The following is a 230,686-nucleotide window of genomic DNA, read 5'->3' as shown; positions in this document are numbered from 1 at the left end:
TGAATGCACTCTTTTATTTGCATGGTCAGTCGTTCCTGCACCTGCAGACGACGTGCAAAAACATCCACTACACGTGCTATTTTGCTTAACCCAGTGATGGTACCGTTGGGAATGTAGGCTACGTGTGCTTTTCCAAAAAACGGAAGGAGATGATGTTCGCACATCGAATAAATTTCAATGTCTTTTACAATCACCATTTGACGGTAATCTTCCTTAAACATGGCCGACTGTAATATTTCAACAGGATCGGTTTGGTATCCCTGCAAAAGAAATTGCATGGCTTTGGCCACTCTCTCCGGTGTTTTATTTAAACCTTCGCGCGTTGGGTCTTCACCTATTATTTCCAGGATTTTTTCGTAATGACCGGAAAGTTCCTTAATGCTTTCGTCATTATAGAGGTCGATTCTTTCGTATCCGTTTGAGCTGTCAGAGATAGGTGAACACATGGCTTTTCCTGTTAAAATTGATACAAAGATTAACTTTTTTTCATAAAAACAGTATGAATGTGTAAACGCTTTTTCTTTTACTAAAACTTGACAAAGGAGAAATTATGAAGATTTTACTGGTAGCAAGCGCCTGGATGGAGGTAAAACTTCTGGTTGACGAGCTTGAAAAAGTTGATGAGGAGAGTCACCTTTTTAAACAGTACCGGTGGCGTGATATTAATATTGATATCTTGGTAACCGGAATAGGAACCACCTTTACCGCTTTTCATCTAACCAACGCACTTAAAGACAGAGAGTACGACCGGGTAATTAACATTGGCCTGGCCGGAAGTTTAACGCACGAACTGAAAATTGGAGAAGCGGTGAACGTGGTTTCGGATGAGTTTGCCGATCTCGGGATTGAAAAACAAACCGAGTTTCTGACCTTGTTTGAGTCGGGCTTTATCGATATAAATGAATTTCCCTTCGAGAACGGGATTTTAAAGGCCTGTGGTTCGGAGAACTGGATCAATATTCCCAAAGTTCGCGGTATTACTGCCAATAGAAGTATGGGGAGAGAAACAAGCATTGCCGAAATAAAAACCAAATTTTCGGCGCATATAGAAACCACTGAAGGCGCCGCATTTTTTTATGTTTGCCGCTGGATGGGGGTTGAGTGTTTCCAGATACGGTCGGTTTCCAATTATGTTGAACCAAGGGACTCGGCCAAATGGAACATTCCGCTGGCGCTTGAAAACCTGAAGAATACGGTTTTGCATCTTCTTCAGAAAATTTCGATTCCTGTTAACTGAATGGAAGACGTCGATTTGTTAGTGCCGTTTGCAATTTATCTACAAATTCAAACATTTGCGACTTCATAAATATGAAGCTGCTCTTAAATACATTTTATTTTTGAAGAATTCGGGGCATATTTTTGCCCAAAAGAAAAAGTTAAATTTATTTTGCCTGACGTACAATAAAAAACACAAGCGGAAGTTTTATGATAAAGCCGATTTTTCAGAGCAGAGCGTTTTTTTGCTGTACAAAACTTAACCGCAAAATATAGATGATAGTTGTTACAGGCGCAGCCGGATTTATAGGCAGTTACTTGGTCGGGAAATTAAATAAGGCCGGATACTCAGATTTAATTCTAGTTGATAAGTTTGACGACCCCTGGAAAGATCTCAATCTTCTTCAAAAGAAATACCGGGAATTTGTTGATCGTGATGACTTTTTTAAGTGGCTTATTAAGCACGCTAACGAAGTTGATTTTATCTTCCATTTGGGAGCGCGAACCGATACTGTTGGCCAGGAGCCTGAGTTGTATCAACAACTGAACCTGATCTATTCGCAGCGTCTGTGGAATATTTGTTCTGAAATACAGGTGCCGCTTTTGTACGCTTCTTCAGCAGCTACTTACGGAAACGGCGAAGAAGGTTTTTCCGATGCTCACCAGAAAATAAGGGATTTACGTCCACTGAACCTGTATGGCTGGTCGAAACACGATTTTGATGTTTGGGCGCTGAAGCAATTCCGCACGCCACCGTTTTGGGCCGGTATGAAATTCTTTAATGTGTATGGTCCAAACGAATACCACAAAGGAAGAATGGCATCGGTGGTTTTGCATGCTTTTAAAACCATCCGGGAAACCGGCAGGATGCAACTTTTCCGTTCGCACCACAAAGCTTACAAAGACGGTGAACAAAGCCGCGACTTCATATTTGTGGAAGACATTGCCGATGTGATGATGTATTTTATGGAGAACCAGGATAATTCAGGAATTTACAATGTGGGAACCGGAAAGGCGCGTTCGTTTTACGATCTCACAACCTCCGTTTTTAACAGCATGAACATCGATCCGGATATTTCCTTTATCGATACACCGGTTGATTTGCGCGGGCGGTATCAGTATTTCACGGAAGCTGAAATTCAGAAACTGCGCGACGTCGGTTACAAAAAGCCTTTTGTTGAGTTGGAAGACGGAGTTGCGCGTTATGTGCAGCAATATCTGATGGAAGAGGCGGTTTATTAGTCTTTTTTCCTGCACTTTACTTAAAATCCCCGTATCGTTTTCTTTTTAAGCCGAAAACTCTAATTTTAGCATTGAATAATTGTTTCAATGAAAAAATTTCTGCTTCATGCCCTTTTTGCGGTGATTGTTGTTGGCGAACTTGCCGGCGGTTTTATCCCTATAAAAAACAATGAGTTGATATTCAAACCGCTGATCATGATCTGGATCGCGGGGTTTTTCTTTTTGCACGCAAAAGGAATCGACAAAACGGTTCGCAAGTTAGCTGGGTTGGGCTTTTTAGCTTCCTGGGGCGGAGATGTTCTGCTGATGTTCACTTCGGATAACGAGCTGTTTTTTATTCTGGGAATTGCCAGCTTTTTGGCGGCGCAGGTGTTTTATGCTTTCCTGTTTTTGCGGACCATTGAAATCTCGGGCAAAAAGTCGTTTCTGAAAAAGCAGCCGGTTTGGATGATTCCGTACATTGCTTTCGGTTTGATCGTTTACATCGTTTTGTTCCCACACCTCGATGCTGTATTGAAAGTGGCGGTGCTGGTTTATCTGATTGCAATTCTGATAATGGCTTCTACCGCTCTGAACCGCTATGGCAACGGGCATCCGGTTAGTTTTACGCTGGTTTTTTCGGGAGCTCTTTTGTTTGTGCTATCCGATACCCTGATTGCGGCCAACAAATTTCTTATGGCAATTCCGCTGGGCGGATTATTGATTATGACCACCTATATTGCTGCCCAATACCTGATTATGACAGGTATCCTGAAACAGTACGAATAAAAAAATCCCGATGGAACGCACCGGGATTTATCGAGTATTCATTCGAATTCTAGTGGGCAAATAACTTGCTGTTTGAGCTGATAAAGCGGTCGATAAAAAGAAGAACGGAAGACGCAATCAGAATGCCGGCCACGCTTAGCGGAATTGTGCCAATGCGGCTGGTGAACGACTGGATTCCGTTTTCCATTCCCGGTACCAGCTGTTCGATTTTCCCTTCGGGCTGAATTCCTGCATTGCTCATTGCGTACACCACAACAGCCAGCAGCAAAAACAAGGCGAGGATGATCCAGAATCCTTTTCCCAGTATACGCTGCGCTTTAATTTGTTCGAGCGCATTGCTTTCCTTGAAAATACTGTTCATTACCATTGCTGAGAACCCTGCGTCGGGTTTTTCCAGCTTCATGCTCTGAAGCAGTGCCTTTAATTTTATGTCTTCCAACTCGTTCATAATATGGTGTATAATTCGTCCTTCATCATTTCATTTAAAATAGTGTACAGCTTTTTTCGGGCTCTGAAAAGTTTAACTTTTGTATTGCTTTCCGAAAGTTGTGTCACTCTGCTTATTTCCTCAACCGATTGATCCTCGAAATAGTACAGCAAAATTAAGGTGTATTCATCTTCCGGCAGGCGGTCCATTGCTTCTTTTATTGCTTTGGCCCGGTTTTCTTCCGGAATTCCGTCCAGGTTAAGTTCCTCCGCCTCGTCTTTTAGTTCCACATCGTCGGTAGAGGCAAAATGTATTTTTCGTTTTCGCAGTTCCGAAATACAGTTGTTGTAAGTAATCCGGTAAAGCCATGTCGAAAATTTTGCCGTTCCCTTAAACGAACTCAATGATTTATACGCCTTAATAAAACTCTCCTGTGCCATTTCCTGGGCATCCTCACGATTTCTAAGAACTTTCAATGCAATGGAGAAGACAACATCCTGGTATCTTTCAACAATGTATGAAAAGTAGTTGGTTTGACCTGCCAACACTTTTTCAATGTAATAGATATCGTCTTTTTGCTCCATCTGTGGCTTTGACGTAATTCTTTCAGGCTGGTTACAATTTACACAGAAAATTTTTTCTTACTCCTGTTCCTTGTCATGCTATATAATAGTATGGTAAGACATTGGGAGCGATTATCTGCATTTTTTTTGCTGAATGTGTAACCGATTGAAAAAGGGTGCGTCCAAAAGGCGAAAACGAAATAAAAACAATTTAAAAACAAATATCATGGAAGGAATTTTCGTACCAATCGGATTTTTTCTGGCACTTTTCGCCATACTGTATGTTTACTGGACAACGCGTACCAAAGAACGTTTGGCTTTAATTGAAAAAGGAATGGATGCCGGAATTTTTAAGGGAGAATGTTCTCAGTATGCACTGGTAAAATGGGGAATTTTCCTGATTGCACTTGGTCTTGGAGTGGTTGCAGGATCTCTGCTCGCAGGGGTTATTGAAGATGTAGTAGCTTACTTTACTGCCATCCTGGTTTGCGGCGGAGTTGGTTTGATTGTCGCTTACCTGGTAACAAGTAAATTAATGGAAAAGAAAAGAGCGTAGTTCTTTATAATCGAAGTAAACAAAAAGCGGCCGGGAAAATCCCCGGCCGCTTTTTGTTTATCTGTTGGTGAAGTGTTAGTCTGTATGAGCGCGAATTACCTTTCGGATGGCTTCCTGGCAAACCGGACAAAACCCTTCTGCTTCGTTGCTTTTCATCCGGCAGTCGATGTGCGGGCTGTAAATACCTTTGTTCAGGTAACCTCCGCCTTCGTAAACACCTACAGTGTGGCTGAATTTCGGTTCGCGGGGTGTGGGTATCGGTGTTGATTTATCGAGCATCGTTTTCCATTTCTTGTCAAAATCAACTAAGGTGGTTAAGTTGGGTTCCCAGGGTTCAATCTCCAGGTTGTAAAAATCTTCGTAAGCTACCGACGAAGTATAGTACTCATCTCCCAAACCGGCAAATCCATGGCCAAATTCGTGAATAAACACTTCCCTGGTTAGTTCATTGTCGGACGAGCAAAGCGAGAGAAAGTTGTAGAAGCCGCCGCCGCCGTAACGTTCGGTGTTGACCAGTACATATAAATGATCGTAAGGAACCACAGCGGCTGCGTCGTAAATCGATTTCATGTCGCTGGTAGTCAGGTAACGTGGTATGTCGAACGTGTAGAAGCTTGAGTTAAGGCTTGTATTTTTATAAATTCTTTCACCCGGTACATCGGTTCCCGATTCTTTTGACGGGGTAAAAACGGCACTCACATTAAAGCTGTTTTTCTCTGAAAGAAAAGGTTCTTCCGAAAAAAGCATGTCGGTAACACGCTGGGCATCGCTGATGAATTTTTCTTTTTCGGCTTGGGTATAGCCTTCTGCCAGTATTACAATATCCACTTTTTTAGCAGGATCGCCATTTTTTAAGACCTCGCTTACTTCCAGTTTTTCAGTCGGCTCTTTTCTTATAAAATAGTCTTTGGGATCGATCTCGGTTGACAGCAGGTTTTTAAAACTTCCGTCCCATTGCCGGGCGTCAATTTCGAGGCGTACCTTGTTTTTTGGGTAAGGAAAAATTGCTGACTGGTAAAAGGTTTTGTTGGTTGTTTTGGCTTCGGCGGTAGTTTGCCATTCCTGGAATAAAGTGCTGAATCCTTTGGAAAAGATCAGTTGGTTGCTTTCCTGGTCGAAAACCCGGTAGCGATAAGTGCCGTAATTAAATTCGTCGACCAAATGGATTTTGTTTCCCGCCCAAAATGGCTCCTGTTTCATTCCTTCCGGATAAACGGTCACTTCTTCTGAATTTCCTCCCAAAAGGAAATCGAAACGCAGTGAATGGTCCGTGAAATATTTTTTGAAATCGTTTTGCGCATTTAGAAACAGGGGAGTAACGATAAAAAGCCAACAGATTATCCGTTTCATTGTACAGCATTTTTTACATTTGTGGGCTAAAGTATTAATTGTAATCCAAACGTCATGCAATATTTCTACCGTTTTTTACTCGATCAGTTCAGGGCTATTAACGGCATGGAGAGCTTTGCCAAGCCGCTGTCGGCCCTGGCTACTTTCCTCCTTATTTCACTGATTTCGTACATTGCTTATTTCATTGCCCGGAAGTTTATGCTTTATGTGGTGCACCGGGTGGCCGCAAAAACCGAAACAACCTGGGATGATATCCTGGTGGAGAATAAAGTTTTTAAAGGGGTTGCCAACCTGGTTCCTGCGCTGATATTTTTCTACTCGGCCAATTTCGCGGGGCCTGAAACAGCCATCCGTTTGGATCCTTCGCTGGCTTCGAATGCAGAATTAATTGCACGGGATTATTATCCCTTTTTGGACGAGGTGCTGATAACTTTATCGAAGGTTTACCTGATCGGAATTGGTGTTTACCTGATCAATGCAGTGCTGAATTCTATTTTGGGTATTTACAATACTACTCAATATGCTGCAACCCGGCCCATTAAGGGGTATCTGCAATTGATCAAGATCTTTATATACTGCATGGCCGGTATTCTGATGATCGCTTATCTATTTAAGAAAGACCCGTGGGATTTGGTGATTGGTCTGGGAACCATGGCGGCAGTATTGTTGCTGATTTTTAAAGATACGATCCTGGGTTTTGTGGCTTCCATTCAGCTTTCTGCCAATAATATGGTAAAGCTTGGTGATTGGGTGACCGTTCCGAAACACAATGCCGATGGTACGGTGATCGATATTACGCTGAACACGGTTAAGGTGCAGAATTGGGATAAAACCATTGCAACCATTCCTACTTACAGCCTGGTTTCTGAGTCGTTTAGTAACTGGAAGGGAATGGAGGAATCGGGTGGCCGGCGCATTAAGAGGTCGGTACTGATTGATGTAAATTCCATTAAGTTTTGCGACGAAGCCATGTTGAACCGCTTTGAAAAGTTTGACCTGATCAGAAGTTATGTGCTTGAAAAAGAGAAAGAGCTGCGCGAATACAATAAACAGAGAAATCTGAAGGACGAGGACTACATCAGCGGAAGACACCAGACCAATGTGGGGATTTTCCGGAAATACCTGGAAGTTTATCTTCGCCAGCATCCGAATGTGCACCAGGAAATGACTTTTCTGGTTCGCCAGCTTCAGCCAAGTGGAAAAGGCTTGCCGATTGAAATCTATGTTTTCTCCAAAGAGCAGGAGTGGGCCAAATACGAAGCCATTCAGTCTGATATTTTTGACCACGTTTTTGCGGTCATTCCCGAATTTGAATTACGGGTTTTCCAGGAGTTGTCGGGCGCCGATATTTCAAAAATGGTCAACAAATATTCCTAAGCCCGCAAAATCCACTATATTTGGCTTTTGTTCAGTGATTTACGATTCATCAGAAAATCGCATGTTTAAGAGCATCGTTTCTTATTAATTGTAATAATTATGTACATTTGCGCAATAATTTATAACCTATTATGAATTTTTAGGACATGAAGTCGAATGATTATTTAGAGGAAAAACCAGCAGACATTGATGAGCTGGATGAAAAAATACTAAAACTCATAACAAAAAACGCCCGAATTCCATTTCTCGAAGTTGCCCGCGAATGCGGCGTCTCGGGAGCAGCCATCCATCAACGAGTGCAGCGACTGCTGAATATCGGTGTGGTTTATGGCAGCGAATTCATTGTCAGTCCCCAGAAACTTGGCTACAACACCTGCGCTTACATGGGAATTTACCTTGAAAAAGCAAAGTATCATACGCAGGTAGTACTCGCTCTTCGTGAGATTCCTGAAGTGGTGGAATGCCACTACACTACAGGTGCTTATGCAATTTTTATCAAAATTCAGACAAAAACCAACAAACATTTGAAACGTCTGATCGATGATGATCTTCAGAACATTGAAGGAATTGCCCGAACCGAAACATTTATTTCGCTGGAGATGGATTTTAAACGACAAGTTCCGATAAAATGAAAAGAGGCCGTTTTAACGGCCTTTTTTATGCTAGTTTTCATCCGAATAAACAAAGTTGTACGATTCTTCGTGCTGGCTTATATCGAGCCCGATCTTTTCACCATGAGGAGAAATGCGCATTGGCACAATTAAATCGGTTATTTTATACAGAAGCATCGAGCCGCCAAACGTAAAAATACCCACAATAACCAGCGCCAGTAAATGGTAAAGGAAAGTGTTTGTTTCTCCATGAATTAGCCCTACTTCGTTGGCAAAAACCGCCGTTAGTATCATGCCGGTAATTCCTCCCATTCCGTGGGCCGGAAATACGTCCAGTGTATCGTCCAGTTTTGATTTTGTCCGAAGCGTTATGGCGTAGTTGCTGATCATAGCCGCAATTACTCCGATAAAAATACTGGCTCCAACATTCACAAACCCGGCAGCAGGAGTGATGGCTACCAAGCCTACCACTAATCCAATGGCAGCGCCAACGGCAGAAGGTTTTTTGCCCTGGGCAGCATCGTAAAAGATCCAGGTTAACATGGCGGCTGCCGAAGCCGTGTTGGTGTTTACCAGTGCCGAAGCTGCTACTTCGTTGGCAGCCAGTGCCGATCCTGCGTTAAAGCCAAACCAACCGAACCAAAGCATGCCGGCGCCCAGTAAAATGTAGGGGATATTGGCCGGTTTAAATTCCTTGTTGGCATCTTTTCTTCGGCCCAAAAAAATAGCTCCGGCAAGGGCTGCAAACCCGGCCGACATATGAACAACGGTTCCTCCTGCAAAATCAAGCACTCCCCAGTTGCGTAAAAATCCGTTCGGATGCCAGGTCCAGTGGGCCAGTGGCGCATAAATAAAAACAATGAACAAACACATAAACAGCATATAAGCCCGAAAACGAACCCGGCCGGCAAACGAGCCTGTGATCAGTGCGGGTGTAATGATGGCGAACTTCAGCTGAAACATGGCAAACACGGCAAATGGAAAAGTGGGGGCAAGGTCGGGATGCGTGCCGCCACCTACGCCGCGAAACATAAAGTAAGTGAGCGGGTTTCCGAAAAGTCCAAAGCCTTCGGGGCCAATACTATCGCCAAAGGCAATGCTAAAACCCACAACTACCCAAAGAACACTTACAATCCCCATTGCAATGTAACTTTGAAGCATGGTTGAAATAATGTTCCTCGATTGTATCATTCCTCCGTAGAAAAAGGCAAGACCCGGCGTCATCAGAAGTACTAGGGCTGTAGCTGTAAGCATCCAGGCTGTGTCGCCGGCATTCATATTCGAATAATCCTGTTCTGCCAGTCCGCTTGGGACGAACACCCCAATAAGTGCGGTAATGATCAAAAGGCCAAGAATGAGCCACCAGTTTGCTTTGTTTTTCATTGTAATAAGTTTTAACAGTCATCCAACGTTCATCGTATAAATCGCCTCACCGTATTTTGACCAAACGTTTGACTGACTCGTTTCTAATTAAGTTTATGATTTCTGTCTGTTTGATTTAAATCATGCATAAATATATGACTTGGTGTTTTTATTTGAAGAATTATGTGTTAAAATGAAAATAAAAATTCCTGTTTGGTAATAAATTGATAATATTTGGGTGGAATTTGTTCTTATTGATTTAGTTGTTTTCATTTTGTTACTTTTTAGGCGGTTGTGAGAGATGTGATTGAAATAATGTCATTTTTTTGATATTTTTGATGGAAAATTGTAAGACATGACGTTAAGGAGTAATTTGGATGACTGGGACCTGAAAATTCTGGATATTATAACAAAAAATGCACGTATTCCTTTCAAGGACGTTGCAAAGGAAGTAGGTATCTCGAGGGCTGCGGTGCATCAGCGGGTAAACCGAATGGTGGATTTGGGAGTGATTGTTGGTTCCGGCTATCATATTGATCCCAAAAAAGTTGATTTTAAAACCTGTACCTATATCGGTATCTTTTTGGAAAAGGGCGGTTTGTTTTCAGAGGTTGTCACCAAGTTGGAAGACATTCCGGAAATTGTAGAATGCCATTACACTACAGGGGCTTATGCGATTTTTATTAAAGTTTACGCCAAAGACAACGAACACTTAAAGTCGATACTCAGCAACCAGATTCAAAAAATACAGGGGGTAGCCAGTACCGAAACATTTATTTCGCTTGAAGAATCTTTCAAGCGCACGATTCCGGTCAATACTTAATCGAATAATTCCCCGTGGCTTGCCCTCGGGGATGGTTCAACTTTATGAATTTTCTTTAATTACGTTGCCTGACTGCTTCATAGATCATCAGTGCGGCAGAAACCGATACGTTGAGCGATTCAATTTGTCCGAGGATCGGAATTTTTAGTTGCTCATCAGTAAGCTTCAGGATATTGGGCGAGATTCCTGTGTCTTCAGATCCCATCACAATGGCCAACGGGCCTGTGAAATCAGCTGACGTATAGGTCTTGTCGCCTTTTTCGGTGGCAGCAACAATGCGAATTCCCGAATCTTTTAAAAATCGTATTGTTTTTTCGAGGTTGACTACTTTGCAGATGGGCAGGTGGTGAATAGCTCCGGCCGATGTTTTTACTGCGTCGGCTCCTATACGGGCCATGCCTTTTTCGGGGATAATAATCGTATTTACCCCGGCGCACTCGGCCGAACGGGCAATAGCGCCAAAGTTTCTTACATCGGTTATCTGGTCGAGAACAAGTATCAGGGGAGTGGTGCCTGTTTCAAAGATTCCGGGAAGCACGTTTTCAATGTTGTCGAATTCAATCGGAGAGAGAAGTGCGATTACTCCCTGGTGGTTTTTGCGCGTAAACCGGTTGATCTTTTCAACGGGCACGAACTGAGGGGCAATACCGTTTTCTTTCAGTAACTGGAGCAATTCTGAAAACAGCTCATTTTTCAGCCCTTTTTTAATCAGTACTTTATCGATGGTTTTGCCGGTTTTGATAGCTTCAATAACAGCACGTGTTCCAAACAGAAAATCTTCTTTATTCATTGATTATACCCTTTGCAGTAAGTTGTTGTTTTTAATCGTTTCTGAAGTTACCAGGTTTTTTTATTTTTCCAGGCTTCCAGTTCTTCGTTTGCATTTTCCCATTCATGCATCATTTCTTCCAGCTTCTTTTTTAACTCTTCGTATTTGTCAAACAGGCTGTGGTCGTCAATTTGCGTAGACGAAGAAAGAAGCTTGTCCAAGTCTTCCACCTGGCCTTCCAGGTCCGAAATTTTTTGTTCGGTTTCCTGTACCTGTTTTTCAAAGCGCGAAATGTTGCGGCTTATTTCTTTTTGCTCTTCAAAGCTAAGTTCATTTTTTGCTTTTTCTTTTTGAACGGAATTGGCTGCTTTGGAGTTATTGTTTTTTACTTCCAGTTCTTTTAGCGATTCCATTTTCTTCCGGTACAGAAATTCAAAAATACCACCCAGGTGTTGTTTGGCTTTTTTGTTTCTGAATTCGTACACACAATTTACAAGGCCATCCAGAAAGTCGCGGTCGTGGGAAACCACCAGCACTGTTCCCGTGAAATTGGCCAGCGCATTTTTTAATATCTCCTTCGAACGTATGTCGAGGTGGTTGGTCGGCTCATCGAGAATCAGGAAATTAACCGGCTCCAGCATCAGGCGGATCATCGCCAGACGCGATTTTTCACCACCACTCAGCACTTTTACTTTTTTGTCGATGTCTTCTCCTCTGAATAAGAAGGCGGCCAGGATATCCCTGATTTTTGTCCGGATGTCTCCAACGGCTATCTCGTCGATGGTATCAAAAATGGTCAATTCTTCGTTGAGTAACTGTGCCTGGTTTTGTGCAAAATAGCCCACCTTAACGTTGTGCCCGAGTTGCATATCTCCCTTGTGTTCCAGCTCATTCATGATGATCCGGGCCAGGGTGGTTTTGCCTTCTCCGTTTCGGCCAACAAAAGCAATTTTTTCACCTTGCTCAATAGTCAGATCAATGTCGTCCAGTACCAGGTGCGAACCATAGGCTTTGGTAATGTGTTTCGCCGAAACCACTACCTTACCGGAACGCGGTGCGGGCGGAAAGCTCAGTTTGAGTGCTGCATTGTCTTCCTCTTCAATTTCAATCCGGTCGATCTTATCGAGCTGTTTGATGCGCGACTGTACCTGAACCGCTTTGGATGCTTTGTAGCGAAATCTTTCGATAAATTTTTCGGTATCTTCAATCAGTTTTTGTTGATTCTGGTAAGCTGCAAGATTGATCTTCTTTTGTTCTTCCTTCCAGTTCAGAAAGTCAGAGTAATTCATTTTCTGATCCAGAATTTTCCCCAACGATATTTCAATGGTTCGGTTACAAACCGCATTCAGAAAAGTTTTATCGTGCGATACCAAGATAACTGCTCCTTTGTAATCTTTCAGAAAATCTTCGAGCCATTGAATCGATTCTATATCAAGGTGGTTGGTAGGCTCATCGAGTAAAAATACATCCGGTTTCTGGAGTAAAAGTTTGGCTAATTCCACCCTCATTCTCCATCCTCCACTGAATTCGGATGTCAACCGGCCAAAATCCGACCGTTCAAAACCAAGCCCGAGTAATGTTCTTTCCAGTTCAGCTTCGTAATTATCACCTCCCAGTAACTGGAATCGTTCGTGCAATTCAGCAACTCTGTCCAGTTTCCCGAGGTAATCAGCAGAGTGGTAATCCTCACTTTCAGCAATTTCGCTGTTTAAGCGAGCAATGTCTTTCTGAAGCTGAAGTATTTCCTTAAATGCCTGCGTAGTTTCGTCTTTTAAGGTGCGGGTGTCCGAAACTTTCATTTGCTGTGGCAGGTACCCGATGGTAACATCTTTCGAGATGCCAACGCTGCCCGAAGTCGGATTGTTTAACCCGCTGATGATCTTGAGTAAAGTCGTTTTTCCCGCTCCGTTCTTGCCAATCAGCCCGATACGGTCTTTGGGATTGATCAGGAAACTTATCTCTTTGAAAAGCTCAAAGCCGCCAAAACTTAAATTTATTTTATCTAACGAAATCATAATCTAAACTGAATCGCGCAAATATAATCAATCGAGTAAGAAATGAATGGGTGAATTCGGGGCAAAAAAAATACCCTCGCGGGTAAAAAGAAGGAAGGGGAAAGCACTATGGACGCTTTTTGAAGATGATTGATAATTTACAAACCCCTAAACACAAAACCAATCATAAATACAGAAGTCGCTTTCCCCTATTCAGTTTTACTTATTGAAAATAAAACCAACCATTAAATCAATAGCAAATATAATTAAATGATTTTTACCCAATATATAAACGAAACATAAAAATGATTTTGAATGCCTCAAAATGCCCAGTTTTTTCATTTTGGGAATTCTGAATTTTATTTGGGAACAAGAAGGTGGGGGAATGATAATGCTATGTGTAAGATTGAATTATATTTGCACAAAAAATTATTGAGGTGGCAAGAAACAAGAAAAAGCCTTTTTACGAGGACGTGCGGATAGAGGACATAGGTGCAGAAGGAAAAGCTTTGGCCCGGGTCGGAGAGATGGTGATTTTTACGTCGATGGCGATTCCCGGAGACGTGGTTGATTTGCAGGTTACCAAAAAGAGAAAGCGTTACGAGGAAGCTTTTGTGCGGGCGTACAAGTCTTATTCCGACGACCGTATCGATGCCTTTTGTGAGCACTTTGGTGTTTGCGGAGGCTGTAAATGGCAAATGCTGCCTTACGAGAAACAACTTCAGTACAAGCAAAAACAGGTCAGCGATCAGCTTACCCGCATCGGGAGACTTGAAATTCCTGGGGTAATGCCCATTTTAGCATCGGAGCGCGACCGGTTTTACCGGAATAAGCTGGAATTCACTTTTTCAAACAAGCGCTGGCTGACTTACAAGGAAGTGGAAGAAGGCAGCGAGGTGAAAAATTCCAATGCCCTGGGTTTCCATGTTCCGGGATTGTTTGATAAGGTAATTAAAATAGATAAATGCTGGTTACAGCCTGACCCTTCCAATCAGATTCGCAATTTTGTGTACGATTATGCCATCCGAAACAACCTGAGCTTTTTTGATATTAAAGAACAACATGGCTTACTGCGGACAATGATTGTTCGTACAGCCTCCACCGGTGAGCTGATGGTTATTGTAACCTTTTATTATGAAGACAGGGACAAACGCGTTGCCTTGCTGAATGCGTTGAAAGAAGAGTTCCCCGGAATTACCTCTTTGATGTATGTTATCAATCCAAAAGGAAATGATACCATTACCGATCAGGAAGTAGAGGTGTTCTCGGGCCGGGAATACATCCTGGAAGAAATGGAAGGACTGCAGTTTAAGATCGGTGCCAAAAGTTTCTACCAGACAAACTCAGAACAGGCATATACATTATACAAAGTAACCCGCGATTTTGCTGGCTTAACAGGAACCGAAACGGTATACGATTTATACACAGGAACAGGGACGATCGCGAACTTTGTGGCACAAAAAGCCGGTAAGGTAGTCGGTATCGAATATGTTCCGGAAGCCATTGAAGATGCAAAAGCAAATGCGTCTTTTAATAACATAACAAATACATCGTTTTTTGCCGGCGACATGAAAAATGTGCTAACCGATGATTTTGTTAAAGAGAACGGAAAGCCTGAAGTGGTAATTACCGATCCGCCCCGCGCCGGGATGCATGCTGATGTGGTTCAAACCATTATTCGGATGGCGCCCGAGCGAATTGTTTATGTTAGTTGTAACCCCGCAACACAGGCGCGGGATATTGCAATTTTGGACGAGTTTTACCAAATTGAAAAAATCCAACCGGTTGACATGTTTCCACACACACATCACGTGGAAAATGTGGTGTTGCTAAGGAAAAAGCCTTGATTAATTAAGTAAAATCCCCTAACTTGCTTCCACTAAATGCAATCATTTTCTTTGCAGATAGAAAAATAAGGGTCGTATTAAGAAGCCATTATGGTATTCTTAATACTATTATGTTAGTATGATTTCATTAAATCCTAAATTCAATCGATCATGAAAAAATTACTACTTTTTTTAGTGGGAATTGCCCCGCTTATGTTAACCGCTCAGAATAAATGTGTGTATTTTGAGAAGATGGTTGATTTAAAAAGTGAGAAGACAAGTTTAAACACCTCCCAAAGCGATTTTGGTCCGGCTTTCGTTCAAAATGAATTGTGGTACTCTGCTTTTACCAACGAGGAAATTGAAAAGCTGAACAGTGGAACCGACAAAAAGATTTATTACAATCTATATTCTTCCGCAACAGATGCCAAGGGAAATGTAACAGGTGTAAAAGAAGTGGAACTGGCCGAGATTAGCGAGGGCTATCATGCGGGTCCTGTTTCGTATTGCGCCGCTACCGGCGAATTGTTTGTAACCTTAAGCAATTTTGAGAATCCTGATGTTCGCAACAAGGTTTATCAAAAAGCTGACATCCGCCTTAAAATTATTGTTGTGAAAAAGCAAGGTGGAGTATGGCAGAAAGTGGGCGAATTGCCCTTTAACAATCCAACTTACTCAGTTGGACATCCTTCGGTAACTTCTACCGGAGACACGCTTTATTTCGCATCCGACATTCCGGATAAAGGCTTTGGTGGAACCGATATCTATATGACGGTTCGTAATAACGGAACATGGGGCGAAATGATTAACCTGGGAGACAAAATCAATACCTCGGGTGATGACATGTTTCCTTTTATTCACAGAGACAGACTGCTGATTTTTGCCTCTAACGGCAGAGGAAGTGGTGATGATCTGGATCTTTATTCGGCCGGTTTAATGGGCGACAAGATTATGGAACCCAGTGCTATCAGCCAGTTAAATTCTGACGGCGATGATTTTGCCTTTGTTATTCACCCTGAAGAAGAAGTTGGGTATTATACTTCGAATAAATCGGGAGGCGAAGGAAGTGACGACATTTACAAAGTGTTGATCACCAAATTGGGTAAATACGAACTTGAACTGGTCGTAATGGACAAGAAAACCGGGCAAGCAGTGCGCGATGCAAAAATTACTTTTGGAGGCGTTCTGAAGGCAATCGCAGGTTTGCTTTTCAAACAAGAACTGGAGAAGGATAAAACGTATACGGTAGCCACGAATATTGACGGATTTATGAATGATTCCAAAACCATTTCAACCGTTGGAAAACCATTTGGAGTAATCCGTGATACCTTGTGGGTTGAAAAAGTGGAAGTGGGACAAAAGTTTGTAATGGAGAACATTTACTACAACTTCGACAAATGGGACATTCTGCCGGAATCGGAAGTAGAGTTGAATAAACTGGTGAAAGTGATGAAAGACAACCCGGGATGGAAAGTCGAGTTGGGGTCTCATACCGACAGCCGTGGTAGCGATGCTTACAACGAAGTTCTGAGCCAGAAACGTTCAGATTCTGCTGTGGCTTATATTATAAGTCAGGGAATTTCTGCTGACCGCATTATTGCAAAAGGCTATGGCGAAAGCCAGCTGGTAAACAAATGTGACGATGGTGTTCCGTGTTCTGCTGAAGAACATCGTCAGAACCGTCGTACCGAGTTTAAAATATTGGAAATGAATTAGGATAAGTGATACTGACATTTCTTGGAGCTGTTCATTCGTGGGCAGCTCTTTTTTTGTGCTATTTTTGACATGAAATGGATCAGGCAGGCAACATACGAAAGATCATTCACATTGACATGGATGCGTTTTATGCATCGGTAGAGCAGCACGATCAGCCCGAATTAAAAGGGAAGCCGGTGGTGGTGGGAGGAAAAGGAGACCGCGGGGTGATCGCAGCTGCCAGTTACGAAGCCCGTAAATTTGGTGTTCGTTCGGCCATGTCGTCTAAAGTGGCCATCCGGAAATGTCCCAACCTGATTTTTGTGCGTCCCCGCTTCGACCGCTACAAGGAAATATCCAACCAGATCCGGAACATCTTTTTTGAATATACCGACCTGGTGGAGCCGCTTTCGCTCGACGAAGCCTACCTGGATGTGACGTATGCCAAAAAGGGCAAGCCTTCGGCCACCTTGATCGCCAGGCAAATCAAAAAACAGATATTGGATGAAACGGGATTGACTGCTTCTGCCGGGGTGTCGTACAATAAGTTTCTGGCCAAAGTAGCTTCCGATGTCAACAAACCCAACGGCATTTTTGTGGTAACGCCCGATCAGGCACAGGATTTTATCGACCGGTTGGAAGTAAAAAAGTTTTACGGTATCGGAAAAGTAACCGCCGAAAAACTCAATAAGATGGGAATCTGGTTTGGGCGCGATCTTAAAAAAGCAGACCGCCTGGAACTGATACGGATGTTTGGCAAGGCAGGCAATTACTACTACGAGATTTGCCGCGGCGAAGACCACCGGGCAGTGGAGCCTTCGCGCGAACGAAAGTCGATAGGGGCTGAGGATACCTTTTCTGCTGACCTTTACCGGGAAGAAGAACTGGAAGCTGAGCTTTTAAAAATAGCAGACAAGGTGTGGGAAAGAGCCGGGCGGTCGCAGGTGAAAGCCAAAACCCTTACCCTAAAATTTAAATACGCCGATTTTGAACAACATACCCGAAGCAAAACCCTGGAACCGTTCTATCATTCAAAGAATGTGTTTATCGATGAAAGCATAAAGCTGCTTCGTGTTGAAGGCGGGTTTACCAAAGGTATCCGTTTGCTGGGACTTACTTTATCCAATTTTATGCAGGAAGAGCCCCCCAAAGAAGCAGTTCAGCTGGTGATTGAGTTTTAGGGGTAATCAAATAATTCCTTACGGTTTGCTACGGATCTTTTTTTATATCCTCACCTGAAGCCGGGGTAAAACACATCTGAAATTACCCCGTAACAATTCTACGGACCGGGAGTCTGAAATTTTACGACCCTGCCGCAGTTGTGCTACACCGGGCCGGGAAAAATTAGACCCTTGTTGCAGTTCTGCGAAGGGGGTGTTACAACAATTTTTTGCCATTTGCAGAACCGCGGGGGGCCAGCCAGTACAATTATTCATAGTTACACAGCTGCGAGACGGGTCTCACAATAATTTTTTGCCATTTGCAGGACTGCGGGAGGCAATCAATCGGATTTTTTGCCCTTTACAGGTTTGCGGCAGGCCTCCCGGAAAGTTTTCAGGGCAAGTGCAGAGCTGCGGGAAGGGTTCAAAGTTAGTAAGTCAGGGTGTTGCGACAAGACGGGGTTATGGCCAAGCCCGCCTTTGGAAGAAACTGACGCTAATCGGCCTAATCAAATAGTTTCTCGTGCTCTGCAACGGGTGCATTGCCATAACCTGTAGTGCAGCTTTCATCGCTTTTTTCTTCAGAATAAAAAGAAATGTGAAGGAACTCTTGTATCTTTCATCAAATTTAGGATTCATGCTTATGAGACGCATCAAACGCATTATCGGAATAGTCATCGTTTTATTGGTAGTTGTTTTTTTTCTGGGGCCCAAGCCCCCGAAGCCCGAACTAAACCGGGACCTTCCTTCAGCTTCGGCTAGCATATCAACCATGGAAGATTATATCCGGAAAAAAGAAGCCACGTTCAACGTCAAACCCGACAACGAATCGCGGATTTTCTGGGCAAACGATTCGTTGCAGGAGCGAACAGATTACTGCGTATTGTACCTGCACGGATTTTCTGCTTCGTGGTACGAAGGCTATCCTTCGAATGTGGAATTTGCCCGAAAGTTTGGATGCAATTTATACGCACCCCGCTTGCATGACCATGGCCTGGTTACTGAGGATGCATTAATCGATATGACGCCCGATAAATTGTGGCAGTCGGCCAAGGAAGCATTGGTAGTTGCACGCAGCCTCGGGAAAAAGGTGATCATCATGGGTACCTCAACCGGGGGAACACTTGGCTTGAAACTGGCAGCCGATTTTCCGGAATATGTTGACGGGCTGATCCTGTATTCTCCCAATATTCGCATTAACGATAACACCGTGTGGATTCTTCCCAAACACTGGGGATTGCAGATCGGAAGAAAAGTAACCGGCAGTAAGTACCGCATTACCAACGAAGATTTTGACTCGAAAGACTGTCAGTACTGGAATTGCAAATACCGGCTGGAGGCGGTGGTTTACTTGCAGCAGCTGGTGGAGGCAACCATGAACAAGGAAACGTTTAGGAATGTTGTGACGCCGGTTTTTCTGGGCTATTATTACAAGGATGAAGAACACCAGGATCAAACTGTGCGCGTAGATGCCATGCTGACCATGTTTGACCAGCTCGGGACAGCTTCAACCGAAAAAGTGAAAAAAGCCTTCCCCGAAGCCGGCGATCATGTGATTGGATGCGAGCTAACTTCTGGTTGCGTAGACGAAGTAATGGCCGAAACCGTTAGGTTTGGAGAAGAAGTGCTGGGCTTGATTCCGCAGAACTAGTCAATCAGCGAAGCCGCGGCTTCATCCAAAAACCAAACCAGGTCTCCGTTTACAGGTGAAATATAATACGCCGGAAGCAGTTTGGCTGCTTCGTTGTCGTTCATGATCTCCGATACCCGAAGGGCCTTGTTTTCTCCGGTTACCAGGAAATAAATCCGGTTGGCATTGTTGAGTACATGCCCCGTAAGAGTGATTCGCTTTTGCCCGGTAAGCGGGTGTTCTGCAACGGCACAATTCTCCGGATGATCAAATAACTCAAGCTGGTCGGGAAATATGGAGGCGGTGTGCCCGTCGTCACCTAATCCAAGGATGATCAAATCGAATACCGGCTCTTTTCCCCGCGCAATCAAATTGTCCTCAATTTCTTTGGAATAACGGATCGCTTCCTGTTCCGGGTCTTCTTCACCACGCACCCTGTGGATGTTTTTCTCCGGAATGTTGATATGTGAGATCAGGTAGTCCACCGTCATTTTATAGTTGCTCTGCTCATCAGTTGGCGGAACACAGCGTTCGTCTCCCCACCACAAATGAATGCGTTCCCACGGAATTTCGTCTTTGTATTTGCTGCTGATCTTTTCAAACAAACCCTTGGGAGAATTTCCCCCGGAAAGGGCAATGTTAAAATCATGCTGTTTGGAATCCGACGTAAGTTTTATGATGCTTTTGGCAATTGCATTGTAAACCTTCTTTGAATTTTTGAAGATTTTTACTTCCGTTTCTTGTGTCATGTCCGATGTTTGTCTGTTGATTTTGAAAGATAAAAATTAAAGTTCACAATACAATCCGTCGTTTGTCAGATTTTTGCAGGGGTAGCGCCACGATCCGTTGGGAATCAGTCTTTCTGCTTCTTCCGGCCCCCAGGTTCCGGCCGGGTATCCGTAAATCGGAATTTCCGGGTTGGTTTGCCAGGCGTTGATAATTGGCTGAACAAATTTCCAGGCCTGTTCAACTGCATCACCCCGGGCATAGAGTGTTGCATCGCCGATCATGCAATCGAGCAAGAGGCGTTCGTAAGCTGCCGGAACCGTTGTGTTGGCCAAATCAGAATAATGAAAATCCATGTTGACGGTTTGCACATTAAAACCGGCGCCCGGAGTTTTCATGCCAAATTTCAGCAAGATGCCTTCATCGGGTTGAATCCGGATGATCATTTGGTTATGGCTGTGCTGATCGTTGTTGTTCCCAAACAAATGGTGCGGCACTTTCCGGAAAGTGATAACGATTTCGGTAACACGTGTAGGGAGTTTTTTCCCGGTCCGGATCAGAAACGGAACCCCTGCCCAGCGCCAGTTGTCGATAAAAAATTTCAGCGCAATAAATGTTTCGGTTCTCGAGAGGCGGTCCACGCCTTCTTCCTCGCGGTAGCCCGCAATCGGTTTCCCGCCAATGGTGGAACCGGTGTATTGGCCGCGAATCACATATTTTGAAACTTCGTTTTCACGAATGGGGCGAAACGACTGGAATACTTTCAGAATCTCGTTACGAATGGCGTCGGCTTCCACAACAACAGGAGGTTCCATGGCTACAAATCCGGTTACCTGCAACAGGTGGTTCTGAACCATGTCGCGCAGTGCACCCGAGTGGTCGTAGTATCCGCCACGGCTCTCCACGCCCAGGCTTTCGGCCGATGTAATTTCTACCCGCTCAATATATCTTCGGTTCCAAAGTGGCTCAAAAATACCGTTCGAAAAGCGCGTCACCAGCATGTTTTGCACCGTCTCTTTCCCCAGGTAATGGTCGATACGGTAGATCTGTTCTTCGGCAAAGTAATTCAACAGTTGAACGTTGAGTTCCTGTGCCGATTCAAGATCGGTTCCAAAAGGTTTCTCGACGATGAGACGGCGAAAAAACTGATCCGATTTTGAAAGCCCGTTTAAACATAACAGTTTGGGAATAACCGAATACAGCGACGGAGGAGTGGAAAGATAAAAAACATAGTTTTTTTCAATGCCCCCGGCATCAGCTATTTCATCCAAACGGTTTTTTAAGGGGATAAAATCGTCGGCCGTATTGTTTTGAACCGACTGGTAAAACAACATTTTTTTGAAATCGTCCAGCGATTCGTGGTCATCCAGAAATTCATCGGCGCGTTGGCGGAATTCTTCATCGCTCAGTTGGGAGCGCGAGGCACCCAGCACGGCAAATTTCTCCGGCAGCATTTTTCTTTTGTACAATTCGAAAAGTGCGGGGATGAGTTTTCGTTTGGTGAGGTCGCCCGAGGCGCCGAATATGATCAGAATCTGATTTTCTGACTGTTTCATAGCATTTGATTTTCTTGTTCAACACAATATACCAAAACATTGTTTTCGATGATGAAATATTGCATTCGATAGCGGGTGGTTTGATCGGAAAGTAACAATTGAGCCGTAAATCCGCCCTGGCGTCCGGGAATAAAGGTGTCGATAAGGATTTGCTCGTTGAATTGAATCCCTTCTGCGGGGCTGCATTTAAAAATCGCCTCTTTTGCTGCCCAGAAAAGCACCTTGGCAAACTGTTGGTTGTCCAGTTTTTCGATCAGCGCTTTTTCTTTATTACTTAAAAAACGCTTGGCAACACGATCCATGTTTCGGTCGCATTTTTCGATATCCACTCCTGTTTTTTTCCCTGAAAGGAACACAACTGCGTGGTCGGCCGAGTGCGAAATACTGATTTCGTGTTTTTCTCCCGGTAAAAACGGTTTCCCCGACGGGGCGTAATGTATTTCTGTTGTTTCTTTTTCCAGCGCCGACAATAAAATGCGCGTTGCTAAAAATTCCTTTTTCCGGCTTTCGGCTTTTATGCGCTGGTATTGTTTTTCTTCATTCTCGGAAAGCGACCGCAGCAGGAGCAATTGTTCCGGTGTTTCGGTAAGCTTCCAGATACCGATTTTCCCGTCAGCGTTTTCTATTTTTCTGACAAAAGGCATTACTCCCAGTTGGTGGTTTCAATCAGCCGAATCACATCGGGCTCCAGAAAATCGATGACCGGACGAAGTGAGTCGATATCAGGAACTTCGCGAATGTAAAAGGCTCCCCGCAAAAAGTGCTGTGTACTATCGGTCAGAAAAAACTGCATGGGTGAAGCTGCATTTCCACGAATGCGATAGATCGTGCCGTAAACATGGCTGGCGTTGTTGATAAAGATCTGTTCTTCGATCGAGCTTGCCTTAATCGAGTGCTCGTAAGCCAGCCTCCGGGTTTCTTCCATTAATTCGATCAAAAACTCGCGGTTTGTCTTTCCTGCTTTTTTCAGGTCGAAATACGAAATGTGAAATTCGGATTTGTTTTCCGGTATTTCGACGTTGATCCAGTAAGGTTCATTGGCGTTTCTCGAATCATGCTGAATCGACGAGTAATCCGGTATGTCAAATGAGTACGGGTAATTGCCTGGCAGCTGCGAGTATGTTTTCTCCGGAAAATCGATACGGAAATAACCTCTGGGCTTTGGGGTGTAATTATCTCCGCATCCGGTAAATAGCACAGCCAATAATAAAATCTTCCAAATCCTCATACTGATTGATTTTGTATAAAACGCGGAAAGGCAGGGTTTATTTAATCACTACCTTGATTTGTTTGATCCGGCGGTTGTCCACCTCTTTAATGGTAAAGGTGAACTGTTTGCATTTGATCTCTTCGTTTACTTTCGGAATTTCACCCCTTAATTCGAGTATCAGGCCAGCCAGCGTATCGGCATCGCCTTTTACATCATCAAATATTTGGTCGTCACATTCTGTAATACGGTAGAAATCGCCGAGTAAAACCTTGGCATCAAAAACATAGGTTTTGTCGTTGAGTTGGGTGAAGAATTTTTCTTCTTCATCAAACTCGTCGGTAATGTCGCCTACAATTTCTTCCAAAATATCTTCCAGGGTAACAATGCCGGAAGTTCCTCCGTATTCGTCGACCACAATCGCCAGGTGAATTTTCGACTTTTGAAACTCTTCGAGCAAAGAGCTGATCTTTTTGGTATCGGGTACATAAAAGGGCGGGCGAATCAGTGTTTGCCACTTGAAAGCCTTTGTTTTATGGCTGTGCGCTAAAATATCCTTGATGTACAGAATTCCGCTGACGTTGTCGAAACTGTCGATGTAAACCGGTATGCGCGAGTAGCCTGATTCGTTGATCACACGAATTACTTCGTCAAATTCGGTTTTTATATCGATCGCCACCACGTCAACACGCGATCTCATGATTTCGCTTACGTTCTTGTTCCCAAACTTAACGATTCCTTCCAGGATGTCTTTTTCGTCGGAAAGCTCGTGATCCGAAGTAAGCTCCAGTGCCTGCGAAATATCGTCCATCGATAAGTTTTTGTGGTATTTTTGCATTCTTCGGTTTACAAAGCCGGTAGAGAAGATAAGGAGGGAATTGATCGGGCGAAACAGTTTCTCTAGCGTTTGCAAAGGCAAAGCCATTGTTTTGGCAAAACGCAACGCAAAATGCGTGGCGTAAACCTTTGGGAAAATCTCCCCGAAAAGCAACAGGAAGAAAGTGATCAGAACCACCTGGAAAATGAATTCCAACACCTGTGCATCAACAAAAGTAACCAGGTTGTTGGAGATGTAGGCCGTCAAAATAATAATGCCAACGTTTACAAAATTGTTGGTTACCAGTATGGTGGCCAGTAGTCGCTCCGGGTTTCCAAGCAGCTCTGAAACCCGCTGGTTGGTTTTACTTTTCTTTTTAAGCTTTTCCTTTTCGGCAGCACTTAACGAAAAGTAGGCCACTTCAGACCCGCTAATCATTGCCGAACTCAACAACAACAGCAATACAATGATCAGAGCGATAAAAATCCCGGGAGTCAGCGGGTGAAATTCAATGTTCCAACCTTCAAAAAGGGTGGATGCAAGCGGCGGTTCTGTTTCCAAATTTCAGTTCATTTAATTAAAACGGTAAATCCTCGTCTCCTTCGGGTTCGTTAAAATCGGGTTCATTAACCTGCGAAGAAGGGGCTGATGCCTGCTGCGATGTATTGGAGCTGTTTCCGCCTCCCGAAGATTGATTGCCGGGAGCTGAGCCCAGTAATTGCATCACATCGCCGTATATTTCGGTCGTGTATCTTTTGTTTCCGTCTTTGTCGTCGTACGACCGGGTTCTGATTCTGCCTTCAATGTACAACTGGCGGCCTTTGGTTACATACTTTTCAGCCACATCGGCCAAACCTCTCCATAAAACAATGTTGTGCCATTCGGTGGTGGTTACTTTTTCGCCGTTTTTGGCGGTATACGTTTCGGAAGTGGCCAACGGAAAATTCGCTACTGCAACTCCACTGTCCAAATGTCTGATTTCGGGGTCTTTCCCTACGTTGCCTACTAGAATAACTTTGTTTACTGACATGATTTTTACTTTTTTTAGGTTAACATTTATTGGATGGATGAATTTTTCATCGTATTAAAATGTTCAATTACTATGGTATAAGATGCAACTCGCATGATATAGCTATTGTCGAATGCGTCAATAATTTTGTCATGCTCGTTTCACTTCTATTATTGTTCTAATTTATAATCTTTTAAAAAGAGTTCCACTAACCTGGGTACAGCAAATTTAGAAATATCTTTTTTATTTACCCGTAACAGAGGCGGACGAATCTCAGAATCTTCCGAAATTTCGAGCCGGATTAGGCGGGCCATAATAATACGGTGGCTTAATACATGTTTCTTTTCTCCGGAAACGGATAATATATTATAGTTGTCATGGTTCAGAAATGGAATTTGGAGGTTCAGAAGCTCCTTCTCGCTGAGTTCGCGCTCTGATTCAACCATTGGTAACTGGTAAAGATTTTTCCAGATATCGTTTCCGGTCCGTTTCTCCATAAAGATATCTTTCCCGGCTTCCAGTAAGAAATAGTAAAAGTAGCGGAGCGATTGCTTTGTTTTCTTTTCTTTCTGCGGAAGTACGTAAACCTGTTTGTTTAAAAACGCATGACAGGTTGAATGCAGCGGGCATTCCAAACAATCGGGCGACTGCGGTACACACTGTAAAGCTCCAAACTCCATCAACGCCTGGTTGTGTAATCCGGGATTTTTTTTATCCAGCAGTTCGGTTGCCAGCCATGCAAACTCCTTTTTTCCCTGTGTGGAATCGATGGCTGCCGATAACCCAAAATAGCGGGCAAGCACCCGGTATACGTTTCCGTCGATGGTGGGAAAGGGAAGAGAAAAAGCAATAGAGGCAACAGCGGCTGCCGTGTAAGGACCAATTCCCTTTAACTTTACTATTTCTTCATATGAGCGGGGGAAGGTTCCCGCGTAATCGTTTACAATGGTTTTTGCAGCGGCATGCAGGTTTCGTGCCCGCGAATAATAACCCAGTCCCTGCCATAGTTTTAACACCTCGTCTTCATGTGCCGAAGCCAGGTCGCTCACCGTTGGAAACCGCTCAATGAAACGGAGATAGTAGGCTGTTCCCTGAGCCACCCTTGTCTGTTGCAGGATGATTTCGGAAATCCAGATCTTATAGGCGTCATTTGTTTGGCGCCATGGTAAATCACGGTGGTTAAAATGATACCACTTATATATAGCTGTTTTGAATTCTTGCATATTAATAGCTAACCCACTTAAAATCTTGATTAAAACTAAAATAATTTAATTGAAATGCTTTCCGGTGTTTAAAATATTTTTATTTTTGCAAACTCGAATAAAAACGATTAATATATTGAAAATTAAATATTTTAAGAGATGACTAAGGCAGATATTGTAAATGAGATTTCGAAAGAAACTGGAATTGAAAAAGTAACTGTTCAGAAGACGGTAGAGGCTTTCATGGAAACTGTAAAAGATTCACTTGTGGATGGAAAAAACGTTTACCTGAGAGGATTTGGTAGTTTTGTAGTGAAGCAAAGAGCAGAAAAAACAGCCAGGAATATCTCTAAAAACACTACTATTATTATTCCAGCTCACAATATTCCTTCGTTTAAGCCAGCGAAAACATTTGTATCTGAAGTTAAAAACCAAGTAAAAAAATAGAGTTATGCCAAGCGGGAAAAAAAGAAAAAGACACAAGATGGCCACTCATAAGCGCAAAAAAAGATTGCGTAAAAACAGGCACAAGAAGAAAAAATAGGGTTTTAGTCTGCTAAAACTCTGAGAGATATGGTTAAACCTAAGGTAGTTAATGCCTTAGGTTTAATCTGTTATAAATAGTTGTATTAACCTTATAAAAATTACGTTCTAAAATTTAGGTTGTGAGTAGCGATTTAATTATTGATGTAACTCCTTCCGAAATTGTTATTGCTTTACAGGAAAATAAAAAGCTTGTAGAACTAAGTAGAGAAAGAAGCGGGGCAAAGTTTGCTGTCGGAGACATTTATCTCGGAAAAGTAAAGAAAACAATGCCCAGCTTAAATGCAGCGTTCATTGACGTCGGTTACAGTAAGGATGCTTTTTTACATTACCTTGACTTGGGGCCACAATTCGCCACGTTAAACAAATTTTTGCGAATTGCTTCGTCCCGAAAAAACAAAGTTTCTTCCATCTCGCGGATTCAATCCGAACCCGATATTGACAAGGAAGGTAAGATAAATGAGCTTTTAAAGGTAGGTCAGAAAATTCTGGTACAGGTTGCTAAAGAACCTATTTCGACCAAAGGTCCCAGACTGACTTCCGAAATTTCGATCGCAGGTCGAAACCTGGTTTTGATGCCGTTTAGCGACAAAATTTCAGTGTCGCAAAAAATCAAAACCAACGAAGAAAAAAGCCGGTTAAAAAAACTGGTACAAAGTATTAGACCCCGAAAGTATGGGGTGATTATCCGAACCGTAGCCGAGGGTAAAAAAGTTGCCGAACTCGATCAGGAACTGCGCCGTTTAGTCGATAAATGGGAAACTACTTTTAACAAGCTTCGCAAAGTTCAGGCTCCTTCGCTGGTAATTGGCGAAATTGACCGAACAACAGCTTTATTGCGCGATATTTATCATCCTGACTTTAACAGTATTATTGTAAACGATCAGTCGGCGTTCGACGAAGTTGCCGATTACATAGGTAGCATTCAGCCTGACAAACGAAAAATTGTCAAGTACTACAAAGGACGACAGTCTATTTTCGAGCATTATGGCATCGAAAAACAAATAAAGGCCTCGTTCGGGAAAACAGTTTCCTTTAAAGATGGTGCCTATTTAATTGTAGAACATACTGAAGCGTTTCATGTAATAGATGTTAACAGTGGAAACCGCGCAAGAGCCGGAAACGACCAGGAATCAAATGCCCTGGAGGTAAACCTGGCAGCCTGTGACGAAATAGCAAGACAATTACGGTTGAGAGACATGGGTGGAATCATCGTTATTGATTTCATCGACATGCATGTGGCTACCAATCGCCAGAAAGTAAATGATTACATGCGCGAGGTGATGGCCAACGATCGGACTAAGCACAACATTTTGCCACTTAGCAAGTTCTGCCTGATGCAGATTACGCGACAAAGAGTAAGACCGGAAGAGAAAGTAGAAACGGCTGAAGTTTGTCCGACTTGCAATGGAACTGGTAAAATTGTGCCCTCTGTTTTATTTGCCGATGATATTGACGGCAAAGTACGATATGCTCTGAGAGAGCTGAATAAAAAGAAATTACAACTCAAAGTTCATCCATATGTTGCGGCTTACCTAACAAAAGGTTTTAAAAGCAAGCGCAATCAATGGTTTTTTAAGTACCTGAAATGGGTGGACATTGAATGTAACAGTGCATATTCTTTTTTGGAATATCACTTTTACGACGAGAACCAGGAAGAAATTATTTTATAAAGAAAGGCCGTTCATGCAGAACGGCTTTCTTTTTTACTGAAAGTGGCATTTTGCCCGGGTAAATAGCCGATAGATGAAAGTTCCCTTCCGGATTCAAAAAATAACTTAAAAAACCTATCGGAATATGATTTGTTTATTGAAGTATTTATATTATTGCATGTATTTTTGTGACACATTTTAGAAAAAATATGGTATGAAGAAAATAACTTTTGTACTCGCACTTATTGTTACCACTTTACTTGTTCAGGCTCAAATCGTAAATCCTACCAAATGGAGCTTTGATTCCAACCAAAACGGAGACGAGGTTGATTTGATCTTTGAAGCCACCATCGACGATGGCTGGCATTTGTACGATACCGATCTTCCGGAAGGTGGCCCCATAGCTACCACTTTTGTTTTTGAAGATTCTACCTTGTTCGATTTTGTCGGAAGCATTCAGAAAGATCCCGTACCCGAGATTCATTTCGACGAGACCTTTCAAATGAACGTTGGTTATTTTGGCGGGAAGGCCCTGCTTACCCAGAAGATAAAACTGAAGTCTTCCGCCCCGGTGGAAATAAAGGGCTACGTACTTTTTATGAGTTGTAACGATGAAACTTGTACGCCTCCTGAAGAAAGTGAGTTTTCTTTCAAATTTAACCAGAATGCCAAAGCGGCAGAAACAACAGAAGTTAAAAGTACTGTTAATGAGACCGGGGCATCAGCTTCGGCTGGCGGTCAATCACTGTGGCTTTTTATTCTGATTTCGGCTTTGGCTGGGTTTGCGGCTATTCTTACTCCCTGTGTGTTCCCGATGATCCCAATGACGGTTTCGTTTTTTATGCGTGGAAGTGAAAACAGGGCCAAGGCAGTTCGTACCGGTCTGTTTTTCGGCTTGTCGATCGTAGCCATTTTTACGCTGCTTGGAGCACTGTTTTCCATTGGTATTTTTGGCCCGAATGTGGGAAATATCTTAAGTACCCACTGGATTCCCAATCTGTTGTTCTTTACTCTTTTCCTGGTTTTTGCCATTTCATTCTTTGGCGCATTCGAGATGGTTTTGCCCAATAGCCTGGTGAATAAAACCGATTCACAAGCTGATAAAGGAGGGCTTGTCGGAGCTTTCTTTATGGCACTTACTACGGTAATTGTTTCGTTTTCGTGTACCGGACCTTTTATTGGTGCGTTGATTATTGAAGCAGTACAGCACGGAGGAATGCGCCCGTTGATCGGAATGTTCTTCTTTGGGTTGGCTTTTGGAACTCCGTTTGCCATGTTGGCAATTTTCCCGTCGGCCCTTAGCAAGCTGCCAAAATCGGGTGGATGGCTTAATTCCATTAAAGTTGTTTTTGCCTTCATCCTGTTGGCGTTTGGATTAAAATTCCTGAGCAACATCGATCAGGTTTATGGCTTTGGAATTTTAAGCCGCGAAATTTACCTGTCGATTTGGATTGTGGTGTTCTTCCTGTTGGGAATGTATTTTATCGGAAAAATCAAGTTTTCACACGATAGCGACCTGCCTTATGTGGGAGTAGGACGCTTGTTTTTGGCAATCGCAACTTTCACCTTTGTTGTGTATTTGTTTACCGGTCTTTTGGGAGCGCCGCTGCGTACAATCTCAGCATTGATACCGCCGGCCAGCGAACAAAGTTTTGTAATGGGAGGCACTGCTTCTGCCGGTCATGCGACAGCCCAACAGGCGGAATGCGGCCCGGCCAAATATGGCGATAAGCTTCATTTGCCCAACGGACTGAGCGGCTATTTCGATTACGAACAAGGTTTGGCTTGTGCCAAAGAACAGGGAAAACCTGCACTGGTGGTATTTAAAGGCCATGCCTGTGCCAACTGCAAAAAAATGGAAAATTCGGTCTGGCTGAATCCGGATGTCATGAAAATGATGTCGGAGAAATACGTAGTTATTGGTTTGTATACCGATGATCGTACCAAGTTGGATGAAAGCGAATGGGTGACTTCGAAAGAAGACGGCAAAGTACTAAAGACGCTTGGCAAAAAAAATCTGGATATTCAGATTTCAAAATACGGAACCAACAGTATTCCGTTTCATGTAATTGTTGAACCAGATGGAACAGAATATGAATTGGGGGTTACTTTTAAAGAGGAGGAATTCAAAAGCTTTCTTGAAAAAGGTTTGGAATAAATTGAAATGATTATAGAGAAACCCGGGTCGGAAGATCCGGGTTTTCTTTTTTGCAGAGGTCTGAATTTCGGTATACCTTTAGGAGGTATTTAAAACAGCATTGAAATGAGAACAGATGTACTTTTCTGGAACGTAGATACGCAGGTGGATTTTGTAGAGCCCGAAGGAAAGCTTTATGTGCCCGGTGCCGAGTTGTTGAAACCGGTTTGGGAAAAGATATCTGAGCTCGCAAAGGATGAAAACATTCGGGTGATAAGTACTGCTGATTTTCATTACAAGGGCTCAGCCGAACTTTCTGTAAATCCCGACTTTGTCAAAACCTTTCCTGAGCATTGCATGGCTCATACCACGGGCGCCGAATATGTTGCCGAAACCACTCCCGAAAACCCGCTGTTTTTTGATTGGGAAAAGGAATATGCTTCGTTGGAAGAAGTAAATACAGCTCGGGAAATTGTGATCCGAAAGGATGCATTTGATGTATTTATGGGCAACCCGCATACTTCTGAAATTCTGAAGTTACTTTCACCGCAGGAAGTGATTGTTTACGGGGTAACCACCAATGTTTGTGTAAACGATGCCGTTCTGGGCTTGGTGAAAAAGGTTGAAAAGGTTTATGTGGTAGAAGACGCGATTAAGGAATTACCCAATATCCCGCTTCCTTTTGAAAACTGGAAAAAGCTGGGAGTGCAAATGATCAAATTTGAGGAGCTGAAAGAACAAATCAAAAAAGAACGCAGATAACGCTGACTTAACGGATCGTCACTAATATTTTCAGTGATTATCTGTAGAGTCTGCGTCATCTGCGCACCAATGATCTATTTCTTCGACTCTTTGCAAGCCTCGTAAATTCCTTCAAATATTGCTTTTACATCCGATGCGGCCACCGCGGCGAATGCAACTCTCAGCACGTTGCCAAGGCTAATCAAGCCAATGCTGTATTTCTGAATCAGCAACTGGCGGATTTCTTCTCCAACCAGGCCGTCGCTCAATTGTACGCACATGAAGTAGCCCGAATTGTAAGGAATCGCTTCAAAATATTCTTTGTATTTTTCTTCTTTTAAAGCTTCTTTTACTGCGTCGTAGCGGCGTTTCATAATGTCGTACTTCGCTTCTTTTTGCGTGGTATATTCTTCGCTTTCAAACGCTGCCAGCAACAACGACTGTGAAATATTGGCTGCATTCGAAATATTGCCACGGATAGCACCGGCCGTCTTCGATTCAAGCGCACCATACAATGCGGCGTCACCGCCCTTAATGCCATAGGTCATAAAACCAACCCGGAAGCCCCAAACATAGTCTTCCTTGGTAGCTCCGTCCACTTTTACGGCCAGTACATTTTCGTGTAACTGGGCAAGCGGCGTAAAAATACTTTCCTGCGCAATGCCTTCTTCGTAAACCAAGCCAAAATAAGCGTCGTCGGTAATGGCAACGATCTTATTTCCTTTGTTTGCCGCTTTTTTTATGATGGCAATAATGGCATCTTGTTCTTCAACAGTTGGTGTATAACCTGAAGGGTTGTTCGGGAAATTCAGAATCACAACTTTCTTTCCAATACCGCCTTCATTCAGTTTAGCTTCAAAAGCCTCCAGATCCAATCCTTCGTTTTTAAACAGGTTATATTTGGTAAGGGCACAGCCGTACATGCTGGTAAGTGTGAGGTTGTAATTTCCCCAAAACAGATCAGGTACAATTACCTCGTCTTCGGGATCGCAGAACATATAACCGGCCATACTGATTCCATGTGTCAAGGCATTGGTTACAACCGGCAAACTCAGTTCAACACCGTTCAGCGAAGGATTCTTTTCGTAGATCATGCTTTTCCACTTGGCGCGAATATCGGGGCGGCCAAAACTCGGAGCATAGGGAAATACGAGTCCCGGGTCCATATTGATTTTGGAGGCAATGGCTTCCAAACGCATGGGCGTGCCGTCGTCTTCAATGGCAGCACCAATGGTCGCATTAATTTTTGTGCCTTTTGCTTCGGCTGTTTGTCCTAAAATTCCCTTTTTCGGAAAGAAAATATTTTTCCCCCTTTCGGAAAGCATGTCAAAAACAATCGCACTTTTTTCCTGAATAATGTTGTTAAGCTCTGCAGCCTGTGGATTCATAATAGCCATTTTCGTTAAGTCTGTTTATACCTGAAATATTTTTCTGCAAGATAGAAAATAGAGTTATATCTCCTTGAGAAGTGTCAGCAAGTTGAACGTATTTTTGATAAATTGCTAACATATTGAATAATGAGCTTGAAATATGTCGCCGTCGATCCGGTTCAGTTATACATGTTTCATTTTTTATCTCCATCACAATACTCTGCATATGAGGCATTCAATCAGAACTCCAGCACAAATTCGGTTTGTATTCCGGGTTTCGAATCGGCTTTTAACCTGCCGCCATGCAGCAACATAATTTGTCGCGAAAGACTCAACCCAATTCCGGAACCCGATTCTTTGGTGGTAAAAAAGGGCACAAAAATCTTATCCATAAGTTCATCGGGGATTCCCGGCCCGTTATCCGTTACCGATATCTGTACACGTCCTTCTTCGTTGTAGCCTGCTTTTATGTTGATCTTCCCGTCATGACTGTCTTTCAGCGACTCCAGCGAATTTTTAAGCAAGTTGATCAATACCTGCGAAATTTGCTTTTTGTCAGCTGATATTTCAAGTTCGGCAGGGTGCTGGCTCCAGTCGATTTGTACTTCCTTGTTTAGCGGTTCGTAACGGATAAGGGTGATAATGCTCTCCAGGAGTTGGCCGACTTTGATGGTCTTCTTCTCGGGTGGCGGAATACGTGTTAGTTTACGGTAAGTATCCACAAAGCTGATCAATCCGCTTCCCCGTTCATTAATGACTTCAAGCCCCTTCATTGTATTCGCGATTATTTTTTCGGAAGGTGTGGCTCCGTCAAGGTTTCTGAAATAGCCCAGAATGGTTTGAGAAAGCGAGGTAATCGGGGCCACCGTATTCATGATTTCGTGTGTCATTACCCGGATGAGCTTTATCCAGCTTTCCAGTTCCTTGGTGTCCATCTCGTTTTTTATATCGTGGAAAGTCACCAACTGAAGATGATCGCTGGCGGTTTTAAACTGAGTGGATTTTAACGAGAGTTGGATCAACCCGTTTTTGTTATTGAAACTAACCAGGCGGTTGTCGCCGGGCTGTAATTCTTTTAAGGTAGTAAAGAGTTTTTTATCAATTCGGATGATCTGGTTGATGTGGGTAAGATGTTCGTGTCCGAGCAGGTTTTTGGCTGCTTTGTTTGCCAGAAAAATGGTTCCTTTTTCATTGTAGGTAATTATTCCGGTAGATACATGTTCCAGGATGGTTTGGAAATACTGTTCCTGTTCGCGTAGCTCGAACTTAATGGTTTTTATCAGCTCGTTTACTTTATTCAGCCCCGAATTTAGTTCGTTTAAAGACCTGCTGCCTGTTTGTGCCGGAAAGTTCAGGGTGGAGTCTTCGTTTCGGATGGCATCAAAAAAATAGGCGATTTTTCGGTTGGTACGGTTCAGAAAATTGATCAGTTCTGCAATTTGAATAACCAGTACCAGCAGTAGAAAAACGGCGAGAACGTACACTTTTGCGTGAAAGATCATCCAGCTAAAAAGCAAGGCATTTCCCACCAGCAAAAAAACGCGGATGATGATTTGTCGGTTTATGTGCTGACTGACCATTTCTTAAAGGTTGTATTTTTTCATTTTGTTGTACAGTGTTTGCCGGGTAATCCCGAGCTGTTCTGCTGCTGCCGACAGGTTGGAGCCGGTTTTCTGCAACATTTTCACAATCATTTTTTGCTCCATTTCCTCAATGGTTCCATCAAAAATATCGCCCATCCCCGGCATTACGGGCTTAAAAAAGAAATCATCGGGCGTAAGCTCTTTCTTATCCGATAGAATAACGGTTTTTTCGATGGTATGCTGAAGTTCGCGTACATTGCCCGGCCACTGGTAGTTGGCCAGTTTCTGAAGCCCCGCTTCGGAGATGTGCATTTCGGGTTTCCGGTATTTGTTGCAATAGATTTTCAGGAAATAAGCAGCAATGGCAACAATGTCTTCCCTGCGTTCGCGCAGCGGAGGAATTTCAATGTGAATGGTGTTGATACGGTAAAGCAGGTCTTCGCGGAAAGCACCGTCGGCTACCATTTCATCCAGGTTACGGTTGGTGGCGCAAATCAGCCGGATATCAACGGGAACTGTTTTGTTGCTGCCAATGGGCGTAACTTCGCGGTTTTGCAAAGCAGCCAGTAATTTGGGTTGAAGGTGAACCGGCAGGTTTCCGATCTCGTCCAGAAAAAGAGTTCCTCCGCTGGCGTTTTCAATTTTTCCGGTCCGGTCTTCCCGGGCATCGGTAAATGCCCCTTTTTTATGTCCAAAAAGCTCGCTTTCGAAGAGTGTTTCGGCGATGGCACCCATATCCACATCCACCATAATTTCGCCGGCCCGTTTCGAGTGCCGGTGTAGTTCGCGGGCAATCAGTTCCTTGCCGGTTCCGTTGTCCCCGGTAATCAGTACGTTGGCATCGGTTTGTGCCACTTTCCGAACCAGTGCCAGCAATTCGCGCATTTGTGGCGATTGGGCAATAATAAAATACCGGTCTTTGTTGATTTCACTCTTCAGCGCACTTTCCTTGCGTTTTAATTGCTTGATTTCCTTTTTGGATTGCTGAAGCTTGTATACATTCAGCAAAGTGGTACGTAGCTTTTCATTGTCCCAGGGTTTCAGGATAAAATCGGAAGCGCCTTTTTTGAGCGCTTTAACCGCCAGTTCCACATCGCCATAGGCAGTAAACAGTACTACTTCCATATCGGGGCGTAACTCCTGTATACGCGAAAGCCAGTACAGCCCTTCGTTTCCGGTGTTAACACCTGCCGAGAAATTCATGTCGAGCAAAACCAGGTCGTAGTTGCCACTTTCGATCAATGAAGGCAAGAGGTTGGGATTGGCGATGGTTTTAATTTCATCAAAATCATCTTGCAGAAGTATCTCAAGTGCGCTTAAGATACTTTTGTTATCGTCCACAATCAGTAGTTTCCCTTTGGTCATTTTTTGTTATTTATGTGGCTGAAGCCAGTCTTTTTGTTCTTTGTATTCCGTTGGTTGAAACCAACGGTAATTCATCAACCTGTTTTCTTGTTTTAATATTTTCGTTCACTTCAGTGAACGGTTATCGTGAAACACAAAATCAGGGCTTTAGCCTCATTGGCCTCTTTCTTCGGAGAGGTAGTTCCAACCGTATTTTTCCATGAACATTTCCACTTCTTCATCAAAAGATTTTTTCCCGTGATGCTCTTCCTGTTTGTCAATATATTTTCTTACTCTTTCAATATGACTTTCACTTACACTAACTGCCCAGAAATCGTCTTGCCACGAGAATTTATAAGGGATCAGCTCATTTTTGTTGATCCAAAAAGAAGATTCTCCTTTGATTAATTGAGCTATTTTGCTAATTGTCTGCTCTTTCCCAATTGAGATTAAACAATGAACATGTTCTTTATGGCCGCCTACTTTATCCAACCATATTTCTTTTTCTTTTGCATTCTCTGATAGGTGGTAAAATACCTTTTTCCTGATTTCCCGCGTGTTCAAAAAAGGAAACCTATCTTTTGTGGTGAAAACCAAATGTACCCATATTCTTATCCAACTCATTTTTTTGTTTACAGGTATAATTTAGAAAGATGCGGCTCAACTCGGTTATTTTATTCTTCGGAATCTGGTAATTCAGCATCCCGTTTTCTGATTTCAAACCAACAACTCCTTCAAAGTTAACTTGTGCCAAAAATATTTCAAACCGCGTGTCTAATTATTTGACATATTTTGTAAAATTATTTTACAATCAGTCATTTGAGATTTAATATTTATATGGGTAATGCGTTGGCTTGTAGTTAAATATGATTCGTGGCATTTTTTTGGCACTAATTGAGGACGATAGTATAATAACCGGATATGAATATCAATAAAATAATAATTTCAGTACTACTCTTATCCTTTGGATTTGGTGCCGCGGCACAGCAGGAATGGAAACTTGAAGAATGTATTCAGTATGCCATTGCCAACAACCTGGATGTAAAGAAAAGCGGTATTCAGAATGAAATAAACAAGGAAAGCCTGAACCAATCGAAACGAAACCTTCTGCCAAGTATTTCAATGGGGGCAAGCGGATCGAATTCCTACGGTAAATCGCTTGACCTTGATAAATACGAATACATAAATATGAGCCAGTTCTACAGTAGTTTTGGTTTGTCGGCCGGGATCGACGTTTTCAGGGGTTTTACGCGGCAAAACACCATTTCGTACCGTAAAATGAACTACCTGGCCGGTTTGGAAGACGAGAAAATGCAAAAGTACAACCTGGCCTTTACCGTAATGCAGGGCTATTACAATGCGGTTTACTATTATGGTTTGGCAGAAATTGTAAAAGAACAAAAACAATTGTCGGAGATGAACCTGAAACGTACCCAGAAACAGGTTGACCTCGGGCTAAAAGCCAAGTCGGACCTGCTGGAAATGGAATCGCGGCTGGCCAAGGAAGAGTTGATCCTGATCCAAACTCAGAATTATTATAAAACGGCTATGCTCGACCTCAAACAGGCCATGAATTTTGATCCGGGCACTGATTTCAGCATCGATTTGCTAACACCCGAAATTGGCATAGCGGGAGCGGAAGCCAGACCTGCATCCGATATCTTCACCGGGGCTTTGGATTTTTACCCCACCATTAAAGCGCAGGAACTCAGGACGAAGGCTGCGCAGAAAAACCTATCCATTGCAAAAGGAATCCTGTGGCCAAGCCTCACAGCTTCAGGCGGATATTCGTCGTATTACTTCAAAACAAAGGGCAGCGACAATACGGCTACCTTGCGCGACCAGTTTAAAAACAATGCAGGCCAATCTGTTGGTTTATCCCTTAATATTCCGGTTTTTCAGCGCTTTGGATTGCGGTCGGATGTAAAGCTTGCACGTTTGAGTTATTTGCAAGCCCAAACCGAATTGGAAAAAACATCGCAGGAACTGCTAAACGAGATCACCCAAAATTCGCAGGAATTGGAGTCGTTCATAGCTGAATATAATCAGCTGGTAAAACAGGTTGATTTTGCACAGGTTGCCTACGATGCGGCAGAGAAAAAACTGGACCAGGGGCTTATTAGTATTATTGAACTGTATGATTCAAAAAATATTCTGGCCCAGGCCAAAAGCGATTTACTAAGAACAAAACTTCAATACACCATCAAGCAAAAAACAATTGATGTGTACCTTGGAAAGCCCGTGTTTGGTTTTCGTCAGTAAACAATTAAATAGAATAAAAATTATCCTGAAAATATTTCTGTTATGGCAATGGATCGAAAAATAGAGAAGAAAAAAGGCATCAGGCCCAAACACATTATTTATGCCGTTGGAACACTTGTGTTTCTGTTTCTGATCGTAAAATTAATAATGAGTTCGGGTGTTTCTTCGTTGCGGGTTGACCCGGAAAAAATAACGATTGAAGAGGTGGCGCAGGGGAATTTCGATGATTACATCCGCACCAATGGGGCTGTTCAACCCATTTCAACCATTTACCTCGATGCTGAAGAGGGGGGGCAGGTGAAAGAACGCTTGATTGAAGAAGGAACCATGCTAAACAAAGGTGATGTAATACTGGTGCTGGAAAACCGGTCGTTGTACGAAAACATTATGAACAGCGAATCGAACCTGGCGCAAAAACAAAACATGTTGCGGCAAACGCGCATTAATTTTGAAACCCAGCAGATTGAGTCGAAAAGAAATTTATTGAATTCAGAATACGAAATCATTAAAAAGAAAAGGAACTTTGAGCAACAAAAGGCGCTTTACAACGACGAACTGGTTTCGAAAGAAAGCTACCTGCAGGCAAAGGAAGATTACGAATATGCCATTCAACTGGAGGAAATTAACCGGCAAAAAGCGGAGAACGATTCGATGATTCGTGCCAGCGAAATGATCCAGTTGGAGGAGGACCTTCAAAAAATGCAGAAGACGCTCGACCTTGTTTACGAACGGCTTGATAACCTGAATGTAAAAGCCCCGGTTGACGGGCAGTTGGGAATGCTGGATGCCGAAATCGGGCAAAGCATCGGGAAAGGCCAGCGCATTGGGCAGATTAACGTACTGACTGACTACAAAGTGGAAGCAATGATTGATGAACATTACATCGACCGGGTAAAAAGAAGCCTTTCGGCAACGATCGAACGCCAGGGAAAGATTTTCAACATGGTGGTAAAAAAGGTATATCCCGAAGTGCGGAATTCACAATTTAGAATTGATCTCGTCTTTTCGGGTGAGCGTCCTGATAACATCAGAACCGGGCAGACTTACTACATCAACCTGCAATTGGGGCAGCCCGAGCAATCGACATTGGTGAGCCTGGGCGGATTCTTTAACAGTACCGGAGGCCAGTGGATATACGTGGTGGATCCGTCGGGAAGTTTTGCCACCAAGCGCTCCATCCGTATCGGGCGCAAAAACCCAAAATACTACGAAGTGCTGGAAGGCCTCGAATCCGGTGAAAAAGTAATAACTTCAGGTTACGACTTGTTTGGAGATAACGACAAGTTGATTTTGAAATAGAAAAATTATACTAAAACAATAAAATGATACGAACAGAAAAACTCACAAAGATCTTCCGGACAGAGGAAGTAGAAACATTCGCTTTAAACGAAGTTGACATACAGGTTAAATCGGGCGAATTTGTAGCCATTATGGGACCGTCGGGTTGCGGGAAATCCACCCTGCTGAACATCATTGGCTTATTGGACAATCCGAGCGGTGGCAATTATTTTTTTGATGGCACCGAAGTAGGCTCGTACAAAGAGCGTCAGCGTACACAAATGCGCAAAGGAAACATCGGTTTTGTGTTCCAGAGTTTTAACCTGATTGATGAACTGACGGTTTACGAAAACGTAGAACTGCCGTTGATTTATTTAAAGAAAAAAGCCAGTGAGCGAAAGGAAATGGTAAACGCGGTTTTGGAACGTATGAAAATCGGGCACCGTGCCAAACACTTTCCGCAGCAACTTTCGGGTGGTCAGCAACAACGTGTTGCCATTGGGCGTGCGGTGGTGGCCAATCCAAAGCTGATACTGGCCGATGAGCCAACCGGTAACCTCGACTCTAAAAACGGCCTCGAAGTCATGAATCTTTTAACAGAACTGAACCGTGAAGGAACTACCATTATCATGGTTACCCACTCGATGCACGATGCCGGTTTTGCTCATCGCGTAATTAACCTGTTCGATGGCGAAGTGCTCACCGAAAACGTAAACGAAAGAATGGCTGAGATACTTTAGTAAGCCAGATATTGTGGATATTTTATTCCACTGCCTCAAAGCTGAAAACAAAACAATGAATGAAGAGAGTTCCCGGGCTAGTACATGTAGTAATAGCTAGTAGGTATTAAATCGGGAACTTATTGATGCTGTCTATTCGCAGAAAAATTAATTGTAACCGCATAGAATGAACTTTTTTAAACTCGCAATTCGCCGACTGTTTCGGAAAGGGGAACACACTACTACCCGTATTATTTCCTTAACTGCCGGCCTGGCGTTTGGTATTTTGCTGTTGTCGGAGGTGTTGTATTATTACAGCTTCGATAGTTTTTACCCCGATGCCAACCGTATTTACATCGTACACGAGAACTTTATAAGCGATAAATCTTCGGATAAAATGGAGAGTTACTTTCGGGTGAGCGGGGCAGTGGCTCCCGGAATGAAAGCCGAAGTTCCGGGCATTGAAGCGGCTACACGCCTTAACAGTATTGGCTCATCCGTTTTTTATACTGAGGATAAAAAAAGCTACCAGGCAAGTTTTTCGCTGGCCGATGAGTTTTTGTTCGATGTTCTTCCCCGGCCGGTAATAAGCGGAAATCCGCAAGAGATACTTCAACGTCCGATGACTTGCATGGTATCCAATAAAATTGCCTCAGAAATGGGGGGAGACGTAGTCGGGAAAATCATTGAACTAAAAGAATACCCGGGAAGAAAGCTTACCATTGCGGGCATTTTTGAAGAATTGCCGGAAAATACAAATTACCAATACGATGTGCTTATTTCAATGGTTTCCACCGGACGGTTTTTCTCGTGGGATGGTTCTACCAACTGGCTGGGAAACGATCGGTATTATGCTGCTGTAAAACTGGCTCCGGGAATAAAGCCTGAGAGTCTGGCCACAGCGGTTCGTAAAATGCAGGTAAAGTACCAGGATATAGAAGAGTTGGAACAGCAACAGGGCGGGGTGGTATTGACGTATTCTTTCAAACCCATTAAAAAATTACATTCTGGTGGAATGCGCGATATGATTCTTATCCTTGCCACCATCGCTTTTGCGGTACTTTTTGTATCGCTGATGAACTACACCCTTTTAACGCTGAGTGCGTTGATAAAACGTGCCAAAAGCTCGGCCATTCATAAAACCTGCGGGGCCGAATCCCGGAACCTGCAGCAGCTTATTTTCTCCGAGACTTTTGTGCTGTTCCTACTCTCGGTGCTGGGGGCGGTACTAATTATCCTGCTGATCAAACCTTTGGCCGAGGCGCAACTGGGGCATAAACTTATTTCGGTGGTAAATCCCATTGTTATCTGGCCTTTGCTTTTACTGATTGTATTGCTGGTGGTTTTAACCAGCTATTTGCCGGGGCGCTTTTTCTCCCGCATCCCGGTGGCTACGGCTTTTCGCAGTTATCAGCAAAAAAGAAACAAATGGAAGCTGGTGTTGCTTTCGTTTCAGTTTATAGGCGCTTCTTTTATCCTGACCATGCTGGTGATTGTGAGCATGCAATACAACAGTGTAATAACGGCCGATCATGGCTACAACACCCGCGGAGTTTATTATGGCTCAACCAGTGGTATGGATGCCGGCAAAATTTCAACAGTATTAAATGAATTGCGTTCAGTTCCCGGAATTGAAAAAGTGGGGCTTGGCTGTGGAGTGCCGATTGAAGGAGCAGCAGGGAATAATATCAATTCGCCCGATGGCGAAAAAGAGCTTTTTAATGTGGCCGACTTCTATTTTGTGGATGAAAATTATCTTTCGATTTTAAATATTCCGGTAACGCACGGAGAAAACTTCTCTCCACAGAATGCAGTTGCCAACGACGTGCTTATCAGTGAAAAAGGGGCTGGGAAACTGAAGGCTTTTAACGGCTGGCAGAATGTGATAGGCGAACAGGTAAAGATCAGTGAGCACGGAGAAACAACCATCCGTGGGGTATTCCCCGATTTTATTGTTCAAACAATTACCGATCCTGATTCGCGACCTTCCGTATTCTTCTACTATCCCGCAGAAAAATTTGAACAGATAAGAGCCGGGCGTCCGTCTTTCTCCTTTTACATCCTGGTAAAAGCCAGCGAAACGGCGGAGGCAGGAATGCTGAAAAAGATTACCGGCATTTTTAACCGCTTTCTTCCGTTTCAGGATGCCGTGGTAAAAAGCCTTGAACAGGAACAACGCCACAGTTACCAGGCCGAGCAAGGCTTTCGGAATGCGATGATGGCCGGAAATGCAATCATCCTGCTGATTACAATTATTGGCTTGCTGGGCTATACTTCCAACGAAGCGGCACGCAGGCGCAAGGAACTCGCTATCCGAAGAATAGCAGGTGCAAATCTTGCCGATATTTTGCGGAGTTTTATTTCCGACCTGGAATTTATTGCATTTCCGGCAGTGCTTTTAGGCCTGGTGGGAGCCTGGTGGACATCGGACAAATGGATGCAGAACTTTGCTGCCAAAATCGATCTGCACTGGGGCATTTTTGTGATGTGCAGCCTGTTTGTATTGCTGTTGGTAGCTTTAATTGCTGCTATTAATTATACACGCACTGCCAACCGCAACCCGGTCGAAGCTCTCCGATATGAATAGAGGAGAGCGAAGATCCCGACTGCTTGTGGGGGGAAGCGTTGAAGTATGAATAATAAGCTTAGACATTAGCAGGTATCAAAACAAGTAGAAAATTATGATTCGATTTAAAATAAAACTGGCCATCAGGAACTTCTTAAAAAATACCTTGTATTCATCGTTGATTATTGGTGGATTTGCCATTGGGTTTACGGCCTGTATTCTTATTGGGCTGTTTTACAATGCCGAACACAATGTGAATACGCATTTTACCAATTACCAGAATGTATTCCGGGTGTTCGATGCAAAAAAAGGCCGTTCAGGGCTCGATTATAAACTAAATGCGGCACTTTCTGAAAACTACCCGGATATTGAAGCTACTTGCCCGATGGGACTTTCTTATTATCCTATTACCTTAAAAGATCCCGAAACAAAAAATTATAGCCGGATTGAATACGTGGTTTCCACAAACAACCGCTTTTTCGATGTTTTTTCGATAGAAGTTTTGTCCAGCCTGGAAGAAGAACCTTTTTCGCAAATCAACTCGGCAGTGATAAGTGAATCGGTGGCAAAAAAGCTTTTTGGCGATAAGAATCCACTGGGACGGACAGTAAAAGAAGAATTTTTTACGGCCACTGTAACGGCTGTTATGAAAGACTTGCCCCGCAATTCAAGTTTCAGGGCCGAACTGCTTTTAAACAGCGACAACAAAGAATTTCAGATGGCCCAGGAATGCAACAACGGGGAGTGTATTTATCCTGCAGAGCATTTTGTTTTGCTAAAAAACGGAGTCAACTCCGATCTATTTGCTGAAAAACTAAACCAGACCATCCCGCAATTCAATGCATCAACCGACAGCCTGGCCCTGCAAAACCTGGCCGATATTTATCTTTCTGACTTAGAGCTTGGATGGACCGATGCGCACACGAAAGGCAACACAAAAATGCTGATCGTTTTTCTCTCGATTGCCATACTTATCATTCTGCTTTCCAGTATTAATTACCTCAATTACACCGTTTCCATGCAATATGCGAAGCTAAAGGAAATCGGAATCAACAAAACCAACGGGGCAGGGAAAATGCATCTTCTGATGGATTCACTGATCGAAGTTTCGTTTGGAATTTTTATTGCACTCGCAATCTCAGTGATGCTGGCTTCCGTTCTTTTGCCTTTCTCTCCGCTGCTTTTTGGCCGGAATATTTACCTGGCTGATGTTAATTTTCACCAGCTGTTGCCTGTATTTGCGGCTACAATCGCCGGGATTATTTTGCTAAACAGCCTGGCTCCCCTCTATGTTTTGTCGCGGTTCAACATTACCGACTTTCTGTTGGGAGGCCGGAAACGCACCGGAAAACAACTGGCCAAACAAGCCATGCTTACATTTCAGCTTACCGTTTCCATTGCGCTGATTGCGGTTGTGATGCTTATTTTCAAACAACTGCAGTATGTAAAACATTACGACCTGGGTTTTACGGACGAGCATCTTGTAAGGATCGAACTGCCTTTCCTGTTTGAGCGGCCCGAAGCATTGAAAAACGAAGTAACAAAGCTTCCGTTTGTTGCAGGCAGTACATTGAGCAATGGATATCCCGGGCATATTAACATGTCGATGGGAAGCGGTGTGGAAGGAGACGAGTTTATGGTGAACTGCGTGTATGTTTCGGATGATTTCCTTGAAACCTTTGGCGTTCAGCTGTTAAATGGACGGAATTTTTTGGCAGGTGATAAAAACCAGGCCTGTATGATGAACGAGGCTGCGAGAAAACGATTTGGCTGGGAAACCATTCAGGATAAAAAATACAATAATGGCCGCGACGGCGGCTACAATGTGGTGGGAGAGGTAAATAATTTCCATGTTGAATCGCTGCATTCGGGGATGACGCCGGTAGCGCTTATTTATGAACCGGAGCGCGGGTTTAATACACTTTCGCTGCGTTTAACTCCCGGCAATGTTGGGAAGCAAATGGACGAAGTGCGGAATGTGTGGAAAAACATGCTGCCCGACGATCCCATGGAATTTACTTTTTACGACAGTCAGTTTCAGGCGATGTATGCAAAAGAAGATAAGCTGGCAAAGTCCATTACGTTTTTCTCGCTTATTGCCATTGTACTCACCTGTATGGGCATTCTCGGGCAGATTTTTCTGATTAGCCTGAACCGCACCAAGGAAATCGGAGTACGTAAAGTAAACGGTGCCAGAGTATCCGAAATACTTACGATGCTCAACAAAGATTTTGTAAAGTGGGTGGCCATTGCTTTTGTACTGGCCACGCCTGTTGCTTATTTAGCTATGAATAGATGGCTCGAAAACTTTGCTTACAAAACAACTCTAAGCTGGTGGATGTTTGCGTTGGCCGGTGTGTTGGCTTTGGGAATTGCGCTGTTAACCGTGAGTTGGCAAAGCTGGCGTGCGGCAACCCGGAATCCGGTGGAGGCGTTGCGATATGAATAATTAATGAGGACCAATAAAAACCAATAGAATGATCAAACATTTTTTCCTTAATATCCTTCGGAATATCCGTCATAATATGGTTTTTACGGCGATTAACCTTTCGAATCTTATTATCGGATTTGCGGTATTTATTTTGTTTAGTGTGATGATTAGCTACGAATTCAGCTACGACAAATTCAACACCAATTACGATCAGATATACCGTGTGCAGACCAAACAGGAAGATTCATATCCGACGAATTTCTGCACATACAGTCCTCCTGCTTATCGTTTTCATTTAATGGCCGATGTACCTGAAGTTGAAAAGGTGCTGCTGATGCGTGAAGTATCAGGAGGAGCAAAAGGATCGGGGCAATTCTTTACACTTTCGAATGGTGGTCAGTTATACGAGCTTAACGGGTACTGGAGCGAAAATACTGTTTTCGAATTGTTTTCGATTAAACTGAAAGAAGGAGACAAGACAAGTGCCTTAACTTCGCCGTATACCATTGCTCTTTCAGAAACTGTGGCGAATAAGCTATTTCCGGAAGGAAATGCTCTTGGCAAACAGGTTATTGTTGGGAAACGATTTCCGCTTACCGTTTCTGCTGTTTATGTTGATTTTCCAAAAAACTCGCACCTTCAGCCAAGTTATATGGTTTCCATGCCAACCTATCCGATACTAAGCGGCGAACACGCGTTTGGAGAAAGTTGGACCGACATTGAATTTGATAACTATGTTTTGCTGAAAAAGGGTGCTGACCCCCAACTTGTTGATGCAAAAATCAAAGACGCCTTTAAACATGTCCGGAACTTTGAAAAAAGCTCGCCATATCTGCATCCGCTGTCAAAACTACACGTTTCGCCCAATAGCCAACCTGATATGATGATTGGTATGGGAATTCTTTCACTCGCAGCCATTCTGGTTTTGATTTTGGCAAGTGTGAACTACGTAAATCTTTCGCTGGCAAATTCTACACAGCGCTCAACCGAAATTGGTATTAAAAAGGTAATCGGATCTTCAAAAAAAATGATTGCCGTCCAGTTTTTGGCCGAAACTATTATGCACAGCTTATTTGCGACCGTTACGGCCTTGTTTGTGGCTCAGTTTTCCTTTCCATTGTTAAACTACTTGCTGAATAAAAATATTGATTATTCTTTATGGGATAATCCTCAGTTACTACTTATCATTTTCCTGGTAAGTTTACTCGTGGGCGTTTTGTCAGGTTTATATCCTTCGATGGTTATTTCGTCCTACAGCCCGGTGAAAGTGCTCAAGGGCAAAATATTCAGTAACGGTGGGAACTCGATTAGTATTAAAAAGATTCTGGTAGCTGCCCAATTCTCCATTTCTCTGTTTATGCTCATCGTCAGTTTTATTCTTCTCAACCATGTGAATTTTATTCTGAACAAGGATTTGGGATTTGATAATAACAACCTATTATATACCGAGATCAATCCCCGCGATAATATGTCGTTTGAGACCGTAAAAACGAGTATGTTGCAACATCCTGAAATTGACGATATATCATTCTCCAGTACCATTCCTTTTATTGGTAATATTGGTGGATATGTGAGTTGGGAGGGGGCCGCACCTGATGAAAGGGAAATGATAAGCCGCAATTATGTAAATTATGATTTTATCCCGACCTATAACATCCAAATGGCTTACGGCCGTAACTTTTCAAAAGAATATTTAACCGACAACAAGGCCTGTATTATTAACGAAACCGCATTGAAAGCTTTTGGATGGAGGGATCCAATTGGCAAACACATTACTTTTGATGGAAGGTCTTTTGCTGTTATCGGCGTTGTTGAGGATTTCCATCCTTTTTCGGTCCACAATTCTATTCCAAATTACATTATGTTTTTGAATAGTAATGTTATTTCAGGTTCAACTTTGTTAAGTGTCCGGTTCAATGGCGACGAGCCAAAAGCAAGAGCTTTGATAACTACTGAGTTGGGGAATATTTTCCCTAACGATCCCTTTGAGTTCAAGGATTTTAGTTTTGCTTTTTACCTGGATCAGGCAATTCCCTTTTGGCAGTCGATAAAACGCATGTTTTTGTTCTTTGCTGTGGTTACCTTACTGGTTTCCACCATTGGTTTGTTCGGATTAATCCTGTTTAACGTAAAACGCCGAACCAAGGAAATTGGGGTTCGAAAAGTGCTGGGTAGTTCAGTTGCTTCCGTTTATTGGCAGCTTTCCATCGAAGTAATCGGAATGCTTGGTTTTGCAATCCTGGTAGGATGTCCGGCTGCCATATATATTTATAAAACCATGCCCGGAGCCTATAAAGAACCATTGTCTGTCAGCGAATTCCTGGTGGCAATTGTACTGGTGGCTGTTATCGCTTTCATTACAATTAGTTATCATGTGTTGAAAGTGGCTTTTAGTAACCCGGTGGAGGCTCTGCGTTACGAATAATTTAAAAGAGATTTGTTATGAAACGATTTTTCAATTCAATTTTCAGAAATATTAAACGAAACCCGTTTTATTCATCCATCAACATTTTTGGGTTGATTTTGGGTTTTCTGAGTGTATTTATCATTTCAGTCTGGATAAATTACCAACTCAGCTACGATACGTTTCACAAAAACAGTAATGACATTTACCGGGTACACCGCTATTTTTATGATCCTGATGGCAATGTAAATCTCCATTTGGATAATGTCGCTCCTCCGGTTGCTCCCTTGCTAAAGGATGAATTACCCGAAATTCAGCAAATAGCCAGGGTGATGAATGCCGGAATGGTATTTCAGGTTGGAGATAAGAAAATTGTTGAGAACAAGTCGTGTTTTGCAGAACCTGGTATTCTTCATATTTTTGATTTTAAGGGTCTTCCTGAAAATGAGAATTTGCTACGAAATCCGCTTACACTGATCGTTTCAGAAAAAGCAGCACAACGTTTTTTTGAAACCACAGATGCGGTTGGTAAGACACTGGATGTAAAAGATGAATCGGGGAATAAATACAGTTTTGTTGTGCAGGGAGTGTTTCAGAACTGGGGCCCAAACAGCCATTTTAACCCCGAAGTTTATATTTCATTCAGTACCTACGAATCGCTTGTTGGCCCCGATGAGTTGAAAGACTGGGGTAGTAACAACTACGAAACCTTTGCATATATTCCGCACCTGCCTGAAAATATTGATGCCAGGCTCGATGATTTTATAAACAAACAGTTTGACAATGGTACCTCGTGGACAAAACTAAGGCTGGAAAGTCTTCCCGATATTCATTTTAACTGGTACAGCAATCGTTCTTATATTTATATTCTGGCGTCGGTAGCGTTTTTGATTCTCGTGCTTGGCAGCATTAATTATATGAACTTAAATGTTGCCATGTACACCAAGCGGTTGCGAGAAATCAAAATCAAAAAAGTGGTTGGCGCATCAAAAAAATACCTCATTCTGCAGTTAATGGCGGAGTCGGTATCCTTTTGTTTTGTTGCGGTTGCAGTAACGCTGGGAATTGTTGCTGTTATCGCTCCACGTATAAGCGGAATTATCGGAAATGATTTTCATTTTGTTTGGAGTGAAAGCGCTTATTTGGTTTTAGGCCTGGTTGTTCTGGCTGTTATTACCGGAATTCTGTCTATTCTTTACCCGGTGCTTATTGTTTCGTCGTTTAAGCCGGTGCTTTCAAGCGGAAAAGAAAAAATGAGTGCAGGCAACAGTGCTTTTCGAGGTGGCCTGGTAACTTTTCAGTTTGCTGTGTCCATCAGCCTGCTGATTTCCTTTTTGTTTGTTTACAAACAAATAAACTATCTGCACGATAAGAACCTGGGGCTGGATAAGGAAAACATTGTAGTGATACAGTCTTCTGTACAACTCAACGAAAAATTGAATGTATTCAAACAGCAGCTCGCACAAAATCCAAATATTGTTTCAGTTTCAGCTTCCAAACGAACACCGTCGCAAGGCCTTTGGGATTCCAGTTCTGCAAGTATCATTTCAGATGGGGGTTCCAATCCGCTGAATTTCAGGCTGGCCAATATCCGGGTTGATGAGGATTTTTTGTCTGCCTACAAAATTCAACTGGCTGCGGGTAAAAATTTTGAAAAATCGAATGAATCCAATAAAGGCTATCTCATAAATGAAACGGCTGCCGGAAAAATTGGCTGGGACTCTCCCGAAGATGCCATTGGCAATCAAATTAATTACAACGGAGTGATCCAAAGAATTATCGGGGTGACAAAGGATTTCAACTATGAATCCCTGCATGTGCCGCTGGCGCCGGTTATTCTGATGTATGATTCCGAAAGTTTTAACTCGGTATCGATTCGGATTGCTCCTTTTGAACGTGCAGAAACACTGGCTTTTATTGAAAATATCTGGCAGCAATACAATGTACAGGATAATCTCTTTGCGTATGAATTTCTGGATGACCGTTTTAACCGGCTTTATACGGCAGAGGAAAACATTGGGCAGTTGTTGAATTATTTTATGGTAATTGCCCTTTTGATAGCCATTCTAGGACTGATCGGATTGTCGATGTTTATCATCCAGCGACGTGTAAAAGAGATTGGTATCCGAAAGGTGAACGGAGCTAAAACAGTGGAAGTAATGACTTTGCTGAATGAAGATTTTGTAAGGTGGGTGGCTATTGCATTTCTAATTGCTATCCCGGTTGCCTGGTATGCGATGCATCAGTGGCTCGAAAACTTTGCTTACAAAACAACGCTCAGCTGGTGGATATTTGCGCTCGCCGGGTTATTGGCTTTGGGTATTGCATTGCTGACAGTTAGCTGGCAAAGCTGGCGGGCTGCTACACGTAATCCGGTGGAAGCGTTGCGGTACGAATAGAAGAAAATGAACTAAACGACCAGTCATGATGAATGCATTTAAGACAATTTACAGGAAAGCACTGAAGTATAAAAGCTATACGATAATTAATGTTGGGGGCTTGGCAATTGCATTTGCATTGTCGTCGCTTTTGCTTTTGTATGTGTACAATGAATTTCAGGTCGATGCTTTTCATCATAACAGAGACCGGATATACAGGGTGGTTGATGCCGGAGATGGCACTGCTTTCACCAATCCCTTGTTAGCGGCTGAGCTGAAAAGTGCTTTCCCTGAAATTGAAGAGGCAACACGTGTCCGGCATAATGGAAACGGCTTTTACAAATATGAAAACGCAGTTGTCGATATTCCGTATGATATGTGTTTTGATCCTTCCGTCTTCCAAATGTTCGATTTTAAGCTGATTGAAGGGGAGGAAAATGAAGCATTGCTAAATCCCTTTTCAATTGTTTTAACGAAAAGCATTTCAGCGAAAATTTTTGGAGATAAAGACCCGCTTGGTAAAGTTATCAGGTACAATAATCTTTGTGATTTTACGGTTACCGGGGTAATGGAGGATCTGCCTTCCAATTCCACCTTTACGGTTGATGCGATACTTCCATTTGATGTACAGGCTTATCTTTGGAATGGTGATCCCAATGATAGATCTGATGCTTTGACAAACAGGGACAACAGTTCTTTTCATACCTATGCAATGTTCAACCCAAATGTAGATGTTTCTTCCATCAAGGATAAAATCACCACTTTTTGTTCAGAGAAGTCGTATGAACAGGCGTTCAAACTCCAAGCCATGAACGACATTTACTTTGGGGATAATAACCGTGACAGGTGGATTCATAAAGGCGAAAAATCGATTGTTGTTCTTTTGATGTCTATCGCCGTTGGTCTGCTAATGATAAGCATTATTAACTATATAAATTTAAATTCGGCGGTAACCTTAAATAACCTTCTTGGCTTTGGTGTAAGAAAGATACTTGGGGCAAAGCCGCGTCAGGTGATTATCATTTCAGTGGTTGAAACCCTGTTGTTTTTTGCTGTTTCAATTGGGCTGGCCACATTGATTGTAGGTATAATAAACCAACCGTTTCAAACTATTCTGGAAGAAGAATATCATTTTTCTTCACTATTATCACCAGCCAATTTAATGGTTGCTTTTGGACTATTATTTGGCATCGCATTGATTTCCGGGATGGTGCCGGTGCATTATTTCAAAAAGGTACCTGCTTCCTCCATTATTAAAATGAAAAGCTTTGGAAAAGGTTCTTCTGGTTTGCTGAACAAACCTCTGATAATCATTCAGTTTTTTATTGCCATTCTTTTTATTGTGTCAGCAATAACCATAAAAAAGCAGGTAAATTTTATCAATCATAAAAATTTAGGGTTTGACAAAGAACTGCTGGTTTATATCGACCTAAGGGCTTACAACATGACGACATCGGAAGCCGAGGTAATAAAGGGAAAATTGCTGGCAGATTCCCGCATTCAGAATGTTGCTTATTCTTCCGGGATTTTTGGAGATGTGCGCCGTGGAATAGCCGACGAATTAAATGGTAAAAAAGTTTTGTACCGGAGAATTCCTACAGATCCGGATTATGCAAAAACAATGAAATATAAAATTGTTGAAGGACGGGATTTCAGCCATGATCTTAAAACGGATGAAACATCAAAGGCCTATATTATAAACCAGGCTTTGGCGAGGGCTTTTGAGATGGAAAATCCGCTTGAAGAGAAGTTAAATAATCATCCCATAGTGGGGGTAGTGGAGGATTTTAATTTCGAACCGATTCAAAACAGTATTCAGCCGGTTGCTTTGTTATGCGATCCGTCTGAAGCGCTGTGGATTGCAAATGTCAGGCTTAATTCAAGCGATTTACAAAGTTCCATTCAGTATGTTGAACGTGTTTTTAAAACTTTGAAGCCCGATAGTCCGTTCCGCTATTCTTTTGCCGATGACCGGATTGCCACTTATTACCGGAAGGAGGTACAATTTTCAAGATTATCCGCCATATTTTCCATTGTTAATATTCTTATTTCATGTATTGGATTAGTCGGCCTGGTTTTATTTGCTATCAACCGGAGGATAAAGGAAATAGGTATACGAAAGGTGAATGGAGCGAAAGTATCAGAGATACTTACCATGTTAAACAGCGACTTTATAAAATGGGTAGCAGTTGCATTTGTACTTGCAACACCAGTTGCCTGGTACGCCATGAGCAAATGGTTGGAAAGCTTTGCCTACAAGACCACTTTAAGCTGGTGGATTTTTGCATTGGCCGGTTTGCTGGCGCTTGGTATTGCCATGTTAACGGTTAGCTGGCAAAGCTGGCGGGCGGCAACCCGGAATCCGGTGGAAGCGTTGCGGTATGAATAATCTTTCACCTCAAAGCCCTGAAGGGGCTTAAAAACAGAAAAGGCTGTTAGCAGCTTTTGAATTTGTTAAAAAGATAAACCATAAAAACTAAGACAATGAGAAACCATTCGATAAAGGCATTTTTGAAATTTTTAAGTAAAAATAAACTGTATGGATTTGTAACCATACTGGGGTTTGCCATATCGCTAACCTTTGTATTGTTGCTTAGTGTGTATATTAAGCAGGAGTTATCGGTTGATCAGTTTCATGAAAACAAAGACCGGATATACAGGCTGTACCGCGAAAAGAGTGCGCAGTTTAGCGCTCCGACGGGGGAGTTTGTAAAAAATCAAAACCCGGAAGTGGAAGCCTATACCCGAATTTCAATTATGAATGGCAGCGTTGTTTTTCCCGAAGGCAAGCAATTGAGGATAAATTACCTGTTGGCAGATTCGTCGTTTTTCACCATGTTTTCGTTTCGTTTGCTGGAAGGAGATCCCAAAACAGTGCTTGAAACCAAGGATAAAGCCGTGCTTTCGGAATCGTTTGCCAAAAAGGTTTTTGGATCACAAAACCCGGTTGGGCAATCGTTTACACTTCAGAATAAACCATTTATAATTTCGGGTATTATCGAGGATGTGTCGCAAAAAACCACGTTCGAAAAGTTCGACGTTATCGTGTCTTTTGATAAACTGGCCGAATTTTGGAACTACCCGGAATTATTGACAAGCAATAACAACAGCTCATTCAGTATTTATTTTTTGGCAAAAGCAGGCACCGATCTTCCCTCGAAAGCCCCGTTTGTACTCGAACAGTTTAAAAAAGACTATTGGATGTATCAGGAAGGCTTTGCAAAGGAGTTAAAATTTGAACCATTAACAGAAGTTTATTTTAGCAACTCCGGCGGTGGCGGAACGATACGGCAGAACAGTAAATCAACCGTTTTTCTGTTTGGAGGTGTTGCCTTGCTTATTTTGGTGATTGCCATTATCAATTACATTAACCTTACGGTTGCGCAATCGGGTACCCGGAGCAAAGAAATTGCGATTAAAAAACTCATTGGCAGCTCGAAAGGTGCCCTGGTTTTTCAACAAATATCTGAGTCGGTTTTTCTAAGCTTTTTTTCTGCCATTGTAGCCTGTTTGCTGGCGTTACTGGTAGAGCCGTTTTTTAACCGGCAAATGGATACCAATCTGAATTTAATCCAGCAGTTCAATAATAACTTTTTGCTGGTTTCACTGCTGATAATTGTATCTACAGGTTTTGTCTCGGGTATTGTACCAGCTTTGGTTGTGAACCGCTTTAACCCGGTAGAAGTCGTAAAAGGAAGTTTTACGTTTAAAAGTCGCACCCGTTATTCAAAAATATTAATTGCCTTTCAATACATAGTTGCCATTGTGTTGCTGGTGAGTACTTTGGTTATTACCAAGCAGGCGGATTTTATGCAAAACTACAATATGAAGTTCGCGACGGACAACCTGTTTTGGATGGACAACACCATCGAAGCCGGGCAGAAAGCGGCTTTCAGGGCCGGGTTAAAGTCGATTCCCGGAGTTGACGAAGTTTCCTATTGCCGGGGGATGCCCATTGATGGCGGGAATAACCAATCGTTTACTTTTGAAGATAAACCTTTTAGTTTTCAGGAATTTTATGGCGACAGTTTATACCTGAAGATTTTTGGTTTCGAAATAGAGAGTACTCAAAATGCCTATTCGAAAAACGGTGTATGGATCAACCGAACTACTGTAAATACAATGAACTTAGGGGATAATCCGGCAACCGTTAAGTTTTATGATGCTGATTTGCCGGTCCTCGGTATAATTGAAGATTTCAATTTTCGTTCGTTACATACAAAGGTAGGGCCGGCCATTATCCGGCAGCTTGATGACAATTCGAGCCCCTGGAGTATTGTTGTGAAACTGAATAGCCCCAACCTTGTTGAAACCGTGCGCCGCATAAAGGAAACACAGGCTGAATTCACCGGGGGGAAGCCCATGGAATCGGGGTTTATTGATTCGGAAGTAGATCAGTGGTATACTGCTGAAGTAAGGCGTTCAAAACTGATAGGCGCGTTCTCCGTACTTTCGATCATTATTTCGTCGATGGGTATTTTTGCCATGTCGTTATACTACATTCAGCAAAAGATCAAAGAAATAGGAGTACGCAAGGTTAACGGTGCCAAAGTATCCGAAATTCTGGCCATGCTCAACAAAGACTTTGTGAAATGGGTAGCCATTGCGTTTGTGGTTGCCTGCCCGATTGCATATTATGCTATGCATAAATGGCTCGAGAACTTTGCCTACAAAACCACATTGAGTTGGTGGATTTTTGCACTGGCAGGTTTGATGGCGCTCGGTATTGCCTTGCTAACAGTTAGCTGGCAAAGCTGGCGGGCGGCTACACGGAACCCGGTGGAGGCGTTGCGGTATGAATAACTTGTTTATACCCCTCTGACTCCCCCAAGGGGGAGAACCTTACACAAAAATAATGATGGTTATGAATGAATTAGACAAGACAATGTATTTCGGAGCAAAACCGGATATTTTAGAAAAGGCAAAAGCCTTACGAAAAAGTATGACGGATGCCGAAAAAATCTTATGGGAAAGATTAAAGAATAAACAAATATTGAATTTAAGGTTCAGACGACAACATCCAATAGATATTTTCATTTCTGATTTTTATTGTCATACAGTAAGATTAGTAATTGAACTTGATGGAAAGATTCATAAGGCACAAAAGGAATACGATGAAGGAAGAACAGCTGAAATGGAGCGGTTTGATATCCAGGTCATTCGATTCAGGAATGAAGAGATTGAGAATGATATAGAAAATGTCATAAATAAAATAGGATCAATAATAAGGCAACGGCTTAAAAGTCCCCCTTGGGGGATTTAGGGGTTGAAAGGGCTGGCAATTCCGACCTCTCGTCGATGCAGAAGTAGGATATATTAATTAGTTTAATCCTGATTTTGAAAAGATAAAACCGATGAAACAACTGATCTTAATTTTGGTATTTATTTGCTGGGGATTTCCGGGTGCAGCTCAGCAATTTAAGCCGGTTCTCAAAAACGTTGGAAAGACAAAAATTGAGGTAGACCCTCGTATGGAATTGTTGTGCGTTGTACAAAACATTGCGGGTTACCCGTATTTGAACCGGGAGTTTGAATACAGCAACGAAGTAATGCAGTTTTTTGAAAAGGAGTCAGTAGCAGAAGCTGTTCGCCTTACCAGGTATTTGATGAAAGAACACGGTTTTGTACAGGATGCCCCGCTCGATTTGATTTTGCGATTATCCGAAGTGCCTGAATTAGAACAAACACATCCTTTTACTCCCCGAACAGTTGAACGGGCAGGCAGCGACGAAAACCTGGAGAAATATCGTCTGGCATTAAAACAGTTTGCATCCGAAAGTCATTTCGCTGAGTTTTGGAATAATCATTTGTCTTATTATGAGAAAATGGTGGAATCCACAGTCAATGATCTTGAGGGCTATGATCCTGTTACCACAATAAATGCCTATTACAACGAATCGAAAAAAAGCTATGCGGTTGTTTTATCGCCCTTGTTGTACGGAGGTTACGGAATGCGGGTAACTGATCAGCAAAACAACATGGATATCTACGGATGTTTGAGTGCTGATAAAATAAAAGAGGGAGTTCCGTATTACAGCAAAGACGGTTTGTCGAATTACCTGTACCACGAGTTCAGTCATTCCTTTATCAATCCGCTAACCGACAATTACCAGCCGGTGGTTGAGGCAACTTTAGCTTTGTTTGCCCCGATTGAAAAAGAAATGACCGCAATAAGTTACGGACGATGGATTACCTGTATCAACGAACACATTGTAAGGGCTGTTCATATCCGGATGCTTTATTCGATTGGGGAGAAAACAGCTGCTGAAGATCTTTTGGGAATGGAAAAATCGCGTCGTTTTGTTTACATCGAACCGATCCTGAAGAAATTAAAACAGTTTGAGCAGGAGAGGGATACGAAGAATATTACGTTCACTCAATTTTATCCGAAGCTGATAGCTGTTTTTGACTCGCTTTCCCGTTCAAACAACGAAGACCTGATCAACCCTGTGTTTGCCGGGCCTGTTCAGGAGGTGTTGGGCAAGCGGGATATTGCAATCATTTACCCTACCAACGGAACAGATGCGTCTGGTTTGCAAAGTGTTTTTGACTACACATCAAGGATATGCCAAATGAAAGGCGAACTCGCCGTTCTGTATCCTGATACAACGGCTTTAAAAACAGATCTTTCCAATAAATGGGTCATGGCTTACGGAACAATGGAGAGTAACTTGTATCTGAAAACGCATAGTAATTTGTTCCCCTTTCAAATTGAGGCCGACACCATCTTTACTGATCAAAAGTTTGTGGGCGAAAATTTGCGTTTGATTACCTGCGTTCCAAATCCGCAAAACAGCCGTCGCGGAATGTTGATCAATACCGCAACTCACAACCGGAGCCTAGCAGGAGTAATGATCCAGGAAAAAGCAGATTACCTGGTTTTTGAAGACATAAGCAAACTTCTCCAGGTGGGTTCGTATGTGAAAAATAAAGAAATGTGGGAGTTTCCAGCTAATTAAAAGAAAACCACTAACGATAAAAAACAATAAAGCAACATCGAATATGTTCAGGCATTATCTGAAAATGGCATGGAGGGGCCATCAAAAAAATAAACTTTTTTCTCTGATTAATATTGCTGGTTTGGCAATCGGGATCGCAGCAGCAATGCTCATTATCAATTATGTGAGTTTTGAATATAGCTTTGATAAAATGCATCATTTGCACGATCGGATTTACCGTGTTGAGAGTAAGTTTTACGAAGACAATGTTTTAACCGATGACTGGGGAACCAGTTCGTTTGGCTATGGCAGTGCTATTAGCGATAACATGGCCGGAGTGGAAAATTTTGTTCGGATTGGTCTTCAGAATAAAGAACAAACCGTTTCTTACAAAAATGAACGAAGCAGGGAAGACGGCATTGCCTACGCGGGCGAATCGTTTTTTAGTATTTTCGATTTTAAACTGAAAGAGGGAACACCCTCAGACCAGTTGGTGCGGCCCAACACAGTGGTGATAACCGAAAACGCAGCAAAACGTTTTTTTAAAGACGAGAACCCCGTTGGTAAGCTGCTGACCTTTGCTACCGGAACTACTTTTTACGATTGTGAAGTAACCGGCGTTCTGGAAGATTTTCCCAAGAATTCGCATATTCGGTTTAATTACCTGATCTCCTACAGCACGCTGCCCAATTGGATGAGGGAATTCTGGTATCTCCATGAGGCTTATACTTATTTGCTGTTACAACCGGGAATTTCTCCCAAAACGATTGAAGACGGGTTTCCTGAGATGGCAGAGAAATATAAGACCGGAGATGCACTCCAATCGAAAAAGTGGGCCATTTCGCTGGTTCCGCTGGGTCAAATCCACCTGAATCCCCAAAAACAATACGAAAAAGAAATTAAAGGGAACCGGCGGTCGCTGATTACCCTGATTGTTATTGCCATTGTAATTCTGCTGACAGCGTGGATTAACTACATAAACCTGGCAACGGTCCGGTCAATGGAACGTGCAAAAGATGTGGGGGTTCGAAAAGTGGCAGGTGCATTTAAAATACAGCTGATTAGGCAATACATGGCCGAGTCGTGGATGGTCAATTCGCTTGCGATGGTAGTAGCTGTTTTGCTGGTTTTATTCTTGAAGCCTGTTTTTAACCGACTCACCGGAAACAATATCGATTTGGTTTTGCTACAGCATCCGGTTTTCTGGATATCAGCCCTGGCGGTTTTGTTGCTCGGAGTTATTCTGTCGGGTTTTTACCCCGCTTTTGTGATGACCCGTGTGAAGCCGGCGCTCATATTAAAAGGAAATTATACAAAATCAAGGAAAGCCGGTGCCACGCGGCAAACGTTGGTCGTGTTTCAGTTTGCCTCCGCTCTGTTTCTTATTTGCGGAACTTTTATTGTTTATCAACAGGTGAGGTTTATGCAAAGTCAGGATTTGGGGGTGAAGATCGATCGGACCATTGTAATGAATTATCCTGTGAGTCGCACTGACTTGAATGAAAAAGTGATCATGTATGCCGAGAATCTGAGAGAAGATCCGGGTATTGCATCGGTGACATTGTCAGGTTCGGTTCCCGGAATGGAAGTGGCTTTTTTTGCTTCCAACCGTTTGGAAGGAGACGGGCAAACAAAACACCGTTTGTACGAAATGCTTCCGGTGGATGATTATTTCGTCGAAACCTTCAACCTGCAGTTGCTGTCCGGGAGATCGTTCAAAAAAGGATTTGGAAACGAGCAACAAAGTATTTTGGTAAACGAGGCGGCGTTACAATCTTTGAATATTAAAACGCCGGAAGATGCGATCGGGAAAAAGGTTGTTTTGGAAGGAGAGCAGGAGAGTTCGACAATAATTGGTGTGGTAAAAAACTGGCATCAGCGTGGCCTGGAAAATAATTATACGCCGATTATGTTTTTGCCAAACGGAAGAATCAGTTGGATACCGCCCCGCTTTATAGCGATCAGGACGGCAGGTAAAAATCCGGAGCAGGTACTAGACCTTGTAAAAAATCGCTGGAATGCCTATTTCCCGGATGCCGGTTTTAACTATTTCTTCCTCAATAATTTTTATGATAGTCAGTACAAAGCTGATAAACGTTTTGGCCTTATTGTCAGTATTTTTACTGCGCTCGCTTTTTTTATTTCCGTTCTTGGCTTGTGGGCACTGGCTGCATATACCGCGACACAAAAAATGAAAGAAGTTGGTGTTAGAAAAGTTTTGGGAGCTCAAACAGCCCACATTGTTTACCTCTTTTCCAAAGAGATTGTTATTCTGATACTTGTTGCGCTGCTTGCAGCAACTCCCTTATCGTATTACGTTATGAATAACTGGCTGCAAAATTATGCCTTCCACACTGCGATCAGTCTTTGGGTTTATATAACCGGAGGCTTATTAACCATTGGAATTGCTATGACAACGGTATTCTGGCAAAGCTGGCGGGCTGCTACAAGGAATCCGGTGGAAGCGTTGAGGTATGAGTAAATTGCCCGCTTTGGTACCTTCTGACTCCCTAAAGGGAGAACCGCAAAAGATACTGGTGCTACAACTCGGAGCTGATGCTGATTAAAAGAAACGAACTCAAAGCCCTTTTAAGGAATTTAGGGGTTAAAACCAGTGGAAAGTTGGTTGTCACAAAGGAACTTTAGACCATTTTTTAGAATAAACTATTAAAACCTGAAAATTATGATCGGCTATAACCTGAAAATGATGCTTCGTAAAATGGTGAAAGAACCTCTTTTCACCGCAATCACAATTTTAGGGCTGGTGATTGGTATTACTTCGTTTCTGATCTTGTTTATTCATGTTTCAAACGAAAAAAGTTTTGATAAACATTTTACAGATCACAAAAGTATTTACCGCGTGAATTCTGTTCCCGGCGGGCGCGATAATGCAGAGTGGGCGCGTAGTTTGGGCATCGTGCACACAGCTTCGGCCGAAATACCGGAAGTAGAGCTGGCCACGCAGTTTTCGCATTGCGATGAAGGAACCATTAAAATAGGGGAGACTGCCATTTCGCAAAAGAATATAATGTCGGTTGATGAGGCGTTTTTTGAAATGTTCGATGTCCGGATGCTTGTGGGAGATTTGTCGGAGATTTTAAAACCAAACACAGTTTTTGTTTCCGAAGATTTTGCGAAGAGATACTATGGCAATTTAAATCCGATCGGACAATCCATCAAAATTGAAGCGCTTCAGTATGCGCGGGATCTGGGAGATTACGAGATCAGGGGAGTGGTGAAAAATACACATCCGAAAACTCATTTCAGGTACGAATTGCTGCTTTCACAAAAAGGTGCGTTGCAAGAACGTTATACCGCGCTGACCAATATGAAAATACAGTGGACTTATAACTATTTCAAACTTAAAAAGGGGGCAGATCCGAAGTTGGTAGCCGATAAAGTGGCCGCTTTTTTTGATAACAGCAGTTTGAAAAAGGTACGCGGCCCGCAGGATTATCATTTCTCATTATTGCCACTCGATGATATTCATCTGAAATCGGATTACCGTTTTGAACTGCGCGAAAGTTCAAGCAAGATAAATATCGGATTGTTCATCCTCATTTCATTTGTTATTCTGACCATTTCTTTGTTGAACTTTATCAATCTTTCCATCGCCAAACTCATTAAACGCTCAAAAGAGCTGGGCTTAAAAAAGTCAGTTGGAGCCAATAAACGTCAGCTTCTGTCACAGGTTTTGGCCGAGGTGTTTATGGTTTGTTTGTTGGCTATTGCACTTTCGTTGGTGACCATTGAAATTTTGCAGCCGTTGATAAATCGCTTATTCGATATCGATTTTGCTGTTTATTTTACTGAACCGGTGGTTTACTTGACCATTGTTGGAGTTCTGGCGATCTGCCTGACATTAACAGCCTTTTTTGTTTCGGTGTTCTTGCTGGCGCGAAATTCGGCCGTCAGTATTCTTGCCGGGCAAAATAATTTCTCCGGAAGTTTTATGCTGAAATCGCTGTTGATCGGGCAGGTTGTTATCGTTATTGTGCTGATATCCGGTACTTTCCTGGTGAATAAACAAATTCGTTTTGTTCTGGACAGGCCGCTGGGTTTCGATAAAGAAAATGTGGTTGTACTACATTTAAAAGATCTTTCGAAAGACCCTGTAGTTTTTGCGCGGGAACTGGAAAAAGAAACTTCGGTGGAGTCGGTTGGAATGACTGCACAGCATTTGGGATATCCGGCGCAAGGATTACCGTTAGACGGTTTGGGACTTGAAGGAACGGCTGAATTTGTTTTTGCCAACTACGATTACCTCAAAACCATGAAAATTAAACTGATACATAACTGGATGAAGCCCGGTGCCGATACTGTGCGGGGAATGGTGATCAACAATCATTTGTACAAGCGGCTAATGGAACGTCATGGCAGCATGGAGGCCTTGGAAACGTATGGTGATTCAGAACCTTTGCAACCCGGGGAGGAACGTATTACGTTTATTGGTGTTGCCGAAGATTTTAATTACAGTTCGGCGCGCGAAAGTATTGGCGATTTTGCTTTCTGGCTCGATGAGGGGGGAAACCGGGCGCGTTTTACCCATGTGCGGATTAACAACCTGCATGCTGGTATGGAAGCTATAAAAAGGGTATGGAACGAGTATTACCCCAAACAGGAACTGGATTACTTTTTTATCGATGAGAGAATAGCACAGCAGTATAAATCAGAAACCATTTTAAGTCGTATTCTGTTTGCTTTCTCCCTGATCGGAATACTGATCTGTATTATCGGAATCAGCGCGCTGGCGCTGTTTATTTCCCAACAACGGACCAAGGAAATCGGCATCCGAAAAGTAAACGGAGCAAAAGTTTCTGAGATAATGGCCTTACTCAACCGCGATTTTGTACGGTGGGTCGTTGTTTCGTTTATAATTGCTACACCCGTTGCCTGGTACGCCATGAGTAAGTGGCTTGAAAATTTTGCATACAAAACCGAACTAAGCTGGTGGATTTTTGCGCTCGCCGGATTATTGGCTTTAGGGATTGCCTTGTTAACCGTTAGCTGGCAAAGCTGGCGGACTGCTACGCGAAATCCGGTGGAAGCGTTGCGATATGAATAGTTTTTAATTTACCCCAAACCCCTAAAAGGGGCTTTAGTTAGGTGGTTGATATGGAATATGGTATAAAAATGATTTAAAATGACAATAGACGACAAAGTATCAATGTTTTATGGTGCCAAAGCTCATATTTTCGAAAAAGCAAAGTTTCTACGGGAAAATATGACGAAAGCAGAAATGTTGCTATGGGAACGTTTAAAAGGGAAAAAAGTGTTGGGATTACGTTTTCGTCCACAGCATCCAATTGACATATTTATCGCAGATTTTTATTGTCATCCTGTAAAATTGGTAATTGAAGTTGATGGCGGAATCCATAAATCAGAAGAGCAAAACGAATACGACATAGGAAGAACTGGAGAATTGAATTATTGGGGAATTGAAGTTATTCGGTTTACGAATGAAGAAATTGAGGAAAATTTATACAACGTAATAGAAATAATAAAACAGAAATGTTTGATGCGCCAATCGGAGATACGAACAAGTCCCCTTAAGGGGATTTAGGGGTGAAAAACTGCTGGCAAAGCTGGCGGACTGCTACGCGAAATCCGGTGGAAGCTCTCCGATATGAATAGGAGAGAGCGAAGATCCCGACTGCTCGTGAATGGAGACTCTCCGTGTTTTTCCGGAAATTCAGTACAAAAAATAGAACGACAAAAATTTATACAGTTCCTGTCCATAATTTTTACAAAAAGAAGGAAAGAATCTTTTTATCAGTCTGATTTTATGTAAAGTAATAAAAGGGCATTATTTTTGAACTAAGATTTTAGTTGAAAAATAAAAGTATACCTTCTATGAACTTAATAGATCTAAAACTTGCTTTTCGAAACCTTCAGAAAAACAAAACAGAATCCGGAATTAGTATTCTGGGGCTGGGAATTGGATTGGGATGCATAATGATTTTAGGAGTATTGTTTATTCATGAATATTCATTCGACAAGTTTATTCCCAACCATCATTCAGCTTATCGCCTGATTGATGAAACAGACCCGCGGCTGCCTTATCCCATGGCTCCCGCGCTTAAAAACAATATACCTGAGATCGCCGATTTTTTCAGGTTTTACCAAACAAGCGATGTTCAGATAAAAACAGCGGATAACCGGATCATCGCAGAGGACTTTTTTGCATTTGCTGACGGCAACTTGTATTCGCGGATGGGGATCCGGTTCAGATACGGAGTTCCCGCAGTATCGAATACCGAGATTGCCCTTTCGGAAGATATGGCCGAAAAATATTTTGGGTCAAAAAATGCAGTCGGATCAACGCTGTTGGTGAAACTGAAGGATGAATTTCGGACGCTGACTGTTTGTGGCGTTTACAACAATTTTCCCGGTAATTCTACGCTTCGGCCTGAATTTGTGGGAAACATCGATCTTTCAGAAGAGGTTTTTGGCCTTTCGCAACGTATGTTCGGCGACTATCGTTCCAATCAAAACGACTACCGTAACTGGGACAATCGCTCTTTTTACACGTATCTTTTTATACAACCCAATGCCGATCCTGAAATGCTTGGTGCAAAAATCAAGAACCACATGGTATCGCTGGATGCCGAAAAATACAAAGACAAAACGTACCGGCTTCAGCCCGTTGCCGATATTTATCTGGGTTCTGCTGGCTTATCGGGAAATTTTTACAGCCGGACAGGAAACGCAAACGAACTAAAATACTACATGGCCATTGCCTTTGCCATTTTACTGATAGCTATTACCAATTATGTATTTCTCACAAAAGCAAAAATCCTGAACCGGCTTACCGAAATGGGCGCTAAAAAAGCCTTGGGTGCCTCTAATGTAACCATTCAAAAACAGGTGTTGCTCGAATCAAACCTGGTGTCTCTTTTAAGTCTGCTTCCGGCGGCAATTGTGGTAATGGTGGGTATTCCGTTTGTAAATTCAACACTTGGCAAAACGGTGGGTAGCGAAGTTTTTAGTCTTTGGCAAACCTGGGCGGTTCTTGCCGGCCTTCTTTTTCTCACCGGAACCATTTCCGGAATATCGATTGGCAATTCTGTGTCGCGAACATCGGTGGTGGTTTTACTAAAGGGAAAGCTGAAACGCAGTCCCGGAAAATACAGCTTGAGCCACTCGTTTCTAAGTTTTCATTTTGCCATTTTCATTATTCTCATAGTAAGTGTCTTTACCTTTAAAAAGCAGATCAATTACGGATTGACCAATTTTAAAGCCATCGATCCAACGAATATTTTGATTTGCGAGTTGAATACGCCGGAGTTGCAGAAACAAATCCGGGTGCTGCAAAATGAGCTGGGTAAAAATCCGAATGTGATAAAAACGGCCGGCTCGTCTTTCATCCCTCCTTTTGATTCTTTTCTTCCGGTGAACCTGCGTACCGAAGACGAAAGCATACGTTTTGACGGACTGATAATGGGGCAGGGGATGATCGATCTGCTGGGGATGGAATGGATAGACGGAGAATGTTTTGGCGAGTTTCAGGCCGACAACCGGAACAATATCATCATTAACGAATCGGCAGCTTTGCAGTACAAACTAAAAGCAGGGGATTTGCTCAATGGTTTTACCATACGTGGAATTGTAAAGGATTTTAGTGCACATTCGATTCACTCGTTGATTCAGCCAATGGTGATTTTGCAACAGCATCCGGAGAAAATGAGTCTGCTGGCGATAAAAACCAATGGATTACACGATGCTGAAATCATCCGGGAAACAGAACATCTTATCCGGCAGATTTCGCCCGAATCCGTTGTCAGCATCCGTTATTTAACCGACCAGATCAACCAGTTTTACGGCAGGGAACAAAACCAGGCGAAGCTGATCTCCGGCTTTTCATTTCTTGCCATTGTTTTGGCTGTTATGGGATTGTTTGGCATAGTGCTGATTACAATCTCCAAACGCACCAAGGAAATCGGCATCCGAAAAGTAAACGGAGCCCGGGCGACCGAAGTTATTGAGATGTTGAACCGGAGTTTTCTGAAGTGGGTATTCGTAGCATTTGTACTGGCCACCCCTGTTTCCTGGTATGTGATGGATCGTTGGCTGGAAAACTTTGCTTATCAAACCAGCCTAAGCTGGTGGATTTTTGCCTTGGCAGGTATGCTGGCGATAGGAATTGCCCTGTTTACAGTTAGCTGGCAAAGCTGGCGGGCAGCTACCCGAAATCCGGTCGAAGCCTTGCGTTATGAGTAAATGCAAGGATCAATAGTTAACAGTTACTATTGTCAGGGGAGAATCAAAAAGATTCCTTGCTATGTTTAGGAGTGGCAGGCTGCATCCTAATTATTTGTCATTCTGAGCGAATCCGTCAATTGACAGGGAAGCGAAAGAATCCTTTCCATATTGGAAGATTTTACCGGCAGCGTTAGTTAACAATAAAATACATAAAATAGACGCAACCTTTCATACAATCCTGCATCTACCTGTAAAATTGGACCAACGGTCACATTACCTATTTTAAAATATTAGTGAAATTATCATGAAAAAAAATCAACTCTTTTTAGTTATTGCCGCATTTGTTTTTGTGCTTTCGTCGTGTGAAAAAGATGATCCGATCGGAATATGGGGCGACATTATTAAGTTGTCGTCAAATTCTGCAGAGATGAAAGCAAGCACTGATTCCGTGTCGTTTTCAACCGAAGGAACCTGGTGGTGGGTTACAGATATTGTTGTAGGAGACTCAACTTACTATCGTTTCGAAAATATTGACCTCGAAGGATACAATTATTCAATACAAGTGGGTGATGTGGTGGTGGAACGTCGCGATACAACCACTCTTTTTATAAAAGCAGGTGCCAACACAACCGGAGCAGTAAGAAAGATCTCTGTAGGGCTCGAAGCCGGAGACTATTTTGACCGGGTTCATATTCAACAGAAGACAGAGTAATTATAGGCTTCGCTGATACAGAACTTTTTTCGAAAGGCAAATCTTTTATCATTAGAGATTTGCCTTTTTGTTTTTAAGAAGGATGGTTTGACAAATAATTATACACGTTTTGTCAAAAAAATGGACACTTCCATCGCGTGCTTGTTTTGTAATGTGCTGGTAACCTGTTTTTTGGTAGAAAGGCACCGCTTTTGATTTCTTTTCCCCGAAAAAATAGACCGACAAATTATATCACACCGGTAAGAAAAGTCAAAAAGCCCTTTTTTGATAATTTAGGGGTGAATAAAACTAAAAGCAAAAAAGTATGCTGTTTCAGTTTGTATTTAGAAATTTTAAAAAGCGGCCGTTTCTTAATTTTATAAAAGTGCTGGGTTTGGCGCTCGGATTAAGTGGCATTTTGTTCATCGCCCTTTTTCTGAAAAACGAACTTACCTACGATGCTTTTCATTCGAAGGCCGACCGTATTTACCGTTTTACAGTTACCAACACAACGTATTTTGGCAACAATCATTTTGCCAAGGTTTATAACTCGGAGCAGATACCTGACCTGGCCGATAACTTTTCGGGCATTGAAAATTATGTGCGGCTGGCGCCCATGCGGGGAGGCGTGGTAATGCACAACGAGCAGTATTATGCGATTAACCAGGCCTTTGTTTGCGACAGCACCTTTTTCGAGGTGTTTGATGCAACGCTGTTGGTGGGCAATAAGAAGTCGGTATTGGAAGAGCCCGGTTCAATGGTGATCACCCGGTCGTTTGCGGAAAAAATATTTGGAAAGGCCGATCCGGTCGGAAAAACCATTTCGTTGCCCGCCGGACAGTTTTACGCCGATAGAACCGATTTTACGGTAAAAGGTGTGATGAAAGATTTCCCACAAAACAGCCATTTTCACCCCGAACTGATTACAACCCCTGCGCAAGGCGAAATCAGTTGGTGGGCTTTTACATATTTGCTACTGAAACCCAACGCCAGCCCGGAACCCATTTCGGCCGGTTATGCAGCTTTTTTGGCCAAAGTGAGTGGGCAAAAGGAAGACGAAATTAAGTCTACCGCTTTTCTGCAAAACATTACCGACATTCATTTGCACTCGGATAAACTGCGCGAAATAGAAGCCAATGGCAATATGACCAATATTTACGTAATGGCGATTGCTGCTCTTATTTTATTGCTGATTTCGATGAGTAATTACGCCAGCCTGAACCTCGGGATGTCGGGTTTTAATGCAAAGTTTGTGGCGATTAACCGTGTGCTGGGATCTACTCCCCACATGAACCTGAAGTATTTTTTTGCTGAAAGCCTTTTTATTGTGCTGTTTTCCGTATTCATCGCGTTTCTGCTGGCTGTTCCTGTAAATGTGCTGATCTGGAAAAACTTTGGGAAGAATCTGTTTCACGGCAATTCAATGCTGATCGTACTGGTGGTGGTGCTTTTCAGTGTTCTTGGTGTTTTAGCCGGGCTCCAGCCGGTGTTGCGGCAAAGTATCGAAAAAATGTACCGCCCCGACAGGAACCTGTTCCAACGAAACAACATTTCTGTTAGCCGGGGGATTATTATCACGCAATATACTTTCGCCATTGTTTTGATTGTTGCTGTGATGGTGATCGCGCGGCAAACCAATTTTGCACTCAACAATTCGATGGGAGCACAGGATGACAACCTGATCTGTTTTGAATCGGTGCACGCCAGTGTGCAGGAAGAGTTTGAATTGTTTAAAGAAGAGCTGCTCAAACATCCGGCGATCGAATCGGTGTCGGCCATGATGGAGCCTCCCGGCGGAGAAGCCAACGATATGTTTGGCTATGAACTGGAAGGGAAGGAACCTTCCGGCGATCAGGAGCAAAGCAGGATTGGCGTTTTTCCCTGCGATTATTCCTTTGCCGAAATTTTTAAGCTCGAATTTCTGGGAGGACAAAATTTCACGGGAAACAATGCGGATGTGGAAGGATCGGGCGAATACATTATCAACGAAACGGCTATGCATTTACTCAAATCTGCTTCTGCTGCCGATATTGTTGGCAAAAGTTTCCGGCTAAATTCTCCCAGTCCGGGTATACAGTTGCCTGCCGGAAAAATTACCGGGGTGGTAAAAGACTTTCACCTTTCGAGTATGAAAAAGAAGGTGGGGCCGCTAGTACTGTTTAAACGCAATAAGCTTTGGTTGCTCAATTTTGTGGTTTCGTACCGGCCCGGTATGCGCGAGGAGGCTTTGGCCGATGTTCAGTCGGTATGGAAAGACCTGTTTCCCGCTTACCCGTTTTCTTACGAGCATGTAGGCGCGCTTTACCGGAATGTTTACCGTACTGAATTGTTGCAGGCCCGGTTGCTCAGCATTTTTACGATCATTTCCATTTTTATAAGTTCCATGGGATTGCTGGGAATTTCGCTGTTGGTAGCACAGCAACGCGTAAAAGAGATCGGTATCCGCAAGGTGAATGGCGCCCGTGTAAGTGAGATTCTTTCGATGCTAAACCGGAGCTTTGTAAAGTGGGTGATCATTGCGTTTGTAATTGCAACGCCGCTGGCCTGGCTGGCGATGGATAAATGGCTCGAAAACTTTGCTTACAAAACCAACCTAAGCTGGTGGATTTTTGTGTTGGCAGGGTTGCTGGCTTTGGGAATTGCGCTGTTAACGGTTAGTTGGCAAAGCTGGCGGGCGGCCACACGAAATCCGGTGGAAGCATTGCGGTATGAGTAAAAGTGGCACGGCGACGATATTAATTTAAAAAACAGGCTATGATAAAATATTACCTAAAAACCATCATCCGAAATTTAATAAGAAACAAGTTTTATTCAGTAATTAATATTGTTGGGTTGGCCATTGGAATTACGGCATGTATCCTGATTATGCTGTATGTTCAAAGCGAGTTTAGCTACGATAAATACAACGAAAAAGCGGACCGGATTTGCCGGGTAAATTTATCCGCTGGCACTAACAAGGAAAGCCGGAATTTACCGTATTCAAGTGCTCCATTAAGGAATGTAATTCAAGAAGAAATACCGGAAGTTGAAGAAGCGGTGCGGGTATCTCAATATTGGGAGCCTGTTATGCAGTACAAAGAAAAGGTGTTTAACGAGACCAAGTGGTGTTTTGTCGACGATAATTTTTTTAAAGTCTTTTCAACATCGTTTATTTATGGTGATTCAAGCACTGCCTTGATGGAGCCTAATACAGTGGTATTAACCGAAACTACAGCCAGACGCTATTTCGGAGATGAAAATCCTGTAGGACAAGCACTTCACCGAAAATATAACAATGACTGGACAGTTACCGGGGTAATTAAAGATTTTCCCGAAAACTCGCATCTAAAACCTGATTTGTTGGGTTCAATTAAAAGCCGTCCATACAACAATGGTTTGGATTGGGATAATAATATACTTTATACTTATGTACTCGTGAAAGAAGGTGCTTTCCGACAGAATGTAGATACAAAGTTGGAAAGTATCGTAAAGAAATATGTTGGGCCTTATATGAAACAAAACAGGGGAGTATCGCTTGACGAAATGACAGAAAAAGGAAATCAATATAAATATTATACGCAGCCTTTAACCGATATTCATTTCAATAGAAACGTTTTTGCAGGACCTGAACTGTCAGTAAATACCAGTTACCTGGTTATTTTCTCAATAATAGCCATTTTTATACTGGTAATTGCCTGTATTAATTATATGAACATGTCCACTGCCAGGTCGGTAAACCGAGCCAAAGAAGTGGGGTTAAAAAAATCCTTGGGTTCAAACCGCAATAAGCTGGTTTTTCAGTTTCTATCTGAATCGCTTATGGTTACTTTAATAGCACTGGCTCTTGCTTTGGTTTTAATACAATTATTACTTCCGGCTTTTAATCATTTGGTCAATAAACAACTTGAATTTAATTATATAGGCAATTTTGGCGCCGTTTCTTTACTGTTTGTCTTCGGAATTGTAATAAGTATAATCGCAGGAAGTTATCCGGCTTTTTACTTAGCTTCGTTTAATCCCGCAACAGTTATAACGGGAATTCAGTCACCCGGAGGTTCACATGGTACATTTCGAAATGGTTTGGTTGTTTTTCAGTTAACAGTAACTATTATACTCTTTTCGGGGACGTTTTTTATCAATAAACAGCTCAATTTTATTCAAAACAAGGAGCTGGGTTTTAATAAAGAAAACCTGGTAATTATAAAAAATGCCCATTACCTCTGGACACAAAAGCCTTCGTTTATGAATGAACTACTTGAGCAACCAGGTATTTTGGAAGTGAGTAATTCTGTCCATATTCCTGGACGAAGTAAATCTGGTAATACATTTTTTCATGAATTACCAAGTGAAGCCAAAGGACTGAGTCAACTGTGGGTAGATGCAGCTTTTTTAAAAGCCTATGAAATTAAGCTTCTTCAAGGTCGTTTTTTTGAAAAGGGAAATCAGGCAAATGCAAAGTCGATTGTATTAAGTGAATCGGCTTTGAAACAGTTAAATATAGAAGACCCGATAGGGAAAAGATTGTATAAAATACGGAAATCAGAAGAAACGGCTTTTACGATTATTGGGATTATAAAAGATTTTCACCTTAACTCTTTGCATCAGGAACTGGGACCATTAGTCTTATTTGATAACGAAGATGCGTTAAAGGCTGCCGGTGAATACCTGAGCGTTCGTATAGCGGGAGATATTCAGCAAAACTTGAAAGAGGTTGAACAAGCATGGAATAAGTATGCTGGTGGGCAACCCTTGGATTATGCTTTTTTTGATGAAGATTTTGGCCGCTTGTATGCTGGCGATGTACAAACGAAAAAGATTGTTTCCATCTTTTCCGTATTGGCAATATTAATTGCCTGTCTTGGGTTACTTGCTTTGGCTGCCTTTGTGGCCGAACAGCGAACGAAAGAAATTGGTGTGCGAAAAGTGAATGGAGCCCGTGTTGTACAGATTTTGTATCTGCTAAACCAAAATTTCATAAAAAGGACGTTGATTGCGTTTGTTGTTGCAGTACCCGTGGCATGGTATATATTAAACAAATGGCTCGAAAACTTCGCCTACAAAACCAACCTAAGCTGGTGGATTTTTGCTCTGGCCGGTTTGCTGGCTTTGGGAATTGCCTTGTTAACGGTTAGTTGGCAGAGCTGGCGGGCAGCCACACGAAATCCGGTAGAAGCTCTGAGATATGAATAGGGAAAAGGATTGTTTTCCCGAAAACAGCTTAAGAAAGAAGAATCACTTAAATTAGTATCCTAAAAACTATGAAGCTATGCGAATAAAGTTATTGTTTTTTTCGGTTCTGTTTTTGGCTTACTTGGCAAAGGGTCAACAGACCAACGAACGATTTGTAGTTGATATAGATTATCTGCTTTATATGCCGGAAGGTTATGAAAACGATACTACGGTACAATGGCCTTTAATGATGTTTCTTCATGGCGCGGGGGAACAGGGAATCGATCTTGAAAAAGTAAAAGTTCATGGACCTCCGATGATGATTGAACAAGGGCATAAATTTCCTTTTATTGTTATTTCTCCGCAGGCACGGCGGGGATGGAATACGGATATGCTCTACAAACTCATGCAAAATATGATAAGCACCAAACGGATTGATCCCGACAGAGTTTATCTGACTGGCTTGAGTATGGGCGGTTTTGGAACCTGGAAACTGGCAATAGAACATCCTGAAATGTTTGCGGCAATCGCGCCGATTTGTGGCGGCGGAAATGCAGAAGATATTTGGAAATTAAGACATATGCCTGTTTGGTGTTTCCACGGAGCTGACGATACTGTTGTCCCCTTAAGTTCGTCAGAAAAGATGGTGAATGCTCTTAAAAACTATAACAAGACCGTGAAGTTTACTGTTTATCCTGGCGTTGGCCACGATTCGTGGGTAAAAGCTTATGACGATTCACTTCTTTATGACTGGCTTCTTCAGCAAAAAAGATTTCGTTACAAGCAGGTGGAGATTGATACAGTCATATACCAGAAATATACCGGGGAATACCTGTTGCGCGAAGGAGGTGTAGAAACCCCATTTAATATTCTGGTTGAAAACGGGAAGCTGATTGCCCGGGTAAATAACAGAAATCATGAGTTAAAACCCGCATCGGAAACCATATTTTTTCTTGATGAGAATCAACCAATCGAATTTCATTTTAACAGAAATGAGGAAGGGAAGATTGACCGGATTAAGTTATTTGAGGATAAAATTATCGAGATAGAAAAAATAAAATAATCAGGGTGAATTTTTTGCATCTGTTTTATTATGCTTACTAGGTAAAACATAGCGAGCTTCTTCTTTTCTGCTTTTATACATCGAAAACAATAAGGCTGGCGGCGGGCTGCTATTCGACATCGGGTGGAAGCTCTCCGCTACGAGTAAGAGCATTGTAAAAAAATTATACATATTTTGTCAAATATTTTTACATTCATTGTTCCTGTTTGTTCGGAATGCTTCTGATTATCTTTGTTTTAGCAGAAAGGCACTGAAGTTGGTACACGAAGGAAATTGCCCGGAACTCATTCTTCCGGAGTGCGCTCAGAAATAATAGAAAAGTGTATGATCAATCTTAAAAACATCGACAGGTATTACGATTCGCGGTTTCAGCGGACATTCATTCTAAAAGGAGTTAACCTCGAAGTAAAACAAGGCGAATTTGTTTCGGTAATGGGGCCCAGCGGTGCCGGCAAGTCTACTTTGCTGAATATTATCGGTTTGCTGGATGAAGCAAGTGCCGGAGAGTATTATTTCTGGGACGAGCCTGCACACCGCATAAAGGAAAAACAAAAGGTACAATACCACCGCAGTCACATTGGTTTTATTTTCCAGGCATTTCACCTGATTGACGAGCTGAACGTGTATGAAAACATTGAGACCCCGCTTGTATACCGCGGAGTGAAAGGGAAGGAGCGAAAAGCGCTGGTGGCCGATCTACTCGATCGCTTTAATATTGTGGCCAAGAAAGATCTTTTTCCCAGTCAACTTTCCGGTGGGCAGCAGCAGTTGGTGGCCATTGCCCGGGCCATCATCGGGAATCCGAAATTATTGCTTGCCGACGAGCCAACGGGTAACCTTCATTCGGAACAGGGGGAGATGATCATGAAACTGTTGAAGAAACTCAACGAAGAGGGAATGACGATTATCCAGGTAACTCACTCCGAAGAAAATGCGCATTACGGAACCCGCATTGTAAAATTAATTGACGGCCTGGTGGAGGAAGATTTCCCGGTCGTGAACCGGAAATAAGCTTTTGGCAGTTTAGTCCCACACAAAGCGCCACGTACCATCTGCCTGTTTTTTCCACACGGTATGAAAAACACCTGTGTCGCGCTTGGCAACACCCGCCGAATCGATAAGAGTATAAATGTATTTTCCGTAAGTGTAGCCCAGATCGCCGGAAGCTGAAACATCCACAAAATCGGGAGTCCAGGCAAGCGTTACATTGGGTGATTTTGCAGGAGAATTGGCAAAGCTGTTTTGCAGGTTTTCTTTGCCTATTATCAGACGATTGTTTCGCAAGAGAACAGCATCATCGGCTGCATAGGCAACAAATGCAGCCGGAATCCCTTCACTTGCGGCCATGGCTGCAAAATCCCGCTCGGTATGCAAAATTTCCTGTTTCCATTGTTCGGGTGTACTTTTCTGAGAGCTCGATTCACAGCCAAAGAAACCCGCAATACCCATCAGAAAACAAAACAGTGCGACATTTTTCATCTTCATCGGATTTTATTGTTTTTGTGGAATTGGTTTAAACCGAACGCAGTGCCCCAACCACAATAAAAAAACCGAGTAAGGCAGCCAGGCCTGTCAGCACGGTTAAAGTGCGGGCCGTTTTCCGGTTTTTCCATTCAAGTATCATCGTGGGAACTGCCAGTATTCCTGCCAGCAGAAAACTCCAGTATGCCGGCAGCAACATTGCTTCCAGCGGGACTTCGTTGGTTACTATTTCTTCCAGTTCTTCACTGGCAACTTCTTCCGGACTTAAGTAGTGCGCGGCTGCCAGGTAGTCGCCGAGCAAGACAACCAGGGCGAAAATGCCCAGTAAAATGAAAATTCCGTGCCCCGTTAGCCGGAAGACCTTTTTCCCTTCCACCCATCCGTAAATGATTACAAACAGTGCGGCAAACACCAGCCATTGCGGAAATGTATACAAAAATACTTCGTTCATTGAATGTTAAGTTAAGAGGAACAAAGTTTAAAAATTTTCTGAAATCTTAAAACACTATCACTTACCGATGGCGAAAAGTTTAATTTCGGGACTTTGAAACTGTGTGAAAATGGAAAAGAAACTCGAAATATACCCGGGGACAAAAGCCCTTATTTTTGATCTAGACGGCACTTTGGCCGATAATATGCCGATTCACTTTCTGGCATTTCGGAATGTGCTGAAAGATTACAAAGTGGATTTGAAACCCGAACTTTTTATGTCGCTGGCAGGTGTTCCGGCAGTGGAAACCATTGCGCATTACAACGATTTTTTTGGCGTTCAAATGGATCCCGAAAAAGTAGGGCATCAGAAAGAAGCTGAATACGAAAAACTGATGCACAAAATGAAACCGGTGGAGCCGGTGGTGGCTTTGCTGAAAAAATACCACGGGAAATTACCGATGGCGGTTGGTACGGGCGGCTATCGCAGGCTGGCAGAAATAACCATGCAAATTATCGGGATCGACAAGTATGTGGATATCCTGGTTTCAGCCGACGATGTGCAACATCCAAAGCCGCATCCTGAAACATTTCTGAAGTGTGCCGAAAAAATCGGTGTTGCCCCTGAGTTTTGCCAGGTGTTTGAGGACGGCGAACCAGGCATGCAGGCAGCGCGAACTGCCGGCATGATGGTTACTTCCGTTAATGACTTTTATGAAATGGACTTCAGCCTGGTGTAATTACCAGCCCAGGTCGTCGCAAATATTTTGTTCAAATTCGTGGGTGATTTTTATTCTCACCCGTCCATCTTCAAGCAGCATGGAAGATATGCTTGAATCGGTGTTGTTAAGATAGTTGCCGTTGGCATCAAATTCAGTAATAAAACTTGAACTCTCCCAGGCATCTTTCCAAAGGAAACGGAATTCGTATTCCTGGTCGGGTTGGGCGAGAACGTTGGCAACGCCGCCTTTCATGTCAATTCCCTGCCACGGATCGTTGCTGTTTTTGATGCGCATTTCACCGCTGTAAGTCGGCGCAACGGCCACCGAAAGATCATCGGGGCAAATGGCTTTTAAAACCACTTCGTACTCCACATAACCATCGGCTGCATCCACGTCCACTTCGTAGTTTCCGCTGCAAAGGCTCGAAACTTCCAGTGGTGCAATTTCTTTGAAAGCAGGGTTGTTGTTTCTGAAAACCAACCTGGCAGCTACTTCCGGTACATTTTCCAGCACAAAGGTCTCCGGGAAGTTTCCTTTGAAATTATTCGTACGGATCAGTTTTCCCTCGGCATCATAAATATCAGCATCAATTGAGAAACTGGATTTGGAATTGGACGCGAATTTTATGCTGGCTCCCGAGCTGCAAAGTGCATCAGTGGAAGCTTTGGCCAGAACATAGGAAATGTTTAACGACGTATGGTTGACCGGCTCAGCTGAGATGTTCCAGGCGTTGTTTTGAAATTGAGCAAAGCCAAAAGTCTCAGGTTCAGGTGTTCCGGTGTAAGAACAAAGCTGAGTGATGACGCCGCCGTTCAGGTTTTTAACGGTGTGCCCGTCGATTACCAATGAAACTACGTTGCCGGTTTCCAGTTTGCTAAACAAGGCAAGCGTTGCTGTTTCTTCGTTCCAGACCTTCTCTGCGGTAGTCGGGAAGCCGGTTTTTATATCCACTGTCAATTGAAAGAAGCCGGAGGGATTTTGCTCATAGGCAGCCATCAGTTCGTTCTCCGAATTAAATATTTTCTGACCACTTGCATCCGTAAATTTCACCATGTCTTCTTTGGTAACAGAATAGTTGACCCGGTAAGGTTTCTCAGATGCTAAGGTGGCTGATTTGGTCGGCATCACCGAAAAAATAATCGAGCCGCCGTCTTCTTCTCCGTCCAGTACATCTTCTTCGCCACCGGAAACGGGAGATAATACAAGTTCGAATGTTTTCTTGCCTTCGCTGTTGATCTGAATATTCTGGGTGAAATCTTCGTAGCCTTCTACCTGCACATGAACGGTAAAATCGAGCGGTGAAGACGCTGAGAATTCCACGTTCGGATCAACGGTAAGTTCAAGTTGTCCCTGCGATGTAAGGTGTTGTGCTTCTTTTTCCCCGGCAAATGTTACAATGTCACTGGCGTTTGGCCCGGTAAAAGTAACTGTTGCCTCTTGGGTAATCTGCTGGTTGTTTGTTACATCCATAAATTTAAAGGACATGCGGGTGGTAAAGAAATTAAAATCCACGATCAGAATATTAATGTCTTCGCCGGTTTCCTTGTCTTTGAATGGATCGTCAAACATTTCGCCACAGGCGCCAAGCGACGCGAAAAGAACTACTACAAGCGAAATTTTTAAAAATGTATGTTGAATGAAATTTTTCATGATCTGGTAAATTTTAGCAGGTTAAAAAAGTTTGACAGCTAAATTAAATTTCAGGATGGGGTAAATTTTATACGCATCGAATTGTCTTTCGAGGTATTGTTCGTGCCCCAGTGCCGGATCGGCAGTAGGCGAAAGCAAGCCATCAGCCTGGATTGTTAAATCGGGAGCTCCCATGTAGTAAAAGCCCATCTCGTAGCTGAAAACTACACGGTTGGCTTTGCCTAAAAATGCCTGGTAACCTGCGCCAACATAGGGAGCAGCTTTTAACTGCGGCTCAATTTCGAACTGAAATGTACCAATGTCTTCTGCCGGAATGGTAATGTCTCCAAACTGGTAATCGCTGACCGCAAAACCTTTTACTTCCGGATTAAAGGAAGTAAAGATAATTCCGGCAGAGATATACAGATTTCGGGTATAATTGAAATCGGCAAGCATCAGGATACCTCCGGTTTTATAATCCAGCGTGGCATCGTAGTTAATTCCGTATTCCTCAAAATCAACATCAAAAGAAGGCGAAAGCGTTTCGTAACCGGTTTTCAACGAAAACCAGTTGTTAAAAACATAACGTGCAGTACCTCCAAATCCGTTGGTAGAAGCTTGTCCTCCCAGGTACAGGCCTCTGGTGTCTGGTTTTTCATACGTACGTACAGTTCCTTCCTGTCCGGCTGCCGAATGAAAAAGCAAAACGAGCAGTGCGCAAACAGAGAGGTTCAGAAAATTTTTCATAAAAAAAGATTTTTTAAAGCGTCCAACAAATAACGAACATCTGGTGTTCATATGCAAACTTATGAAAAAGCAATCAAAACAGCATTGCTCAATCTAGTATGAAAATCAATTTGTAAGTTTGCAGGATGGATTTTAAGGTAGTAGCAGATTATCAGCCCACTGGCGATCAGCCCGAAGCAATTGTACAGCTGACTGACGGCATAACAAGCGGTGAGCGCTTTCAGACTTTGCTGGGGGTTACCGGGTCGGGAAAAACGTTTACGGTGGCCAATGTTATCGAAAAAGTACAACGCCCAACGCTTGTGCTGAGCCATAACAAAACCCTGGCAGCGCAGTTGTACAGCGAGATGAAACAGTTCTTTCCGAACAACTCGGTGGAGTATTTTGTGTCGTACTACGACTATTACCAGCCCGAGGCTTATTTGCCCACTAGCGATACGTACATCGAAAAGGATCTGTCGATCAACCAGGATATTGAGAAGCTCCGGTTGAGTGCGACTTCTGCGCTTCTTTCGGGGCGCCGCGATGTAATTGTGGTTTCGTCGGTGTCGTGTCTTTACGGTATCGGTAATCCGGAAGATTTTCATGCCAATGTAACCACGGTAAATGTGGGGGAGAAGGTTTCCCGGAATGCCATGCTCAGGCAATTGGTGGATGCCTTGTATTCGCGCAGTGAAGCCGAGTTTCAGCGTGGAAATTTCAGGGTGCGGGGGGATAATGTGGATATTTACCCGGCTTATGCCGATGTGGCTTACCGCATCACTTTCTGGGGTGACGAAATTGAAGAGATAAGCAGTTTTGACCCGGCTGACGGTTTAACCATTGAACGTCTGGAACAGGTAACCATTTATCCGGCGAATATTTTTGTGACCACCAAAGACCGGATGAAATCAGCCATTCATCAGATTCAGGATGACCTTGTGAAGCAGGTAGACTTTTTCAAGGAAATTGGGAAACCACTTGAAGCCAAACGGATACTGGAGCGCACCGAATACGACATGGAAATGATGCGTGAACTGGGCTACTGTCCGGGCATTGAAAATTACTCGCGTTATTTCGACGGAAGAGCCGCGGGTACACGACCTTTCTGTTTGCTCGATTATTTTCCGGATGATTTTCTGACGGTGATCGACGAAAGCCATGTTACCATTCCGCAGATACGTGCGATGTACGGCGGCGATAATTCGCGAAAGGTGAATTTGGTGGAATATGGATTCCGTTTGCCGGCAGCCATTGATAACCGGCCTTTGCGTTTCGAAGAGTTTGAGAACCTTGTGAACCAGGTAATTTATGTGAGCGCCACCCCGGCCGATTACGAACTGGTAAAAAGTGAAGGCGTGGTGGTGGAACAGATCATTCGCCCGACCGGCTTGCTGGATCCGATTATTGATGTGCGGCCCAGTGCCAACCAAATCGACGATTTGATGCACGAAATCAACCTGCGGGTTGAAAAGGACGAACGGGTGCTGGTAACCACATTGACCAAACGGATGGCGGAAGAACTCTCTAAATACCTCCTGAACATGGGCGTGAAGACGCGTTACATTCACTCGGATGTGGATACGATGGAACGGATCGAGATTATGGAGCAACTTCGGAAAGGCGAATTTGATGTGCTGGTGGGGATTAACCTTTTGAGGGAAGGTCTCGATTTGCCCGAAGTTTCGCTGGTAGCTATTCTGGATGCCGATAAGGAAGGGTTTCTGCGCTCGGAACGGTCACTTACCCAAACGGCGGGGCGTGCTGCACGTAACCTCAACGGGATGGTAATTATGTATGCGGATAAAATGACCGATTCGATGAAAAGAACCATCGATTCTACCAATTACCGGCGCGAGAAACAGCTGAAATACAACCAAGAAAACAATATTACGCCCAGAGCGATTGTGAAACCAACGCGCGAAATCATTGGCTACGAATACCGCAGCGACAAGCAACCACAATACGAAGGAGGAATGGGACAGCCCGATATTGCAGCCGATCCGGTGGTGCAGTACATGAGTATCGACGGGCTGGAGAAAGCCATCGACAAAACGCAAAAGCAGATGAAAGCCGCTGCCAAAGAGCTCGATTTTATTGAAGCCGCCCGTTTGCGTGACGAAATGTTTGCCTTGCAAAACATCCTTCAGGAGCGGAGAAGAGAGCTGGAAAAATAAAGAGCTACCTGCATGAGAGGTGGAATGTACGCTGTGTGGCTGTTCTAAACACATTACTGCCGATCGAAAAATTTCCTAAATTTGATAGAAAGTGTAATTTTGCAGCAAATTTTCAGGGGATGGAATTCTCATTTTCAAACATAATTGCTCAAGTGAAAGAACTGCTGTTTACTCCAAAGGAGTTTTGGCAGGCACAAAAGGACAAGGAAGAGAGCGGCGCAAAACTGTGGCTGACATACATGTTGCCCATTGTGCTGGCGGTAGCAGTGGCGGTTTTTATCGGCGAGTTCTTTAAAAGAACCGATTTCTTTATCGAGTACCCGCTGCTGAAAGCCATTCGGGAAGTCGTGCTTTTTGTATTGATGTATTTTCTGGGTGTGTTTTTTACCACCGAACTAATGAAGACTTTTGGCGGAGAAAAGGATGCTGCGGCAGCCCGGAAACTGGTGGTTTATTCCATGACTCCGATTTTACTGGTGTCGTTGCTTACCGGAATGTTCCCGTTTTTGTATGTTCTCGACATAGTGGGAGTGTACAGCTTTTACCTGTTTTGGGTAGGCGCTCGCAACCTGTTAACTTTGCCCGAAAACAAAGAAAGCAGTTATATATTGATCACCATTGTGGTTAACTTTTTTGTATTCAGTTTTTTAAGTGTGTTCTTGTCGAAACTGCTGAATGCATATTATTGATTAAAGCATTGCTGACCACATACACGTACAACTAATAATTTAAAAATGGCACACGCACCAAAGCAAAATATAAGCATCAAAAATAAGAAGGCCACCTTCGAATACGAACTGGTGGAACGCTTGGTAGCGGGCATGAAACTGGTGGGGACCGAGATCAAATCCATCCGCGGAGGAAAGGTTAACTTGACCGATTCGTATTGCCAGTTTGTGCGTAACGAGTTGTATGTGATCAACCTGCATATTTCTGAATACGAACTTGGAACCTGCAACAATCACATTGCCAAACGCGACCGCAAGCTGCTCCTTAACCGAAAAGAACTGGATAAGCTGGCGAAAAAAGTAAAGGAATCCGGATTCACCATTGTGCCGGTTAAGCTGTTTGTGAACGACCGCGGCCTGGCAAAGCTTGAAATTGCACTGGCACGCGGTAAGAAAACCTACGATAAACGCGAAACGCTGAAAGAAAAAGACGCGAAACGCGATATCGACCGGATGATGAAATTCTAATCGTTTCATCGGGTATCATTTCAGAACAGAACCAGCGTATTTCTATGCGCGGAGAATTTTCTAATAATTAATAACTGATATCTTAGGATTATTAAACCGGATCCGAAGCCACTCGTTTATTTTGTTATTCTCTTCGTGAACTTGGCTCCCTACAATCGATTCTTTGTAATTCACAAGTAACGTGGGGATGGTATCGTAAACAAGTGAATCTTTTCTTGAGCTCAGCTGTGTAATTTCGGCAAAAGCAAATTTGTCAATATTGCTGAAATGAAATTTTAACTCCGTGTCAATTTGCTGAAAGGGGAAGGTGTCTCGCTTGCTTAAACGCAATACTTCCTGCTCCAGCAGCCTGATTTTTGTTTCCTTGTCCTGCACAATCTGTTCATTCTTGGCATAAATATCTTCCAGAATTTTTAGCCGGAGATCAGAACTCAAATCCGCCATTTTTTGTTCGAAAGCCGCGCTGTTGTCTTTGTCCTGGTGAACCCTCACCTGTGTTTTCTTGGTGATGGAAAAGTGTTTTTGCCCGCTTAAGCCATAGTTGGCTAGCATGTTTTGCAGAAAACCTATTTTCTCATCCGAAATCTCCTGCCCGATGTAATACAGGTCAATGGTGGATAAAGTATCGGAGTAGGAGATTTTCTTGTTGATGAGTTCACTGCCGGCAAAAACGGCTTTCTCTTTGATAAAATTTTCCGAAGCAATGTTGAAACGCGTTTCCTGTATCACCTTGTAAAAAATGATGGCGCTTGGGATAATGGTCAGTACAAGGAATGAAACCGATATATTCCGGTATTTTTTTATCCTCGCGGGATCGATGTACGAAACAACCGGAAATTTTAAATATCTGACAACCAGGAAAGTTGCAAGGCTGATAAAAACAGAGTTAATAAAGAACAGGTAAAAAGCTCCGAGGAAATAACTCATCTTCATGGTCGCCAGTCCGTAACCTGCGGTACACAAAGGAGGCATCAGGGCAGTAGCAATGGCAACACCCGGTATTACGTTGGTTTTTTCCTTTCTCGAACCAGCCACAATCCCGGCGAAGCCACCAAACAGTGCCACCATCACATCCAGAATAGTAGGTTCCGTGCGTGCCAGCAATTCCGACTGCTCTATATTCAGCGGGGTAATCATAAAGTACAGAGTGGAAGTTATCAGCGATATGGAAACCGCAATCCCCAGGTTTTTTAAGGAACGAATGAGTGTTTCAATATCGTTGGTGCCGATGGATAAGCCAATTCCGAGGATCGGTCCCATTAAGGGCGAAATTAACATGGCGCCGATAATAACCGCTGTTGAGTTGACATTCAGCCCGATAGATGCTATAAATATGGAGAAAATAAGAATCCAGGCGGTTGGGCCGCGAAAACCAATGTCGCGTTTAATTCCTGCAATGGTTGATTCTATGTCGGTCCCGTCTTTTATATTCAATATGGAACGCAGAAAACGGCGTACAGCAATTGTTAAGTGGTATAGTTCGCTCTTTTTTGCCATTGTTGGTATTGTTTATTGTACTTGGATCGAAATGTAGAAAAAATCAGAATGTGCGATACACAATGGAACGTACAAACAGCTTTTTCTGTGATAATTTTAACTAATTAACAGCTAATATTCCTGCGGAGTTTAGTCGGACCATGAATTTATACGGATCGGCAACAACATTTATTGAAGCCGGAATCCGGCATACTTTCACATTTTCCGTTGGCAGTAAGCTTGTTTGTATAATCAAACACTTTCCAGGTTTTCGAACGGAATAATGGGGTCACCTTTGTATTTCAGCAAAAGGTTGGCTACCGCCAGTGTATCCTTTTCACAATACTGAATAATGCGGTCCACATCTTTGTCTTCCCAGTAAACCTTTGCTACCTGGCTTCCGTCAATATCATCTTTCGGCGTTGGAATGTTAAAGAGTTCGCAAAGCAACGACAACGAAGTATAATGTTTGTAATCGCCAAATTTCCATAGTTGGAGCGTGTCGATCAGCACATCTTTTACTTCCCAGGGTTTGGCACCGGCAATATCGAGCACCTTCGGAAGGTTGACGTTGTTGACCAAAGCACGGCGTGCAATGTACGGAAAGTCAAACTCCTGCCCGTTGTGCGCACAAAGTCTGCGTTTCCCGGCTTTCGAAAAGCGGTTTAAGGCATTGAAAAAATTCTGAATGAGCAACTTCTCATCTTCATGGTAAAACGACTTCACCCTAAAATAAGGCTCTCCTTTTTTTTGCACCACGTAACCGGTTGATATGCAAACGATCCGGCCAAATTCGGCATAAATACCTGCCCTTTCATACAGGGCATCTGCGGGTTCGCCGGCATTGATCTGAAACTGCATTTTGTGTTCCCACAATTCCTGCCAGCGCTCGGTAAGCTCGGTATATTCAGGTGCGAGAGGTACTGTTTCAATGTCGAGGAATAAAATCTCTTCGATGTTTAAATTGTGTAACATCACTGATTTTTTAATGTTTGCAGAATGTGGTTGGTCAGAATTTGTATGGCGATTTTATTTTTTCCACCCTGCGGAACAATAATATCAGCATACCTCTTGGTTGGCTCGATGAATTGAAGATGGCTCGGGCGAACGGTTTGATGATAACGGGTCAGAATCTGCTCCACATTACGGCCCCGTTCCTCCATGTCGCGCTGAATTACTCTTGCCAGCCTAACGTCGGAATCGCAATCCACATACACCTTAATATCCATCAACTCGCGCAGAACTTTATTGGTAAGGCACAATATTCCTTCGATAATAAGCACGTGTTTGGGCTCAACGGTATTGGTTTCTTCCTGCCGGGTGCAGGTAATAAACGAATAAACCGGTTCGTTGATCGCTTGTCCGGTTTTTAGTTTTTTTACATGCTCGATCATCAGGTCGAATTCGATGGAATCGGGATGGTCGAAATTCTTTTTGCGGCGTTCTTCCAGTGCCAAATGGCTGTTGTCGTAGTAATACGAGTCGTGTGATAACACAGCAACCTCGTTTCTCGAGAATTGCTCACTTATTTTTTTTACCACGGTAGTTTTTCCCGATCCGGTTCCACCGGCGATACCAATGATCAGCATGGTCCTCTAATTAATTGTTATCTTTCCCAAACACAGCAGAAAGATTAAATTTTTGTGCTAAGAAAACACTAATTTCGCAGCATTGAAAGCACAATTTACAAAAAATAGACAGCAATGATTAACCATGTCGTTCTTTTTAAACTGAAAGCATATCCTGCCGAAGAGAAGAGTCAGATAATCGCCAACATCAAGGAGATGTTGCTGGGACTGAAAGGAAAAATTGACGAGTTGAAGTACATCGAGGTAGGAGAGAACTACGAGTTGGATTCAAAAAGTTTTGATCTGGCGCTGATTACACATTTCGAAAGTGTGGAAGGACTGGACGTTTACAGGGTTCATCCCGAGCATGTGAAAGTGGCCGCTTACATTGGTGGAGTTGTAGAAGCCCGGGCCGCTGTCGATTTCAATTTCTAGTTTCTTTAATCCGGATGACTGGCCGCCATGGGTTAGTTTCCTATAAAAACAGTTAACATGAACAGTTTATATCCAATAAAATTTAAACCCATATTTCACGAAAAAATCTGGGGCGGTAACCGCATGCGTACCATCCTGAACAAAGATTACGGCGATTTGCCGAATTGCGGCGAGAGCTGGGAAATTTCGGGAGTGGAAGGTAACATTTCGGTGGTGAGCAATGGTTTTCTGGCCGGAAACGACCTGAACGAGATCATCGAAATATACATGGGCGACCTGGTGGGTGATAAAATATACGAGAAGTTCGGGCAGGAATTTCCGTTGCTGATCAAGTTCATCGATGCACAGGACGATCTGTCGATCCAGGTTCATCCGGATGATAAATTGTCGAAAGAGCGGCACAATGCCTACGGAAAAACCGAAATGTGGTACGTGGCCGGTGCAGAAGACGGCGCTTTGATCAATTCAGGCTTTAACCAGCCGGTGGATCGCGAGCAATACCTGAAAGCGTTTAATGCCGGAAAAATCACCGACTTGCTGCATTACGATGAGGCAGAAGTGGGCGATGTGTTTTTTATTCCGGCGGGGCGTGTACATGCGATTGGAAAAGGTTGTCTGGTAGCTGAAATTCAGCAAACTTCTGATGTAACCTATCGTATTTTTGATTACAACCGCAAAGACGACAAAGGAAACGAGCGTGAATTGCACACCGAACTGGCACTCGATGCCATCGACTTTTCGTATTCGAGCGAGTACAAGGCAAAATACCAGACCGAGTTGAACCAGGCTGTCGAAATTGTCAGCTGTCCGTATTTCACCACCAACATTGTTGAATTCGACCGTGAACTGGAAAAAGATTACAACGATATTGATTCGTTCGTTATTTACATGACCATGGAAGGAAGTTTCGAGATTGTGTCGGAAAGCGGAAGCGAAACTGTTGAAATGGGAGAAACCGTTTTGATTCCGGCCAGCCTGGAAGGAATACAGTTAAAACCCAAAAGCGGAAAAGTGAAACTGCTGGAAGTTTACATCAAATAGCAGAATAATTTATAACTTCAGGACTCATTCAAATATATTTTTATGGAGATCAAAGAAGCTCAGTTTGTAGTAAGCAATACTGATGTCGAAAAATGTCCGGCAGGTAATCGCCCGGAGTATGCTTTTATTGGCCGTTCAAACGTGGGGAAATCTTCTTTGATCAATATGCTGACCAACAAGAAAACACTGGCCAAAATATCCGGGAAGCCTGGTAAAACGCGTCTGATCAATCATTTTCTGATCGATAAAGACTGGTTTCTGGTCGATTTACCCGGGTACGGATATGCGCAGGTTCCAAAGGTGGAGCGGCTGAAATGGGAAAAAATGCTTCGCAACTACATCCTGAAAAGAGAAAATTTGTATTGTCTGTTTGTGCTGATCGATTCGCGTCATCCGGCACAAAAAGTCGATCTCGATTTTATGGAGTGGCTGGGGGTTAGCCAGATTCCTTTCAGCATTATATTTACCAAGTCGGATAAACTGAGGCCGGTGGAACTGGAAGCCAATCTGAAAGCTTACGAAGAAAAAATGTTTGAGACCTGGGAAGTGATGCCTCACTATTTGGTATCGTCCTCGGAAACAGGCCTTGGGAAAGAAGAAATACTAACTTATATTGATAGTGTGAACAAAAATGCCGGGAATATTTAAGCACTGAAGGTGTCAAAACTGCTCCCGGATAAAACAGATTGAACCGAAAGTTATAACTTTGCGGCATATTCCTAATTGGATTCAAATAAAAAACTATAGGGAATGAAAAATCACCCACTAAAAATTTTCACCGGAAGAACCACCCGATATTTAACCGAAAAGATTTGCGACAGTCTGGATGTTGATTTGGGACATTCGTCGTGCCCGGTATTTGCCGACGGCGAGTTTGAACCCTGTTACGAAGAAACTATTCGCGGATCGCATGTTTTCATCGTTCAGTCAACACCTCCTTCAGCCGATAACCTGCTGGAATTGTTGCTGATGGTTGATGCCGCCAAGCGGGCAAGTGCCTACAAGGTAATTGCTGTGGTTCCGTATTTTGGTTATGCACGCCAGGACCGCAAAGACAAACCCCGGGTTTCGATTGGTGCCAAACTGGTTGCCGACCTGCTTTCTACCGCAGGAATCGACCGGCTGATTACCATGGATTTACATGCTGACCAGATCCAGGGATTCTTCAATGTTCCGGTTGATCACTTGTATGCTTCCACGTTGTTTGTTCCGTTTATCGAAAAAATGGGACTGAAAGATGTAGTGATCGCTTCGCCCGATGTGGGTGGAACCAAACGTGCCAATACCTACGCAAAAATGCTGGAAACCGGTATCGTGATCTGTCATAAAACCCGTGCACGTCCGAACGAAGTGGGTAACATGACCGTGATTGGTGAGGTAAAAGGCAAAGATGTGATTATTGTGGACGATATCATCGATACAGCGGGGACAATTACAAAAGCTGCGAACCTGATGAAAAAAGAAGGAGCGCGTACTGTGAGAGCTTTTGCTGCACACGGGGTGCTTTCAGGACCGGCTGTTGAACGCATTGAAAAATCGGAACTGGAGGAAGTGTATTTTACCGACTCGATAAAACCCAATGCCGGAAGCAGTAAAATCAAGTACATCTCCACTGCCGATGCCTTTGCTGAGGCTATTCGCAGGGTGTATAAAAATCAGTCAATAAGTTCGTTATATTACAAATAATTTCTATTTTTGCACCGCTTTTTCCGAAAGCAGAGGCATAGTAGTTATGCATGCTGTTTGTCCGTCAGCTGACGGAAGGGCTGAGTACCATAATTATTAAATTAAATTATTAAAATGAAATCAGTAGCAATTAAAGGGGAACTGCGTTCTTCCCTTGGAAAAAAAGATTCCAAAAAACTGCGCGCAGAAGAGAAAGCTCCAGCTGTATTGTACGGTGGTGAGACTCCGATTCATTTTGCAGTTGATTTTGCTGAAATGCGTCAGTTGATTTATACGCCTAACGTATTTTTGATCGATCTTGAAATTGATGGCAAAGTATACAAAGCAATCATGCAGGATATTCAGTGGCATTCGGTAGAAGAAGTTGTTCTTCATGTCGATTTCCTTCAGATTGCAGAAGACAAGCCAATTAAAGTGGCTGTTCCTGTTAAAATCTCTGGTCACGCAAAAGGTATCAGAGTAGGGGGTAAATTAAATATCAACCTGCGTCGTTTGAAAGTGAAAGCACTTGCTACCGACCTGCCGGATACAATTGATATCGATGTTACCAAATTAGGTTTGGGACAGAGTATTAAAGTAGCCGACCTTAAATCGGATAAAGTAGAGTTCCTGGATCAAAAATCAAACGTTATTGTCAGCGTAGCTATGACAAGGGCTGCAAGATCAGCCGCTGGTGCTGCTTTGGCAACAGGTGACGATGAGGAAGAAGAAACTTCAGAAGAAGCTCCTGCAAGCGAAGAATAAACCTTTAAAGATACTTGTGTGAAGTACTTAATTGCCGGTCTCGGTAATATAGGACCAGAATACAAAAATACTCGCCATAATATTGGCTTTCAAATATTGGACGCACTCGCTGAGGCGTCCAATATTAGTTTTAACGATGGCCGTTACGGGTTTGTAAGTGAATACAAATTCAAAGGCCGTACTTTTGTATTGCTAAAACCCACCACTTACATGAACCTGAGTGGCAGAGCGGTCAATTACTGGTTGCAAAAAGAGAACATCGATATTAAACACCTGCTGGTGCTGGTCGACGATCTTGCCTTGCCGTTTGGAACCATTCGGGTGCGTGGCAAAGGTGGCGCAGGTGGTCACAACGGGCTCGAAAATATCAACCAGGTGTTGGGGCGCAACGACTATGCGCGTTTGCGATTTGGAATCGGGGACGGTTTCCCGAAAGGATTTCAGGTGGATTATGTGCTGGGCGACTGGAGCAAGGAGGAACAGAAAGAACTTCCTTTTAAGTTTATCGACTGCATCGAAATTATCCAGAGTTTTGGAACCATCGGGGTTGATCGCACCATGAATGTGTACAACAAAAAATAGTAAGGTGGCAGGCGGAGTCAGGATAGATAAGTGGTTATGGGCCGTGCGGATATTTAAAACCCGCAGTCAGGCTACCGAAGCATGCCGCAAAGGACAGGTTTCGGTGGGTGACCAGCAGGTAAAACCTTCGCGCGAAATTCACAAAGGTGAAACTGTGAAGGTCCGGAAGTCGCCAATTACCCGGTCGTTTAAGGTGCTCGACCTGACGGAAAAACGCATGGGGGCCAAACTGGTGTTCGATTTCGCCGCAGACGTTACACCGCAGGAAGAGCTCGACCTGCTCGAAATGCAAAAGCACATGCGCTGGAGCGTACGGGATAGGGGAACCGGCCGACCTACCAAGAAAGACCGGCGCGACCTGGATGAATTCTTCGACTGGTGGGATGAGGAGTAGGAATTGAAGGATTGACCTGGTGAAGGATTGAGGGAGGGAGAATGCTTGAATGCTAAAATTAGCTGCTAGCCACGAGCTACAAGTATTTGAGCTCTGAACTTTGAACACTGAACTCTAAATTATATAAAGAACTCAAGATATGCTGGTAGCCAAACAAAAACGAAAAGAGAACATAGTTGAGTACATTTTGTACTTATACCAGGTGGAAGATTTGATCCGGGCGTTCAAGCTGGATATGGAACTGATTGAACAGCGGCTGGTGAGTGGCTACAAAGCCGACGAAAAAACAAAAGCAGCCATTACCGACTGGTATGCGAACCTGATTCTGATGATGGAGCGCGAGCAGATCAGGGAAAAAGGGCACCTGCAATTTCTGACCAACCTGATTGCCGATGTGAACGAGTTTCATCTGAAACTGATGGAAACCGGAAAGGACGCGGCCTACACACAAACATTTAAAACCGTTGCAGGCCTTATTCAGGAACTTAGCCAGAAAAACCCGGAGGCCAAAAGCGACGTGGAGATGGGTATTACGGCTGTGTATGGATTTCTCTTGCTAAAAATGCAACACAAGGAAGTATCGCTAGATACTACCGAAGCCATCCAACGAATCAGCAAGTGGCTGGGCGGGTTGTCGAAACTGTATCGCGATTTTGAAAAGGACGAATTCAGTTTTGAATAATGCGGCAGTTCTCCCTTTTTCCAAACCACCGGTAGCGGTTCCGGGCAACCCACCGGTAAAGACCGTCTCGCCACCCGCGCGGAAGAAATCGCAATACTGACAGCCATTTCCACGGAACGGGCAACATTTGGGCTATCTCAACGGCGGCTTCCGATTCGGTAAATACTTTCGTGTTTCTGATCAAGATAACCGAGTCGGTATCCGAGGGTATCCGGTAGTGTTCCACCAGCTTTTTTCCTTCCTCCGATTGCAGCGAAACATAGTAAAACTGCTTTGTTCTATCCCGTTTCAGCACAAAATCTACCGAGTGGTTGCACAAATTGCACACCCCATCAAAAAGAAGTATGTTTTTATCGTTGCCCATGTTGGATGATAACAAAGATGCGCAATGATGGTTTTGTTTTCCGGTGTCGTTACCTTTTACCCACAACTGATTGCCGGTAATAAAAGTGCCTCCGTATGCTAAAAAAGATCAGGGAAAAAAGTGTGCAGATCCAGCGGATCATCCATTTGTTTTTGCTGCTCTTTTAAACGGAAAATCAGTTGTGTTTTTATTTCCTGAAACTCCGGTTGCTCCGATAAGTCAACAGTTTCCAGCGGATCTTTTTCGAGGTCAAACAACAGGATTTTCGGAACCCGCGGGTACACGATCAGTTTATAGCGATCGGTTCTTACCATACGTTGCAGGTTGATGTAGGCGCCGTATATTTCGTTGTACGAGCTTTGTTTCTCGTTATTCACGAGCGGCATCAGGCTGTTGAAATCAATGTACGCGGGCTTTTCAATTCCGGCCAGGTCGAGGGTGGTAGCCATTATGTCCTGCAGGTAAACCTGCATGTCGCGTTTCTCATTTTCCGGAATATTGGGGCCAACAACGATCAGCGGCACTCTCATACTATGGTCGTACATGTTTTGTTTTCCTACCAGGCCGTGGTGTCCAACCGCAAGGCCGTGGTCGGCGCTAAAGAGGATGTAGGTATTTTTATCCTGCCCGGTTTGTTTTAAATGCGAAACGATTCTTCCGAGCTGATCGTCCAGGTGTGTGATAATGGCGTAATACTCCTGGCGGTGCGTTTGTATCGAATATTCAGTGCGGGGGAAGGGCGCCAGTTTTTCGTCGCGGAGGCCAGGCCCACAGCCAATGCTGTCTTTGTAAGGATACAGTTCCAGGTAGTTTTCGGGCACTTTTATGTTTTCCACCGGATACATATCCACGTATTTTTTTGGCGACTGGCGGGGATCGTGCGGAGCATTAAACGCCAGGTACATAAAGAAAGGCTTTTCGCTTTCCTGCGCCTGATCCAGAAAATCGATGGCATTGTCGCCCACCACTTCGCTCCAGTGTTTGCCTCCTTCCCAATAGCCGCCGTATTGCGTATGCCACGGCAACCAGGTGGTGTCAGCCGGCGAAAGTGGCCGGTTGTAAGCTTCCGGAACACTTTTGGGCATCCCGGGCCGAATGTCTCTTACGTGCATAAACAAGCTGTCGGCCGGAATCGAAACATGCCATTTGCCGGTCATGTAGGTTTCGTAGCCGGCATTGGCCAGCAGCAGGCTCCAGAATTGCCCCTGGTCTTTCATGGGCTGGTAATTGTTTTGCGCCGCCTGCGCTCTCCACAAAAACCTTCCCGTGTTTAACATGGCCCGGCTGGCCACACATATCGCTCCGTTCCAGCCTCCCATGTTGTACGAATGTGTGAAACTGACTCCCGCCTCGCTTAGCTTGTCCAGGTTGGGGGTAATTACCTCGGGGTTGCCGTGACTGCGAATGCCTTCGTAAGTCATGTCGTCGGCAAAAATAAACAGGAAATTGGGCCGGCCCTTTTCCGGTTGGTGCTGGTTGCACGAAGTTGCAAGGGTGAAAACAAGGAGTAAGAGCGGGAATAGTTTGTTCATAACCTTCGATTTTCCAGTAAAAGTAAAAAGAATAAGCAGGTTTGAACTTAGGAGACTGACCTAAAACATATGCTTCACCGGCAGCAGGAATACTTTTTATATTTATTTTAGAACAAGTTAAAAGTAAAGGCCTTGAGTACGCAACTGCAATCAACACAGAACAGGCAGGAGTGATTGCTGAGAATTTCCGGAATTTTAGCGATTCAAGAGAATAGGTGATGTTATACCACCCTATTAGAGGTTTAAAAAAGAGATACTGAAAATATCATGACAAGTCGCGTTATGCGTAGTTATCAACAGCAGCAAAAAGGGCAAATGGATAAACTTCTATATAAAACAAAGAACCCAATCTCACTCTATTTTTGTGCAGTGACATCCATTCTTTTTGTTGTCAATGCAGTATTGAATGGAGACAATTTCTGGGGACCTTTCATTTACATATTGGCATATGCAATAGCTGTTTATTGGTACCTTGCAAATTATAGTGGGCGACTTATTCTTACCTCGAACAAAATAATGGTAAAATATACAATTACTAAATATTTAGACTTTGAAATTCCTTTGACAGGTTTAGTGGAATTTGATTATAAAAAGGGATTTTATGACCTGGCTTCTGACAAAAGTTATGTTGTAAATGGATTTGTACCCAAAATCTTCTATGACACCTTAATTCTAAAATACGAGTTTAGAAATACCAAAAAGGAGATTGAGAAGCAGGAAACGAAAATAAAAATTAATACGCGCATGTTTCAGTTTGACAAGTTTGCAGAAACACTAAAAAAGGAATTTAAAATAAAAGAAACTGTCAGTTGGTAACCTCGCTCCCACGAGATTGCATCGCATGGTTTTAAAAGATCTTCAACTTATGGTAATGCTACACGACGCAGTCGCGCAGCAGCATAGTCAATAAAAAATAACCTTTAAATTCGAACTATTATGAAAATAAATAACTTTAAAAATGGACTAATTACGATTGTAATTGCCGGCGTCAGTTTATTGCTTGTTTCCGGCTGCGAGAAAAATCAAGAAGAAAATTGGATAATAAATTCCGACAAATGTATTTTTATTGACCATCATGTAAATACAAACGGTGAGCTAATCGAAGGAAATTATATTGAAGGTCCGCAAGTAGATTTTCCTACTTATACGTTTAATGCTGAAAATGAAATTTTATCAGGAGATATCGATCTTTCAATCAATAAATCATTGAAAGTAATTTACGGAAACGGCATTAGTTTAAGTGGTTTAGCTGGTGGAGGTGCTGGAACCGGACTTACGGGGATTTATGAATTGCCTTATGAAAAAGGGGCATTTAAGATAACAGATGTGGAATCAAACGGAACCGTTCACCTATTGTATAAGGATTCTTCAATTGTATTAAGTGTGGATGAAGAATGGATAAATGTCACATCAAAAATTGACACCCAGGATTTTGGCGAAGGAGTTGCCAAAGCAAACCTGATTACAACGGATAAATTTGTCAATTACGGAATCATCGAAAAGTCGAAAATCGAAAAATGGTGAGAAGATTAAAATCAAAGTTTGATTGAAAAACAACAAAGCCCCCGCTCTCGCGCGATTCTATCGCGTGGTTTACAAAATCCAACTTTTAACAATGCCACACGATGCAATCGTGCGGCAGCGGCGGCGGCCTTTCGTCTCCCGACGATATAGCTTTTCAAAACAGCGGGGGCTTTGTGTTGCCCGTTGAGATGACTTCTCGGATTGGAGAAGCCTTTGCGACGTGCGTCCGTGTTACTACGCTGAATAGCGGGAGGTTTTCGTCGCCCGACAATGTTGCTACTCCGGTCTGCGGCATACTTTCGTCGCCCGACAATGTTAGCGCGCTCATCTGCGGCGACTTTGCAACCGGCGACGCACCAGGTTCTCCGGATTGCGGCACGGTATTGTCGCCCGACAATGTTGCTACGCTGAACTGCGGGATGCTCTTGTCGCCTGACAATTTCATTACTCCCAGCTGCGGCGGCTTCTTGTAATCAGTGTATTAGCTGTTTTTTTGTGTTGGCGTGTGTAGGGTAGCCTTCCCGCTAAGCCGCAAATAAAAGAGCCGCTCTTTACCAGAAAGAGCGGCTCTTCTATTTTACAGGCCAGTGCCTTATTATTTGTTGGTTTTAAAATCCTGAACCAGCCCTTCGTATAGCCAGTAGGCCAGTGCCTGTCGGTTGCCGGGCATAATCAGTCGCTGGATGTCGCGCTGGTGGTTTACATTCCCGAGTTCGATGTACACCGCCGGCGGGTAGGTGTTTTTTACCACATACAGGTTTCTTTCTGTTACGGTTCCACCGTATCCGCGTCCGGGCTGGTGCTCACGGTATTTTTGTGCAAAGGTTTCCAGCAATATTTTGGCGGCTTTTTCGCCGGTTTCGCTTCGTTTATCGTGGTAGAAAAACACATCGATGTTTTCGGCCCTGCTGCGCGAATCCACATGAACGGCAATCATACGCTGAAAAGAACCCCGGTGTTTTACATAGAGTTTATTCACGGCATCCGAACGCTGGCGCAGGCGCTTGATCTGGTTCAGCGGAATGGTAAGCCGTGGGTAGCAAACCTCGTCTTTGTCCACTTTCAGGTAGCTGTCGTCGCGGATACCGTCGTTGGGATCGATGGTGATCATGTAAACCGTGGCTCCTTCCGAAATCAGGTTGCGGGCCAGTCTCAGCGTCACATCATAGGCATATTCGTCTTCGGCCACCAGGTGGTTGTTGTATTTTCCCAGCGCTCCCGGGTCGGGGCCTCCATGCCCTGCCATCAGGTAATAAACCGCGCCTTTCAGCTGTTCGCTTTCAATCACTACATTTTCGTATTTCTTGCCAAATATGGGGTAGTGTTCGGTTCTGAGACCAGTTTTTGCTGCCACCGGCTGTTCTGTAACACTGGTAGCGGCAGCAGCCACATCCGGAAGTTTGTATTTTACCCCGGCAATCAGCGTGTTGTCTTTGCCCAGTGCCTCTTTGTTCAGCGAAATAAAATCCTGTAAATAATCGGTGGCCGAAATTCCGTGGCGTTTTAAAAGCCGGTAAATTCCATCGCCTTTCTCCGCTACCACTTCTTTTGTTTGTGCGCCTGCATCATACGGCAGAAAAGCGGTAACCAAAATTATTAAATAGATAAGCTTAACAAGTGATTTTATATGTAAGTTTGCCTTAAACATATGAAGTTTATTTCTGTTTACAGTAAACGACTTTCATGCTAAAATAAAGGTAACGCACATAAATTTCTTTTGTTTATGCGACATTCTATCAGCCACGCGCTGTTAATAACTCTATTGACGTTTGTCATATCCTGCCAGAACCCCGTAGTACAAACCGGGGTGGAACTGAAGAACATTCCGGTGGCCGAAGAAACCAACCCACTGGATAGCAACATTGTTCGCTTGTATCTTCCGTACAAGAATATGCTGGATAAAGACATGAACCGGGTGATTTCTTTTTCGGAAGAAGAGATGGAAAAAGACAAGCCCGAAAGTTTGTTAACCAATTTTCTGGGGGATCTTTTGCTCGAAGAAGCCGCCAAAACTGACGTGGCTCGGCAGGAAAAGATCGTTCCGTCGGTTTCGTTTTTTAATTATGGCGGAATCAGGACTGCTTTGCCCAAAGGGAATATAACCGTGGGGAAGGTGTATGAATTAATGCCCTTCGAGAACGAACTGGTTTACCTGGAACTAAAGGGCAGCACCCTGAAGGAATTTTTGAATTACGTGGCCCGCAAGGGTGGCGACAGTGTGGGAGGTGCCCGGTTTAAAATTTCAGACGAGAAGGCTGAAGATATACAAATTGGCGGGCAGGATTTTGACGCCGACAAAACCTACTGGCTGGTAACCAACGACTACGTAGCCGGTGGCGGCGATGGCCTCGATGTTTTGAAAGAACGTTTACAATATGTGAGCCCGGGAATATTGATCCGGGACCTGATTATTCAACACCTGGAAGAAAAACAAAAGAACAACGAGCATTTGCAGGTAAAACTGGATGGGAGGATCAGCCATGAATAGAAGACATTTTATCCGGAATGTGGCAGCCGGTTCGGCGGGCATCGGTTTGGGACTTACGCCTCTTGATTTGCTGGCCAGCGACGATTTTGTAACCATCAGCATACTGCATACCAACGACTTGCACTGCCACATCGAGCCTTTTGGCGAAGGCAACGAGCGCTATGTCAACAAAGGTGGACTGGCACGTATTTCAGAGTTGGTGAAACAGCAACGCGCTGTCAATCCTAACACGCTTTTGTTCGATGCGGGTGATATGTTCCAGGGAACGCCGTACTTCAACTATTTCAAAGGCGAGCTGATGCTAAAGGTAATGAGCGCGGCCGGGTACGATCTGGGGACCATTGGTAACCACGAGTTCGACAACGGCCTGAAGGGCATTGCCGATCCGCTACCCAACGCAAAATTCCCGATCATTAGTTCGAACTACGATTTTTCGGATACGCTTTTAGCCGGGAAATTTGACCGCTACAGAATATTTACGCGCAAAGGCATTAAAATAGGCGTTTATGCCGTGGGCATTGAGCTCGAAGGGCTGGTGAGCAAACGCAATTACGGGAATACCGTTTTTAACGATCCGGTTCGGGTGGCACTCGAAATGGAATCGTTTTTAAAGAATGAAAAGGAATGTGACCTGGTGATCTGTTTGTCGCACCTTGGGCTGAAATACAAAAGCAACAAAGTGAGCGACCTGGTGCTGGCAGCCGAAACATCGGCGACCGACCTGATCATTGGCGGGCATACACATACTTACCTGGAAGAACCGATGGTGGAGAAAAACAAAGCCGGAGAACCGGTGATTGTGAACCAGGCGTGGTGGGGTGGTTTAATGGTTGGTAAAATAGATTTTGTGTTCGACCGCAACCAAAAGCATAAAAAGCAACTCATTTCTAGAAACCTTGAATCATAAATCAACCAATGAAGCGCACTCAACGGTTACTTTTATCACTTTTTTCCGGAGTTTTGTTAAGTCTGGCCTGGTTGGGATTTCCCGGTTGGATATTGTTTATCGCCTTTCTTCCGCTGCTGGTGATCGATAAGTTTTTTGTCGACCGGAAAGAGGAATACCGCAGTGTGTCTTTCTGGGGGCATGCTTTCCTGGCTGTCTTTACCTGGAATATTCTCACTACCTGGTGGATCATGCATGCGACGCTTGTTGGCGCAGCCATGGCCATCATTACCAATTCCTTTCTGATGTCGCTGGTGCTTTGGCTGGCGCACATGGCACGGCGAAAATTCCGCTCAAACTTAGGGTATATCTGCCTGGCGGTGTTCTGGATTTCGTTTGAGTATTTTCACTTTCACTGGGACATTGAATGGCCCTGGCTGCAACTGGGCAATGGCTTTGCCAACAATGTGAAAATGATTCAGTGGTACGAGTTTACCGGAACCTTTGGCGGCACTTTGTGGGTACTGGCTATGAACATTCTCATCTTCAAACTGCTGGTTCAGCTGCAGGAGAGGATTGCCAACCGCGAGCGTGTGATTTCGCTGGTAAGTACGACGGTGGCGCTGTTTGTGCCACTTATCATTTCATGGAGCATGTATGCCGGTTACAAAGAGGAAAATAAGCCCAAACAGGTGGCGATTGTGCAGCCCAATGTGGATCCTTATTCCGAAGAATACGATATGCGGGCCGAAACAAAAAAGAGAGACAATTTTCTGAAACTGGCCGCCAGTGTGACGGATAACAATACCGATTTTATTGTGGGTCCCGAAACGGTTTTTGAGAACCCGGGGTACTGGAACGAAGCCGAATTGAACAGCAATGGCTTTGTGCGCAGTATGAAGGGCTTTATGAATAATTACGATCATGCCGAGCTATTATTCGGCGTGTCTTCCTATAAAGTCTACCACAACAAGGCCGAGGCTACACTCACTGCACGAACTTCGCAGGACGGAACCAGTTACGACCGCTTCAATACGGCCATCTTTCTGGATAGAAACAGTGAAGAGCAGATTTACCACAAATCGAAGCTGGTAGTGGGGGTGGAGAAAATGCCTTTTATGAAATACCTGGGTTTTATTCGCGACATTGTGATCAACATTGGAGGAACCACGGGAAGCCTGGGGCGGCAGGAAGCAGCCAGCAATTTTGTTTCGGCTGACGGAACAAAGGTGGCGCCCGTTATTTGTTACGAGTCGGTGTTTGGCGAATACGTGACCGATTATGTGAAAAAGGGTGCCGAACTCATTTTTATTATCACCAACGACGGCTGGTGGAAAAACACACCGGGCTACAAGCAACACATGTCGTTTGCGCGTTTACGGGCCATTGAAACCCGCCGGAGTATTGCGCGTTCTGCCAACACGGGTATTTCGTGCTTTATCAATCAGCGGGGCGATGTCAGCCAGCCAACGCCCTGGTGGCAGGAAGCGGCCATATCGGGAAGCATCAATGCAAACAGCGAATTGACGTTCTATGTCAAACACGGAGACTATATCGCCCGTGTGGCTTTGTTTTTAAGTGTTTTGCTGGTGTTGCTTTTGGTGGTGAAACGGTTCAGGTAGGGACACAAAAAATCCGCATCAATTCATCATGTGTAAAACCCCTGTATAACAGGATTTGAGTGCCCGGTTGATCAAACTTCCATCGGTCAGAAGACTCACCCCGAATACTCGGGACTACAAGGCCTGTTTTAGCAACCATAAAGAGCGTCCTCGGTTTAATTTTTTCTGTTGAGTTTACCAATTTTTGAATTAATGCGGACAGTATCTTAATCTATTTAAAGAACTCGTTTTGTATGTCTCAAATGTAGCTGTAACCTTTGGTATATGCAAATTTTAGATGTTAATTCTTACCGGTTTCAATGTAATGCATTGTTGGTTAGTTTATTAAAATTGGCCCGAATATTCAAGCTCTAAAATGGCACTTCACAATAAGAATTATTATGATGATAGTCTCTAAGGGTTTGAAAAATAGTAGGGTAAGACCTGGCTAAATATGACATAAGAAGATTTTCAGGATGAAAGACTGAAAATACGAGCAAAAGCAAAGAAAGAAGGTAAAAACAGGTCATTACAGGATGACGATTCGCATGGGGAGTTCTAAATTTGTATCAAATATTCAAGTAAAAATTTGAAACAAAATGAGGAAGCTTAATACCAGATGGATGCACCCCCGCGACCAGATTACCATGATTATTGATAAGATCTACCGAAGCGGGTTGACAACGACTTCGGGAGGTAACATTTCGATTATTGACGAAAACGGGGATGTGTGGGTAACTCCTTCTGCTATCGACAAAGGAACCTTGCGTCCTACCGATATTGTTTGTGTAAAAAGCGACGGAAGTATTGAAGGCAGACACAAGCCTTCTTCGGAATATCCGTTTCACATTGCCATATACAAAAGCCGCCCCGATATTAAAGCGGTAATCCACGCGCATCCGCCGGCACTGGTTTCATTTAGCATTGTTCGGGAAATACCCAATACCAATGTTATTCCGCAGGCAAAACACGTGTGCGGTCCCATCGGGTATGCTCCCTACGAACTGCCGGGTAGCGAAGAACTGGGAACTGTAATTGCCCGTGAGTTCGACAAAGGATTCAACTCGGTGATCATGGAAAACCATGGTACGGTGGTTGGCGGGCATGATTTGAGCGACGCTTACCAGCGTTTTGAAACCATGGAATTTTGTGCCCGGACGCTGATCAACGGTAGCACGATCGGAACACCCAATTACCTGACCGACGAGCAAATCAACGAATTTGAAAGCCAGATACCGCGCCTTTTGCCCGAGATGGACGAGGTGGAACATCCATCGGATGAAAGAGCCATTCGCGAACAGATCCAGCGCATTGTATTGCGTGCCTGCGATCAGGGATTGATGATCAGCTCTTACGGAACGGTTTCGGTTCGCTGGCGTGGAAACGATTTTCTGATTACGCCTCCCAATGTGGCTCGTTGGGACATTCAGTTGAAAGACATTGTTCAGATCAAAGACGGGAAACGCGAACCCGGGAAAGTCCCCAGCCGATCCACCTGGCTTCACCAGGAGATTTACAAACGCAATCCGCATGTCAACTCCATTATTCTGACGCAGAGCCCTTATCTGATGGCTTACAGCGTAACCGGCGAGAAAATGGATGTGCGTACCATTCCCGAGAGCTGGATTTTCCTGCAGGACATTCCGAACATGCCTTTTGGCTCGCATTTCGCCGGCCAGGAAGCCATCCTGAATACCTTGTCGGAAAATACGCCGGCGGTGATTATTAACAACGACTCGGTACTGGTAACCGGCGATAAATTGCTTGGCACTTTCGACCGGCTTGAAGTGGCCGAGTTTAGCGCCAAGTCGCTGACGATGGGAGCTTCGCTGGGCAAGTTGGTGCCTATTAATGATCAGCAGGTGGAAGCCCTTCGAAAGAAGTTTTTGTCGTAAGAAGAGATCATTGGTTTTCGGAGAAAGCCATACTTCAAAAACGAAAAGGAAATCATTTTTGGGTGTAGTTAGTTTGGTTTTAACCAAGAATAAAAATCAGTTAAAACCGAACTAACTATAACTTTTAAACGAATATGGATACGGATTCCCCATTACCCTCTTGTACTCAAGCACGAAAGATTGGTACCTGATCAGCGCTTCTTCACTCATTTTCAGTCGCTGCATAGCCTTTACCTGGTAAGCAAGTGCCGTATCGTTTAAAGGATCAATGTTGAATATGGCTTCAGCAATGTTGATGACAGAGCGGAACGATTCGGCTTCAAAACATTTCTCCAGCTCAAGCAGCAATACCGGTTCCAGCTTTTGTTCCATTGCCTCTTTGAACGAATCGTAAAGCGAATGATCCGAAAGTTTCAAAAATTTACCACGGGTGATAAGCGATAACAATTCATCGCGGTATTGTTCTGTATTTTCTGCAGAAATGATCTGAATACAGCGGGTGTAGTCGCAATAGAGCTCATCGGTTTGTACAATCTTGAAACATCCCCTTTCGTAAATCAATTCGATTCCATCCAGTTCGCTCAATGCCTTGCGCAGGTGATTGATGGTAACGCCTCTCGAATTCTTCACTTTGGTGGCGGGTCTTCCGGGCCATAAAATGTCGCTTAAACGTTGAGAGGCGATTCCGTCGTCTTCGGCACTGTGTTGAAGAATCAGGCAAAAAGCCTGTTTCAGTTTTTCGCTGAACAGGTAAGTAATGTCTTTGTTTCTCCGGTCGCGCACTTCAAAATCGCCAAAAAGATAAATGGAATTGGCCCGGGCAGGTGTGTGACTTTTAACCCCGGCATCGCGCGAAATTGGTAGGCCATACTCATCGGTTTCCTGCATTTGCCTGCGCCGTTGGTAAAAAAGGTAACTTATGCCAATGGCTGCACCCGAAATAAGAACGATTAAAAGCACCGCTACATTACTGTCTTTACTTTTTGAATAGCTTTTAAGCTCCTCGGCAGTAATGGGAGGGAAAGCCAGCGAATATACTTTCAGGTTCGACGAAATATCGTCATCAAACTCCTGGACGGTGGCATACAGGTTATTCAGCCCGGCATCGTAATAAAGATTGGCATTGGTGGTAATTTTGTCGGAATGAATCGGAATGGAATCTCCCAGAACTTCATAGCTGCCATCGCTCATCGAGAAGCGGTAGAGCTTCAGAAAAGAATCCGAAAAATGCTCAGGATAACACAGGGTATAGAAACACGAGTCATTCAGTATCACCATTCCTCTGACGGGCACTACATTGTCTTCTTTCCAGTGAATTTGCCAAAGCTTTGAAATTTGCTTTGTATTCAGATCTATCCGGTATAAATCGTAGTAGTATTTTCTGCCGACGATTTGTTCGCCCGATTCGTTGCCCATGCCGCCAAAGATGTAAATCGAATTGTTCTGCTTGAGGTAACCTACCGAAGAAAAATAACGGGGTGACAGGAAATCTCCGGGGATTTTATCAAACACATTCCACGCCCTCGTATTCAAATCATACAGAAAAAAATTCTTGCTGTAATGCATACTTCCAAAACCTCCGAACAACGTGTATTGCTCGGTTGACGGATCGAAATAAGCACCGTGGTGATGTAGTTGGGTGGGCAACAGTTCCTTGCTTTCACCGGTCCATTGGTAGGTGTTCAGATCAAGACTGGCTACGGTTGAACCTTCGTAGGGCGCTTCATAAAACACTTCATAGGTGTATAGTTTGTTGTGCTCCGGATCGAGGAAATTGGTCCCCAATATCAGTTCGACGGGACATTTTTCATCAAATACTTTTATCTCGGTGTGGCCCGATCGTACATTGTATATATGTATCGAGTCGCGGTTAAAATAATAGATCTCTTTTTTTAGCGGGTTGTAATTGGCCCCGGCAACCGATTGCGATTGAAACGAAGTTTGGTAGCGCCAGTGGTAGGCATCGTTAATCAGCCATTCCGGGTTGGAGACTTCTCCAATATCTTTCCCCTTTTGGTCGTGAACAATGTTTCCCTCGTTCTCTTTCAGCGGGAACAGGTATTTTGCTGTGTTGCCCACGGAGAGATCTTTTATTGCAAATGTGGGGACGTCAATTATAAAATCACTTTTTCCGAAAAGGATAACCGGACTGCAAGGATTGGGAAGACTGCCATTGCCGGTGCCAAAGGTTTTGTCATGAATGGCGAGCGTTATCGAATCGCGTTTCAGGTCGAATGATAGTTTCATTTTGAACCAGTGCATGTTCAGCAATTCTTCCTTATCCATATTGGCGGTAATCAGGTTGTTCTTGCCCTCTTCGTTAAATTTGAATGAAAGCTCGCTGCCTTGTCCGTCAAAAAAGAGGTTGTAGATCGTATTGTTTTCCTGGTTTTTGATGCGGATAATGTACCCGATTTGGGTGGTGGGATAAAGAGACAGGTTAAAATCAATAACAAAGCTGTCGGTAAATGTTACCTGATTATCTCCAAAAACATTGTACGAAGTTCTTTTGTCGATGGGCTGTTCGCCACCGCTAAACTTCAATCCTCCCAGAAATGATTTCTGAACCCCTAAAAGAGTGAAAAGTAAAAGTATGTAGCAATGTAGTTTTACTGATACAAGCATAGTTTCAAATATTTCCTTTGTTGGAACTTATTTCTTTAGGATTAGAAAATGTAATTGTGCGGTAAAGATATGAAAATTATGACAGCACGAGCCCAACGAGGTTTGCCCCAAGTACCTCAATTAATTATAGCGTAAGAAACACTAACACGCTGATAGATTAATAAGTTTTTTGGGAAACTAACCCTGTTTTAACCCAAATTTTAACCACTTCCGCCAACATTTGTCCACTCACAAAAAGTATGTGCTGATTGTGAACGTGGATTCACAATGAAACAATAGGTTCAAATGAACTGAACAAGGTTTTTAACTTATTTAAATGTATTCTAATAATGAAACTAATTAAAATCTCACGGACCTTTGTGTTCGCTGTATTGTTGGGGACGGCCTTGGCCTTTTTAAGTTCCTGCGAAAAAGATGACGAGTCGGTAGATATCGGCTTGGGTACTGTTAGCGGAACCGTTACCGATGGTGACGGATTGCCCGTCTCGGACGTTTTGGTTACGCTTTCGGGAGTGAATGAGGAAGATGCTACCGCAACCAGCGATGCTGAAGGAAAGTACAGCTTCGAAAATGTGTCGGTAAAAACCCATGCCGTTAAGTTTTCGAAAGATGGTTGGTTGACTGTTAGTGTGACAGTTACTTCCGAAAAATTTGACGCTGCCAATGTGGCTACCGCCAATGTGACCATGGTAAATGCTTCGGCAAAAATTATGGGAACCATTAGCGATGCCAAAAACGGGGGAGCTCCTCTTGCCGGTGTAACGGTTAGTGTTGGCCCGGCCGGTACGGTTACAAGCGATGCCGATGGTAAGTATGTGATTGGAAACCTGGTGGCTGATAATTATACGCTGGTATTCTCCAAGACCGATTATGCAACCATCACCAAAGAAATTGGCAAAGATGATTTTGCAGACGGAGTGGTGACCATCGATATTCAGATGGGAAGCCAGGAATTGTTGCGTGGTTTAACGGCCGACGACCTGGCAGAAGCCGATAAATGGTATTTCAATGAGTATCGCGGCGGACGCAATGCCGATGCATACCCGCACTGGGACTGGGCATGTAACTATATGTGTACGCTCGATTTCCAGGGAGCATGGCAGGAGCAAAACGAAGGTACTACCATTCAAATTCGCAATAACGGTGACGAACAAAATAATCCGGCCGATCTGGATGTATTTGATTCGTTTGTTTACGGAAGCAAACTCATTACTGAAGACAACAAAATACTGTCTTTAAGATTACGTACACACAATGCAGATGAAGCTGCGCCTGCCCATTTTGGCGTGCAGGTGGTAGATCTTTCAGCCGCACAGCCTGCTGCAGTAAAAATTGGCGAAACCAAAACCTATGGTTCGGGCAACTATACTGATTTTGAGTTCGATCTTAGCGACTACGTCGGAAAAGAAGTGATTATAGCTGTTGGTATTTACCGCCAGCAAACCGGTGATTATTGGAAACAACTGGTTTTGCGTGCCATTCGTTTTGCCGACCGGAAGGTGGAAAACTGGGATTGGCTGCCAGGTACAGAAGTAGTTGAAGGCTGGAAATTAACGGCAGAAACAGCCCGCTCCACCATGGCGCACACCAAATCTTCGTTTACCGGTATCAGCCCAATCGGCGGTAACCGCGATAACTATGTTGATGCTTACCGTGCTTGGCGCGATGTTGCTCACATTGCAGCCGAGTGGTCGTTTGTTCCGCTCCGAAAAGACCCGGAAGTATTCCCGTCAGAAGGATACATCATCAAAACCCGTAATACTCCGGATGTGGATACAAAAGTGCCGGAATCGTATCTGTATGCCAAGTTTGACATTGCCCCGGGTAGCAATCAGTTGAATTTCAGTACCCGGAATTTCGGAGACAACTATACCTATTTCAAAGTTACGGCCATTCAGGACGACGGAACGGTTACGCATTTGTCGCCACAGTCGAACACTGCCCAGGAGGCCAGTGCCGCAGAAGAAGGATGCTGGAAATTCAAACACGGAGAAGGTGGTGCCGACAATCCGGAAGCCTACGCATCGTTTGTGTACGATTTGGCGCAGTTTAATGGACAGGGAGTGACCATTGCCATTGGCGTGTACAACGGCGCCGCCAATACCGGTGAAAATAAGCTGGTTATTCACGGTGTTAACATGAACTAAAAAAGTATATGATGAGAAAATTTAGCACAATATTCTTTATTTGCTGTCTTACGTCTTTAATAACCATTGCCTGCAGTAAATCGACCAGCGACGACGGTCCGGTCGATCCGCCGGTGGAGGTGAGTCTTGCCGAGCAGAACTTGCTTCGGGCCATGGAACTGACAGATGCCGCCGTTGAATCTCATTTTACCGGAGATGGAATGGCCATGGCACGCTACTACAATCCTTATACGGATGTTAGATCGGAAGAAAAGGGAAGTGTATGGATGTATACCAGCGCCATTGAGGCGGTTAATGCAATTCTTCACGGGCTGAAAGCTCAGAAAGCGAGTGGAAATGCTGCCCTTTACGACGCGAATTTTAACCGGTATGCTGAATTGTTGTACCAATTGTACGATAACGCAGCTTATTACATGGGTACCTTCGAATTGGTTTCCTACACTCAAACCAAAGAATGGTCGGTGTACGGTGTAAACCGCGGAGCTTCGAAAGGTTCGGCTAAAGTAGAAGGAATCGAAAACGTTTACGACGATCAAATGTGGCTCGTGCGCGAGTTTCTCGAAGCCTATAAACTTACCGGTAACAACGAGTATTTGCAAAAAGCCGAATACCTCACAGAATATGTTCTGGACGGATGGGATTGTACCCGCGATGCCAACGGAGAGGAAATTGGAGGTATTACCTGGGGACCGGGTTATGTTACCAAACATTCTTGCAGTAACGGACCGATGGTGAGTCCGTTGGTGTGGTTGTCCGAATTGTACAAGGACAAAAACGATGAAATAACGCATCGCTACATCGATGCTGCGGACAAAAAGACCCGCAAAACTGCGCAGATGAAGAAAAGCGATTATTACCTCGATTTTGCCAAAAAGGTGTACGATTGGCAAAAGAAATACCTGTTGCGCTCCGACGGTGTTTACGACGATATGATGGGAGGATGTACGCCCGGAAATCCACAAACGGAAGTAATCGACGGAGTAACTTACCGCAAAGGAATTTCTTGCCGCGACCGGGTTGGGCCTGCCATCACTTACAACAGCGGAACCATGCTTTCAGGAGCAGCCGACCTGTTCAGGGCTACCGGAGATAATGCTTACCTGAGCGATGCCCAAAAACTGTCGGACGCCAGTTTTGACTACTTCGCCCGCTTGGGTGAAACGAGACCCGGCTATTATACATACGATATCAGCGGTTTCAGGAACTGGTTCAATGGTGTAATGATGCGTGGCTATGTGGATGTATACCCTGTCTATGAAAACGTAGGCGAATACATCGAAAGCTTCCAGAAAAACCTTGATTTCGGCTACGAAAACTTCTTATACAACGGCATTCTGCCTACAAACTTGCTGGTAGGTTGGAATCAGGACAAGGCCAGGAACAACACCGAAGGGATGTTCAGCTTTGCCTTTGCTGCCGAGTATGCCGTGCTGGCACGCTACGAACTGGAAAAATAAAACGAAATAAAATTTATTCTTATGATTGAAAATCGATATGCAAAAGTTACGCAATTGCTGCGTATGATTGTGTTCCTTATGATTTTTGTGCCCTTTTCATCCTGGGCACAAAATACTACGGTTTCGGGTATTGTTACTGACAACAACAACGAGCCGATTATCGGAGCTACGGTGGCGATCAAAAACACCACGGTAGGTACGATTACCAATATTGACGGTGAGTATACCATTGAAGTGCCGCAGAATGGTACCCTGGTATTTCAGTTTCTGGGATATACTACCAAAGAAGAAAGCGTGAACGGACGCACCAAAATTAATGTGCGGCTGGAAGTTGATGCGCAAGACCTGGAAGAGGTAGTGGTTGTGGGGTACGGTGTTCAGAAAAAAGTGACCCTAACCGGATCTGTTGCCGGCGTGAAAGGTGATGAAATGCGCCAGACCAAAAACGAAAACCCGCAAAACATGCTGGCCGGTAGGGTGGCCGGTGTACGTGTATGGCAGAAAAGTGCCGAGCCGGGGGCTTTCAACAATAGCTTCGATATTCGCGGTTTAGGTGCTCCCCTGGTGGTAATTGACGGGGTTCCGCGTACTACTGCCGAATTTCAGCGTTTGAACTCCAACGATATCGAAGACATTTCGGTGTTAAAAGATGCTTCGGCAGCCATTTACGGGGTGCGCGCCGCCAACGGGGTTATCCTGGTAACAACTAAAAAAGGTTCCAGCGAAGGAAAAACAACGGTTTCGTACAACGGATCTTTTACGTTCCAGAAACCTTCCGGAATGCCGGTGCTGGCTGATGCCTTTGAAACCATGACGCTTTACAACGAAAAAGCGATGAACAACATTAACGGAGGAAGCATCATTTACGACGAACAGGATTTTGAAGATTTCCGCAACGGAACACGTCGCACAACCGACTGGACTTCTTTACTGTTCTCTGATTATTCTCCGCAAAGCCAGCACGATGTTAGTATTTCTGGAGGTACCGACAAAACCCAATACTACGTTGCAATGGGCTATTTTTTCCAGGAAGGCTTTTTCAAATCAGGCGATTTGAACTACGAGAAGTACAACCTGCGTTCCAATATCAGTACCGAAATTGCCAACGGTCTAACATTCGATCTGAACCTGAGTGGTATCAACGATAACCGCAACAATCCTTATTCCAGCGCTTCGGATATTATTCGCAACTACTGGCGCCAGGGGGTGTTGTACCCGGCTTATGCCGACCCTGAAAACACAATGCTTAACTACGAAGGATTGGACCTGGAAGAAAACACGGTGGCAAAAATGACTTCGGACATTTCAGGTTACCGCAAATACAACCAGAAATACTTCCAGTCTTCTGCAGCCTTGAATTTCGACTTCGGAACCGTTTCGCACGCATTAACCGGTTTGTCGGCTAAGGCATTGATTAGTTACGACTACCGGTCTGACGACAACAATATTTACCGGAAAGAATACTACCAGTATGCCTATAATTCGATGACTGATTCGTACGATTCAAAACTGTACAACTCAAGTTCGCCCAACCAGATTCGTCGCGAAATGTACAACAAGCAGCAGGTGTTGGGACAGTTTATTTTGAATTACAACAATACGTTTGCCGATGTTCATAAGCTGGGCGGACTGTTGGGTTGGGAAACACAGAAGCGGACCGGTGATAACTTTTACGCACAACGCGACCTGGCTTTTGGTATGGAGTATCTTTTTGCCGGTACCGATGAAGACCAGATCGGCGGGATGCACAGTGGGTTGAACGATATTTACGAACTGGCCAACTCGGCATTGATCGGAAGGTTGAATTATGCTTATGCCGATCGTTACATAGCGGAAGTACAATTCCGTTACGACGGTTCTTCAAAATTTGCCAAAGGCCACCAATGGGGATTCTTCCCTTCAGCATCGGTAGGTTGGCGTGTGTCGGAAGAGTCTTTCTTCCAGTCAATTTCATCTTTGTCGTTTGTTGACCAGCTAAAACTGCGTGCCAGTTATGGTGTGCTGGGTGATGACGGTGCCCTGCAATACGACTGGGCAACGGGTTATACGTACCCGGCGGTAAGCGGTAATGCCGAAAAAGGTTACTACAACCAGTATGCGCCCGGTTATGTGTTCGGAGGCGATTTTGTATACGGTGTTTCAACGCTGGCACTTCCCAACGAGCTGATCACGTGGTTTACTGCCCACACATTCGACATTGGTGTTGACTTTGAAGGCTGGGATGGACTGTTTGGCTTCTCGTTCGATTATTTCGATCGTCGCAGAAAGGGACGTTTTGCCCGTCGTTCAGGCGATCTGCCCACTGTTGTTGGAGCAACAGCTCCGAGGGAAAACCTTGATAGCGACCGCCACTTTGGTATGGACCTCGAACTTTCTCACCGGAACCGAATTGGCGATTTCCAATACAAGGTAAAAGCCATCGGAACCATAACCCGTCAGAAATATATGACAGCTTCGGAAAAAGGTCCCTATGGAAATTCATACGACCAGTGGCGTAACAACAACTTAAGCAACCGTTACCAGGGGATACAGTTTGGTTACGAATCGGCAGGACGCTACGAAAGTTGGGATGACATATGGAATTATGCGATTTACAAAGAAAGAAATGTACTGCCCGGCGATTATAAATACGTTGATTGGAACGGCGATGGCCAGATTGACGGCCTGGATGAACATCCGATAGCTTTTGACCAGACACCTTGGCTGAACTTCAGTTTGAGCTACGAAATGTCCTACAAAAATTTTGATATGAACCTGCTTTTCCAGGGATCGGCACTGGGTTCAATGGAATACAAAGAACCGCTGTACTCTATCTGGGGAAGCAACGGTGGCGGAACACTGGAACAATACCTCGATCGCTGGCATCCGGAAGATCCGATGGCCGACCCTTACGATCCTGAAACAAAATGGATAAGTGGATACTACGGTTTTACCGGAAACTACCCGCACGGCAACTCGGAATTCAACCGTGTGAGCACTGCCTACCTGCGTTTGAAAAGCGTTGAACTGGGTTATACCCTGCCAAAGGTTAAAGCGCTTTCGACCATGAATTTGCGTGTATTTGCCAATGCCTACAACCTGTTCACGATTACAGGGGTGAAATTTGTGGACCCCGAACATCCGGATGATGATTTGGGACGTATGTATCCACTTAGCAAAACGTTGACCTTGGGCGTATCGGCAACATTTTAATTCATTGAAACAGGAACTTACGAATCAAGAAATTTGATTACAAAATGAGTTACTTAAAAAATAAACAATATTAAAGGAATGAAAAGGATAAATATATTAGCGCTGATTGGCCTGTTGTTCTTCTCCGCTTGTATGGATTTGGACATCCCGCCCAAAAACATCATTAGCGACGACGATTTACTGACGACCGAATCGGGCATGGAGATTTACATGGCACGAATGTACAGTAACATGCCTTTCGAAGATTTCAAATACATGGCCCAGTGGGGAGTTGAATTTAACTCCTGGCTTGGTGCTCTTGGTATCGAAGGTACCGGAGAAGCGCTTAACCGCGACGGAATCTGTTCCGCTTTTACAGGCGAACGTACACCCTATTGGGGAAAAGCCTTTACGCTTTTGCGCGATGCCAACTATTTGCTGGAGAACTTGCCAGAATACAAAAGTTCTTTTCCAGAAGGAAAGTACAACCATTATTTAGGCGAAGCGTATTTTGTGCGTGCCACCGTATTTAATGCCATGGCCCGTCGTTTTGGCGGTGTACCGCTGGTAACAAAGGTTATTCCTTATCCTGCCGAACAGGATGAACTGGAAGTAGCGCGCTCTACGGAAGAAGAAACCTGGGATCAGGTACTGGCTGATTACGACAAAGCGGCCGAACTGTTACTGCCTACCAGTCCGAAAAGCGGTTATGCCAATAAAAACGTTGCATGGGCTTTTAAATCAGAAGCTATGCTGTATGCCGGTAGTGTGGCCAAATACAACGAAACTGTTACCGGACGCCTGACTGGTTTTGGTGAGAAAACCGGTGTACGTGTGATTGGTTTTGCCGAAGATTCATGGGAAGCAGCTTCCAAAAAATACTTCAGGGAAGCCTACCTGGCTGCCCGGAAAGTAATGGAAAGCGGGAACTATTCGCTGTATACCAAAAAATGGGCGGCCAACGATCCGGAAGCTCAGTATCAGAACATGGTAAACATGTTCAGCGACTTGTCGAGCCCCGAAAATATTTATGTGAAAGAATATACGTATCCTACTTTTGCTCACGGATACGATGCCTACAGTGCGCCGTTTATTTTCAAAGCGCCTTTGGCTTCGGGAACTTGTCCTACACTCGATTTCATGGAATTGTACGACGGTTTTGACCGCTATCAGGACGGAACCATCCGCGTCACTGACGGCGCTTCCAATACTGATGGGAATTACCTGATGTATAACAATCCCATGGATTTGTTTAAAAATGCCGAGCCACGTTTACGTGCCTACGTTATTTTTCCCGGCGATATGTTTAAAGGGAAAGAGATTGAGATCCGTGCGGGAGTGTACACCGGTGAAGGCGCGGTTCAGCCGTTCTTCAACGATTATTCATACCAAGCAGCCGAAAAACGCTACCAGCATTTGGATGCCTACAAACAGGCGCCTAAATCGCTTTATCTGAGTCCGAGGGAAGGAAACAGCCAGGAAGTTGTTGAATACAACGGTGCTGAAATGACCGCTGCCGGGGCAAATGGTCCGTTTTTCGATAACGGCGAAGGCTGTTTAACCGGATTGTACGGTCGTAAGTACCTGAACTCCGATCCATCGTTTGAAGCCGGTGAAGGTAAATCAGATCAGCCGTTTATTCTGATGCGGTATGCCGAAGTACTGCTAAATGCAGCCGAAGCAGCCGTAGAATTGTCACTGGCGGGAGAAGCGTCTCCCGACGGGTCAAACATGCTCCAGGTGGCTACCGAAGCGGTTAACGACATTCGCGAGCGTGCCGGTGCGACATTGCTTACTGGCAACATTACGGCCGACATAGCCGGACGCGACATTGTTCGGAAAGAACGCCGGAAAGAACTGGCGCTGGAACACAAAACCAAGTGGGATCTGCGTCGCTGGAGGGTGCAACACTACGAAGGGCGTGATGGTTTCTGGGGCGAACAAAGAGACAAAGAGACTTATAGTAACAATGCCCGTTACCGTTTCCGCGGTTTGTACCCGTTCTTCTCAACCGAAACCGGAAAATATTTCTTCGATGCCCGTTTCCAATGGGTAAGTCTGAAAACGTTTGAGTACAATGTTGTTGATTATTATTTCGCAATTCCGGGTGGCGAAGTAACCAAGAGCCCCGTAATTGATCAGCAACCCAACCGGTAATAAGTAAGGATAAGTAACAACTAAGAATACATCGAAATGAAGAGAATAGGATTTTATATATTAATGTTCGCGCTGGCATCCTTTAGTTCCTGCGGCTTTTTTGAGCTGGACAACTACGACGAACCGGCCGAAACACTGCAAGGCGAGATCGTAGATGCAGCCACCGGCGAACCGGTGCTTACCGACCAGGGAAGCGAAGGTATCCGGGTACGTTTAACCGAGCTTAGCTGGGGCGACAACGTAACACACAACCCTGATTTCTACGCCATGAGTGATGGTACCTTCCAGAATACAAAACTGTTTAAAGGAAACTACAACGTTCGTATCGACGGTCCTTTCATTCCGCTGCTTCGCGAAGATGAGCGTGGTGTGCCGCTGGCCGACGAAACACAGACCCTGGATATTGAAGGGGTGACAAAAGTGAAATTTGAGGTACAGCCTTTCCTGAAAATAGAATGGGTGGACGAACCCACCGTAAGCAATGGTAAAATTACTGCCAAAGTGCGTGTTACCCGTGCGGTGTTGGAAGATGATTTTCGTGCCAAAATTGAACCGATGGGAGGTTACAGCAACAGCTTTTTAAATGTTACCGACATTCAGCTGTTTGTGAGCTACTCATCGAGTGTTGGGTACCGGGCGCGCGACGAGCGCTGGTCCAGCAAAATTGAATACACTGGTTCTGCCTTTGGTGCATTGCTCGGAGAAACGATCACCATCGAATCGAACGGAACAATTCCGGAAGGAAGGATCGTATTTATCCGTGCTGCTGCCCGTATTAATTACGATACGCCAAGGGGAAGCGGTACCAGAAGATGGAATTACAACGAAGCAAAAGAGGTAATGATTCAATAAGCTTTGATAATGGTTTAAGGTCACCGGTTTTGGGGGTGGCTTTAAACCTTCAAAAAGAGATGGGACAGAAATCTGGTTTGATAGCGAAATCAGAGGACTTATTTGTAATGGAGCTGAGCGGATAAACACCCTTGGCGATTCATCGATTATTTGAAATTGGTCATCCCTGCTTATCTTAGTAGGGATGATTTTCTTCTTGTAAAAAAATACCTATACCAATGCAAAGAACAATCACATTTTGTCTCTTGCTGGCTTTCATCTTACAGGCTTGTTCGCAGCCTCAGCCAAAAAAAGAGAAACAACCTGATCTGCCAAAGGAAAAAACAGCTTTTCAAACTTCCAATCCCTGGAAACCCGTTATTGATGTGCGGGCGGATGTCGCGATCGTTTACAGTGTGAAAGACCACCACGAAAAGGGGAACATGACTTTCGAAGAACGCGTTCAGTCGTGGCGTGATAGGGGATATACCACGCATTTTATGAGCGGAATTGCCTGGGGAGAATACCAGGATTATTTTACCGGCGAATGGGACGGCAAATGGCATCTCGATGAGGGGCAGGTAACCCAGCATGGCGACACCATTTGGCACGGACACATGGTTCCGTACATTGTTCCGTCCATGAACTTCATTAAATACATGAAAGAGAAAGTGATCAAGCGGGTGATCGATGCCGGAATTGATGCTATCTTTTTGGAAGAACCTGAGTTTTGGGCACGCTCGGGATACAGTGATGCCTTTAAACGCGAATGGAAAGAATATTACGGTTTCGACTGGCGGCCGCAGCACGAGTCGGCTGAAAACACCTATTTGTCGAACAAACTGAAATACCAGCTTTACTACCGGGCTTTGAACGAGTGTTTTACCTATGCCAAAGAGTATGGGAAAAGCAAAGGCATGAATGTTCGTTGTTATGTGCCCACACATTCGCTGGTAAATTATTCGCAATGGCAGATTGTAAGTCCCGAAGCCAGTTTGGCAGCATTGCCCTGTGTGGATGGTTACATTGCCCAGGTTTGGACCGGTACCTCGCGCGAACCCAATTATTTCAACGGTAAGGCAAAAGAGCGCGTTTTTGAAACCGCTTTTCTGGAGTATGGCTCCATGGAGTCGATGACCGAACCAACCGGCAGAAAAATGTTTTTCCTGACCGACCCGATCGAAGACTGGCCGCGCGATTGGGCCGATTATAAAAAGAACTACCAGGCTACTTTTACCGCACAGCTTCTGTATCCGATGATCGCTGATTACGAAGTTATGCCGTGGCCCAACCGCATTTACCAGGGCTATTACCGCACCAGCGCCAACAGCGAAGAGAAAGAGCGCATTCCGCGTTTTTATTCCACTCAAATGCAGGTGATGATCAATACCCTGAACAACATGCCTTTATCGGAAAACAAAGTGAGTGGTTCGCAGGGAATTGGCGTGTTGATGGCTAATTCGCTGATGTTTCAGCGTTTCCCAACACACAATGGTTACGAAGACCCGCAACTGTCAAATTTTTACGGACAGGCGCTTCCTTTGCTAAAACGGGGTGTTCCGGTTAAAACGGTTCACATCGAAAACGTTTCGTTCCCCGAAACCTGGAAAGATGTGAAAGTGCTGATCATGTCGTATTCAAACATGAAACCGATGGATCAGTCGTCGCACGATCACATTGCCGAGTGGGTGAAAAACGGTGGTGTGCTGATGTATTGCGGCCGCGATCAGGATGCTTTTCAGAGTGTTCAGGAATGGTGGAATACCAATGGAAATAACTTCAGCGCTCCGTCCGAAGATTTGTTCCTGAAAATGGGTTTAAAAGCACCTTTTAAGGCTGGCGAATTTGAATACGGCAAAGGAAAGGTGTGCATTCTCCGCAACGATCCCAAAGAATTTGTGCTGGAGTACAACAAGGACGACGTATTTGTAAACACTGTAAACGCATTGTATCAGGAGGAAACGGGCAGCGAACTTGTATTTAAAAATTCGTTTGCGCTTACGAGGGGGCCTTACGAACTGGTTGCAGTAGTGGATGAAAACCCGGACAAAACTCCGTATTCAATTAAAGGAAAGCTGATTGATTTGTTTGATCCCGAAATTCCGGTGTTGGACGAGAAACTGGTAAACCCGGGCGAACAGGCTTTCCTGTTCAATATCGGGAATGTTGAAAATCCGGAAACGCCACAGGTTTTGGCTACTGCCGCCAGGGTTTACGACGAAAACAGATTGCGAAACGAATATTCTTTTGTGACGAAAAGCCCTTTGAATACGACCAATGTTATGCGGGTGCTTTTGCCCAAAGAAGTGAAAAAGACAGAAGTGACCGATGCAGCCGGTAATCCAATGGAGGCCGGCATGTCATGGGACGGGGAAAGCAAAACCTGCTTCCTGCGCTTTGAAAACAATCCGGACGGAGTACAGGTAAAACTGAGTTGGTAAACCTGCTGTTTGTACAGAGAATCAATACAAATTATCAAAATAAATAGAGGAAAGAAGGATGGTTAAAAAAATTGGATTTTTAGGTGCATTGCTTTTTTTTAGTTTTCTACTGAAACTAAGCGCACAAACGTTTGATCCTGTTAGCTATGTGAGTACGCTGGTGGGAACTAATTCTAAATACGAACTTTCAACCGGAAACACATACCCGGCAACAGCTTTGCCTTGGGGAATGAATTTCTGGTCGCCTCAGACCGGAAAAATGGGCGACGGGTGGATGTATAAATACACCGACGATAAGATCAGGGGATTCAAGCAAACACATCAGCCCAGCCCGTGGATGAACGATTACGGTCAGTTTTCGATTATGCCGCTTACCGGCGAAGCTGTTTTTAACGAAGACGAACGCGCCAGCTGGTTTTCGCACAAGGCAGAGATTGCCAAACCATACTACTACAGTGTTTACCTGGCCGATGTAGACGTAACAACCGAAATTGCACCCACCGAACGTGCTGCCATGTTTCGTTTTACGTTTCCCGATAGCAAAAACTCTTTTGTAGTGGCCGATGCTTTCGACCGCGGTTCGTACGTGAAGATCATTCCCGAAGAAAATAAAATTGTTGGCTACACAACCCGCAATAGTGGCGGTGTGCCCGATAATTTCAGAAACTATTTTGTGATTGTGTTCGACAAGCCTTTTACCTATTATGCTGTCGTAAAAGACGGTGAAATTTCCAAAGGCGAAAAGGAGTTTGAAGGAAACCACGCAGGTGCCATTATTGGTTTTGAGACTTCAAACAACGAGCAGGTAAACGCACGGGTTGCCTCTTCTTTTATCAGCGAAGAGCAGGCCATGCTGAATTTGAAAGAATTGGGCAACGATGGTTTGGATGAAATTGCCGCTAAAGGAAAAGCTCGTTGGAACGAGGTGTTGGGGAAAATTAAAGTGGAAGACGATAACATCGATAACCTGCGTACTTTTTATTCCAACCTGTACCGCACGGTGTTGTTCCCACGGAACCTTTCGGAGATCGATGCCAGCGGAAACGTAATGCATTACAGTCCGTACAACGGAAAAGTGCTGCCGGGTTACATGTTTACCGATACCGGTTTCTGGGATACTTTCCGTAGTCTGTTTCCTTTCCTGAATTTGGTGTACCCTTCTGAAAACCAGAAAATGCAGGAAGGCCTGGTGAACGCCTACAAGGAAAGCGGGTTCCTTCCGGAATGGGCCAGTCCGGGGCACCGCGATATTATGGTGGGGAACAACTCAGCCTCTGTGGTGGCCGATGCTTACGTGAAAGGTTTGCGAGGCTACGATATTGAAACCCTTTGGGAAGCTTTGAAACACGGTGCCAACAGCGTGCATCCGAAAGTAAGGGCCACGGGAAGGACCGGTTACCAGCAATACAACCAGTACGGTTACATTCCGAACGATGCGAGCATTGATCAAAACGTAGCTCGTACGCTGGAGTATGCCTACAACGACTGGACGATTTACCAACTGGGAAAAGCGCTGAACAAACCCGAAAGTGAAATCGGGATTTATGCACAGCGCGCCATGAACTATAAAAATCTGTACAATCCGAAAAATAAACTGATGGCAGGAAGGGCTGCGGACGGAACTTTTTCCGATTCATTTGAGCCCACCGACTGGAGCCGCGACTTTACTGAAGGCAACAGCTGGCATTACTCGTGGTCGGTGTTTCACGATCCGAAGGGATTGATGAACCTGATGGGCGGGAAAAAAGAGTTTGTGAACATGCTCGATTCTGTTTTTATTATTCCGGGATCGGAAGGTATGAAAAGCCGCGGAATGATTCATGAAATGCGCGAAATGCAGGTAATGGACATGGGGCAGTACGCCCACGGAAACCAGCCCATCCAGCACATGGTTTACCTGTATAATTACGCTGGCGAACCTTGGAAAGGACAGTACTGGGCCCGCGAAATAATGGACAAGCTGTATGCGGCCACTCCCGACGGATATTGCGGCGACGAAGATAACGGACAAACTTCTGCCTGGTACGTTTTTTCATCACTTGGATTTTACCCGGTTTGCCCGGGAAGCGATGAGTACATACTGGGTTCTCCACTGTTTAAATCGGTAAAAATTGAACTGGAAAACGGAAAAGAGGTCAGCATTAAAGCGGACAAAAACGAAAAAGAAAACCGCTACATTTCTGAAATGAAGCTGAACGGTAAAAAGTACACCAAAAACTACCTGAGGCATGAAGATTTGATGAAGGGGGCGAAAATCAATTTTAAAATGAGCCCGGTTCCGAACAAAAACAGGGGAGCGGACGAAAAAGATTTTCCGTATTCTTTTTCCAGCGAAGAGTAATCGTCGGTAATTATTGCGAACTTTAGGGAGAATCGTTCAAATAATAATTTTAACAACATGAAACAAATCCTGTGGGCGCTTTTAGTGCTTGTTATGGTCGGAGTTCAGCAAGTAAAGGCCGAAGAACTGACCGTTGCGTCTTTTAACATCCGGTACCACAATGCTTCCGACTCGGTAAAAGGAAACGGCTGGAAACAGCGTTGCCCGGTAATCTGCGACTTGATCCGTTTTAATGATTTTGAGATTTTCGGAGCGCAGGAAGTCTTGCACGACCAGTTACTTGATATGCTTGCCGGTCTTCCCGGCTACGACTATGTGGGTGTTGGCCGCGACGACGGTAAAACCAAAGGCGAATATGCCCCGGTTTTTTATCAGAAAGACAAGTTTAAAGTGCTGGAATCCGGAAATTTCTGGTTGTCGGAAATTACCGACCGCCCCAACAAAGGATGGGATGCAGCTTTGCCGCGGATTTGTACCTGGGCAAAATTCAAAGACCGTGAAAACGGGTTTGAGTTTTACTTTTTCAACCTGCACATGGACCACATTGGAGTGGAAGCCCGGAAAAACAGTGCCCGGCTGGTTTTGAAGAAGATCACCGAAATGTGCGGCGACAAGCCGGTGATTCTGACCGGTGATTTCAATGTGGATCAGCACAGCCCTAACTACGCGGTGCTGGAAGGATCGGACTTGCTGAACGATGCCTATGAAGCTGCCAAAGTGAGGTATGCCTTAAACGGTACCTTTAATAATTTTAAACCCGATATGTTTACCGGCAGCCGGATTGATCATGTGTTTGTCAGTCCCGACTTTGGGGTGGAACGTTACGGCGTTTTAACTGATACTTACAGAACTGAAATTGCTGACAGCAAGTCGGAAAAGTCAGGAAATTTTCCGCAGGAGGTTTCGCTGAGGAAATACGAGGCACGAACGCCTTCTGATCATTATCCGGTGAAAGTGGTTTTAAGTTTTGATAAATAGAGTAGAAGAACCGGAGTCGGTCTTTCTTAATGTATTCCATAAAAGCAGAGAGACTGGCTCCGGACACTTGCCTGAAATGTAGTTGGAAGTCTGCCTGCGTGCATAGTTGCTCCGAAGCATTTTAGGAACATTATTGTAAGTTTGAGAAAGCTTAAGGCAGGGAGGAACCGGTAACAGCGGTTTCATTTTCCTGAGAGCTAAATATTTTAACCTAATATCAACAAATTTCCGTGGTAGATGCCTGGCTGGATAAAGCCTTGAATTTAGCCCGGAGAACAGAGACTGAATAAGTCGGAAAAGTAAAACTGATTTGCTTTTTTAACCAAAATACGACCAACAAAATCTGATAAATAATGAAGAGACGGTTCGGCCAATTAATTCTTTCAATGAACATAACCAACTCTGCCGGAAGGGGCGAATCCGTTTCAAAAAATCTTTTAATTAAAATGAACAGAATATTTTTCTATTGCATTGTTTTTATGTTGACCGGAACGCTGTTGCAAAGTTGTCAGCCCGCTGCAACACCAGTAAAGGTTGAGCAGGGAGAAAGCTTCAGAGCTCCTGCTTACCCGCTGATTACGATTGATCCCTATACCAGCGCGTGGTCAACTTCCGATAATTTGTTTGATACACCGGTAAAACACTGGACAGGTAAAAACCATTCGCTGATCGGTGCTATCCGTGTGGACGGGCAAACGTATCGTTTCCTGGGGAAAGAGGAAATTCCGCTTCAGCCGGTGTTGCCAAGCGCCAAATACGAAGCCTGGGAAGCCAGGTACGTAACACAGGAACCTGCCAGAGGCTGGGAGAAACCCGGATTTAACGACGTTTCATGGAAAAGTGGCCTGGCTGCTTTTGGTACACCCAACTCCGGCGAAACAAATACTTCGTGGACAAGCCCGCATATCTGGGTGCGCCGCGAGTTTACTTTGCCGGCAATCAGCAACGATAGCGAGCTGTACCTGATTTATTCGCACGACGACGATTTTGAGTTGTACCTGAACGGAACTGAAATCATTAATACCGGTAACCGCGCCAAAAGCAATGTGGTGCTAAAACTCGATAAAAGCCTGTTAAATGCGGATGGGAAAAATACCATTGCAGCACATTGCTGGGACCGCGGAGGTTTGGCGTATGTTGATTTTGGCATTTTCAGGGAAAGCGACGAAAAACCTGTATTTGCACAAACTGCGGTTCAAAACAGTGTGAAAATGACCGCCACTCAAACCAAATACGATTTTACCTGCGGCCCGGTTGATTTGCAGGTGGAGTTTGTTTCTCCTTTATTGATGGATGACCTGGACCTGCTTTCGCGTCCGGTAAATTACATCAACTACCAGGTGGTTTCCAACGACGGACAAGCGCACGATGTGGAAGTTTACTTTGAAACGACTCCCGAGTGGGCGGTGAACGAACTGAACCAGGAAGTGGAAGTGACCACCGGCAAAATTGGTGACCTTAGCGTAGCAAAAACCGGAACAACAGAGCAAGCCATTTTGCAAAAGAAAGGCGACAATGTGCGCATCGACTGGGGCTATTTCTACCTGGCAACACCCGGGGCTGCAAATAAAACAATGGCAATCGGCGATTTTGTAGATATGAAGAAATCGTTTGCAGAAGGTGGGAAAATAAGCAGCCGGTTGGATAAAATGACAGCAGTTATGTCGAACTCGATGCCGGTACTGGCATGTACCGACGCTGTTGGAAAAGTTTCGGCTAAACCTGCAAACGGTTACGTAATGCTGGCTTACGACGATATGGAATCAATTCAGTATTTCGAAAAGAACCTGAAAGCCTGGTGGACAAAAGATGGCCAGGTGACGATTGATGAGGCGTTGACAGCGGCGGCCAAAGACTACGAAAGCATTATGGCGCGTTGCGATGCGGCCGATGCAAAAATTTACGAAGAAGCGCTGGCAGCCGGCGGTGAAAAATATGCGCGTTTGTGCCTGCTGGCTTACCGCCAGACGATTGCGGCGCACAAACTGGTAAAAGACACCGAAGGCAACACGCTTTTCCTGTCAAAAGAAAACTTCAGCAACGGCTCCATCGGCACGGTCGATATAACTTATCCATCGGCTCCTTTGTTCCTGAAATACAATCCGGAGTTGTTAAAAGGCATGATGAACCCAATTTTTTATTATTCGGAAAGTGGAAAATGGGCGAAACCGTTTGCCGCACACGATGTGGGTACCTACCCCATTGCCAACGGACAGACTTATGGTGGCGACATGCCGGTGGAAGAATCCGGTAACATGGTAATTTTGGCAACTGCAATCGCAACCGTGGAAGGCAATGCCGACTACGCCGCCAAACACTGGGACGTACTGACAACCTGGGCCAATTATTTGCTTGAAAACGGTTTAGATCCGGAAAACCAGCTTTGTACCGACGACTTTGCCGGTCACTTTGCGCACAACGTAAATCTTTCAGCAAAAGCCATTATGGGGATTGCCGGTTACGGTAAACTGGCCGAAATGCTGGGCAAAGCCGATGTTGCCGAGAAATACACAACACAAGCCAAACAAATGGCGCAGGAATGGATAAAAATGGCCAACGATGGCGACCACTACCGCCTTACTTTTGATCAGCCCGGAACCTGGAGTCAGAAGTACAACCTGGTTTGGGACAAGCTGCTCAACCTGGGTATTTTCCCACCCGAAGTAGCGCAAACCGAAATTGCCTATTACCTGACCAAACAAAACAAATACGGCTTGCCGCTCGACAACCGCAGAACATATACAAAATCAGACTGGATTGTTTGGACAGCCACTTTGGCAAATGACAACGAAACGTTCCAAAAATTTATGGATCCGCTGTATAAATATGTGACTGAAACGCCCGACCGTGTGCCAATGTCAGACTGGTACGAAACACCTACCGCAACACAGGTGGGTTTTCAGGCTCGCTCGGTGGTTGGCGGGTATTTTATTAAGATGCTGGAAAAGTAAGATTTAGCAATAATATTACTCCCGTTTCGAAGCCTATTCGAAAGGAGAAAATGGATATTTGTTTTCTGCCAGTGGCAGTTGGCCACTTAACTGAATCGGTAAAGGGACAAACCATTGTCCCTTTTACCCATTTCAGCAAGAAGCGGCTTTTGGAATAAATTATAACAAACATCTAATTAAACTGAGAAATAGATCAAACGAAACTTAAAATTAAGAACATGGGATTCAGACTTTTGTACTTCGTTATGGGTAGCCTGATGTTGTTGGGGCATTCGGAACCGGATGCCGGACCAAAACAAAATGTGAAAAACACTTTTACCAATCCCGTTTGGGAAGGAGCCGATCCATGGATCGTTCAACAGGGCGATGAGTACGTTTACTGTTTTTCGGCCAACAATGGCATTTCGGTATCACGTTCAAAACTGCTCTCCCAACGAGGAAAGAACCGCAAAATATGGAGTGCTCCCAAAACTGGTTGGAATAAATCGTGTGTGTGGGCACCCGAAATTCATTTTATCGACGGGCACTGGTATGTGTATTATGCTGCCGGCGAATCAGGACCGCCTTTTATTCACCAGCGAACCGGCGTATTGCGCTCAAAAACAGCAGATGTTTTCAGCGAATACGAGGATATGGGGATGTTGAACACCGGTGACGATCCCGGCGATATTTCAAAAAACATTTGGGCTATCGACATGACAGTGTTTGAACATCAGGGGAAATTATATGCCGTGTGGTCGGGCTGGCTCAAGCAAATGGATACCGATGCCACTTCGCAGCATTTGTTTATTCAGGAGATGGAGAATCCTTATACTTTAAAGGGAAAAAGGGTGTTGCTTTCGTCGCCCGAAGAAAGCTGGGAAACCGGTGGACCTCTTAACCTGAACGAAGGACCGCAGGTTTTAATGCGGAACGATCAGGTATTTATCGTTTACTCGTGTCGTGAGTCGTGGCTAAAAGAGTACCGTCAGGGCATGTTGCAACTTAAGAGTGCGAATGCTGATCCGCTGAATCCTGAAAGCTGGAAAAAACAGGGGCCGGTATTCGAAGGGAACCAAGCCGTTCATGGAGTGGGACATGTATCGTTTGTTAAATCGCCCGACAGAACAGAAGACTGGATCATCTATCATTCAAAAAAAGGAACAGAGCCCGGTTGGAACCGCGACGTACGCATGCAGCCGTTTACCTGGAACACCGACGGAACTCCGAACTTTGGGGAAGCCGTCAAAGCGGGTGAGCCATTGAAACGTCCATCGGGGGAAGTGAAAATCGAAAAAGCATTAAAAAATGAATAAACTAAGTTGGTTGCTTATTTTATTGGCCGCAATGGTTGTTGGCTGCTCCGTGCCGGAAAAGAACGTGGATGAGCGCCCCAATATTCTGCTTGTGATGGTGGACGACATGGGGTATTCTGATCTGGGATGTTATGGCGGAGAGATTCAAACACCGAATATTGATCGCCTGGCAGAAGAAGGTGTTCGTTTTACGCAAATGCACAACTGCGCCCGGTGTTGCCCAACGCGTGCCTCTTTGCTTACCGGGCAGTATCCGCAGGTGGCGGGCATTAACGGGATGGGCGTAAACCTGGCGATGAATACGGCTACCATTGCCGAAGTGTTAAAGGAAAACGGCTACCGCACCGGCATGACCGGAAAATGGCATTTGTCGCAAACCAAACCGGTAGACGATCCGGTGGAACAGCTTCGCTGGATGGCTCACCAGGTGGATTACGGTCCCTTTTCTCCGCTTGAAAACTATCCGTGTAACCGGGGTTTCGAAGAACATTGGGGAGTTATCTGGGGCGTGGTAAATTTCTTCGATCCTTTCAGCCTGGTCCACAACGAAGAGCCGATAAAAGAAGTGCCCGACGATTTTTATATGACCGATTTTATCACTCAAAAATCACTCGATCTGATTGACGATTACAGCAGGGACGACCAACCGTTCTTTTTGTACGTGGCGCATACCGCACCGCACTGGCCTTTGCACGCACTTCCGGAAGACATTGAAAAATACAAGGATACTTACAGCGAAGGTTGGGAGGTTTTGCGCGAAAAACGTTACAGCCGAATGCTGGAGCTGGGGCTGATCGACCGTGAAACTTACCCGCTTCCTGAAAACTCGTCGGGTAGAAAATGGGACGAATGTGAGCGGAAGGAATACGAAGCAGCTTGTATGTCGGTGCATGCGGCAATGGTTGACCGTGTTGATCAGGGGATTGGCCGGATCATTGAAAAGTTGAAGGCTACCGGACAATACGACAATACCATCATTTTTGTACTTTCTGACAACGGGGCTTCTTACGAACGGGGCTATCCTCCCGGTTTTGACAGGCCAGGATTTACACGCGATTCTACCATTATCGAGTACAATTCGGATCATCCGGGAGCCGAAACCACCTGGAATTACATTGGAAATGCATGGGCGAGTGCGGTCAACACGCCTTTTCGCTACTGGAAAAAGGAATCGTACGAAGGAGGGAGCGCCACTCCGTTTATTGTACACTGGCCGGCTAAACTCAAGAAGCAGGAAAATACAATCAACCGTGGCTTGACGCATGTGATCGATATTTTGCCCACTTGTCTGGAACTTTCGGGGAGTACATATCCTGAAACGGTTAACGGCCTGAAGGCAGTGCCCCCGGTGGGGAAAAACCTGTTACCCCTGCTTTTTAACGAAACAGAATCGATACACGATACGCTGTATTGGGAACACGAAGGTGGCCGCGCCATCCGGATGGGAGACTGGAAAATGTCGGCACTGCCAAACCGGGAGTGGGAATTGTTTAACTTAGCAGCTGATCATACCGAAACCAACGATCTTTCGGCTGAACTTCCGGAGAAAGTGAAAGAAATGGACGAGGCCTGGAAAATCTGGGCACATTCCATTGGAGTGCGCTGACCGGATATTTTTGACATCAACTTAAATCAAACCTAATAATGAAACAAATCAAAATCAGTTTAAATGAATTTGCGCTTGTATTGCTTTTGGGGCTAATAACCTTTGTTACGGGGTGTCAGCCGGCAAAAGAACCGCTGAAATTTGACAACCCGTTACCCGTTGAATTTGGCGATCCGTATATTCTGAAAGCATCGGATGGAATGTATTACATGGTTGGCACCGGTGGTGTAAAGGATGGCTTCAAAATGTATTCGTCTTCGGACTTAAAAAACTGGAAAGACGAAGGCCGCATTTATCAGGGAAATACAGATGATTCGTGGAATATCGCCAATTTCTGGGCTCCTGAATTGTACGAAAAAGACGGGAAGTTTTATCTGCTGTTTAGTGCTGACTGGCGTGAAAATCCCACCAACGAACTCGAAAACTTTCGTATCGGAGTGGCGGTTGCCGACAATCCAACCGGGCCTTACACCGATCTGATGGATCGTCCGATATTTGATCCGGGATATCCTGTTATCGATGGAAACCTTTGGTTTGAAGACGACAAAGTTTACCTGTATTATTCGCGCTGCTGCTATAAAAATCCGGTGGAAAGCGAAGTGGCCGACTGGGCCCGTGAAAAAGGGATGTTCAAGGAGATTGAAGAGAGCTGGATTTACGGGGTAGAACTTCAGGCTGACTTCTCTGGGATTATCGGAGAACCCAAACTATTGCTGCGTCCCCCGGTGAAGATGGACGATCAGCAGGCAGAGTGGGAAAGTCGTTCGGTAACCTCGGGCGAAGTTAACCGCCGCTGGACCGAAGGTTCGTTCCTGCTGAAAAACAAGGATACCTACTACATTATGTACTCGGCCAATTACTTTGGTGGGAAAAACTACGCAGTGGGTTATGCCACTTCCGATTCTCCTTTAGGCCCCTTTCAGAAAGCCGCTAACAACCCGGTTTTGCAGAAAAACGTAGAGCAGGGTGGTGTGGTAACGGGTACCGGGCATAACTCGGTGACACTGGCTCCCGATGGGGAAACACTGCTGTGTGTGTACCACGGAAGAACTTCAAAAACAGGAGACGAACGCGTGGTTTTTATCGATCCGATGGAGATTGATACGAATGGAAAACTGATTGTTCACGGACCGACAACAAAAGAAGATCAACGATGAAAAAAGTTTGGATAAATCTATTTTTGGCTTTGGCAATCCTTCTTGCGGGATGCCATAGCACGACTCAGAATTACAGAACTCAGCAGGTGCCTTTCAACCAGGTAAAAATCAGCGATCACTTTTGGAGCGGACGATTACAGGCACATGCCGATGCCACGCTGGAAACCTGTATTGCTCAGGCACAGGATTCAACCGAGCGAATCAATAACTTTATTAAGGCCGCGGGGCTGATGGATGGAGGACACAAAGGAATTTATTTTGATGATTCGGATGTGTACAAAGCGATGGAAGGCATTGCCTATTCGCTGATCAACAACCCAAATCCGGAGCACGAAGCTTTACTTGACAGGTGGATCAGCTACATTGCCAAGGCTCAGCAAGCGGATGGTTACCTGAATACTTTTTACACGCTGAACCACCCTGAGGACAGGTGGACCGACATGGAAAAGCACGAAATGTACTGTGGCGGGCACATGATAGAGGCTGCAGTAGCACATCACAAAGCTACCGGGAAAACTACCTTTTTGAAGGTAGCGACCAATTTTGCCGATTACTTGTGCGAAACCTTTGGCCCCGGTAAAAAACATTGGGTTCCCGGGCACGAAGAGATTGAACTGGCGCTGGTAAAACTTTACCACGAAACGGGTGAGAAAAAGTACCGGGACTTGTCTCATTGGTTGCTGGAAGAACGCGGCCACGGACATGGTAAAGGCGCTATCTGGGACAACAAACACTGGGGACCGGCTTATTGCCAGGACGATGTTCCTGTTTCTGAAATTTCGGATATAAAAGGACATGCGGTGCGAGCCATGTACCTGTTTTCGGGAATGGCTGATGTGGCAGCCGAAAAGAACTTACCGGAATATGTGGCTGCGCTCGAACGTGTTTGGGAGGATGTGGTGGAACGCAATATGTACATTACCGGGGGAATTGGAAGCTCCGGTTCGAACGAAGGATTTTCAAGTGACTACGATCTTCCCAACAAGGAAGCCTATTGCGAAACCTGTGCCTCCATTGGCATGGTTTTATGGAACAGCCGGATGAACCTGTTTTCGCAGGATGCTAAATACATCGATGTGATGGAGCGCTCGATGTACAACGGCGTACTGGCCGGAGTTTCGCTCGAAGGTGACCTTTTCTTCTATGTAAATCCGCTCGAGTCGGAAGGACATCACCATCGTCAGGAATGGTTTGGCTGCGCTTGTTGTCCGAGCAACGTGTCGCGCTTTTTACCTTCTGTTGGCAGCTATATTTATGCTACTTCTGAATCAAACGGAGTGTTTGTAAACTTATACGTGGGAAGCACAGCCGAAATGAAAGTGGGGCCTGCAAAGCTCAAACTTGTTCAGCATACCAATTACCCCTGGGACGGAAACATCGAAATAGAAGTTCAGCCTGAAAAGAAAGCTTCTTTTCCCGTACATCTCCGGATTCCCGGATGGTGCAAGCATTTTTCGCTTTCGGTAAACGAAGAAAAGCAACATTCTGTCCAAGAGGAAAATGGCTATGTGACTTTGGATAGAAACTGGGAAGAAGGAGATAAAATTTTGCTTGAGTTGGACATGCCGGTGGAAGTAGTTGCGGCCGATCCGCGTGTGGAAGCAAACGTTGGCAAGCGCGCGATTCAACGGGGCCCGCTGGTGTATTGCATTGAAGAAACGGATCAGAAGGATGAAAGCTGGGACGATATTTATTTGTCAAAAGCCAGCACTTTTAAAACAACAAAAGCTTTCGGTAAACTGGACGGAATGGTTCAGGTAGAGGGAAGCACGGGTGATGTGAATTTTACGCTGATCCCGTATTTTGCCTGGGATAACCGCGAAGCAGGAAGAATGAAAGTTTGGATTGATCATAAAGAATAGTTCAGAAGATACAACATGAAGCATATTTTTAAACTAATGGTTGCCGCCTTTTTTATAACGGCTTGCACGGCTCCTCAAAAAGACAGGAAGCAGGAAGCTTATCAAAACCCGGTTATTAAAGGAGATTTCCCCGATCCTACGATTATCAGGGTGGGTGACGTGTATTATGCCGCCGGAACCAGTAATGATTTTGCTCCCAATTATCCACTCTACGAATCAAAGGACCTGATCAACTGGAAGCGAATTGGTGCCGTTTTTAGCGAGCCGCCTGCGTGGTCTTCGGAAGATTTTTGGGCTCCTGAACTGTATTATAGAGACGGAACCTTTTTCGTGTACTATACCACCAAAAGAAAGGATACAGGAATCGCCTGCATCGGTGTGGCAAGCACAAAAAATATTTATGAAGGATTTACCGATCACGGAATTATTATTGAGTGGGGCGACGAAGCCATTGATGCTTTTGTATTTCAGGATGAGGATGGTAAGTTTTACATTACCTGGAAAGCGTATGGTTTGACCGAAGGCCGCGAGATTGAAATCTTAGCGTCTGAATTGAGCGAAGACGGATTGAGCTTAAAAGGCGAGCATTTTTCGCTGACGGATCAATCAAAAGGTTGGAAAGGCCCGGGACACGAAGGCCAGTGCCTGATAAAACGCAATGGCTACTATTACCTGTTGTATTCGGCGGGTGGTTGCTGCGACAATCGCTGCGATTACCACGTTATGGTGGCGCGGTCCAAAAACTTAAGAGAGGGCTGGGAACAAAATCCTGAACCCATTTTGCAGGGAGGAGAAACCTGGCGTTGTACAGGGCACGGAACGTTGGTGAATACTCCCGACGGACGGCACTTTTACATGTATCATTCGTACAATGCCACCGATTTCGAGTTTATCGGGCGGCAGGGAATGCTGGATGAAATGTTCTGGAACGAAGAAACGGGCTGGCCATATTTTAAGAATGGCACGGCTTCGGAAAGTGCGCCGGTTCCGTTTGAAAATACGGTACAAAGAATTGATTCCGTTTTTGCAGACGATTTCTCAACCAATAAGTTTTTATCGTTTCTGGAATGGGACATAATAGGAGTGAAACCTGATGCGAAAGTAGCAGACGGTGAACTAATAATTACTCCGCAGCAAAGCGGCATTTCTTTCCTGGGGTTGCGGCCCGAAAAAGGAAATTATGAGCTGGTGTCAGAGGTAATTCCTGCAGAAGGACGAAATGGAATCGGTATCTACAGCAATATGAATTGTTTCTTGAGCCTTGCAGTCGACCAGAATGACTTGGTGCTATACCAGGTAAAAAATGGCGAAGAGCAAATTCTCTCGAAGGTGGCATTGAACAAACCGGCTTCAGTGTTCCTAAAGTATGAAGCTGTTTCCGGACGCTACTTTCAGTTCTTCTGGTCGGAGAACGGTGAAGACTGGATTCCGGTACAGGTGAATCAGCCACAGCAGGTTGACGGGACCTTTCTCGCTCAATGGGGATTTTCTCCCCGCGCTGGTTTTATTACCCAGGGAGGCGGTAAAAACGCTTTTCACTTTTCATCAGTAACAATAAAGTATCACTATAATTAAAGGAAAATATGAGTATGTACAAGATTTCGCATTTTATACTTCTGTCCTCTTTTATGTTATTGTGCCTCACGGGAATGGCGCAAAAAAGAACGGGCAATAACCATAATCCGGTGTTTGACGGTTGGTATGCCGATCCTGAAGGAATTGTTTTCGGCGATAAATACTGGATTTTTCCGACGTATTCAGCGCCTTACAACGAGCAGGTTTTTATGGATTGCTTTTCTTCAAGCGATCTGGTAACCTGGGAAAAGCACGAACGGATTATTGACACTACCGAAGTAAAATGGGCGTGGCGTGCGATGTGGGCCCCGGCGATTGTTCAGAAAGACGACAAGTATTTCCTGTTTTTCGCAGCCAACGATATTCAAAGCGATAACGAGGAAGGCGGAATCGGGATTGGCGTGGCCGATCAGCCCGAAGGCCCGTACAAAGACTACCTCGGCAAACCGCTGCTCGATAAATTTCACAACGGTGCTCAACCCATCGATCAGTTTGTTTTTCAGGATAAAGATGATCAGTATTACATGTTTTACGGTGGCTGGCGGCATTGTAACGTTGCCAAAATGAAGGACGATTTTACCGGATTTGTTCCTTTCGACGATGGTACCATTTTTAAGGAAATCACGCCCGAAGGTTATGTGGAAGGCCCGTTTATGTTTATCCGCAACGGCAAGTATTATTTTATGTGGAGCGAAGGTGGCTGGACAGGTCCCGACTACAGCGTGGCTTATGCCATTGCCGATTCGCCCTTTGGCCCGTTCAAAAGAATCGGAAAGATTCTGAAGCAAGATCCAAATGTGGCAACTGGAGCGGGGCATCACTCAGTGATTCAAGTTCCCGGAACGGATGAATACTACATTGTGTATCATCGCCGCCCTTTGGGTGAAACCGATGGAAATCACCGCGAAACCTGTATTGATCGAATGTATTTTGATGAGAATGGCCTTATTAAACCGGTAAAGATTACTTTTGAAGGAGTATCTCAAAGACCGTTGAAATAAAAGAGTTTATTGAATCTAAAACACCTAATACCTTTAAAAAATGATGAAGAGAATTTTGAGTCTGTTAATGATTGTTGGTTCGTTGAATGTGTTTGCCCAGTGGCAACCTGCGGGCGATAAAATTAAAACTTCGTGGGCAGATAAGATGGATGTAAACAATGTTTTGCCCGAATATCCCCGTCCTTTGATGGAGCGCTCCAGCTGGCTTAACCTGAATGGCTTGTGGGAATATGCAATTACAGCCGCAGGGCAAACACAACCCGGAGAGTTTGACGGCGACATTTTGGTCCCGTTTGCAGTTGAATCAAGTTTGTCAGGGGTGCAGAAGCGTGTGGGCGCCGAAAAAGAACTGTGGTACAAACGTACTTTTACAGTTCCATCTGCCTGGAAAGGTAAAAAAATGCTGCTGCATTTTGGCGCCGTTGATTGGAAAGCCGATGTGTGGGTGAACGACATTAAAGTGGGGAATCACGAAGGGGGTTACGATGCTTTTTCGTTCGATGTAACGCCATTTCTTGCCAAATCGGGAGAACAAAGCCTGGTGGTAAAAGTTTGGGACCCTTCCGACAAAGGATACCAGCCACGCGGAAAACAGATTGGAAATCCACATGGGATCTGGTACACTCCGGTTACCGGTATCTGGCAAACAGTTTGGCTGGAGCCTGTGGCTGAAAAACACATTACAAGCGTGCTTGCTGTGCCTGATATCGACAACGGCAGCCTGAAAGTGAATGCAGGTGTTTGCGGCGCCTCGTACGGTGATATTTATGAAGTGGTGTTGAAAGATGCCGGGAATGTGGTATCAAGTGGAAAAGCTGTGGCCGGGCAGTCGGTTGACCTGGCAGTTGCCGATGCAAAATTGTGGAGCCCCGAATCGCCTTTTCTGTACGACCTGGAAGTAAAACTGATGAGCAGTGGAAAAACGGTGGACGAAGTGAAAAGTTACACCGCCATGCGCAAGGTTTCCTCGAAACGCGATGAAAACGGAATTGTACGTCTGCAACTGAATAACAAGGATTATTTCCAGTTTGGTCCGCTTGATCAGGGATGGTGGCCCGACGGACTGTACACGGCCCCAACAGATGAAGCGTTGAAATATGACATTGTTAAGACAAAAGATTTTGGCTTTAACATGATTCGCAAACACGTAAAAGTGGAGCCGGCTCGTTGGTATACCCATTGCGACCAGCTGGGAATTCTGGTTTGGCAGGACATGCCCAACGGCGGTGAATCTCCGCGTTGGCAAAACCGCCAGTATTTTGACGGAACCGAGCTGAAACGTTCGCCTGAATCGGAAGCCAACTACCGCGCCGAGTGGAAAGAGATCATGGACGAACACATGTCGAATCCCTCGGTGATTTGCTGGGTGCCGTTTAACGAGGCATGGGGACAGTTCAAAACCGAAGAAATTGTGGAGTGGACCAAAGCGTACGACCCGAGCCGTTTGGTAAATCCTGCCAGTGGCGGAAACCATTACCGTGTGGGTGACATGCTCGACCTGCATAATTATCCCGGCCCCGAAATGTATTTGTACGACGGCAGCCGTGCCACGGTTTTGGGTGAATACGGCGGTATTGGCCTGGCCCTCGAAGGACATCTGTGGATGACGGATAAAAACTGGGGCTATGTTCAGTTTAAGAACTCAAAGGAAGTAACGGACAAATATGTTGAGTTTGCTGAGCAGCTGATCAAAATGGCAAAATCGGGATTTTCGGCAGCGGTTTACACACAAACTACCGATGTGGAAGGCGAGGTAAATGGCCTGATGACCTACGACCGGAAAGTGATCAAACTGGAAGAAGACCGCCTGAAAGCCATCAACCAGAAGGTTTGTAAAGTGCTGGAAGATTAATACAGATTAAAAAATAATCGGATTTGTATCCGGCTTTAGAGAGATTCCCCTGAGAAATCGGGGGAATTTTTTTGTTCCGCCAGCCGCACTTATACAGGAAGCAAATGGGAATGTTCAACATTCTCAGAGCCTAACACTTTGGGCTTTATCGTTTTGATGTGATTTGGATAATTCAGGAAACAAAAAGTTCGATAAAAAGCAAGGCAAACAAGCCGTACTCGCTCAGGTTGTCTTTTAAAAATTTGCGGGCTTTGGTAATGTGGTCTTCCACCGTTTTAACAGAAATCCCCAATTCGTCGGCAACTGCCTGGTTCGAAAAACCTTTTTCTTTGCTTAAAACATACACTTTCTTTCTTTGCGGTGGCAACTGGTCAACCAGGTGGGTTATTTTTTCGGTTAAAAGATCATAGTTCACCCGCGATTCGGTGTCTATCGCATTTACCACCACTTTGTTCTTTATATCTTCCAGGTATTGTTTCTCAGAGAGCTTTTTCCGGAAGACCGAAATAATGGTGTTTTTGGCAATGGTGAACAAATAAGCATTTAAATTCGAATCTTTGTGGAGCTTTTTTCGGTTTTCCCAGAGGTTGACAAATACTTCCTGTACAATGTCTAAAGCATCGGGTTCCGATTTTAAATAGCCAAAAGCAAAATGGTAAAGCTTGGCACTGTATTTTTCATACAGTTCGTTTACCACAATCTTATCGCCGGAAATTAAGCGCTTTACGAGTTTAGCTTGATCCATTCTATTGTTTGTAGAGAGGTGTAAAAGTATAAAAATGTTTTATTTCCTTTAATGATGAATGCCTTGCTTTGTAAGAACGCTAAAGATAGAAAAACGAGTTTTTAAAAAAAATTTAAATCAGAGCAGGGGTTTTTATCTGCATGAACGTTTATAATAACGACAATAAGACTAATGAAAGGATTTTTTAAAAATTATTTGGAGAACAAGTGTTCCGAGAGCGAGTTTCTGGCTTTCTTAAACATGTTTCTGAAGCCGGAAAAGCAGACGGAATTGGGGCAAAGTATGCAGGAACACTGGAAGGAAATGCCACTTGAACAGGAAGCGCCCGACTTATCTCCAACCTTGCACAAAATTCACTTCGAAATAAATAACCGCGAACGGGGAGGGAAGCAAAATAACAGGTTTGTTACCTATCTGACCCGGATTGCAGCCGTACTTTTTATTCCCTTAGCCATTGCTTTTTTTCTGAATATAAGGAAAGAACCGTTAATGGAGGGAACCCAAACCATTTCAACACCCCTGGCTTCGAAAACAAATTTTACACTTCCGGATGGATCGGTAGTTTACCTGAATGCGGGTTCATCGTTAAGTTTTCCTAAAAGTTTTTCCGGCGACAAACGTTTGGTAAAATTAGACGGGGAGGCTTATTTTGATGTGGCCCAAAGCAAACGTCCGTTTGAAGTGGAAACTCCGGCATTAACCGTAGATGTATATGGAACTGCTTTTAATATAATGGCCTATAACAATGCATTGCCGGAGGTTACGCTTGAAAGGGGAAAAGTGGCCGTAACAAGCAAAACCGGCGAACAAAGATTTTTGAATCCCGGCGAACAGGCACGCATTGATACCATCAGTCACAGTATTGCTGTAAATAAGGTGGAGACAAACTTGTTTACCTCGTGGATCAACAACAAGCTGATCTTTAAAAATGAGCCGCTGGGTGATGTGATACAACGTCTGGAACGCTGGTACAACATTTCCATTGATATTCAGGATGAATTGCTGGCGCAAAAACGGCTCAACGCAACCATCGAATACGAATCGGTGAGTGAAGTAATGGATTTGCTGGAAATTACGCTTCCGCTCAAATTTGAATACAATAAAAACGAACGAAAACTGGTAATAAAAAATAACGAACCATAAAACTAAAAGAGGTGCCTATGACGTAAAACTATCGTGATCGATGTTCTATCGATTGTATTGTATCTGTAAAAATTAAAAGTGAGGAAGCCGCGAACCTCCCCACTTTCGAGAACAATAATTTATTCAAATTATTAATCACATCAATTCAAAATTATGAAAAAAAAGAGATTGAGAAAGATCCCTTTGGGTGATTTCTTTGTTAAAATTTTAAGAATTATGAAGTTAAGTCTTTTTATTTTGTGCTTAACCGTTTTTACGACAGTGGCTTCGGAGAGCTACTCGCAATCAACTAAACTATCGCTCGAGCTGAGAGATGTTACCGTAAGTACTGTTTTAAAAGAAATAGAAGCGCAGAGTGAGTTTCGCTTTTTTTATTCAGAAGACATTGATACAAGAAGGGAAGTATCCGTAAATCTTGCGAATTCAAACATCATCGATGTGCTGGATAATATTTTTAACGGAACAGAGGTTGTCTATAAAATTGTTGGCCGCCAGGTGGCATTGTACAATAAAACCGGCGAAGAAGTAAGCTTGCCCGCTACTCCGCAAACCCGTGAAGTAAAAGGAACAGTTTCCGATGCAGGTGGTTTGCCACTGCCGGGAGTTACTGTAATCGTAAAAGGTACCACACAGGGAACAGTGACCAATTTCGACGGAGAATACTCGATTAAAGGAGATATTGCCGCTGATGCTGTTTTGCAGTTTTCGTTTATTGGCATGCGTACTCAGGAAGTGCCGGTTGCCGGAAACACAACAATCAATGTGCAGATGGTTGAAGAAACCATCGGGATTGACGAGGTAGTGGCCATCGGTTACGGAACCATGCGTAAACACGATGTTACAGGGTCAATCGCCCAGGCGAAAGGAGAAGAGTTGGTAAAAGCGCAGAGTTTTAGCGCCCTTGAAAACCTAAGAGGAAAAGTATCGGGAGTAAACATCTATTCCAACTCATCGCAACCCGGAGCTTACCAAAGTCGTGTGGTGATCAGGGGGTTATCTACGATTACTTCTTCTTCTGATCCCCTTTACGTGGTTGACGGTGTGGTGATGGAAAACTTCGGACTGATGAACCCGAACGATATTGAGCGGATTGAAGTATTGAAAGATGCTTCTGCTGCAGCTATTTACGGTGCCCGCGGTGCCAACGGTGTTATTTTGGTAACTACCAAACGCGGAAAAAAAGACGGCGAAGGAGCCCGGGTAAGCTACCAGGGATCAACCAGCTTAAGCACTGTTGCCCGTTTTATGGATGTATTGAATGCCCAGGAATGGACCGACGCTTTTATGATCGGGCTGGCCAACGAAAATGAGTACATGGGAAAAGAATGGTCGCTTAACCGCGCTGACTGGTTCACCGACCGGAATTATTTTGACGGGAACGGAAATCCCCTGTACGATACTGACTGGCAGAGAGAAGCTACCAGAACTGCCATTTCGCACAACCACCAGCTGAATGTTCAGCAAGCAGGCAAAAACTCTTCAACAGGTGCCTTCCTGAACTATACCGATCATCAGGGAGTGGTAAACAACACATACAGCAAGCGTGTGAATGCCAAACTGTCTTTTGACGCCGATCCTAAAGAATGGATGTCTACAGCCATTAATTTGATGGTGAACCACTCTTGGGGCCGCTACACTCCTGAAACAGGTGGCGGACAGGAAGCCCGTCGTACCATGATTGAGATGTTGCCCTGGCTGCCGGTAAGAGATGCCGCCGGAAACTACACTACTTCTTCCAGCTCGTCGATGTCCGATACATTTGGTTTTGAAGGGATGTCTAACCCGGCCATGATTCTGGACCTGCAGAAAAGAATGAGATACAATACGCAGATCTTCGGGAATGCGGCTCTTACTTTCCATTTGGCTGATGGTTTGGATCTGAAAACCCAATTGGGGATCGATAACCACAATAGAACCAACAAAGGTTATTCTTCCATTGCATTGAATAACATTTCGATGCCAAACGGATGGGCCTATATTAATCATACCAATACTTTTTACTGGCAGGAAGAAACTTACCTGACCTACCAGAAAGTATTTGAATCACATAGGTTAAATGCCATGGCAGGTCTTTCTTGGCAGGAACGTACGTCCAATTACGACAGTTCGTACACCGAAGGATTTAGCGACGACTTTTTTGAATGGAATAACATGGGAGCCGGAACAAATCCGTCTGCGCCAACATCCAGCCACGACCGCTGGGCTATGAACTCTTACTTCCTGCGTTTGGCCTATACTTACAACGATAAGTATTCAGTAACAATGACCGGTCGTTACGATGGTTCGTCGAAATTTGGAGAAAATAACAAATACGCGTTTTTCCCATCGGCAGGTTTGGCCTGGAACGCTTCGCAGGAAGATTTCCTGAAAGACAATGCAACAATCAGCATGCTGAAATTTCACACCAGCTACGGGTTAACCGGAAACTCTGAAATCGATACTTACAAGTCGTTGGCGTCAGTTGGCTCGGGAACATTGTTGCTTGATGGTTCCAGATCACCATATTCGTACATCAACTCCATTGCCAACCCTGATCTGAAGTGGGAAAAAACAGCCCAATTCGACTTTGGTTTCAATTTAGGTTTGTTTGACAACGGTTTGAATTTTGATATTTCTTATTACCACAAGAAAACAACCGACCTCTTGCTCGAAACGCCGCTGCCAACTTCTTCAGGCTTTAGCTCTATCTTCAAAAACATTGGTTCGGTTCAAAACCAGGGCCTCGATATGATGGTGAATGCAACCCCGGTAAGAACCAGCGATTTTTCGTGGGATATTAATCTGAACCTGAACTACAATAAAAACAAGATTCTTCATTTGGGAGACAACGACGAAGATATCGAAATGAATTACTGGGTAGGTGGTTCGGAAAGTATTTTACGTGTGGGTGAAAACCTGAGTAGTTTCTACGGATACAAAAGATTGGGCGTTTACACCATCGAAGATTACGAAGCCGGTGATTGCAAAAAAAGCGATATTGGCCGTGCCAAACGTTCAACCGAAAAAGAAATCATTGGTAAAGGAATGCCGGACTGGACAGGTAGTTTGATCAACACCTTTAACTATAGGAATTTCGATTTAACGGTTGACTTACAGTTTGTATGGGGCGTTGAAACCATGCAGCAGTTCTACCATTCAACCTACGACCGTTTTGGAATTACCAACGGGCTGTCAGAGATTTTGTACGATGCTTACGATGGAACCAATCCATATACCATGCAACAGGCTATTTATTTGAGTAACTCAGGTCATGCAGGCCAAAATACAACCGTAGATTCGGGCTGGATTGCCGATGGTTCTTACCTGAGAGCCAACCTTATTCAGTTGGGTTATACGTTCTCCAATGCCAAATGCCAGTCTCTGGGAATTTCAGCATTGCGTTTATACACCAGTGTAAACAATGCTTTTCTGCTTACTTCGAAAGATTTCAACGGGTATGATCCAGAAGCAACCTCGCAGGGCGATAACACCAGTGCTAAATTTGGACAGAACATGACCTTCTTTTCTTATCCGAGAGCCCGAACATGGACATTTGGATTAAACGTAACATTTTAATGAATTTTAAAACGATAACTACTATGAGAAAAATAATAGTATTCTTATCACTGAGCCTTGTTTACCTGACATCGTGTACCGACTTTTTGGATGAAAATCCAAAATCATCCATAACTGGTGACAATTATTATAAAACGGAAACGCAGGCTTTGGAAAATGTGAACTATTTATACCGCATCGGAGCCACAAGGCGTATTTCACAAGCAGCCAGTGCGTACATTGGGCCGAAGGCTTCGATTCCGGGAATGTTGACAGGCTATTTTAGCAATAGTTACGAAGGTCAGGAAGTAGTTTGCAAGTATTCGCGCTTGTTAACCCGCCAGGAGCATACCAATGAAATTTCCAATACATCGGATGATATCTGGGATAACTGTTACGCTGCCATTAATGTTGCCAACAATGCAATTGTGAGCATTCCCAACATTCAGATGGATCCCAACAATGCAAGCAAACTATCGGCTGAAGCCAAATTCTTCAGGGCCTTCAACTATTTTTACCTGGTAAAAACATTTGGTGATGTGCCTTTGTTGCTCGAGCCTTCAACGCTGGAAAATCTTTATCCGGAAAGAACGGCTGCTTCGGCTGTTTTCGCGCAAATCGAGGAAGATTTGAAAGATGCAGTAGATACTTTGCCCGAAAAAACATTTTTCGACAACGGGCGCCGTGTTTCAAAATACGTTGCTGCCATGGCGCTGGCTGATGTTTACTTCTACCAGGGAGATTATGCCAATGCAAAAATCTATGCAAAAATTGTAGTTGAGTCGCCTCATGCGCTTACGGCGAATACCGACCTGGAAGGTAGCAGTGCTTTCAATCAACTGCGTTCAACCGACGACCTAAATGAGGTTATCTATGCGCAGGAATACGATGCAGGCATTTCCAATGGCAGCTGGTGGCCAACTTATGCGTTCTCTTCTTCTGCAACAGCGGTATTTGGTACCTATTCTATTTTTGAAAGAGTGTACGGTCCAAGCGATCGGTTTTTGAATGTATATGAACAAAACGATCTTCGTATTCAACCCAACCAGTTTTTCCATTGGACCTATACCAATCCGAACAACGGTAAAACCTGGACAGCTCCGGAAGGACAGGCAGGGTGCTGGTATTATTTTGATGAAACGGCTTTGTTGTCGACCGGTATTAGTACAAAAGACTGGAATTTTTACCGTTTGGCAGAAGCTTACCTGGATTATGCTGAATCAATTGCACAGACAGAAGGAGTAACCGATGAAGCAGCTACTTATCTGGCTAAAGTTCAGGTGCGTGCTGCTACTGAGGGAGAAACAGAAGCGGAGATCAAAGCCGGTTTGCTGGCTTTGTCAAAAGAAGATTTTATCGAAGCTTGCTGGACAGAAAGAATCCGCGAATTCCCGCTGGAATTTAAATTGTGGGACGACTGTGTAAGAACAATGAAATTCCCGGTTATCTCTGACACAGAGAAAGGAAAGGTTACATATGTTGACCTGATTGGTGCCCAAAATGCAACGGGAGCCACATTCAAACAAACCGACCTGGCTTTCCCGATTTCATTGAGCGAATTGCAACGTAACCCGAACCTGGTTCAGAACGAAGGTTATGCCAGCAAATAAAAACAGCATCAGAACATGCTGATATAAAGTGCTTTTTCAACAGCCGGCGGGAGCTTTTCTGCCGGCTGTTAATTATATATTGCTTAACTTGCCAAGCACAGCATAAATCAATTTTTGAGACAGTTTTTTATGAAATGAGGAAAACCGTTTGTATACTGATTGTACTTTTTTCTGTTTTGGCAGCTTGTACGCATTCGAACAAGAAATTTACCCAATACGTAAACCCTTTTCTGGGAACGGCTCCACTGCAAGACAGCATCGATTGTGGTTACAATCCGCCCAAAGACTGGCGGGTTTGGGCCGGGCTTACTTACCCGGGAGCTTCGTTGCCCAACGCCATGGTACAATTGAGTCCGGTTACCGAGTGGCACAGCGGTGCCGGCTATGAATACGAGGATACGGTAATTTACGCTTTCACGCACACCAACAAAGGACATTGGAATTTGTGTCACATTCCGCTTTTCCCGGTAACCGAAAACTTCACCAGCGATGATTTTGCTTCTGCTTTTAGTCATAAAAATGAGTCAGCCGAACCAGGTTACTACCAGGTATACCTGAAGCGCTACGGAATTAATGCAGAACTGACCACAACACTTCGCTGTGGTTTTCATTCTTACCATTACCCCAAAGGCAAACCGCAAAAACTGATTGTGAACCTTGCCCAATCGAACGAACGGGTGCAGGACTGGCACATTGAACAAGATGGAGACCATGTTTTTAAAGGTTTTCAGAAAACAGGGGATAAGATATTTTTCTATGCCGAAACCAACCGGACCATAGTAAACCTTGAAACAACCGGCGACGGATCTCGAAAAGTCGCCGTTGTTTCTTTTGATAACAGCGATTCAGAAAACCCGGTAGAAATTAAACTGGCACTTTCGTTTGTCAGTGCCGAAAATGCCCGGCAAAACCTGGAGGCCGAACTTTCGGGTAAAAGTTTTAGCCAGGTAAAAGAAGAGGCCTCCCAAACCTGGGAAAATCTGCTTTCAAAAATAAAGGTAACAGGTGGCAGCGAGCGCGAAAAGGAACTGTTCTACTCTTCGCTCTACCGTTCGTTTTTGTGGCCGGCCCTTCGCAGTGATGTAAATGGTGATTTTACCGATACTGCCGGAAAGGTGGTAAACAAAAGTTTCCGTTATTACACAAACCCATCACTCTGGGATACCTACCGCAATAAACTGGTTTTACTGGGTATGCTGGCGCCCGATGTTACTAGCGATGTTATTCAGTCGCTGATCGATAAAGGCGAAAATTCGGGGTTTATGCCGACCTTTTTTCACGGTGACCATGCCGCGCCTTTTATTGCCGGCTGCTATCTGCGCGGAATAAAAGGATACGATATTGATAAAGCTTACGAGTTATTGCTTAACAATGCAACCAAAGAAGGAGGCACGCGGCCTTACATTTCGGAATACATTGCGAAAGGATACATCTCAACACCCGTAGTTGAGCATCCGCATGTGGAAACCAAGGCAAAGGCGGGTGTAACCAAAACCCTCGAATATGCCTACGACGATTACTCTCTCGCTCTTCTTGCCAACGCACTGGGAAAAAACGGGGATTATGAAATGCTGATGAAGCGGAGCCGGAATTATAAAAACCTGTTCGATCCTTCCAGCGGATTAATGCGCGGGCGCCTGGAGAACGGAGATTGGGTGAACAATTTCAATCCTGAATATCCGTATTACGAATACATGTACCGGGAAGCCAATGCGTGGCAGTCTTCCTTTTTTGCGCCACACGATACCAAGGGGCTGATAAGTCTTTATTCCAGTGAAGCTGCTTTCGAAAACAAGCTCGATTCGCTGTTTTCAATTCCGTGGAAAGGGAATTACATCGCGCGCAATGTATCCTCGTTTATCGGACAGTATTGCCACGGCAATCAACCGGATCACAGCTTTCCGTATTTGTACACATTTATTGGCAAACAGGAAAAGTCTCAGGTTGTTCTCGACAGCATCTTGAACCGTTTCTACGGAATGGGAGAACATGATCTGGCGCTTTGCGGAATGGACGATGCAGGTGAAATGTCGTCGTGGTACGTGTTTGCGGCCATGGGCTTTTATCCGTATTCGCCGGCCGACGCCGAATACATCGTATCAGTCCCGCTTTTCGATAAAGTGGAACTGGCGTTGGAAGAAGCAAAGAACACGGTCATCCGAAAGGAAAATTCAGGGAATAAAATTCAGGATATTACTTTTGAAAATTCAAGAATCAGCGGGTATTTCATCTCTCATGAACAACTTGTGGGAGGTGGAACTATCCTTATTAAAACAGAATAGAAATAAAAAAATACCTACAAATGACTAACAGAAGAGATTTTTTGAAAAAGGGAACCATTGCCGTTGCTGGTGCATCGCTTATGGGGACGAATCATTTATGGGCGCTACCGGTTGAGCAGAAATATGTAAGCAACCGTCCGGCTCCGGGGAAAAGACATTTTACTTCAGAGGCAGTGGAGAAAACCATCGCTTCGGTAAAAGCGAAAATCAAGGATCCGAAACTGGCTTGGATGTTTGAAAACTGTTTCCCGAACACCTTGGATACTACGGTTGAGTTTGGAACATTGAACGGGAAACCGGATACTTTTGTGATTACGGGCGATATACATGCCATGTGGTTGCGCGATTCTACAGCCCAGGTTTGGCCTTACATGCCGTTGGCGGGTGAAGATAAAGAATTGAAAAAATTACTGGCAGGCGTGGTGCATCGTCAAACGCAATGCATTCTGCTCGATCCGTATGCCAATGCTTTCAATAAAACCAAGGAAGAAGAAGTGCACTGGATGAGTGATCATACTGACATGAAACCGGGTTTGCACGAACGTAAATGGGAAATCGATTCGCTGGCGTATGCCGTTCGTTTGGCTTATAATTACTGGAAGACCACAGGCGATACGTCTGTTTTTGACGCCGACTGGCAAAAAGCAGCCCAATTGATTGTAAAAACATTTAAGGAGCAACAGCGCAAAGAGGATCATGGACCCTATGTGTTTATGCGCACCACCGATCGTCAGTTGGATACGGTTTCAAACGGTGGTTACGGACGTCCGTTAAAACCGGTAGGGCTGATCAACTCAACGTTCCGCCCTTCGGATGATGCGACTACCTATGGCTTTCTGATTCCATCGAATTTGTTTGCGGTAGTTTCGCTTCGTCAGCTGGCTGAAATCAGCACCCAGGTTACCGGAGACAAAGCTTTCGTAAAAGAATGTAAAAACCTTGCCGATGAAGTGGAAAAAGCCATTGAAAAATATGGCATTGTGGAACATCCGCGTCACGGAAAAGTGTATGCCTTTGAAGTAGACGGTTTTGGTAACCATGTTTTTATGGACGATGCCAATGTGCCCAGCTTGTTGGCACTTCCATACCTGGGGCTGATCGACCTGAACGACCGGGTTTACCAGAATACGCGTAACCTGGTTTGGAGTAACGACAACCCGTATTTCTTCCAGGGAAAAGCTGCTGAGGGAATTGGCGGACCGCATGTTGGTTACGACATGGTTTGGCCGATGAGTATTATTATGAAAGCCATGACCAGCACCGATGACAAAGAAATCAGCTGGTGTGTAAAAACGCTTCGCAACACCGATGCAGATACCGGTTTTATGCACGAAACTTTTCACAAAGACGATCCGGCGAATTTCACCCGTTCGTGGTTTGCGTGGGCAAACACCTTGTTTGGCGAGTTAATTCTAAAACTGGTGAACGAAGGAAAAACAGATTTGCTCAACAATCTGTCATAAAAACATTCAGTTGAATCAGTGAGACTATGATTTTGTTTTTCAAAATCATTTAGCCGAACTGATCCCGAGCGATAGACGAGGGATCTCATGGGTTATATTCCCCGCACCTTGCTGCGAGGAGTCTCATTAAAATAAAGAACCCGGGTTGGCAATGCTTTCCCGGGTTTATTTTTAAATAAGCCACGTCTTGAATTATAATTTAACTTCAACAGCTTCTCCGTTGTAGTTTATTGTTTGTACCAGTCCTTTTTCTGAGAGGAAAGGAACAGCATCCTGCTTCGAAATTTTATGAATCCGAAACACACGGTCTTTGATCATTCCTTCAAACTCGCCTTGGCGGGCAAGTATTTTCAACGTTTTCACAGCTTCGGAATATTCAAAGCCTATCACACTGTATTTTCCTTTTTCGTAATTGTAGTTGGTCGATTCGTCTTCGTATAAATTGAACGAACCGTCTTTTCCTGAATAAACATAAATGTCGATCGGGACATCAGGCTTTTGGTCGGTGTATTCAATTTCAGGTCCTGCCGGAACAATGGAGCCTTCGCATATATACAAGGGCATTCGTTCGTAGGGAGCGGTTACTTCCGCTTTCTGTCCACCTTCAAGGTATTCGCCTGAATAAAGATCGTACCAGCCTGTATGTGCCGGAAAATAAACTGCACGCTGTCTTGCCTCGTATTCAGTTACCGGGCAAACCATCATAGAGGGGCCAAACATAAACTGATCGCCGATGTTCAGCACATTTTTGTCGGCGGAGAAATCCATTGCCAAACCACGCATAATGGTGTAATCGTCGAAATAAACCGCGCCGGTTAGGCTGTAAATGTATGGCATCAGGCGATAGCGAAGTTTGTTGTAGTATAACATCGACTGGTAAGCCGGGTGTTTCTCGGGGGCGATGTTGTAGATTTCGCGGTAAGGGAATTGCCCGTGCACACGGAAAAGCGGAACAAATGCGCCAAACTGGTACCAGCGGGTATTTAGTTCGCGCCATTCTTCCATGTCTTCACTTCCTTCTTTGGCACGTTCAAATTTCTTTTGTACGCAAAAACCGCCAATGTCCATCGTCCAGTAGGGAAGGCCCGACATAGAGAAGTTGATTCCGGCAGTGATTTGCGCTTTCATATCTTCCCAGGTGGTGCCAATATCACCGCTCCAGGTGGTGGTACCGTAGCGCTGCATGCCAGAAAATCCCGAACGGGTTAGGATGAACACGCGGTCCACAGGGTTTTTCGCTCGCTGACCTTCATAAATTCCTTTTGCATTCATTAAAGCGTAGGCATTGAAATATTGGGTTGATGGTCCCAGGGCGGTTGGGTTCATCAGTTTTTTTCGGTATTCAACACTGGCATTCGAAAGAATATCGGGTTCGGTTGCATCGAGCCACCAGGCATCGATTCCTTTTGAATACAGTTTTTCATCTATTTGCTTCCAGAACAGTTTGCGGGCATCTTCGCTGTAAGCATCGTAAAACGAACCGATATAACCGGGAAAAATCCAGTCGCAGATGCTGTCTTTTATGGCTTGTTGGTAGATCCAGCCGTATTTGTCAAATTCTTTGTAATGCTCTGTTCCTAGGTAAAATTTCGGCCACACCGAAATCAAAATACGTGCATGCTTATCGTGTACTTGTTTGATCATTCCTTCTACATCGGGGAAACGTGCTGTGTCAAAATCGTGGCTTCCCCATTTTTCAACCGGCCAGTACGACCAGTCCTGAACAATGTTGTCGATCGGTATGCGACGTTTTCTGAATTCATCCAGCGTGCTTAGCAGTTCTTCCTGCGTTTTGTAACGCTCGCGGCTTTGCCAGAATCCCATGGCCCATTTCGGCATCACCTGGGCCTTCCCGGTAAGTGTGCGGTAGCGGCTGATTACGTCGTCCACCGAATTTCCTTTCATAAAGTAGTAGTCGATCTGGTCGCCCATTTCAGAGTAAAAGGAAATATCGTTTTGCTGACCGGCCGGTACCGGAGACAAGGCTTTCAATCCAATATAGGAAACACCGCCATCGGGGTACCATTCCAGTTTGATGTCGTAATCCTGACCTGCATTCATGTCAATTGGGAACTTGGCTACGGAAGGATTCCAGGCAGTCCGCCACTTGTCTGCCAACAGTTGTCCGTCGATCCATATCTTTGTGTAACCCGCATAGTACAAGAGAAAATGAAACAAGCCGCTTTCCTTTGGCTGAAGTTTTCCTTCCCAGGTAATTTTGGCCCGGTCGAAACTAAACCCTTTCGGAAAATTCTCAATCGTCTCCAGGTTTTCGTAATCGATGGTAGCTTCTTTGCGTTCCAGAAAAACATGAACGCTATCCGTATTGTCGATATAGGTAGCCGTCAGACCACCTTCTTCGCCTTTGACATCCACAAGTTTAAACTGGCTGATTTGACCGTAAGGACGTGGGTCGCCAAAACGCGAAAGCGAGTAATTATCCCAAAGAATTCCGTAGTTTTTGGTGGAAACCACAAAAGGGATGGAAACTTTTGTATTGTACTGAAAAAGTTCCTCGTTTTTGCTTTTGTAGTTCATTTCTCCGGCCTGGTGCTGGCCAAGCCCGTACAGCGCTTCATCTTCCGAAGATTCAAACACCTGTTGCAACTCGTAGCCTCTCACCCCGTCCACTTCCATGGCTTTAAGCCTGGTTCCGCCGTCTTCTTTTCCTCCAAGAATGAGGTTGCCTTCTGCGTCGTAGAAATCAATCGCGCCGGTTTTCATCGAAACTTCTACTTTGGTTTTTGATGTGGCAACGATAACCTTGCCCTCTTTTTCTTCCACGGTATACTCAACAGACGGGAGGCCGGGTAAAACGGAGAGGCTTGGTGCATCGCTAAAAGTCTTGGTGGCGCTGGCACTTACCCGAATTATTTCGTCACCCAGCGGAACAATCATCAGCGCCTTCGCCGATTGATGCTGCGCATTTTTGGGGTAAATTACAACGCCTTCACTACTTTTTTCCCAGGAGGATTGTGCGCACGAAAAAGCAAATAAGCTAATCAATACGATGGCCGGTAGTTGTTTCATATGGTCGCAGTTTTAGATAGCCAAATCTGTGTTTTTTGTTGATTATTCGTTAGTTATAGTCGATCTAAAATACAAAAAAGCCAAGAGCTTCTTGTGTTTTAGAATGTTTTTTGTTGAAAATACAATAAGCTTTCTTTTTATTTTGTTTTAAATTGACCAAATTTGAAAAAGGCTGGTGATGACATCACCCAATAAAACTGAATAGATATGAATAAAAAAGGCTGGTGGCTGATGCTTTTGATTGCAATATGTGGAATACAAACCGTGAGAGCACAGGGTGAGACGCCAACGGATGCGAAGGCTACACCTGAAACGCTCAGCTTGTATAAAAACCTTCTAAAATTACAGCATGAGGGGATGATGTTTGGTCATCAGGATGATCTGGCGTACGGAATTGGCTGGGTTTACGAAGAAGGCCGCTCGGATGTAAAAGATGCGTGCGGAGATTATCCCGCGGTTTATGGCTGGGAACTGGGACACCTGGAGTTGGGGGATGCCTATAGTTTAGACTCCGTGCATTTCGACAAAATACAAGGCTGGATTAAAACAGTTTATGAGAGGGGAGGAGTGAATACCATCAGCTGGCACCTGCGAAACCCGCTAACAGGAGAAACTTCGTGGGATACTTCCTCAAAAGAAGTTGTTCGCTCGATTTTGCCGGGAGGTGAAAAACACGCCTTGTTTCTTACTTATCTCGATCGTTTGGCCGATTTTCTGAATCAACTAAAAGCAGAAGACGGAAGCTTCATCCCTGTTTTATTCCGGCCGTTTCACGAGCATACGGGCAGCTGGTTTTGGTGGGGAAAGGATTTGTGCACCGTAGACGAATACAAGGCTTTGTGGCGTTTTATTGTAGATTATCTGCAGAAGGAAAAGAGCATTCACCATGTTTTGTATACTTATTCAACCGATCGGTTTGAAACCGAAGCCGAGTATTTTGAACGTTATCCCGGAGATGATGTCGTGGATATCCTGGCTTTTGATTTATACGACCGGGGAGCCGGCTATTCCGAAGCATTGAAATATTGTGCGTCGGTGGTGACAGCCGAAGCAAAGAAACGTAGCAAGATAGCTGCCGTAAGTGAAACCGGTGGCCCGATTGCCCAAAATACTGAATGGTGGACAAAAACAGTGTTGCCAAGTTTGCGTCCTTATGATTTGTCGTATGTTTTGGTTTGGCGCAATCCGTGGCAACCAGCCAGCCATGGAGCGTTTGCTCCGTATAAAAACAGTCCGGACAGTGAGGACTTTGTCCGGTTTTACAACGACCGCAAAACCCTTTTTCAGAAAGAGGTTTCAAAGTTGAAGTTGTACGAATAGAAAAAACAGGGCGGGGAGATATTTTTCAGAGGAAGCTTTTAGGTGATTGCCCGGTTTAGTAGATCATTTTTCGAATCACATCTTCCGGACTCACCAACTCTCCCGAAACATTAATTTGCGAAAAGTAATTGTACCAGCCAGCAGTAGCAATGGCTGTTTCAAACTCTTCCATTGTTTCGCAGTCAGGAAATTTCCAAACGGCAAAAAAATCAAAGTCGGCTCTGCTGACAGTAGACGGTTTATTGGTTCCCCAACCAACGATCTCGACGTCTTTGCCCAATAGTTCTGCCATGTGCGGGCCAATTTGGTTCAGGTAACTTTCCTTCTCATTTTTAGGAAGCTTTTTCCATATTTCCTTTTCTTTCCAAAGTTCGATGTAACATTCCATATCGTAGTTTTTTTTGAAAATGAAGCATTGAAAGTATTGTCAATTACCTTTTTCATACGTTTACTTTCTTGAATTGGTTGGGACAAATTTTCCTTCACGGCCGGAAAAGCCAACGAATTATCAAAATTGACTTTTGAAGAGCGGCGGTGTATGAGCGTGTTGGCAGACTTGAGGTTGATGGAGAATCAGTAAAGTTCCTTTTCGATTACGCTAATCGCGCGTATGAAGTCCTTTTCCTGAGACAGCCGGACTTGGTTCTGCCGAAGCACTCTTCTCACTTCTTTTTTCTTTACTCCAAAGAGATTCAGAAAAGAGGTGCGTTTAAATTTGAATCTTTCAAAATCGTTCCCCGGAAAGATGAGGTAGTTGTCGGTGCGCATTTCAAAGCTTGTATTGCGCATAAAGCCAAGTTTATCTCTGTAGGCGGAAACCTTTTTTTCGATGGTATAGTGCAAAATGGCAATTTTTAATTTTCCGTCATAAAGCATTTTGAAGTAATGGGTATCTTCCGGATCGTCTCCCGGATGCAGCTTTTGAAACGACAGCAGGTTGCCGGTTTCTGAATAAAAGCCAAATTCCTTTATGACGTTTTTGTCGAGTTCAATCATGGACATAGATCGATTGTGAAGCCAAATTATTTCGTTTTTGTAGGTGTTAAACTTTAAGCGTAAACTGTCGTATCGATCCTTGTTCTCGAGTATTACGTAGCCGAATTGCCATTTGTTGTCCATAAACTCTGATCCCGAGGGCACATAGAGCGGATAAAACTGTTTTCCGGGGAGCTTATACTTTGTTGAATTGGCTTCCGTTGTCAGCGTAAAGCCCTGAATAGTAATTTGCGCATGAATTTGAACACCCGCAAAAATCAGTAAACACGTTATAATGATTCTTAATTGTATTCGCATGGTTTTCAATCTAGGTGGATTACTTTCCAGGTTTTGACAATACGCTTGTCTTTACAAACGGCAATTACTTCAATCAAAACATCGCCTTTGATATCCGACCGCTCAAAACGAAAGTTTATCGGATCGGCAAGGTCGGTTCGGCGTTCCCTGTAAAAAACGGTTCGGAAATCGGGGATACTATTACTTTCAGAAGGTTGATTATGAAGTGTCGGAGTTAAAACAGGTTGAATAAACGTGTATTTAAATATATTTAACTCAGGAACGGATTCAACCCACCCGAGTGTTGGGTTTTTACTGTAAACTGCCAGGACACCATCGAAACTGATATCACCAAAAAACCTTTTGAAGTACACAGCATCAACTTTTTCAATGGTTTGAGTATTCAGTTTTGACAGTAGTTTTGGATCAAAGATCGGTATCCCATCCAGCAATTTTAACGGCTCATTGTTGAAAATTGACCTGTTTCCCTTGTTGAGCAAGCGAATGCTTACTTCTCCTTTTTTTTCCCGGTATTGAACACCATGAAGGATTTCGCGCGATATTTCCTGGAAATTGGGCAAATCGATAAATAATCCGGGATCGAAGGTAGAAGTGGGGGGGCCGTAAAATGGGTATTGAAACTCTTTTTTGATCAAAAAGGAATCTGCAGGCAGTGATCTGTACCCCTTATAAATCCGACTAAAATAAGCTGCTTTAACAAGGTCGGATGCAAAGGTGTTTTGAGCAAGGGTTAATATCTGATGAGTTGTCGGAATTTTCTCTGTTTCAATGTAATTGCCCAAAAGTTCGATTTTGTTTTCCCTGGCTTGTTTTGACACCTCCTGAATAACGATATCTCCTTTCCCAACAGCATTTCTTACATAGAAATAGAATCTTCCCAGATCATCCGAAACGCAATAATCAAAATAAGGTAGGGTGTCGGATATACTGAGAAAAACAGGGGTGTTTTTTACCGGAATTTCCGTTTGGTTTTGCACAATCCGGCCACTAATAAGAACGCCATTATTTTCGCGTACCGGCATAAATACATCTTGCATTGAAGGTGTAAACCCGGATTTAATCTCCGCGCTAAACTGGTCTGCAAACGGATCAAATAAACGTGCCGTGACAATCATTTCAAGAGCTTCTGAGCACAAGGCTTTTTCCATAGTTACATCAACTTCAACTGTTTTGCTTTTTCCGCTGTGCGGTGTTGCAGTAATTGAAATACCGGCATCAGATTTCTTTTCGGGAAGATTGATCTCAGGAATGTAAAATTCCGAAATGTTTTCGTCGAAACGGTTGTATACCACCAGCAGATGTGTGAAGAAAACAGAGGAAGGATTTTTTTTCTGGATATTACTAAAAGCTTTTAATGCATAAACTCCGGTTGAAAGGGAATCGGGAACAAGAAGGTAGCCGGAAGCACTGTTTTTGTCACTTGCGACGGAGACCTTGGTAATATGGTTGTTACCCAAATCATCCAATTGAACATGAACGATGTTGTTTGTGTTGTCTGTTCCGTTACCGGAAATAACCGCGTTAAACCATACCGTATCTCCTGAAACACAAAACGTACGGTCGGGAAACAAATGAATTTGTTCCTGTGCTCCTGCACGAAAAGAAAGGAGGCCGGCAACAATCGTTATGATACAAATTAGCTGTTTCATTCGCTCATATATATTGAATCCCAAAACTCCGGTTTTTTGTCTTTTAATGCTCCGCGATTCGGAATGTAATAGTCTTTAGGAATACGTTTTATGGACAAGTTATCTATAATCAGAGAATACATCAGGTAATACCTGGCTTCTGCATACGAAGAAATCTCAAAATTTCCCAGCACAACTTCGTCCGGATTTGTCAGGCATTTTATGTTCCCGTTTGCCTGGATATAAACCGGGTCAAAGATCTTGCCTTGTGCATCCAACTGGTTGTTCAGGTCTTTGTAATAATTATAAGAATCCTCGTTTAATCCATATTGATGCACAATGTATATCCAACCCGTAAAAATAACGGTATCGGATATAATTCGTTTGTAATTCAAGTTGAAAAATTCAAGCGGATGTTTGGTGATTTCTTTTTGAGTACTGTATGCCGGCGGGCCGGCAATATTGAAAATCCCGGTTGGATACCTTGATTTCCATGAATATATAGGTCTTGTTTCGACCATGTCTCTTCCTCCTTCACTTTTAATCACTGTATCATAGTGATTAACATACAGGATTACCTTTTGGGCATCAAAGCGATAGTGGCTTATTTGTCCTTCGTTGTTTATGTCAGTATAAACACGTACTCCATGTTCTGTTATAATATCTTCTTTGTTGTTGGCTGCTCCTGAAATGGTTATATCGGTTGCATAATCCGCATAAACTGAATCGAGTTTTGGCATTTCCGGAACGGCTTGCATCCTTGATTCATATGTTTCCCCATCGAGTTCAATTTGAAGTTGATAACTTTGACTTTCGTCTAACTTATAATCAAGCAGATAAGTGCCATTGCTCATTTCAATAAAAGGAGTTCTATTGTGCAGGTTGTCTGATAAGTAGACTTTTGCACCACTTACCGGAGGATATGTTTTGTTCTCGCTGTTAAACCCGTGTGAGCGGTACAGTTTGATGGTGTTTTGCTGAAGTTGTGCATTTAATGTAGCTTCTACCACGAGTTTGTTATCCACCTCTTCCAGGTCAGGATGATAAATCTCTTCACATGCCAGGATTGTGAACAGCATCAGTAATATGATAATCAATCTTTTCATGTCAGAACGTAAAATTGTAGGTTAACGACGGAACAGGAACACCAATTACCGATAATTTATACAAGGCTGTATTTGAGTATATGCCGGCACTTTTTCTGTAATAAACCGAGTACGGATTCTTTCTTCCGTAAGCATTGTAAACTGAAAGTGTCCAGCTCCCTTTCCACATTCGTTTTCTTCTCAGGTTCTCATCAAATGTAATGGAGAGGTCAAAGCGGTGATAAGGCGGCATTCGGTATTTATTCCTGTCAGAATAGTAAACCAATGTTTGGCCTTCGTATTGATACGAGATTTCGGGCAATGTTACCGGCCTGCCTGATACAAATACGAAATTGCCGGATAGCCTCCACCTGCGACTGATATTATAGGTGGCTACCATCGATAGATCATGCGGCTTATCGTAAATCGACGGGTAATATTTTCCTTTGTTGATTTGTTCCTCTTCAAACGCTCCGGTTGTTTTTCGTTTGGTTCTTGAGTAAGTATAATTCATCCACCCGGTAAGCCTTCCCAGCTTTTTGTTTAACGACAATTCCAGTCCATAGGAAAAACCGTCAGAAGGAATCAGGTCGGTTTCCAGGTGTTTGTTCATGATAATTTGTGCGCCGTTTTTGTATTCGATCAGGTTTTGAAGTTGTTTGTAATATACTTCGGCCGTGAACAGGTAGTTCTTCAGAAAGTTGTTGTTAGAGATGCCTGCGGTAAGCTGATCGTTTATCAGTGGCTCCAGGTAGTAATCGCTGGTTTTCCATATTTCGGCTGGCGAAATTACCGCACTGTTACTTATTTGACTAATGTATTGCCGCGTACGCTGATAGCTCATTTTGAGCGAATACCCCGATGGCGTTTCGTAATTCAATGAAAGTCGCGGATCGATTCCCTGGTAGGTTTTTACGGCTTCGTTGTTGCCAAATTCCAATGTGCCGGTAACGGTTTCGGGGGTTTTCTCCTGATCTTCTTCGTACAGGAGAACGGTGGTGGGTCCCAGGTAGGAAAACCTACTGTAACGAATGCCCAGGTTAATGGTTACTCCCGGAAGAACCGTAAATTCGTCGCTGGCGTAGAGAGCTCCTTCAATGGCTTTTTCTGCGTCTACTTTGTCGGGAACAATGATCGTGGTATCGGAGTAGGGGCTGATTTCGCCCGGATTGTTTTTGTAATGGATCAGGTTGATTCCCGTATGTACGTTATGGTCGGGAGTTGGGTGCCATATCAAGTTGTATTTTAGTGAATTGTACTGGAACTTATTGTCGAGGTAATAGGCCTCAAAATTTTTTCCGGAGGCCAAATCCGTTAGACGAAAATAGTAGTTGCTGTGCGAGAGATCCGCTTCACCAAAAAGGCGCTCTCCCCATTTGTTTCTTACTTCGAGGTTAAATAAGGTATTTCCGTATTCATTGATTGATTCACTGCTGGTACTAAATTCGTCGTTGCTTTTGTACCCCATGAACCGGATGGAGTTGTTGTGGTCAAATTTGTAGGTGAGTTTTCCACTTACATCATAAAAGTTGGTGGTACTTCTTGAAATGTCTTTGTCGGGAATCTGTTTCAAAACCCAGTCGGTATAAGATAAACGGCCGCCGGCCGCCACTGTCAGCTTTTTGTTTTTTGAAAGCGGTCCATCCAAAGCCAGCCGTGAATTGATGATTCCCAGACCTCCGTAAAAACGCAGCAGGTCTTTGTTCCCGTCTTTGAAATCCACTTCCATAACTGATGCCACGCGTTCTCCGTACCTGGCCGGAAGTCCGCCTTTGTAAACCCGCATGTCTTCCACCATATCGGGATTTATCATCGACAGGAATCCAAAAAGATGCGTGGTGTTAAACACCGGGGAGCCTTCTACCAGCACCAGGTTTTGGTCCGAATTTCCTCCACGGACATTAAAGCCTGACGAAAGTTCTCCCACCGTTTGAATACCGGGCATCATTGTAATCGTTTTGATTACGTCTCTTTCTCCCATCAGCAAGGGCATATTTTTGATGTCTTTCGACGACATTTGCACCAGGCTTGTTTGCGTTCGGGATGCCGTATATTCATCTGCCACAACAGTTACCTCCTCCAGGTTATGTGATTCCTCAAAAAGCTCAAACTGAGCTTCCCCCGATTCTATCAGGTTTATTTTTTTGTCGTAGCCCTGAAAACCCATGTACGAAATCTGAAGGGTATGTTCTCCTGTTGGCAAATCCAGTTTAAAACTTCCGTCTTTACCGGAAGAAGCTCCTTTTTCGAGCTTGCGCTCAAACACCACTGCACCGGTAAGCGGATCGCCGGTTTTTCCATCCAGCACTTTTCCCGATATAGTGGCTGTTTTATACCTGCCTAGATTTATCAGATCGCCGATAACCAGTATTTGTCCGGTTTCATCGATACTGCGACGGGTATCCATTCGGCGTGGAAATATCAGTATAATATTATCCTGAAATATCTCATAGGTAAGATCATGTTCGTTAAAAACGCTGTTAAGTGCGCGTATCAAAGGGTTTTTGTTGAATGTAGTGTTAAGGGAGTACTGATCAATCCATACGTCTTTGGTATAAACTTTTAATCCGTAATCCTGCTGAAGTGTTTGAATAAAGTTGCTTAACGGGACATTCCTGAAATTTCCTGAAATAGTAATTTTGTTCACATTTTGGGCGCTGGATATTCCGGATGTCACAAGCAGCAAGATCAGGAAAAGAAGTCGGGTTTTATGGGCTAAACTCTTAGTTGACACGTTCGTTATGGGTTATTGATCTAGTTAAAATCTCGGTTAAATCTAAACAAAATTATTTAATATAAAAATCAACAGTCAGGAATAAAATTATGAAGCATATGTTTATACGTTTTATGATAAAGTTCTCCTGTGAAACGATGTAAATTATTGAAATATAAATAACATTAACTATTGTTAATCACACCGTCCATGAATATAAAATGTATTCAGGAATTTTCTTGTTTTACATATTCAGTATTTGTAGCTTACGTCATGTAAACCAATAGTTGACAGGAGTTAATCAAAAAAGGTTTACTATCTTATCGCGTCATTTTGTAATGAAAAGAACCTTTAACGAACTTATCTTAACACAGCTTGTTGATACAATTTTGAGTAATCCTGGTCAATAGAATAAAGCGGATGAAATGAACGCTGATAAATTCCGTCTTTCAATGTAAATCAACATAAGTTGAATAAAACCAGAACAGAATTGCAAAACGCATAAAAACTCAATACAAAATTTAAACAAATGAAGACAATTTTTCTGATGCTGGCCGTTTTCTTGCTGGCTGGCTTTTCTGCCGGGGCGCAGGTAGATGCCCGCTTATTCCGGTATGCCGATGTTTCCAAAACGCACATTGCCTTTGTATATGCAGGCGATATTTGGATAGTAGCCAAAGAGGGGGGACAGGCCACCCGGCTTAGTTCTCCTGGAGGAGAGGAGGTACTTCCCAAATTTTCGCCCGACGGAAAGACACTGGCATTTTCGGCCAACTACGACGGTTCGCGCGATATTTATACCGTCCCGTTTAGTGGCGGGCAACCGCAACGGGTAACCTGGCGGGGTTGTATCATCCAGGACTGGACCCCGGACGGAAGCAAGATTATTTTCTCCACCGGGCAGGAAAGCGGGAGACAACGCTTCTCTCGACTGTTTACCATCGATAAAAACGGCGGACTTCCAGAAGTCCTTCCTCCGGCTTATGCCGAAATTGGCAGCATGTCGCCCGATGGTACACAACTGGCTTTTACGGATAAAACCCGGATCGGCCGTACCTGGAAAAGATACCGTGGCGGGATGGCTCCTGACATTTTAGTGATGAACCTCAGCGATCATTCAACCACCAATATTACAAATAGCGATAGCAACGACGAGCTGCCGATGTGGAGTGGCAGCACCATTTATTACCTGTCGGACAACGGAAAGGAAAAACGCAACAACATTTGGGCGTACGATACGCAAACAAAAACCAATGAGCAGCTAACCCGTTTTTCGGATATGGATGTGCGTTTTCCTTCGATAGGGCCTGACGACCTGATTTTTCAGGCAGGCAGCGATATGTATTTGATGGACCTGGCCACTAAAAAATACAAAAAAGTAAAAATTGAAGTGGTGACCGACCAGATGGCCACAATGCCCAAAACAGTAAAAGTGGAAAGGTATCTCCAGAGTGCGACAGTTTCGCCCGATGGCAAACGGGTGCTGGCCGAAGCAAGAGGCGAGATCTTCTCGCTACCGGCCGAAAAAGGATTCGTACTAAACCTCACCCAGAGTTCCGGTTCTGCACAACGTTACCCCGCCTGGTCGCCCGATGGCAAAACCCTTGCCTGGTGGAGCGATGAAAACGGCGAATACGAACTGGCACTTTACAATGTTGAAAGCGAATCGGTAAAAATCATTACCAAACTGGGAGCCGGTTTCCGTTACAATCTGTACTGGTCGCCCGACTCCAAAAAGCTGGTGTTTATTGACCAGACCATGAGCATTCAACTTTGCGATGCGGAATCTGGCGCAGTAAAAGAAATTGACAAAGCGCTTTGGATGATGGAAGGCCCCTTGCGCGGCTTTTCTGTATCGTGGTCGGCCGATAGCAAATATGTAACCTGGGCACGGGGCGCTGAAAACCGTCATTCGGTTGTATGGATCTACGACGTGGAAAACAACCTGAAACAGCAGGTAACTTCTGACTTCTACAGCAACACCGACCCGGCCTTTGATCCGGAAGGGAAATACCTGTATGTGTTGACCAACCGTTCGATGAATGCGGATTACAGCGACTTTGATAACTCCTGGATTTATTCCAGATCTACGCTCGTGGGCGCAATCACTTTGAAAAAAGATACGCCTTCGCCGCTGGAGCCTGAAAACGATGCGGTAGAAGTGAAAGAAGATAAGAAAGATACCGATAAAGAGAAGGCTGAAGACAAGGACAAAGATGCCAAAGACGAGAAAAAGGATGAGGCAAAAGACGAAAAGAAAGTTACCATCGATTTTGATGGTTTGGAACAACGCCTGGTGTTGCTGCCGGTGAGTGCCGGAGATTACCGTGCACTAACGGCCGCCAAAGGCAAAATAATCTACCAGAAAAGTGTGCAATCGCCCGACGGCAAAACCAAACGCCCGATTGTTTTCTGGGATTTGAAAGACCGCGAAGAAAAAACGATCCTCGACGATGCCGGTGGTTTTAGTCTGTCGGCTAACGGCGAGAAAATGCTGGTATCGAACCACGGAAGACTGAACGTGATTGACGTACGCGAAAATCAGAAAACCGATAAAAATGTGCCTTTGCAGGAAATGGAAACAACGGTTGTCCCTAAAGAGGAGTGGAAACAGCTGTTTACCGATGCCTGGCGCATTGAACGCGATTATTTCTACGACAAGGGAATGCACGGTGTCGACTGGAAAAAGATGAGAACACAATACGGTGCATTGATCGATCAGGCGTCGAGCCGCGAAGATGTAAACTTTATCCTGGGTGAACTGATTGGCGAAATGAACGCATCGCATACTTACAAAGGCGGTGGCGATCTGGAACAAACACCCCGGACAAGCGTAGGCTACCTGGGCATTGACTGGGGCATCAGCAACGGCGCTTTCCAGGTGAAAAAGATTTTGACCGGTGCCATTTGGGATGCAGAAGAACGTTCTCCGCTGGCAGAACCCGGAGTGGATGTAGCCGTGGGCGATTATATCCTGGAAGTAAACGGAAAAGCGATTACAACCGACCGCGAACCGGCAGCTGCCTTCCAGGGGCTGGGAGGAAAAACCGTAGTGCTGACGGTGGGAAAAACAACTTCGAAAGCCGATGCCAAAAAGATCACAGTGAAACTGATGAGCGACGAGTCGCGGCTGCGGCACCTGGAATGGATCGAAGCCAAACGCAAACGTGTGGAAGAAGCCACCGGCGGTAAAGTGGGCTACATTTACGTACGCAGCACCGGCATTGACGGGCAAAATGAACTGGCCCGCCAGTTTTACGGACAATGGAACAAGGAAGGCCTGATCATCGACGAACGTTTTAACAGCGGAGGCCAGATTCCGGACCGCTTTATTGAATTACTAAACCGGAAGGCACTGGCATATTGGGCCGTGCGCGACGGACACGACTGGCAGTGGCCTCCTGTCGGGCATTTTGGTGCCAAAGTGATGCTGATCAACGGCTGGAGCGGATCGGGTGGCGATGCCTTCCCCGATTTCTTCCGAAAAGCAGAACTCGGCCCGCTGGTAGGTTCGCGTACCTGGGGAGGTTTGATCGGTATCAGCGGAACACCTTCGCTGGTCGACGGTGGCTCGGTAACGGCTCCTACCTTCCGGATGTATGATCCCGACGGGAAATGGTTCAGGGAAGGACACGGTGTGGATCCCGATATCCCGGAGGCAGAAGACCATGAAAAACTGGCCAACGGGGTCGATAACCAGCTCGAAAAAGCCATTGAAGTGGTAAAAGAAGAGCTCAAAAAGAACCCGGTAAAATGGCCGCAACACGAGCCTTACGAAAAAAGATAGTTGAAATAAGGTATGTAAAAATAACAGGCTGTCCGTCGTTTTGGCGGATGGCCTTTTTTATGGGACACGCAAGGTGTTGGAGCTTTGGGATTTATGATTTTCTACTTCTCAGAACAAAGAATGAGGGAGTTAAAAGGTATGGGGTTGTGTAAGGGCTATCAGTGTTGGTGACAGTCCTTATCATCTGTCGTGTCAGAATGTATTTTGCTTAACATTCATCATCATCAAAGCTGTAAAAATTATAATGTCCTGTACGAAATGTATTGTCCACGCAATGGAAAGTCCTTTTGTTTCTATTGTCGCCTTACACAAGATGTAACCCAACACGCCTGACATTAAAATGCCAATAACTCCCCCCGGATTTCCGAAAAAATGTGGTAATCCGAACAATACAGCTGATAGAATCATTATGGTTAGTTTGGGACAGTGGTTGAAAAGTCCGCCAACAATGCCAAAACGGAAAATAAGCTCTTCCGCCAATGAGTTTGTCAATGAAAACAGCAGTACCAAAGGGACAAAATTCCAGTTAAAATTGCTGATACTGTTTGTGTGTTTTACTGCAAAGAACATAAATATTCCTGTCGCAATGCTTATAAATAACAGTAATTGAAGTCCATTTACTGTCCAGGAAGATTTGCCGTTTATTCCAAGCCATTTTTCTTTCTCCGCAATGGTGCCAAGTTGTCCTGCTCGTAAAAATTGTTTGCTTTCGGGGTTTAAAATAAGAATCGCTATCGTTGTTAAAATTCCAACTGTCAAAGCAAAGATCTGATACTTTGCCAGACTATTCACAAAACTACTTGGATGAATTTGCAGAGTAATTTGATTCGTAAAAATCCCGGCAGTTACTAACAAAGTGGTTGAAATTCCTAAAATAAAAAGGGTATAAAACATTTTCATATCAGACTTATTTTTGGCAAAGATCTGATTGAAAAATGCTTTTTCTGTTACCATACGATAACTTTTTCAACTAATATATTGTTGTTTGCTCTTTTCTTATTCTGCTCAAACTTTGAGGTGTTATACCAAGATATGAGGCAATGTGTTTTTGTGGTGTTCGCTGTAAAATTTTCGGTTGTCTGGTTTGTAGCTCAATGTATCTTTCCGTTGCTGTTTTTGTTAGGATATCTATTTGTTGCTTTTGTTTGTGAACAAAAAGTGCCTCGGAAGCAAACCGGCAGATTTTATCTCCGAACTCCGTGTTGTCACTCAACTTGTGGAAATTAGCATTGGAAATCCTAAAAAGTTCGGATGGTTCGAACGTTACAACTTCGAGCGGTGTTGGCTGTTGATTGAGGAATGACATATAATCTCCAAAGAATTCTGCTTCATAGCATAAATCAATACACACAAAGTTGTTATTATTCCAGAGTAAAATTCCACCACTCCCTTTTAGAATAAAGCTCAAATATTTTTCTGTTGTGTCGGTATCTTTTATGACTTGGTCTTTTGTCGTTGATATGATTTCTCCCAAGTCGGTAAAAAACTTCCATGCTTCAAGAGGGACATTGAAGTAAGGGTCGAATGCTTGTTTTATTTTTTCTTCAGTTCTCAATTTTTCTATTTGTCAGAGGTCAGTTGTTTGATGTCTGCATTCATTTTATTTTGTGTCAGTATATCCTCAAATAATTCAATATTATTACTTAATCCATAAGGATCATCTGTTGAAACAAGAATGTGTAACTTTTCAAATAACATCTTTCTCCGTTTTTCCCGAATGCTATTTATAATCTCTGATCATTGGAGAGCATTTATACGCCACCAATGCTATTCCGTTACTAAATATGCATTTATCAATTTCAAAAGCACTTCTTTCTTTAAAGGTTTTGATAAAAAATCATCGCATCCGTGTTTTAAAGCTAGTTCTTTGTCGAGTTTGGTCGAATAGGCAGTTTGTGCGATAACAGGTAAATCGGGGTATTTTGATTTTATTCGTTTGGTGGCTTCATGCCCGTTCATTACAGGCATTTTTATGTCCATTAAAACCAGATCGATGCTATTGTCATTCATACAAATATCAACGGCTTCCTTGCCGTTTTTTGCATGGATTAAATTGAATTTCGAGTTCCCTTCCAAAAGTGCTTCAATGTAAAGGTAATTTACCTCCTCATCCTCAGCGATAAGAATTTTGTATCGTTTGTTTTGTGTCTCCTCATCTTTATTCCATAACGACTTTGACACATCATGAACTCTGTTCCCGGATGGCTCGTAGGGTATTGAAACATAAAATACAGAACCACGTCCTTTCTCTGATATTATTTCTATATCTCCTCCCAATAATTTCGCATTTTCTTTAGCAATTGACAGGCCCAAACCAAGTCCGCCATATTTTCTCGACATGTCTTTTTCTTCCTGCGAGAAACGTTCAAATATTTTATCTGAGTTTTCGGGAGATATACCTATTCCTGTGTCTTTTACATACAATACCACCGTTTGGTTTTCTACCCTATAGCCCATCTCAATAAATCCCTCATTCGTATATTTAATAGCATTTTCCAATAAATTACTTAATATTTTAGCCAGTTTGGATTTATCTGAGATTATCTTACTTTGATGCTGTGGAAGCCCTTTCTTTATATAAATAGGGATATCTCGCTCTTGCGATTTCACACTATATTGTGAAAACAATGCCATCAATAAGCTGTTAATGCAAAATTCTTCTTTTTTGACTTTTATCTGCTTCGTTTCAAGTGACGATATTTCCAGTATGTCATCAATTATTTTTAAAAGTTGAAAACTGCTGTTCTGAACAATTTTTGAATAATTTATTCGCATCTCGTTGCTTAAATCCGGATCTTCCAGCATTTCTGCAAAACCTATTATCCCGTTCATCGGTGTACGAACTTCGTGCGACAAATTATGTAAAAACTCTGTTTTAAGCTTATTGGCCTCTTCTGCTTTCTCCTTTGCAAGTATAAGTTCTTGTTCAAATATCTTGCGCTCGGTAAAATCACGTACAACAGCTACAATTGCAGGCTTCCCATCCCATATGGTATGATTAATTGATACCTGTACGGGTAATTCTTTATTTGTGTTTATTTGAAGCGTTAACCATTCGAATACTTGTGGGGTATTGTTTAATACATTATTCCATGTTGCAGATAAGTCTCCACCTTCTTGGTTGGGTGATGTTATATCATGTATAGTATATTGTTTTATTTCGTTATCTCCAATATTATATAATTTCTTTGCGTGCTCATTTAATGATAAAATGCATCCGCTGCTATCGTGAATTATAATAGCATCACTAATGCTGTTTATAATAGTCTGAAGATTTTTTTGTGAAGCTTCAAGTTTATCAATTTTTTCCTGTAGCTCAGGATAGTAGCTTTTTCGCAGCGAATGCTCGCCCAATCCCACTATTTTGTCTCTGTATTTGCTCCAATCATTTTCCATAGTTCCAATTACAATGCTTCTGAATATATTGCTTTAAGATCATCAGCAACAGGCGATTTCGGATTTGTTGCATTACAGGGGTCTTTGATTGCTTTTGATGCCAGTTGTTGTATAATATCAGGTGTTACACCTTTATCTCTTAGGGTTGTATGGATACCTACACTTTGCTTAAAATGAATAAGATGTTCTACAAATGCCTTCTTTCTATCATTTTTGTTATTTCCATGAAAAGGCATTTTAACAGTTTCTGCAATTTTGATGTATCGTTCGCTTGCTGATTCAAAATTATAATCAACCACATGGGGCAATAAAATGGCATTGCATTCTCCATGTGGCAGGTCCAAATACCCTCCTAAACTGTGTGCCAGTGCATGCACGCATCCCAGGCTTGCATTTGAAAAGGCCAAACCTGCATACAAACTGGCTAACATCACCTTGCCTCGTGCCTGTATATCGTCGGGGCGGGTAATACAGTCGTGCAGATTATTAATGATTAGTTGTATAGATTCGAGGGCATATAAATCAGTGAAAGCAGAATTTGCATTGGAAACAAAAGCCTCAAAGGCATGCGATAATGTATCCATTCCGGTACATACGGTAAGGAAGGCATCCATGCTTGTCAAAACCAGTGGGTCGATTAATGCCACATCGGGCACAACTGCTTTACTGACAATCGCAAATTTATATCGCTCTGAAGTATTGTTTATTATTGCGAACTGGGAAACATCAGCCGCAGTTCCACCCGTGGTTGGTATACAAATCAAGGGTGGCATGGGTTTGTTGATCATATCAACTCCTTCATAGTTATGAATATGTCCCAGGTTGGTGCTGACAATTCCAATGCCTTTGGCACAATCCATAACGCTCCCTCCGCCCAGTGCAAGTATTAAATTGCATTTATGTTCTTCATACTTCGTTTTACCTTCCATTACTTCGCAATCACGAGGATTGGGCGATATGGAAGAAAAAACAATATACTCAAGGGACTGTTTTTGCAGTTCTTTTTCTATTTCTGATAACCATCGCGTATTTTCGATCCCTTGATCTGTAACTAAGAGTACTTTTCGTCCGCCTAATTTTTTGCAAAAAATACCAGCCATTAGTCGTGAATCCACACCATAAATATATTCTGGGGCAACAAACTTCCTCGGGCTTAATTGGATATCTTTTGACATAGTTAGTTTTTTAGCGTGGTTAAAATAACTAATTAATGTACTACTTTTTACAAAATCGAGAAGTTCTTTCGAGAAGAGGTAAGCTCTAGTCAGTGTATGACACAACGGCAATCTTCCGATTCATGTATGAGTAGTAGCAGACTTCAACGCGTTTTTGTATTAAGTTACAAAGTAGCTAAAACAGTCCTGTTTAACCATTTAACAGTTTGGCAATGACTTGTAGTTCAGCGTTCAGCGTTCAGAGTGGCCGTGTTGCCGTATTGCTGTTATGCTGTTCTTCTGTATTTTGTATGCAGATAGTAGTTTAGTGTTCGAAGTTCAATGTTCAGAGTTGCCGTATTTTACTCGTAGCTCGTAGCTCACGACTCAAAGCTTATTCTACCATTTTGACAGTTTAGTAATTTGACAATAGCTGGTAGTTCAGCGTTCAGTGGCTGTGTTGCCATGATGCTGTATTGCGGAATAAGCCGGTAGCCAGCGGCTCGAAGCACATGGCTAATACGGGTGTTCAAAGGCTGTCTTTCGTTCTTTCAATGCGTTAGACCCCACTTCCGAAGTACCCGGGGGTACTTCAGAGCCCTCCACTTGGGCCTCGGAGCCCCAACGTTGAGGCTCCGAGAAACTAATTTGAGCCTTTTTTGTTAAAAGCCGGGGCTCTGAGGTTCAAGCGCGGGCCTCAATTGTTAAAATTTTGAGCTCTGAGGTTCAAGCTTGAGGCTCAATTGTTAAAATTCGGGGCAAAAAGGCTCTCGTTTGAGGCTCCGAGGTTCAAATTAGTTCTTTTGAGGTCCAAATTAGTTTCTCTGAAGCCCAACGGAGTACTTTGGTGGGGTGACGTTGGGCCTCGGAGGGGCAAAATTTCTCGTAACTCGCAGCTCGTAGTCCTTCCTGTTTGTCCCCATTTAGGGGGACGAGGAATTCCGTGGCATCGCCACCGGGATGACGGAGGGGGTGAGGTAGTAGCGGTGTTGCAGTGCAGCCGTATTGCTGTGATGCCGCTGTTGTACTCGCAGCTCATGGCTCACAGCTCGCAGCGTGTAGTTCAGAGTTCAGAGTTGTGCCCCATGCCCTTTGCTCCGCGCAATTTATCAATTTCACAGTTTTAAAATTTGACAGTTTTCTTCAGAAAGAGTTGGCTTCGCACGCTCGTCCTAACGCCAAAAAGGATGTGTTCCGGCAGCGGACAGCAGCAGACAATTTCCGGTTACGACACCTTATGTCCGCTGCCAAACGAAAACAAAAACGGGCGTCATTGCGATTCGTCCGGCAGCAGACGGACGGAGAAGCAATCTGAAGGAGCGGTGATGCCGTGTTGCCGTGCTGTTGTAGTCTCGGCTCACAGCTCATTTATTCTAAACTCATGAACAGCGAGATCCCCGAAACGGTGGCGTTGTTAATGCCAATCACGCAAATATCGTGGGTTTGCGGGTTGACGGCCAGGTACGACTGATATCCAAAGGTTTGTCCGCCATGGCCAACTGTTTCGCCAACAAGCATGGTTCCCAGCGCATATTTTACGGCGTTTGATTGGGTGCTCATGCTGTGAATGCCCGTCGAAATCTGCTGCTGAAAAGTGGCCGGGTTTTTATAGAATTTTCCCTGGCTCCAGAACAGCAGAAATTTGCGAAGGTCGTACACGTCCGAAATCATCTCTCCGGCGCTTCCGGCCAGCGAATAAGGTATTTGCGTGGTTTTATCTCCGTAGTAGCCGGTCATAAGCCGCCGGTGGTTCTCGGGCGATATTTCAGAGCCAAAGAATGTATTTTCCAGGCCGGCTTTTTCCAGGATATTTTTTTGGATGTAGGTTTTCCAGGGCATTTCAGAAAGCTTCGAAATAATATCGCCCAAAATAATGTAATTGGTGTTGGAGTATTTAAACCTGTCGCCGGGAACGAAATGGGCATCGCCATGACCGGCCGAGAAATGGATCAGCTCTTCGAAAGTGTACTCTTTTTTCCGGCTGAAAGCCTCCAGCGCTTCCTCGTCGGAGTCGTAAATATTCAGGTAATCGATAAACCCCGAGGTATGGTTTAAGAGCATTTCAACTGTCACCTTGTCCCAATGGTTTTGCCCCTGGTAATTGGCAAGCGCCTGTATCTCGCCGCCCGGATACAGGGTGTTGAGCGTTGTTTGCAACGACAACTTGTTTTCTTCAATCAACTGAAAAACAGCGATGGCCGTGAATATTTTGCTGGCGCTCCCGATTTCAAAAAGATGGTTTTCGGTTACCGGTGTTTTCTGGGCTGCATCGGCATAGCCCGCGGTATGTGTGAAAATGCTGTCGTTTCGTGTTGTCAGCACCAGAATGCCCGCGTGGTTGTGGGCTTTTGAATAGGCCTCGATCTTTTCTTTTAGCGACTTCCCCGAAGTATTTTCCCGGGTGTGCCCGACAAAGGGAAGCAGACAAAGCGCTAGTAGGAGCAGCTTTTTCAGCGTGTTTTTTAATTGGTACATCGGTTTATAGTGGTTTTATGGTTGATTCCCGTTCAAGGCCGGCTCAAACGAATAGCGGTTTTGTTCATTCTCTTTTGGCGACCGGCTGCCCGGCATTTTCCGGTAAATATACCATCAATTGTTATTGCGCGCTATTTTCACTGTCTGCCGGAAGGGGAGTGTCCGCAGGAAAAATTTGCTCTGTTGGGCGGGGCAGGTCTTCGGGCGGCAGTTGTTTCTGAAATTCTTTGTGCAGAAAGTAGGTGCATATGCCCACAACCACTACTGCTCCGCTTATTGCCAAAGCTAAATTGGTTGGTCTGCCATAGGCTTCTGTTAAGGTTTCGTCCATCGATGCTTCAATATCTATAAAATGGCGCGCGATGTACCCGCTTATATTGGCCGACGCATGAATAACGATGGCAAGTGACAAACTCCTGGTTTTGTAATACACCCACCCCGAAAATATTCCGATGATGAATCCGGTAACAAACTGCCAGGGATTTAGATGAACCAAGCCGAAGAGCAGACTGGAAATCAGTATGGATTTGATGGGAGAGTATTGTTTCAGCAAACCATCCAGAATGATTCCCCGGAAGATTAGTTCTTCCAGTACTGGCGCCGCAATCACCATTAAAACAAAGGCAAAAACTCCGGTTTGGCTGCCAAAATCCATGAACGCTTTTTCCAGACTTTCGGGCATGGGAATTAGGCTGCTGATGGGCGAGATGACTCCAAAAAGTAAAGCGATGGTGCCAATTACTACCCACGGGATGGTTCGTTTATTTTCGATGCTCAGGTTGAACGAACAGCGGCTTGTTTTGCTTTTTCGGATGGAGCAGACAAGCCAGAAAGACAGTCCTACAGCTAAAATATAGTAGAGGAGCATGGAGGCTTCTTCGCCGATCAGTTCGTTTAGCAGCAATAATACCGGGCTGAATACGAGGGTGGCGAGCACTACTATGCCTGTAATGCCAAAGCTTTGGGCGATGTTGGGGTAATGGGCGGCAGTTGATTTGGTCATGGTTGAATATTACTAATTTATGCTGCAGAAGAAAGGCTGTCTTTGGTACAAGCTGTTCTTTTCATTCTTCAAATAATTTTCCTATTTCATAGTTGGCGCCCGCTTCAGTACTCAATCCTTCTTTGATAATAATTCCTTCCGGGTTGATTAGAAAATTGCGGGGGATGTACCGGATGTCGTACCGCAAAAAGGCTTCGTTTTGCCAGCCGTTTAAATCCGAAATATTTTGCCAGGGAACTGAATCTGCGGCAATGGCGCCGGTCCATCGTTGTTTTACATGGTCGCCCGATACGGCCAGAACATCAAAGCCCTTGGAATGGTACTGGGCATAGATTTTTTTCAGCCATTTAAAATCGGCCCGGCAAGCGCCGCACGACGAGGACCAAAAGTCGAGCAGCACATATTTCCCCCTGTAGTCCGAAAGTTTTAGGGTATCGCCTTCGGGTGTTAGCTGTACAATTTCGGGCGCCACATCTCCCACTTGGGGAGGTTCGGGCAATTCGGCGAATTTCTTGATTGCCACTCCCTGCTTTAGGGCTTTTAAGTTTTCGGGTAAGCTGTTATAAACCTTCGCAATTTGCGTTTTGTTTAAATGCCTGGGGTTGAAAAAACACTCGCTGTGCAGCGAATACAGCGTGACATACGAGTTGGAGTGTTTCAGCAGAAAGTCAACAATACTGTCGCTTAAACCGGTTTCAAGTGCTTCTATTCTGATTGTATCCTGTTTCTTCCCGGCATCTGTTTTAAAATGGATTTGTTCTTTTAATTCATTGATCTGTTTGGTGGCAGTTGCGATGAGTGAATGGTAGTTCTCGAACTCGGTTTGCGCGGCAGACCCTTCTATTTTGAGGCTTTTTAAAAACTCATATTTCCCGCTTATTTTAATTTCAGCCGGCTCCAGCCAAACAACCTTTCTGTCTCTGAAATCGTATTGATTTCGTTGGTTATGGAGGTAAAATTTTTTGGGATGATCCAGCTGAAACTTGTAATCGATCGCACCGTTAACCACCCGGATAGTATCCGATACAATTCTGCTTTCCCAGTCTGCCAAGTAAAGAGTTGTCGTGTCGGGGGCGTCTTCCAGCACGCCGGTTAAATGACACGTTTTTTGATCGTTGTTACACGAAATAAGCAAAAACAGAAGAAGGAATAAGCTTAGTAGTGTTTTCATTGGTTCTTGTTTTTATGGGTTGGTAACGCTTTGCCGGTGCGGATTTGTTCTTTTTATGATGCTGTTAGTTCCTCGAGTGTTAAGCTGAATTCTTTGGCGTATTCGTCGAGCAGTCTCTTTACCTTTTTGAGGTAACTTTTTTCCGAACCCCAGTCCCAGTTTTGGGGGCCTCTGCCTCCGGCACTTCCCATCACATCAATCAATAAATACGCTGCCTCTCTTTTGGCGATGATCATATTTAGTTGTGTGGAGCCGTTTCTCATGTAGTAAGCTTCTGAGGCTAAAACCGACATATCATGACTGTGATTCTCATAATCAAAAGGCAGAAATTCGATCAAGTAATTTACTGTTTTATCCAGGTCATCAGTCGAGAGCTTGTATTTTGCGGTATTCATGGTGTGGGTTAGATTGTGGTTTAATGTTTTGTTGAGCGGTTTGGTTGTATTAGGTTGTGGCGGCAGACGAGAGTCTGACCAGTCCGACCGAAACCGAGGTTGGGACGAGATTCGACCGTGTCGAATCCGCACAAACCCAGCCATGCCTTATACCACGTGTTAGCGTTTCGTGTTTTTTCTGTTTTTCAGTGTGTCGGACAGGCAAGCTCTTTGGCTGGTTTTGGTTTTGCGGGATGCCTTGTGCGACTAGACAATGTGCTTGACTATTCATTGCTAATTCTTTTTAATAGATAATCGTTTTTATCTTTCATTTCATGGCAAAAATATTTTTTCATTTTTAACCTATTAGAGCTTGATTCACTATAAGTTGTCAGTATCACTTGGCTATTTGAATTTAAGACCTTTTTGAATAAATCGATACTACTGATTAACGATTCACTGTCAAGATTCTGTTGCTTGGGTTCATCTAAGATTAGAAGATTGGGGAACTTAATTTTTGATTTGTCTTTCAATAAAATCGATGTTTGTAACAAGGCAATATAATAACTAAGGATAATTCGAACGTTATCACTTGAACTGCTTATATTAAAAATATCATATGAATCTAAATACGGAGTGTAATTATCAGTTGAGTCGAGTTTTATTTGATTTATTAGGTATTCCTTTGCTTTAAATAGCCCCAGGTTTCGAACGTTTGATTTAAGATAATCAAGAATAGTTTTAAGAATCTCGGAGTCCATGCTAGACTCAAGATATGATTCAATTTTCTGCTTTAATTGTTCGCTTCTATTTTCGTCTTTTTTAATTTCTAACCTCAATGGATTTAGGTCTTTCCATCTTTTATTGATTCTTTCGTATCTATCAATCTCCTTAAAAAGGTTGTCAATTTTAATAATTTTGTCTCTATATCTTGAAAGAGCTTTTCCTGAATATGTTGAAATTTGGTGTTCAAGTGTTTTTTCGGTGTTCTTTAATTTGTCTTTCAGTCTTTGACTTATTTCTAGTTCTTTTCGATATTCTAACTGTTTATTTCGCAATACATTTTTAAACGATTTTTCTTCATCTTCAAGAAAATCAAGATTTTGCGTAGGAGTTGATATTTTTTTCTTTATTTCCGAATTACAAAGACGACATTTTCCATGTTCTTCATCTGTCAAAGGTTGTTCGCAAATTGGACATGTCGTGACATTTAAATCAAAAGAGAACTCTTCAATCTTTTTTAATTGATTATTCTTGTATTTATTTAACTTAATTCGTTCAATATAACCCTCATACCCCTTAATTTCTTGAAGTAAATTCTTTGCCTTTTCTTCACTTTTTCTATATTGATAATCAAAAACCTTAAGCTTTTCTCGTAAATCAACTTCTTGATTTTCCGTTTCTTCTTTTGATTCTGATAATTCTAAAACACCCTCTGATTCTTTTTTATAACGTTTCTTCAAAAGCTGTAAAAATTCTTCAATTGGATATTTACCGGCTTCATTGTCATCAATTGTTAGTTTTCCTTCTTTTGATTCACCATTTCCAATAATAAATATACTCTCCTCTTTTGCCGTTAAATTGTCTTTTTGCTTTTTTATTTGTTCATCAATCTCCTTCTTTTCTAACTCCATTAAATGGATGTCAAACCTATCGAATCCCATTAAATATTCGAAGACTACTCTTTTAACATCTCTTATATTATATCTGGTTATTTGTCTTGCTTGTATTTGAGCCCAACCTGCCCTTTGTTCTACAAAAAACAATGGAGCAAGGTTCTCAAAATATATTTTCACATTTTTCCCATCGTACGAAGGAACTTCAACAATAGGCATTTCTAAAAAACCATATATAAAATTTTGAAATCCATTATCCGAGAAAACGCCTTCACCTTCGATAATATATTTTTCAAATTTTTTGGTTTTATCGTAATCTTTTATTTTGCAATTTTTTATAGCGACAATGTTTGTTTTGTCGCCTTTCAGGTATCTAAAGATTGTAATGTGTTTGATACCATTTGATATTTCCAATAGCAAGTATGAAAGCGTTATCTCTTTTCCTTCAATTCTACTATAAAACTCAGGTTTGAATGGATTCTGATTTAGTTTAAAAATTCCTAAACTTTTTTCTAATCCTAAACCATAGATTATGCCCGTGATAATGCTACTTTTCCCAACAGAATTGGGACCCCATACCACATTTAAACCTGGATTAAAAGGTATATCTGCTCCATATTCCGTCTTGTCTTTTGTCTGAACCTTGTAAACTAATCTATTAATTATTAAGCTTTTCATTTTGACGCCAATAGGATTTTGGAATTATTTCTGTAATTATCTCAATAGTCTTTTTTTCTTGTACTTTGGAACCAAAGAGTTCCAAAAAATTAATCTCAGAAGGAAATATTTCCTTTATTTTTTCAAAGTGCTCAATACCAGATTTAGAAAGATGTAATCTCAAGTTTCTTTCTTTGCTACTTCCCGTAATTTTAATTAATGACCTTACATACAAAAACAAGAACATGTCATTAAATCTCAAATCCCATGGAACACTTCTATATTGCACAATATTAAAATCTATTTCTTCCTGTATGTTTGCTGAGTATTTTGCAATTTTTGTAACGATGTTTTTTTGTCCTTGGAAATACTCAAAAATGAATTTCTTTTGGTAGTTCGAATTTCTAAGAAGAAAATCAACACAAGCAATAACATCTTTACTAAGCCCATTTTTAGTATTTAGCATGCCGAGAATAATTAATATTCGATGTGCTCGGTATAAAATTCTATCTTCCGGTTGGACATAGCTGGGACGCTCCAAATTAATATTTGTAATTAAATCTTTTTGGACGAGCTTATTTATAAATTTTTCCAGACGCATTTTTATTCGTTTTATTTTTTACGCCAATCAAGTGGGCATTCGGCAGCGAGTTCAAAAACAATTCCGTTTAATAGTTTCTCTTCATCGTCTTTTAAATCATTCTTTTCGTAAAAGGTTAAAAGTTGTTTTTCCGCATCTTCAAAGAAATCATGATAAAACATTTGAGAATTATAAGATGGATTTAAGTTAAACTTATTTGTAAGACGTTTTGCCCGTGCTCTCATATTGTCTTGCCAATTCAATATTTTCAATCTTAAATCATTATTTACATCTTGCATGTCTTCGAGAAAGACCTTATAATTAACTCTTAGTTGGTGATAATAGATTCTATCTTCATCATCTTCATCTAGAACTGAATTAAGTTTTGTATCTAGGGTTGTTACCATACTGGAATCTTCATTTGGTTTTCTATTTGCCTCCTTAATTCTGATGCAATTTGAAAACTGAAAGACATCTTTCTTTTTAAGAATTAATTCAATCCGAGTACGAGTTACTTTTAGTTGATTTTCTTTGTCAACTTCTATTTCACATGGTTTGTCATATACCTTTTCATAAATATTTTTGTCTAGAGCAAATAGTTCTTCTAGTTCTTTATCAGGAGTCCAAAACTCAACAGGGAATTTGACTATTTTCTCAAACTCAATTTGAGCATTATCATTTATATTGCTCAGGTTTTGCAATGGAGATAACATGATGAATGCAGTAGGATTGTAGTTTGAGCTTTGCAACTCAATCTGCTTTGTAAATATCTCAGACCAATCAAGTTTAGCCGATTTATAATATTTACATTCGATGAATAAATATCTTTCTTTTGAATTATTATCATCAAAAACGATTTTAATATCAAAACCATTTTGTGTTCCAGAATCTTGGTTTCGTACCTCTAAAACTACAAAACCCATATCCTTGAATAATTTCGAGAAAAATGGTTTAATTAAAGCTTCAAAATCCGTTCCTGTTATCGCCATTTGTATTATTTAGATTATGTGTGAATGCCCAAAATAGCTCTTTTGCAAACTAAGCATCAGCTTGTGTGTTGGGGATGGCAAATGTGCTATTTGTGTGTTGGCTTTTGTTCTCATTATCTAGGTTCTTCTTTTTTTCAACATGAACGCTAACTAGCGCATAACATCACTAGTCATGTTATTTTCATTATCTCATTTTTTAAGGTCATGTTATACCTCCAGTAGGGTGGAATAACATCATCTATTATGTTGAATCGCTAAAATTCATGAAATCCGAAGCAGTAACTTCAGCGTGATTTCTTGTTGGTGATATTCGCGTATTCAAGGCCTTTGTTTTTAAGGTGTTCTAAAAATAAACATAAAAGTTATTCCCGCTACCGGGGAGGCGTATGTTTTAGGTCAGGGTTTTGTGTTTAGAGTTCAGAGTTCAGAGTTCAAAGTTCAGAGTTGCCGTGATGCCGTATTGCTGTGATGCTGTATTTTGCTCGCAGCTTGCAGTTTAAAGTTCAGAGTTCAAAGTTCAGTGTCGTACTCTTTGCTCCATGCTTTTTGCAATTTAACAGTTTTCCAATTTGACAATTTAGAAGAGCTCACAGTGTTTTCCATTTGTCCCCATTTTAAGGGGGACGAGGAATTCCGGAGGCTTTGACGACGGAATGACGGAGGGGTGAGGCAGTAGCGGTGTGCAGTGCAGTCGTACTCGCAGCTCGTGGCTCACAGCTCTAAGCTTTTAGTTCAGAGTTCAGAGTTGCCGTATTTTACTCGTCGCTCGTAGCTCACGACTCAAAGCTTATCCTTCCATTTAACAGTTTATCAATTTAGCAATAACTTGCGTCTTGCAGCTTATTTTTGCATTTACACATTCAGTCCCTCAATCCTTCAGTCCTTTAAAAGTGCTGAATAAGCATGTCGGTTATTTCGAGCAGGTTTTCTTTCCAGGCTGGGTTTAAGGGCCACATTTCGACAACTTCGCCGTCGATTTCTTCGGCAAATACCCGGGCCTGTTCGCGGTCTAAATCACTTTGAATATAAATTACCCGGATGTTTTCTTTTTGTGCCAGTTTCACCAGTTCGGCCATTCGCTGGGGGGTTGGTTCCTTGCCGCCCGGCTCAAGCGAATATTCATTGAGCCTGTATTCGCGGGCAAAGTACGAAAGGCTCGGGTGGAACATGATAAATTCACGGCCCTGATAGTCCTTTAATTTACTTCTGATTTCAGCATCCAGTTGGTCGATTTCGGAGGCAAACTTGCGGTAATTTTCGTTATAAACGGCACTTCTCGCCGGATTCAAAGCCGAAAGCTCGTCGGTAATGCGGCGGGCCAAGTGTTTGGCCAGTGGCGGCGACATCCAGATGTGGGGATTCGCTCCTTTTCCTGTTGCCGGTTCGGTGGTATTTACGGATGACGGTGTAATTAAATCCAGTCCCTGCGAAAGGTCAACTACCTTCATTTCCGGGTTGGCCTGCTGTATTTTTTCTTTCCACGAATATTCAAAGCCAATGTGCCCGATGCGCAACCATACTTTTGAACGAACGATGTCTTTTAGCTGAGAAGGTAAAAGTGTAAAAGCCGCAGGGCTTGCTCCGGGCGGCAGTAAAACGTTTACTTTGAAGTCGGAGCCGGCAATCGTTTCAACAAATGTCTTTTGAGGCAAAATGCTGACGGTTATTATTGGTTTTTCGGTGTCTTTGTTGTTTTTGGGGTCACACGAAAAAAGACAAAGAACTAAAAAGATGATGAATATTCTGGATGTGCTTACCTGCATTTGCTTCATTTTGTTGGTTGATTAAATCTACGCTGATTTGTGATGTGTGGCCATGAACAATGTGCGTTGTTGGCATTTGCGTATTCACGCCCTTTCGTTTTTGCGCGGTCTAAAATAAACATAAAAAAAGATTGCAGCCTTGTAAAACCGTATGTTTTTGACTCGGGTTGTGTGGCTGTGTGGCTGTGTTGCTGTATTCCTGTGATGCCGTTTAGCGGTGTTGCTGTTTTGCCGTGATGCCGAGTTACTGTGGAAAGTCGTTGTCTTTTTACAATTTAACAGTTTTGCAATTTATCAATGGCTTGAAGTTAGAAGTACGAAGCTTGAAGTTACGTGTTCAAAGTTACTCTGAAACTATGTTCCCGCAAAGCTCGCGGCTAGCAGCTCATCCCTCGCAGCTAATTTTAGCATTCATGCATTAACGCATTCCAGCATTCTTTCCTCAATCCCTCCGCGAAGTCGTTTTCTTTCTACAATTTAACAGTTTTGCAATTTATCAATGGCTTGAAGTTAGAAGTACGAAGCTTGAAGTTACGTGTTCAAAGTTACTATGAAACTATGTTTCCTAAAAACTCGTGGCTAGCAGCTCAATGCTCGCAGCTAATTCTAGCATTCAAGCATTAACGCATTCCAGCATTCTTTCCTCAATCCCTTAATCCTTCAACCAATCAATCCCTCAGTCCTTCAGCCCTTCAGTCCTTCCTTTGCCTTCGCAATCATATCAAGCCAAACGCGTCGCTGTTCTTTCAGGGCGGCTACCTTGTCTGCCGGGTCGGTGCGGCATTCGAGCAGGATCCATCCCGGGTAATCCATTTTCACAAACAGGTTCATCAGCTCCTGGTAGGGATAATCTCCTTCGTTCATCTCGCGCACATGGCAGATATCAGAAAAGCGGTCTTTCACCAGGTTAAAGTTGTATTCGAGTCCCTGTCCGGCAAGGTCTTCGGGGTTACAGTTCCAGCAAACACCGGTACCCTTGTTGTCCACATAATCCATCATGGCTTTGATATTGGGTAGGAGCTGTGTTTCGCGGCCGTGTACTTCGAGCCGGATCACCTGCCCCAAGTCAAGGGCATATTGTCCCAGCTCGTTCAGCGCTTTGCCGATTTGCTCAATGGTTTTTTCGTGCGGCACACCTTCCGGAAAAGCGTTGGGTTTTACCTTTACCCCCGAGCCGCCAATGTCTTTGCTCAGCTGCAGCCACTGTTTGGTGGTTTCGATCGACTCCTTCAGCTTGGCCGGATCGGGCGAATGATAGTCCTGGTTGGTGCCCATTCCTATAATTTCCACCGGGCTGTCGGCAAACTGTTTTTTTACTTCGGCGCGTTGTGCCGCGGTAAGATCGAGCGTTACGCCATGGGCATGTTCCACACGCAATTCAACACCTCCTATTTGTGCTTCGGTACAATTCCGGATAATGGTCGGAATGTCCCAGTCTTTGGCCCAGAGGTAAGTGACCAGACCCAGTTTCATTTGCACTCCCGGCACCGGGTTGCAGGCTGCCAGCAGGCTTCCGGGCAGTGCACTGGCTCCGGCGATCAACGACAGGTTACGGATAAAAGTTCTTCGGTTTTGATTTGCTTGTTTCATATCGATAAGGTTTAGTTGGGATTAAGATACATAATATTCTGATTAGTTGGCTTCCGACATCGAAGGCGGCGCGGCATTGGCCCCGGTTCCCCAGTTTTTATTGGGTGTTGGTCCCATCTGAAAGATGAGCTCGCCACCATTTCCAATTTCCTCGTGCGAAATCCAGGTGCGGTTAAATTCTTTGCCGTTTAAGGTCGCCGACTGAATGTATTTGTTTTCTTTCGATTGATTTTTAGCCTTGATCGTAAAGGTTTTGTTTTTGCTTGTTTGAAGGGTGGCTTTCCCAAACAAAGGACTTCCAATGGCGTAAACGGGCAGACCGGGCGTAACGGCATAAATTCCCATAGCGCTCAGCACGTACCACGACGACAGCGAACCCATGTCTTCGTTTCCGCACAAGCCACCGGGGCCGGGGCGGTAAAGTTCTTCGCAAACCTGCCGTACGCGCTCCTGTGTTTTCCAGGGCTGCCCGGCGTAGTTGTACAAATATGCCACGTGGTGCGAGGGCTGATTGCCATGCACGTATTGCCCGATGGTGCCCACCACACCCACGTATTTGGGCGGCGTAATCAGCGGACTCATGCTAAAGAAAGTGTCGAGTTTGGCGGTAAAAGCTTCCTTGCTGCCAAAGAGGTTGATGAGGCCCTGCACATCGTGCTGAACCGACCAAATGTACTGCCAGGCATTGGATTCAGTATAATGCCGGTTGGGGCGGCGGCCCACCAGCAGCGGATCAAAATATTTATAATACGAATGATCTCCTTGGGTTACAATCTCCTGCTCGTTTGCTCCCAGCGCTTCCAACCAGTTGCCGTCGGCTTTTTTCGGGCGCATAAAACGGGTTTCGGCATCCCACAGTTTGGCATAGTTTCCGGCGCGTTGCATAAACAGCTGGTAGTCGTCGTCTTTCCCAAGTTCTTTCGCCAGCTGGGCAATGCACCAGTCATCGTAGGCAAGTTCGAGGGTGTTCGGAACCGATTCGGTGATGCGGTCAACCGGGGTGTAGCCCAGTTTCAGGTAATACTCCAACCCTGCGCGCGCCATGTTTTCATGCACCGGAGGCCGGGGCTTTTCCAAGGCTTTGGTGCGCATGGCCTTGTACAAAAGTTCCACATCGTAGTCGCGGAAACCTTTCATATAGGCATCCACAATTACAGGAATGAGGTGATCGCCCACCATTCCTTCGCCAAAAACATTCAGAAAATGCTGGGCCGGCAACCACTTAAAGTTCTGTACTTTGGCCACAATCGAACGGATAAAATCATTCACATGTTCGGGTGCGGTGAGTGTTAACAGCGGGTGTTGCGATCGGTAAGTGTCCCAGCACGAAAACGATCCGTAGAAATCAAAACCATCGGCGGTATGAATTTGCCCGTCGGAACCGAGGTATTTTCCGTCGACATCCTGTGAAATGTATTGGGCCAGAAACGAATGATACAGCGCCGAATAAAAAACCTCTTTCTGATCATCGCTGGCATCGTCAATTTGAACCTTCGACAATTCGTGATTCCAGGTTTCCCGGGCGTCGTTTCTTACCTGGTCAAAATTCCAGTGCGGAATTTCTGCTTCCAGGTTCTTGCGGGCTCCCTCCACGCTGGTGTACGAAATGCCCACTTTTACAAGAATTTGCTCACCGGTCTGGGTGTCGAAACTCGCAAAAGCGCCTACTTTTTGACCCGCCTCTGCATTTTTATAGGGGAACAAGCTCGCTCCCGATTCGGGCGTAACATACGAAGCATCAAAGGTTCCGTAGTATTTAAACGGTTTGCTGAATTCGGCCACAAAATAAACCTGCCCCAGTCCGGCGGCCTTTTTGCCTTCAATACGCTTATTATCCAATATTTTCAGTTCCGAATTTTCATCCGAATAATGGGTGCCGATCTGGTGTCCGAGGTCAAGAATAATATGTGCGTTTTTCGATGCCGGAAAAGTATAGCGGTGAAAGCCTGCACGGCGGGTGGCTGTTAGTTCTGCCTGGATGTCGTAATCTTTTAGCATGACCGAATAATAACCCGGCGATGCGCTTTCCTCTTCGTGGCTGTAACGTGAGCGGTAACCTGCATCCGGGTCTTCTTTGGTTCCGGGGAGTATCTGCAATTCGTTGCTCACGGTGGGCATCAGCAACACCTCGCCGCCGTTTACCATTCCAACGCCACTCCAGTGCGTGTGGCTAAAACCGATGATCGAGCTCGACTGGTAAATATAACCCGCGCAATGGGTCCAGCCTTCGGTGCCCACATCCGGACTTACATGAACCATCGCATAGGGGAGCGAAGCTCCGGGAAAAGTATGTCCGAAGAAATCGGTTCCCAAAAATGGATTTACATAATCGGCGGGTTTCGATGTGTCTTCCTGCGAAAAAGCCGTGAAACCGGTCGTGGCCAGTAAACAGATCAACAGCAAAGTTCTGATTTGAGTATTGGAAAAGGAAAGATGGATGTTCATAAGTTACTTTTAGAATTTTAACCTCTTTGGCGAATTTACATTATAAAATATAAACGAAGGGTTAATATATGTTGTAAGATGAATAAAAAAGCAGAAGTTTTTTTGTGCTTTTCCTACTTCCTTTGTTCAAATCGAGCTATCCGAAAGCGGAAGAAAAGACGTATGGTATAACCAAATGTCAAAGCAGCAGTAAAAAGTAGAAAGGCGAAAGTAACGGTACCTGAAAATGTAGATAAACACATTCATTGCCTGCCGTGAGCGCCTGAAATACGACTAAAGAATACGTATAAAGCAAATCCTTACTTCTTGCGAGACAAAAGGATGAGTTGGAACTGAAACGAATGAAACGAACAACCTAAAACAAAATGAAACGACGTAATTACTTTCACAAGACTTTGAGGCTTTTACTGGCAGGTATGTTTTTTATGACAGCTTGCACGCCTGCAGAAAAAGAATTGGTTTCGCGGGTGGAAAACCTATCCTCGGGCTGGAAAATGCAGGCGAGTGAAAAACTGGCCGGTGTGGAGGAAAGCAGTATTTCTGAAAATGGTTTTTCCGACGATGCGTGGCTGCAGGCTTCGGTGCCCGGAACGGTGCTGGGGAGTATGGCCACTTACGGCGTGATTGAAGATCCTTATTTCGGGATCAACATGCAAAGCGTGGATATCGAGCAGTTTAAAAAGCCCTGGTGGTTTCGTTCTGCTTTTCAGCTTTCTGCCGGCGATTTAAAAAAGCACATTTCGCTGCGTTTTAACGGGATCAACTACCGCGCCGAGCTTTGGGTGAACGGAGAAAAAGTGGCGGGTAAAGATGAGTTTGCCGGCGCTTACCGCATGTTCACTTTTGCTATCGACGAGTATGTTCAGGAGGGGGAGAACACCCTGGCATTAAAGCTTTGGCAACATGCCGATGGGGAATATTCCATTGGTTTTGTGGACTGGAATCCGCTGCCACGCGACCGGAACATGGGCATTTTCAGGGAAGTTTTCCTGGAAGTGAACGAAGGCGTGAAAATCCGAAGTCCGTTTGTTTCATCAAAAGTAAATACGGAGAACCTGAAAGACGCCGATCTTTTTATCCAGGCTGAAATCGAAAACCAGTCGGACAAACCCGTGGAAGGTCTGGTTCGGGTTGATTTTGGTATCGGAACGGTTGAAAAGAAAGTGCAGATCGCTGCCGGAGATACCCTGTCATGCCGGTTTACTTCGGAAGAATTTGCACAGCTTTCAGTAAAAGACGTGAAGTTTTGGTGGCCCAACGGAATGGGCGATCCCAACCTTTACGACATGACGGTTGAGTTTATTTCGGGCAAGAAAGTGCTGGACAAGGTGGAAAGCCGTTACGGAATTCGCGAAATCAACAGCTACCTGAACGAAGATAAAAACCGGGTGTTTACCATCAACGGCAAATTTGTGTTGCTGAAAGGCGGTGGCTGGGTGGATGACCTGCTGTTGCAGGATACCCGCGAAAGCGTGGAGGCACAGATGAAATACATCCGCCACATGAATCTGAACAGCATTCGTTGCGAAGGTTTCTGGGGCAAAACCCAAATGCTGTACGATTTGTGTGATGAGTACGGCATCCTGGTGATGGCTGGTTTTAACTGCCACTGGGAATGGGAGGAATACCTGCTAAAACCCACGCACGAAAAATACGGAGGCGCTGTTACTCCCGAAGACATTAATTTGCTGGCTGCCTACTGGAAAGACCAGATGTTGTGGCTGCGCAATCACCCGGCCATTTATGTGTGGATGCTGGGAAGCGATAAACTTCCGATTCCAGAGCTGGAATACAAATACATCGATCTGTTTAAAAAATACGATTCGTCGCGGCCGTACATCACTTCGGCAGGCGGTGCCGGAACCGAAGACAACAACATTGTGGCCGAAGTTCCTTTGATCAGCGAGATCAGCGGCCCCACCGGCATGAAAATGTTAGGACCTTACGCTTACACACCACCGGTTTATTGGTTCACCGATACACAACTGGGCGGCGCTTACGGTTTTAACACCGAAACGTGTCCGGGCCCCAACGTTATGCCTTTGTCTTCGCTGAAAAAAATGTTGCCCGAAGAAAGTCTCTGGCCCATCGATAAAAAATACTGGGAATACCACACCGGGCGCAATGCGTTCACCACACTCGACCGTTTCCGCAAAGCCATGGACGAGCGCTACGGACCTTCCAACAGCGTGGAAGAATTTGCCTTTAAATGCCAGGTTTCGAACTACGAACTGATGCGGCCGATGTTTGAGGCTTTTATCGCACACAAACCCAAAAGCACCGGTTTGGTGCAGTGGATGCTCAACTCGGCCTGGCCCGAACTGTACTGGCAGTTGTACGATACTTATCTGCAGCCCAACGGTTCTTTTTACGGCGTTCGCAAGGCCTGTAACCCAATTCATGCCATTTATCGCTACGGTTTTGACGACATTTACCTGGCCAACGAAGATTTGAACGATGCCAATAACCTGACGGTGAAAATTGCAGCATATGATATTAACTCCAAAGAAATTTTTAGCGACGAATGGAAAGGTGATCTGGCTACCAACACCTCGAAATTTATATACAAACTTCCGGAAATCGCTGGGCTGACTTCGGTTTGGTTTCTTCGTCTGAATGTTTTTGACCAGGACAATCGGGAGGTGGATCATAGCACCTACTGGTTATCGTTGAAACAAGATGAACTGGATTACGAAGCCGCCAAAAAATTGGAGTGGCCTTTCTATACCCCGCCAAAAGCTTATGCCGATTTCAAGGCACTTAATAAGCTTCCGGAAGTGAGGCTGGAATACGATTACAAGTATGAGAAAGAAGGTGAAAAAGGGAACATCACTCTGACAGTGAGGAATCCGGGGGAATCAATTGCGTTCTTTACTTATTTTGATCTGGTGAATCCCGGAACCGACGATCCCATTCTGCCGGTTTACTGGAATGATAATTATGTAACTTTATTCCCGGGAGAAGAACGGGTTTACACCGCAAATTTCGATCTTGTCAATTTAAAAGGCGAAAGACCGGAATTGAAGGTGAAAGCCTGGAATGTAAAACCTAATAGAATAAATTAAAAATGGAGAAATTGAGATATGCCACTGGCATCGACCTTGGAGGAACGTTTGTAAAATATGCTTTGGTAGCTGAAAACGGAGAAATTGTAACTGAAGGAAAATTGCCGGTGGGCGGAAAAGCAAGCCGCGAAGATACCTTGGAAGCCATTAAGACTTCCATCCAAAAAACAATCGATAAAGCCAGTGAAGAGTCTATTCAGGTAGTAGGGATAGGAATCGGTTCCCCGGGAATTGTTTGTGACGGAGTTGTGCAGGGGGGAGCCGAGAACCTGGATCGCTGGGTTGACATCGACCTCGCCGGGATTTTTGGCAAGGCTTTTAACCTGCCTGTTTTTGCCGACAACGATGCCAATGTGATGGGACTGGGCGAAGCGACTTACGGTGCTGCCAAAGATTGCTCGGATGTGATTTTTATTACCGTCGGGACCGGTATCGGCGGGGCGATTATTGCCAACGGCGAATTGTACGGAGGCTATAAAAACCGCGGTACAGAAATGGGCCATGTCACCATCGATCACAAGGGAATTGACTGTAATTGTGGTGGACGCGGCTGCCTCGAAGCGTATGCATCTACTTCTGCGCTGGTGCAGCAATATGCCGAAGCTGCCGGCTTGAATGCCGAAGAAGTAAACGGCCATTTGATTGTTGAAAAATACAAAAACAACGAAGCAACAGCCGTAAAATGCATGCAGGAACACACAGCTTATCTCGGACACGGAATCGCCGGGTTCATCAATACCTTTGCACCGCAAAAGGTGGTGATCGGCGGGGGAATTTCTGAAGCCGGGCAGTTTTACATCGATATGATCAAGGAATCGGCCTTCGGTTACGCAATGTCTGATTGTGCTGCAAATACCGACGTGGTGGGGGCAACCCTTGGAAACAATGCCGGTTGTCTGGGCGCAGCATCGCTGGTTTTTAAGCACGTAAATTAAACAAACATTATGCGACGAAATCATCTTATGGTCGTTCTTGTTATGTTGGTGTTTTTTGTGATCTCATTTCTCACCAACATTCTGGGGGCGCTGAATCAAAAAGTATCCGAGAGTTTTACTCTTACCGAAACCATGGCCGGCCTGCTTCCGTTTGCCTTTTTTATTGCTTACGGGGTTATGTCGATTCCCTTTGGTTTTATGGTGGAGAAATACGGTGAAAAACGGATAATCATTTTTGCATTTCTGATGGCTTTCGCCGCTTCACTGATATTTGCCGTTTTCCCTGTTTTCAATGTGTTTATCGTTTCATTATTTACGATTGGAGCAGGAATGGCAGCGTTGCAGGTGGTCATTAATCCGCTTTTGCGCGTTTCGGGAGGCGAAGCAAATTATGCCTTTTATTCCGTAATGGGGCAATTGGTTTTTGGCCTCGCTTCCTTTATCAGCCCGCAAATGTACTCGTATTTTGTGGTGAATATCGACCACGGAAACCTGGACAAACCGCTGATTGAGTCGATGACAAAATTAGTTCCCGAAAATATGTCCTGGGTTTCGGTTTACTGGGCTTTTGCCGCCATTGCCATCCTGATGGGAGTTATTATTTTTCTGGTTAAGTTTCCGAAGGTGGAATTGCAGGACGGTGAAAAAGTCGGTTCAAAAGACAGTTTTAAGGAACTGATCAAAAACAAATATGTGATTTTGTATTTCTTGGGCATTTTTATGTACGTAGGCTCGGAACAGGGAATCTCGTATTGGTTGTCAAAATTTTTGAAAACCTACCATAACATTGATCCCGATTTGGCGGGAGCCGATGCCGTTTCTTATTTCTGGGGATTAATGACGATTGGCGGAATACTGGGCCTTGTGCTGATGAAATTATTCGACAGCAAACAAATTCTGCGGTGGTTTACCATTCTGGCCATTATTTGTGTGGCTGCGGGTTTGTTTGGCAGCACTGGCATTGCCTTGTGGGCTTTACCTGTTTCGGGATTTTTCCTGTCAGTAATGTATCCTACAATTGTTTCGCTGGGGCTGAATTCAGTGGCGAAACACCACGGGTCATTTGCCGGGATCTTGATGACCGGTATTGCCGGAGGGGCCATTGTTCAGGTACTGATCGGCGCCATCAGCGACTTTTCTTCGCTGCGGGCCGGAATGCTGCTGATCTTTGTGACATTGGGCTATGTATTGAGTATTTCATTCTGGGCCAAACCGCTGATCGCCAACAAAACAATCTCGTTTAAACCGGAAAATTAGCGGTAAGCAAAAATAAATACCGGGGGACTGTCGCTGACAATCCTCCGGCACTTTTTGACAGGTAACTAATCAAACAAAAACAGATATGAACAAAGAAAAAATCCATTCGAAGTGGATGTTTATTGCATTCCCTGCTTTGGCCATGATGCTGGGCTGGGGACTGCGCGGCCACATTGGCGGTGGTCCCTACGGTGCCATGATTCCCGGCGCTATGATTGCATTGTGTGTAAGCTTATTATTAAAAATGCCTGCCCGGGCTACTTCTTTTCTGGTAGTTTTTGGGGTAATTGGCATTGGCCTGGGGGGTGAAATGACATACGGGCAAACACTGGGCTTTTTGAAAAACCCGGATACCGTTTGGTGGGGAACCGCCGGAACAACGTTAAAAGGTGCCGTTTGGGGATTGCTGGGTGGAGCCGTTTTTGCACTGGGGTTTTTCTTTCGATCTGTTCCGCGGAAGACACTCATTGTGGCTTTTCTGCTCATGATACTGGGAATAATCGTAGGGTTTAAGCTGATCAACGACCCGATGTTGCTGTACTTTTCCGACCCGATGAAACCCCGTGCCGAATCGTGGGCCGGACTGTTGCTGGGAGCTGTGTTTATGTTGGGGTATTTGAAACTGAAAATACCGGCTGAAAACTTCAAAATAATTCTCCGCTTTACCATTTGGGGAACCATCGGCGGGGCACTTGGTTTTGGTCTTGGTGGTTTTTGGCTGGTGCTCGGAAGCCATCTTCCCAACGTAATTTTTGGAAGTTGGTGGAAAGCTATGGAGTTTAGCTTTGGTTTATTGTTGGGGGCTTCGTTGGGTTACGCAGCCTGGTTAAGCCGCAACGATTTGGTTTTTGAGCAGGATAACGAGCCTTCATCAGAAGAAAGTGGCTGGGCAAGATGGAAGGAGTTGTTCGTGGTACTGGGAACCGGTCTGCTGATTTTCTGGTTATTACCGTCGTTAATCGAAGTTGTGGGTAAAGTAACGCTCGACAACAACATGCCGGGTGGATCGCTAAAAAATGAAGTGATTCGTCTGGTGGATAATTATTCTTTTACCGGGTTGATTTTTCTGCTTGTACTAATCCGTTTCCCAAAAGCAGCCTGGCAAATCGGAATCACCTTAACCTTCTGTCATACGGCCATTGACCTGTTTCGCGATTTTTATCCCGGAGTAAATACAGTGTCGCCTTTTACCTGGCATTTCTTTTGGGTGTTTCTTTCCACTGCAGTGGTAGCCATCCTGGTGTTTTATTTCAGCCGAAAAAAGGACAACATCCGGAACCTGTTGTTGGTATTGACCTGGTCGTGCATTTTTATATCCATACTTCGGATGTACGAACATCCCCAGAATTTCGACCTGGCCGGCTTGTCCTTGTGTCAGGTGGTTTGCGGACGGTTTTTTGTCGATCTCTTTTTTGTGCTCTCTGCTGTGTTGCTTAGCTGGATGATCAAGTCTGAATTCAAAGTAGAAGCAAAAGAGGCAGCGTAGAAACGGGATGTGTTGAGAATTGCACAGATTGCCTCCATCAACATGCTTCACCGCAAAGAGCAGAGCGTTCTTCAGCTAGATTCAAAATTATGGCTAAATTGCAGATATTGAATAAACAAACTGAATGATACTGGTTTACCGGGGCGGTCGAATACAGAATGATTACGGTTTTTATTGCTCAAACCATTTCGTAGGGCGGGACCGGTATCGTTTTTTTGTTTTCAGATAAAGTTACACGAAAAAGAACACAAATGAAGAAAGTAGTTAAAATCATCGGAATGGTACTGGCAGTTTCTCTGGTGGGGCTGATTGTCTGGATGTTGACCAACCTGAAAGACAGGCATCCCGGTTACTCTGCCGATCTGAAAGTGACGGGTACTTCTCCGGGCGGGTTAAAAGCCGGGTTTGCCGCAGTGCCGATCACGCCTGAAGTTCCGGATCGCTGGGTGGACAAAAACGACGATGCCAAGTACAAGCCGAAGGATGGAGATACTTTCATTGACGGGAACGGGAACGGTAAATTCGATCCGGTGTGGATTGCGGGTTTTAGCAACAGTAAACCTGCCAACGGAGTTCACGACGATACCTGGGCCCGTACCATGATCATTGACGATGGTACTACCCGGCTGGCGGTCGTAATTATCGATGCCATTGGTTTTATGCACGACGACGTGGTGGACGTTCGGAAAATGATTCCGGCTGAAGCGGGCATTACGTACACATTGATCGCATCAACTCATACACACGAATCAGCTGACCTGCTTGGCCTGTGGGGAAAATCTCCTCTGAAAAGAGGGATCAACCCGGATTACATGACGTTTGTTAAAAAACAGATTGTAAAATCGGTGGTAGAAGCTTCAGAAAGTTTAAGACCGGCCCGCCTGGAGATTTCACAGGATCTTACCGGGGCTATTCCGCTGGTAAAAGATACACGCAAACCCGAAGTTTTTGATTCGGGGCTCCGAATGATAAAGGCTGTAGATAAAGAAAATGATCAGGTTTTGGGAACGGTGGTTGCCTGGGGAAATCACCCGGAGACCTTGTGGAGCCGCAACCTGTTGATCTCTTCCGACTTTCCGCATTTTGTGCGAGACGGGGTTGAAAACGGCGTTTATAACGGCGAAACTTTAATGAAATCCGGAGTGGGCGGCGTTTGTGTATATATGAACGGGGCACTTGGCGGCTTGATGTGCACACATCCCTCGCTTGCGGTGAAAGATCCTTTTACCGGTGAAGAGTTTAAAGAAGGTTCGTTTGAAAAGGCTGCCGCCGAGGGAAAACAGCTTTCGATGCTGGCGCTGAATGCGATGGAACAACCCGGGGCAGTTATTGATTTGGCAAATATTTCGTTGCTGGTTCGTACCATTTCGCTTCCCATCGATAATAACCTGTTTAAACTGGCTACTGCGTTGGGTGTGATGGACAGAGGAACAAGCGGCTGGATGAAAATGCGCTCGGAGCTTTCGGCTTTTTGCATCGGCCCAATGTCGTTTGTAAGCATTCCCGGCGAGATTTATCCTGAAATCGTAAACGGGGGAGTGGATGCTTTGCCGGAAGGTGATCTGGGGGTTCAGGCGGTTGAAGTTCCACCCATTCGCGAAATGATGGCAGGCGACTTCAAATTTATTATCGGTTTGGCCAACGACGAAATCGGGTACATCATTCCCAAAAGTCAGTGGGATGTAAAAGCACCTTTTGCCTACGGGCGCGAAAAGGCCCAGTACGGAGAAGGAAATTCGCTGGGCAAGGAAACAGCTCCGCTTTTGCATCGGCATATCCAGGAAATGCTGAATGAATTAAACGGGAATTAACTGTCTTCTCAATAAACAAGATGATGGTAAAAAAAGCAGTAAAACGAATAGGAAAAGGATTGCTGGTTATGCTGGCTCTCCTGGTTGTTTGGATGCTGATCCCGAGGTTGGCCGGATTTTTATTTCCCGAGAAAGCTCCCATTGGCTACCATTTTGAAACCCTCGATTACCTGGCCATTGGTGTGGGCCTGGAAAAGCTGGTTGATCTGAAACCGGAAGTTCCGGACGGAATAGAATCGTTCAAAGATATTGAATACAAGGCGGTAAACGGAAAGTCGCTGCAGCTGGATGTTTACAAACAAAAAGGTTTGACGGAGAAAGCACCTTTGCTCGTTTTTATACACGGTGGCGGTTGGCGAAGCGGGAAACGGCAGGATTACCTGGTGTACCTGGTGTACTACGCGCAAAAAGGGTATGTGACCGCCACGGTTTCGTACCGGCTGAAAAAGGAAGGCATTTATCCAGCAGCTGTGGAAGATGTGATGGACGCAGTGGATTTTCTCTTCCGAAACGGCGAAACTTTTGGCTACGATACAAGCCGGGTAGCTTTGATTGGCGGCTCTGCGGGGGCACACCTCGCAATGCTGGCGGGCTACGGCTGGGAAAATCCCCAACGGCATAAAGTGAAGGCGGTGGTGGATATTTACGGACCAGTGGACATGACCACGCCATACGCACAAACACAGTTTATGGTGACTGATTTTATCGGGCATCCATACACCGAAAAACCGGAATTGTATTGGGACGCTTCACCGGCTAAATACCTGAGTAAAGATATACCGCCAACGCTAATTTTGCAGGGAACCTCCGATAATTTGCTTCCTCCCAGCCAGTCGGATACTTTGAAGTTGCGACTTGACCGATTGGGAGTTCCGAATGAATATCATCGTTTGCCGTTGTGGCCGCATGGCATGGACATGGCAGAACGTCCCAACGTTTACATGCAAAAGAAAATGGATGCTTTTTTTGAAAAATACCTGAGGTAGTTTTTGTACAAGATCATAATTGTTAGAATTCCGGCTGAACCGGAGTGATACCGAAGTCTTTGCCTAATTGGATGGTATGTACAATGTCGTTGACCAGCGGGAAATCAACCTGGTATTGAAATAAAAGTTTGATTTCTTCCGGCGAGTCGGAGCCAAAATAGTTTACCCTGATATTCTTTTGTTTTAACCGCTGGATGTGTTGTTGGAAATCGGGTGTAATATCACCGCTTAACTGAATAAAATCGGCCTCCGAATGAATCGTGGTATTTACATAATCTTCGGTGGAATTCTGCCGGTCCATATTGCAGATCAGTATCTCCGGAACTTTTTCTCTGGCCTTTTTAGCTGCTTCTACACCGCACGCCAGAAATGCCTGGTGGAGCCGGTTTTCTTTTTTTAGTACTTCAGCAACAAGTGCCGGTGCCTCATTCCCTTCTTTCATGTGAATATTCAACCAGACATTTCGGGGCATTACTTTTAAGGCTTCTTCAAAAGTGGGCACTCTGACTTCCTTAAATGACGGTGATTTCCAGCTTCCTGCATCCAGCTTTTTTATTTCTGGCAGCGTTAAGTCTGCTATTTTTCCCGAGCCATTGGTCGTTCGATCAACCGTGTTGTCGTGAATAACCACCATTTGCCCGTCTTTTGTGAGCCAAACATCCAATTCAATCATATGGGCACCTGCGTTTATTGCTGCCTGAAATGCGGGAAGCGTATTTTCAGGATGTGTTTGCATGGCGCCGCGGTGGGCGCAGAAACCATGTGTCGGAAGAATGACTTCAGGATTGGTTTTTTTATTGGTTGTATTTTGACCAACGCAACTTAATGCAGCTACAAGTAAAAGGCTCAGGAAAAATGCGGTAATGTTCATTTCTATTAAATTACTTCAGAAACTATCTGGCTGCCGGACTTTTCTCAATAAGCTTCAAGGCTTGCTGCTCGTAAATCTCAGCTGTCATTTCGCCCAGCGAGGTTCTGGAGATGTAATTATATCTTTCAAAACTATTAAAATCTTCCTTGGTTAGCATGTAGCCAAAGGCATCGTTGGTTAAGCCAAAAAGAAAAGGTTGATCGGTTTTCATGTGCCGTTTCAAATAAAAGCCAATATTTGGAAGTGCTTCTCCCGGAATGGTGAGAACCTGTGCCGTACCAATGTTTAAAAGGTTTACCTGCGTGGTAACTTTGCTAAAATCATCGGTTGGTTTTTCAGCCAGTTTTGCTACCGGCGAGTGTTTGAAAACAAACTGCATGCTTTCATTTTCCACCGGAAGTTCGATCGTCTCTGCCGCGCAGTACAATTGCGGATCTTGCTGAACAGGTGCCGGGTCGATAATACGAAGCGCTTCGTCAGCCATTAAATTCCCGATGCGGATGCATTCGTTCCAGTCGTTAGCTTCGCCTCCATTTTCAAGCCGATTGTCGGCAGTTACCATTCCACCCTGTGCACTGTTCATAAAAATGGCAACGCCTCCTACTTTTGATTCAATTCTGTCGTACAGTGGACCGCACAAATCCGGGCTCATCATTTTTCCTTTTGTTCCCAGAATTTCGGGGTGAGTTGCGTAATTTACCAAGGTGGCAATCGGTTTTCCCTTGTTTGTGCCGGTAGCTGCAAGAACCTGAATAACGCCCATCCGTGGATCGTAAAGACGAGGTGCGTAGTAGTTGTACGCAATTTTTCCTTTGGCTTCGGCAACCGCAGTTTTCAATTCCGCCGACTGAGTATTTTTTGCTGCCTCGTTCACTGCATCCGCAATTTGGGTGACGCACCAATTCAGATATTCCAGATCGGCTCCGGTATTTCCGTTTTCATCCGGAAAACCATAGGCATCGGGTGCGCTGTGGGTATGGGTAACGCCAATTAGCACATTTTCGGGTGCAATATCTTTTATCAACGCGCGCGAACGATCACCCAAATACGCCGGCCAGCCAATATTGTCAATACCAACAATGGCCACTTTTGTGTCCCCTTTCTCCAGCATCAACGCACGAACGGTAAGTTTTCCCTGGTAAGCGGTTGGCATTACCGGCTCACCCATTCCTCCCGAAATCGGGATGAGATGACCGGGCGTAATATCGCGAACAGCAGCGCCGGCTTTAAATGTTTGCGCATGTATTTGTGTGGCGAAGAGGAACAAAGCGATCAGGAACGAAATTCTTGTTGTCATCTTGGAACTTGTTTTAGTAAACATAAATGGGGTTTGAATAAATCCACGGAACATACTTCCCGTGCAGCGGAATGTGCACTTCAATACGATAAGCTCCTTTTTCAAAGGGGCCTTGCCATTCGTAGTTGTATCCGTCGATACCGGAAATATTTACCTGTTTCCCGTTATAAACCAAGCGGAACTGGCCGGGAAGAGGAGTGACGGCATTCAACGATTTAATAGCGCTTATTGAAATGGAATCACCGGTAATGGCGTTGATCTTTCCGTCGGTATTTTTGCTGAAATAGTTGAATCCTTTCGCATCACCCAGACTTTTAAACGCCGTGAACAGGTGCCCTTTTTTTATGTTTTGGGCGAGAGATGGAACAGAAAGTGTATCGGCAAAAACATAGTTGGTAATGTAATTAAAGCCTTCGTTGTAGGTGTCAATCATCAGCCTGAAAATCCATCCGTTAACATCGGGTTCGTGAAACAGCCACTTGTTGAAAATGGTAACATCGGTAGTGTCGATAATTTTGGCATTGGGGCCCACCCATTCCACTTGTCCATCGGAAGTGTATCTGGCTCTGAAATTTTGATTTTCGTGTGTGTCAACAGCCGAAAAACCAACGTGGTGGCGGTAAGTGTTCAGCGAATCCCAACGCGCCAGAATGGCCGTTTGCTCATCAAACATTTCCCGCAGTGCCCAAATCCGGTACGACTTTCCGTTAACCAGAAAATTAAGAATACTGGGAAGAAGTGATTCATCTTTGGTGTCGGTGTGGAAGTTGTACATTTCCATTCCCTGGTACCAGGTATTGGCCCAGTTGCGGGGTTCTTCGGTATGCGAAAAGAAAACGATTCCTCCCTGTTGCACCACATTTTTTGCAATGGTGTCGGGATTGGTTTTCAGGTCGATAACCATGGTGTCGAGCGGCCAGCAGACATAGCCGTGTTTTTCGCTTCCCGGTTCAATTAAAACGCCGTCGTAATTTCCCCGATAGCCACGTGGAAAACTGTCGAGTTGATAGCGCGGATGATCGGTTAAAAAGATAAAGTCGATGCCGTTGTTTTTGGCTGCCGGAATCAGGTCATTCAGGTTTCCTTCGCTGTCGTGCGAAAGGTAACTGTGAACGTGCATAACGCCACGGTAGGTGTTCAAGTCTGTAGTTTTTGGAGTTGCTTTCCGAAGCTGATTAAACTCGGCTATTTCTTGTTCAAGACGGGGATAAGTAAGCAGGTTACGCCAAAGAGGCTTGGCAAAACCAATGATCAGCAAAACCAAAAGGATTCCCAGAAATGAAAACAAAATGTATTTCAGGATTCTCAGTGCCGTTTTGATTGCTTTCCGTCCGTTCATTTTAAATGACAATTTTGCTAAGTTGATGAATTAAATCCATGGTGTAATCGCCCATTGTTGGCCCAAACCAACCCATGTCCTTTGGTTCATATTTATCGAGATAGAAATATTTCCCGGGTATAATGTAGCCGAGGTAACTCCCGTTAAAACTCGAAACGTTGGCCTGGTATCCTTTTGCTGCCAGTGCGTTTTTTATTTGCAGGGCATATTCTCCGCTAAAATCAGCCGGAGTTGTAATCCAGATCATATTTCCAAGCCTTACAACCTGGAGAACAGAATTGTCGGGTATCGGATTAAGTTTCCGGCAAAGAGAGGTTGCCAGGTTTCGTTGGGTGCTCAGGCGAATATGATATTCAGGAAGCGTCATTTTTAGCGTCAATGACGAAGCAGTGATTTTATTTTTTAGCGGAATGTTCTGCAGGTGCGCATTTAAACTGTCGGCCAGTGCTTCTCCAATGAATTTTGGCTTTTCAAAACCCTCGCCTTCACCTACATTCGTTTGACTTCCGACGGATCCTGCAAAAAAGATGGCATAATCCACCGATGTATTTTCCATTTTTCGTTGCCAGTATCCCGGGTAATCACCGCTGATTTGCATGTTTTTATCGCCCATGGTGGTGGCATGCGCTGCAAACGAACCGATCACCACCTTTTTCCCGTTGTTTTGTTGAAGGTAGATAAAACTGAAATCGTCGTTGGTGGTTCCGCGAGCCCCAATCAAACGGTTACGCGTATACTGTGCCGCATCAAAATCGCCGGTGGCTAACGATGCAGGCTTTAAATCGGAAACAGCAGTTGTGACTGCCATAACGATTTGCCGGGTCAGCCATTTAGCGAGTTTAGGATTGTATTCTCCAGAGAATTGCTCGCCAACCCATCCGGGAGCCCATGCTCCCAAACTGGAGTGCGTATGTGTAGCTGAGAAAAAGAGCTGATCCCGTTGTATCCCTTTTGCCGAAAGCGCCACCATCACCGAATCGGTAACGTTGGGCGGAATGATCAACAGGTCGGCTCCCACAAAAACCAACAATCGGTCGGCAATTTTTAGTGCAGCTGCCTTTACAAAAATGCTGTCGTGAATGCCGGTTGCAGGTGCACCTTTGCGGGCACCAAATCCGGCAAGAGGAACCTGAATGAATTTGCCTTCTTCCGCATTGTCTTCAGTAGTGTTGAGCCTCGGTGTGATACTCACTTTGGCAAAGCCGGCCAGCAATGAATCGTTGGAAGACGTATAATTTCCCTTCAAACCATCGATTTTCGAGCAGCTTTCCTTGTAATAATCACTTTCAAAATAGGGTTCCTGATTTACCGGTCCTGTTGCCGTAAAGTAAAGGGTTGCCAGTAATAGTACTAAAACACCGGTTATGATTCCAGCTCGTTTCATAGGCAGAAAAAGCTGCCGTTTTGAATCTGGCAGCTTTCGTTTTTATTTGATTATCGTTTATTCACCGCGTTTGAGAAGTACCTTCTGGTCGTTCATCAAAAACATGCGGGTACTTTGTGTATAGTCTCCTCCAAACGGAGCTTTGTATTTCAGGTCGACGTAAAAAGCTTTGTAGCCCGATTCGGGTAGTTTAAGGGTGACCGTAAACTCTTTCTTTCCTTTTTCTCCCAGGCTTTTCTCTGTCCAGGTGTTGTCGCGAATGTCGCGGTCATCCGATTCGGCACTCCACAAAATAGCATCTTCCAGTAATTTGCCATCCGCTTTCATTTTAAGTGTAACAGTGCCGTCGTTTTCCGAAATTGAATAGTCACACATAGGATGTTTATTGCCGGTAATGGCTTCTCCAAAAAAGGCACTCAAGGTTGTGATAGCCTTTGTTTTGTCGCCCAGTCCGTGCCCGGCGTTTGGAATGTAGCAAAGATGATTATCGCCCGGAATGCTGTCGATGTAATTTTTCATGGCATCTACCGGCCAATATTCATCGTTGGCGCCGTTGAAGATCATTTTGGGCATGGTCAGCGCCTTTCGGTACGAATACGGATCCACCATTTGAACCAGTGCATTTCCTTCTTCAGAACCCACTTGCTGAGCAACCCCCAGTTTTACGTAATCTTCAATTTGAATGCTGAATTCGCCCCAAGCTGTTTTGTGGTAAGGGATGTTTACCTGCATGTTCAGCATGTCGATCACCATGGGGCCGATCGCCTTAACACGTTTGTCGCTGGCTCCGGTTAGCCAGGTTGTCCAACCGCGTTTGGAGGCGCCTGACACCACAAACTCGTTTACTTTGGTTTTTAAATCTTTTTTGGCAAACTCCTGAATGGCATCCATGGCGCGGATGGCACTTTTAGTCATCGGAAATAAAAGCGGCCAGGAGTAATCGTTGTCAGCCTGAAAGTTGTGAAGTGTGTAGGAAATAATTTCGTCTTCCGTTTTACCGTCAAAAATAGGCTGATTCGGAACCTGCCATAAGATGGCAGTGATGGCTTTGTTGGTTATGGCCATCTGGCTGAACATCTTGATTTCGGATTTATCCCATTCATGAATGTTGGGTTCGCCGTTTTTTACGCTTCCTCCGGTAATAAAAAGTAATGCATCATGGTGTTTCAAATTGTCGGGAACCATGATGGTAAGTTCGTGTTTCCAAACCAGATCGCGCCAGGTTTGCGAAGTGAAAATAACACGGTACAGCGTAACTCCGTCGGCTTTTAGCTGATCCTGGACTTCCCATTTAAATGAATTGTCTCCGTTGTTTAAGTAAGCTTTCAATGCTGTTTGCGGGGTGATTTCTTTTTCTGCACCGGCCAATGCAAACATTGCCGGAAGCAGGAGGACAATAATACCCAATAAGATCTTTCTCATGTCTGTTTTCCTTTCAAAAGAAAGCAGACAGGATCAACCTGTCTGCCTTGTTGTTTTATTATGAATGTTTTAATATGGTTTTGCGGTTCCCTGTAGCAACCAAAATTTTGACCAAGCGCTGTTGTTGGTCTGGTCGCTGCCTTTGTACTGGGTCGGTTCCAGCCGTGCTACAGCAGCTTCGGCATTTGCCGTGTTGGTGGAAAGGTCTTCGTTGATGTTGTAATAAAAGCGAAGCGGTAATTTCTCCCTTCGTGCCGATGGGCCTGTTTGCAGGTCAGGCAAGCCTGTTCTGCGGTAGTCAAACCACGATTCGGCAGCGGCAGTCCAGCTGGCAATCCATTTTTGCTGAATGATACTTTCCAGTCCGTTGTATGTTGCACCTCCGATGTAATCATCGAACTGATCAGCTACATCCCAGGCGTTGAACGATTCTTTAATGCCATTGTCATAATAGGTTTCGGGGCTTCCCGGCGCCCAACTGTAAAGCGCGGCTTCAGCCAAAATGAAGTTTACTTCGGCTGCAGACAAAAGCCTCATTTGCAGCAGTGGGCCGCTGGTTTCCTTGTACATTTCGTTCAGTTGCGAAACATGCGGGTTATAGGCAGCCTGCTGAGTATAGTTAGGTGTTAGATTATAAGCTTGTGCTGAAAAGGTTTGAACCGGGATTCCCACATATTCCTGGTCGTAATCTACGTAAAGGTTGTCTTCTCCTTCCCATTTGTCCAAGAAAGCTTCTTCCACGTCTTTTGAAATTTCACGTTTCCCGTCTACAATCCGGTCTACACCGGTACCAGGCACCAACACCAGCGGAATTTCAACTTTTTCGGCCCAAACGCCTAAACGCGGATCATTTAGCGCCTGAAGAGCTTCCACCAATGTGGCACAGGGTTTTCTGCGCATGTATTCTCCCAGCGGGTCGATGTTAAATACCATGTTGATAGGCCACGAAGTGCCCGGAGATGAACCGGGGTAGGCCACATTAGCCTCGTCGCCGGCAAGGGTGATAACCGGGTATTTGGCAGGATCGCCGGTAATTTTACTGATTCCTTCTTGTGCAACAGATGGTTCTTTGGCTTGTAACCTCATGTAATAACGTAGTGCCAGCGAGTTGGCAAATTTCCTCCACTTGCTAACATCTCCTTCGTACAGTACATCCTGCGTGGAATTGATGTTGGTATATTCGCTGCTGTTTTTTGATAGAAGCGTATTGGCTTCCTCCAGGTAGGCAAGAATGCCGTGGTAAATATCCTGTTGTGAATCGAAAACGGGTTTATAGAAGTCCGGACCTTGCTCGGCTTTTAAGGCTTCTGAAAAAGGGGCTTCCCCCCAAAGATCGGCAATCAATCCAAAGGTGTAGGCTTTCAAAATTAAACCAACGCCCTGGTGGAATTCTAACTCTTTCTCTACAGCTTTGTTGTAAAACTCGTCTGCATTTCGCAGGATGTCGTAAAAACCTCCCCAGGACTGGCCGGGATTGTTCCAGTCGTAATCGTTGTGACCGCTTGACCATCCTGTTTTTTGTGTGTGCTGCATAACGCCGGCAATATCTCCGATGCCGAGATTAACGATGCCTTGTCCTAAATTGATGATGATGGTAGGCATCAGCAGGTTAAGGTCCGTTATTTCCGGATCAGGGTTGTTGGGATTGATATTCAGGTCGTCTAAATCGTGACAGGCACCAAAGGCCAGCAACATACCCAGAAGAACTGTGATGAACTTTATATTGAACTTTTTCATATTCTTAGATTTTTTTTGTTGATGGATAAGGTGATTCAATTAAAATGTAAAACCAACTTTAAACCCGATAGGAACTACCCATGGATTAACATTGTAACGTTCAAGTCCTTGCAGTAGCCTGCCTCCATCTGGCTGGTAAGCTCTTTCCGGGTCAATTCCAAAACCGGAGTCTTTTGTCCAAAGAAGAATATTGCGACTGTAGACCGATACATTGATGTCTTCCATGTTTACTTTTTGAGCAATGCTTCTGGGTATTCTGTAGTTTAATGAAATCTCCCTGAGTTTGATATAATCGGCATCAAACACGTTGGCTTCGCCAATATCCCACGGATAACTTACTGAATAGGGAAGGAAAACAGTTCCCTCGCCACCAAGGTTTTCTCGTTCCAGAATAAAGTTCCCTTCGTCATCATAGGTTCCAATTACGCCGGGAACAAATGTTCCGTCATAGACCATTGTTCCACTCCACTGTTCCGGAAAACCTCCATATTCAGGGGTTGGACCACCTACGGGGTATAAACGGTCAGCATATATCAATTGGTCGGCATTGGCCACTACCCAATCGCGAAGTGCCTGGCTGGGCCCCGGATTACTAGGATCATACACTCCCGGATAAACCAGGTTTTCAAACCAATGGTTGGTAGCCATGTCTTCGGTCAGGTAACGGTAGGTTTGCGATACGTACTGTCCGCCATGCCGCCAATCGAAGGTCATGTTAAGCGAAAAGTTTTTCCAGGACAATGTAGTTTGCAAGCCCATAATAAAATCCGGATTCACGTTTCCGATTTTAGAATAGGTGGATGCGGCTTCCCATTCGGTGTCGGTAGCTGCATCGGGAAGCAATGGGTACATGTAGTAAGGTGAATTTTTGTCGGTTACGCGGTTTACTTTTCGGGAATACAGGTTGCCCACAACACCATCGCTTATTTCTTTGTTGCCAAACTGATCGGTGGCTACAAGTTGTCCCTTGGCATAACCAACACTTCGTACTTTTGCCTGGTCCCACAGGGTTACAAAGGGTATTCCATCTGCCAGTTCTATGATGCGGGTTACATTTTTTGTGAAGTTCAGGTTTAAATCCAACGACCAGTCACTGGTTTTGATAGGTGTTCCCCCCAGCATCAACTCAACTCCCTTGCTTTGTACCAGACCTGCGTTAATGATGGTTCCGCTAAATCCGGTTGACGTAGGCAGGGAAACATTGAAGATCATGTCTTTATTGTCGAGCGTATAATATGTTCCATCAAACCTTAGCCTGTTTTTCCAAAGCCTGGCTTCAATTCCGTATTCCTGCGAAATCTGTATCTCAGGTTTCAGGTTCGGGTTGAGCAGCGAGCCGGGTTTGTACAGGCGAATGGCGTCGTCCCATTGCTCGTAGTTCCCGTAGGTTTGCAATAACTGGTAAGGCGAAGTATCGTTACCGGTTTGAGCTACTCCTCCGCGGAGTTTAAGTAAATCTATGGCACTACCCAGGTTAACCAGTTCGCTCACCAAGACACTTAACGAAGCAGACGGGTAAAAGTAAGAGCGGTTTGCTTTGGGTAAAGTGCTCGACCAGTCGTTGCGCGCGGTTACATCCAGAAAAATAGTTTCTTTCCAGCTTAGGTTTGCCATTCCATAAAAGCTGTTAACTCCCAGTTGGTAATGGCGCGAGCTGTAATTTAGATTCGCAGTAGGGATATTGCTGAGTGTAAAAAGATTGGGAACCGTTAACCCCGAACTGTTTTTTGATGAGTTACTCACGCTGGTACCTTTGGCATAACGTGTATTTCCTCCCACTGAAAGGTTCCAGGCAAAATCCCCCGAGTTGTCTTTGTAAGAGAAGAGTCCGTCAATGTTGCGCTCCAGGTTGTTGCTGGTTGCTATACCATAGGCACCGTTGTTGGGCTCATCAGAATAGCCCAGTCCGATTTTTGTTTCGCGTACTTCGTCTGATTTGTTCAAGGTCATTCGTCCCATTAAGCTAAATTTGGACGATATTTCCCAGGTCGCCATAACGTTGCCAAACAACTGGTAACGGTTAAAGCTGTTGTTAACATCGTAGGCCAGCATCCACGGGTTTTCGCTGTCTTCGATAACTTTCTTTATCGTATTTCCTTGTCCCAGATCGTAGTCACGCAATTCATTTATGTCAATGTAAGGTGGTGTGAAATAAGCCCATTGCAAAGGGTTTGCACCTCGGTTACCGGCAGGACGGTTATCGGCAAAACTGTTTACAAAATTAATGTCGGTGCTAACCGTAAGTTTTTCCTTCACTTTGGAAGAAGCTGATAACGACAAATTATTTCGCTTAAGATCTGAGTTGGGAATCAGTCCTTCGTGTGTCATATTGGTATATCCCAGCCGGTAATTTATTGCTTTCGATGTGTTGGAGATAGATACCCCGTTTGTTGTGGTGAAAGCATAATCATTCAGGAAGTTTTTTACGTTGTCCTTGTACGAAACAAGTTCGGTTGGGACCTGCACGCCGTTTGCATCGCGGGGCGAATTCCATTGCACGGCCCAGTAGCCTTTGTCCAGTTCGGGACCGATTCCTGTTTGGTCGAGAACAGGCGGCAGGTATCCTCCGCCAACATCCTCCGGACGGTAAGAGAAATAGCCGGTTGCAAACTGTTTTTGTACATTTAAGAAACGGGACGGAATGTCAAAGTTGGTATTGGTAGTTACCGATATTTTCATGCCCTCGCCGCTTGCTTTTTTAGTGGTAATGATAATAACGCCATTACCCGCTCTCGAGCCATAAAGTGCGGTGGCACTGGGGCCTTTCAAAACCGAAACACTTTCGATGCTTTCAGGATCGAGATCCGAAATGGAGTTTCCGTAATCCACCGGGTTACCCGAGCCAAAACCACCCACATTATTTAGACCACTCGACATTGGCACACCGTCTACCACATACAAGGGTTGATTGTCGTTACTCAATGACTTGGCGCCACGAATGATGATACTGGTGGTAGAACCGGGGCCACCGGTTTGATTGATGGTTACACCCGCTATTTTTCCCGACATGGAGTTCAAAAAGTTCTCCTGTGCAACGCGTGTAAACTCCTGACCTTGTACCCTGCTGATGGAATATCCCAGTGATTTTTCTTCCCTTTTTATTCCAAGAGCGGTAACCACAACTTCATCAATGGCTTCTACGCTTTCTTCCATTTCAATGTTGATCGTGCTTTTGCCGTCAACTGCCACCTCTTGTATTTTGAACCCTATAAATGAGAATACAAGTGTTGCATTGTTGGCCACCGAAATCGAATAGTTTCCGTCAATATCGGTAACCGTACCCTGCGAAGCACCCTTTACAGTGATGCTAACGCCCGGAAGTTCTGTTCCATCGGTAGCGGTGGTTACCTTTCCTGTTACATTTATTGTTTGCTGGGCCGAGGCGTTTATGGAAAACAAACCAATGAACAGGCTGGTTGACAACAAGACGGTGAAAAACCATCCCATTTTATTTTTTAATATTCTTTTGATTTTCATGTATCTATGTTTTTAATTTTCAACGATAACCCGTCAGGTGACGGAGAATTTGCATGTCCGTCAATCGACGGGAGTCCTCATCAGTTGTTGCAATGTAAATTGCCAACCGGCTGACTCATGCTTATTTCATGTTGAACCAATTTTACGGGTTTTAATTAATGGCATCGAAACTAAGCACTAAGGCGTGGGTGTTTATACCAATAATTTGTGCAGGGTCTGATCCTGCAGCCATAAACATTACCAGTTGCATGCGGCTGTTGGAAATGCTTTTAAGGATCACTTTTCGTTGGAAATCCCTGAACCCGATAAACTCAGTTCCTGAAAAATCCAGCGTCATCACATTGTTGAAGGTGATGGAATAAGTGGGTGGCCCGTAAACTGACGACACCGTAAGGTCTTCATTGTCGTTGAATGTAAAAGTTGCTCCGTTTTGAGGCGTGTACTTGGCGATACATAAGCCGTAATCCTGTCCGTTTGCATTAACAATACCGGCTCCGCCTGTATTGACGATCTCGTAAACAATCCCGCTGAACGAAGCTTGGTCTTCTTTTACATCATGACTATAACTTCCGTCGTAATGAAAAGTGAATTCGTCTTTGTATATGTCGCCCATCCCAAACTCTGTGTTGAATATTCCGTCAGGGAGCGGTCTGGGCGTTCCGCTTACTACTGTCAATCCTGCATCGGCATTGGCAAGGTAATCTCCTGCCGCAACGTGGCTTGAGGTCAGCTTCCAGGTTTTTCCGTTGTAACCCTCAGCCGTAAAATCTCCTGTAAGCAAAGCGTAAGGAGGAAGAGCTACGGCTAGTTTTACCTGGTCGGTAACAGTGGCGCCGTCTTTGTCTTTCGCTGTTAAGGTAGCGATGTAATAACCTCCTTCCGGATACACATAAACGGGATTCTGTTCAGTGCTGGTTTCTCCGTTTCCAAAATCCCACTGCCAGCTTGAGGCACTGTGTGTTAATGCGGTGAAGGCTACCTGTTTTCCGTCAATGCTGTGAAAAATAGCCGCAGAAAGCGGAAACACCGGTCTCTCGTCATCATCCGAACAGGACGGTAGCAAGATTATTCCAATCGTGCAAATTAAGAAAGAGAATTGAATTAATTTTTTCATATTGAATAAGTTAGGTTAGAGAATAATTTCTTGTGATTTCATAATGTATGGTGCTTAATTGTCGTTACATACGATAATTATGTGCAATGCATCTATTCAATTTACGAAATTGTAATGAAAGTTGAATGTGTAGTTATCAGTTACCCTTATTCTGTTAATTCTCATAGTTTCGAATCAGCTCTATTCAAATTTAAGAAGGAGGCAGGAGAAAAACTAATGAAAAATTGGTCGAATTGCATGGAATATTGCTATTGCATAGCAATTTAACGGCAAATAAATGGTTGATATATGTTAATATAACATTAGACTCAAAATGATTATTTCGCAATATTTGAAAAGGTGAAGATCAAGTAAAAATGGGACAACGTGAAAGTGGCAGGCCGATTTGTTATGTAAAGTGGATTGTATGTAAAAATTGAGTAAATTTTATGTAAAAAACCTTTGGGTAGTCTGAGTCGCAAACCGGAAAAGCAGATCGTTATGAAAACCAGTCGCAACAAAATAGAACCAGCAAGAAGAAGTCGTTGGCGTAAGAGGATTCTTCCCGGAGTAGTTGTTATTTTATTGCTGGTTTTTTACTGGGGTTTTGCCTTCCCGGTTTGGGGACTGTTTTTTAACCATCAACGACACGGAAACCCTCCCTTAACGCCACCGTGGGCACTGGAATGCTGGTTGTGGGAAGACGATCACAATACCGCTGCTTATGTGGATACTTTGCTGGCAGGGTATGCACGACACGATATTCCGGTGAGAACCATTATTCTGGATAGCCCGTGGAGTACAGCCTACAACAATTTTGAAGTGGATACCGTGTTGTATCCCCATCCTGAACGGTGGTTCCTGAACTTGCAGGAAAAAGGCTACCGTGTTGTGTTGTGGATGACGTCGATGGTTAACAGCCTGGATAAAGACACCCGAAATATAAACAATGAAAAGAGGTATGGCGAAGCTGCTGAAAAAGGTTTCTTGGCCGGAAAAGGAAATCAGATAAAATGGTGGAAAGGAAAAGGTGGTTTTATTGATTATACCAATCCGGAGGCCATGAAATGGTGGCGCGGAATGCAGCAAACTGTTTTTGATTATGGAATAGATGGATGGAAACTGGATGGGACGGCCACTTTGTTTCATAAGACTCTTTGGAAAGTACCTTTGTTTTATCAGTCAACACACAAGGGAATCATGACCACACGATCTTATATGGACCGGTACTACAGGGATGAATATGCACATGGTCTTTCTCAGAATCCTGAATTCGTAACACTTTCCCGGGCCATTGACCGTGGTTTTCATCCCGAAGGTTTTGCGCCGGTTGATGCATCGCCGGTAAACTGGGTAGGTGATCAGCGGCACACATGGGAATCTGCCGGTGACAATCAGTCGGATCTTTCAGAAGAGAAAGACATCGCCATGGATGGGATTGAAGGCATTGAAATGGCCATGGACAACGTAATGAAAAGTGCAAAGCTGGGGTATAACATTGTTGGATCCGACGTGGCCGGTTTTTCGGGAAGTACGATTCCCCCGCGTTTATACATCCGCTGGGCCCAGTTTTCAGCATTCTGCGGATTGTTCTTAAACGGTGGTCATGGCGAGCGGGCGCTTTGGAAACGATCGGAGCAGGAACTCGAAATCATCCGGAAATTCTCGTGGCTACATACCGAACTGGTTCCGTACATGTACACCTATGTGGTGGAAGCGCACAACGGCGGACGGGTTTTGCAGAAGCCCGTAAAAGGGAAGTATCATTATTTATTTGGCGATTATTTTCTGGTGGCACCCATTTACAAAGATCAGCTTTCGAATAAAGTGGTTCTCCCCAAAGGAAGCTGGAGGTATTTATTTCATGACAAAGAGAGATTTGAAGGCCCGCTTACTTTCGAACGTGAGTTTCCGCTGGATGAATACCCGGTATTTGTAAAAGAAGGCACCATCATTCCGCTGAACATAAAAAGAGCTTATACCGGTTTGGGAGATGAGGATTCGGAAGGCTATCTGACTCTGCTGATTTATCCAAAAGGTAAAAGTGAGTTCACGGTGCATCACACCGATAACAGCGGAAGTACCACCGTAATTGTGGACGAAAATTCCTCATCAGTAGCGATCAACTTAAGTGGAGTTCAAAAAGCTCATCTTTTGCGGGTTGATATGGACAGGAAGCCGCAAAACGTTCAACAAGATGGAAGGGTGTTGACCGAAAATGTGAACTATTGGTTTGATGAAGGAGCTAATAAACTGATCATAAAAACCGATGAATACGAAAAAGGAAATTACCTGATTGTACGATAAGATTGCAGCTATGAAAAAACGGGAAGCAATGAATAAGTGTCTTACTGGTGCCCTCTTGCTGGTATTTTTAGTAACAGTTGGAGCCAGTCAATTGGTTGGGCAGAATGTGGCATCCAAAAAGAACTTACGTAAACCGCATTTCAAAACCTATGTAATTGCACACCGGGGCGCGCATGCTGGCATTCCCGAAAACTCGTTGCCTGCCTATCAAAAAGCCATCGATCTGGGGTGCGATTTTGTGGAAATTGACGCCCGCCTTACCAAAGACGGAAAAATAGTGAGCATCCACAATGCCACTATTGATCAGTATGTAAAAAAAGGTAGTGGCGAAGTAAAAAAGATGACGCTGGCAGAAATAAAAGCCCTTGATATTGGGCTGAAAACTGGTCCGGAGTGGAAAGGAACCCAAATTCCAACCGTAGAAGAAATACTTCAATTATGCCAGGGGAAAATCGGAATTTATCTTGACCTGAAAGATGCACCCATAGACTCGTTAATGGCGCTACTCCGGAAATACAAGATGGGAGAGGAGGTCGTCTGGTACATTCCCGCATCGTACCTGTTCAGCATCGAAAATGTTGATTCAACCTTTGGTTCTTCCTTTATTATGCCCGATCCGGGAAGTGAAAAAAAGCTGGATGAGGTACTTGCCAAATTAAATCCCCGTGTTGTTGCTACCGATATGGGCGCGCTAAGCAAAACCTTTGTTGAGAAGTGCCATGCAAATGGAGCGAAGGTTTTCGTGGATGAAAAAGAAGGGACTGAAGCCGAATGGCAGCAAATTTTGGAGTGGGGAACTGATGGAATTCAAACCGACCATCCGGAGGAACTTATTCGTTTTTTGAATGCCCGGTAACGGTCAATCCGAAGGTCAATTTCATGTTTGCCTGGTAGAGTACGTATCTCCATTTCTTATGGAATATTGTCATACCGCAGCGAAACGTCACCACAGCTTCATTTCTCTGTTTTGTAGCACTTGTTTTTGGATTCTATGGATTTATAATTAAATTACTTGCTCTTTGAGAGAGGCTTACCTTGGGCGAAATCTGTGAGTGTTTGGGATCAGTTTATTGGGAGGAATTTCGAAGGTGTTAAAATTCCATAGGTAAAGTCCAATATTAACGAAGTAATTATGAATGAACGGTTTTATCTTGGTCTGTATCAAAAATAAAGTAATTAATATCTAATACATTATAACTAAACAATTGTCCTGAAACGAAACAATCATGTCGGATTTTTCTTCACACAGGAGAGTAATTCTCCTTCAGTTGGTGAACATGAGAGTTTCAACCGTCGCTTGGCGGACCTTAACCAATAAACAAATTTAATTAAGATGAAATCATCAAGAAGAGCTTTTCTGAAAAAGAGTGCAGTTACAGGAGCCGGTGCCATTGTAGCCCCCACTGTAATATCGTCAAACGTATTTGGAGCCAACGACCGGATCAACGCCGCCGTACTGGGCGTTAACGGAAGGGGCGGAAGTCATATTTCGTCGTTCATGAACCAGTCGAATGTGCAGGTTACCACTTTGTGTGATCCTGATTTGAATGTTGCCGGTGAAAAAGCAAAAGAGTTTAAAGAAAAATACGGCAAAGAGGTGAAGGTCGTTCAGGACCTTCGTCATGTAATGGATGACAAGGATATTGACGTGATAAGTATCGCCACGCCGAACCACTGGCATTCGCTGGCGGTAATCTGGGCGTGCCAGGCCGGGAAAGATGCTTATGTGGAAAAACCGGGATCGCACAACGTTTGGGAAGGCCGGAAGATGGTGGAAGCAGCCCGTAAATACAACCGAATTGTTCAACACGGGGTACAGCTAAGAAGTTCTCCGGCCATTCAGGAAGCTGTTCAGTTACTTCGCGAAGGTTACATTGGGCGGGTGTACATGGCGCGTGGCCTGGTGTTCCGCTGGCGTGGTGACATTGGCGATAAAGGTTTTTCTCCGGTTCCGGCGGGTTTGGATTACGACCTGTGGACAGGTCCTGCACCCATGCGGCCGTTCACCGAAAACCTGGTACATTACAACTGGCACTGGCACTGGGATTACGGCAATGGCGACGTAGGTAACCAGGGAATTCACGAAACCGATATGTGTATGTGGGGACTCGACGTGGGTCTGCCATCAAAAATTACTTCCATGGGCGGAAAGTTTCTGTGGAACGACTGCAAGGAAACCCCGGAAGTCCTGACTTCGGTATATCATTATCCTGAAGAAGACAAAATTATTCAGTTTGAAGTAAGACCGTGGTGTACGAACACTGAAGACGGCGTGACAGTAGGAAATATTTTCTACGGCGATAAAGGAATCCTGGTGATTGACGGTTACAACGAGTACAAAACATTTTTAGGAAAAGACCGGGAGCCCGGAAAATCGGGTAGCGACGGACAGCTGCAGGCTTCGGGCCTGGCACGTGGCGAAAGCGGTACCGATGGTCATTTTGCGAATTTCATTGATGCTGTTCGTCAGCAAGACAGTTCCATATTGAACGGGCCGGTTGAATCGGCACACTTGTCGTCAGCGCTGGCTCATTTGGGCAACATTGCTTACCGCACAGGGCGTGTTCTTTCTTTTAACCCGGATGCCGAACGTTTTGTGAACGATCCGGAAGCTGATTTGATGCTAACCAGAAATTACCGGGCGCCATACGTAGTGCCTGAAAATGTCTGAGAAATATCGTTGAATTCTCTAACCTAAGTAAATCAATAACAATGAAAATTCGAACGATAAGTTTATGTACGAGCCTGTTTCTGGGCATTTCAGTAATATGCGGTTGCCAGGAAAAAAAGCAAATGGTAGAGGTTAAAGTTGATCCGGCAGATAAAAAGGTGGAAGTTACCGTCGATGGTAAATTGTTCACTTCCTATATCTATCCGAATACGATTATGAAACCTACTTTGTGGCCGCTTATGTCTCCGGCAGGGAACATGCTTACCCGTAGTTTTCCGCTGGCAGAGAAAGAAGGCGACCGCGCTGATCATCCGCACCATGTAGGAGTGTGGTTAAATTACGGCGATGTTAACGGGCTTGACTTTTGGAATAACTCTGAGGCCATCCCGGAAGAAAAACGCAGTGGCTATGGTACTATTTTTCACCAGTCGGTCGATAAGGCTGAAAGCGGTGAAGGTAAAGGAGTACTGGAAACTTCTGCAGAATGGAAATCGCCGGATAACCAGGTTCTGCTGGATGAATCAACCCATTTTGATTTTATCGCGCTTTCTCCCGATGTCCGGATCATTGACCGAACCACCACTTTGACAGCTGTGGCTGATGAGGTGCATTTCAACGACAACAAAGAGGGAATGTATGCGATACGGGTAGCACGCGAACTGGAACTGCCTTCGGATAAACCAACCGACCTGGTTGATTCGCATGGCGTTGTAACACGTGTTGAAAGCATGGATAACAGCAAGATTACGGGTAATTACCGCAGTGCCGACGGTGTGGAAGGCGAAGATGTGTGGGCAACCCGAAGCCGCTGGATGAAACTTTCCGGAGTTATCAACGGTGAAAATGTGTCGCTGGTAATCATCGATAAGCCTTCAAATGTGGGGTATCCTACCTATTGGCATGCGCGCGGTTACGGGCTGTTTTCGGCCAACCCTTTGGGACAAAAAGTATTTTCTGACGGGAAGCAGGAGCTAAACTACTCCCTAAAGAAAGGCGAATCAACGGTGTTTAAGTATCGTTTGGTGGTGACTTCAAAAAATATGAGCGACGACGAAATCAATCGTCTGGCAGACGAATTTGCCAAAGAATAATTGAATTGTAGTAGTTAAGAGGAATAAAACCGGGTGCGTCAAAACAGTATGAAGGCTTTGTGGATAAAAATGATCGTTGTCGGAATGACGCTGGGAACAGCATGGGCAGTTCGCGGCCAGTTCGGACATGAGCAGGGAGCAGCCTGGGCCGGAGCTATTGGCGCACTCGGTTTGGTTTTGGTGGCTAAGCGGGCCGATTGGTGGAAACGAATCAGCCTGGTGGCACTGGCGGCCGCCATTGGATGGGGCGCCGGTGGAATTATCAGTTACGGCCGAGTGGTAGGCTATGGTCGTAGCGACGATTTGTTCAATGCTTTTTACGGCCTGCTGATGCTTTTTGTAATCGGCGGCTTGTTTGGCTTACTTGGTGGCGGACTTACCGGCCTTTCATTGGAATCATCGAAAGAAAAGAAAGTTAACTGGGCCGTGTTATTGGTCGAAATGGTGGTGGGAGGCCTGCTTTTCTATGGCTTTTTGATCATGCAGCTGGGAATCACCATGACACCTCCGCGCTCTGAGGCCTGGGCTTTCATCCTGGGAGCAGGTCTGGCAATGGTTTGGCACATGGCCCGAAAAGGGTTTACTTCATCGCTTCGTGTGGCTGTTTATACCATGCTGGGAGCGGGTTTTGGATTTGCATCCGGAAATTTCCTGCAGATCTTGGGAAACGTTCTGAACATTCCTTTTAACATGTGGAATGTGATGGAGTACAATATTGGCTTTTGGGGAGGGATGGGACTCACTTACGGAGTGTTCACTTCGGCCTGGCCCGATGTTTCGGATGAACGACCAAAGAAATGGGAAACAACGAGTGCTTTGTTGTTGATCCTGGTTTTTGTTCCGGCGGTTATTTTCAAGGAGTCGCTCACGGTATCGAAACTCGCAAAGAATTTTGATTCCTACTCGGTGAGTAAAAGTATTCCGGTGCTTAGCAGCTTGCTTGCTTTGGCCGGTATGCTGGTGGTGGCCTTCATTAATTTCTTAAACCACAGAAGCCATAAATCAATCGCCGGAAACAGGGAGGCATTCGTACTTTTTGTAAGTTATTTTGCTCTTTACATTTTCATAAGTTTTGTTGCTACCGGTCTGTTTGCCGGGAAGGTACTTTCAAACCATGTTTTGTACCTGGTAAATATTGTGCTGATACTCTTTTTAATACGTTTTAGCAGTAACCGGGTGGAAAGCGATCATTCAGAAATAAAAACCATGAATATATTGCGGGTTTGGCCATATTGCCTGCTAGCACTCATCCTGATTGTTTTTTTACTTTCCTTCATCTCCGTCAGCATACACGGAGAACTAAGCGGTGCGCATAATCGCTTCACTATATAATTCTCAAATACGCGACGGCTACATATTTATTTATTGAACAATTAATGGTTTATTGATTGTATTTTAACAATTATGCTCTTTTTTAGGGTATTAAATAGAAGTTAGTGGTTAAAATTTAATGCAAAATGAATAAAATTCACGAAGTAGTTGATGGGGTATTTTTTGAAATTTGTTACATAATTTTTTATCAGTAAAGAATCGAACTAAAACCTTTGGTATGAAAAAAAGAATTTCAACAATGCTGTTTACTGTATTGTTTGCCATGATGTGTTTTACTGCATTTGCGCAGACCAATGTCAGTGGGACAGTATCCGGCGAAGATGGTGAACTTCTTCCCGGAGTTTCAATTTTAATTAAAGGTACCGGAACTGGTATTACTACCGATATAGATGGTAAGTATTTGCTAAATGGAGTACCCGAAGATGCAACGCTTGTGTTTTCGTTTGTAGGAATGAAAACACAGGAAATTCCGGTAAACGGGAGAACTGAGATTAATGTTGTTTTACAATTATCGGCAATAGGTGTTGACGAGGTGGTGGTAACTGCTCTTGGTATCACACGGGAGAAGAAATCGCTGGGATATTCTGTGGGCGAGGTTAGCGGAAGCGACCTGAATGAAACGCCTATGGGGAGTGTGTTGAATGCCGTTGCGGGGAAAGCTGCAGGTGTTCAGGTGTCGCAAATGTACGGGCTTGCGGGCTCATCAGTAAACATGGTGATCCGGGGAGCCAGTTCATTAAACACCAAAAATCAGCCTCTTTTTGTAATCGATGGTGTGCCGGTAGGCAACGGAATTGATAATAACTACAAAGATGCCGACATGGGTAATGCCATTTCTGACCTTAATACCGAGGACATCGAGTCCATGTCGATTCTGAAGGGGCCCAGTGCTGCGGCTTTATATGGTTCCCGGGCCGGAAACGGAGTGGTGCTTATTACCACAAAATCGGGGAAAGGCGTTAAAAAAGGAATAGGAGTTTCTTTTAATACATCGTATGTTCTCGACAATCCGTATCACTTTGTTCCCTTTCAGTCAATGTTTGCATCGGGCAAAGCCGGTTCTCATAATTTAGGGGAACAGGAAAATGAATCGTGGGGTGCCATTCTTGACGGAACATACCCGGATTCCTACCAGTGGGACAAGTCGCTGGTAGATAATGACGGTACATCTTTGCAGCCGCTGGTAGCTTATCCAAACAGGCAGCAGGATTTTTACCGGAACGGATTCAGCCAGTCGAACAATGTTTCATTTGAAGGAAAATACGACAACGCAAACTTCCGTGTTTCTTTTGGTAATATGATCAATGAAGGCATTTTGCCCAATACCGATTATGCCCGGAAAACAATTGGTATAAACGGAGCTTACAACCTGACCGATAATCTGAAAGTGAGTGCAGCCGTTAATATATCGGAAGCGGGATCGGATAACAGGCAGAACATTAGTACCGGAAGAAGGGACCCATCCAGATCGGTTCTCGAAATGGGTGTTCAGGTGAATATACTTGATTTACAGGATTACTGGTTGGAAGGGCAGGAAAACATTCAGCAACGGAAAAGTAAACCCAAACAAAACAACCCGTATTTCAATGTTTACGAAAACCTGACAGGGTTTAAGCGTAATCAGACGATGGCAAAACTCCAGCTTGACTGGGAAATTTTTAAAGATTTCAATTTCATGGCCAGGTATCTCACCAATGTAATAAACCAGCGAAACGAAGCAAGGGTTGCCTGGAGTGATTATGATAACAGCAGAGGAGCATATTCCATTGAGAAGACTTTGGTAAAGGAAGAGAACTGGGAAGCCATGTTTTCTTACAGCAAAAATATAATGGATGGATTGAGCCTTACCGCAAATCTGGGGGGAAATCTTCGTTACGATTACAACGATGCTATTTCGAACGAAGCATCACAACTCGTATTGCCGGGCTTGTTTACCATTTCAAACGGAGTTCCCGGAACGGTTTCGTACAATAGCTATTGGGGCGAGAAGGCGGTAAACAGTGTATACGGTTCTGTTTCGTTGGGCTATCAGAACTTGGTTTACCTCGATTTGACGGCAAGAAACGACTGGTCGAGTACCTTGCCAAAAGATAACCGGTCGTATTTCTATCCGTCCGCTTCTTTGAGTTTGCTGATCAATGAAATGGTAGAATTGCCCTCTTGGATCGACCTGATGAAATTAAGATCGGGATACGCGCAGGTTGGTAACGATGTGGGAGCTTACGCTTTGGCACAGTATTATGCCACTGCCAGCGATTGGGGCGATGCCAAACGGATGTACATGCCCGGAACTTTGAGAAACCCTGAGTTAAAGCCCGAAATAGCAACCTCCAAGGAGATTGGTTTAGACCTGGCTCTTTTTGATAGCAGGATCAACCTGGATGCAACTTATTATGTAGTGGATAATAAAAACCAGGTACTCAGTATCTCAACACCCACCGAGTCGGGAGCAACTGCCAAACAGATCAATGCCGGGCTTGTTCGGGGCCGGGGATGGGATATATCCTTAAATTCGAGTTTGGTAAGAAAGCGGGACTTTGCGATTGACCTGGGATTAACGCTGACCCGAAACCGGACCAAAATCGTTGAATTAGCGGAAGGTATCTCGTTCTACCAGTTTGGCTCCGTAGGGCAGGTAAGACTTAGAAGCTATGTGGGAGACGACATTGGGAATATATATGCCTACCCATATTTAACTGTCGAAGATGAAAGTTCAGAATATTACGGTTATCCGATTATTGCCGCAAATGGAAGGACACAATTAGACAACCGGGAAGAGAGCATCGAAAAAGTCGGAAACTTCAATCATAAGTTTTTGATGGGTATACAGCCGGTTATCAAGTACAAAAATTTTAGTGTTTATGCCAATTTCGATTTTAGATACGGAGGTGAATTCTACTCCAGATCGATCGAATTTTTCAGAAACAACGGTTGGCTGGAGGAAACATTCTCGGGTGTTGGCTACGACGGGAACAAGGACATTGTTCAACAAATCAAAGATAATCCTGAAAAGTACTTTAATCTTTGGGTTGGAGGCCGTACCGGTGATTATGGCGGGTTTCCATGGGCCGATCCGGCAACACAGGCTTCAAGGTCGTACATTGATAAAAACACAGGAGAAACAGTTTATGTAGAAGATGCGAGTTTTATTCCCGGTGTGCGGGAAGACGGGCAGGGAGGATACATCGAAAACTTAGGAGGCGAAGGAACGGTATGGATGACTCCTTTCGATGCCAATAAATATGCAACCAGGTATTATGGGGGAAACAATGTTTATAGTGCTACTTATTTGAAATTGAGGGAATTGTCCGTAACATACAGGTTGCCCCAGCAATTGGTAAGTAAGGCGAGTCTGAGCAATGTGTCTCTGTCTTTAATGGCTCAGAATGTGTTTACGTGGACAAAAGCAAAAATACCCGTTGACCCGGAACTTGCTTTTGCTTCAAGCGGTAGTTCTTGGACACAAGGGGCTGAATATTATAACGTAACGCCTTGGACCCGCTCATTTGGTATTAAACTTAATGTTGAATTTTAATTACTTGTCATGAAAAAAATAAGTCTGATTTTAGCAATTATATTTTTAGGACAATTTCTTCAATCTTGCTACGACGATTTTGATGAAATGAACGTGAGTCCTAATAATGCCGAAGAAGTTTCGCCCAATTATCTGCTATCGTATGTTATCTCAAAAACAGGCATGCAGTTTTACGGGCTGATGAACGAACATACCGATATTGCAGGTACGCTGCAGTACACACAGCGGGGAACGGAATTCAATGCCGCGAATCAAAACTGTTATCAGTGGGGAAAAGGTTCCTGGAATGCCTATTACGACATTTTAAGAACCAACCAGTTGATGTATGAGTTGGGAGAAAAGGAGAATAACCAGTTTTTTATGGCTGCCTCATTGATCATGAAGTCCTTCACTTTTGGTCTGATGGTTGACCTTTTTGGCGATTGTCCTTATTCGGAGGCATTACAAGCCAGCACCAGCGTACTATTTCCAAAGTTCGATGCCCAAAAGGATGTTTACGAAGGAGTATTGACCGATTTAAAAACAGCATCTGGATTGCTGGAAGGATTGGATTCGAAGTTGAGTGTCTTACCATCGTCCGATCTTCTTTATGGTGGTGATCGCGATCAATGGATCAAGTTTGCCAATTCGCTTAGGCTGAGGTATTGTTTAAGGTTGCACAACAAAAAAGAGGAGCTTAGCATCAATACTGTAAGCGAGTTTAAAGATGCTGCCAGCAAGGTTTTTGGAAGCAACGCAGACAATGCAACGCTGGTACTTCTGGGACTGTCTGATGAGAACTCGGCCGTTGGAGGACCTGTAAGATCTTCCAACAAACCTTATGCATTTAAGCCCGGAAAACCATTGGTCGATTACTTGAAGGAAAGAAACGATCCGAGGCTTCAGCGCTGGGTGAATCCGGTGGAAAGAAAATGGGATTTTAATGCTTCAGAAGAAACAACGGTCAATTACACCGATATTTTTGGAGATACTTATCAAATGACAATTTTCCCAACCGATGATAGCAGTCTTGATACCTCGGTTTATGTGGGATTACCTATCGGATACGACAACCTGGAGTTTTTGGGAAATTACAACCGGGGCGATGGCATCAGGGACTATCCAGATGAAAGAAGTGCTTATATTTCCTATTTAACACCCATCTATTTTGAGAATAGTAACGACTTTGTTAATCCTTCACTGATCACTTATGCCGAGGTGGAGTTTATTTTGGCCGAAGCTGCTTTGTTGGGGGATTATGGTGTATCGAATGTTGAAGATCACTACAAAAATGGCATCAGGGCTTCCATGGATCAGTACAAAATATTGTCAGAAGCCCAGGGATTTGATTTTGACGCATTCTATGGCCAACCAACAGTTAGTTACAGCAGTTCGTCTATTACCAATAAGCACGAGCTTATTATGACACAAAAGTGGATTGCGCTTTGGTTACAGGCCGAGTCGTGGTTTGACTGGAGAAGAACCGGATACCCGGACTTCGAACCTGCAGCTAATCCTGCATTTGGCCCCGCATTGCCTTTAAGGCTTGCCTATCCCGAACCATTTGCAGATCCTCAGTATGTGGAAAAGTATGAAGAAGCGGTTTCAAAACTGGAAAAAACGGGTTTTGTTCCTTCCAATCAGTCAAATGACCATAGTTATTCAAAAACCTGGTTATTGCAGGGTACAGGAAAGCCCTACTAGTTTAGTTTTTTCAAGGAGGTGTTTCCGATTCGTTCCTGTTTCGGGACAAAGCGGGAACTACCTTCTTTTGTATTTAATATAATACATAGTTCATTTTATTATTTCAGCGGAGGTTTCACATAGCCTCGGCTGAAATAGTAATGTTACTTCCCAATTTTTGATACTTAATTGATCGTTAGGGGTGTCATTATGCCGTTTCCCACTGAAAGATCATTTAGAAAATTGTATCGGTAATTTTCCATTTTCCAATGGAAAATTAACACTGAAAAACCACAGCCGTTTAAGGAGTCGCGGGTATTGTATTTAACAATTAATATTTCATTAATCGTATTTTAACACTTATGGCTGGGTGATAAGTATTTGGCGCATTTTGTGGGTTAAAATATGATGCATAATGAATAAGATTCCCGAAGTAATTATGCCGGTAATTTTTGAATCTTGAGATAAGATATAATTATTTATTATCTGTTGAAAAAATTAAACTAAAACCTTTTGTATGAAAAAAAGAATTCAAAAAATGCTGCTAACTGCATTGTTTGCTGTGATGTGTTCTACCGCATTTTCGCAGGTCAATGTAAGTGGTACGGTGTCCAGCGAAGAGGGGGAACTGCTTCCTGGCGTTTCTATTTTGATTAAAGGTACCAATACGGGAGTAATTACCGACATTGATGGTAAGTACTCGTTAAATAGTGTACTTGCCGATGCAACGCTTGTTTTTTCATTTGTGGGAATGAGAACACAGGAAGTTGCCATTGACGGAAGAGCTGTAGTAAATGTTACCATGCAAATGTCGGCCGTAGGTGTTGATGAGGTGGTGGTAACTGCACTGGGTATGAAAAAAGAGAAAAGGGCCTTGGGCTACAATATTTCATCTGTAAATAGTGACGAGATAGAATCAGGAGGCGTGTCGAATGCTCTTAAGTCGCTGGAAGGAAAAATTACCGGTGTACAGATGAACAGCCTTACGTCTTCTCCAACATCTTCAGTGATGTTTAATATCCGGGGTGCAACTTCTTTGGCTGGTATTATGAAAGGGAAGAGTGGAAACATAAACAACGAAACTCAACCTTTGATTGTAGTGGATGGGGTTCCGGTTGCCACCAATAGCGTTGGTACTACCGGAGGAATTGATGTGGGGAACTATATGTCGTCTATTAACCCGAACGACATCGAAAGCGTATCTGTACTGAAAGGAGCCAGCGCCGCAGCTCTTTATGGTTCGCAGGCGGGTAACGGGGTAATCTTAATAACCACCAAAAGCGGAAGCGGTGCTAAAAAAGGCATTGGTGTTTCTGTTAGCAGTTCTGTATCATTCGATCAGGCATACAGTGCTCCGCCGGTTCAACGCCGTTTTTTCCAGGGAGATGAAGATGGTTCGCCTTTAACTGATGACAAAAAGGGATTGGGTTGGGCCATCGATGATAAGGTGAACAACAACGAACCTGTTTGGCGGTGGAATCTCTTGACACAAGAGTGGGAACAGTCTGTTCTGGAAGTCCGGGGTGACAAAAACCCCTTGCTTGCGTTTCTCGAAACAGGTGTAATGTTTAATAATGATATTGCGATTACCGGTAACTACGACAAAGGAAATTACCGTTTAAACTTGGGTAATTTGAGATCAAACTCAGTAGTTCCTTCCAATAAAACCATCCGGAATAATGTTTCTTTTAGTGCAGCCTATAATTTAACGAATAAAATAACTGTTTCTTCACAGGCTTCCTATTCGCATACTTTTGTGCCAAATCAATCGCATATTTATGGAAAAAGAGAAGATAACCCGCTGGCACATGCTATGTCGATGCCAATAAATATGCCTACGATGGATGTTTGGAAACAGGCGAACAGATGGCTGAATGACTGGGATGGAACCTATCAGAATACTCCGTATCTGAAAAATCCGGGAGAAGATCGTTTGAGTCGGGTTAACAGTTCTGGCTTTGATAAAGCCATCGGGAAAAATGGGCCTTACTTTGCAGCCGAAGAGGTAATCAGAACCTATACAAAGGATGTGGTTTTTGGTAAAGTGCAGATGGATTGGAAACTTACTGAGCCACTTACTCTTACATTGCGATCAGGATTAAGTCATGAGAGTTTTGCATTTGAACGGAAAACTCCCTGGGGATCGGAACGTGCCGAAAAAGGAGGATACGAACAACGTCACTCAAATAGTTTGGGAATAAAAAACGATGTAATGCTTGCTTACAGCAACTATTTTATGGATGAAAAACTTTCGGTAGATGCATTGGCGGGTTTAGCTTATAATTACGATGAAGCCAACAGTTCTGGATTTGGCGGAAATGAACTGGCAACTCCCAATTCATTTAGCTATAACTCGTTACCGGCATCTGTAAGGCAAAGTGCAAGCTTTTACAGGGGGTATTCTTCACGGAATTACGGAGTTTACGGAACAGTGACCCTGGGATGGAAGAGTATGCTTTACCTGGAATTAACCGGACGTAACGACTGGGTAGGTATTCTGGACCACGAGAAAGACAACCATTTTTATCCGGGAGTATCGTTAAGCTGGATTGCTACCGAAACATTCCCTGATATGGGAGATTGGATCGATCTTCTCAAGCTGAGGGGCGGATATGCGCAAACCGGTTACGGAATTGGAAATCCTGTAAACCTGGATAGTTATGGAATTTCGGGCAGTACCTGGGGCGGAATTGCCATGGGAACGGTAGGAGGAAGTCTTGTAGATGCCGATATTGATCCGGAACTAAACGAGACAAAAGAGATTGGTGTTGATTTTAGTTTTGCAGAGAATCGGATTTTTGGAGAATTTACAGCTTATTCAAAAAATCACATCAATCAAATACAAAACCTTCCTGTAGTGGGGTCGTCCGGGTTTGGTTCGGTTTTAACCAACATGGGTTCTGTAAAATCAACGGGTATCGAAGCTTCGTTAACAGTAGTGCCTGTTCGTAATAAAAACTGGACCTGGAGTGTAACCGGAAATATTACTTCTTTTAAATCGGTAATTGAGGAACTGGATGATCGGTTCTCTGAGAAATTCTATTCTTACGAAGGATCTGCTTTGCTTTCATTATTCAAAGGTTCGAAGGTTGGTGATCTTTATGCCGAAAGCCCGATTGCTCGTATCCAGTCAGGAAAATACAAAGGAATGATGTTGACAGGTATAGAGGGGATCATCGAAGAATCGGTTCAAACAACTGATTACATAAAAGAGAATGGTTACTTGGGAAATATGAACCCGGATGCAATATTGGGTTTCAGCACCGATGTGAAATACAAAAACTGGAATTTGGGTATAGTTACCAGTCTTCGTTTAGGCGGTGTATTCATTTCAGAAACTCAGAAAATTATGATTGATGACGGGATGGCTGATATTGCCGATATTTATAAAGACAAATATGATGAATACTGGACGGGTGGCCGCTTTGCCGGAGGATTACCGGGAATGCCAAGTCCTGACGCCATATTCCCGGGTGCCGGATGGGAGGAATATCGTGATACTTATTCCGGATACATGGAATATTACAACGGAGATCCCCGCTATTTCGGATACTGGAATGCTGTTTTTATCAATCCCAACATGGATTTGTCGGGCCTGAGTCCGGAAGAAAAACTGAACCTCCCGGATGAGTATTACGTCAAAAACGGAGAAGATCCTTTATACACAATGTACACCCATCCGTATTACATGGAAGGACAGGAATTGTGGTCGGGAGCCCAGTTCAGAACCTGGGATGCTACCAATTTCAAAATCAAGGAAATTAATCTTACATACCGATTCAATAAAGCACTTGTAAACAAGCTGTATTGTCAGGATATAGCCGTTACTGCCTTTGCAAAAAATGTAATGTTTTGGGCAAAAAACCGTATGAACGAAGATCCGGAAACTGCGTTCCGCGATGGTATTTCAGGAATGGGAGTTTCCCAGTTTGGTTTGCCACCTATACGTACTATGGGACTGAGAGTTGCAGTCAATTTTTAGTAAAACATGCATAAATAAAACAAAATACACGAATATGAAGAAGTTGTTTAAATATTATACTATTGGCTTGATGACGATACTTAGCGTATCGTGCCAGGATCAATTGCGAATAGATGAAAGGCAAACATCGTTTGATGTGAATTATTTCACCTATTCACGCTATCAACTGACAACAGCAATTGTAAACATTTCTAAAAATTACGGGCATTCATTACTGAATGAAAGAGACGGGCAGGCTGCACTTTATTTTATGGATTGTTACAGTGGTGATCAGATCAGCAGTTACTATTCCGATTTTCAGAGCAACTGGGACATGGAAGGCTCCAATCCCTATACAAACGAATTCCGGACACTTGCTGCGATCAAAGAACTGGCAACCAACGAAGGGAATATGGCAACTGTAGCGGCTGCCGATATTTTAAAATGTTTTGTTGGGGGATTTCTGACTGAAAAGTACGGTGATATTCCTTTTTCGGAAGCAGTTGAAGGAAGAGATGGTAATCTTTTCCCAAAATTCGATTCCCAAAAGGAAGTTTACGAGGCGATATTTAAAATGCTGGATGAAGCGGTTGCCACTTTATCTGAGGCCGGAAGTAAAGGCTTGCCAGCCGATCATGATCTGCTTTTTTCAGGAGATAAGAGTAAATGGATCAAATTTGCCAATTCATTGAAGTTCCGCCTAATGGTGCATTCATACGAAGCTTTTAAAAGCGAGGGAGTTGATTTGTCCGCTCAAATGCAGGCTATTGCCAGTGGAAATAATTTCATGTCTTCGGTCGACGACAACGCTTCGATTACCTTTCCCGGAACAGAGGAAAAAGATTCCTGGTACCTGCAGACCCAATGGGGGACGGGTAACAATTTTACAGAGCAAAAACCGACAAAGTACCTGATTGATCAATTGAGAGCCTTTGATGATCCCCGCATGTACGTGATTTTTGCACCGGTTCTTTCGCCTTTGTCAAACAAGGCAGATACAGTGCAGGAAGACGTTATGATCAACGGATATACTTATGGAATAACCTATTATCCCGCTGCCGATGCAAATGTTGAAGCGAGTTGGTTGGTGGCAACCGGCAAAGATTTAAATGGAAATACCATTGAGGTTCCGTACGAGATGGATGCCCGGTGGTTGGGAACTCCTACTCCTGCCACTGTTCAAAATATATATGGTGGAGATGGTTTGCCCGGGACAAACGGATTTTACGACAACCGTCGGTTATCTGGATTTTCGCAGCTAATCGCTCAAACGAATGATGATAGACTAAGAGCCGTATTGATGGAATCGAGCGAGATGATGTTTCTGTTGGCAGAAGCCCGGAAAAATGGATGGATATCGTCGGGTTCGGTTCAGGAACATTACCAGAATGGAATAAGACTGTCTTTTGAAAGATGGCAGATTGTTGATGGCTCGAAACCTGTTAGTCATGAAGGTGCGGAAGAAGTTGTCGAAGATTTTGATGCTTATTATTCTATGCCGGGTGTAGCCTTGGACGGCTCTGGTGCGGACCTCGATAAAATTGCTTTACAAAAATGGTTGTCGTTGTTGGTAACCAATCATGCGGAAGCTTTTACCGAATTGAGAAGGACTCAGAAACCTGACTTCGTGTATGAAGTGGCTCCTTCTTATTCTCCTTATTCTTATCCGTTAAGATACACCTATCCCCTGGATGAAGAAAGCAATAACAAGGAGAACTACAATGCAGCAGTTGCTTCTTTGGATGGAGGAAAGGATCTTCCCTCTGCACGCATGTGGATTCTTAAATAAAAGAAATGACACAATTAGGAGCAGTGTTTTCACATAGATTTAGATTTGGTTAGACGGTTGAAATAGGCAGACTTTTCTGCCTATTTCCTTTCATTTAATTTTTTAGTGGATATGAAGACATTTTTAACTGTAGTTTATTGTTTGTTTTTGCTGGGAATGCCGGGGAAGTGCTTTAGCCAGCCGGATAATGCAGGAAACAAACCTGAACACATCATTGTAAACCTGACCGAAAAACCCTCGGAAAGTGTGGCTGTTACCTGGCGTACCAGGGATGCTGTTGCGCAAATGCTTCAGTGGGTGGAAGTGACCGATTCTCCGGTGATTACCGACAAAGAGCAGGTGCTTACGGCCAACAGTAGTACCGTCACTTACATCGATGGTGATATTCCTCCGTTGGTTGTGACCAATCATTCGGTGGTTATCGGCAATCTGAAACCGGGAAGCCAGTACCTGTACCGGGTAGGGAGCGAAGACGCCTGGAGCGAATGGATCGAGTTTAAAACGGCAGGGGCAGAAAATGACCCGATTTCCTTTATTTACTTTGGCGATGTGCAAACAAACATCAAATCACAGTGGTCGAGGGTAATGCGCAAAGCCTACAGCATGGCGCCCGATGCCGGTTTTTTGTTTTACGCCGGCGACCTGATCAACCATACCCACAGCGAAGAAGAATGGAAGCAGTGGTTTGAGGCCGGAAGTTTTATTCATGCAACTATTCCGAGTATGATGACACCCGGGAATCATGAATACGACAGTACTGCATTGGATAACCATTGGAGAGAGCAATTTACGTTGCCTGAAAACGGCCCGCAGATGGATTTACTTTCCGAAACGGTTTATTATGTCGATTATCAGGGCTTGAGGATCATTTCGATCAATGCCGATATGATGGATGAATCGCCGGAAGCCGCCCAGAAAACAAAAGCCTGGCTGGAGAAAGTGCTGGCAGAAAATAAAAAGCCCTGGACGATCCTCACGCTGCATTTCCCTTTTTATTCGACCAAGGCCAACCGCGATAATGCCGAACTGCGCGAGAACTTTCAGCCAATGGTTGAAAAGTACGGAGTGGATATGGTTCTGACGGGGCACGATCATGCCTATGGAAGAGGATGGGAAAATATTGAATCGATGACAAAACCGGGCGAGATTTCCGGGCCAGTGTATGTGGTGTCGGTAAGTGGGCCCAAACAATACGATCTTTCTGCGCAAAGCTGGATGAGCAGAAAAGGCGGAAATATTCAACTCTTTCAGCTTATCTCGATCGATAACAACAAGTTGAACTACAAAGCCTATACTGCCAGCGGAACATTGTACGACGAGTTCGACCTTATAAAACAAGCGGGAAAAGCAAACAAACTGATCGACAAAGCACCGTCAACGCCGGAACGTTTGTATACCCGGTAACGCAGTGTGGTTTTAGCAGAATAGTGGCCTCAATAAAACGAGAATGAGTGGTGGTGATAACCTAAAATGTAAACGAATGAACTTCCGGAAAATACAATTGGCGGGAAGCGTATTGTTTTTTTTGCTGTTGACATTTGCGCAGGCTGGCAGCCAGAATTTGGCCAAAGGATGGGTCTTTAACGATCTGAACCGGAACCAAATTCAGGACAGCAACGAACCGGGTATTGAAGGCGTGTTGGTATCCAACGGCCGCGAAGTGGTGCGGACCGATAAAAACGGAGCATGGAAACTACCCGTGGATGCGGAGGTGGAGGAATTGTTTCTGATCAAACCTACGGCCTACGAGGTGCCGGTGAATGAAAACAAAATACCACAGTATTTCTTTTTGCTGTCGCCGGAAACCGAGCTGAATAAAAACATTGTTTTTCCGCTTTACGAAGGATCGAAAAACGATACTTTTTCGGTGGTGTTTTTTGGCGATCCGCAGGCCAGGGGCGAAAAGGAAATGAATTATGTTTTTCACGATGTGGTGGAGGAACTGGTGGGAACAAACGCAACATTGGGTGTTTCGCTGGGCGATATGGTGGCCGACGATCCCGAAATGATGGATGATATCAGCAGCGGGATCGCACAAATCGGAATCCCGTGGTACAATGTTTTCGGAAACCACGATAACGACCGCGATGCAACAAGTAACAACGACCGCGACCGCACTTTTTCCCGGTTTTTCGGGCCGAGTACCTACGCTTTCGAATACGGCGATGTGGCCTTTATCGGGCTAAACAATATTTTCTTTCAACCCAACGGAAAATACCGCCCGCATTTTACTGAAAAACAGCTGCTTTTTGTGGCAAATTACCTCCAGCAACTACCGACCGATAAATTAGTAGTACTGATGATGCATGCACCCATCGTTGCCTGCAACAACCGCAACGACTTGTTCCGGATCCTGGAATCACACGAACATACCTTCTCCATATCGGGGCATGTACATGAGCAGATAAACCTGTTTTTGGATGAAAAAGACGGATGGAAAGGGAAAAACGAGCATCATCACCTGGTAAATGCCACCGTGTGTGGAAGCTGGTGGTGCGGACTGAAAGATGAAATGGGCATCCCTCATGCCACCATGAATGACGGGGCGCCGAATGGTTACTCCATTGTTTCATTTACCGGAAATCGCTACAGCGTGCGGTTTAAAGCCGCCCGCCGCCCGGCTGATTACCAGTTGAATATTTATTTCCCGGAAGAAATAAAAACAACAGAGCTTGCTAAAAGTCGTGTGGTGGTGAATGTTTTTGCGGGGTCTGAACGTTCGGTGGTCGAAATGAAAATAGGGCACAACGGAAGCTGGTTGTCGCTTCAGAAAAAGGACCAGATCGATCCGGGAAATTTGCGCGCAAATCAGCTCAATACTTACCTGGAACAAGAAATAAAAGGTGAAGTGCTGGAGGACGTTTTAGGATACAAAATGGATTCCCCCAGCGTATCGACACATATGTGGGAAGGCGCTGTGCCTGCTAACCTGCCTCCCGGAACGTATACTTTAACGGTGCGGACAAGCGACATGTTTGGGCAAAGCTGGACAGCCCACCGGATCTTTCGGGTTATCAACTAAACATCAGGCGTGGAATGATATATTTACGAACATACGGCAGATTAAACCCCGCGTACATGCTAACTTTTCTGATGGCATTGGTTATAGTGGCCTGTCATCCGGCGGCTTCTGAAAAACACAACAAACAAATTTTTATGAAAGAAAAACAACTATCATTCTCGGCTAAAAACCACGCGCTGGACAATAACGATAATTTTTCACCCGACGACCGTTTTCTTTGTTACGACACACGCGGTACCGTTCTGAATTTCGATCTGGCCAATTGTAAGTCCATCGAAAAAATAGAAATTGCTACCGGGGAAGAAACCGTGCTTTGGGCACCCGAGTCGGTGACCGGAGAACAGGCAGCACCCGGTGTAGCAGCTGTTTCGTACCATCCTTTTGATGACAAGGTGATTTTTATTCATGGTCCGTTGCTGGAGGAAGTGGCCGAACGTGGTTACTACGGCATACGAAACCGTAGCGGAGTGGAAGTGAGCGCCGATGGAAAAGGTATTGTTACAAGAGTGGATATGCGGGATGTGGCCACTGATCGTCCCACTACTCCCGGAGCCCAGCGCGGAGGCACACATCGCCACGAATACACACGCGACGGCAATCGCATTGGCTTTACCTACGATGACTTTTTACAGCAAGATTACGACCGGACGATCGCTTACATGATTCCGCACTCAAAGGCTCCGCAGGGGTACACGCACTATTTTGCTGTTTTGGTGAAACCCAAAAAGAAAGGGACCTCAAAAGCCGGTGAAATTGAAAAAGCCTTTGGTGATTCGTGGGTGGATGCAGCCGGTAGAATGCGTGCTTTTGTTGGGCAGGTGCGCTCCGAAAACGGAGTCGATTTTCAAAACGACCTTTTTGTGGCCGAAATTCCGGATTCGGTGGATATTACAAGTGCAGATTCGGGAGATGCAACAAGCTATCCCGAACCACCCCTCGGAATTGTGGTGCGCAGGTTAACACTTCACGGAGGAGTTTCAGGCATTGTGCGGGGCTCGTTTAACGGACAGCAAATCGCCTTTCTGCTGAACGACAAAAACGGTGTGGCACAGGTAAACATGATCGATGTTTTGAGAGATGATCCGGCCCGGCAAGTGACAAATTTTGAATCGGATGCTGCCTTTTTACGATGGCACCCGAATGACGAATGGATCTTTTCAGTAGTAAAAGGAAACATTGCAGCCACCTGTGTGCGTGCAGGAAAGGATTTTGGACAAACCGTGCTGCTTACCAATGATCAGCAGCTGCGTACGCAGTTGGTGGTTTCGCGCAACGGAAAAATGCTGGCCTATAACATCGATGTTCCGGGAGCTACTGAAACCGGAGAAGAAAAAGCGTTCATGCAGATTTTTATGATGGAAGTGGAAATGGAGAAGATGAATGCTGCAATTCAGTAAAAAAGAGAGAAGAGAAATAATTAAAATGAACAAACTTAAACGAAGGAATATGATGAGGTTTCAAGTAAGACTACGATTGGTCTTGATGTTAATGGCACTGAGCAGTGCATTGGCGGTTGTGGGGCAGAAGCGAGCGGATGCCCCGATACAGGACAAGCCTTTTGTACAGGAATACAGTATAAAATTTAATTACGACAATTCCGGGAACGAGCTTTTTCAGGCTGCTTCGGACCGGAACGGGTACATCCAGGTAATTTCGTTGCACGGATTGCTTCGTCCGAGAGCCGGTGAGATGCTTTTCCCCGGTACGCTGGTAAAAGATGTGCAGTACAAACCTACTTCCGACAAAGGAATTCGTGCCGTTGTTAATTATAAGGATCAGCTGGTTTATGTGGATGATGTGGCGGTATTGAGCAATGCCTGGGCAGGAAGGCTTTTTAGTCGTCATAATTTGCCGGAAGCCCGCATCCTGGAAGCCGGAAAGGATTTTACTTTTCTGATTTCAGACGGGAAAAAACTCCAGTTGTTAAACATGGAAGGAAGTCTTTGGGAAGGTGAATCGGCTGATGCGGTAAAGGAAATTGCCTACGATGCTGCAAACAATCAGTTCTGGATTTTGGGCGAAAATTCGATCCAGGTTTTTCAACCCGGGAGCAGCAAGCTGAAACAGGTACTCAGCCGACCTGCGCTTACGGCCATCGAAGTTTGGAAAAACCAGTTGGTAGCCGGTACTTCCGACGGGTATTTTACCATCGATCTCCAAAATCATCAGGCCGGAGAAATGCAAAAGAACCTGCCGTGGACAGAGATTACCTGCGTAAAAAATATCGATGGCGATCTTTGGTTGGGCTCCACCTGGGGTGCTTTCAAACGAAACGATCAGGGAAAATACGATTATTATGCGTCCAAACGCTGGCTGCCTTCCGACAAGGTGATTGATATTGCAAAAGGACCAGAGAATTCGGTGCTGATTCTAACCGACAAAGGTCTGGGACAGATTTGCCGCCAGGAAATGACACTTTACGATAAAGCCATGTACTTTGAAAAACAGGTACGTGAACGACACATTCGCTTTGGTTTTAACGGAACCATTTCGGGAATGACTGACGGCGATGTGACCACCGGAAGCCTGGAAACTTCGGACAATGACGGCCTGTGGACCACCATGTACCTGGCCGGCGAGGTATTTCGCTATGTGGTTACCAAATCGGACGAAGCTTTGCAAAATGTTCGTGAGTCGATGGATGCAATGGAGCGCCTGTATTCGATCAATCCTGTTCCCGGGTTTCCCTCGCGATCTTTTGAACGCCGTGGCTACAAATACCACGATAAACCCTGGCGCCGGGCTGAAGATCCCGAATGGGACTGGAAATCGACCACGAGCAGTGACGAGGCCATCGGCCATATTTTTGCGTTTGGCGCCATTGCCGAGTTGGTGGACGTTGCTGAATTAAAAGAACAAGCGATTATGCTGATCGATACGCTGATGTCGCATGCCCTGAAGCACGATCATTATTTAGTAGACTGGAACGGAGAACCCACGCTTTGGGGAAAATGGAACCCGGAATATGTAAATGCGCGTCCGGTAGGAGTGGGCGACCGCAAGATCAATTCTTCCAACTACATCGGGATGTTGCAGACAGCGTATCATTTTACCGGAAAAGAAAAATACAAAAAAGCGGCTTTCGATCTGATGGAGAACCACGGTTACCTCGAAAACCTGATGCTGCCCATGAGCAAGATCGGACGGGCAGCGGAAGATGCCGACGACTGGAGCAAAATGCTTTCGGAATCCTGGAACCATTCAGACGATGAAATGTACTATTGCGGATACTGGGGCTTGTACCGTTATGCCTTTGACAAGGAGCTGAAAGCCAAATTCAGGGAAGCGATTGTGGACCATTGGGAAGCGGAGCGTCCGGAAAAAGAAGGTTTGTGGAACATCATGACTGCCCTGGTTGGGAAAGATGATTACGATTTTGACAATGCTGCCTGGTACCTGCGCGAATATCCGTTGGATATGATCAACTGGACCGTGAAAAACAGCCACCGGAAAGACATTGAGCTGCTGCCGGAGAATTTCAGGGAACAAAGCACCGCCGAGGTATTGCCACCCGATGAACTGCGGATTTCGCGTCACAATGCGAACCGCTTTGGCCTGGATGGCGGCAGCGACGGCAGATCGGAATACAGTGCCGGCGACATTTGGTTACTGCCCTACTGGATCGGGCGTTACCTGGGCGTAATCAGTGAGCCCGCATCAAAATAATTTGTTTATACTCAGCAAAGTGTAGAGAAAGGGCGTACTTTGGGTGTTGACCCGGTACGCCTTTCACTTTTGTTCTTGTACTAAATGTCAATAAACAATAGCTTTTGAATAAAATATCAGAAGCCTTGTGTGCTTCTGTCTCCTTACTTTGCATACAAGGCCAATTGTGAAAGTGAAACGTTTGCCCATGAAAAGAAGCAGCATGAATAAAAAATTCGAAGTAAGCCGATCATTAAATCAATGCAACAAACAGGTACTCGCCATTGGGATGATGGTGCTGGCCTTGTTTGCTTGCAACCGGGAGCCGGTTGACAAACGCATGGTAAAAGATCTGATGAACGAAAAGATCAGTCGGCTTTACGAAGAAAAAACACAGGAAGAACTGGCTGCAATTACCTATGGGGAGGCGTTTAAACTGTTTGCCAACGATGAGCTTGAGGTGCTGGCAACCCGTCACTGGATGTTTGATGTAAATGTTCCGGTGGTGGTGTCGGTGATGCGGAATACCAAACAGGAGATCGTTCCGTTTTGGCTTATCAGTGATGCGTTTACGAAAACGAAGATGACCCTGAACAACGAAATGACTACCTACGAAGTATGGCAAAAGTCGTTTGACGCAGGAACGGTTGGCCTGGGGATCAATGGTTTTGAGAATAATTCGATGCACTACTTTGTTTCGGTGGCACCGCAAAATAAAACCGACGAGCTGAAATTGAGTAACTTTTTTCCGGCTAATCAATACGTGGGAACACTCGATAACGGGGCGTTTACCTACCACGACTGGGATGAACTGGTACTGGAAAATGTGCCCGAAAAATTGAAAGGACAAAAGCTGTTAACAACCATCCGGGGACGCGGGACCGAGTCGCACCTGGAGAACGCTTTTCGAACAACCAACTATCCTTCATCTATTCAACCCGACCAGGTGATGCTTACCTGGAGCAGCGACCCCGCAAGCACCATCGATATTCAGTGGCGCACCAACACGGATGTTTCACAAGGCAAAGTTGAATACCGGGAAAAAGGCAGCGAATCAATCACCGAAGTGGAAGCAGAGAAATATGTACTGGACGATTTGTTGCTGATGAACGATCGCTTGGTTCATCGTTTTACAGCTCATTTAAGTGGATTAAAACCTGGCACCACTTATGAATACCGAATTGTTCCGCAGAAGGAATGGACCGAAAAGCAGCAATTTAGCACCGAAACTGCGTACGATGAATTTTCGTGGCTTTGGTTTGGCGATATTCATCACTCACCTCAATGGGGAAAGCTCGCGAATGAAGCTTTTCTGCAACATCCCGATGTATCATTTGTTTCGGTTGCCGGCGATCTGGTGGGCGACGGCCTGCACCGCAACCAGTGGGACGATGTGTTTGAGTATTCGGCCGATATTATTTCGCAGCGTCCGTTTATGAACGTATTGGGGAATCATGATAACCGAAGCGGCCTGGGAGCACATATGTACGAACAATTATTCAGCTACCCCAAAAATGGCCCCGATGGTGTCATTCCCGAACATACCTATTCTTTTTCCTACAAAAATGCCCTGTTCCTAATGATCGATGCTACTTCGAAAGATGAGTTGCAAACCGGATGGATTGAGGAACAGCTAAAAAATACAACTGCCACCTGGAAACTAGCCATGTTTCATTTTCCGCCCTACAATTGGGAAGAGCCCTATTTAAACATCCAGAAACTCTGGGGGCCGCTGTTTGATAAATACCATGTTGACATGGTTTTTGGCGGGCACATTCACTATTACATGCGTTCCAATCCCATGAAAGGCGGTCAGGTGGTTGATTCTTACAACAACGGAACGGCGTATGTTATTTCCATCGGAATTCCGTCGCGAACCCGCGAAATTGCCAGCGAGCCTTATGCGGCAGTGCAAAAAGCCGACGGACAGTACTTCCAGTACATGAAGTTTGGCCCGCGTGAGCTTTCGTATTCGGCGGTCAACTCAGAAGGAGAAATAATCGATTCGCTGATCCTAAAAAAATAAACCATGACTTCTCGTTTTCTTAGCTCTTTGCTGCTTTTGCTGCTGGCTTTTTGGGCCGGGGCACAAAACAAACCCGATCTGGATTTTTCTGACTCGGGCGAGTTTAAGATTGTACAGTTTACGGATACACACATCAACCTCGAAAAAGAATCCAACCGCGATGTTTTCGACCGGGTGAAAAAGATCGTCGGGATCGAAAAACCGGATTTGGTAGTATTAACCGGCGATATTATAACCGGAAGTGACCCAAGGGAAGGCTACCTGCTTTTTGAAAAGCTTTTTGTGGAAGCGGGTGTTCCCTGGACCGTTGTACTTGGGAACCACGATGCCGAGCACGGTATGAAACGTGAAGCCCTGGCCGACTTTATTCAACAGCGAAAGCTTTGTTTGAACAATGATCAGCACGAAACCGATGGGAACTCAAATTTTGTGTTGACACTGGGGAACGATAAAACGGAGGCATTGCTGTATTTTATGGATTCTAACTCGTACAGCACCCTTCAACCGCTGGTAGGCGGGTGGGGGTGGTTTACCTACAATCAGGTGGGCTGGTACCGCGAAAAAAGCCGGCAATTTACCCGTTCCAACGGAGGAAATCCCTATCCTGCACTGGCATTTTTTCATATTCCGCTGCCCGAATACACCGCTGCCTGGGAGAACAAAGACAATCCGCCGCTTGGTGTGAAAAACGAGGATGAATGCAGCCCCGAGATCAACACCGGAATGTTTGCTGCCATGCTCGAAAGCGGCGATGTAATGGGAACCTTTGTAGGGCACGACCATATTAATGACTACATTGGCGTACATTATGGCATTGCGTTGGCTTATGGCCGTGTTTCCAAAAAAATGAAAGGGGAAGAAGATCCTTTGGCGGGAGGCCGTGTTATTGTTATCAAAGAAGGAAAACGCAGTTTTGATACCTGGATAAGAGACATGAACGGGAAAAAAGAACTCGCATGCTCGTGGCCTGCATCTTTCTCCAATACTGAAAATCAATAAACCATGAAGAATAAACTAATCATTGCTGTGCTGCTGCTGCTGACCGGCGGAGTAATGGCACAACCCAAAAACAGTCATCAATCCATTGTAAAGGAGGAGCTTATATTTACTCCACAGCACGAACACAGTCACGGTAGCAGCCTGGTGGCGTTGCCCAACGGCGATTTGCTGGCCTGCTGGTTTCAGGGAAGTGGGGAACGTAAATCTGATGATGTTCGCATCATGGGAGCCCGGCTCGAAAAAGGGAAGAAGCAATGGAGTGCTCCTTTCCTGATGGCCGATACGCCCGGTTTGCCCGATTGTAACCCGGTACTTTTTCAGAACAGTAAAAACAAGCTTTTTCTGGTGTGGATAGCTGTGCAGGGAAACCAGTGGGAAGGCTCCATTTTACGTACACGTACCACCAGCGATTACCACCAGCCCGGAGCACCTAAATGGCAGTGGCAGGACAATATTCTGTTAAAACCCGGAGAGGAGTTTGTGCAGGAGTTGAGCCAAAAGTTTCAGGAAATGCCTCCGCTTCAAAACGGATGGGCAGGGTATGCTCCAAAGTACGACAACCTGATCATGGAAGCGAGCAAAAATACAGTGAACCGCAGCATTGGATGGATGACGCGTATCAAACCGCTTATTCTTGAAAGCGGACGGATTGTTCTGCCTCTTTATTCGGATGGGTACAACCTTTCGTTGTGTGCCATTTCTGATGACGACGGTGAAACCTGGCGCCCTTCGAAACCCATTGTAGGACGTGGCCCCATTCAGCCGGCGCTGGCACAGCGCAAAAACGGTGATATTGTGGCCTACATGCGCGACAGCGGCGACGCACCGGCACGTGTCCACAAAAGCATTTCGCACGACAATGGCGAAAGTTGGACCTATTCTGTAAAAACGGATATTCCGAACACAGCAAGTGTGGAACTGCTCACCCTGGCCGATGGACGCTGGGCCTTTGTGGGCAATGATATTAACGACGGGCGCTACCGCGTGGTGTTGATGCTTTCTGACGACGAAGGTGAAACCTGGAAATGGAAAGAATACCTCGAAAGCGATGCAAAAGAGAGCGGCGGAAGCTATTCTTATCCCTGTTTGATTCAAACTTCAGACGGAATGTTGCACATCACCTATTCTTCGCGCACGGGAGAAAGGGAAAAGTCGATCAAGCACCTGGTAGTGGATGCCGGTAAGATAAAATAACGGTTGCCGGCTTTTCCGGTAATCGATGCAAATAGATAAAAAAAGGGTTTAGCACAAAACGGTCTTCTGTTTATTCGGGAGACTGTTTTTTTTATTGCTTTTAGTTTAACCCTTGTTATTTCTGATTACTGATCTTTACTTTTGTACTTTAAGCCAAAATGAGAACTTTGTTTTAATTAATTTCTATTTTTATTGGCTTCATTCTTTTGCGGGTCATGGCAGGTTTAATCGATTGGAATAAAATAAAGGAAGGAGATAAAGCAACATTTGAGAGAATGTTTGATTTATACTATCAACCTTTATGTGGATTTATTTCATCGTATATAAAAAACAACCATGTTGTAGAAGATATTGTCATTGAGTGCTTTGTAGAGGTTTGGGAAAAACGCCAGTCAATAGTCATCAAGTCGTCTCTTTATAATTATTTACTTACGGTTGTGAAGAACGCTGCAATCAGCTACCAGCGCAAAAACAAGGTACAGTTTGCCGAATTGGAGGGCTTGTCGTTAGGTAATGAAGAGTCAAACAATCCGTTGGAAGAGATGTCAGTACTGAATCGCCTGTATGTGGCGATCAATAAACTCCCCGAAAAGCGCAGACAAATTCTGAAAATGACGGTTTACGAAGGAAAGTCGTACCCTCAGGTGGCTGAAGAGCTGGGAATCTCGGTGAATACCGTTAAAACCCAAATATCCCGCTCGTACCGGTTTTTAAAAGAGGAACTGAATGTTCCGGATCAGTTTATTTTCTTTCTCCTTTCGCTGGAAGTTCATCATCTCAAATAGCGAAACATCAATCCTTTGGTTGTGAGGAGTTTCTTGTCAGAATTTTTTATTTGAAAGTGAAGGTTGCAAAAGCCTTGTGTCTTTTTTTTATGAAAAGTGAAAAAAAGATTCAATTTGCTGTCACCCTAAATGCATTCTTTGGCGTCAATGGTGAAAATGAACAAGGTGAATAACAACGATACATATTGGGACCGCATAGTTGAAAGAGTTTTTCAGGGGGATGGGTCTCAAAATCATACGAATGAACAACAAGATACACCGGAGGATAAAGACATTCAATGGGCGAGGCAGACCAATGAGCATTTAAAGCAGGTTTTTAGCTGGGACCGTTTTGATAAAAAAGAGGCCAAACTTCGCTTAGATTATCGTTTAGGCCGGAAAGATTCCCTTCTGCAACGTTTCAACCGCCAGGTTTGGATGAAAGCGGCAGTGCTTTTACTGGCGCTGATTACCGGAGCTTTGCTACACTCAATTATTCCCGGGAAAAAACAGGAGACAAGTTATTCGGAGGTGACTGTTCCGCCGGGACAAATGAGCCAGATCCAACTTCCCGACGGGTCGGTGGTGTGGCTGAATTCAGGCTCTGTTTTTAAGTATCCGACTTCATTCGATCTGGAAAAAAGAGAGGTTTTTATAGATGGGGAAGCTTTTATGGAAGTGGCCCATAACCCTAAAAAGCCTTTCGTGGTTAATGCTCCTTCTTTTGCTGTTGAGGTTTTGGGAACTTCGTTTAATATAGATGCCTATGCTACCGACAGCTATTCGAGTGTAACCCTGGTTGAAGGAAAGGTGCTGTTACATGCCAATCAGGAAAAACAAACACAAAAGATGGTGCCCGGGCAAAGTGTTAGTATTCATAACGGAAAAATTGAAAAGCTGACAGAGGTAGATACCGAATTCTACACATCCTGGAAAGATGGGAAAATTGTTTTTCGCAAAGAACCGTTGGAAGAGATTGCCAAAAAGATGGAGCGGTGGTACAATGTCGAAATCCAGTTCAAGGATGAATCGCTTAAAAAACTCGAATTCTCAGGAACTTTCTTGAAATACAAACCCGTGAGCCAGGTGCTTAAGTCGCTGAGTATCATGAGTGACCAAATCGACTTTGTCACAGAAAATAGAATCAATCAGAAGAATATAATCTACATCGTAAAGAAAAATAACTAAAACTGATTTTATATGACAAAACCTAAATGAAGTAAACTTAAAAAAGGATGGGAGTACCCACCAGTACTCCCATCTTTTAAAACCAATTCAAAAGCCGTTGACGCGGCTAATTAATTAATTTAAATCCGTTTCAAAACTATGAAAAAAAAACGAACAATTCATAGCCCTGGCAGGCTATGGAGTAAATTATTTTTGATTATGCGATTGGCTATTTTTCTGTTCTTTGCGTTTGTTTTCGGGGCTCAGGCGAAATCATTTTCGCAGTCATCAAAACTAACGCTCGATTTGACAAAAACCCGCTTGATGGATGTTTTGAATGAGATCGAAAAGCAGTCGGATTATTATTTCTACTTCAATTTGGATCTGGACAATTACATGGTAGAACATGTACATGTAAGAGACAAGGAAATCAAGCAAGTGCTAAGCGATGTGCTGACAGATTTGGGCTTAGGCTATGAAGTAGTGGATCGTTACATCGTAATCAAGAAAGTTGATACCCCCAATGAACGGAATTCCGATTCAAAGGCGGAGCAGCAGAAAGGAGTCACCGGAAAGGTGAGCGATAGCACAGGAGCCCCGCTTCCCGGAGCCACTGTGGTTGTAAAAGGAACTGCACAGGGAGCTGTTACCGACAGAGATGGTAATTTTCAGTTAATAGATGTGCCCGATGATGCCGTTCTTCTTTTCTCGTTTGTAGGAATGAAAACACAGGAAGTAGCTGTGGCAGGACAAAGCAGTATCAATGTTCGTTTGGTTGAAGACGCCATTGGTATTGAAGAAGTGGTGGCTGTTGGTTACGGCACCATGAAAAAAAGTGACCTGACCGGTAGTGTGAGCCAGGTGGAAGGTGACGACCTTAAAAATGTAGCTGTACGTACTGCAGCCGATGCGCTTCAGGGACGTTCGGCCGGGGTGATGGTAACTTCTACCAGCGGTAGCCCGGGTTCTATGGGAGCTGTTCGTATTCGCGGGGTTGGAACCGTTAACAACAACGATCCGCTTTTTGTGGTGGACGGCTTACCTCAGTCCAACATCGGATGGTTGAATCCGAACGATATTCAGTCGATTGAAATTTTGAAGGATGCTTCGGCCACTTCTATTTACGGTGCCAGAGCCGCTAACGGCGTGATCATGGTAACCACCAAAAAAGGAAGTTCGGGCAAAGACTACAAATCCAGTGTCTCTTTTGATATGTTCATCGGTTTCCAGAACCCGGAGAAAAGGTATCATATGCTGAATGCTGAAGAGTTTATGGAATTTAAAAACCGTGCGTACACAGCTACAGGACAAGCGCTGCTGGATGACTTTTCGACACCTGAAAAGCGCGAACAGATTCTTCAGTTTCTTGAAAAGAATACAGGAAGCAGGGAAGGAACTGACTGGTGGAAAGAGATTATGCATAAAAATGCACCCATGCAAAGTTACAACGTAGCCTTGTCGGGTGGTTTGGAAAAGCTGAGGTACCATTCCAGTTTGGGCTACATGTCGCAGGATGGTATTGTAAAGGCTTCTGACTATGAGCGGATATCCTGGAGAAACACCTTGAATGCAGATTTGGCCAAGTGGTTTAAAATGTCGGCGAATGTGGGTATTATTTATGAAAACCGACGTAACGTAAGCGAAAGCAACCCTTACAACGGAACCATCTTTTCAGCCATGACTGCTGACCCGATTACCCCGGTTTACCGGAACAACCTGGTGGATGTGCCCTCTTTTCTGCAATCAAAATTAATGACAGGTTACGAACCCAGTAACGAGTTTTCACAATATGCAGGTGTACTTTACTCAAACAAGCCCAACCCGGTGGCTCAGGTTGAGTTAATGGGCCTGAATGTTTGGGAAGGAATCAGCGTAAAAAGTGGTTTGACAGGTGACTTAAACCTGACCCCATGGCTGAAGTTCCGTTCCAACTTTGGTTTGGACCTGCACCGCGGCTTATCCAAAGGTTTCACGCCCAAGTACTATCTCGATGGAGACCAAAATGCAACGGATGCCACGGTTGGACGCAGGTATTACAGTACGAACTATTGGGTGTGGGACAACACCTTGACTTTCGATAAGACCTTTGAAGCTCACCGGGTATTGGCCATGGTTGGTACTTCGGCCGAAGAAAATAAGTACGAAGAAACCGGAGCTTCAAAACAGGGAACGATTAATAACGATGAAGACCAGCGTATCATCAATGCAGCGTCGAAGAATCCGGCGGCAGACGGTTATGATGTAACAAGTTCGATGAATTCTTATTTCGGACGCTTGTTCTATACGTATCGCGACCGTTACCTGTTTACCTTCAACATTCGCCGTGATGGCTCTTCAAATTTTGCCGAAGGTAACCGTTGGGGGGTATTTCCTTCCTTCTCTTTAGGCTGGGTTTTCAGCGAAGAAGGATTCATGGATAAATACGAATTCCTGGATATGGGTAAACTGCGTTTTGGTGCCGGCGAAATTGGTAA

The 230,686-nt window shown here is 44.2% G+C and carries 159 protein-coding genes and 1 pseudogene (2 of these 160 running past the window's edge); 102 read left to right on the top strand and 58 right to left on the bottom strand.

The window, feature by feature from the left end; all coding sequences use genetic code 11:
- On the bottom strand, positions 1-446 hold the 5' portion of the coding sequence (folE, locus tag INQ51_RS01500; protein WP_233376131.1) for a GTP cyclohydrolase I FolE. It extends 178 nt beyond the left edge of the window; 446 of the gene's 624 nt are visible here — the first part of the coding sequence; it begins with the start codon at positions 444-446; its stop codon lies off the left edge, out of view.
- Positions 447-550: 104 nt separating this feature from the next.
- Between folE and mqnB the strand changes: the two genes are divergently transcribed.
- From mqnB to INQ51_RS01485, 3 genes are all read left to right on the top strand, one after another.
- The gene (mqnB, locus tag INQ51_RS01495; RefSeq protein WP_233376130.1) at positions 551-1,237 is read left to right on the top strand and encodes a futalosine hydrolase; all 687 of its coding nucleotides are present in this window, start codon (positions 551-553) and stop codon (positions 1,235-1,237) included.
- A gap of 254 nt (positions 1,238-1,491) precedes the next feature.
- Positions 1,492-2,457, top strand: a complete 966-nt coding sequence (gene rfaD / locus INQ51_RS01490; protein ID WP_233376129.1) for an ADP-glyceromanno-heptose 6-epimerase — start codon at positions 1,492-1,494, stop codon at positions 2,455-2,457.
- Between the two features lie 87 nt (positions 2,458-2,544).
- The gene (locus tag INQ51_RS01485) at positions 2,545-3,225 is read left to right on the top strand and encodes a lysoplasmalogenase (RefSeq protein ID WP_233376128.1); all 681 of its coding nucleotides are present in this window, start codon (positions 2,545-2,547) and stop codon (positions 3,223-3,225) included.
- A 49-nt stretch (positions 3,226-3,274) separates the two neighbouring features.
- Here INQ51_RS01485 and INQ51_RS01480 read toward each other — a convergent pair whose 3' ends face one another.
- Both INQ51_RS01480 and INQ51_RS01475 read right to left on the bottom strand, forming a co-directional pair.
- Positions 3,275-3,673, bottom strand: coding sequence for a hypothetical protein (locus INQ51_RS01480; RefSeq protein WP_233376127.1), 399 nt, complete (start codon positions 3,671-3,673; stop codon positions 3,275-3,277).
- The gene (locus INQ51_RS01475; RefSeq protein ID WP_233376126.1) at positions 3,670-4,236 is read right to left on the bottom strand and encodes an RNA polymerase sigma factor; all 567 of its coding nucleotides are present in this window, start codon (positions 4,234-4,236) and stop codon (positions 3,670-3,672) included. The genes INQ51_RS01480 and INQ51_RS01475 overlap by 4 nt, the downstream gene beginning before the upstream one ends.
- Positions 4,237-4,441: 205 nt before the next feature.
- On the opposite strand from INQ51_RS01475, the gene INQ51_RS01470 reads away from it, so the two are divergent.
- Positions 4,442-4,771, top strand: a complete 330-nt coding sequence (locus INQ51_RS01470; protein WP_233376125.1) for a DUF6249 domain-containing protein — start codon at positions 4,442-4,444, stop codon at positions 4,769-4,771.
- Positions 4,772-4,846: 75 nt separating this feature from the next.
- On the opposite strand, the gene INQ51_RS01465 is transcribed toward INQ51_RS01470, so the two are convergent.
- Positions 4,847-6,121: a M64 family metallopeptidase gene (locus INQ51_RS01465; protein ID WP_233376124.1), complete on the bottom strand. Its 1,275-nt coding sequence runs from the start codon at positions 6,119-6,121 to the stop codon at positions 4,847-4,849.
- 54 nt (positions 6,122-6,175) lie between these two features.
- Between INQ51_RS01465 and INQ51_RS01460 the strand changes: the two genes are divergently transcribed.
- Together INQ51_RS01460 and INQ51_RS01455 are read left to right on the top strand one after the other, a co-directional pair.
- Positions 6,176-7,498 (top strand): mechanosensitive ion channel family protein, encoded by a 1,323-nt coding sequence (locus INQ51_RS01460; RefSeq protein ID WP_233376123.1) that lies wholly within the window; start codon positions 6,176-6,178, stop codon positions 7,496-7,498.
- Between the two features lie 146 nt (positions 7,499-7,644).
- Positions 7,645-8,130, top strand: a complete 486-nt coding sequence (locus INQ51_RS01455; protein WP_233376122.1) for an Lrp/AsnC family transcriptional regulator — start codon at positions 7,645-7,647, stop codon at positions 8,128-8,130.
- A gap of 30 nt (positions 8,131-8,160) precedes the next feature.
- Here the strand turns inward: INQ51_RS01455 and INQ51_RS01450 are convergent, their stop codons facing one another.
- Positions 8,161-9,492 (bottom strand): ammonium transporter, encoded by a 1,332-nt coding sequence (locus INQ51_RS01450; protein ID WP_233376121.1) that lies wholly within the window; start codon positions 9,490-9,492, stop codon positions 8,161-8,163.
- Between the two features lie 334 nt (positions 9,493-9,826).
- Between INQ51_RS01450 and INQ51_RS01445 the strand changes: the two genes are divergently transcribed.
- Positions 9,827-10,294: an Lrp/AsnC family transcriptional regulator gene (locus tag INQ51_RS01445; protein WP_119437998.1), complete on the top strand. Its 468-nt coding sequence runs from the start codon at positions 9,827-9,829 to the stop codon at positions 10,292-10,294.
- 55 nt (positions 10,295-10,349) lie between these two features.
- Here INQ51_RS01445 and rlmB read toward each other — a convergent pair whose 3' ends face one another.
- Complete coding sequence (gene rlmB / locus INQ51_RS01440; RefSeq protein ID WP_233376120.1) at positions 10,350-11,084, bottom strand: 23S rRNA (guanosine(2251)-2'-O)-methyltransferase RlmB; 735 nt, start codon at positions 11,082-11,084, stop codon at positions 10,350-10,352.
- A 47-nt stretch (positions 11,085-11,131) separates the two neighbouring features.
- On the bottom strand, positions 11,132-13,078 hold the full coding sequence (locus INQ51_RS01435; RefSeq protein ID WP_233376119.1) for an ABC-F family ATP-binding cassette domain-containing protein: 1,947 nt from the start codon (positions 13,076-13,078) through the stop codon (positions 11,132-11,134).
- 416 nt (positions 13,079-13,494) lie between these two features.
- Here INQ51_RS01435 and rlmD point away from each other — a divergent pair, with 416 nt between their 5' ends.
- From rlmD to INQ51_RS01415, 4 genes are all read left to right on the top strand, one after another.
- Positions 13,495-14,904, top strand: a complete 1,410-nt coding sequence (rlmD, locus tag INQ51_RS01430) for a 23S rRNA (uracil(1939)-C(5))-methyltransferase RlmD (protein ID WP_233376118.1) — start codon at positions 13,495-13,497, stop codon at positions 14,902-14,904.
- 150 nt (positions 14,905-15,054) lie between these two features.
- A complete protein-coding gene (locus tag INQ51_RS01425) occupies positions 15,055-16,599 on the top strand; it encodes an OmpA family protein (protein ID WP_233376117.1) in 1,545 nt (514 codons plus the stop codon).
- A 74-nt stretch (positions 16,600-16,673) separates the two neighbouring features.
- Positions 16,674-17,759, top strand: a complete 1,086-nt coding sequence (gene dinB, locus INQ51_RS01420) for a DNA polymerase IV (RefSeq protein WP_233376116.1) — start codon at positions 16,674-16,676, stop codon at positions 17,757-17,759.
- Between the two features lie 622 nt (positions 17,760-18,381).
- On the top strand, positions 18,382-19,389 hold the full coding sequence (locus INQ51_RS01415; RefSeq protein WP_233376115.1) for an alpha/beta hydrolase: 1,008 nt from the start codon (positions 18,382-18,384) through the stop codon (positions 19,387-19,389).
- Here INQ51_RS01415 and pgl read toward each other — a convergent pair.
- From pgl to mutY, 7 genes are all read right to left on the bottom strand, one after another.
- Positions 19,386-20,117: a 6-phosphogluconolactonase gene (pgl, locus tag INQ51_RS01410; RefSeq protein ID WP_233376114.1), complete on the bottom strand. Its 732-nt coding sequence runs from the start codon at positions 20,115-20,117 to the stop codon at positions 19,386-19,388. The genes INQ51_RS01415 and pgl overlap by 4 nt on opposite strands.
- A 36-nt stretch (positions 20,118-20,153) precedes the next feature.
- Positions 20,154-21,650, bottom strand: a complete 1,497-nt coding sequence (zwf, locus tag INQ51_RS01405) for a glucose-6-phosphate dehydrogenase (protein ID WP_233376113.1) — start codon at positions 21,648-21,650, stop codon at positions 20,154-20,156.
- On the bottom strand, positions 21,647-22,294 hold the full coding sequence (locus tag INQ51_RS01400; RefSeq protein WP_233376112.1) for a 4'-phosphopantetheinyl transferase family protein: 648 nt from the start codon (positions 22,292-22,294) through the stop codon (positions 21,647-21,649). The genes zwf and INQ51_RS01400 overlap by 4 nt, the downstream gene beginning before the upstream one ends.
- Entirely contained in the window at positions 22,294-22,878 is a 585-nt protein-coding gene (locus INQ51_RS01395) for a gliding motility lipoprotein GldD (protein WP_233376111.1), read from the bottom strand. The genes INQ51_RS01400 and INQ51_RS01395 overlap by 1 nt, the downstream gene beginning before the upstream one ends.
- A 37-nt stretch (positions 22,879-22,915) precedes the next feature.
- On the bottom strand, positions 22,916-24,235 hold the full coding sequence (gldE, locus tag INQ51_RS01390; protein WP_233376110.1) for a gliding motility-associated protein GldE: 1,320 nt from the start codon (positions 24,233-24,235) through the stop codon (positions 22,916-22,918).
- A gap of 16 nt (positions 24,236-24,251) precedes the next feature.
- The gene (locus INQ51_RS01385) at positions 24,252-24,704 is read right to left on the bottom strand and encodes a single-stranded DNA-binding protein (RefSeq protein ID WP_233376109.1); all 453 of its coding nucleotides are present in this window, start codon (positions 24,702-24,704) and stop codon (positions 24,252-24,254) included.
- 149 nt (positions 24,705-24,853) lie between these two features.
- A complete protein-coding gene (gene mutY / locus INQ51_RS01380) occupies positions 24,854-25,906 on the bottom strand; it encodes an A/G-specific adenine glycosylase (protein WP_233376108.1) in 1,053 nt (350 codons plus the stop codon).
- A 138-nt stretch (positions 25,907-26,044) separates the two neighbouring features.
- On the opposite strand from mutY, the gene INQ51_RS01375 reads away from it, so the two are divergent.
- The 4 genes from INQ51_RS01375 to INQ51_RS01355 all read left to right on the top strand — a co-directional run bounded on the left by INQ51_RS01375 (position 26,045) and on the right by INQ51_RS01355 (position 30,979).
- Positions 26,045-26,332 (top strand): HU family DNA-binding protein, encoded by a 288-nt coding sequence (locus INQ51_RS01375; protein ID WP_119437983.1) that lies wholly within the window; start codon positions 26,045-26,047, stop codon positions 26,330-26,332.
- A 218-nt stretch (positions 26,333-26,550) separates the two neighbouring features.
- The gene (locus INQ51_RS01365; RefSeq protein ID WP_233376107.1) at positions 26,551-28,101 is read left to right on the top strand and encodes a ribonuclease E/G; all 1,551 of its coding nucleotides are present in this window, start codon (positions 26,551-26,553) and stop codon (positions 28,099-28,101) included.
- A gap of 193 nt (positions 28,102-28,294) precedes the next feature.
- Positions 28,295-30,238, top strand: a complete 1,944-nt coding sequence (locus INQ51_RS01360) for a protein-disulfide reductase DsbD family protein (protein WP_233376106.1) — start codon at positions 28,295-28,297, stop codon at positions 30,236-30,238.
- Positions 30,239-30,343: 105 nt separating this feature from the next.
- Positions 30,344-30,979: a cysteine hydrolase family protein gene (locus tag INQ51_RS01355; protein ID WP_233376105.1), complete on the top strand. Its 636-nt coding sequence runs from the start codon at positions 30,344-30,346 to the stop codon at positions 30,977-30,979.
- Between the two features lie 74 nt (positions 30,980-31,053).
- Here the strand turns inward: INQ51_RS01355 and INQ51_RS01350 are convergent, their stop codons facing one another.
- The 4 genes from INQ51_RS01350 to tnpA all read right to left on the bottom strand — a co-directional run bounded on the left by INQ51_RS01350 (position 31,054) and on the right by tnpA (position 35,879).
- Positions 31,054-32,346, bottom strand: coding sequence for an aminotransferase class I/II-fold pyridoxal phosphate-dependent enzyme (locus INQ51_RS01350; RefSeq protein ID WP_233376104.1), 1,293 nt, complete (start codon positions 32,344-32,346; stop codon positions 31,054-31,056).
- 221 nt (positions 32,347-32,567) lie between these two features.
- Positions 32,568-33,908, bottom strand: coding sequence for a sensor histidine kinase (locus tag INQ51_RS01345; protein ID WP_233376103.1), 1,341 nt, complete (start codon positions 33,906-33,908; stop codon positions 32,568-32,570).
- Between the two features lie 3 nt (positions 33,909-33,911).
- Positions 33,912-35,276 (bottom strand): sigma-54-dependent transcriptional regulator, encoded by a 1,365-nt coding sequence (locus INQ51_RS01340; protein WP_233376102.1) that lies wholly within the window; start codon positions 35,274-35,276, stop codon positions 33,912-33,914.
- Between the two features lie 153 nt (positions 35,277-35,429).
- Positions 35,430-35,879: an IS200/IS605 family transposase gene (gene tnpA, locus INQ51_RS01335; protein ID WP_233376101.1), complete on the bottom strand. Its 450-nt coding sequence runs from the start codon at positions 35,877-35,879 to the stop codon at positions 35,430-35,432.
- A gap of 297 nt (positions 35,880-36,176) precedes the next feature.
- Between tnpA and INQ51_RS01330 the strand changes: the two genes are divergently transcribed.
- The 21 genes and pseudogenes from INQ51_RS01330 (at position 36,177) to INQ51_RS01235 (ending at position 72,346) form a co-directional block, all read left to right on the top strand.
- Positions 36,177-37,517: a TolC family protein gene (locus INQ51_RS01330; RefSeq protein ID WP_233376100.1), complete on the top strand. Its 1,341-nt coding sequence runs from the start codon at positions 36,177-36,179 to the stop codon at positions 37,515-37,517.
- 42 nt (positions 37,518-37,559) lie between these two features.
- Positions 37,560-38,816 (top strand): efflux RND transporter periplasmic adaptor subunit, encoded by a 1,257-nt coding sequence (locus INQ51_RS01325; protein WP_233376099.1) that lies wholly within the window; start codon positions 37,560-37,562, stop codon positions 38,814-38,816.
- 23 nt (positions 38,817-38,839) lie between these two features.
- Positions 38,840-39,535, top strand: a complete 696-nt coding sequence (locus INQ51_RS01320) for an ABC transporter ATP-binding protein (protein ID WP_233376098.1) — start codon at positions 38,840-38,842, stop codon at positions 39,533-39,535.
- Between the two features lie 166 nt (positions 39,536-39,701).
- On the top strand, positions 39,702-42,101 hold the full coding sequence (locus INQ51_RS01315) for an ABC transporter permease (RefSeq protein ID WP_233376097.1): 2,400 nt from the start codon (positions 39,702-39,704) through the stop codon (positions 42,099-42,101).
- A 94-nt stretch (positions 42,102-42,195) separates the two neighbouring features.
- Positions 42,196-44,529: an ABC transporter permease gene (locus INQ51_RS01310; protein ID WP_233376096.1), complete on the top strand. Its 2,334-nt coding sequence runs from the start codon at positions 42,196-42,198 to the stop codon at positions 44,527-44,529.
- A 28-nt stretch (positions 44,530-44,557) separates the two neighbouring features.
- Positions 44,558-46,936, top strand: a complete 2,379-nt coding sequence (locus INQ51_RS01305) for an ABC transporter permease (RefSeq protein WP_233376095.1) — start codon at positions 44,558-44,560, stop codon at positions 46,934-46,936.
- Positions 46,937-46,953: 17 nt separating this feature from the next.
- Complete coding sequence (locus INQ51_RS01300; protein ID WP_233376094.1) at positions 46,954-49,314, top strand: ABC transporter permease; 2,361 nt, start codon at positions 46,954-46,956, stop codon at positions 49,312-49,314.
- A 25-nt stretch (positions 49,315-49,339) separates the two neighbouring features.
- Positions 49,340-51,682 (top strand): ABC transporter permease, encoded by a 2,343-nt coding sequence (locus INQ51_RS01295; protein ID WP_233376093.1) that lies wholly within the window; start codon positions 49,340-49,342, stop codon positions 51,680-51,682.
- A 95-nt stretch (positions 51,683-51,777) separates the two neighbouring features.
- Positions 51,778-54,096: an FtsX-like permease family protein gene (locus INQ51_RS01290; protein WP_233376092.1), complete on the top strand. Its 2,319-nt coding sequence runs from the start codon at positions 51,778-51,780 to the stop codon at positions 54,094-54,096.
- A gap of 61 nt (positions 54,097-54,157) precedes the next feature.
- On the top strand, positions 54,158-54,556 hold the full coding sequence (locus INQ51_RS01285) for an endonuclease domain-containing protein (protein ID WP_233376091.1): 399 nt from the start codon (positions 54,158-54,160) through the stop codon (positions 54,554-54,556).
- A gap of 91 nt (positions 54,557-54,647) precedes the next feature.
- On the top strand, positions 54,648-56,252 hold the full coding sequence (locus tag INQ51_RS01280; RefSeq protein ID WP_233376090.1) for a DUF4932 domain-containing protein: 1,605 nt from the start codon (positions 54,648-54,650) through the stop codon (positions 56,250-56,252).
- A 43-nt stretch (positions 56,253-56,295) separates the two neighbouring features.
- A complete protein-coding gene (locus tag INQ51_RS01275) occupies positions 56,296-58,713 on the top strand; it encodes an ABC transporter permease (RefSeq protein ID WP_317207952.1) in 2,418 nt (805 codons plus the stop codon).
- A gap of 201 nt (positions 58,714-58,914) precedes the next feature.
- Entirely contained in the window at positions 58,915-61,296 is a 2,382-nt protein-coding gene (locus INQ51_RS01270) for an ABC transporter permease (RefSeq protein ID WP_233376088.1), read from the top strand.
- Positions 61,297-61,374: 78 nt separating this feature from the next.
- Positions 61,375-61,794, top strand: coding sequence for an endonuclease domain-containing protein (locus tag INQ51_RS01265; RefSeq protein WP_233376087.1), 420 nt, complete (start codon positions 61,375-61,377; stop codon positions 61,792-61,794).
- A gap of 290 nt (positions 61,795-62,084) precedes the next feature.
- Positions 62,085-62,804 (top strand): annotated as a pseudogene (locus INQ51_RS22695) (ABC transporter permease); the annotation flags it as partial.
- 156 nt (positions 62,805-62,960) lie between these two features.
- Complete coding sequence (locus INQ51_RS22690; RefSeq protein WP_410796187.1) at positions 62,961-64,451, top strand: FtsX-like permease family protein; 1,491 nt, start codon at positions 62,961-62,963, stop codon at positions 64,449-64,451.
- 286 nt (positions 64,452-64,737) lie between these two features.
- On the top strand, positions 64,738-65,145 hold the full coding sequence (locus INQ51_RS01255) for a hypothetical protein (RefSeq protein ID WP_233376085.1): 408 nt from the start codon (positions 64,738-64,740) through the stop codon (positions 65,143-65,145).
- A 304-nt stretch (positions 65,146-65,449) separates the two neighbouring features.
- Positions 65,450-67,840: an ABC transporter permease gene (locus tag INQ51_RS01250; RefSeq protein WP_233376084.1), complete on the top strand. Its 2,391-nt coding sequence runs from the start codon at positions 65,450-65,452 to the stop codon at positions 67,838-67,840.
- A gap of 38 nt (positions 67,841-67,878) precedes the next feature.
- Positions 67,879-70,293 carry an ABC transporter permease gene (locus INQ51_RS01245; protein ID WP_233376083.1) on the top strand — a complete coding sequence of 805 codons (2,415 nt, stop codon included), beginning with the start codon at positions 67,879-67,881 and terminating at the stop codon, positions 70,291-70,293.
- 76 nt (positions 70,294-70,369) lie between these two features.
- Positions 70,370-71,335, top strand: a complete 966-nt coding sequence (locus INQ51_RS01240) for a prolyl oligopeptidase family serine peptidase (protein ID WP_233376082.1) — start codon at positions 70,370-70,372, stop codon at positions 71,333-71,335.
- 324 nt (positions 71,336-71,659) lie between these two features.
- Positions 71,660-72,346, top strand: a complete 687-nt coding sequence (locus tag INQ51_RS01235; protein WP_233376081.1) for an ABC transporter ATP-binding protein — start codon at positions 71,660-71,662, stop codon at positions 72,344-72,346.
- Positions 72,347-72,358: 12 nt separating this feature from the next.
- On the opposite strand, the gene INQ51_RS01230 is transcribed toward INQ51_RS01235, so the two are convergent.
- Entirely contained in the window at positions 72,359-72,814 is a 456-nt protein-coding gene (locus INQ51_RS01230; RefSeq protein ID WP_233376080.1) for a YybH family protein, read from the bottom strand.
- A gap of 34 nt (positions 72,815-72,848) precedes the next feature.
- Positions 72,849-73,268: a hypothetical protein gene (locus INQ51_RS01225; RefSeq protein ID WP_233376079.1), complete on the bottom strand. Its 420-nt coding sequence runs from the start codon at positions 73,266-73,268 to the stop codon at positions 72,849-72,851.
- Between the two features lie 109 nt (positions 73,269-73,377).
- Here INQ51_RS01225 and INQ51_RS01220 point away from each other — a divergent pair, with 109 nt between their 5' ends.
- Positions 73,378-73,986, top strand: coding sequence for an HAD family hydrolase (locus INQ51_RS01220; RefSeq protein WP_233376078.1), 609 nt, complete (start codon positions 73,378-73,380; stop codon positions 73,984-73,986).
- On the opposite strand, the gene INQ51_RS01215 is transcribed toward INQ51_RS01220, so the two are convergent.
- Together INQ51_RS01215 and INQ51_RS01210 are read right to left on the bottom strand one after the other, a co-directional pair.
- Positions 73,987-75,618: a hypothetical protein gene (locus INQ51_RS01215; RefSeq protein WP_233376077.1), complete on the bottom strand. Its 1,632-nt coding sequence runs from the start codon at positions 75,616-75,618 to the stop codon at positions 73,987-73,989.
- Between the two features lie 21 nt (positions 75,619-75,639).
- Positions 75,640-76,344: a hypothetical protein gene (locus tag INQ51_RS01210; protein ID WP_233376076.1), complete on the bottom strand. Its 705-nt coding sequence runs from the start codon at positions 76,342-76,344 to the stop codon at positions 75,640-75,642.
- 125 nt (positions 76,345-76,469) lie between these two features.
- On the opposite strand from INQ51_RS01210, the gene uvrB reads away from it, so the two are divergent.
- From uvrB to smpB, 3 genes are all read left to right on the top strand, one after another.
- Entirely contained in the window at positions 76,470-78,500 is a 2,031-nt protein-coding gene (gene uvrB / locus INQ51_RS01205) for an excinuclease ABC subunit UvrB (protein ID WP_233376075.1), read from the top strand.
- Between the two features lie 152 nt (positions 78,501-78,652).
- Entirely contained in the window at positions 78,653-79,189 is a 537-nt protein-coding gene (locus tag INQ51_RS01200) for a Yip1 family protein (protein ID WP_233376074.1), read from the top strand.
- Positions 79,190-79,234: 45 nt separating this feature from the next.
- The gene (gene smpB, locus INQ51_RS01195; protein WP_233376073.1) at positions 79,235-79,696 is read left to right on the top strand and encodes an SsrA-binding protein SmpB; all 462 of its coding nucleotides are present in this window, start codon (positions 79,235-79,237) and stop codon (positions 79,694-79,696) included.
- 60 nt (positions 79,697-79,756) lie between these two features.
- Here smpB and INQ51_RS01190 read toward each other — a convergent pair whose 3' ends face one another.
- From INQ51_RS01190 to udk, 3 genes are all read right to left on the bottom strand, one after another.
- On the bottom strand, positions 79,757-81,193 hold the full coding sequence (locus INQ51_RS01190) for a DUF389 domain-containing protein (protein WP_233376072.1): 1,437 nt from the start codon (positions 81,191-81,193) through the stop codon (positions 79,757-79,759).
- A gap of 231 nt (positions 81,194-81,424) precedes the next feature.
- Complete coding sequence (locus INQ51_RS01185; RefSeq protein ID WP_233376071.1) at positions 81,425-82,147, bottom strand: ribonuclease H-like domain-containing protein; 723 nt, start codon at positions 82,145-82,147, stop codon at positions 81,425-81,427.
- Complete coding sequence (gene udk, locus INQ51_RS01180; RefSeq protein WP_233376070.1) at positions 82,147-82,761, bottom strand: uridine kinase; 615 nt, start codon at positions 82,759-82,761, stop codon at positions 82,147-82,149. Before udk ends, INQ51_RS01185 begins: the two co-directional genes overlap by 1 nt.
- A 114-nt stretch (positions 82,762-82,875) precedes the next feature.
- Here udk and INQ51_RS01175 point away from each other — a divergent pair, with 114 nt between their 5' ends.
- From INQ51_RS01175 to INQ51_RS01140, 8 genes are all read left to right on the top strand, one after another.
- Positions 82,876-83,175: a Dabb family protein gene (locus INQ51_RS01175; protein WP_233376069.1), complete on the top strand. Its 300-nt coding sequence runs from the start codon at positions 82,876-82,878 to the stop codon at positions 83,173-83,175.
- A gap of 57 nt (positions 83,176-83,232) precedes the next feature.
- The gene (locus INQ51_RS01170; RefSeq protein WP_233376068.1) at positions 83,233-84,216 is read left to right on the top strand and encodes a type I phosphomannose isomerase catalytic subunit; all 984 of its coding nucleotides are present in this window, start codon (positions 83,233-83,235) and stop codon (positions 84,214-84,216) included.
- A 42-nt stretch (positions 84,217-84,258) separates the two neighbouring features.
- Positions 84,259-84,864, top strand: a complete 606-nt coding sequence (gene yihA, locus INQ51_RS01165; RefSeq protein ID WP_233376067.1) for a ribosome biogenesis GTP-binding protein YihA/YsxC — start codon at positions 84,259-84,261, stop codon at positions 84,862-84,864.
- A 102-nt stretch (positions 84,865-84,966) separates the two neighbouring features.
- Positions 84,967-85,902: a ribose-phosphate pyrophosphokinase gene (locus INQ51_RS01160; RefSeq protein ID WP_233376066.1), complete on the top strand. Its 936-nt coding sequence runs from the start codon at positions 84,967-84,969 to the stop codon at positions 85,900-85,902.
- Between the two features lie 114 nt (positions 85,903-86,016).
- On the top strand, positions 86,017-86,646 hold the full coding sequence (locus INQ51_RS01155; protein ID WP_233376065.1) for a 50S ribosomal protein L25/general stress protein Ctc: 630 nt from the start codon (positions 86,017-86,019) through the stop codon (positions 86,644-86,646).
- Positions 86,647-86,664: 18 nt separating this feature from the next.
- The gene (pth, locus tag INQ51_RS01150; protein ID WP_233376064.1) at positions 86,665-87,228 is read left to right on the top strand and encodes an aminoacyl-tRNA hydrolase; all 564 of its coding nucleotides are present in this window, start codon (positions 86,665-86,667) and stop codon (positions 87,226-87,228) included.
- Positions 87,209-87,622 carry an RNA-binding S4 domain-containing protein gene (locus INQ51_RS01145; RefSeq protein WP_233376063.1) on the top strand — a complete coding sequence of 138 codons (414 nt, stop codon included), beginning with the start codon at positions 87,209-87,211 and terminating at the stop codon, positions 87,620-87,622. Before pth ends, INQ51_RS01145 begins: the two co-directional genes overlap by 20 nt.
- 139 nt (positions 87,623-87,761) lie before the next feature.
- A complete protein-coding gene (locus INQ51_RS01140) occupies positions 87,762-88,304 on the top strand; it encodes a DUF4924 family protein (protein WP_233376062.1) in 543 nt (180 codons plus the stop codon).
- On the opposite strand, the gene INQ51_RS01135 is transcribed toward INQ51_RS01140, so the two are convergent.
- Positions 88,291-88,668 (bottom strand): thiol-disulfide oxidoreductase DCC family protein, encoded by a 378-nt coding sequence (locus INQ51_RS01135; protein ID WP_233376061.1) that lies wholly within the window; start codon positions 88,666-88,668, stop codon positions 88,291-88,293. The genes INQ51_RS01140 and INQ51_RS01135 overlap by 14 nt on opposite strands.
- Positions 88,669-88,766: 98 nt before the next feature.
- Positions 88,767-90,200: a sulfatase-like hydrolase/transferase gene (locus INQ51_RS01130; protein WP_233376060.1), complete on the bottom strand. Its 1,434-nt coding sequence runs from the start codon at positions 90,198-90,200 to the stop codon at positions 88,767-88,769.
- Positions 90,201-90,467: 267 nt separating this feature from the next.
- On the opposite strand from INQ51_RS01130, the gene INQ51_RS01125 reads away from it, so the two are divergent.
- Positions 90,468-91,016 (top strand): hypothetical protein, encoded by a 549-nt coding sequence (locus tag INQ51_RS01125; RefSeq protein ID WP_233376059.1) that lies wholly within the window; start codon positions 90,468-90,470, stop codon positions 91,014-91,016.
- 120 nt (positions 91,017-91,136) lie between these two features.
- On the top strand, positions 91,137-91,724 hold the full coding sequence (locus INQ51_RS01120; protein ID WP_233376058.1) for a hypothetical protein: 588 nt from the start codon (positions 91,137-91,139) through the stop codon (positions 91,722-91,724).
- Between the two features lie 595 nt (positions 91,725-92,319).
- On the opposite strand, the gene INQ51_RS01115 is transcribed toward INQ51_RS01120, so the two are convergent.
- Positions 92,320-93,372, bottom strand: a complete 1,053-nt coding sequence (locus tag INQ51_RS01115) for an N-acetylmuramoyl-L-alanine amidase (RefSeq protein WP_233376057.1) — start codon at positions 93,370-93,372, stop codon at positions 92,320-92,322.
- Positions 93,373-93,447: 75 nt separating this feature from the next.
- Here INQ51_RS01115 and INQ51_RS01110 point away from each other — a divergent pair, with 75 nt between their 5' ends.
- The 4 genes from INQ51_RS01110 to INQ51_RS01095 all read left to right on the top strand — a co-directional run bounded on the left by INQ51_RS01110 (position 93,448) and on the right by INQ51_RS01095 (position 98,594).
- Positions 93,448-94,212, top strand: coding sequence for a 5'-nucleotidase C-terminal domain-containing protein (locus INQ51_RS01110; RefSeq protein ID WP_233376056.1), 765 nt, complete (start codon positions 93,448-93,450; stop codon positions 94,210-94,212).
- On the top strand, positions 94,205-95,119 hold the full coding sequence (locus tag INQ51_RS01105) for a bifunctional metallophosphatase/5'-nucleotidase (RefSeq protein WP_233376055.1): 915 nt from the start codon (positions 94,205-94,207) through the stop codon (positions 95,117-95,119). The genes INQ51_RS01110 and INQ51_RS01105 overlap by 8 nt, the downstream gene beginning before the upstream one ends.
- A gap of 8 nt (positions 95,120-95,127) precedes the next feature.
- Positions 95,128-96,720 carry an apolipoprotein N-acyltransferase gene (lnt, locus tag INQ51_RS01100; RefSeq protein WP_233376054.1) on the top strand — a complete coding sequence of 531 codons (1,593 nt, stop codon included), beginning with the start codon at positions 95,128-95,130 and terminating at the stop codon, positions 96,718-96,720.
- Positions 96,721-97,298: 578 nt separating this feature from the next.
- Entirely contained in the window at positions 97,299-98,594 is a 1,296-nt protein-coding gene (locus INQ51_RS01095) for a class II aldolase/adducin family protein (protein WP_233376053.1), read from the top strand.
- 111 nt (positions 98,595-98,705) lie between these two features.
- Here INQ51_RS01095 and INQ51_RS01090 read toward each other — a convergent pair whose 3' ends face one another.
- On the bottom strand, positions 98,706-101,219 hold the full coding sequence (locus INQ51_RS01090; RefSeq protein ID WP_233376052.1) for a kelch repeat-containing protein: 2,514 nt from the start codon (positions 101,217-101,219) through the stop codon (positions 98,706-98,708).
- 329 nt (positions 101,220-101,548) lie between these two features.
- Between INQ51_RS01090 and INQ51_RS01085 the strand changes: the two genes are divergently transcribed.
- From INQ51_RS01085 to INQ51_RS01010, 16 genes are all read left to right on the top strand, one after another.
- Positions 101,549-103,366 carry a carboxypeptidase-like regulatory domain-containing protein gene (locus INQ51_RS01085; RefSeq protein WP_233376051.1) on the top strand — a complete coding sequence of 606 codons (1,818 nt, stop codon included), beginning with the start codon at positions 101,549-101,551 and terminating at the stop codon, positions 103,364-103,366.
- An 11-nt stretch (positions 103,367-103,377) separates the two neighbouring features.
- A complete protein-coding gene (locus tag INQ51_RS01080) occupies positions 103,378-104,823 on the top strand; it encodes a glycoside hydrolase family 76 protein (protein ID WP_233376050.1) in 1,446 nt (481 codons plus the stop codon).
- 21 nt (positions 104,824-104,844) lie between these two features.
- Positions 104,845-108,015, top strand: coding sequence for a SusC/RagA family TonB-linked outer membrane protein (locus INQ51_RS01075; RefSeq protein ID WP_233376049.1), 3,171 nt, complete (start codon positions 104,845-104,847; stop codon positions 108,013-108,015).
- 78 nt (positions 108,016-108,093) lie between these two features.
- A complete protein-coding gene (locus INQ51_RS01070) occupies positions 108,094-110,151 on the top strand; it encodes a RagB/SusD family nutrient uptake outer membrane protein (RefSeq protein WP_233376048.1) in 2,058 nt (685 codons plus the stop codon).
- Between the two features lie 36 nt (positions 110,152-110,187).
- A complete protein-coding gene (locus INQ51_RS01065; protein ID WP_233376047.1) occupies positions 110,188-111,003 on the top strand; it encodes a DUF3823 domain-containing protein in 816 nt (271 codons plus the stop codon).
- Between the two features lie 218 nt (positions 111,004-111,221).
- Positions 111,222-113,423 carry a hypothetical protein gene (locus tag INQ51_RS01060; protein ID WP_233376046.1) on the top strand — a complete coding sequence of 734 codons (2,202 nt, stop codon included), beginning with the start codon at positions 111,222-111,224 and terminating at the stop codon, positions 113,421-113,423.
- Between the two features lie 58 nt (positions 113,424-113,481).
- Complete coding sequence (locus INQ51_RS01055) at positions 113,482-115,764, top strand: GH92 family glycosyl hydrolase (protein ID WP_233376045.1); 2,283 nt, start codon at positions 113,482-113,484, stop codon at positions 115,762-115,764.
- A 57-nt stretch (positions 115,765-115,821) separates the two neighbouring features.
- A complete protein-coding gene (locus tag INQ51_RS01050; protein ID WP_233376044.1) occupies positions 115,822-116,742 on the top strand; it encodes an endonuclease/exonuclease/phosphatase family protein in 921 nt (306 codons plus the stop codon).
- Positions 116,743-117,188: 446 nt separating this feature from the next.
- On the top strand, positions 117,189-119,693 hold the full coding sequence (locus tag INQ51_RS01045; RefSeq protein ID WP_233376043.1) for a glutaminase domain-containing protein: 2,505 nt from the start codon (positions 117,189-117,191) through the stop codon (positions 119,691-119,693).
- A 218-nt stretch (positions 119,694-119,911) separates the two neighbouring features.
- Positions 119,912-120,988 carry a family 43 glycosylhydrolase gene (locus tag INQ51_RS01040; RefSeq protein ID WP_233376042.1) on the top strand — a complete coding sequence of 359 codons (1,077 nt, stop codon included), beginning with the start codon at positions 119,912-119,914 and terminating at the stop codon, positions 120,986-120,988.
- Positions 120,981-122,594, top strand: a complete 1,614-nt coding sequence (locus INQ51_RS01035) for an arylsulfatase (RefSeq protein ID WP_233376041.1) — start codon at positions 120,981-120,983, stop codon at positions 122,592-122,594. Before INQ51_RS01040 ends, INQ51_RS01035 begins: the two co-directional genes overlap by 8 nt.
- A 38-nt stretch (positions 122,595-122,632) precedes the next feature.
- The gene (locus tag INQ51_RS01030; RefSeq protein ID WP_233376040.1) at positions 122,633-123,751 is read left to right on the top strand and encodes a glycoside hydrolase family 43 protein; all 1,119 of its coding nucleotides are present in this window, start codon (positions 122,633-122,635) and stop codon (positions 123,749-123,751) included.
- Positions 123,748-125,613, top strand: coding sequence for a glycoside hydrolase family 127 protein (locus INQ51_RS01025; RefSeq protein WP_233376039.1), 1,866 nt, complete (start codon positions 123,748-123,750; stop codon positions 125,611-125,613). Before INQ51_RS01030 ends, INQ51_RS01025 begins: the two co-directional genes overlap by 4 nt.
- 15 nt (positions 125,614-125,628) lie before the next feature.
- Positions 125,629-127,188: a family 43 glycosylhydrolase gene (locus tag INQ51_RS01020; RefSeq protein ID WP_233376038.1), complete on the top strand. Its 1,560-nt coding sequence runs from the start codon at positions 125,629-125,631 to the stop codon at positions 127,186-127,188.
- 8 nt (positions 127,189-127,196) lie between these two features.
- Complete coding sequence (locus tag INQ51_RS01015; protein ID WP_233376037.1) at positions 127,197-128,189, top strand: glycoside hydrolase family 43 protein; 993 nt, start codon at positions 127,197-127,199, stop codon at positions 128,187-128,189.
- Between the two features lie 40 nt (positions 128,190-128,229).
- Entirely contained in the window at positions 128,230-130,041 is a 1,812-nt protein-coding gene (locus INQ51_RS01010) for a glycoside hydrolase family 2 protein (protein WP_233376036.1), read from the top strand.
- A gap of 172 nt (positions 130,042-130,213) precedes the next feature.
- Here the strand turns inward: INQ51_RS01010 and INQ51_RS01005 are convergent, their stop codons facing one another.
- Positions 130,214-130,786, bottom strand: a complete 573-nt coding sequence (locus tag INQ51_RS01005; RefSeq protein ID WP_233376035.1) for an RNA polymerase sigma factor — start codon at positions 130,784-130,786, stop codon at positions 130,214-130,216.
- Between the two features lie 171 nt (positions 130,787-130,957).
- Here INQ51_RS01005 and INQ51_RS01000 point away from each other — a divergent pair, with 171 nt between their 5' ends.
- From INQ51_RS01000 to INQ51_RS00980, 5 genes are all read left to right on the top strand, one after another.
- Complete coding sequence (locus INQ51_RS01000) at positions 130,958-131,929, top strand: FecR family protein (protein WP_233376034.1); 972 nt, start codon at positions 130,958-130,960, stop codon at positions 131,927-131,929.
- Positions 131,930-132,145: 216 nt separating this feature from the next.
- Positions 132,146-135,484, top strand: coding sequence for a TonB-dependent receptor (locus INQ51_RS00995; protein ID WP_233376033.1), 3,339 nt, complete (start codon positions 132,146-132,148; stop codon positions 135,482-135,484).
- A gap of 23 nt (positions 135,485-135,507) precedes the next feature.
- Complete coding sequence (locus INQ51_RS00990; protein WP_233376032.1) at positions 135,508-137,073, top strand: RagB/SusD family nutrient uptake outer membrane protein; 1,566 nt, start codon at positions 135,508-135,510, stop codon at positions 137,071-137,073.
- Between the two features lie 134 nt (positions 137,074-137,207).
- The gene (locus INQ51_RS00985; protein ID WP_233376031.1) at positions 137,208-139,355 is read left to right on the top strand and encodes a GH92 family glycosyl hydrolase; all 2,148 of its coding nucleotides are present in this window, start codon (positions 137,208-137,210) and stop codon (positions 139,353-139,355) included.
- A gap of 20 nt (positions 139,356-139,375) precedes the next feature.
- Positions 139,376-140,818: a glycoside hydrolase family 125 protein gene (locus INQ51_RS00980; RefSeq protein ID WP_233376030.1), complete on the top strand. Its 1,443-nt coding sequence runs from the start codon at positions 139,376-139,378 to the stop codon at positions 140,816-140,818.
- Positions 140,819-141,010: 192 nt separating this feature from the next.
- On the opposite strand, the gene INQ51_RS00975 is transcribed toward INQ51_RS00980, so the two are convergent.
- Positions 141,011-143,848 (bottom strand): TIM-barrel domain-containing protein, encoded by a 2,838-nt coding sequence (locus tag INQ51_RS00975; RefSeq protein ID WP_233376029.1) that lies wholly within the window; start codon positions 143,846-143,848, stop codon positions 141,011-141,013.
- 207 nt (positions 143,849-144,055) lie between these two features.
- Between INQ51_RS00975 and INQ51_RS00970 the strand changes: the two genes are divergently transcribed.
- A complete protein-coding gene (locus INQ51_RS00970; protein WP_233376028.1) occupies positions 144,056-145,168 on the top strand; it encodes a glycoside hydrolase family 26 protein in 1,113 nt (370 codons plus the stop codon).
- A 55-nt stretch (positions 145,169-145,223) separates the two neighbouring features.
- Here INQ51_RS00970 and INQ51_RS00965 read toward each other — a convergent pair whose 3' ends face one another.
- From INQ51_RS00965 to INQ51_RS00945, 5 genes are all read right to left on the bottom strand, one after another.
- Positions 145,224-145,556 (bottom strand): DUF6616 family protein, encoded by a 333-nt coding sequence (locus INQ51_RS00965; protein ID WP_233376027.1) that lies wholly within the window; start codon positions 145,554-145,556, stop codon positions 145,224-145,226.
- A 185-nt stretch (positions 145,557-145,741) separates the two neighbouring features.
- Complete coding sequence (locus tag INQ51_RS00960) at positions 145,742-146,461, bottom strand: hypothetical protein (protein ID WP_233376026.1); 720 nt, start codon at positions 146,459-146,461, stop codon at positions 145,742-145,744.
- 5 nt (positions 146,462-146,466) lie between these two features.
- Positions 146,467-148,110, bottom strand: a complete 1,644-nt coding sequence (locus tag INQ51_RS00955; protein WP_233376025.1) for a hypothetical protein — start codon at positions 148,108-148,110, stop codon at positions 146,467-146,469.
- On the bottom strand, positions 148,107-149,195 hold the full coding sequence (locus INQ51_RS00950) for a DUF4249 domain-containing protein (protein ID WP_233376024.1): 1,089 nt from the start codon (positions 149,193-149,195) through the stop codon (positions 148,107-148,109). Before INQ51_RS00950 ends, INQ51_RS00955 begins: the two co-directional genes overlap by 4 nt.
- A 1-nt stretch (position 149,196) precedes the next feature.
- The gene (locus INQ51_RS00945) at positions 149,197-151,821 is read right to left on the bottom strand and encodes a TonB-dependent receptor domain-containing protein (RefSeq protein WP_233376023.1); all 2,625 of its coding nucleotides are present in this window, start codon (positions 151,819-151,821) and stop codon (positions 149,197-149,199) included.
- A 595-nt stretch (positions 151,822-152,416) separates the two neighbouring features.
- Between INQ51_RS00945 and INQ51_RS00940 the strand changes: the two genes are divergently transcribed.
- The gene (locus INQ51_RS00940) at positions 152,417-155,674 is read left to right on the top strand and encodes a S41 family peptidase (RefSeq protein ID WP_233376022.1); all 3,258 of its coding nucleotides are present in this window, start codon (positions 152,417-152,419) and stop codon (positions 155,672-155,674) included.
- A gap of 192 nt (positions 155,675-155,866) precedes the next feature.
- Here the strand turns inward: INQ51_RS00940 and INQ51_RS00935 are convergent, their stop codons facing one another.
- The 14 genes from INQ51_RS00935 to INQ51_RS00870 form a co-directional block, all read right to left on the bottom strand.
- The gene (locus tag INQ51_RS00935; protein WP_233376021.1) at positions 155,867-156,628 is read right to left on the bottom strand and encodes a CPBP family intramembrane glutamic endopeptidase; all 762 of its coding nucleotides are present in this window, start codon (positions 156,626-156,628) and stop codon (positions 155,867-155,869) included.
- Between the two features lie 16 nt (positions 156,629-156,644).
- Entirely contained in the window at positions 156,645-157,229 is a 585-nt protein-coding gene (locus INQ51_RS00930) for a Crp/Fnr family transcriptional regulator (RefSeq protein ID WP_233376020.1), read from the bottom strand.
- A gap of 212 nt (positions 157,230-157,441) precedes the next feature.
- Complete coding sequence (locus INQ51_RS00925) at positions 157,442-159,070, bottom strand: PAS domain-containing hybrid sensor histidine kinase/response regulator (RefSeq protein WP_233376019.1); 1,629 nt, start codon at positions 159,068-159,070, stop codon at positions 157,442-157,444.
- An 8-nt stretch (positions 159,071-159,078) separates the two neighbouring features.
- Entirely contained in the window at positions 159,079-160,245 is a 1,167-nt protein-coding gene (ercA, locus tag INQ51_RS00920; protein WP_233376018.1) for an alcohol dehydrogenase-like regulatory protein ErcA, read from the bottom strand.
- Positions 160,246-161,592: 1,347 nt separating this feature from the next.
- Positions 161,593-162,699 carry a serine hydrolase domain-containing protein gene (locus INQ51_RS00915; RefSeq protein WP_233376017.1) on the bottom strand — a complete coding sequence of 369 codons (1,107 nt, stop codon included), beginning with the start codon at positions 162,697-162,699 and terminating at the stop codon, positions 161,593-161,595.
- A 121-nt stretch (positions 162,700-162,820) separates the two neighbouring features.
- Complete coding sequence (locus INQ51_RS00910) at positions 162,821-163,702, bottom strand: CPBP family intramembrane glutamic endopeptidase (RefSeq protein WP_233376016.1); 882 nt, start codon at positions 163,700-163,702, stop codon at positions 162,821-162,823.
- A 61-nt stretch (positions 163,703-163,763) separates the two neighbouring features.
- Positions 163,764-164,873, bottom strand: a complete 1,110-nt coding sequence (locus tag INQ51_RS00905) for a TlpA disulfide reductase family protein (protein WP_233376015.1) — start codon at positions 164,871-164,873, stop codon at positions 163,764-163,766.
- Positions 164,874-164,926: 53 nt separating this feature from the next.
- Positions 164,927-165,268 (bottom strand): DUF6054 family protein, encoded by a 342-nt coding sequence (locus INQ51_RS00900; RefSeq protein ID WP_233376014.1) that lies wholly within the window; start codon positions 165,266-165,268, stop codon positions 164,927-164,929.
- Positions 165,269-165,531: 263 nt separating this feature from the next.
- Positions 165,532-167,541, bottom strand: coding sequence for an AAA family ATPase (locus INQ51_RS00895; RefSeq protein WP_233376013.1), 2,010 nt, complete (start codon positions 167,539-167,541; stop codon positions 165,532-165,534).
- Positions 167,522-168,121 (bottom strand): hypothetical protein, encoded by a 600-nt coding sequence (locus INQ51_RS00890; protein WP_233376012.1) that lies wholly within the window; start codon positions 168,119-168,121, stop codon positions 167,522-167,524. Before INQ51_RS00890 ends, INQ51_RS00895 begins: the two co-directional genes overlap by 20 nt.
- 11 nt (positions 168,122-168,132) lie before the next feature.
- Positions 168,133-169,089: a restriction endonuclease gene (locus INQ51_RS00885; RefSeq protein ID WP_233376011.1), complete on the bottom strand. Its 957-nt coding sequence runs from the start codon at positions 169,087-169,089 to the stop codon at positions 168,133-168,135.
- 884 nt (positions 169,090-169,973) lie between these two features.
- Positions 169,974-170,861: a metal ABC transporter solute-binding protein, Zn/Mn family gene (locus tag INQ51_RS00880; RefSeq protein ID WP_233376010.1), complete on the bottom strand. Its 888-nt coding sequence runs from the start codon at positions 170,859-170,861 to the stop codon at positions 169,974-169,976.
- A 675-nt stretch (positions 170,862-171,536) separates the two neighbouring features.
- Entirely contained in the window at positions 171,537-172,442 is a 906-nt protein-coding gene (locus INQ51_RS00875; protein ID WP_233376009.1) for a sugar phosphate isomerase/epimerase family protein, read from the bottom strand.
- A 42-nt stretch (positions 172,443-172,484) separates the two neighbouring features.
- A complete protein-coding gene (locus INQ51_RS00870; protein ID WP_233376008.1) occupies positions 172,485-174,887 on the bottom strand; it encodes a GH92 family glycosyl hydrolase in 2,403 nt (800 codons plus the stop codon).
- 365 nt (positions 174,888-175,252) lie between these two features.
- Here INQ51_RS00870 and INQ51_RS00865 point away from each other — a divergent pair, with 365 nt between their 5' ends.
- The 6 genes from INQ51_RS00865 to INQ51_RS00840 all read left to right on the top strand — a co-directional run bounded on the left by INQ51_RS00865 (position 175,253) and on the right by INQ51_RS00840 (position 184,427).
- On the top strand, positions 175,253-177,952 hold the full coding sequence (locus INQ51_RS00865) for a glycoside hydrolase family 2 protein (RefSeq protein ID WP_233376007.1): 2,700 nt from the start codon (positions 175,253-175,255) through the stop codon (positions 177,950-177,952).
- A gap of 2 nt (positions 177,953-177,954) precedes the next feature.
- Positions 177,955-178,887 carry an ROK family protein gene (locus tag INQ51_RS00860; RefSeq protein WP_233376006.1) on the top strand — a complete coding sequence of 311 codons (933 nt, stop codon included), beginning with the start codon at positions 177,955-177,957 and terminating at the stop codon, positions 178,885-178,887.
- Positions 178,888-178,896: 9 nt separating this feature from the next.
- On the top strand, positions 178,897-180,144 hold the full coding sequence (locus tag INQ51_RS00855; RefSeq protein ID WP_233376005.1) for an MFS transporter: 1,248 nt from the start codon (positions 178,897-178,899) through the stop codon (positions 180,142-180,144).
- 85 nt (positions 180,145-180,229) lie between these two features.
- On the top strand, positions 180,230-181,630 hold the full coding sequence (locus tag INQ51_RS00850) for a hypothetical protein (RefSeq protein WP_233376004.1): 1,401 nt from the start codon (positions 180,230-180,232) through the stop codon (positions 181,628-181,630).
- 251 nt (positions 181,631-181,881) lie between these two features.
- The gene (locus INQ51_RS00845; RefSeq protein WP_233376003.1) at positions 181,882-183,441 is read left to right on the top strand and encodes a hypothetical protein; all 1,560 of its coding nucleotides are present in this window, start codon (positions 181,882-181,884) and stop codon (positions 183,439-183,441) included.
- 20 nt (positions 183,442-183,461) lie between these two features.
- The gene (locus INQ51_RS00840; protein ID WP_233376002.1) at positions 183,462-184,427 is read left to right on the top strand and encodes an alpha/beta hydrolase; all 966 of its coding nucleotides are present in this window, start codon (positions 183,462-183,464) and stop codon (positions 184,425-184,427) included.
- 22 nt (positions 184,428-184,449) lie between these two features.
- On the opposite strand, the gene INQ51_RS00835 is transcribed toward INQ51_RS00840, so the two are convergent.
- From INQ51_RS00835 to INQ51_RS00800, 8 genes are all read right to left on the bottom strand, one after another.
- Positions 184,450-185,298, bottom strand: coding sequence for a glycerophosphodiester phosphodiesterase (locus tag INQ51_RS00835; protein WP_233376001.1), 849 nt, complete (start codon positions 185,296-185,298; stop codon positions 184,450-184,452).
- Positions 185,299-185,320: 22 nt separating this feature from the next.
- Positions 185,321-186,595: a hypothetical protein gene (locus INQ51_RS00830; RefSeq protein ID WP_233376000.1), complete on the bottom strand. Its 1,275-nt coding sequence runs from the start codon at positions 186,593-186,595 to the stop codon at positions 185,321-185,323.
- 13 nt (positions 186,596-186,608) lie between these two features.
- Positions 186,609-187,934, bottom strand: a complete 1,326-nt coding sequence (locus INQ51_RS00825; protein ID WP_233375999.1) for a PHP domain-containing protein — start codon at positions 187,932-187,934, stop codon at positions 186,609-186,611.
- 1 nt (position 187,935) lies between these two features.
- The gene (locus tag INQ51_RS00820; RefSeq protein ID WP_233375998.1) at positions 187,936-189,318 is read right to left on the bottom strand and encodes a neutral/alkaline non-lysosomal ceramidase N-terminal domain-containing protein; all 1,383 of its coding nucleotides are present in this window, start codon (positions 189,316-189,318) and stop codon (positions 187,936-187,938) included.
- Between the two features lie 57 nt (positions 189,319-189,375).
- Positions 189,376-190,740: a PhoPQ-activated pathogenicity-related family protein gene (locus INQ51_RS00815; RefSeq protein WP_233375997.1), complete on the bottom strand. Its 1,365-nt coding sequence runs from the start codon at positions 190,738-190,740 to the stop codon at positions 189,376-189,378.
- A gap of 69 nt (positions 190,741-190,809) precedes the next feature.
- Positions 190,810-192,477: a SusD/RagB family nutrient-binding outer membrane lipoprotein gene (locus INQ51_RS00810; protein WP_233375996.1), complete on the bottom strand. Its 1,668-nt coding sequence runs from the start codon at positions 192,475-192,477 to the stop codon at positions 190,810-190,812.
- 39 nt (positions 192,478-192,516) lie between these two features.
- Positions 192,517-195,954 carry a SusC/RagA family TonB-linked outer membrane protein gene (locus INQ51_RS00805; protein ID WP_233375995.1) on the bottom strand — a complete coding sequence of 1,146 codons (3,438 nt, stop codon included), beginning with the start codon at positions 195,952-195,954 and terminating at the stop codon, positions 192,517-192,519.
- A 151-nt stretch (positions 195,955-196,105) separates the two neighbouring features.
- Positions 196,106-197,068, bottom strand: coding sequence for a PKD domain-containing protein (locus INQ51_RS00800; protein ID WP_233375994.1), 963 nt, complete (start codon positions 197,066-197,068; stop codon positions 196,106-196,108).
- A 480-nt stretch (positions 197,069-197,548) separates the two neighbouring features.
- Between INQ51_RS00800 and INQ51_RS00795 the strand changes: the two genes are divergently transcribed.
- The 19 genes from INQ51_RS00795 to INQ51_RS00705 form a co-directional block, all read left to right on the top strand.
- Complete coding sequence (locus INQ51_RS00795; protein WP_233375993.1) at positions 197,549-199,354, top strand: TIM-barrel domain-containing protein; 1,806 nt, start codon at positions 197,549-197,551, stop codon at positions 199,352-199,354.
- A 28-nt stretch (positions 199,355-199,382) separates the two neighbouring features.
- Complete coding sequence (locus tag INQ51_RS00790) at positions 199,383-200,210, top strand: glycerophosphodiester phosphodiesterase (RefSeq protein WP_233375992.1); 828 nt, start codon at positions 199,383-199,385, stop codon at positions 200,208-200,210.
- A gap of 477 nt (positions 200,211-200,687) precedes the next feature.
- Positions 200,688-202,025, top strand: a complete 1,338-nt coding sequence (locus tag INQ51_RS00785) for a Gfo/Idh/MocA family protein (protein ID WP_233375991.1) — start codon at positions 200,688-200,690, stop codon at positions 202,023-202,025.
- A gap of 41 nt (positions 202,026-202,066) precedes the next feature.
- On the top strand, positions 202,067-203,116 hold the full coding sequence (locus INQ51_RS00780) for a PmoA family protein (RefSeq protein ID WP_233375990.1): 1,050 nt from the start codon (positions 202,067-202,069) through the stop codon (positions 203,114-203,116).
- 48 nt (positions 203,117-203,164) lie between these two features.
- Complete coding sequence (locus INQ51_RS00775; RefSeq protein ID WP_233375989.1) at positions 203,165-204,448, top strand: hypothetical protein; 1,284 nt, start codon at positions 203,165-203,167, stop codon at positions 204,446-204,448.
- 217 nt (positions 204,449-204,665) lie between these two features.
- Positions 204,666-207,983, top strand: a complete 3,318-nt coding sequence (locus INQ51_RS00770) for a SusC/RagA family TonB-linked outer membrane protein (protein WP_233375988.1) — start codon at positions 204,666-204,668, stop codon at positions 207,981-207,983.
- A gap of 9 nt (positions 207,984-207,992) precedes the next feature.
- Entirely contained in the window at positions 207,993-209,666 is a 1,674-nt protein-coding gene (locus tag INQ51_RS00765; protein WP_233375987.1) for a SusD/RagB family nutrient-binding outer membrane lipoprotein, read from the top strand.
- A gap of 496 nt (positions 209,667-210,162) precedes the next feature.
- The gene (locus INQ51_RS00760; protein WP_233375986.1) at positions 210,163-213,627 is read left to right on the top strand and encodes a SusC/RagA family TonB-linked outer membrane protein; all 3,465 of its coding nucleotides are present in this window, start codon (positions 210,163-210,165) and stop codon (positions 213,625-213,627) included.
- 34 nt (positions 213,628-213,661) lie between these two features.
- Positions 213,662-215,395, top strand: coding sequence for a SusD/RagB family nutrient-binding outer membrane lipoprotein (locus INQ51_RS00755; protein ID WP_233375985.1), 1,734 nt, complete (start codon positions 213,662-213,664; stop codon positions 215,393-215,395).
- Positions 215,396-215,506: 111 nt separating this feature from the next.
- The gene (locus tag INQ51_RS00750; RefSeq protein WP_233375984.1) at positions 215,507-216,799 is read left to right on the top strand and encodes a purple acid phosphatase family protein; all 1,293 of its coding nucleotides are present in this window, start codon (positions 215,507-215,509) and stop codon (positions 216,797-216,799) included.
- Between the two features lie 76 nt (positions 216,800-216,875).
- The gene (locus tag INQ51_RS00745; RefSeq protein ID WP_233375983.1) at positions 216,876-218,417 is read left to right on the top strand and encodes a calcineurin-like phosphoesterase C-terminal domain-containing protein; all 1,542 of its coding nucleotides are present in this window, start codon (positions 216,876-216,878) and stop codon (positions 218,415-218,417) included.
- A gap of 56 nt (positions 218,418-218,473) precedes the next feature.
- On the top strand, positions 218,474-219,814 hold the full coding sequence (locus INQ51_RS00740) for a DUF3748 domain-containing protein (protein WP_233375982.1): 1,341 nt from the start codon (positions 218,474-218,476) through the stop codon (positions 219,812-219,814).
- Positions 219,815-219,863: 49 nt separating this feature from the next.
- Positions 219,864-222,083: a hypothetical protein gene (locus INQ51_RS00735; protein ID WP_233375981.1), complete on the top strand. Its 2,220-nt coding sequence runs from the start codon at positions 219,864-219,866 to the stop codon at positions 222,081-222,083.
- 202 nt (positions 222,084-222,285) lie between these two features.
- Entirely contained in the window at positions 222,286-224,088 is a 1,803-nt protein-coding gene (locus INQ51_RS00730; RefSeq protein ID WP_233375980.1) for a purple acid phosphatase family protein, read from the top strand.
- 3 nt (positions 224,089-224,091) lie between these two features.
- The gene (locus INQ51_RS00725; RefSeq protein ID WP_233375979.1) at positions 224,092-225,087 is read left to right on the top strand and encodes a metallophosphoesterase family protein; all 996 of its coding nucleotides are present in this window, start codon (positions 224,092-224,094) and stop codon (positions 225,085-225,087) included.
- A 3-nt stretch (positions 225,088-225,090) separates the two neighbouring features.
- A complete protein-coding gene (locus INQ51_RS00720) occupies positions 225,091-226,281 on the top strand; it encodes a sialidase family protein (RefSeq protein WP_233375978.1) in 1,191 nt (396 codons plus the stop codon).
- A gap of 215 nt (positions 226,282-226,496) precedes the next feature.
- Entirely contained in the window at positions 226,497-227,066 is a 570-nt protein-coding gene (locus tag INQ51_RS00715; RefSeq protein ID WP_233375977.1) for an RNA polymerase sigma factor, read from the top strand.
- Positions 227,067-227,231: 165 nt separating this feature from the next.
- Positions 227,232-228,233: a FecR family protein gene (locus tag INQ51_RS00710; protein ID WP_233375976.1), complete on the top strand. Its 1,002-nt coding sequence runs from the start codon at positions 227,232-227,234 to the stop codon at positions 228,231-228,233.
- Positions 228,234-228,431: 198 nt separating this feature from the next.
- Positions 228,432-230,686, top strand: the 5' portion of a protein-coding gene (locus INQ51_RS00705; RefSeq protein WP_233375975.1) for a SusC/RagA family TonB-linked outer membrane protein. 1,192 nt of this gene lie beyond the right edge of the window; only the first 2,255 of its 3,447 coding nucleotides appear in the window; it begins with the start codon at positions 228,432-228,434; its stop codon lies off the right edge, out of view.

This window comes from Maribellus sp. CM-23 (assembly GCF_021354595.1).
Taxonomy (GTDB): Bacteria; Bacteroidota; Bacteroidia; order Bacteroidales; family Prolixibacteraceae; genus Draconibacterium.
Note: the sequence above shows the minus strand (reverse complement) of the source record. Positions and strands in the feature narration are given on the sequence as shown.

What these genes read in the sequence shown, in the direction of transcription:
- mqnB (WP_233376130.1), top strand. Translation starts at nt 551, where the DNA reads ATGAAGATTTTACTGGTAGCAAGCGCCTGGATGGAGGTAAAACTTCTG.
- rfaD (WP_233376129.1), top strand. Translation starts at nt 1,492, where the DNA reads ATGATAGTTGTTACAGGCGCAGCCGGATTTATAGGCAGTTACTTGGTC.
- INQ51_RS01485 (WP_233376128.1), top strand. Translation starts at nt 2,545, where the DNA reads ATGAAAAAATTTCTGCTTCATGCCCTTTTTGCGGTGATTGTTGTTGGC.
- INQ51_RS01480 (WP_233376127.1), bottom strand. Translation starts at nt 3,673, where the DNA reads ATGAACGAGTTGGAAGACATAAAATTAAAGGCACTGCTTCAGAGCATG.
- INQ51_RS01475 (WP_233376126.1), bottom strand. Translation starts at nt 4,236, where the DNA reads ATGGAGCAAAAAGACGATATCTATTACATTGAAAAAGTGTTGGCAGGT.
- INQ51_RS01470 (WP_233376125.1), top strand. Translation starts at nt 4,442, where the DNA reads ATGGAAGGAATTTTCGTACCAATCGGATTTTTTCTGGCACTTTTCGCC.
- INQ51_RS01465 (WP_233376124.1), bottom strand. Translation starts at nt 6,121, where the DNA reads ATGAAACGGATAATCTGTTGGCTTTTTATCGTTACTCCCCTGTTTCTA.
- INQ51_RS01460 (WP_233376123.1), top strand. Translation starts at nt 6,176, where the DNA reads ATGCAATATTTCTACCGTTTTTTACTCGATCAGTTCAGGGCTATTAAC.
- INQ51_RS01455 (WP_233376122.1), top strand. Translation starts at nt 7,645, where the DNA reads ATGAAGTCGAATGATTATTTAGAGGAAAAACCAGCAGACATTGATGAG.
- INQ51_RS01450 (WP_233376121.1), bottom strand. Translation starts at nt 9,492, where the DNA reads ATGAAAAACAAAGCAAACTGGTGGCTCATTCTTGGCCTTTTGATCATT.
- INQ51_RS01445 (WP_119437998.1), top strand. Translation starts at nt 9,827, where the DNA reads ATGACGTTAAGGAGTAATTTGGATGACTGGGACCTGAAAATTCTGGAT.
- rlmB (WP_233376120.1), bottom strand. Translation starts at nt 11,084, where the DNA reads ATGAATAAAGAAGATTTTCTGTTTGGAACACGTGCTGTTATTGAAGCT.
- INQ51_RS01435 (WP_233376119.1), bottom strand. Translation starts at nt 13,078, where the DNA reads ATGATTTCGTTAGATAAAATAAATTTAAGTTTTGGCGGCTTTGAGCTT.
- INQ51_RS01425 (WP_233376117.1), top strand. Translation starts at nt 15,055, where the DNA reads ATGAAAAAATTACTACTTTTTTTAGTGGGAATTGCCCCGCTTATGTTA.
- dinB (WP_233376116.1), top strand. Translation starts at nt 16,674, where the DNA reads ATGGATCAGGCAGGCAACATACGAAAGATCATTCACATTGACATGGAT.
- INQ51_RS01415 (WP_233376115.1), top strand. Translation starts at nt 18,382, where the DNA reads ATGAGACGCATCAAACGCATTATCGGAATAGTCATCGTTTTATTGGTA.
- pgl (WP_233376114.1), bottom strand. Translation starts at nt 20,117, where the DNA reads ATGACACAAGAAACGGAAGTAAAAATCTTCAAAAATTCAAAGAAGGTT.
- zwf (WP_233376113.1), bottom strand. Translation starts at nt 21,650, where the DNA reads ATGAAACAGTCAGAAAATCAGATTCTGATCATATTCGGCGCCTCGGGC.
- INQ51_RS01400 (WP_233376112.1), bottom strand. Translation starts at nt 22,294, where the DNA reads ATGCCTTTTGTCAGAAAAATAGAAAACGCTGACGGGAAAATCGGTATC.
- INQ51_RS01395 (WP_233376111.1), bottom strand. Translation starts at nt 22,878, where the DNA reads ATGAGGATTTGGAAGATTTTATTATTGGCTGTGCTATTTACCGGATGC.
- INQ51_RS01385 (WP_233376109.1), bottom strand. Translation starts at nt 24,704, where the DNA reads ATGTCAGTAAACAAAGTTATTCTAGTAGGCAACGTAGGGAAAGACCCC.
- mutY (WP_233376108.1), bottom strand. Translation starts at nt 25,906, where the DNA reads ATGCAAGAATTCAAAACAGCTATATATAAGTGGTATCATTTTAACCAC.
- INQ51_RS01375 (WP_119437983.1), top strand. Translation starts at nt 26,045, where the DNA reads ATGACTAAGGCAGATATTGTAAATGAGATTTCGAAAGAAACTGGAATT.
- INQ51_RS01360 (WP_233376106.1), top strand. Translation starts at nt 28,295, where the DNA reads ATGAAGAAAATAACTTTTGTACTCGCACTTATTGTTACCACTTTACTT.
- INQ51_RS01355 (WP_233376105.1), top strand. Translation starts at nt 30,344, where the DNA reads ATGAGAACAGATGTACTTTTCTGGAACGTAGATACGCAGGTGGATTTT.
- INQ51_RS01350 (WP_233376104.1), bottom strand. Translation starts at nt 32,346, where the DNA reads ATGAATCCACAGGCTGCAGAGCTTAACAACATTATTCAGGAAAAAAGT.
- INQ51_RS01345 (WP_233376103.1), bottom strand. Translation starts at nt 33,908, where the DNA reads ATGGTCAGTCAGCACATAAACCGACAAATCATCATCCGCGTTTTTTTG.
- INQ51_RS01340 (WP_233376102.1), bottom strand. Translation starts at nt 35,276, where the DNA reads ATGACCAAAGGGAAACTACTGATTGTGGACGATAACAAAAGTATCTTA.
- tnpA (WP_233376101.1), bottom strand. Translation starts at nt 35,879, where the DNA reads ATGAGTTGGATAAGAATATGGGTACATTTGGTTTTCACCACAAAAGAT.
- INQ51_RS01330 (WP_233376100.1), top strand. Translation starts at nt 36,177, where the DNA reads ATGAATATCAATAAAATAATAATTTCAGTACTACTCTTATCCTTTGGA.
- INQ51_RS01325 (WP_233376099.1), top strand. Translation starts at nt 37,560, where the DNA reads ATGGCAATGGATCGAAAAATAGAGAAGAAAAAAGGCATCAGGCCCAAA.
- INQ51_RS01320 (WP_233376098.1), top strand. Translation starts at nt 38,840, where the DNA reads ATGATACGAACAGAAAAACTCACAAAGATCTTCCGGACAGAGGAAGTA.
- INQ51_RS01315 (WP_233376097.1), top strand. Translation starts at nt 39,702, where the DNA reads ATGAACTTTTTTAAACTCGCAATTCGCCGACTGTTTCGGAAAGGGGAA.
- INQ51_RS01310 (WP_233376096.1), top strand. Translation starts at nt 42,196, where the DNA reads ATGATTCGATTTAAAATAAAACTGGCCATCAGGAACTTCTTAAAAAAT.
- INQ51_RS01305 (WP_233376095.1), top strand. Translation starts at nt 44,558, where the DNA reads ATGATCAAACATTTTTTCCTTAATATCCTTCGGAATATCCGTCATAAT.
- INQ51_RS01300 (WP_233376094.1), top strand. Translation starts at nt 46,954, where the DNA reads ATGAAACGATTTTTCAATTCAATTTTCAGAAATATTAAACGAAACCCG.
- INQ51_RS01295 (WP_233376093.1), top strand. Translation starts at nt 49,340, where the DNA reads ATGATGAATGCATTTAAGACAATTTACAGGAAAGCACTGAAGTATAAA.
- INQ51_RS01290 (WP_233376092.1), top strand. Translation starts at nt 51,778, where the DNA reads ATGAGAAACCATTCGATAAAGGCATTTTTGAAATTTTTAAGTAAAAAT.
- INQ51_RS01285 (WP_233376091.1), top strand. Translation starts at nt 54,158, where the DNA reads ATGAATGAATTAGACAAGACAATGTATTTCGGAGCAAAACCGGATATT.
- INQ51_RS01280 (WP_233376090.1), top strand. Translation starts at nt 54,648, where the DNA reads ATGAAACAACTGATCTTAATTTTGGTATTTATTTGCTGGGGATTTCCG.
- INQ51_RS01275 (WP_317207952.1), top strand. Translation starts at nt 56,296, where the DNA reads ATGTTCAGGCATTATCTGAAAATGGCATGGAGGGGCCATCAAAAAAAT.
- INQ51_RS01270 (WP_233376088.1), top strand. Translation starts at nt 58,915, where the DNA reads ATGATCGGCTATAACCTGAAAATGATGCTTCGTAAAATGGTGAAAGAA.
- INQ51_RS01265 (WP_233376087.1), top strand. Translation starts at nt 61,375, where the DNA reads ATGACAATAGACGACAAAGTATCAATGTTTTATGGTGCCAAAGCTCAT.
- INQ51_RS22690 (WP_410796187.1), top strand. Translation starts at nt 62,961, where the DNA reads ATGGCCATTGCCTTTGCCATTTTACTGATAGCTATTACCAATTATGTA.
- INQ51_RS01255 (WP_233376085.1), top strand. Translation starts at nt 64,738, where the DNA reads ATGAAAAAAAATCAACTCTTTTTAGTTATTGCCGCATTTGTTTTTGTG.
- INQ51_RS01250 (WP_233376084.1), top strand. Translation starts at nt 65,450, where the DNA reads ATGCTGTTTCAGTTTGTATTTAGAAATTTTAAAAAGCGGCCGTTTCTT.
- INQ51_RS01245 (WP_233376083.1), top strand. Translation starts at nt 67,879, where the DNA reads ATGATAAAATATTACCTAAAAACCATCATCCGAAATTTAATAAGAAAC.
- INQ51_RS01240 (WP_233376082.1), top strand. Translation starts at nt 70,370, where the DNA reads ATGCGAATAAAGTTATTGTTTTTTTCGGTTCTGTTTTTGGCTTACTTG.
- INQ51_RS01235 (WP_233376081.1), top strand. Translation starts at nt 71,660, where the DNA reads ATGATCAATCTTAAAAACATCGACAGGTATTACGATTCGCGGTTTCAG.
- INQ51_RS01230 (WP_233376080.1), bottom strand. Translation starts at nt 72,814, where the DNA reads ATGAAAAATGTCGCACTGTTTTGTTTTCTGATGGGTATTGCGGGTTTC.
- INQ51_RS01225 (WP_233376079.1), bottom strand. Translation starts at nt 73,268, where the DNA reads ATGAACGAAGTATTTTTGTATACATTTCCGCAATGGCTGGTGTTTGCC.
- INQ51_RS01220 (WP_233376078.1), top strand. Translation starts at nt 73,378, where the DNA reads ATGGAAAAGAAACTCGAAATATACCCGGGGACAAAAGCCCTTATTTTT.
- INQ51_RS01215 (WP_233376077.1), bottom strand. Translation starts at nt 75,618, where the DNA reads ATGAAAAATTTCATTCAACATACATTTTTAAAAATTTCGCTTGTAGTA.
- INQ51_RS01210 (WP_233376076.1), bottom strand. Translation starts at nt 76,344, where the DNA reads ATGAAAAATTTTCTGAACCTCTCTGTTTGCGCACTGCTCGTTTTGCTT.
- uvrB (WP_233376075.1), top strand. Translation starts at nt 76,470, where the DNA reads ATGGATTTTAAGGTAGTAGCAGATTATCAGCCCACTGGCGATCAGCCC.
- smpB (WP_233376073.1), top strand. Translation starts at nt 79,235, where the DNA reads ATGGCACACGCACCAAAGCAAAATATAAGCATCAAAAATAAGAAGGCC.
- INQ51_RS01190 (WP_233376072.1), bottom strand. Translation starts at nt 81,193, where the DNA reads ATGGCAAAAAAGAGCGAACTATACCACTTAACAATTGCTGTACGCCGT.
- INQ51_RS01185 (WP_233376071.1), bottom strand. Translation starts at nt 82,147, where the DNA reads ATGTTACACAATTTAAACATCGAAGAGATTTTATTCCTCGACATTGAA.
- udk (WP_233376070.1), bottom strand. Translation starts at nt 82,761, where the DNA reads ATGCTGATCATTGGTATCGCCGGTGGAACCGGATCGGGAAAAACTACC.
- INQ51_RS01175 (WP_233376069.1), top strand. Translation starts at nt 82,876, where the DNA reads ATGATTAACCATGTCGTTCTTTTTAAACTGAAAGCATATCCTGCCGAA.
- INQ51_RS01170 (WP_233376068.1), top strand. Translation starts at nt 83,233, where the DNA reads ATGAACAGTTTATATCCAATAAAATTTAAACCCATATTTCACGAAAAA.
- yihA (WP_233376067.1), top strand. Translation starts at nt 84,259, where the DNA reads ATGGAGATCAAAGAAGCTCAGTTTGTAGTAAGCAATACTGATGTCGAA.
- INQ51_RS01160 (WP_233376066.1), top strand. Translation starts at nt 84,967, where the DNA reads ATGAAAAATCACCCACTAAAAATTTTCACCGGAAGAACCACCCGATAT.
- INQ51_RS01155 (WP_233376065.1), top strand. Translation starts at nt 86,017, where the DNA reads ATGAAATCAGTAGCAATTAAAGGGGAACTGCGTTCTTCCCTTGGAAAA.
- INQ51_RS01145 (WP_233376063.1), top strand. Translation starts at nt 87,209, where the DNA reads ATGTGTACAACAAAAAATAGTAAGGTGGCAGGCGGAGTCAGGATAGAT.
- INQ51_RS01140 (WP_233376062.1), top strand. Translation starts at nt 87,762, where the DNA reads ATGCTGGTAGCCAAACAAAAACGAAAAGAGAACATAGTTGAGTACATT.
- INQ51_RS01135 (WP_233376061.1), bottom strand. Translation starts at nt 88,668, where the DNA reads ATGGGCAACGATAAAAACATACTTCTTTTTGATGGGGTGTGCAATTTG.
- INQ51_RS01130 (WP_233376060.1), bottom strand. Translation starts at nt 90,200, where the DNA reads ATGAACAAACTATTCCCGCTCTTACTCCTTGTTTTCACCCTTGCAACT.
- INQ51_RS01125 (WP_233376059.1), top strand. Translation starts at nt 90,468, where the DNA reads ATGACAAGTCGCGTTATGCGTAGTTATCAACAGCAGCAAAAAGGGCAA.
- INQ51_RS01120 (WP_233376058.1), top strand. Translation starts at nt 91,137, where the DNA reads ATGAAAATAAATAACTTTAAAAATGGACTAATTACGATTGTAATTGCC.
- INQ51_RS01115 (WP_233376057.1), bottom strand. Translation starts at nt 93,372, where the DNA reads ATGTTTAAGGCAAACTTACATATAAAATCACTTGTTAAGCTTATCTAT.
- INQ51_RS01110 (WP_233376056.1), top strand. Translation starts at nt 93,448, where the DNA reads ATGCGACATTCTATCAGCCACGCGCTGTTAATAACTCTATTGACGTTT.
- INQ51_RS01105 (WP_233376055.1), top strand. Translation starts at nt 94,205, where the DNA reads ATGAATAGAAGACATTTTATCCGGAATGTGGCAGCCGGTTCGGCGGGC.
- lnt (WP_233376054.1), top strand. Translation starts at nt 95,128, where the DNA reads ATGAAGCGCACTCAACGGTTACTTTTATCACTTTTTTCCGGAGTTTTG.
- INQ51_RS01095 (WP_233376053.1), top strand. Translation starts at nt 97,299, where the DNA reads ATGAGGAAGCTTAATACCAGATGGATGCACCCCCGCGACCAGATTACC.
- INQ51_RS01090 (WP_233376052.1), bottom strand. Translation starts at nt 101,219, where the DNA reads ATGCTTGTATCAGTAAAACTACATTGCTACATACTTTTACTTTTCACT.
- INQ51_RS01085 (WP_233376051.1), top strand. Translation starts at nt 101,549, where the DNA reads ATGAAACTAATTAAAATCTCACGGACCTTTGTGTTCGCTGTATTGTTG.
- INQ51_RS01080 (WP_233376050.1), top strand. Translation starts at nt 103,378, where the DNA reads ATGAGAAAATTTAGCACAATATTCTTTATTTGCTGTCTTACGTCTTTA.
- INQ51_RS01075 (WP_233376049.1), top strand. Translation starts at nt 104,845, where the DNA reads ATGATTGAAAATCGATATGCAAAAGTTACGCAATTGCTGCGTATGATT.
- INQ51_RS01070 (WP_233376048.1), top strand. Translation starts at nt 108,094, where the DNA reads ATGAAAAGGATAAATATATTAGCGCTGATTGGCCTGTTGTTCTTCTCC.
- INQ51_RS01065 (WP_233376047.1), top strand. Translation starts at nt 110,188, where the DNA reads ATGAAGAGAATAGGATTTTATATATTAATGTTCGCGCTGGCATCCTTT.
- INQ51_RS01060 (WP_233376046.1), top strand. Translation starts at nt 111,222, where the DNA reads ATGCAAAGAACAATCACATTTTGTCTCTTGCTGGCTTTCATCTTACAG.
- INQ51_RS01055 (WP_233376045.1), top strand. Translation starts at nt 113,482, where the DNA reads ATGGTTAAAAAAATTGGATTTTTAGGTGCATTGCTTTTTTTTAGTTTT.
- INQ51_RS01050 (WP_233376044.1), top strand. Translation starts at nt 115,822, where the DNA reads ATGAAACAAATCCTGTGGGCGCTTTTAGTGCTTGTTATGGTCGGAGTT.
- INQ51_RS01045 (WP_233376043.1), top strand. Translation starts at nt 117,189, where the DNA reads ATGAACAGAATATTTTTCTATTGCATTGTTTTTATGTTGACCGGAACG.
- INQ51_RS01040 (WP_233376042.1), top strand. Translation starts at nt 119,912, where the DNA reads ATGGGATTCAGACTTTTGTACTTCGTTATGGGTAGCCTGATGTTGTTG.
- INQ51_RS01035 (WP_233376041.1), top strand. Translation starts at nt 120,981, where the DNA reads ATGAATAAACTAAGTTGGTTGCTTATTTTATTGGCCGCAATGGTTGTT.
- INQ51_RS01030 (WP_233376040.1), top strand. Translation starts at nt 122,633, where the DNA reads ATGAAACAAATCAAAATCAGTTTAAATGAATTTGCGCTTGTATTGCTT.
- INQ51_RS01025 (WP_233376039.1), top strand. Translation starts at nt 123,748, where the DNA reads ATGAAAAAAGTTTGGATAAATCTATTTTTGGCTTTGGCAATCCTTCTT.
- INQ51_RS01020 (WP_233376038.1), top strand. Translation starts at nt 125,629, where the DNA reads ATGAAGCATATTTTTAAACTAATGGTTGCCGCCTTTTTTATAACGGCT.
- INQ51_RS01015 (WP_233376037.1), top strand. Translation starts at nt 127,197, where the DNA reads ATGAGTATGTACAAGATTTCGCATTTTATACTTCTGTCCTCTTTTATG.
- INQ51_RS01010 (WP_233376036.1), top strand. Translation starts at nt 128,230, where the DNA reads ATGATGAAGAGAATTTTGAGTCTGTTAATGATTGTTGGTTCGTTGAAT.
- INQ51_RS01005 (WP_233376035.1), bottom strand. Translation starts at nt 130,786, where the DNA reads ATGGATCAAGCTAAACTCGTAAAGCGCTTAATTTCCGGCGATAAGATT.
- INQ51_RS01000 (WP_233376034.1), top strand. Translation starts at nt 130,958, where the DNA reads ATGAAAGGATTTTTTAAAAATTATTTGGAGAACAAGTGTTCCGAGAGC.
- INQ51_RS00995 (WP_233376033.1), top strand. Translation starts at nt 132,146, where the DNA reads ATGAAGTTAAGTCTTTTTATTTTGTGCTTAACCGTTTTTACGACAGTG.
- INQ51_RS00990 (WP_233376032.1), top strand. Translation starts at nt 135,508, where the DNA reads ATGAGAAAAATAATAGTATTCTTATCACTGAGCCTTGTTTACCTGACA.
- INQ51_RS00985 (WP_233376031.1), top strand. Translation starts at nt 137,208, where the DNA reads ATGAGGAAAACCGTTTGTATACTGATTGTACTTTTTTCTGTTTTGGCA.
- INQ51_RS00980 (WP_233376030.1), top strand. Translation starts at nt 139,376, where the DNA reads ATGACTAACAGAAGAGATTTTTTGAAAAAGGGAACCATTGCCGTTGCT.
- INQ51_RS00975 (WP_233376029.1), bottom strand. Translation starts at nt 143,848, where the DNA reads ATGAAACAACTACCGGCCATCGTATTGATTAGCTTATTTGCTTTTTCG.
- INQ51_RS00970 (WP_233376028.1), top strand. Translation starts at nt 144,056, where the DNA reads ATGAATAAAAAAGGCTGGTGGCTGATGCTTTTGATTGCAATATGTGGA.
- INQ51_RS00965 (WP_233376027.1), bottom strand. Translation starts at nt 145,556, where the DNA reads ATGGAATGTTACATCGAACTTTGGAAAGAAAAGGAAATATGGAAAAAG.
- INQ51_RS00960 (WP_233376026.1), bottom strand. Translation starts at nt 146,461, where the DNA reads ATGCGAATACAATTAAGAATCATTATAACGTGTTTACTGATTTTTGCG.
- INQ51_RS00955 (WP_233376025.1), bottom strand. Translation starts at nt 148,110, where the DNA reads ATGAAACAGCTAATTTGTATCATAACGATTGTTGCCGGCCTCCTTTCT.
- INQ51_RS00950 (WP_233376024.1), bottom strand. Translation starts at nt 149,195, where the DNA reads ATGAAAAGATTGATTATCATATTACTGATGCTGTTCACAATCCTGGCA.
- INQ51_RS00940 (WP_233376022.1), top strand. Translation starts at nt 152,417, where the DNA reads ATGAAGACAATTTTTCTGATGCTGGCCGTTTTCTTGCTGGCTGGCTTT.
- INQ51_RS00935 (WP_233376021.1), bottom strand. Translation starts at nt 156,628, where the DNA reads ATGGTAACAGAAAAAGCATTTTTCAATCAGATCTTTGCCAAAAATAAG.
- INQ51_RS00925 (WP_233376019.1), bottom strand. Translation starts at nt 159,070, where the DNA reads ATGGAAAATGATTGGAGCAAATACAGAGACAAAATAGTGGGATTGGGC.
- ercA (WP_233376018.1), bottom strand. Translation starts at nt 160,245, where the DNA reads ATGTCAAAAGATATCCAATTAAGCCCGAGGAAGTTTGTTGCCCCAGAA.
- INQ51_RS00915 (WP_233376017.1), bottom strand. Translation starts at nt 162,699, where the DNA reads ATGTACCAATTAAAAAACACGCTGAAAAAGCTGCTCCTACTAGCGCTT.
- INQ51_RS00910 (WP_233376016.1), bottom strand. Translation starts at nt 163,702, where the DNA reads ATGACCAAATCAACTGCCGCCCATTACCCCAACATCGCCCAAAGCTTT.
- INQ51_RS00905 (WP_233376015.1), bottom strand. Translation starts at nt 164,873, where the DNA reads ATGAAAACACTACTAAGCTTATTCCTTCTTCTGTTTTTGCTTATTTCG.
- INQ51_RS00900 (WP_233376014.1), bottom strand. Translation starts at nt 165,268, where the DNA reads ATGAATACCGCAAAATACAAGCTCTCGACTGATGACCTGGATAAAACA.
- INQ51_RS00895 (WP_233376013.1), bottom strand. Translation starts at nt 167,541, where the DNA reads ATGAAAAGCTTAATAATTAATAGATTAGTTTACAAGGTTCAGACAAAA.
- INQ51_RS00890 (WP_233376012.1), bottom strand. Translation starts at nt 168,121, where the DNA reads ATGCGTCTGGAAAAATTTATAAATAAGCTCGTCCAAAAAGATTTAATT.
- INQ51_RS00885 (WP_233376011.1), bottom strand. Translation starts at nt 169,089, where the DNA reads ATGGCGATAACAGGAACGGATTTTGAAGCTTTAATTAAACCATTTTTC.
- INQ51_RS00880 (WP_233376010.1), bottom strand. Translation starts at nt 170,861, where the DNA reads ATGAAGCAAATGCAGGTAAGCACATCCAGAATATTCATCATCTTTTTA.
- INQ51_RS00875 (WP_233376009.1), bottom strand. Translation starts at nt 172,442, where the DNA reads ATGAAACAAGCAAATCAAAACCGAAGAACTTTTATCCGTAACCTGTCG.
- INQ51_RS00870 (WP_233376008.1), bottom strand. Translation starts at nt 174,887, where the DNA reads ATGAACATCCATCTTTCCTTTTCCAATACTCAAATCAGAACTTTGCTG.
- INQ51_RS00865 (WP_233376007.1), top strand. Translation starts at nt 175,253, where the DNA reads ATGAAACGACGTAATTACTTTCACAAGACTTTGAGGCTTTTACTGGCA.
- INQ51_RS00860 (WP_233376006.1), top strand. Translation starts at nt 177,955, where the DNA reads ATGGAGAAATTGAGATATGCCACTGGCATCGACCTTGGAGGAACGTTT.
- INQ51_RS00855 (WP_233376005.1), top strand. Translation starts at nt 178,897, where the DNA reads ATGCGACGAAATCATCTTATGGTCGTTCTTGTTATGTTGGTGTTTTTT.
- INQ51_RS00850 (WP_233376004.1), top strand. Translation starts at nt 180,230, where the DNA reads ATGAACAAAGAAAAAATCCATTCGAAGTGGATGTTTATTGCATTCCCT.
- INQ51_RS00845 (WP_233376003.1), top strand. Translation starts at nt 181,882, where the DNA reads ATGAAGAAAGTAGTTAAAATCATCGGAATGGTACTGGCAGTTTCTCTG.
- INQ51_RS00840 (WP_233376002.1), top strand. Translation starts at nt 183,462, where the DNA reads ATGATGGTAAAAAAAGCAGTAAAACGAATAGGAAAAGGATTGCTGGTT.
- INQ51_RS00835 (WP_233376001.1), bottom strand. Translation starts at nt 185,298, where the DNA reads ATGAACATTACCGCATTTTTCCTGAGCCTTTTACTTGTAGCTGCATTA.
- INQ51_RS00830 (WP_233376000.1), bottom strand. Translation starts at nt 186,595, where the DNA reads ATGACAACAAGAATTTCGTTCCTGATCGCTTTGTTCCTCTTCGCCACA.
- INQ51_RS00825 (WP_233375999.1), bottom strand. Translation starts at nt 187,934, where the DNA reads ATGAACGGACGGAAAGCAATCAAAACGGCACTGAGAATCCTGAAATAC.
- INQ51_RS00820 (WP_233375998.1), bottom strand. Translation starts at nt 189,318, where the DNA reads ATGAAACGAGCTGGAATCATAACCGGTGTTTTAGTACTATTACTGGCA.
- INQ51_RS00815 (WP_233375997.1), bottom strand. Translation starts at nt 190,740, where the DNA reads ATGAGAAAGATCTTATTGGGTATTATTGTCCTCCTGCTTCCGGCAATG.
- INQ51_RS00810 (WP_233375996.1), bottom strand. Translation starts at nt 192,477, where the DNA reads ATGAAAAAGTTCAATATAAAGTTCATCACAGTTCTTCTGGGTATGTTG.
- INQ51_RS00805 (WP_233375995.1), bottom strand. Translation starts at nt 195,954, where the DNA reads ATGAAAATCAAAAGAATATTAAAAAATAAAATGGGATGGTTTTTCACC.
- INQ51_RS00800 (WP_233375994.1), bottom strand. Translation starts at nt 197,068, where the DNA reads ATGAAAAAATTAATTCAATTCTCTTTCTTAATTTGCACGATTGGAATA.
- INQ51_RS00795 (WP_233375993.1), top strand. Translation starts at nt 197,549, where the DNA reads ATGAAAACCAGTCGCAACAAAATAGAACCAGCAAGAAGAAGTCGTTGG.
- INQ51_RS00790 (WP_233375992.1), top strand. Translation starts at nt 199,383, where the DNA reads ATGAATAAGTGTCTTACTGGTGCCCTCTTGCTGGTATTTTTAGTAACA.
- INQ51_RS00785 (WP_233375991.1), top strand. Translation starts at nt 200,688, where the DNA reads ATGAAATCATCAAGAAGAGCTTTTCTGAAAAAGAGTGCAGTTACAGGA.
- INQ51_RS00780 (WP_233375990.1), top strand. Translation starts at nt 202,067, where the DNA reads ATGAAAATTCGAACGATAAGTTTATGTACGAGCCTGTTTCTGGGCATT.
- INQ51_RS00775 (WP_233375989.1), top strand. Translation starts at nt 203,165, where the DNA reads ATGAAGGCTTTGTGGATAAAAATGATCGTTGTCGGAATGACGCTGGGA.
- INQ51_RS00770 (WP_233375988.1), top strand. Translation starts at nt 204,666, where the DNA reads ATGAAAAAAAGAATTTCAACAATGCTGTTTACTGTATTGTTTGCCATG.
- INQ51_RS00765 (WP_233375987.1), top strand. Translation starts at nt 207,993, where the DNA reads ATGAAAAAAATAAGTCTGATTTTAGCAATTATATTTTTAGGACAATTT.
- INQ51_RS00760 (WP_233375986.1), top strand. Translation starts at nt 210,163, where the DNA reads ATGAAAAAAAGAATTCAAAAAATGCTGCTAACTGCATTGTTTGCTGTG.
- INQ51_RS00755 (WP_233375985.1), top strand. Translation starts at nt 213,662, where the DNA reads ATGAAGAAGTTGTTTAAATATTATACTATTGGCTTGATGACGATACTT.
- INQ51_RS00750 (WP_233375984.1), top strand. Translation starts at nt 215,507, where the DNA reads ATGAAGACATTTTTAACTGTAGTTTATTGTTTGTTTTTGCTGGGAATG.
- INQ51_RS00745 (WP_233375983.1), top strand. Translation starts at nt 216,876, where the DNA reads ATGAACTTCCGGAAAATACAATTGGCGGGAAGCGTATTGTTTTTTTTG.
- INQ51_RS00740 (WP_233375982.1), top strand. Translation starts at nt 218,474, where the DNA reads ATGCTAACTTTTCTGATGGCATTGGTTATAGTGGCCTGTCATCCGGCG.
- INQ51_RS00735 (WP_233375981.1), top strand. Translation starts at nt 219,864, where the DNA reads ATGATGAGGTTTCAAGTAAGACTACGATTGGTCTTGATGTTAATGGCA.
- INQ51_RS00730 (WP_233375980.1), top strand. Translation starts at nt 222,286, where the DNA reads ATGAATAAAAAATTCGAAGTAAGCCGATCATTAAATCAATGCAACAAA.
- INQ51_RS00725 (WP_233375979.1), top strand. Translation starts at nt 224,092, where the DNA reads ATGACTTCTCGTTTTCTTAGCTCTTTGCTGCTTTTGCTGCTGGCTTTT.
- INQ51_RS00720 (WP_233375978.1), top strand. Translation starts at nt 225,091, where the DNA reads ATGAAGAATAAACTAATCATTGCTGTGCTGCTGCTGCTGACCGGCGGA.
- INQ51_RS00715 (WP_233375977.1), top strand. Translation starts at nt 226,497, where the DNA reads ATGGCAGGTTTAATCGATTGGAATAAAATAAAGGAAGGAGATAAAGCA.